Origin of the sequence: Mycoplana azooxidifex, assembly GCF_014196765.1 — a bacterium.
GTDB classification, from domain to species: domain Bacteria; phylum Pseudomonadota; class Alphaproteobacteria; order Rhizobiales; family Rhizobiaceae; genus Mycoplana; species Mycoplana azooxidifex.
In genome coordinates, this window is the sequence record NZ_JACIEE010000001.1 from 505763 (window position 1) to 734868 (window position 229106).

General features: G+C 65.9%; 200 protein-coding genes, 1 other RNA gene and 1 riboswitch (2 of these 202 running past the window's edge). Of the genes, 94 read left to right on the forward strand and 107 right to left on the reverse strand.

The window, feature by feature from the left end; all coding sequences use genetic code 11:
• A protein-coding gene (locus GGQ64_RS02395; protein ID WP_183798469.1) for an efflux RND transporter periplasmic adaptor subunit crosses the window boundary here: on the reverse strand, positions 1–139 show its beginning. The gene continues 1052 nt to the left of window position 1, outside the view; 139 of the gene's 1191 nt are visible here — the first part of the coding sequence; the start codon lies at positions 137–139; its stop codon lies beyond the left edge, outside the window.
• Positions 140–406: 267 nt separating this feature from the next.
• Between GGQ64_RS02395 and GGQ64_RS02400 the strand changes: the two genes are divergently transcribed.
• From GGQ64_RS02400 to GGQ64_RS02420, 5 genes are all read left to right on the forward strand, one after another.
• Positions 407–1225 (forward strand): cyclase family protein, encoded by an 819-nt coding sequence (locus GGQ64_RS02400; protein WP_183798472.1) that lies wholly within the window; start codon positions 407–409, stop codon positions 1223–1225.
• Positions 1226–1312: 87 nt separating this feature from the next.
• Entirely contained in the window at positions 1313–1720 is a 408-nt protein-coding gene (locus tag GGQ64_RS02405) for a carboxymuconolactone decarboxylase family protein (RefSeq protein ID WP_183798475.1), read from the forward strand.
• Between the two features lie 222 nt (positions 1721–1942).
• A complete protein-coding gene (locus GGQ64_RS02410) occupies positions 1943–2629 on the forward strand; it encodes a L,D-transpeptidase (protein WP_183798479.1) in 687 nt (228 codons plus the stop codon).
• 105 nt (positions 2630–2734) lie between these two features.
• Positions 2735–5386, forward strand: a complete 2652-nt coding sequence (locus tag GGQ64_RS02415; protein WP_183799136.1) for an ATP-dependent helicase — start codon at positions 2735–2737, stop codon at positions 5384–5386.
• Positions 5387–5556: 170 nt separating this feature from the next.
• Positions 5557–5991 carry a hypothetical protein gene (locus GGQ64_RS02420; protein WP_183798482.1) on the forward strand — a complete coding sequence of 145 codons (435 nt, stop codon included), beginning with the start codon at positions 5557–5559 and terminating at the stop codon, positions 5989–5991.
• Positions 5992–6259: 268 nt separating this feature from the next.
• On the opposite strand, the gene GGQ64_RS02425 is transcribed toward GGQ64_RS02420, so the two are convergent.
• From GGQ64_RS02425 to GGQ64_RS02435, 3 genes are all read right to left on the reverse strand, one after another.
• The gene (locus GGQ64_RS02425; protein ID WP_246422235.1) at positions 6260–7378 is read right to left on the reverse strand and encodes a DUF2778 domain-containing protein; all 1119 of its coding nucleotides are present in this window, start codon (positions 7376–7378) and stop codon (positions 6260–6262) included.
• Between the two features lie 554 nt (positions 7379–7932).
• Positions 7933–8136, reverse strand: coding sequence for a DUF1059 domain-containing protein (locus GGQ64_RS02430; protein WP_183798488.1), 204 nt, complete (start codon positions 8134–8136; stop codon positions 7933–7935).
• A gap of 109 nt (positions 8137–8245) precedes the next feature.
• Positions 8246–9667, reverse strand: coding sequence for an amidase (locus tag GGQ64_RS02435; protein WP_183798491.1), 1422 nt, complete (start codon positions 9665–9667; stop codon positions 8246–8248).
• A 129-nt stretch (positions 9668–9796) separates the two neighbouring features.
• Here GGQ64_RS02435 and GGQ64_RS02440 point away from each other — a divergent pair, with 129 nt between their 5' ends.
• Both GGQ64_RS02440 and GGQ64_RS02445 read left to right on the forward strand, forming a co-directional pair.
• The gene (locus tag GGQ64_RS02440) at positions 9797–10546 is read left to right on the forward strand and encodes a copper homeostasis protein CutC (protein WP_183798493.1); all 750 of its coding nucleotides are present in this window, start codon (positions 9797–9799) and stop codon (positions 10544–10546) included.
• Positions 10547–10712: 166 nt separating this feature from the next.
• On the forward strand, positions 10713–11204 hold the full coding sequence (locus GGQ64_RS02445) for a CreA family protein (protein ID WP_183798496.1): 492 nt from the start codon (positions 10713–10715) through the stop codon (positions 11202–11204).
• An 88-nt stretch (positions 11205–11292) separates the two neighbouring features.
• On the opposite strand, the gene GGQ64_RS02450 is transcribed toward GGQ64_RS02445, so the two are convergent.
• The 3 genes from GGQ64_RS02450 to GGQ64_RS02460 form a co-directional block, all read right to left on the reverse strand.
• Positions 11293–11784: a hypothetical protein gene (locus tag GGQ64_RS02450; protein ID WP_183798499.1), complete on the reverse strand. Its 492-nt coding sequence runs from the start codon at positions 11782–11784 to the stop codon at positions 11293–11295.
• An 88-nt stretch (positions 11785–11872) separates the two neighbouring features.
• Positions 11873–12511, reverse strand: coding sequence for a bifunctional nicotinamidase/pyrazinamidase (gene pncA, locus GGQ64_RS02455; protein ID WP_183798502.1), 639 nt, complete (start codon positions 12509–12511; stop codon positions 11873–11875).
• 184 nt (positions 12512–12695) lie between these two features.
• Entirely contained in the window at positions 12696–13160 is a 465-nt protein-coding gene (locus tag GGQ64_RS02460; RefSeq protein ID WP_018326507.1) for a chemotaxis protein CheW, read from the reverse strand.
• Positions 13161–13435: 275 nt separating this feature from the next.
• Between GGQ64_RS02460 and GGQ64_RS02465 the strand changes: the two genes are divergently transcribed.
• The 4 genes from GGQ64_RS02465 (at position 13436) to GGQ64_RS02480 (ending at position 16492) form a co-directional block, all read left to right on the forward strand.
• Entirely contained in the window at positions 13436–13594 is a 159-nt protein-coding gene (locus GGQ64_RS02465) for a hypothetical protein (protein WP_183798506.1), read from the forward strand.
• A gap of 135 nt (positions 13595–13729) precedes the next feature.
• Positions 13730–14329 (forward strand): SCO family protein, encoded by a 600-nt coding sequence (locus GGQ64_RS02470; RefSeq protein ID WP_183798509.1) that lies wholly within the window; start codon positions 13730–13732, stop codon positions 14327–14329.
• Positions 14330–14341: 12 nt separating this feature from the next.
• Complete coding sequence (locus tag GGQ64_RS02475) at positions 14342–15472, forward strand: FAD-dependent oxidoreductase (RefSeq protein WP_183798512.1); 1131 nt, start codon at positions 14342–14344, stop codon at positions 15470–15472.
• A 141-nt stretch (positions 15473–15613) separates the two neighbouring features.
• On the forward strand, positions 15614–16492 hold the full coding sequence (locus GGQ64_RS02480; protein ID WP_183798515.1) for a 50S ribosomal protein L11 methyltransferase: 879 nt from the start codon (positions 15614–15616) through the stop codon (positions 16490–16492).
• 500 nt (positions 16493–16992) lie between these two features.
• Here GGQ64_RS02480 and GGQ64_RS02485 read toward each other — a convergent pair whose 3' ends face one another.
• Entirely contained in the window at positions 16993–17397 is a 405-nt protein-coding gene (locus tag GGQ64_RS02485) for a hypothetical protein (RefSeq protein WP_183798517.1), read from the reverse strand.
• Positions 17398–17599: 202 nt separating this feature from the next.
• On the opposite strand from GGQ64_RS02485, the gene GGQ64_RS02490 reads away from it, so the two are divergent.
• On the forward strand, positions 17600–19441 hold the full coding sequence (locus GGQ64_RS02490; RefSeq protein WP_183798520.1) for an aminopeptidase P family protein: 1842 nt from the start codon (positions 17600–17602) through the stop codon (positions 19439–19441).
• Between the two features lie 49 nt (positions 19442–19490).
• Here the strand turns inward: GGQ64_RS02490 and GGQ64_RS02495 are convergent, their stop codons facing one another.
• The 4 genes from GGQ64_RS02495 to panC all read right to left on the reverse strand — a co-directional run bounded on the left by GGQ64_RS02495 (position 19491) and on the right by panC (position 22376).
• Positions 19491–19805, reverse strand: a complete 315-nt coding sequence (locus tag GGQ64_RS02495; protein ID WP_425488477.1) for an AzlD family protein — start codon at positions 19803–19805, stop codon at positions 19491–19493.
• Position 19806: 1 nt separating this feature from the next.
• Positions 19807–20520: an AzlC family ABC transporter permease gene (locus GGQ64_RS02500; protein WP_183798523.1), complete on the reverse strand. Its 714-nt coding sequence runs from the start codon at positions 20518–20520 to the stop codon at positions 19807–19809.
• A 150-nt stretch (positions 20521–20670) separates the two neighbouring features.
• On the reverse strand, positions 20671–21498 hold the full coding sequence (gene panB / locus GGQ64_RS02505) for a 3-methyl-2-oxobutanoate hydroxymethyltransferase (protein ID WP_183798526.1): 828 nt from the start codon (positions 21496–21498) through the stop codon (positions 20671–20673).
• Positions 21499–21500: 2 nt separating this feature from the next.
• A complete protein-coding gene (panC, locus tag GGQ64_RS02510; protein ID WP_183798529.1) occupies positions 21501–22376 on the reverse strand; it encodes a pantoate--beta-alanine ligase in 876 nt (291 codons plus the stop codon).
• 499 nt (positions 22377–22875) lie between these two features.
• On the opposite strand from panC, the gene GGQ64_RS02515 reads away from it, so the two are divergent.
• The gene (locus tag GGQ64_RS02515) at positions 22876–24891 is read left to right on the forward strand and encodes a DEAD/DEAH box helicase (RefSeq protein WP_183798532.1); all 2016 of its coding nucleotides are present in this window, start codon (positions 22876–22878) and stop codon (positions 24889–24891) included.
• A gap of 234 nt (positions 24892–25125) precedes the next feature.
• Complete coding sequence (locus tag GGQ64_RS02520) at positions 25126–25845, forward strand: PAS domain-containing protein (RefSeq protein WP_183798535.1); 720 nt, start codon at positions 25126–25128, stop codon at positions 25843–25845.
• Between the two features lie 21 nt (positions 25846–25866).
• Here the strand turns inward: GGQ64_RS02520 and ligA are convergent, their stop codons facing one another.
• The 10 genes from ligA to GGQ64_RS02570 form a co-directional block, all read right to left on the reverse strand.
• A complete protein-coding gene (gene ligA / locus GGQ64_RS02525) occupies positions 25867–28023 on the reverse strand; it encodes an NAD-dependent DNA ligase LigA (RefSeq protein ID WP_183798538.1) in 2157 nt (718 codons plus the stop codon).
• Between the two features lie 102 nt (positions 28024–28125).
• Positions 28126–29796 carry a DNA repair protein RecN gene (gene recN / locus GGQ64_RS02530; protein WP_183798541.1) on the reverse strand — a complete coding sequence of 557 codons (1671 nt, stop codon included), beginning with the start codon at positions 29794–29796 and terminating at the stop codon, positions 28126–28128.
• A 20-nt stretch (positions 29797–29816) separates the two neighbouring features.
• Entirely contained in the window at positions 29817–30680 is an 864-nt protein-coding gene (locus GGQ64_RS02535; protein WP_183798544.1) for an outer membrane protein assembly factor BamD, read from the reverse strand.
• 161 nt (positions 30681–30841) lie between these two features.
• Complete coding sequence (gene lpxC / locus GGQ64_RS02540; protein ID WP_183798547.1) at positions 30842–31795, reverse strand: UDP-3-O-acyl-N-acetylglucosamine deacetylase; 954 nt, start codon at positions 31793–31795, stop codon at positions 30842–30844.
• Positions 31796–32119: 324 nt separating this feature from the next.
• Positions 32120–33844: a cell division protein FtsZ gene (ftsZ, locus tag GGQ64_RS02545; RefSeq protein WP_183798550.1), complete on the reverse strand. Its 1725-nt coding sequence runs from the start codon at positions 33842–33844 to the stop codon at positions 32120–32122.
• 97 nt (positions 33845–33941) lie between these two features.
• A complete protein-coding gene (gene ftsA, locus GGQ64_RS02550; protein ID WP_183798553.1) occupies positions 33942–35273 on the reverse strand; it encodes a cell division protein FtsA in 1332 nt (443 codons plus the stop codon).
• Positions 35270–36202 (reverse strand): cell division protein FtsQ/DivIB, encoded by a 933-nt coding sequence (locus tag GGQ64_RS02555; RefSeq protein ID WP_425488478.1) that lies wholly within the window; start codon positions 36200–36202, stop codon positions 35270–35272. Before GGQ64_RS02555 ends, ftsA begins: the two co-directional genes overlap by 4 nt.
• Positions 36190–37113, reverse strand: coding sequence for a D-alanine--D-alanine ligase (locus GGQ64_RS02560; protein ID WP_183798559.1), 924 nt, complete (start codon positions 37111–37113; stop codon positions 36190–36192). The genes GGQ64_RS02555 and GGQ64_RS02560 overlap by 13 nt, the downstream gene beginning before the upstream one ends.
• Positions 37114–37428: 315 nt before the next feature.
• Positions 37429–38115, reverse strand: coding sequence for an aquaporin Z (gene aqpZ, locus GGQ64_RS02565; RefSeq protein WP_183798562.1), 687 nt, complete (start codon positions 38113–38115; stop codon positions 37429–37431).
• A gap of 123 nt (positions 38116–38238) precedes the next feature.
• Entirely contained in the window at positions 38239–39096 is an 858-nt protein-coding gene (locus GGQ64_RS02570) for a GGDEF domain-containing protein (RefSeq protein ID WP_183798565.1), read from the reverse strand.
• A gap of 267 nt (positions 39097–39363) precedes the next feature.
• Here GGQ64_RS02570 and GGQ64_RS02575 point away from each other — a divergent pair, with 267 nt between their 5' ends.
• Positions 39364–40668 carry an MFS transporter gene (locus GGQ64_RS02575; RefSeq protein WP_183798568.1) on the forward strand — a complete coding sequence of 435 codons (1305 nt, stop codon included), beginning with the start codon at positions 39364–39366 and terminating at the stop codon, positions 40666–40668.
• Between the two features lie 328 nt (positions 40669–40996).
• On the opposite strand, the gene murB is transcribed toward GGQ64_RS02575, so the two are convergent.
• From murB to GGQ64_RS02660, 17 genes are all read right to left on the reverse strand, one after another.
• Positions 40997–41971, reverse strand: a complete 975-nt coding sequence (gene murB, locus GGQ64_RS02580) for a UDP-N-acetylmuramate dehydrogenase (protein ID WP_183798571.1) — start codon at positions 41969–41971, stop codon at positions 40997–40999.
• A complete protein-coding gene (gene murC / locus GGQ64_RS02585; RefSeq protein WP_183798574.1) occupies positions 41968–43383 on the reverse strand; it encodes a UDP-N-acetylmuramate--L-alanine ligase in 1416 nt (471 codons plus the stop codon). The genes murB and murC overlap by 4 nt, the downstream gene beginning before the upstream one ends.
• Complete coding sequence (murG, locus tag GGQ64_RS02590) at positions 43380–44504, reverse strand: undecaprenyldiphospho-muramoylpentapeptide beta-N-acetylglucosaminyltransferase (RefSeq protein ID WP_183798577.1); 1125 nt, start codon at positions 44502–44504, stop codon at positions 43380–43382. Before murG ends, murC begins: the two co-directional genes overlap by 4 nt.
• Before the next feature lie 4 nt (positions 44505–44508).
• Positions 44509–45663, reverse strand: coding sequence for a putative lipid II flippase FtsW (gene ftsW / locus GGQ64_RS02595; RefSeq protein ID WP_183798581.1), 1155 nt, complete (start codon positions 45661–45663; stop codon positions 44509–44511).
• Between the two features lie 11 nt (positions 45664–45674).
• On the reverse strand, positions 45675–47078 hold the full coding sequence (gene murD, locus GGQ64_RS02600) for a UDP-N-acetylmuramoyl-L-alanine--D-glutamate ligase (RefSeq protein ID WP_183798584.1): 1404 nt from the start codon (positions 47076–47078) through the stop codon (positions 45675–45677).
• 4 nt (positions 47079–47082) lie between these two features.
• Positions 47083–48183 carry a phospho-N-acetylmuramoyl-pentapeptide-transferase gene (mraY, locus tag GGQ64_RS02605; protein ID WP_183798587.1) on the reverse strand — a complete coding sequence of 367 codons (1101 nt, stop codon included), beginning with the start codon at positions 48181–48183 and terminating at the stop codon, positions 47083–47085.
• 170 nt (positions 48184–48353) lie between these two features.
• On the reverse strand, positions 48354–49787 hold the full coding sequence (locus GGQ64_RS02610; RefSeq protein WP_183798591.1) for a UDP-N-acetylmuramoylalanyl-D-glutamyl-2,6-diaminopimelate--D-alanyl-D-alanine ligase: 1434 nt from the start codon (positions 49785–49787) through the stop codon (positions 48354–48356).
• Complete coding sequence (locus GGQ64_RS02615; RefSeq protein WP_183798594.1) at positions 49784–51238, reverse strand: UDP-N-acetylmuramoyl-L-alanyl-D-glutamate--2,6-diaminopimelate ligase; 1455 nt, start codon at positions 51236–51238, stop codon at positions 49784–49786. The genes GGQ64_RS02610 and GGQ64_RS02615 overlap by 4 nt, the downstream gene beginning before the upstream one ends.
• Positions 51239–51308: 70 nt before the next feature.
• Positions 51309–53060 (reverse strand): peptidoglycan D,D-transpeptidase FtsI family protein, encoded by a 1752-nt coding sequence (locus GGQ64_RS02620; protein WP_183798597.1) that lies wholly within the window; start codon positions 53058–53060, stop codon positions 51309–51311.
• A complete protein-coding gene (ftsL, locus tag GGQ64_RS02625) occupies positions 53060–53455 on the reverse strand; it encodes a cell division protein FtsL (protein ID WP_183798600.1) in 396 nt (131 codons plus the stop codon). The genes GGQ64_RS02620 and ftsL overlap by 1 nt, the downstream gene beginning before the upstream one ends.
• A gap of 3 nt (positions 53456–53458) precedes the next feature.
• Entirely contained in the window at positions 53459–54484 is a 1026-nt protein-coding gene (gene rsmH / locus GGQ64_RS02630; RefSeq protein ID WP_183798603.1) for a 16S rRNA (cytosine(1402)-N(4))-methyltransferase RsmH, read from the reverse strand.
• A 14-nt stretch (positions 54485–54498) separates the two neighbouring features.
• A complete protein-coding gene (mraZ, locus tag GGQ64_RS02635; RefSeq protein WP_183798606.1) occupies positions 54499–54939 on the reverse strand; it encodes a division/cell wall cluster transcriptional repressor MraZ in 441 nt (146 codons plus the stop codon).
• 496 nt (positions 54940–55435) lie between these two features.
• An RNA gene (gene rnpB / locus GGQ64_RS02640) (RNase P RNA component class A) lies at positions 55436–55833 on the reverse strand.
• Between the two features lie 86 nt (positions 55834–55919).
• On the reverse strand, positions 55920–57110 hold the full coding sequence (locus GGQ64_RS02645) for an NAD(P)/FAD-dependent oxidoreductase (RefSeq protein WP_183798630.1): 1191 nt from the start codon (positions 57108–57110) through the stop codon (positions 55920–55922).
• Positions 57111–57323: 213 nt separating this feature from the next.
• Positions 57324–57845 carry a lytic transglycosylase domain-containing protein gene (locus tag GGQ64_RS02650; RefSeq protein ID WP_183798634.1) on the reverse strand — a complete coding sequence of 174 codons (522 nt, stop codon included), beginning with the start codon at positions 57843–57845 and terminating at the stop codon, positions 57324–57326.
• A 306-nt stretch (positions 57846–58151) separates the two neighbouring features.
• Positions 58152–58928, reverse strand: coding sequence for an N-acetylmuramoyl-L-alanine amidase (locus tag GGQ64_RS02655; RefSeq protein WP_183798637.1), 777 nt, complete (start codon positions 58926–58928; stop codon positions 58152–58154).
• Positions 58925–59638 (reverse strand): J domain-containing protein, encoded by a 714-nt coding sequence (locus tag GGQ64_RS02660; RefSeq protein WP_183798640.1) that lies wholly within the window; start codon positions 59636–59638, stop codon positions 58925–58927. Before GGQ64_RS02660 ends, GGQ64_RS02655 begins: the two co-directional genes overlap by 4 nt.
• Positions 59639–59863: 225 nt before the next feature.
• Between GGQ64_RS02660 and GGQ64_RS02665 the strand changes: the two genes are divergently transcribed.
• The 4 genes from GGQ64_RS02665 (at position 59864) to GGQ64_RS02680 (ending at position 63889) form a co-directional block, all read left to right on the forward strand.
• Positions 59864–60763 (forward strand): DMT family transporter, encoded by a 900-nt coding sequence (locus GGQ64_RS02665; RefSeq protein WP_343059392.1) that lies wholly within the window; start codon positions 59864–59866, stop codon positions 60761–60763.
• 131 nt (positions 60764–60894) lie between these two features.
• Positions 60895–62109, forward strand: coding sequence for a pyrophosphate--fructose-6-phosphate 1-phosphotransferase (locus GGQ64_RS02670; RefSeq protein WP_183798646.1), 1215 nt, complete (start codon positions 60895–60897; stop codon positions 62107–62109).
• Positions 62110–62209: 100 nt separating this feature from the next.
• The gene (locus tag GGQ64_RS02675; RefSeq protein WP_183798649.1) at positions 62210–62845 is read left to right on the forward strand and encodes a LysE family translocator; all 636 of its coding nucleotides are present in this window, start codon (positions 62210–62212) and stop codon (positions 62843–62845) included.
• Positions 62846–62980: 135 nt separating this feature from the next.
• Positions 62981–63889: a lytic transglycosylase domain-containing protein gene (locus GGQ64_RS02680; RefSeq protein ID WP_183798652.1), complete on the forward strand. Its 909-nt coding sequence runs from the start codon at positions 62981–62983 to the stop codon at positions 63887–63889.
• Between the two features lie 4 nt (positions 63890–63893).
• On the opposite strand, the gene GGQ64_RS02685 is transcribed toward GGQ64_RS02680, so the two are convergent.
• Positions 63894–65276, reverse strand: a complete 1383-nt coding sequence (locus GGQ64_RS02685) for a serine hydrolase domain-containing protein (RefSeq protein ID WP_425488479.1) — start codon at positions 65274–65276, stop codon at positions 63894–63896.
• A 209-nt stretch (positions 65277–65485) separates the two neighbouring features.
• Here GGQ64_RS02685 and GGQ64_RS02690 point away from each other — a divergent pair, with 209 nt between their 5' ends.
• From GGQ64_RS02690 to GGQ64_RS02715, 6 genes are all read left to right on the forward strand, one after another.
• Positions 65486–66733 (forward strand): BtaA family protein, encoded by a 1248-nt coding sequence (locus GGQ64_RS02690; protein ID WP_183798654.1) that lies wholly within the window; start codon positions 65486–65488, stop codon positions 66731–66733.
• Positions 66733–67425: a class I SAM-dependent methyltransferase gene (locus GGQ64_RS02695; protein ID WP_183798657.1), complete on the forward strand. Its 693-nt coding sequence runs from the start codon at positions 66733–66735 to the stop codon at positions 67423–67425. Before GGQ64_RS02690 ends, GGQ64_RS02695 begins: the two co-directional genes overlap by 1 nt.
• Positions 67426–67561: 136 nt before the next feature.
• On the forward strand, positions 67562–68218 hold the full coding sequence (locus GGQ64_RS02700; RefSeq protein ID WP_183798660.1) for an outer membrane protein: 657 nt from the start codon (positions 67562–67564) through the stop codon (positions 68216–68218).
• A 175-nt stretch (positions 68219–68393) separates the two neighbouring features.
• Complete coding sequence (locus tag GGQ64_RS02705) at positions 68394–69170, forward strand: glycoside hydrolase family 25 protein (protein ID WP_183798663.1); 777 nt, start codon at positions 68394–68396, stop codon at positions 69168–69170.
• Between the two features lie 141 nt (positions 69171–69311).
• Positions 69312–70532 (forward strand): lytic murein transglycosylase, encoded by a 1221-nt coding sequence (locus tag GGQ64_RS02710; protein WP_183798666.1) that lies wholly within the window; start codon positions 69312–69314, stop codon positions 70530–70532.
• 250 nt (positions 70533–70782) lie between these two features.
• The gene (locus GGQ64_RS02715; protein ID WP_246422236.1) at positions 70783–71718 is read left to right on the forward strand and encodes a DMT family transporter; all 936 of its coding nucleotides are present in this window, start codon (positions 70783–70785) and stop codon (positions 71716–71718) included.
• Positions 71719–72196: 478 nt separating this feature from the next.
• On the opposite strand, the gene metF is transcribed toward GGQ64_RS02715, so the two are convergent.
• The 4 genes from metF to GGQ64_RS02735 all read right to left on the reverse strand — a co-directional run bounded on the left by metF (position 72197) and on the right by GGQ64_RS02735 (position 76973).
• A complete protein-coding gene (metF, locus tag GGQ64_RS02720) occupies positions 72197–73129 on the reverse strand; it encodes a methylenetetrahydrofolate reductase [NAD(P)H] (protein ID WP_183798669.1) in 933 nt (310 codons plus the stop codon).
• A gap of 1 nt (position 73130) precedes the next feature.
• The gene (locus GGQ64_RS02725; protein WP_183798672.1) at positions 73131–74132 is read right to left on the reverse strand and encodes a metalloregulator ArsR/SmtB family transcription factor; all 1002 of its coding nucleotides are present in this window, start codon (positions 74130–74132) and stop codon (positions 73131–73133) included.
• A 192-nt stretch (positions 74133–74324) separates the two neighbouring features.
• A complete protein-coding gene (ettA, locus tag GGQ64_RS02730) occupies positions 74325–75974 on the reverse strand; it encodes an energy-dependent translational throttle protein EttA (RefSeq protein WP_183798675.1) in 1650 nt (549 codons plus the stop codon).
• Between the two features lie 246 nt (positions 75975–76220).
• On the reverse strand, positions 76221–76973 hold the full coding sequence (locus tag GGQ64_RS02735; RefSeq protein ID WP_183798678.1) for a ribonuclease T2 family protein: 753 nt from the start codon (positions 76971–76973) through the stop codon (positions 76221–76223).
• Between the two features lie 193 nt (positions 76974–77166).
• Here GGQ64_RS02735 and GGQ64_RS02740 point away from each other — a divergent pair, with 193 nt between their 5' ends.
• The 4 genes from GGQ64_RS02740 (at position 77167) to GGQ64_RS02755 (ending at position 82124) form a co-directional block, all read left to right on the forward strand.
• Entirely contained in the window at positions 77167–78138 is a 972-nt protein-coding gene (locus GGQ64_RS02740) for an alpha/beta fold hydrolase (protein WP_183799147.1), read from the forward strand.
• Complete coding sequence (locus GGQ64_RS02745; protein WP_183798681.1) at positions 78135–79088, forward strand: DMT family transporter; 954 nt, start codon at positions 78135–78137, stop codon at positions 79086–79088. The genes GGQ64_RS02740 and GGQ64_RS02745 overlap by 4 nt, the downstream gene beginning before the upstream one ends.
• A 157-nt stretch (positions 79089–79245) precedes the next feature.
• Positions 79246–80442, forward strand: a complete 1197-nt coding sequence (gene caiB / locus GGQ64_RS02750; RefSeq protein WP_183798684.1) for a succinate--glutarate CoA-transferase — start codon at positions 79246–79248, stop codon at positions 80440–80442.
• A complete protein-coding gene (locus GGQ64_RS02755) occupies positions 80439–82124 on the forward strand; it encodes a thiamine pyrophosphate-binding protein (RefSeq protein WP_183798686.1) in 1686 nt (561 codons plus the stop codon). Before caiB ends, GGQ64_RS02755 begins: the two co-directional genes overlap by 4 nt.
• A 401-nt stretch (positions 82125–82525) precedes the next feature.
• Here GGQ64_RS02755 and GGQ64_RS02760 read toward each other — a convergent pair whose 3' ends face one another.
• Together GGQ64_RS02760 and GGQ64_RS02765 are read right to left on the reverse strand one after the other, a co-directional pair.
• On the reverse strand, positions 82526–82864 hold the full coding sequence (locus GGQ64_RS02760) for a protein tyrosine phosphatase family protein (protein ID WP_183798689.1): 339 nt from the start codon (positions 82862–82864) through the stop codon (positions 82526–82528).
• Positions 82865–82969: 105 nt separating this feature from the next.
• Positions 82970–83824, reverse strand: a complete 855-nt coding sequence (locus tag GGQ64_RS02765; protein WP_183798692.1) for a DUF4432 family protein — start codon at positions 83822–83824, stop codon at positions 82970–82972.
• 409 nt (positions 83825–84233) lie between these two features.
• Here GGQ64_RS02765 and GGQ64_RS02770 point away from each other — a divergent pair, with 409 nt between their 5' ends.
• Positions 84234–85580, forward strand: coding sequence for a L,D-transpeptidase family protein (locus GGQ64_RS02770; protein ID WP_425488482.1), 1347 nt, complete (start codon positions 84234–84236; stop codon positions 85578–85580).
• Between the two features lie 165 nt (positions 85581–85745).
• Here the strand turns inward: GGQ64_RS02770 and GGQ64_RS02775 are convergent, their stop codons facing one another.
• Positions 85746–86183: a helix-turn-helix domain-containing protein gene (locus GGQ64_RS02775; protein WP_183798698.1), complete on the reverse strand. Its 438-nt coding sequence runs from the start codon at positions 86181–86183 to the stop codon at positions 85746–85748.
• Between the two features lie 76 nt (positions 86184–86259).
• Between GGQ64_RS02775 and GGQ64_RS02780 the strand changes: the two genes are divergently transcribed.
• Positions 86260–87663, forward strand: coding sequence for an MFS transporter (locus tag GGQ64_RS02780; protein WP_246422237.1), 1404 nt, complete (start codon positions 86260–86262; stop codon positions 87661–87663).
• Between the two features lie 12 nt (positions 87664–87675).
• Here GGQ64_RS02780 and GGQ64_RS02785 read toward each other — a convergent pair whose 3' ends face one another.
• The 12 genes from GGQ64_RS02785 to GGQ64_RS02840 all read right to left on the reverse strand — a co-directional run bounded on the left by GGQ64_RS02785 (position 87676) and on the right by GGQ64_RS02840 (position 100460).
• A complete protein-coding gene (locus GGQ64_RS02785) occupies positions 87676–89199 on the reverse strand; it encodes a methyl-accepting chemotaxis protein (RefSeq protein WP_183798703.1) in 1524 nt (507 codons plus the stop codon).
• A 332-nt stretch (positions 89200–89531) separates the two neighbouring features.
• Positions 89532–90251: a ParA family protein gene (locus GGQ64_RS02790; RefSeq protein WP_183798706.1), complete on the reverse strand. Its 720-nt coding sequence runs from the start codon at positions 90249–90251 to the stop codon at positions 89532–89534.
• A 179-nt stretch (positions 90252–90430) separates the two neighbouring features.
• Positions 90431–91207 carry a ParA family protein gene (locus GGQ64_RS02795; RefSeq protein WP_183798709.1) on the reverse strand — a complete coding sequence of 259 codons (777 nt, stop codon included), beginning with the start codon at positions 91205–91207 and terminating at the stop codon, positions 90431–90433.
• A gap of 412 nt (positions 91208–91619) precedes the next feature.
• The gene (locus GGQ64_RS02800) at positions 91620–92765 is read right to left on the reverse strand and encodes an iron-containing alcohol dehydrogenase (protein ID WP_183798712.1); all 1146 of its coding nucleotides are present in this window, start codon (positions 92763–92765) and stop codon (positions 91620–91622) included.
• Positions 92762–94150 carry an aldehyde dehydrogenase family protein gene (locus GGQ64_RS02805; protein WP_183798715.1) on the reverse strand — a complete coding sequence of 463 codons (1389 nt, stop codon included), beginning with the start codon at positions 94148–94150 and terminating at the stop codon, positions 92762–92764. Before GGQ64_RS02805 ends, GGQ64_RS02800 begins: the two co-directional genes overlap by 4 nt.
• 32 nt (positions 94151–94182) lie before the next feature.
• Positions 94183–94602 (reverse strand): type II toxin-antitoxin system VapC family toxin, encoded by a 420-nt coding sequence (locus GGQ64_RS02810; RefSeq protein WP_183798718.1) that lies wholly within the window; start codon positions 94600–94602, stop codon positions 94183–94185.
• Positions 94592–95035, reverse strand: a complete 444-nt coding sequence (locus GGQ64_RS02815; protein ID WP_183798721.1) for a helix-turn-helix domain-containing protein — start codon at positions 95033–95035, stop codon at positions 94592–94594. Before GGQ64_RS02815 ends, GGQ64_RS02810 begins: the two co-directional genes overlap by 11 nt.
• 59 nt (positions 95036–95094) lie before the next feature.
• Positions 95095–96459 carry a glutamine synthetase family protein gene (locus GGQ64_RS02820; RefSeq protein ID WP_183799150.1) on the reverse strand — a complete coding sequence of 455 codons (1365 nt, stop codon included), beginning with the start codon at positions 96457–96459 and terminating at the stop codon, positions 95095–95097.
• A gap of 84 nt (positions 96460–96543) precedes the next feature.
• A complete protein-coding gene (locus GGQ64_RS02825) occupies positions 96544–97599 on the reverse strand; it encodes a TRAP transporter substrate-binding protein (protein WP_183798724.1) in 1056 nt (351 codons plus the stop codon).
• A 130-nt stretch (positions 97600–97729) separates the two neighbouring features.
• Positions 97730–99052, reverse strand: coding sequence for a TRAP transporter large permease (locus GGQ64_RS02830; RefSeq protein WP_183798727.1), 1323 nt, complete (start codon positions 99050–99052; stop codon positions 97730–97732).
• On the reverse strand, positions 99049–99558 hold the full coding sequence (locus GGQ64_RS02835) for a TRAP transporter small permease subunit (RefSeq protein WP_183798730.1): 510 nt from the start codon (positions 99556–99558) through the stop codon (positions 99049–99051). Before GGQ64_RS02835 ends, GGQ64_RS02830 begins: the two co-directional genes overlap by 4 nt.
• Positions 99559–99695: 137 nt before the next feature.
• Positions 99696–100460, reverse strand: a complete 765-nt coding sequence (locus tag GGQ64_RS02840) for an N-formylglutamate amidohydrolase (protein ID WP_183798732.1) — start codon at positions 100458–100460, stop codon at positions 99696–99698.
• Positions 100461–100639: 179 nt separating this feature from the next.
• Here GGQ64_RS02840 and GGQ64_RS02845 point away from each other — a divergent pair, with 179 nt between their 5' ends.
• The 6 genes from GGQ64_RS02845 to GGQ64_RS02870 all read left to right on the forward strand — a co-directional run bounded on the left by GGQ64_RS02845 (position 100640) and on the right by GGQ64_RS02870 (position 106639).
• Positions 100640–101512 carry a MurR/RpiR family transcriptional regulator gene (locus tag GGQ64_RS02845; RefSeq protein ID WP_425488483.1) on the forward strand — a complete coding sequence of 291 codons (873 nt, stop codon included), beginning with the start codon at positions 100640–100642 and terminating at the stop codon, positions 101510–101512.
• Between the two features lie 126 nt (positions 101513–101638).
• Complete coding sequence (locus GGQ64_RS02850; RefSeq protein WP_210300114.1) at positions 101639–102742, forward strand: ABC transporter substrate-binding protein; 1104 nt, start codon at positions 101639–101641, stop codon at positions 102740–102742.
• Between the two features lie 321 nt (positions 102743–103063).
• The gene (locus GGQ64_RS02855; RefSeq protein ID WP_183798741.1) at positions 103064–103933 is read left to right on the forward strand and encodes an ABC transporter permease; all 870 of its coding nucleotides are present in this window, start codon (positions 103064–103066) and stop codon (positions 103931–103933) included.
• Positions 103930–104718 (forward strand): ABC transporter permease, encoded by a 789-nt coding sequence (locus GGQ64_RS02860; RefSeq protein ID WP_183798744.1) that lies wholly within the window; start codon positions 103930–103932, stop codon positions 104716–104718. The genes GGQ64_RS02855 and GGQ64_RS02860 overlap by 4 nt, the downstream gene beginning before the upstream one ends.
• Before the next feature lie 13 nt (positions 104719–104731).
• Positions 104732–105793 carry an ABC transporter ATP-binding protein gene (locus GGQ64_RS02865; RefSeq protein ID WP_183798747.1) on the forward strand — a complete coding sequence of 354 codons (1062 nt, stop codon included), beginning with the start codon at positions 104732–104734 and terminating at the stop codon, positions 105791–105793.
• Positions 105794–105893: 100 nt separating this feature from the next.
• Positions 105894–106070, forward strand: a riboswitch (FMN riboswitch).
• Positions 106071–106162: 92 nt separating this feature from the next.
• Complete coding sequence (locus GGQ64_RS02870) at positions 106163–106639, forward strand: 6,7-dimethyl-8-ribityllumazine synthase (protein ID WP_183798750.1); 477 nt, start codon at positions 106163–106165, stop codon at positions 106637–106639.
• 122 nt (positions 106640–106761) lie between these two features.
• Here the strand turns inward: GGQ64_RS02870 and GGQ64_RS02875 are convergent, their stop codons facing one another.
• Positions 106762–107562 (reverse strand): helix-turn-helix transcriptional regulator, encoded by an 801-nt coding sequence (locus GGQ64_RS02875; protein WP_183798753.1) that lies wholly within the window; start codon positions 107560–107562, stop codon positions 106762–106764.
• 175 nt (positions 107563–107737) lie between these two features.
• On the opposite strand from GGQ64_RS02875, the gene GGQ64_RS02880 reads away from it, so the two are divergent.
• From GGQ64_RS02880 to GGQ64_RS02900, 5 genes are all read left to right on the forward strand, one after another.
• Positions 107738–108850, forward strand: coding sequence for an ABC transporter ATP-binding protein (locus GGQ64_RS02880; RefSeq protein ID WP_183798756.1), 1113 nt, complete (start codon positions 107738–107740; stop codon positions 108848–108850).
• A gap of 58 nt (positions 108851–108908) precedes the next feature.
• Positions 108909–110072, forward strand: coding sequence for a polyamine ABC transporter substrate-binding protein (locus GGQ64_RS02885; protein ID WP_183798759.1), 1164 nt, complete (start codon positions 108909–108911; stop codon positions 110070–110072).
• 341 nt (positions 110073–110413) lie between these two features.
• Entirely contained in the window at positions 110414–111280 is an 867-nt protein-coding gene (locus GGQ64_RS02890; RefSeq protein WP_183798762.1) for an ABC transporter permease, read from the forward strand.
• On the forward strand, positions 111280–112101 hold the full coding sequence (locus tag GGQ64_RS02895) for an ABC transporter permease (protein ID WP_183798765.1): 822 nt from the start codon (positions 111280–111282) through the stop codon (positions 112099–112101). Before GGQ64_RS02890 ends, GGQ64_RS02895 begins: the two co-directional genes overlap by 1 nt.
• A gap of 5 nt (positions 112102–112106) precedes the next feature.
• The gene (locus tag GGQ64_RS02900; RefSeq protein WP_183798768.1) at positions 112107–112868 is read left to right on the forward strand and encodes an SDR family NAD(P)-dependent oxidoreductase; all 762 of its coding nucleotides are present in this window, start codon (positions 112107–112109) and stop codon (positions 112866–112868) included.
• 219 nt (positions 112869–113087) lie between these two features.
• On the opposite strand, the gene GGQ64_RS02905 is transcribed toward GGQ64_RS02900, so the two are convergent.
• The 9 genes from GGQ64_RS02905 to GGQ64_RS02945 all read right to left on the reverse strand — a co-directional run bounded on the left by GGQ64_RS02905 (position 113088) and on the right by GGQ64_RS02945 (position 124139).
• Positions 113088–113717 (reverse strand): hypothetical protein, encoded by a 630-nt coding sequence (locus GGQ64_RS02905; protein WP_183798771.1) that lies wholly within the window; start codon positions 113715–113717, stop codon positions 113088–113090.
• 96 nt (positions 113718–113813) lie between these two features.
• Entirely contained in the window at positions 113814–115208 is a 1395-nt protein-coding gene (locus tag GGQ64_RS02910; protein WP_183798774.1) for a selenium-binding family protein, read from the reverse strand.
• Between the two features lie 451 nt (positions 115209–115659).
• Complete coding sequence (locus tag GGQ64_RS02915; RefSeq protein ID WP_183798777.1) at positions 115660–116370, reverse strand: LssY C-terminal domain-containing protein; 711 nt, start codon at positions 116368–116370, stop codon at positions 115660–115662.
• 135 nt (positions 116371–116505) lie between these two features.
• A complete protein-coding gene (locus GGQ64_RS02920) occupies positions 116506–116703 on the reverse strand; it encodes a hypothetical protein (RefSeq protein WP_183798780.1) in 198 nt (65 codons plus the stop codon).
• Between the two features lie 208 nt (positions 116704–116911).
• The gene (locus GGQ64_RS02925) at positions 116912–118573 is read right to left on the reverse strand and encodes a thiourocanate hydratase (protein WP_183798783.1); all 1662 of its coding nucleotides are present in this window, start codon (positions 118571–118573) and stop codon (positions 116912–116914) included.
• A gap of 237 nt (positions 118574–118810) precedes the next feature.
• Positions 118811–119914 (reverse strand): thiohydantoin desulfurase, encoded by a 1104-nt coding sequence (locus tag GGQ64_RS02930; RefSeq protein ID WP_183798786.1) that lies wholly within the window; start codon positions 119912–119914, stop codon positions 118811–118813.
• Positions 119914–121209: a Zn-dependent hydrolase gene (locus GGQ64_RS02935; RefSeq protein ID WP_183798789.1), complete on the reverse strand. Its 1296-nt coding sequence runs from the start codon at positions 121207–121209 to the stop codon at positions 119914–119916. Before GGQ64_RS02935 ends, GGQ64_RS02930 begins: the two co-directional genes overlap by 1 nt.
• A complete protein-coding gene (locus GGQ64_RS02940; RefSeq protein ID WP_183798792.1) occupies positions 121206–122588 on the reverse strand; it encodes a dihydroorotase in 1383 nt (460 codons plus the stop codon). The genes GGQ64_RS02935 and GGQ64_RS02940 overlap by 4 nt, the downstream gene beginning before the upstream one ends.
• Before the next feature lie 15 nt (positions 122589–122603).
• Complete coding sequence (locus tag GGQ64_RS02945; RefSeq protein WP_183798795.1) at positions 122604–124139, reverse strand: aromatic amino acid lyase; 1536 nt, start codon at positions 124137–124139, stop codon at positions 122604–122606.
• A 115-nt stretch (positions 124140–124254) separates the two neighbouring features.
• Between GGQ64_RS02945 and GGQ64_RS02950 the strand changes: the two genes are divergently transcribed.
• Positions 124255–125529: a LysR family transcriptional regulator gene (locus GGQ64_RS02950; RefSeq protein ID WP_183798797.1), complete on the forward strand. Its 1275-nt coding sequence runs from the start codon at positions 124255–124257 to the stop codon at positions 125527–125529.
• A 21-nt stretch (positions 125530–125550) separates the two neighbouring features.
• Here the strand turns inward: GGQ64_RS02950 and GGQ64_RS02955 are convergent, their stop codons facing one another.
• Positions 125551–126753: an MFS transporter gene (locus GGQ64_RS02955; RefSeq protein ID WP_183798800.1), complete on the reverse strand. Its 1203-nt coding sequence runs from the start codon at positions 126751–126753 to the stop codon at positions 125551–125553.
• A gap of 83 nt (positions 126754–126836) precedes the next feature.
• On the opposite strand from GGQ64_RS02955, the gene GGQ64_RS02960 reads away from it, so the two are divergent.
• Positions 126837–127823, forward strand: coding sequence for an AraC family transcriptional regulator (locus tag GGQ64_RS02960; RefSeq protein WP_183798803.1), 987 nt, complete (start codon positions 126837–126839; stop codon positions 127821–127823).
• Between the two features lie 53 nt (positions 127824–127876).
• Here the strand turns inward: GGQ64_RS02960 and GGQ64_RS02965 are convergent, their stop codons facing one another.
• Positions 127877–128851, reverse strand: a complete 975-nt coding sequence (locus tag GGQ64_RS02965; RefSeq protein ID WP_246422240.1) for a GlxA family transcriptional regulator — start codon at positions 128849–128851, stop codon at positions 127877–127879.
• Positions 128852–128966: 115 nt separating this feature from the next.
• Here GGQ64_RS02965 and bcoG point away from each other — a divergent pair, with 115 nt between their 5' ends.
• From bcoG to GGQ64_RS03015, 10 genes are all read left to right on the forward strand, one after another.
• Positions 128967–129869: a 3-dehydrocarnitine:acetyl-CoA trimethylamine transferase BcoG gene (gene bcoG, locus GGQ64_RS02970; RefSeq protein WP_183798809.1), complete on the forward strand. Its 903-nt coding sequence runs from the start codon at positions 128967–128969 to the stop codon at positions 129867–129869.
• A 238-nt stretch (positions 129870–130107) separates the two neighbouring features.
• A complete protein-coding gene (locus GGQ64_RS02975) occupies positions 130108–131598 on the forward strand; it encodes a carnitine 3-dehydrogenase (RefSeq protein WP_183798812.1) in 1491 nt (496 codons plus the stop codon).
• A 229-nt stretch (positions 131599–131827) separates the two neighbouring features.
• Positions 131828–132988, forward strand: a complete 1161-nt coding sequence (locus GGQ64_RS02980) for an acyl-CoA dehydrogenase family protein (RefSeq protein WP_183798815.1) — start codon at positions 131828–131830, stop codon at positions 132986–132988.
• 346 nt (positions 132989–133334) lie between these two features.
• Positions 133335–135389, forward strand: a complete 2055-nt coding sequence (locus GGQ64_RS02985) for an acetate--CoA ligase family protein (RefSeq protein ID WP_183798818.1) — start codon at positions 133335–133337, stop codon at positions 135387–135389.
• A 4-nt stretch (positions 135390–135393) separates the two neighbouring features.
• Positions 135394–136176, forward strand: a complete 783-nt coding sequence (locus GGQ64_RS02990) for a carnitinyl-CoA dehydratase (protein ID WP_183798821.1) — start codon at positions 135394–135396, stop codon at positions 136174–136176.
• A 306-nt stretch (positions 136177–136482) separates the two neighbouring features.
• Positions 136483–138072 (forward strand): ABC transporter substrate-binding protein, encoded by a 1590-nt coding sequence (locus GGQ64_RS02995; RefSeq protein WP_183798824.1) that lies wholly within the window; start codon positions 136483–136485, stop codon positions 138070–138072.
• Positions 138069–139193 carry an ABC transporter permease gene (locus GGQ64_RS03000; RefSeq protein ID WP_425488484.1) on the forward strand — a complete coding sequence of 375 codons (1125 nt, stop codon included), beginning with the start codon at positions 138069–138071 and terminating at the stop codon, positions 139191–139193. The genes GGQ64_RS02995 and GGQ64_RS03000 overlap by 4 nt, the downstream gene beginning before the upstream one ends.
• On the forward strand, positions 139190–140017 hold the full coding sequence (locus GGQ64_RS03005) for an ABC transporter permease (protein ID WP_183798827.1): 828 nt from the start codon (positions 139190–139192) through the stop codon (positions 140015–140017). Before GGQ64_RS03000 ends, GGQ64_RS03005 begins: the two co-directional genes overlap by 4 nt.
• Entirely contained in the window at positions 140010–141656 is a 1647-nt protein-coding gene (locus tag GGQ64_RS03010; protein ID WP_183798830.1) for an ABC transporter ATP-binding protein, read from the forward strand. The genes GGQ64_RS03005 and GGQ64_RS03010 overlap by 8 nt, the downstream gene beginning before the upstream one ends.
• 93 nt (positions 141657–141749) lie before the next feature.
• Entirely contained in the window at positions 141750–142739 is a 990-nt protein-coding gene (locus GGQ64_RS03015) for a threo-3-hydroxy-L-aspartate ammonia-lyase (RefSeq protein ID WP_183798833.1), read from the forward strand.
• 9 nt (positions 142740–142748) lie between these two features.
• Here GGQ64_RS03015 and GGQ64_RS03020 read toward each other — a convergent pair whose 3' ends face one another.
• Complete coding sequence (locus GGQ64_RS03020; protein ID WP_183799153.1) at positions 142749–143543, reverse strand: helix-turn-helix domain-containing protein; 795 nt, start codon at positions 143541–143543, stop codon at positions 142749–142751.
• A 126-nt stretch (positions 143544–143669) separates the two neighbouring features.
• Here GGQ64_RS03020 and GGQ64_RS03025 point away from each other — a divergent pair, with 126 nt between their 5' ends.
• Both GGQ64_RS03025 and GGQ64_RS03030 read left to right on the forward strand, forming a co-directional pair.
• Entirely contained in the window at positions 143670–145259 is a 1590-nt protein-coding gene (locus tag GGQ64_RS03025) for an ABC transporter substrate-binding protein (protein WP_183798837.1), read from the forward strand.
• Positions 145260–145285: 26 nt separating this feature from the next.
• A complete protein-coding gene (locus tag GGQ64_RS03030) occupies positions 145286–147286 on the forward strand; it encodes a CocE/NonD family hydrolase (RefSeq protein ID WP_183798840.1) in 2001 nt (666 codons plus the stop codon).
• A 277-nt stretch (positions 147287–147563) separates the two neighbouring features.
• Here the strand turns inward: GGQ64_RS03030 and GGQ64_RS03035 are convergent, their stop codons facing one another.
• Genes GGQ64_RS03035 through GGQ64_RS03045 form a run of 3 tightly spaced genes read right to left on the reverse strand, consistent with a single transcriptional unit; the run spans position 147564 to position 149126 of the window.
• Positions 147564–147920 (reverse strand): Atu4866 domain-containing protein, encoded by a 357-nt coding sequence (locus GGQ64_RS03035; RefSeq protein WP_183798843.1) that lies wholly within the window; start codon positions 147918–147920, stop codon positions 147564–147566.
• A gap of 9 nt (positions 147921–147929) precedes the next feature.
• Positions 147930–148382 carry a carboxymuconolactone decarboxylase family protein gene (locus GGQ64_RS03040; protein WP_183798846.1) on the reverse strand — a complete coding sequence of 151 codons (453 nt, stop codon included), beginning with the start codon at positions 148380–148382 and terminating at the stop codon, positions 147930–147932.
• A gap of 12 nt (positions 148383–148394) precedes the next feature.
• A complete protein-coding gene (locus GGQ64_RS03045) occupies positions 148395–149126 on the reverse strand; it encodes an SDR family oxidoreductase (RefSeq protein WP_183798849.1) in 732 nt (243 codons plus the stop codon).
• Between the two features lie 171 nt (positions 149127–149297).
• Between GGQ64_RS03045 and GGQ64_RS03050 the strand changes: the two genes are divergently transcribed.
• Both GGQ64_RS03050 and GGQ64_RS03055 read left to right on the forward strand, forming a co-directional pair.
• A complete protein-coding gene (locus tag GGQ64_RS03050; protein WP_183798852.1) occupies positions 149298–150203 on the forward strand; it encodes an AraC family transcriptional regulator in 906 nt (301 codons plus the stop codon).
• A 509-nt stretch (positions 150204–150712) separates the two neighbouring features.
• Positions 150713–151180, forward strand: coding sequence for an SRPBCC family protein (locus GGQ64_RS03055; protein WP_183798855.1), 468 nt, complete (start codon positions 150713–150715; stop codon positions 151178–151180).
• A gap of 15 nt (positions 151181–151195) precedes the next feature.
• Here GGQ64_RS03055 and GGQ64_RS03060 read toward each other — a convergent pair whose 3' ends face one another.
• Together GGQ64_RS03060 and GGQ64_RS03065 are read right to left on the reverse strand one after the other, a co-directional pair.
• On the reverse strand, positions 151196–151606 hold the full coding sequence (locus tag GGQ64_RS03060) for an ACT domain-containing protein (protein WP_183798858.1): 411 nt from the start codon (positions 151604–151606) through the stop codon (positions 151196–151198).
• Positions 151603–152523 carry an alpha/beta hydrolase gene (locus tag GGQ64_RS03065; RefSeq protein ID WP_183798861.1) on the reverse strand — a complete coding sequence of 307 codons (921 nt, stop codon included), beginning with the start codon at positions 152521–152523 and terminating at the stop codon, positions 151603–151605. The genes GGQ64_RS03060 and GGQ64_RS03065 overlap by 4 nt, the downstream gene beginning before the upstream one ends.
• Positions 152524–152628: 105 nt before the next feature.
• On the opposite strand from GGQ64_RS03065, the gene GGQ64_RS03070 reads away from it, so the two are divergent.
• From GGQ64_RS03070 to GGQ64_RS03080, 3 genes are all read left to right on the forward strand, one after another.
• Positions 152629–153537 (forward strand): LysR substrate-binding domain-containing protein, encoded by a 909-nt coding sequence (locus GGQ64_RS03070; protein WP_183798864.1) that lies wholly within the window; start codon positions 152629–152631, stop codon positions 153535–153537.
• A 54-nt stretch (positions 153538–153591) separates the two neighbouring features.
• On the forward strand, positions 153592–154488 hold the full coding sequence (locus GGQ64_RS03075) for a LysR family transcriptional regulator (protein ID WP_183798868.1): 897 nt from the start codon (positions 153592–153594) through the stop codon (positions 154486–154488).
• 334 nt (positions 154489–154822) lie between these two features.
• Positions 154823–155455, forward strand: coding sequence for a pyridoxamine 5'-phosphate oxidase family protein (locus GGQ64_RS03080; protein WP_183798871.1), 633 nt, complete (start codon positions 154823–154825; stop codon positions 155453–155455).
• A 30-nt stretch (positions 155456–155485) separates the two neighbouring features.
• On the opposite strand, the gene GGQ64_RS03085 is transcribed toward GGQ64_RS03080, so the two are convergent.
• The gene (locus tag GGQ64_RS03085) at positions 155486–156385 is read right to left on the reverse strand and encodes a LysR family transcriptional regulator ArgP (protein WP_183798874.1); all 900 of its coding nucleotides are present in this window, start codon (positions 156383–156385) and stop codon (positions 155486–155488) included.
• A gap of 105 nt (positions 156386–156490) precedes the next feature.
• Here GGQ64_RS03085 and GGQ64_RS03090 point away from each other — a divergent pair, with 105 nt between their 5' ends.
• The 11 genes from GGQ64_RS03090 to GGQ64_RS03140 all read left to right on the forward strand — a co-directional run bounded on the left by GGQ64_RS03090 (position 156491) and on the right by GGQ64_RS03140 (position 168541).
• A complete protein-coding gene (locus tag GGQ64_RS03090; RefSeq protein WP_183798878.1) occupies positions 156491–157099 on the forward strand; it encodes a LysE/ArgO family amino acid transporter in 609 nt (202 codons plus the stop codon).
• Between the two features lie 140 nt (positions 157100–157239).
• Positions 157240–158400 (forward strand): ABC transporter substrate-binding protein, encoded by a 1161-nt coding sequence (locus tag GGQ64_RS03095; protein ID WP_183798881.1) that lies wholly within the window; start codon positions 157240–157242, stop codon positions 158398–158400.
• Between the two features lie 192 nt (positions 158401–158592).
• Complete coding sequence (locus GGQ64_RS03100) at positions 158593–159609, forward strand: ABC transporter ATP-binding protein (RefSeq protein WP_183798884.1); 1017 nt, start codon at positions 158593–158595, stop codon at positions 159607–159609.
• Positions 159606–160556: an ABC transporter permease gene (locus GGQ64_RS03105; RefSeq protein WP_183798887.1), complete on the forward strand. Its 951-nt coding sequence runs from the start codon at positions 159606–159608 to the stop codon at positions 160554–160556. Before GGQ64_RS03100 ends, GGQ64_RS03105 begins: the two co-directional genes overlap by 4 nt.
• Positions 160546–161361 (forward strand): ABC transporter permease, encoded by an 816-nt coding sequence (locus tag GGQ64_RS03110; protein ID WP_183798890.1) that lies wholly within the window; start codon positions 160546–160548, stop codon positions 161359–161361. The genes GGQ64_RS03105 and GGQ64_RS03110 overlap by 11 nt, the downstream gene beginning before the upstream one ends.
• Positions 161362–161392: 31 nt before the next feature.
• On the forward strand, positions 161393–162820 hold the full coding sequence (locus GGQ64_RS03115) for a gamma-aminobutyraldehyde dehydrogenase (RefSeq protein WP_183798893.1): 1428 nt from the start codon (positions 161393–161395) through the stop codon (positions 162818–162820).
• A gap of 116 nt (positions 162821–162936) precedes the next feature.
• Positions 162937–163110 carry a DUF1328 domain-containing protein gene (locus tag GGQ64_RS03120; RefSeq protein ID WP_183798896.1) on the forward strand — a complete coding sequence of 58 codons (174 nt, stop codon included), beginning with the start codon at positions 162937–162939 and terminating at the stop codon, positions 163108–163110.
• Positions 163111–163285: 175 nt separating this feature from the next.
• The gene (locus GGQ64_RS03125; protein WP_183798899.1) at positions 163286–165472 is read left to right on the forward strand and encodes a TonB-dependent siderophore receptor; all 2187 of its coding nucleotides are present in this window, start codon (positions 163286–163288) and stop codon (positions 165470–165472) included.
• A complete protein-coding gene (gene fhuF, locus GGQ64_RS03130; protein ID WP_183798903.1) occupies positions 165466–166251 on the forward strand; it encodes a siderophore-iron reductase FhuF in 786 nt (261 codons plus the stop codon). The genes GGQ64_RS03125 and fhuF overlap by 7 nt, the downstream gene beginning before the upstream one ends.
• On the forward strand, positions 166248–167354 hold the full coding sequence (locus GGQ64_RS03135) for an ABC transporter substrate-binding protein (RefSeq protein ID WP_183799156.1): 1107 nt from the start codon (positions 166248–166250) through the stop codon (positions 167352–167354). The genes fhuF and GGQ64_RS03135 overlap by 4 nt, the downstream gene beginning before the upstream one ends.
• 665 nt (positions 167355–168019) lie before the next feature.
• Complete coding sequence (locus GGQ64_RS03140; protein ID WP_183798906.1) at positions 168020–168541, forward strand: hypothetical protein; 522 nt, start codon at positions 168020–168022, stop codon at positions 168539–168541.
• 47 nt (positions 168542–168588) lie between these two features.
• On the opposite strand, the gene GGQ64_RS03145 is transcribed toward GGQ64_RS03140, so the two are convergent.
• The 5 genes from GGQ64_RS03145 to GGQ64_RS03165 form a co-directional block, all read right to left on the reverse strand.
• Complete coding sequence (locus GGQ64_RS03145; RefSeq protein WP_183798909.1) at positions 168589–170133, reverse strand: trimethylamine methyltransferase family protein; 1545 nt, start codon at positions 170131–170133, stop codon at positions 168589–168591.
• 419 nt (positions 170134–170552) lie between these two features.
• Positions 170553–171782: an SRPBCC family protein gene (locus GGQ64_RS03150; RefSeq protein ID WP_183799159.1), complete on the reverse strand. Its 1230-nt coding sequence runs from the start codon at positions 171780–171782 to the stop codon at positions 170553–170555.
• A gap of 43 nt (positions 171783–171825) precedes the next feature.
• Positions 171826–172302 (reverse strand): HXXEE domain-containing protein, encoded by a 477-nt coding sequence (locus tag GGQ64_RS03155; RefSeq protein WP_183798911.1) that lies wholly within the window; start codon positions 172300–172302, stop codon positions 171826–171828.
• A 76-nt stretch (positions 172303–172378) separates the two neighbouring features.
• Positions 172379–174826 (reverse strand): GcvT family protein, encoded by a 2448-nt coding sequence (locus GGQ64_RS03160; protein ID WP_183798914.1) that lies wholly within the window; start codon positions 174824–174826, stop codon positions 172379–172381.
• Positions 174823–177273, reverse strand: coding sequence for a GcvT family protein (locus tag GGQ64_RS03165; RefSeq protein ID WP_183798917.1), 2451 nt, complete (start codon positions 177271–177273; stop codon positions 174823–174825). The genes GGQ64_RS03160 and GGQ64_RS03165 overlap by 4 nt, the downstream gene beginning before the upstream one ends.
• 398 nt (positions 177274–177671) lie before the next feature.
• Here GGQ64_RS03165 and GGQ64_RS03170 point away from each other — a divergent pair, with 398 nt between their 5' ends.
• From GGQ64_RS03170 to GGQ64_RS03180, 3 genes are all read left to right on the forward strand, one after another.
• Complete coding sequence (locus tag GGQ64_RS03170; RefSeq protein ID WP_183798920.1) at positions 177672–178520, forward strand: LysR family transcriptional regulator; 849 nt, start codon at positions 177672–177674, stop codon at positions 178518–178520.
• Positions 178521–178636: 116 nt separating this feature from the next.
• The gene (locus GGQ64_RS03175; protein ID WP_183798923.1) at positions 178637–181906 is read left to right on the forward strand and encodes an adenylate/guanylate cyclase domain-containing protein; all 3270 of its coding nucleotides are present in this window, start codon (positions 178637–178639) and stop codon (positions 181904–181906) included.
• Between the two features lie 18 nt (positions 181907–181924).
• Entirely contained in the window at positions 181925–182605 is a 681-nt protein-coding gene (locus GGQ64_RS03180) for a redoxin family protein (RefSeq protein WP_183798926.1), read from the forward strand.
• Positions 182606–182621: 16 nt separating this feature from the next.
• Here the strand turns inward: GGQ64_RS03180 and GGQ64_RS03185 are convergent, their stop codons facing one another.
• The gene (locus tag GGQ64_RS03185) at positions 182622–183641 is read right to left on the reverse strand and encodes a GlxA family transcriptional regulator (protein ID WP_343059402.1); all 1020 of its coding nucleotides are present in this window, start codon (positions 183639–183641) and stop codon (positions 182622–182624) included.
• Between the two features lie 140 nt (positions 183642–183781).
• Between GGQ64_RS03185 and GGQ64_RS03190 the strand changes: the two genes are divergently transcribed.
• Together GGQ64_RS03190 and GGQ64_RS03195 are read left to right on the forward strand one after the other, a co-directional pair.
• A complete protein-coding gene (locus GGQ64_RS03190; protein WP_183798929.1) occupies positions 183782–184780 on the forward strand; it encodes an alpha/beta fold hydrolase in 999 nt (332 codons plus the stop codon).
• Positions 184781–184945: 165 nt separating this feature from the next.
• A complete protein-coding gene (locus tag GGQ64_RS03195) occupies positions 184946–186655 on the forward strand; it encodes a glycoside hydrolase family protein (RefSeq protein WP_183798932.1) in 1710 nt (569 codons plus the stop codon).
• 34 nt (positions 186656–186689) lie between these two features.
• Here GGQ64_RS03195 and GGQ64_RS03200 read toward each other — a convergent pair whose 3' ends face one another.
• The gene (locus GGQ64_RS03200) at positions 186690–187178 is read right to left on the reverse strand and encodes an anthrone oxygenase family protein (protein WP_183798935.1); all 489 of its coding nucleotides are present in this window, start codon (positions 187176–187178) and stop codon (positions 186690–186692) included.
• Positions 187179–187405: 227 nt separating this feature from the next.
• On the opposite strand from GGQ64_RS03200, the gene GGQ64_RS03205 reads away from it, so the two are divergent.
• Together GGQ64_RS03205 and GGQ64_RS03210 are read left to right on the forward strand one after the other, a co-directional pair.
• Positions 187406–188203 (forward strand): DUF1194 domain-containing protein, encoded by a 798-nt coding sequence (locus GGQ64_RS03205; RefSeq protein ID WP_425488480.1) that lies wholly within the window; start codon positions 187406–187408, stop codon positions 188201–188203.
• Positions 188204–188386: 183 nt separating this feature from the next.
• Positions 188387–189586 (forward strand): aromatic ring-hydroxylating oxygenase subunit alpha, encoded by a 1200-nt coding sequence (locus tag GGQ64_RS03210; RefSeq protein ID WP_183798938.1) that lies wholly within the window; start codon positions 188387–188389, stop codon positions 189584–189586.
• Positions 189587–189706: 120 nt separating this feature from the next.
• Here the strand turns inward: GGQ64_RS03210 and GGQ64_RS03215 are convergent, their stop codons facing one another.
• On the reverse strand, positions 189707–191131 hold the full coding sequence (locus GGQ64_RS03215; RefSeq protein ID WP_183798941.1) for an aminotransferase: 1425 nt from the start codon (positions 191129–191131) through the stop codon (positions 189707–189709).
• A 255-nt stretch (positions 191132–191386) separates the two neighbouring features.
• On the opposite strand from GGQ64_RS03215, the gene GGQ64_RS03220 reads away from it, so the two are divergent.
• From GGQ64_RS03220 to GGQ64_RS03230, 3 genes are read left to right on the forward strand one after another with little or no spacing between them, the layout of a single operon-like run.
• Positions 191387–192304, forward strand: a complete 918-nt coding sequence (locus tag GGQ64_RS03220; protein ID WP_183798944.1) for an ABC transporter permease — start codon at positions 191387–191389, stop codon at positions 192302–192304.
• Positions 192304–193119: an ABC transporter permease gene (locus tag GGQ64_RS03225; RefSeq protein WP_183798947.1), complete on the forward strand. Its 816-nt coding sequence runs from the start codon at positions 192304–192306 to the stop codon at positions 193117–193119. The genes GGQ64_RS03220 and GGQ64_RS03225 overlap by 1 nt, the downstream gene beginning before the upstream one ends.
• Before the next feature lie 27 nt (positions 193120–193146).
• The gene (locus tag GGQ64_RS03230; protein WP_183799167.1) at positions 193147–194241 is read left to right on the forward strand and encodes an ABC transporter ATP-binding protein; all 1095 of its coding nucleotides are present in this window, start codon (positions 193147–193149) and stop codon (positions 194239–194241) included.
• Between the two features lie 68 nt (positions 194242–194309).
• On the opposite strand, the gene GGQ64_RS03235 is transcribed toward GGQ64_RS03230, so the two are convergent.
• Genes GGQ64_RS03235 through GGQ64_RS03250 form a run of 4 tightly spaced genes read right to left on the reverse strand, consistent with a single transcriptional unit; the run spans position 194310 to position 198202 of the window.
• Positions 194310–195581 (reverse strand): flavin monoamine oxidase family protein, encoded by a 1272-nt coding sequence (locus tag GGQ64_RS03235; RefSeq protein ID WP_183798950.1) that lies wholly within the window; start codon positions 195579–195581, stop codon positions 194310–194312.
• Complete coding sequence (locus GGQ64_RS03240) at positions 195581–196660, reverse strand: extracellular solute-binding protein (RefSeq protein ID WP_183798953.1); 1080 nt, start codon at positions 196658–196660, stop codon at positions 195581–195583. Before GGQ64_RS03240 ends, GGQ64_RS03235 begins: the two co-directional genes overlap by 1 nt.
• Positions 196661–196685: 25 nt before the next feature.
• Positions 196686–197363 (reverse strand): TetR family transcriptional regulator C-terminal domain-containing protein, encoded by a 678-nt coding sequence (locus GGQ64_RS03245; protein ID WP_183798956.1) that lies wholly within the window; start codon positions 197361–197363, stop codon positions 196686–196688.
• 23 nt (positions 197364–197386) lie between these two features.
• Positions 197387–198202, reverse strand: coding sequence for a methyltransferase domain-containing protein (locus tag GGQ64_RS03250; protein WP_246422246.1), 816 nt, complete (start codon positions 198200–198202; stop codon positions 197387–197389).
• 159 nt (positions 198203–198361) lie between these two features.
• On the opposite strand from GGQ64_RS03250, the gene GGQ64_RS03255 reads away from it, so the two are divergent.
• The 4 genes from GGQ64_RS03255 to GGQ64_RS03270 are packed head-to-tail and all read left to right on the forward strand — an operon-like array spanning position 198362 to position 203069.
• A complete protein-coding gene (locus GGQ64_RS03255) occupies positions 198362–199981 on the forward strand; it encodes a phytoene desaturase family protein (protein WP_183798959.1) in 1620 nt (539 codons plus the stop codon).
• Entirely contained in the window at positions 199968–201569 is a 1602-nt protein-coding gene (locus tag GGQ64_RS03260; protein ID WP_183798962.1) for a phytoene desaturase family protein, read from the forward strand. Before GGQ64_RS03255 ends, GGQ64_RS03260 begins: the two co-directional genes overlap by 14 nt.
• Positions 201566–202804, forward strand: a complete 1239-nt coding sequence (locus GGQ64_RS03265) for an aminomethyl transferase family protein (protein WP_183798964.1) — start codon at positions 201566–201568, stop codon at positions 202802–202804. The genes GGQ64_RS03260 and GGQ64_RS03265 overlap by 4 nt, the downstream gene beginning before the upstream one ends.
• Before the next feature lie 25 nt (positions 202805–202829).
• Positions 202830–203069: a hypothetical protein gene (locus tag GGQ64_RS03270; RefSeq protein ID WP_183798967.1), complete on the forward strand. Its 240-nt coding sequence runs from the start codon at positions 202830–202832 to the stop codon at positions 203067–203069.
• 56 nt (positions 203070–203125) lie between these two features.
• Here the strand turns inward: GGQ64_RS03270 and GGQ64_RS03275 are convergent, their stop codons facing one another.
• The 9 genes from GGQ64_RS03275 to GGQ64_RS03315 all read right to left on the reverse strand — a co-directional run bounded on the left by GGQ64_RS03275 (position 203126) and on the right by GGQ64_RS03315 (position 215013).
• A complete protein-coding gene (locus tag GGQ64_RS03275) occupies positions 203126–203737 on the reverse strand; it encodes a TetR family transcriptional regulator (protein WP_183798969.1) in 612 nt (203 codons plus the stop codon).
• A gap of 48 nt (positions 203738–203785) precedes the next feature.
• Positions 203786–206923 (reverse strand): efflux RND transporter permease subunit, encoded by a 3138-nt coding sequence (locus GGQ64_RS03280; RefSeq protein ID WP_183798972.1) that lies wholly within the window; start codon positions 206921–206923, stop codon positions 203786–203788.
• A gap of 11 nt (positions 206924–206934) precedes the next feature.
• Entirely contained in the window at positions 206935–208167 is a 1233-nt protein-coding gene (locus tag GGQ64_RS03285) for an efflux RND transporter periplasmic adaptor subunit (protein ID WP_246422249.1), read from the reverse strand.
• Between the two features lie 202 nt (positions 208168–208369).
• On the reverse strand, positions 208370–209371 hold the full coding sequence (locus GGQ64_RS03290; RefSeq protein ID WP_183798978.1) for an ABC transporter ATP-binding protein: 1002 nt from the start codon (positions 209369–209371) through the stop codon (positions 208370–208372).
• Positions 209372–209385: 14 nt separating this feature from the next.
• A complete protein-coding gene (locus GGQ64_RS03295) occupies positions 209386–210447 on the reverse strand; it encodes a Gfo/Idh/MocA family protein (protein WP_183798981.1) in 1062 nt (353 codons plus the stop codon).
• 184 nt (positions 210448–210631) lie between these two features.
• Positions 210632–211471 carry a carbohydrate ABC transporter permease gene (locus tag GGQ64_RS03300; protein ID WP_183798984.1) on the reverse strand — a complete coding sequence of 280 codons (840 nt, stop codon included), beginning with the start codon at positions 211469–211471 and terminating at the stop codon, positions 210632–210634.
• A 12-nt stretch (positions 211472–211483) separates the two neighbouring features.
• The gene (locus tag GGQ64_RS03305) at positions 211484–212434 is read right to left on the reverse strand and encodes a carbohydrate ABC transporter permease (protein WP_183798987.1); all 951 of its coding nucleotides are present in this window, start codon (positions 212432–212434) and stop codon (positions 211484–211486) included.
• A 384-nt stretch (positions 212435–212818) separates the two neighbouring features.
• Positions 212819–214078: an ABC transporter substrate-binding protein gene (locus tag GGQ64_RS03310; protein WP_183798990.1), complete on the reverse strand. Its 1260-nt coding sequence runs from the start codon at positions 214076–214078 to the stop codon at positions 212819–212821.
• A 41-nt stretch (positions 214079–214119) separates the two neighbouring features.
• A complete protein-coding gene (locus tag GGQ64_RS03315) occupies positions 214120–215013 on the reverse strand; it encodes an N-acetylmuramic acid 6-phosphate etherase (RefSeq protein WP_183798992.1) in 894 nt (297 codons plus the stop codon).
• 198 nt (positions 215014–215211) lie between these two features.
• On the opposite strand from GGQ64_RS03315, the gene GGQ64_RS03320 reads away from it, so the two are divergent.
• The 5 genes from GGQ64_RS03320 (at position 215212) to GGQ64_RS03340 (ending at position 220440) form a co-directional block, all read left to right on the forward strand.
• Positions 215212–216099: a glucosamine kinase nucleotide-binding domain-containing protein gene (locus GGQ64_RS03320; protein WP_183798995.1), complete on the forward strand. Its 888-nt coding sequence runs from the start codon at positions 215212–215214 to the stop codon at positions 216097–216099.
• Entirely contained in the window at positions 216096–216860 is a 765-nt protein-coding gene (locus GGQ64_RS03325; RefSeq protein WP_183798998.1) for a GntR family transcriptional regulator, read from the forward strand. Before GGQ64_RS03320 ends, GGQ64_RS03325 begins: the two co-directional genes overlap by 4 nt.
• A gap of 29 nt (positions 216861–216889) precedes the next feature.
• Positions 216890–217912 (forward strand): SIS domain-containing protein, encoded by a 1023-nt coding sequence (locus tag GGQ64_RS03330; RefSeq protein ID WP_183799001.1) that lies wholly within the window; start codon positions 216890–216892, stop codon positions 217910–217912.
• On the forward strand, positions 217909–219069 hold the full coding sequence (gene nagA / locus GGQ64_RS03335; RefSeq protein WP_183799004.1) for an N-acetylglucosamine-6-phosphate deacetylase: 1161 nt from the start codon (positions 217909–217911) through the stop codon (positions 219067–219069). The genes GGQ64_RS03330 and nagA overlap by 4 nt, the downstream gene beginning before the upstream one ends.
• A 318-nt stretch (positions 219070–219387) precedes the next feature.
• Positions 219388–220440, forward strand: coding sequence for a dipeptidase (locus GGQ64_RS03340; protein WP_183799007.1), 1053 nt, complete (start codon positions 219388–219390; stop codon positions 220438–220440).
• Between the two features lie 28 nt (positions 220441–220468).
• On the opposite strand, the gene GGQ64_RS03345 is transcribed toward GGQ64_RS03340, so the two are convergent.
• The 3 genes from GGQ64_RS03345 to GGQ64_RS03355 form a co-directional block, all read right to left on the reverse strand.
• Entirely contained in the window at positions 220469–220969 is a 501-nt protein-coding gene (locus GGQ64_RS03345; protein ID WP_183799010.1) for a heme-degrading domain-containing protein, read from the reverse strand.
• Positions 220970–221052: 83 nt separating this feature from the next.
• On the reverse strand, positions 221053–222021 hold the full coding sequence (locus GGQ64_RS03350) for a formylglycine-generating enzyme family protein (RefSeq protein WP_183799013.1): 969 nt from the start codon (positions 222019–222021) through the stop codon (positions 221053–221055).
• Positions 222022–222147: 126 nt separating this feature from the next.
• Positions 222148–222702: a LysE family translocator gene (locus tag GGQ64_RS03355; protein WP_183799016.1), complete on the reverse strand. Its 555-nt coding sequence runs from the start codon at positions 222700–222702 to the stop codon at positions 222148–222150.
• A 381-nt stretch (positions 222703–223083) separates the two neighbouring features.
• Between GGQ64_RS03355 and GGQ64_RS03360 the strand changes: the two genes are divergently transcribed.
• Positions 223084–223725, forward strand: coding sequence for an alpha/beta hydrolase family protein (locus GGQ64_RS03360; protein ID WP_183799019.1), 642 nt, complete (start codon positions 223084–223086; stop codon positions 223723–223725).
• A 24-nt stretch (positions 223726–223749) separates the two neighbouring features.
• On the opposite strand, the gene GGQ64_RS03365 is transcribed toward GGQ64_RS03360, so the two are convergent.
• Genes GGQ64_RS03365 through GGQ64_RS03375 form a run of 3 tightly spaced genes read right to left on the reverse strand, consistent with a single transcriptional unit; the run spans position 223750 to position 225984 of the window.
• Positions 223750–224391, reverse strand: a complete 642-nt coding sequence (locus GGQ64_RS03365) for a hypothetical protein (RefSeq protein ID WP_183799022.1) — start codon at positions 224389–224391, stop codon at positions 223750–223752.
• Positions 224392–224428: 37 nt separating this feature from the next.
• On the reverse strand, positions 224429–225289 hold the full coding sequence (locus GGQ64_RS03370; protein ID WP_343059395.1) for a 3-deoxy-manno-octulosonate cytidylyltransferase: 861 nt from the start codon (positions 225287–225289) through the stop codon (positions 224429–224431).
• Positions 225290–225294: 5 nt separating this feature from the next.
• The gene (locus GGQ64_RS03375; RefSeq protein ID WP_183799025.1) at positions 225295–225984 is read right to left on the reverse strand and encodes a glycosyltransferase family protein; all 690 of its coding nucleotides are present in this window, start codon (positions 225982–225984) and stop codon (positions 225295–225297) included.
• Between the two features lie 263 nt (positions 225985–226247).
• Between GGQ64_RS03375 and GGQ64_RS03380 the strand changes: the two genes are divergently transcribed.
• Complete coding sequence (locus tag GGQ64_RS03380) at positions 226248–227201, forward strand: glycosyltransferase family 92 protein (protein ID WP_183799028.1); 954 nt, start codon at positions 226248–226250, stop codon at positions 227199–227201.
• A gap of 19 nt (positions 227202–227220) precedes the next feature.
• Here the strand turns inward: GGQ64_RS03380 and GGQ64_RS03385 are convergent, their stop codons facing one another.
• Positions 227221–227940 (reverse strand): membrane-anchored protein, encoded by a 720-nt coding sequence (locus GGQ64_RS03385; RefSeq protein WP_183799032.1) that lies wholly within the window; start codon positions 227938–227940, stop codon positions 227221–227223.
• 61 nt (positions 227941–228001) lie between these two features.
• On the reverse strand, positions 228002–228595 hold the full coding sequence (locus GGQ64_RS03390) for an acyltransferase (protein ID WP_246422251.1): 594 nt from the start codon (positions 228593–228595) through the stop codon (positions 228002–228004).
• A gap of 465 nt (positions 228596–229060) precedes the next feature.
• On the opposite strand from GGQ64_RS03390, the gene GGQ64_RS03395 reads away from it, so the two are divergent.
• Positions 229061–229106 carry the start of a DUF1643 domain-containing protein gene (locus tag GGQ64_RS03395; RefSeq protein ID WP_183799035.1) on the forward strand. The gene runs 533 nt beyond the window's last position, so only the first 46 of its 579 coding nucleotides appear in the window; it begins with the start codon at positions 229061–229063; the stop codon falls past the right edge of the window.

Below are 229106 nucleotides of genomic sequence, written 5' to 3' on the forward strand. Positions count from 1 at the left end.
GAGCCACCCAGGAAACGATCCCGTCAGGAACGCCTGCGGCCTTCAGGGAATCGGCTGCGCCGGGCGCAATCCGTCCCCAGATGACGATGCCGACGCCGACGACGGCGAGGCTCACAAGCACTTGCTTCCAAACGCGCATCCAGGACTCCGGACATGAAACGGCCGTCCGCCTTCAGGGTGGTTCGCCGAACGGGCCAAGTATCATGCCTGACCCATGAACCGGCAATGAAAGAATGCGATCATTACGTAATTGTAAGGATTGCGCGAAAATTCGTTCGCTACCGGTATCGGTTGCAGCAATCCGCTGTGCTGACGGCTCCCCGCCCGCTTGATAGCCTGCGCATCGGCGAACCGGGTTCGCCTCGTTTTCAGAGACGGTGTATCTTTTCGAAAAAGGGGAAATGCGATGTGCGACGCTTGTGTGATTGAATCCGTCAAGAAGAACATGCTTTCCAGGCGCAACCTGTTTCGCGCCGCAGCTGCCGGAGCCGCCACGGCCGCCGTGGCAGCCACCGGCGCCCTCAGCCCGGCGCTCGCCGCCGCCCCGACCGGGGCGACGGACCTGACCCACGAACTCTACGAGGAATTTCCGACCTATTTCGGCCCGCAGCAGTTCTTCCGCGAGCAGAAATTCAACTTCAAGGAGCACACGTTCAACCTCTTCGAGCTGCGCTATAGCGAACACACCGGCACGCATCTGGACGCGCCGCTGCATTTTTCGGCCGACGGCCTGTCGGTCGCGGAAATCCCGGTCGAGAATCTGGTCGTTCCGCTGGTGATCATCGACATTCGCGAACGGGCGGCGGCCGACCCGGACGCGCAACTGACGCCCGACGATATCAAGGTCTGGACGGCCGCCAACGGCGACATCCCGGACAATGCCTGCGTCGCCCTGAACTCCGGCTGGTCGCAGCATCTCGGCACCGACAAATTCCGCAATGCGGATGCGGACGGCAAGATGCACTTCCCCGGCTTCCACGCCGAGGCGGTCGAGGCCCTGCTCCAGACGAAGGCGGCCGGAATCGCCGTCGATACGCTATCGCTCGACTACGGCCTTTCGCCGGACTTCGCCGCCCACAACATCTGGCTTCCGGCCGGCCGCTGGGGCCTCGAAGCCATCGCCAATCTCGACAATCTGCCGACCAAGGGGGCAACGCTCGTGGTCGGCGCGCCGAAGATCCGCGGCGGCACGGGCGGTCCATCGCGCGTGATCGCCCTTGTCTGATTGCCCGCTCTGAGGCCTGCCAAGGCCGGCGGCCATCGTCGCCGGTCCAATCCGCATCAGAAGCCCGTATCAAAAGGAAGCGACGCCATGAGCACCGTCAAGCCCGCAGCCGACCTGGAGGCCGATCCGCGCGTGAAGGCCGTCTTCGACGACATCCGCGCCACGCGGAAGTCCGACTTCATCAACAACATGTGGCTCTATCTCGCCTTCGACCCGACGCTGTTGGAAAGCACCTGGCGCGACGTCAAGGCGATCATGGCGACGCCGTCCGAGCTCGATCCGCTGGTCAAGGAGATGCTCTACATCGCCGTCTCGGCCACGAACGGCTGCAGCTACTGCGTCCATTCGCACACGGCGGCGGCGAAGGCCAAGGGCATGAGCGAGACCCAGCACGCCGAGCTTCTCTCGATCATCTCGCTTGCCGCGAGGACCAACCAGCTCGCGACCGCCCTGCAGGTCCCCGTCGACGCTGCCTTCTACGCCGACCGCAGCTAGCCGCAAGTCCGATCTTCAAGGTACGCCCCGGCCGGAGCGTTGCCGAAGCGCACCACCGGCGCGCCGACATGCGCGGTCGGCCGGCCTGCGCGGGACGCGTCTCTTGAAGGAGCGGCGTTCGCCGTGACAAAGATGTGATCGCAGTCCCGTCTTGCGCTCGCGCTTAGAATTTCGTTACGGATTCCGTCCTCAGGCCAACCCTCCCTCGAAAGACCGCATTCAATGACGCTCACCTCCCGGAGATCGTTCCTACTGGCAGCAGCCTCCATGGCGCTGGCAAGCTGCTCCACGTCCGTGCCCGGCCGTTACGCGCCCGTACCGGTCGCCCCCCGCCGTCCGATCGAACCGCCCACGCTTGCCGAGCTGGAGGTCATGTATGGCCCCGTCGAGGACGGCGGCTTCCTGATCCCGGCCATCCCCTTCCAGGAGATCGATCCGCAGTTCTATCGCCAGCGCGTCCTCGATCCGACCGGCGAGCCGGCCGGAACGGTGGTAGTGGATACGCCGAAGCGCTTCCTCTACGTCATCGAGCCGGGCGGGACGGCGATGCGCTACGGCGTCGGTATCGGCCGCGAGGGCTTTGCCTGGCAGGGTCAGGGCATCATCCACTGGCGCCAGGCCTGGCCGCGCTGGAAGCCGCCGAACGAAATGGTCGCCCGCCAGCCGGAGCTTGCGAAATACTCCATCGAGAACGGCGGCATGGAGCCGGGCCTGAAGAACCCGCTCGGTGCGCGCGCGCTCTATATCTTCCAGAACGGCCAGGACACGCTCTACCGCCTGCACGGCAACCCGGAATGGCGCTCGATCGGCAAGGCGGTCTCGTCCGGCTGCGTGCGCCTGATGAACCAGGACGTGATCGATCTCTACAGCCGCGTGAAGTACCACGCGCCGATCGTCGTCTACCAGTAGGCGGCCCGATTTCCTCCGATCCGGTCGCCCCGCAAGCTGTGGCGACCGGAATAAAAGAGGAACGCGCAACTGGCCTTTCGGTCCCGAATCACTACATTGGGCCGCATGATGAGCGGTTACGACGACATTCCCTTCTTCGACGACGACGATCCGGCGCTGAAGAAGACCCCTGCCCCCGGCCCGAGGTCTCCGGCAGTTCCCTCCGCGGCCGGGTCTGGTTCGACAGCTGGCTCGACTGGCGGCATCGCCGCGCGCGCCATGGCCGCCCGCGATGCGCACCGCACGCCCGACTATCTCTCCGGCCTCAACCCCGAGCAGCGCGAGGCTGTCGAAACGCTCGACGGCCCGGTTCTGGTGCTCGCCGGCGCCGGCACCGGCAAGACGCGGGTGCTGACGACCCGCATCGCCCATATCCTTAGCCTCGGTCGCGCCTATCCCTCGCAGATCCTCGCCGTCACCTTCACCAACAAGGCGGCACGCGAGATGAAGGAGCGCATCGGCCTGCTCGTCGGCGGCGCCGTCGAGGGCATGCCCTGGCTCGGCACCTTCCACTCGATCGGCGTCAAGCTTCTCCGCCGCCATGCCGAGCTCGTCGGCCTGAGATCGGACTTCACCATCCTCGACACCGACGATGTCGTCCGCCTGATCAAGCAGATCATCCAGGCCGAGGGGCTGGACGACAAGCGCTGGCCGGCCAAGCAATTCGCCGGCATGATCGACACCTGGAAGAACAAGGCCCTCGACCCGGCCCAGATTCCCGAAGGCGACGCCCGCGCCTTTGCCAACGGCAAGGGCCGCGAACTCTACGCCGCCTACCAGAACCGCCTGAAGACGCTGAACGCCTGCGACTTCGGCGACCTCCTGCTGCACCCGATCCGCATCCTGCGCACCAACCCGGATATCCTCAAGGACTACCACCAGAAGTTCCGCTACATCCTGGTCGACGAGTACCAGGACACCAACACCGCCCAGTACATGTGGCTGAGGCTCCTGGCGCAGCGGTCGGGCCGTCGCCCGATCTCCCCCCTTGAGGGGGAGATGCCCGGCAGGGCAGAGGGGGGTATCCCCTCTGACGCCGGAGCCAGAACGCCCCCCTCTGTCGGCTCTGCCGACATCTCCCCCTCAAGGGGGGAGATAGGCAGCGGCACGGTCAACATCTGCTGCGTCGGCGACGACGACCAGTCGATCTATGGCTGGCGCGGGGCGGAGGTGGACAACATCCTGCGCTTCGAGAAGGACTTCCCCGGCGCAAAGGTCATCAAGCTGGAGCGCAACTACCGCTCCACCGCCCATATCCTGGGCGCCGCCGGTCACCTGATCGCCCATAACGAGGGCCGCCTCGGCAAGACGCTGTTTACCGACCGCCACGATCCGGAGGACGGCAAGGTCGTCGTCCATGCGGCCTGGGATTCAGAAGAGGAAGCCCGTGCCGTGGGCGAGACAATCGAGAGCCTGCAGCGGCCCGACCGCAACGGCAAGCGCCACAATCTCAATGACATGGCGATCCTGGTGCGCGCCTCCTTCCAGATGCGCGAGTTCGAGGACCGCTTCGTCACCCTCGGCCTCAACTACCGCGTCATCGGCGGCCCCCGCTTCTACGAGCGGCTCGAGATCCGCGATGCCATGGCCTATTTCCGCATGGTCTGCCAGCCGGCCGACGACCTCGCCTTCGAGCGCATCGTCAACACCCCCAAGCGCGGCCTCGGCGACACCACCATCCGCAACCTGCACGACTATGCCCGCGCCCGCGATATCCCGATGCTGGCGGCGGCAAGCGACATCGTCGAGACCGACGAATTGAAGCCGAAGGCACGCAAGGCGCTGTTCGACGTCGTCGCCGACTTCAAGCGCTGGTCGGCGCTCCTGGAGACGACGCCGCATACCGAACTCGCCGAGCAGATCCTCGACGAGAGCGGCTATACGGCGATGTGGCAGAACGACAAGTCCGCCGAGGCGCCGGGCCGGCTGGAAAACCTGAAGGAACTGATCCGCTCGATGGAGCAGTTCGAAAGCATGCGCGGCTTCCTCGAGCACGTCTCGCTGGTCATGGACGCCGAGACCAACGAGAACCTCGACGCCGTCTCGATCATGACCTTGCATTCGGCCAAGGGCCTGGAGTTCGAGACCGTGTTCCTGCCCGGCTGGGAGGAAGGCCTGTTCCCGCACCAGCGCGCGCTGGACGAAGGCGGACGCGCGGGCCTCGAGGAAGAGCGCCGCCTCGCCTATGTCGGCCTCACCCGCGCCAAGCGCAACTGCCACATCTGGTTCGTCTCCAACCGCCGCATCCATGGCCTGTGGCAGTCGACCATGCCGTCACGCTTCCTCGACGAACTGCCCGAGAACCACGTCGAGGTGGCAGAGACCGAGCAGTCCTACGGCGGCTACGGACGCGGCGGCTACGGCCAGTCCCGCTTCGACAAGCAGGAGCCGTTCCAGAACGCCTACGCCACCCCCGGCTGGCGCCGCGCGCAGCAGAACAAGACCGACGCCACCCGCGACAACTGGGGCAGCCGCTCCGGCCACGCCGTCGAGCGCATCGGCTACGGCGAAAGCGGCCCGCGGGCGCGCACCATCGAGGGCGAACTGGTCGCCAAGTCGACAACCACCGAACCCTCGCGCTTCGCCATCGGCGACCGCGTCTTCCACCTCAAGTTCGGCAACGGCAACATCGCCGCGATCGAAGGCAACAAGCTGACGATCGACTTCGACCGCGCCGGCCAGAAGAAGGTCCTCGACGGGTTCGTGGAGAGGGTGTGAAGCCATCGGTGCGGCGCGGTCCGGAATAGCCGATTGCCGGCCGCCGGCCGCAAAAGCAGCACCCCGCTTCGATCGTGATTGGACATCCGCGCCCGGTGGAGTCACCCTTCCATGGAGGGGCTGCATGAGCATTGGGGGAAGGAACATCCATCCTCAAATGGGAGTCCAAGATGAAGCATCAAACAGTAGAACAACTGCGGCTTGTTGCAGAAGTCGAGACCTTTCCGGCTCAGACACTGACGCGCACCGAGCGCCTCGAACGCTGGGCGGAACTCCTTGAGAAGAACCCGCATTGGCACTTGTCGACGCTGCGCCAGACGGAGCACCAGTCGCCGGGCGTCCGCAACGCCATGCGCGGCGACGGCTCGCCGATCTCGGTGGCCTTCGCCGATCCGGTGCTGCGGACGGCCGGGCTGGCCGACGACACCTATGGCGAGGCGAGGCGGTTCTTCGAACTGTCCGACGACGAACTGCATGAGGTCATCTGCTATTGCCACTACGGATCGGCCGTGAGCGCCGGAACGGCAGCGGCACAGATCCGGGCCGTGCTGGCACCGAAGCCTCCGGGCTTCTTTGCCGTGCTGCGCCGGCTGTTCATGGCATAGCGCCCTCATCGTCCGGACGCAGACAGGCAGGTCCGGATACGGGATCGCATGCGGGCACGCGACCTGCGCAGGCAGGTCCGTGCGCGGCGCTGCACGTGCGGGCGCTTTCAACGCGTGAGCGTCGCCGGGAGAACGCTACGAGCCAAAAATTCCGCCGGTCGGCGACGTCCAGCCGGCGGCGGTCCTTGTCGTCCCTTCTCGTCGAAAAAAGCTGGAGTACGCGTCGCCTGGCCGAGGCGCCACTGCAAGGCGAACGCCTCCGGCGGCCTCAGATCCGCTTGCCGAACAGCGAAGCCAGCTTCGAGCTGCCGATGCTGGGGACGACCACGAGCGTGTCGATCTCGCCCCGCTTGAAGGCGGAGAGGAAGCGCGGATAGTTCCTGAACGCCACGCAGCCGTGCGAATTGCCGTTCGGGCCGAGCAGGTAGGAATGCGTCAAAAGGCCTGTTCGGCCGAGCGGATGCCGGCCATCGACCGACGTCATGCGCAAGGCCTCCACGCCGTGGAACCGCTTCTCGCGCATGGTCAGCTTGAAGGTCCCGGGCGGCGTCGGGCCGCGCATCTGCATATGCGCGTAACGCGGGTTGTCGCGCATCTTGCCGATGCCCGAGTGGGCCTCGAGTCTTTCACCGTTCGGCAAGTGCACGATCCCGGCAGAGATGTCGTAGTAGGCGGTGCGCCCCCTCGCCTTCCGGCCGAAGTCGCCGAACAGGCCGGGCCGCGTCTCGCGCACCTCGTCGTCGTCCTTGAGCTGCGAGGGGCTGGCATAGGCAAGCTCTCTGGCAGCGGCGGGCTTGGCGGCCTTGCGATCCGTCTCCGCGTCGTCGACCTTCGCCAACCGCCGCGGCCGGGTCTCCGGCAGCGGGATCGTGTCCGGCAGGCCGAGTTCGGCCGCCTCTTCGGGCAGGACCAGATTGAAAGGCTTGTCCAACGCCTGGCGCGCTGTGCCCGGATCGACCAGCGCCGAGACCATGGAAGGCTGCACGACCACATTTGCCGCAGCCACGGTACCGGCCATGGTGCTGGCCTCGGCCCGCGAGGAGCCGGCCAGCGCATAGGCCTTCGCCGTCCTCGCCGTCTCACGCTCGATCTTCGCCGCAGCGAGGACGGCGCGTCTGTCGTAGTGGTCCTTGATGACCGCGACCGTGAGGCCGGCGGGCCAGAGTTGGTCGGCCGGCGTCTTCGACAGCCGGGAGAATTTCTTCACGCGGATATTGCGCTCGACCGGCGCCTTGTGCACCGGCTTCTGCATGTCGAGGGATGCCTGCAGCCGCCCCTGCTTGGCGGCAGCGGCCGGGGAGGCCGCGGTCTGGACCGTGGCGAGCGCACCGGCGACCCAGACGCCGGCCGCGACCGAAAGGCAGGCGGCGAGCGCTGCGACGAGCATGCCGCGCGTGGTCTTGAAAAAGGAGCGTCCCCGGGAACGGGAAGGAATTTCACCGCACGCAACGACAAATGACGCCATGATACCCGTTACCCAAGCTACTGGTTACTCGATCCGGCGCCAATCATACGGATTGTCGCCGGGACCGGCCCGATGGCGTCGCAGCGCCGTCTTTCTCGGCGCCCCGTGCCATGCACGCTGGTCGAAACAATGACCGAAATGCTGTCAAACTATGGTAAGCAAATCCTTTACGGCGTTTCAGAAAACGCGGGGAACGCGGCTGACAAGCCTGCTGGAGGACCAGAATCGTCCAGCGTTTTCAACGGCATTCGCAAAAACAAACGCCGTCGAAAATTTTCCGGAGGGAAGCGCAAACAGGGCGCATTCGGGGGCGATGAATTACTTTATCTGCTAACGAAAGGAGAACGGACGAAACGGGGCGGAGCCGGCCCCGTTGGCCAGCATGCGGCGGCCGAAACGCCACACGCGCGCGAACAATGTTCGCGCGATCTTGTCGCTCGACAGGCTGCCGGGTCCGATCCGGCCGTATCGGTGTCTCAGGCTGCCTTCATTGGTGGCATTCCGTCATGGACGGCCTTGCGGATCTCGGCGCGGAAGGCCGGCGTATCGTGCTCGCCGTGGATGGACACCGCGTGTAGCACGGCGGCGTCGACCAGTTCTTCCTCGCTGTCGGCGGAGATGGCGATCGTGCACTTCATCTCGCTCGGAAATTCCCGGCAGTCGATGTATCTGCGACCCATGGATCCCTCCCGATGCCCGGCGGCCGGGATGCGGCCGCGAAACGACGAGGATACGTCCGCCCCGCGCATTGGACAAATCACAATGCCCGACGCCTCGCGCCCCCGAGGTTCAGCCGATGGCGGGTGCGCGTCCGGTCCAGCCGGTCAGCGCCTCATAGGCCGCGGCGACCTGCAGCACCGCCCTGTCGGCGCGCGGCGGGCCGATGATCTGGATGCCGGCGGGCAACCCGTCCGGGCCGAAGCCGGCCGGCATGGCGGCGACGGGCAGCCCGGCCATGGTCGGCCCGATCACCACCTCCATCCAGCGATGGTAGGTGTCCATCGCCCTGCCCGCGATGGCCCGCGGCCAGTGCGTTTCCACGTCGAAGGCAAACACCTGCGCCGACGGCAGCACCAGGAAGTCGTAGCGCTCGAACAGCGCCTGCACATATCGGTACCAGTCGCTGCGGATCGACGAGGCCACCGCGATCTCGCTTGCCGAAAGCGCAAGCCCGTTCTCGATCTCCCAGATCATTTCCGGCTTCATCATCGCCCGCCGGTCGGGATCGGCATGATCGGCTCCTTGCGCGGATGCGACGAGGAAATGGCGATAGGTTTTCCATGCCCGCCAGAGGCGATCCATGTCGAAGCCCGGCGGCACCTCGGCAACGGAGGCGCCGAGCGCGGCAAAGACCTCGAGCGCCGAGCGGCAGAGTCCCAGGATACCGGGCTCGAACGGCAGGTGACCGCCATGGTCGCCGAGCCAGCCGATCCTCGCCCCGGCGAAATCGCCTGTCTTGCCGGGCATAAGTTCCTCCGTCGGCAGTGACAGCGGGTCGCGGGCGTCATATCCCGCCTGGATCGCAAGCAGCGCGGCGACGTCTGCGACCGAGCGCCCCATCGGACCGTTCACCGCGTGTTGACCGAGATAGAGCTCGTTGCCGAGCGATGGCACGCGGCCGAAGCTCGGCCGGAAGCCGATGACGTTGTTGAAGGCTGCCGGGTTGCGCAGCGATCCCATCATGTCGCTGCCGTCGGCGACGGGAACGAGCCGTGCCGCCAGTGCCGCCGCAGCGCCGCCGGACGAGCCGCCGGCGCTCTTCGTCCGGTCGTATGGATTGCGCGTGGCGCCGAAGACGTCGTTGTAGGTATGCGAGCCGAGCCCCATCTCCGGCGCATTGGTCTTGCCGATGACGATGGCGCCAGCGGCGCGAATGCGTTCGACATGGATGTCGTCATAGTCCGGGACGAAGTCGCGGTAGATCCGTGAGCCGTAGGTGCAGCGGATTCCGCGGGCCTCCGAGAGATCCTTGACGGCGAAGGGCATGCCGTGCAGCCATCCGCGTGACCGCCCCTCTGCGAGCATCCGGTCGGCCGCCTCGGCCTCGGCCATCAGTTCGCCTTCGTCCCTGAGGCTGACGATGGCGTTGACGAGCGGGTTGATCGCCCCGATCCGTGCCAGATACGCCTCCATCACCGAACGGCAGGAGACCTTGAGGCCATGGATCGCCACCGAAAGCTCGGTTGCGGACAACGCGGTCAATCCGTCCACTTCGGCATCCCTCCCTCGCCTGCGCGCAGATCCATAGCGCACCCGCCGGCGAACGCAAAGCCGGCCTGCCCCATTGCCCGCGATCTCCCGCCGCCCTAACGTCACCCGGAATCACATGAGGAAAAGACCATGGCAGCACCGCTCATCGAACTCTGCGTCGAAGGCATCGACGGATTCCTGGCGGCGCAGGAGGCCGGCGCCGACCGGGTCGAGCTCTGCGCCAGCCTGATGGAGGGCGGCCTGACGCCGAGCCTTGCGACGGTCCGCGCGGCGGTGAAGGCGGCTCGCATCCCGGTTCATGTCATCATCCGCCCCCGCGGCGGCGACTTCCTCTATTCGCAGGCCGAGTTCGAGACCATGCGCGAGGACATCTCGGCCCTGCGCGCCGAGGGCGTGGCCGGCGTCGTCATCGGCTGCCTCACCCCGGACGGCCGGATCGACGAGGCGCGGACGAAGGAACTCGTGGCCGCCGCCCGGCCGATGTCGGTCACCTGCCACCGCGCCTTCGACATGACCGAGGACGCCGAAGACGCGCTCGAGGCACTGATCCGCTGCGGCGTCGACCGGGTGCTGACCTCCGGCCAGCGCGACACGGCGCTCGAGGGCATCGACATCCTGAGGCAAGCGGTGGCGCAGGCCGGCGACCGCATCGTCATCATGGGCTGCGGCGCGCTTGATGCCGGCAACATCAAGGCGGTGCGCGACGGCGCAGGGCTGAAGGAGATGCATTTCGCCGCGCTGAAGACGGTGCCGAGCGGCATGCGCTTCCGCAATCCCCACGTCGGCATGGGCGGCACCGAGAAGGACCGGGAATACGAACTGACGCTGACCGATCCCGAAAGCGTGCGGGCGACGATCGCCGCTGCAAAAGCGCCCTGAGACCGGCCGGGATTATGTGTCGGTATTGCAAAGTGCCTTGCCGCACCTAAGTGACGTGGAGAAGGTCACAGCAGAACATGAGACTTTCCACATATCGCCTTGAATCGATTCTGGAATCTATTCAGTTTTGGAGCCCGACGCTTCCAGCCACCATGGAGACCGCCCGATGACCGCTTCACGCCTTCGCATCGCCCTGGCCGCAGGCCTTGCCCTCTTCGCCACCGGCTCGCTCGCAGACACGGTCGGCGAGGTCGGGGTGGACTGGATGGGCAACGACATCATGATCGACGCGGTCGGCGATCCCGAGGTCGCAGGCGTGACCTGCCATATCACCTATTTCGACCGGGGCGTGCTGGACCGCCTGCAGAAGGGCAACTGGTTCGAGGATCCCTCCAACAACGCGATCGCCTGCCAGCAGACCGGCCCGATCACGATCGGCGATATCGACCTGTCGAAGGGCGGCGATGAAGTGTTCAAGGCCGGCCTGTCGCTCATCTGGAAGAAGCTGGTGGTCACCCGCATCTACGACCGCAAGAACGACACGCTCATCTACCTGGCCCATTCGCGGGAGCTGACGGAAGGCTCCGCCAAGATGTCGATCTCCACCGTGCCGCTCTTCGGCGAGAACGTCACCTGGACAAGCGGAAAGCCGCAATAGGCCGGATCGCTCCGGGCCCATTGCGGCCTCCTCCTCCGTAACTGTCACCGGGCGGATACGCCAGGAACTGGCCTACATGACGCTTGGCCTACATGACGATGAAGGTCACGCTGCCGTCGCCGTTCTGCTGAACGGAAATGACGTTGTCGACGTCGACCTGCTGGGCCTCAAGGGCCGCGACCAGGTCGGCATTGGTGCGGATGTCGGACTGAAGCTTGCGCACGTCCGCGGCGTGGCTGTCCGACAGCAGGCGGTATTGCTCGCGGGCATCCTCGTCGGCGACCTCATCGACGCGCATCACCGCGATCTTGGCGATATCGACCGTCTTGAAATCCTCGACGCCGGAGACGCTCGGCGCAATCGCGCCTGTGCTCATCATGTCCATGTTCTGGCTGCCGGCCTGCTGGCCGCCGGAGGCGTCGGGCTGGTTCATCGGCTCGCCGGACGCCTGCGCCATCTCAAGGGCGGGACGCGGGGTCGGTACCGGTACGTTCATGCCGTCGATGGTCGTCGTCGCAAGCGCGGGAGCGGCGATCGCACCGGCAAGCAGAATGGCCGAAAGAGTTGCAAGCGGTTTCATGGTTATCTCCCTGCAGCGCTTTTGTGCGCCTTCGGGGAGGAGAATGCCGCTCGCTTCGGTTTGTTCCAACCTGCGGTTCAACCGGCGATCACCCTTGGCGGGCCTCGCGCAGGATTTCGGCTTCCGTTACCGTCGTAACCCCTGCCGCAGCCATCGCCTCTTCCGCCGCAGCGATCGTCTCCGGCGCGATGCCCCGGCTGAGGTCCTCGATGAAGCGGACGCGCACGCCGGGCAGCATCTCGACCGCGTCGATCGCCGAGGCCTGCACGCAATAGTCCGTCGCAAGCCCGCCGATGTCGATCTGCGTCACGCCGCGCTGGCGCAGGTAGTCGGCAAGCCCCGTATGTGCCGTCCTGTCGTTGTCGCGAAAGGCGGAATAGCTGTCGACCTCGCGGTCCATGCCCTTCTTCTGGATGTAGTCGATCCGCGTCACGTCGAGGGCGGGATGGAGCGCCGCATCGTCGGTGTGTTCGACGCAGTGGTCCGGCCAGAGCATCTGCGGCTTGCCCTTCAGTTCCCCCATCTCGAAGGGACTGCGCCCGGGATGGCTGGAGGCGAAACTGCCATGGTCTGCGGGATGCCAGTCCTGCGAGGCGACGATCATGTCATAGCCCCCCTTCGCCATCAGCCGGTTGGCGACCGGGATCACGTCGTCGCCCTCGGGGACGGCCAGGTTGCCGCCCGGGCAGAACCCTGACTGGAGGTCGATGAGCAGCAGGCACTTCATGATGGGCACTCCGATCCTATGTCGCAAATTCCGGGGTCAGGACCCAGGCTACGAACAAGCATGGAGCATTGCGTTGCGAAGAATCAAGGGGATGGAAAAATCAACCGGATGAATGCAGTGCGCGCGAAAACCCCGGCGACATCCGTCCCGGGGTTTCAGACGCGACCGGCCGGCCGTTCGTCGATCAGGCGGCCTGCGCCAGTTCGTCGGCGATCACGGTGTCGAGGTTGAGGAAGCAGACCATCGTCTTTTCCAGCGCGACGATGCCGCGGCAGAAGGCGCGCTGGGCTTCCGGGATGATTTCCGGCGCCGGCTGCAGGTCTTCGCTCTTGATGGTCATCATGTCGGAGACCTGCTCCACCAGCAGGCCGACGAGCTTGCCGGCGATGTCGGTGACGATGATCGCCGAACGCTCGGACGGTTCGGTCATCTTCATGCCGAGGCGGCAGGCCATGTCGATCACGGGGATCACCGCACCGCGCAGGTTGATCAGGCCGAGGACGTAGGGCGGCGTGTGCGGCATCGGCGTGACCGGCGCCCAGCCGCGGATTTCGCGGATCGCCATGATGTCGATGCAGAATTCCTGGTCTCCGAGGTGGAAGGAGACGATTTCGAGGTATGCGCCGGATTGCTTGATGGCGTTGGACATGGATCGGACTTCCCAGTTTCGGCCGAGGGATCACAGCTGCGCGCAAGGCCTGTGCGGCCGGCGGACCTCATGCCCGAGAGGCCAGGATGGCCCATACGCTGCGGCAGCCTTGCAGAGATAGATTAAGCAAGCGCTAAGAATCTGCCGGAAATGTTCGGAATCGGGACGTTGCGCGGCATCCCGGCCGGTCTTGGACCGGCACAAATCCGCTCCCGCAACAGGCGCCGGTCCCCTGCCCCATTCCGGTCGGCCCGCTTCTGCGCTAACATGCCCTCATGAACACTGCCCGCCACACCGTCCGCGCCGCCGTCCTGCTCGCCTCCGGGGCAGCCCTGCTCGGCACGCTCTCCGCGCTCGCTTTCGCCGGCTGGCTGGAACACGGTTCGTCGATCCTGCTCTCCATGGCCGAAACCGGCATGTCCTGGTGCTTTTGACCCAACCGGGCCGCCTGATCGCCGCCGGACGCGCCCGCTTGCGGCAAAAGGTGCATTTGCCCCCTGCGGCGGGACCGACTATGACACGGTCTCCATCGGCCGCGCCGCGGCCGACCTGCCGATGACGGATTGCCCATGAAGACCGTACGCATCATCCTCTGGATCGCCATCGCCCTCCTCGCCGGCCTGCTCGGCTGGCTGACGCTGGAGATGACGCGAACCGAAGACCAGTTGGCCGAAGGCCCCTTCGGCGTGCCTTTCACCCTCGTTTCGCAGGACGGCAGCCCCGTCACCGAGAAGGCGTTCACCGGCAAGCCGACCGCGCTCTTCTTCGGCTTCACCCATTGCCCCGAGGTCTGCCCGACCACGCTGTTCGAGCTCGACGGCTGGCTCGCCAGGGTCGATCCGGACGGCTCGAAGATGCAGGCCTATTTCATCACGGTCGATCCGGAGCGCGACACGCCGGAGATCCTCGGCGCCTACGTTTCCAACGTTTCCAAGCGCGTGACCGGCATTTCCGGCCCGGCCGACAAGGTCATGGACATGGTCAAGGGCTTCCGGGTCTATGCCCGCAAGGTCCCGGTCGACGAGAGCCAGCCGGACGGCGAGTACACGATGGACCACACCGCGTCCGTCTTCCTGCTCGACGGGGACGGTCGCTTCCGGGGCACCATAGCCTATGGCGAGAACCCCGATGTTGCCGTAAAAAAGCTGGAGAACCTCATCAAGGGATAGGAACCTCCGCTCATGGTTTCACGCGCCGACTGCTCGATCCTCATCGCCGGCGCGGGGCCAGTGGGACTGGCGCTGGCGCTCGAACTGGCACGCCGCGGCATCAAGCCGCGCATCGTCGCCGAAACGGACGGCCCGGTCGCCGAGAACGAGAGTCGCGCGCTCGGCGTCAACGCCCGCACCCTGATGCTGCTCGGCCCGTCGGGAGCCGCCTCCGACATCTCCGCCCAGGCGCTGCCGATCGAGGGCCTCAAGCTCTCCTCCCTCGGAGCCCCGCTTCTCACGGTCAACACGGCAGGGTTTCGCGGACCGGGGCCGGCGCTCAGCATCCTGCCGCAGGGCGCCACCGAGCGCCTGCTGCTGGAGCGGCTGCGCGCCCTGGAGGTCGAGCCCGAATGGCACACCAGGGTCAACAGGATCGACGGCACCCCTGATGCGCCCGAAGTCACGCTCGTGCGCAACGACGACAGCGGCGAGACTGTCAGGCCCACCATGCTCGTCGGCGCCGACGGCGCCCATTCCACCGTCCGCAAGGCCTGCGGCTTCGCCTTTCCGGGCGACGCGCTGGACAACGAGTTCTTCCTTGCCGACTACGCCTATGACGCGCCTGTCGACGTCCGCCACGCGCGGGTGGAATTCTTCAATCCCGGCGTCCTCGCCTGCATCCCGGTCCGCGCCAACGTGCTGCGCTATATCTCCACAATGGGCGACTTCGAAGACCGCATCGTTCATCCGCGCCCGAATGCCGAACTGACTTGGCGCTCGAAGTTTACCGTCAGCTTCCGTCACGTCGAGACGATGTCGGTCGGCCGCGTCTTCCTCGCAGGCGACGCCGCCCATATCCATTCGCCGATCGGCGCGCGCGGCATGAACCTCGGCATCGAGGACGCCTGCTGGCTCGCCTGGCTGATCTCGGAGGGACGGGAGGCGGAATATTCGAAGCTGCGCCTGCCGGCGGTCCGCGGCGTGCTGCGCCAAACCCGCATGCTGACGGCGATGGCGACCATGGACCGGCCGGCATCTCTGGCCTTGCGCGACCGCATCCTGCCGCTGATGGCGCATCTCCGCTTCGCCGAGAGGGCGCTCGTGCGCAGCATTGCCGGCATGGACACGCCAAACCCGCCCTGGCTTTCCGTCGCCAGCTGATGCGCTTTGCGCCAGCCCCCGGACATGCTACTGCGCCGCGGGTCGGATCGCGTGCGGCGCCCGCCGCACCGACCGCGCACCGACCGACAGTGGAAATGGCCAGGGCATGCCGTCCGGCCGGCAAGCAGGAACACCGAGACCGTGAGCGAGATCCGCCTTTTCACCAGCACGACCGAGAAGAACGCCGAGGCGATGCTGGCGCTGATGTCCGACGCCTTCGAGGAAGAAGGCTACGCCATCGCCACCATGGAGATCGACGAGAAGCGCGACATCTGGGAGGCGTCGCTGTACCTGATGGCGGACGAGGAAGAGGAAATGCGCGCGCGGTTCGCCGCACTGCTGGAGCCTGCCTTTCCCGAAGCGAAGATCGAGCGTGAGAAAATTCCCGACGTCGACTGGATCGCCAAATCGTTGGAAGGTCTGCAGCCGGTTCGCGCCGGCCGCTTCGTCGTGCACGGCTCGCATGACCGGGGCACCGCCCGCGCCGGCGAGATCGCAATCGAGATCGACGCCGGACAGGCCTTCGGCACCGGCCACCACGGCACCACAGCCGGCTGCCTCGAGGTCATCGAGGGCGTCATGCGCTCGGGCCGGATCCGCTCCGCCCTCGACCTGGGCACCGGCAGCGGCGTGCTGGCGATCGCCGCCCGCAAGCTGGCGCCGATTCCGGTGCTTGCGACCGACATCGACCCGCTCGCCACCAGGGTTGCCCGCGAGAACGTGCGCAAGAACGGGATCGCCACCGGCATGACGCTCGAGACGGCGACCGGCTTCCATCACACCGTCTTCCGCCGGCACGGCCCCTTCGACCTGATCATCGCCAACATCCTCGCCCGCCCGCTGATGCGGATGGCGCCCCAACTTGCCGCCCATCTCGCGCCCGGCGGGCACGTGGTCCTGTCGGGCATTCTCGCAAACCAGCGCTGGAAGGTGATCGCCGCCTATTCCGGCGCGGGCCTGCGCCACGTTCGCACCATCTGGCGCAACGGCTGGGTGACGATCCATCTCGATAGGCCCTGACGAGCCTTCACAGTAGAGACCTGAAAAAAGAAACCTCCCGGTCGCGCAGGGATGCGACCGGGAGGCATGACTGAAAAGGCCTTCTGAAAAAGAGAAAGGCGGTGCCGGAGGCACCGCCTATGGGCCGGTTTCCCGGCCTGTCCGCGAGCTTGGGAGGAGGAGAGCTCAAGCGGACTCTACGTGCTCCGAACACCCACCCGGAGGAGGGAGGAGGAGTGACCGGACAGGCATTTGGCCGGAGCACCTAGCAGGATCGCCTTGCGGCGAAATCTTTCGTTTCTCTTTCGCTCGACCGCATATCGCGTTCGCTTCGATGGGCGCTTTATAACCGAAACGAAGATAAGCAACAGCGAAATTTGGACATGGGAGCCATGCATTCAGCGCATGGACAAATGCTAACGCTACACGCCTTCGCAACGCTCTGTCCTCTGGAGCCGATCCACAGCGAGATGGCCGCTTATAGGAGTGAAGCTGGCCCGAGTTTGCCAGACGCCCTCAGATCAGTCGCGCGAAGCGAGGCAGGGGTCGAGCAGGATATGTTTGTCATCCTGAATTCTCATGGCGCCGCGCACAGTCACGACATCGCCGACCTGCATGCCGTTGTCCGAGTAGGTCACGCATAGTACGCGGATGCCTGGGAGCGAGCAGATTCCGACGTACCAAAGCACTTCATCCGTATCGACGATCGTCAACGGGCCGGACGCCCATAGATCGATGCGCTGGCCACTGGGAAACTGGAGATTCTGGATGGTCTTTTGAAGATCGCTGCAGCTCGCGGTTTCCATGGGCGTCCCTTCCGGGAAGGCCAATCCCGGCCGGCCGGGATAGGGGTTCTCTTGCGCCAGTGCCGGGGCAGCGACCATCAGCAGCGTGAAAAAAGGGGCGAGTATGCTGACACGTGTCATTATTGAAGACCTTCGCTTCCGGCTTTCCGCCGCCATCATCGATGGACGGCATGCTCGTCAGGCGGTGTACCACATCTCCGGCGGCTGCTTGGCCGGCATGCCTCACTTTTTTTCCGGTGTGATCGCCCGCAAACCGGTTATTACTTTCGGAAGACATGCTTTAGAGTCCCCTCCCAAGTCCAATCCGTTCGGTAGCACAGCCATGTTCCAGAGTTTCGACGTCACCTCCACCCCGCAGTTCGGCCGCGAGCGCACGGACGCGCTGCGCGCCACCTTCGACGGCCTCGGCATTGACGGCTTTCTCGTGCCGCGCGCCGACGAGTTCCAGGGCGAATACGTACCGAAAAGCGCCGAGCGGCTGGCCTGGCTCACCGGCTTCGCCGGCTCGGCCGGGATTGCCCTCGTCACCCGCGGCGAGGCGATCGTGTTCGTCGACGGCCGCTACGTGACGCAGCTTGCCGAGCAGGTGGACGGCAGCGTCTTCAAGGGCGGCGACCTCGTCGGCGAACCGCCGCACCTGTGGATCCCCAAGCACGCCACGAAGGGCTTCCGCCTCGGCATCGACCCCTGGCTGCACACCGGCGGCGAGGTGCGCAAGCTCGAAAAGGCGCTGGAAAAGGTCGGTGGCAGCCTCGTGCTGCTCGACCACAATCCGCTCGACCGCCTCTGGAGCGACCGCCCCGCCGAACCGCTCGGCCGGGTGAAGATCCAGCCGATCGAGTTTGCCGGCAAGCTGGCGAAAGACAAGATCGCCGAAATGGCCGCAAAGGTTGTCGAAGCCGGCGCCGATGCGCTCGCCGTCACCGATCCCTCGACCACGGCCTGGCTCTTCAACATCCGCGGCAGCGATGTCCCGCACACCCCTCACCCGCTGGCGCGCGCGATCCTGCACGCAGACGGCAAGGCCGAGATATTCATCGACAAGCGCAAGACGGGAATCGAGGAGGAAGCCTACCTGACCCAGCTTGCCGATTTCACCCCGCCGTCCGAATTTCCCGCCCGCATCGCCGCGCTGTCGCGCGCGGGCAAGCGCATCATGATCGATCCCGACCAGGCGCCCTTCGCGCTCGCGCAAGCTATCCGCGCAGCCGGTGGTGCGGTCGTCGAGGGCGCGGACCCGGCCCGCCTGCCCCGCGCCTGCAAGAACGAGGTCGAACTGGCAGGCTCCGCCAAGGCGCATCTGCAGGACGGCGCCGCCATGGTCGAGTTCCTCGCCTGGCTCGACGCGTCCGAGCCGGGAACGCTGACGGAAATCACGGTGACAAAGCAGTTGGAAGCCTGCCGCGCCGCCGTCGGCCAGCGCATGCAGAACCCGCTGAAGGACATCTCCTTCGACACGATCAGCGGCGCCGGCGCTCATGGCGCCGTCATCCACTACCGCGTGACGACCGAGACCGACGCGACGCTTGAAGACGGCACCCTCTTTCTGATCGATTCCGGCGCGCAGTACATCAACGGCACGACGGATATCACCCGCACCGTCGCGATCGGCAACGTGCCCGATGAGCAGAAGCGCTTCTTCACGCTCGTCCTGAAGGGGATGATCGCCATCAGCACCGCCCGCTTCCCCAGGGGAACCCGCGGCTGCGACCTCGACCCGCTCGCCCGCGTGGCACTGTGGAAGGCGGGCGCTGACTACGCCCACGGCACCGGCCACGGCGTCGGCTCCTACCTCTCCGTGCACGAGGGGCCGCAGCGGATCTCGCGGCTTTCGACGCAGGAACTGCTGCCCGGCATGATCCTTTCCAACGAGCCCGGCTACTACCGCGCCGGCAGTTTCGGCATCCGCATCGAGAACCTGATCCATGTCCTGCCCGCGGCCGCGATCGAGGGCGGCGACATCGACATGCTCGCCTTCGAGACCCTGACCTTCTGCCCGCTCGACAAGCGCCTGATCGTCACCGATCTCCTGACACGCGACGAACTGCACTGGATCGACGCGTATCACGAGCGGACGCGCGAAAAACTGATGCCGCTGATCGAGGATGCCGCCGTGCGTACATGGCTGGAAGCCGCAACGGCGCCGTTCAGCCACGGCGCATGATCGGCGGCGGGCGTCTCTCGACTCCGCGCGAAAGAGCCCGCGGTCTCCCTCAGACGCCGAAGGCGTAGCGCATCAGCATCACCGCGCACCAGCCGATCGCCAGCATCGGCAGCACGGAGAATCTGAGGCTTGCGATCAGGGCCGCGGCCATCGCCACCTGCACGTCGGGGCCGCCGGTGAAGAAGGCGGGGGCCACGAGCGTCGTCAGCACTGCGGCCGGCACGGCATTCAACGCCGCCTCCAGCCGCGGCGGGATCGTCTTCATCCGCATCACCAGCCAGTATCCGCCGATGCGCGTCAGGAAGGTCGCAACAGCACCCGCAAGGATGATCGCGATCATGTCGGCATGAAAGAACGCGCCCACCTCAGCCCTCCTGCGCCGTGTCGCGCGCGGCCGGAGCGCGCTTGACGGGCAACACCGCGGCGAGCGCCATGCCGGCGAGCGCACCGATGCTGACGTGCCAGGGAGAGCCGACGGTGTGATAGGCGATCACCGAGACGGCGCCGCTGATCGCAACCACGGAGAGGAAATTCGGCCGCTTGCGGAAGCCGAGCACCAGCGCCATGAAGTAGATCGGCAGCAGCACATCGATACCGATCACCTTCGGATCGCCGATGAGCTGGCCGAAGACGCCACCGAGCGCGGTCATCACCTGCCAGGGAATGTAGATGACCAGCGCAAACCCGATGTACCAGGAGAAGCTGACCTTTCGGCCGGCCTCGCCGCGCCGCAGCGTCTCGGCAAATTGCGGATCGGTGAGGACGAAGAAGGCGAAGAACTTTTCCACCGCCGTGAAATGCCTGACGAACGGCGCCATCGCCGCCGAATAGAGGATGTGGCGGAAGTTCACCGCGAAGATCGACAGCACGATGACCCAGGGCGCGATGTTCTGCCCGAACAGCTCGATGCCGACAAGCTGGCTGGCGCCGGCGAAGATCGTCATGCTCATCAGCACCGCCTCGGCGATCGTCTGGCCGTTGGCGACCGCAATCGCGCCGAACAGCGCGCCGAACGGCGCTGCCGACAGAAACACCGGCGTGCCGTTGCGCACGCCCTCGAAGAAATCAGCCTTGCTCACCTGGTGCGCACCTCCACCCTCGCGTGGAACCGCTCTAGTCCCGCGCACCTCTCAGCGCAATTGAATATGGCTGATGTATCGATCGATTTCGCTGAACCTTTAGCGACCCGGCCGACGCCGGAACGCCCGGGCCGGATCGCCCATCCGGGATCAGGACTTGGCCTTCACCTGGAACGTGTGTTCCTGGGCGGGAAAGGTCCGCGCCCTCACCTCTTCGGCATAGGCCGCAAAGGCTTCGCTGATCTGCGGCGCGAGATCGGCGAAGCGCTTGACGAAGCGTGGCTTGAAGTCGGTGAAGATGCCGAGCGCGTCGTCTACGACCAGCACCTGCCCGTCGCAGGCCGGCGAAGCGCCGATGCCGATCGTCGGCACCTTGACCGAACTCGTGATCTCGCGGGCCAGCGGTTCGATCGTACCCTCGATGACGATTGCAAACGCGCCCGCATCGTCGATCGCCTTGGCGTCGCGGCGGATCTTGTCGGCTTCCTTGTCGCTGCGGCCGAGCGAACGATAGCCGCCGGTCGTGTTGATCAGCTGCGGCATCAGCCCGACATGGCCCAGCACCGGGATGCCCCGCTGGGTGAGGAAATCGACGGTCTCGGCCATCTCCGCCCCGCCCTCGAGCTTGACCGCGCTGCAGCCGGTCTCCTTCAGCACGCGCGCGGCACTTTGGAACGCCTGCTCCTTGGATTCCTGGTAGGAGCCGAACGGCAGGTCGACCACGACGCAGGCGTTGTCCGATCCGCGCATCACGGCCTGGCCGTGCGCGATCATCATCTCCAGCGTCACGCCGACGGTGGAATCGAGCCCGTAGACCACCATGCCGAGCGAATCCCCGACCAGCATGAAGTCCACATGCGGATCGAGCAGCTTGGCGATCGGCGTCGTATAGGCCGTCAGGCTGACGATCGGTCGCTGGCCCTTCAGGGCCCGGATATCCGCCGGCGCAAGGCGCCGCTTCGCTGCATGCACGCTCATTGTCAGGCTACCTTCGCTGAATTCTGCTCTTTTTGGCCGATAATCCGGTTGTCGAGCAGCTTCGTGCTCCCGATCCGGACGAAAAGCAATAAAAGAACCGGCCCGGGGCCGATTTCCTCGACCTCGGTGAGCGTTTCGGGATGCCGCAGCGCCACGATCTCCGCATTCGCCAGCGGTTCCGTGGCGATGAAGGCGCGAACGCCGTCCTCGACGGCGCGCGAGCTGGTCTCGCCGGCACGGATGATCCGTTCGGCCTCGTCCAGCGCCTTCGGCACGATCACCGCCGCCGCCCGCTGCTCTGCGTTCAGGTAGACGTTGCGCGACGAGCATGCGAGCCCATCCGCCTCGCGAACCGTCGCCACCCCGACCACCTCGACGCCCTGCGCCAGGTCCTCGACCATGCGGCGGATGATCGTCAGTTGCTGGAAATCCTTCTCGCCGAAATAGGCGCGGTCCGGTCCGACGATGTTGAAAAGCTTGGTGACGACGGTGCAGACACCGGAGAAATGGCCGTGCCGCACGGCACCCTCGAGTTCGGCGCCGAGCGCCGGCACGTCGACGACGGTCACCATCGGACGGGGATAAATGTCCGAGACACCGGGTGCGAACACGAAGTCGACGCCGCCCTCCTCCAGCATCCGCTGGTCGCGCGGCAGGTCGCGCGGATAGCGCGTCAGGTCTTCTCCCGCGCCGAACTGCAGCGGATTGACGAAGATCGAAGCGACGACGATGTCGTTCTCGGCGCGCGCGCGCCGCACGAGCTCCATGTGGCCGACGTGAAGGTAACCCATCGTCGGGACAAGGCCGACGGACTTGAGGCGTGCGCGAAGCGGCGCCAGCACCGCACGCAAGCCTTCGATCGTGGTGATGGTCTGCATCGAGGCGGATCCTCCAGCCTGGCTGACCATGAAAGAAGAGCGATCTGCCAGGGTTCAGCAATATTTTCACTGCCGCGCATCGGGCCTGCCGTACATCGCTGCCGGCTCGGCTTCCATGCGCCACACCTCCTCCCAAAGGTGCGACTGCCGGCGGCGTCTCGCGCTCTTTCGCGGCAGCGGCGCTTTCTAGCTTGTGCGGCGCGAAAACACAATCTCCCGCCTGAACGGACTCTGCCCGGACCTAACCGAACCTGGCATCGCGGCAGGGAATACCCCTTCCGATATAATCCCTGTACTTTTGCACCGCTTCCAGCTAGGAACGCGCCAATCGCAGACGGCCAGAGAGCCGGAGCAATGCGCCCGCACATCCGGGCCGGACCTGACGCATGTGCCCCGAAGACGTGCAGCGGTTTCGGGACTGCGCCATGCACAGGAATAGACACAGAAGGCACGTGAGCCGTTTCCAGGCAGCGCGCTTCAGAGATTCGAAAGACCAGACATGACCGAATACGAACGCCTCGTTCCGGCGATGGCAAGCGCGTTGGAAAAACGCGGCTACACGACGCTGACCCCGGTGCAGAAGGCGGTGGCCGACCCCGACCTCGAAGGCGCGGACCTGCTCGTCTCCGCCCAGACCGGCTCGGGCAAGACCGTGGCCTTCGGGCTCGCCTTTGCGCCGACCCTGCTCGGAGGCGAGGAGCGCTTCGGCCGCGCGGCCGCGCCGCTGGCGCTGGCGATCGCGCCGACGCGCGAACTCGCCTTGCAGGTGAAGCGCGAGCTCGAATGGCTCTATGGCGAGACGGGTGCTGTGATCGCGTCCTGCGTCGGCGGCATGGATATCCGCACCGAACGGCGCACGCTGGAGCGCGGCGCCCAGATCGTCGTCGGCACCCCTGGCCGGCTGCGCGACCATATCGACCGCGGCTCGCTGGACCTCTCCGGACTGAAGGCGGTGGTGCTGGACGAAGCCGACGAGATGCTCGACCTGGGCTTCCGCGAGGACCTGGAGTACATCCTCGAGGCGGCACCGGAAGAACGCCGCACGCTGATGTTCTCGGCGACCGTTCCCCGCGCCATCGAGGACCTGGCGCGCAACTACCAGCGCGACGCCGTGCGCGTGACGACCGCCGCCGAAAAGGGCCAGCATGGCGACATCGCCTATCGCGCGCTGGCGGTCACCCCGCACGACCGCGAGCATGCCATCATCAACGTGCTGCGCTTCTACGAGGCCCCGACGGCCATCGTCTTCTGCTCGACCCGTGCCGCCGTCAACCACCTGACCGCGCGCCTGAACAATCGCGGCTTCTCCGTCGTGGCACTCTCCGGCGAACTGTCGCAGAACGAGCGGACGCATGCCCTGCAGGCGATGCGCGACGGCCGCGCCCGGGTGTGTATCGCAACCGACGTCGCTGCCCGCGGCATTGACCTGCCCAATCTCGAACTCGTCATCCATGCCGACCTTCCGACCAATCCGGACACGCTGCTCCACAGGAGCGGCCGCACCGGGCGGGCTGGCCGCAAGGGCGTCAGCGCGCTGATCGTTCCGGTGCCGGCGATCCGTCGCGCCGAGCGCCTGCTGGCCACCGGCAAGATCACCGCCGAATGGGCAAACCCGCCGTCAGCCGACGAGATCCTTCGTCGCGACGACGAGCGGCTGCTGGCCGATCCCATGCTTGCCGAGCCGGTCGCAGACGACGAGGCGGAGTTCACCGACACCCTTCTTTCGACCCTCGACGCCCGTCAGATCGCCGCCGCCTTCGTGCGTCTCTACCGCAAGGGCCGCTCCGCGCCGGAAGACTTGCGGGAAGTTGATCTTTCGCAACGCCGCCCCGCCCGCGAGCGGCGGCCGGGCGAAACCGCAGAGCAGGCGCCCCGCCCGCCGCGCGACGCCTTCGGGCCCGGCCGCTGGATGTCGCTTTCGGTCGGTCGCAAGCAGAACGCCGAGCCGCGCTGGCTGATCCCGATGCTCTGCCGCGCCGGCGGCATCACGCGCAACGAGATCGGCGCGATCCGCATGCAGCAAGACGAAACCTATGTCGAACTCGCCGAAGAGGCGGCAGACGCCTTCTTCGACAAGATCGGCCCGAAGCTGCTCATCGAGAAGGGTATTCGCCTGACCAGGCTCGAGGGCGTGCCGGACATGGCATCGAAGCCGCGCGGCAAGCCGGCAGGCGACCGGCCCGATCGCGGCCCGCGCAAGGAGCGGAGCTTCGCAGGCGAGCGGGAGAACGGCAAGCGCGAGAGAGCCTCCGACAGGCATGCCGGCGCCGATTTCGCCGAGAAGCCCGCCCGCAAGACCTGGGAGAAGGCCGCGCATGCCGACGGCCGCAGCCAGGCCCCGCAGGCCCGGGACGACCGCTCCGGCAAGCCCGCGGGCTTCAAGGGCAAGCCGGGAGACTTCAAGGGCAAGGCCAAGCCTTACAAGGACGGCTCGTTCGCCGACAGGCCTCCCCGCCAGGACCATCCGGCCAAGGGCCCATCGCCCAAGCGGAAGGCTCGCAAGTCCAACGGCTGACGTGCAGAAGGCGGCATGCGCGCCTGCGCCTGCCGCCTTCTCCCTGCCCCGACAGTGCCCCCGCAATCAAAAATAGGGTTCCGCGCCGCCGATTCGTGCAACGAATGGGCGCATTTCGCCGTTTTCCCCTTCACCACATGCCTGAACAATCATATTGTCGCTGCAGCGCCACAGGATTTGAGAATCAGGACGGGGGCGGCGCGCACGGGTTGTATGTCAGAGACGAAACCACATATGGGCCGGACCGGTCGCCTGTCCCTCTCCATGGACGGGCTGACCGAGGCATTCTGGGAACGCTACCGTCGTCTGCACGATGCCATCGACGCAGAGGACATACCGCTCGTCCATCGCCTCGACCGGGAACTGACGAATGCGCTGATGGCACTGGTCGACCACCAGACGCACGATGCGGCCGAGCAGCAGGCACAGTTCACCGCCCTCCTGCGGCTGTTGCGCGAGGAGGCCGAGGACGCCTCCAGCGTCCGCAACAATGCCGACCTGATCGAACTTCTCCTCAGGCGATACATCACCGTCCGCACCCGCCCGGCCGACCAGAACGGCCTGCCCGCCCTCTCGGCGCCGGTGAGAAACGGGGTGCTGGACATCGGCCAGCTCGATACGCTCGCAGAACGTGTCGCGGTCGTGACCACCGACTATCGCTACCTCTACGCCAACGCCACCGACGCGGCCCGGCTGAAGCGCAAGCCGCACGAACTCGTCGGGCGGCACGTGCGCGATATCGTCGGCGCGGAGCACTTCAACAATACGATCAAGGACAATCTCGACCGCTGCTTCGCGGGCGAGACCGTCGAGTACACCACCGCCCGCGAGAGGGACGGTGAGGTCGTCGTGGTCCGTCGCCGGCTGACGCCCTGCTATTCGGAGGGCCCCACGATGATCGGCGCACTGGTGGTCATCCACGAAGGCCCCGACCGCCGCCGCCGGGACCACTGAGATTTGGCATAACCTGGCCGGTCAGGCCTTGACGCGCTCCAGCCACTGGTCCTCGTCGATCACCTCGACACCGAATTCCCGCGCCTTGTCGAGCTTGGAGCCGGCGCCCGGCCCCGCCACCACCAGATCCGTCTTCTTCGACACCGAGCCCGACACCTTGGCGCCCAGCCGCTCCGCCATTGCCTTGGCCTCGTCGCGCGTCATCTTCTCCAACGATCCGGTGAAGACCACGGTCTTGCCGGCAACCACACTGTCGCTTGCAACGGGCGCCTCGGCCGCTTCCGGCGTGACCTCCTCGAGCAGCCGCCCGATCACGTCGAGGTTGCGCGGCTCCTTGTAGAACTCGACGATGGCGCGGGCGACCACCTCGCCGATGCCGTCGATGCTGTTGAGCTCGGCCCATGCCTCGCCCGAGAACGAAGCCGCCCCCTTCATCCCCGCCTCGAAGGCCGCATAGGTGCCATAGGCGCGCGCCAGAAGCTTGGCCGTCGTCTCGCCGACATGGCGGATGCCGAGCGCGTAGATGAAGCGGTTGAGCGCGATCGCCCGCCGCTCGTCGATCGCGTCGAACAGCTTCTTCACGCTCACCCTGCCGAAGCCGTCGATGTTCTCCAGCTTGGCCAGCGAAGTCTCCTGCCGCCGCTTCAGCGTGAAGATCTCGGGCGCGGTGCGGATCGCCAGCGCCGGATCCTCCGCCTCGAAGAAGAAATCGATCTGCTTGGCGCCGAGCCCCTCGATGTCGTAGGCGTTGCGCGAGACGAAGTGCTTCAGGTGCTCCACCGCCTGCGCCCGGCAGACGAAGCCGCCGGTGCAGCGGCGCACCGCATCGATCTTGCCGGATTTCTCGTTGATGTCGCGCACCGCATGGCTGCCGCAGACCGGGCAGGTCTTGGGGAACTCGTAGGGCACGGCGTCCGCCGGCCGCTTCTCCAGAACCACGTCGAGCACCTGTGGGATGACGTCCCCTGCCCGCTGCACGATCACCGTGTCGCCGATGCGGATGTCGTGACCGTCGTCGCGGATGCGCTCGCCGGAATTGCCGAGGCCCTTGATGTAATCCTCGTTGTGCAGCGTCGCATTCGTCACGACAACGCCGCCGACCGTGATCGGGGTCAGGCGCGCCACAGGCGTCAGCGCGCCGGTGCGCCCGACCTGAATATCGATCTTCTCGACTTTCGTGAACGCCTGCTCGGCCGGGAACTTGTGCGCCGTTGCCCAGCGCGGGCTGCGGGAGCGAAAGCCAAGCCGCGCCTGCAGGTCCAGCCGGTCGACCTTGTAGACGACGCCGTCGATCTCGTAGTCGAGATCCGGACGCTTCAGCCCGATCTCGGTATAGTGGGCGATGATGTCTTCCACCGAGGTCAGCCGCTTCATCAGCGGATTGACCGGGAAGCCCCATGTCCTGAACGCCTCCACCATGCCCATCTGCGTATCGGCCGGCATGGCGGACATCTCGCCCCAGGCATAGGCGAAGAATTTCAGGTTGCGGCTTGCCGTCACCTTCGCATCGAGCTGGCGCAGCGACCCGGCCGCCGTGTTGCGGGGGTTGACGTAGGTCTGCTTGCCCTCCGCCGCCATCTTCTCGTTGAGCGCCAGGAAGTCTGACTTGCTCATGTAGACCTCGCCGCGAACCTCGACGACATCCGGCACGCCGTCCGGCAGGCGGTTGGGGATCTCCTTGATGGTCTTGATGTTCTCGGTGACGTTCTCGCCGGTCGTCCCGTCGCCGCGGGTCGCGGCATTGACCAGCCGGCCCTGCTCGTAGCGGATCGACATGGACAGCCCGTCGATCTTCGGCTCGGCGGTAAAGGCGATCGACCCGTCCGGCAGAAGCCCGAGGAAGCGGTAGACGGAGGCGACGAAATCGCGCACGTCCTCGTCCGAAAACGTGTTGTCGAGCGACAGCATCGGCCGTGAATGGGTAATCGGCGCAAAGGTCGCAAGCGGCGCCGCACCGACCTTGATCGAGGGGCTGTCGGCGCGCACGAGTTGCGGGAACCGCTTCTCGATCGCATCGTTGCGCCGCTTCAGCGCGTCATAGTCGGCATCCGATATCTCCGGCTGGTCCTTGCCGTGATAGAGCACGTCGTTGCTGGCGATCTCGGCTGCAAGGAAGGCCAGCTCGGCCGCCGCCTGTTCTTCTGTCAGGTTCTCGACGGGGGTTTTCTCGACGGACATCGCGCTGCTCCACAAGGACTCGTCTGGTTTTTAGAGCATGGCGACAAAAAGGGAAGCAGCCTCGGGCGCTGTCCTCACCTGTCTCCCGGTTGCGGTCTCCGGCTAGCCGTTGCCGGACAGCAACCGCGCCGCCGCCGCCCTCGCCTCCTCGGTGACCGATGCGCCGGCGAGCATGCGGGCGATCTCCTCGGTGCGGGCGCCGTCATCCATGCGGGCGACACGGGTCGCGATCGTCGCGCCGCCGTCGACCGGTCCCTTCGAGATCAGGAGATGCGTGGCAGCACGCGCGGCCACCTGCGGCGCATGGGTGACGGACAGCACCTGCACCGTGGACGATAGCCGTTTCAGCCGCTGGCCGATCGCATCCGCCACCGCGCCGCCGACGCCAGTGTCGATCTCGTCGAAGACGAGCGTTGGCGCCGAGCCGCGGTCGGCAAGCGCCACCTTCAGCGCCAGGAGGAAGCGCGAGAGCTCGCCGCCCGAGGCGACCTTCATGATCGGCCCGGGGCGCGTGCCCGGATTGGTCTGGACATGGAACTCGACGGTGTCGATCCCCGCTTCGGCCCCGCCGTCCGGATCGGTGGTGATATTGACCATGAACCGGGCGCGCTCCAGCTTGAGCGCCGGCAGCTCGGCCATGACGGCGCCGGCCAGCGCCTCGGCCGTATGGTGGCGGCGCTCCGAGAGCGCGCGTGCGGCGGCGTCAAACGCCGCGCGCATCTCGCCTAACGCCTGCCCCAGTTGGGCCAGCTTCTCCTCGCCAGCGTCGAGATCGGCAAGGTCTGCGATCATCCGCACGGCCAGCGCCGGCAGGCCGGAAACGGGAACGGAGTATTTCCGCGAGGCCGCACGGAGCGCGAACAGCCGCTCCTCCGTGCGCTCCAGAAGCTTCGGATCGAACTCGGTCTTGCGCAGCGCCACGTCCACGGCCATCTGCGCGTCCGAGAGCTGGTCGACGGCGCGGCCGAGCAGTTCGACCGTCTCCTCCAGCAGGCCCGGCGCCTCCTGGCTCTTGCGCTCCAGCCGCCGCACCATCGAGGCGATGACGGGGACCGGAGACGCGTTGCCGTTCAGGAAATCGCTCGCCTCGTTGATGTCGCCGGCGATCCGCTCGGCCTTCATCATCCGCGCGCGGTCTTCCGCAAGCACCTCTTCCTCACCGTCCTGCGGCGAGAGCTTCTCCAGTTCGTCGACGGAGGAGCGGATATAGTCGGCCTCGCGCGCTGCCGCCTCCACCTTTTCGCGGTGGCGGCGAAGCGCGCGCTCGGCATCCTTCCATTGCTGGTAGAGGCGGGAGACATTCGCCACCGTCTCACCCAGACCGCCGAAGGCGTCGAGCAGCAAGCGGTGCGCGTCGGTGTCGATCAGAGCACGGTCGTCGTGCTGGCCGTGGATCTCGACGAGCAACTGCCCCGCCTGCCGCATCAGTTGCACCGAGACCGGCTGGTCGTTGACATAGGCCTTGGTGCGGCCGTCGGCCGACTGCACGCGGCGGAAGATCAGGTCGCCGTCATGGTCGATGGCGTTGTCGTGCAGGAGTGTTCGGGCCGCATGCTGCATCGGCACATCGAACACGGCCGTCACCTGCCCCTTGTCGAGCCCGTGGCGGACCAGCGAACCATCGCCGCGCCCGCCGAGCGCGAGCGAGAGCGAATCGAGCAGGATGGATTTTCCGGCGCCGGTTTCGCCGGTCAGCACAGAGAGCCCGCCGTCGAAAGCGAGGTCAAGCCGTTCGATCAGGACGATATCGCGGATCGAAAGCTGTGCCAGCATCCGAGGTCATATCTCTTTGCTCAGGCGCCGATGAGGGCTTTGCCGGCGCGCGAAATCCAGGATCCAGCGTTCTCGCGCGGCTCCAGCCCCTTCGACTGCAGCAGCTTGTAGGAATCCGCATACCACTCGCTGTCCGGATAGTTGTGGCCGAGAACGGCGGCAGCGGTCTGCGCTTCGCTGGCGATACCCATTGCATAATAGGATTCGACGAGGCGCGCGAGCGCTTCTTCCACCTGGTTCGTCGTGCCGTACTGCTCGACGACGGTGCGGAAGCGCTTGATCGCCGCCAGGTATTCCTTGCGCTCGAGATAGTAGCGCCCGACCTGCATCTCCTTGCCGGCGAGCTGATCGCGGGCAAACCGGATCTTCGTCTGCGCGTCCTCGACATATTCCGAATCGGGATACTTGGTGACGACCGCCTGCATCGCCTCGATCGTCTGGGTCGCCGGACGCTGGTCCTGCGTCACGCTCGGGATCTGCTTTGCATAGGCGAGACCGACGATGTACTGCGCATACGCCGCATCCTCGGACTCAGGATAGAGCTTCAGGTAGCGCTGGCCGGCAGTGATCGCCTCCTGGTTGGCGCCCTGGCGATAGTTGACGAAGGCACTCATCACCAACGCCTTGCGGGCGTACTCCGAGAACGGGTGCTGCCTGTCGATCGCGGCGAACTTGCGCGAGGCCTCGCTGACGTTGCCGGCGTTGAGGTTGGCCAGCCCCTGGTTGTAGAGAACGTCGGGCGGATCGGTCTCGGCCGAAAGCTTGGTGATGTCGATGTCGGGATCGCTTTGGCACGCCGTCAGCGCCAGTGGCACCGTGGACAGGAAAGCGACGCAGGCAATCCGCGTCCAATGCTTGGCACCAACAATCCCTGCAAATTTCATCTGACAATCCCAAAATCATCGCGGCGCCCTGTTCGAGCGCCGTTCATTGAACGCGTTCTATCCCCAATCCCGCGCATACCGCAACGCCATGCCGCTGCATTAACGCATTTTTATGGCAAAGAAAGTGTGAAGCGCCATGCGATTGGGAATGTCCCCGGCCCTCAGGCGGACCAGGGAGCGAACTCCGGTGCGTTCACGGTGATGAGCTCGCGTTTGCCGGCGCGAGCGCGCGGGACCGAAGCCTCGACGACCTCGTAGGCCGTGCGATCGTTGAGCAGCGCCTTCAGCGCCATCGCGTTCATCCTGTGGCCGCCGCGATAGGAACGGTAGCAGCCGATGAACTGCGCGCCGGAAAGTGCCAGGTCGCCAACGGCGTCCAGCGTCTTGTGACGGGCGAATTCATCGCCGTAGCGCAGGCCCTCGATGTTGATCACGGCATTGTCGTCGGAGATGACGACGGAGTTCTCAAGCGAGGAACCGAGCGCATAGCCTGCCGCCCAGAGGCGTTCGACGTCGCGCATGAAACCGAAGGTGCGGGCGCGCGAAAGCTCGCTGCGGAAGGTCGCTGGCGTCAGCTCGCCCTTCCAGGCCTGCCGGCCGATCAGCGGGCAATCGAAATCGATCTCGACCTCGAAGCGCGTGCCGTCATGGGGCAGGAATTCGGACCAGGACGAACCGGCCTCGACGCGGATCGGCTTGACCACGCGGATGTAGCGGCGCTTGACCGCGAGCGGCCGCAGGCCGACCTGATCGATCGCGTCGATAAAGGGAGCGGAGCTGCCGTCCATGATCGGCATTTCGGCGCCCTGGACCTCGATCAGGACATTGTCCAGCGAAAGCGCATAGAGCGCTGCCATGACGTGCTCGATGGTGGCGATGGACTTGTCCGGCGAGAAACCGAGAACGGTGCAAAGGTCGGTGTTGCCCACCTGCGAGGACACGGCGCGGTATTCGCTCACGGACCCGTTGTCGTGAAGGCGCTGGAAGACGATGCCGCTGTCGGCTTCGGCCGGGTGAAACGTAATGGAAACGACAGCGCCGGAATGGACGCCCGTTCCCGAAATTGTGACCGGGCTCGAGATCGTCGTCTGAAAACCCAGCAAGCTGATGGACATCTTCTAATTCGCCTTATTTTATCACCGGCACCGGGCCGATCGTCACTATTTTGTTGTCATTTTGCTTCGCGCGCCCCTCGACCACCGAAGCGGGGAATGGGAGCTTTGCAACAGAGACAGCGCCAAGCTTGTAAAAATCGCCCATGAATCAATGCGCTGGCTGCGTTTCTGGCCGGAATGTAGTTGCGCTCCCGAATTGTTACAAATCACTGTTTCTTTCGTTCTGTTACGACCCACAAGGGCCATCCAAGCCACTGAAAGATTTAGCAAAAAAGAAGGCCCGGACAGGGGTCCGGGCCTTCTTTTGCAACAATGATGACAGTCTCAGTTCGACTGGCGGCGCAGGAAGGCGGGAATCTCCAGCTGGTCATCCTCGCTGAGCGCCCGCGGCTGCGGATTGGCGCGGCCATGGTCGTCGAGCTGTCCCCGGCGCGGTGCATAGATGCTCGCTTCGGGCGACATGGCCCGGCGCTGCGGGGCGGAAGCGGCCTCTGCAGCGGCCGGCTGTTCTTCCTCGTCGCGGCGTCCGAGAGAGGACGTGATGCGCTTCAGAAGCCCCATCGGACCGCGTTCCTCGGGCTGGACCTGGGCCGGCTGCTGGCCGCGATGTTCCATCTCGGCCTTCACCACCGGCGGGAAGTCCTCGATCTTCGGCATGCGGCTGGCGACCGGCTCCTGGCGGATGACCGGGGCTGCAGGCTCGGCGCGCTGCAAGACCGGGGCCGGCTGGTACTGCGGCTGCGGAGCCGGCGCCGGGCGCGCGGCGACGGGGGCCTCGACCGGAGCCGAAGCGAAGATCCGGCTCTGCGGGCGGAACTCTTCCTGCGGGGCCTGGGCGGGCCTGGTGTCCGGCAGGGCCAGTTCGCGCTCAAGGCCGATCTCGGCCTGGCGAATCGTCTCGGCGATCGGATCGGCCGCGCGCATCGGCTGCGGCGCGACGGGCTGCGTCATGACCGGTGCGGGAGCGGCTGCGACCGGCTGGGGCGCCGGTGCGACCTGCGGCTGCGGCGGAACGGCGGCCGAGGGACGGACCAGCGGCTTGTTCACCGGGCGAAAGTCTGCTCTGCCGGCGTCCTGCGACGTGGCGCGGTCGATGCCGGTGGCGACGACGGAGACGCGGATCAGGCCTTCGAGTTCTTCGTCGAAGGTGGCGCCGAGGATGATGTTGGCGTCCGGATCGACTTCCTCGCGGATGCGGGTGGCAGCCTCGTCCACTTCGAACAGAGTCAGGTCACGGCCGCCGGTGATCGAGATCAGCAGGCCCTGCGCGCCCTTCATCGAGGTTTCGTCGAGGAGCGGGTTGGCGATCGCGGCTTCGGCCGCGGCCATCGCACGGCCCTCGCCCGATGCCTCGCCGGTGCCCATCATCGCCCGGCCCATCTCGCGCATCACCGAACGGACGTCGGCGAAGTCGAGGTTGATCAGGCCTTCCTTGACCATCAGGTCGGTGATGCAGGCGACGCCCGAATAGAGCACCTGGTCGGCCATCGCGAACGCGTCGGCAAAGGTGGTCTTGTCATTGGCGATCCGGAACAGGTTCTGGTTCGGGATCACGATCAGCGTGTCGACCGACTTCTGCAGTTCCTGGATGCCCTGCTCGGCCAGCCGCATGCGGCGGCCGCCTTCGAAGTGGAACGGCTTGGTGACGACGCCGACGGTCAGGATGCCCTTGTTGCGGGCGGCCTGCGCGACGATCGGGGCTGCACCCGTGCCGGTGCCGCCGCCCATGCCGGCGGTGACGAAGCACATGTGCGTGCCGTTCAGGTGGTCGATGATCTCGTCGATGCATTCCTCGGCGGCCGCGCGGCCGACCTCGGGCTGCGAACCGGCGCCGAGACCCTCGGTGACCTGTGCGCCCATCTGGATGATGCGCTCGGCCTTGGTCATCGTCAGCGCCTGGGCGTCGGTGTTGGCGACGACGAAGTCGACGCCCTGCAGCCCTGCGGTAATCATGTTGTTGACAGCGTTGCCGCCGCCGCCGCCGACACCGAACACGGTGATGCGGGGCTTCAGCTCAGTGATGTCCGGCTTCTGCAGCTTGATCGTCATTGTAGATGTTCCTTTTGTCTGTTCTGGCCTGCGTCGCCACACCGGCCAAATTCTCTAATTCTGTAATCCGCCTACGCAACTACCCGGCGGCAACCCGTCAGAAACTCTCCTTCAGCCACTGCCCCATGCGGGCAATGCGGCCGTTTCCTCCTGCAAGCGACGCAAGCATGCCGCCCTGCGTCGAATGCGCTTCCAACTCCGCCACCTGCGGATAGATCATCAGGCCGACCGCCGTGGAGAACGCCGCACCCTTGGCCGCGGCAGGCAGGCCCGAAACGCCGAGCGGACGCCCGACGCGAACGTTGCGCGCGAGGATCCGGCGCGCGGCTTCCGGCAGTCCCGTAAGCTGGCTGGCACCGCCTGTCAGCACGATTCTCTTGCCCACGATCGGCGAGAAGCCGGATCGCTGGATCCGGTCGCGGATCAGTTCGAGCGTCTCCTCGATGCGGGCGCGAACGATGCGCGACAGCAGCGCCCGCGGCACGTGGGTCGGCTGGTCGCGATCGTCCTCGCCGATCGGCGGGACGGCGACGATATCGCTTTCGTCGGATGCGTTCGGCAGCGCCGAGCCGTGCACGACCTTCAGCCGCTCGGCATCCTCGATCCGGGTCGACAGCCCGCGCGCGATGTCGGTCGTGACGTGATGGCCGCCGAGCGCCACGGCATCCGCATGGACGAGCTTGCCCTCGGCAAAGACGGAGATCGCCGTCGTGCCGCCGCCCATGTCGATGCAGGCGCAACCGAGCTCGACCTCGTCGTCGACGAGCGCCGACAGGCCGCTGGCATAGGGGGTCGCCACCATGCCCTCGACCGAGAGATGGGCGCGGTTGACGCAGAGCTCCAGGTTCTTCAGCGCGGTGCGCTCGGCCGTCAGCACGTGCATGTCGACGCCGAGGACGTCGCCGTACATCGACAGCGGATCGCGTATGCCGCGCTCGCCGTCGAGCGAGTAGCCGGTCGGCAGCGAGTGCAGGATCGCCCGGTCCTGGCGCAGCGAGCGCTGGCCCGCCGCCGTCAGCACCTTGCGCAGGTCGGCCGCCTCGACTTCCTGTCCGCCGAGATCGATGGTGCCGGTATAGATATCGCTCTGCAGGCGCCCGGCCGAGACGTTGACGATCAGGCTGTCGATCGTCAGGCCCGCCATGCGCTCGGCGGCATCGACCGCCAGCCGGACGACGCTCTCGGCCGCATCGAGATCGACGACCACGCCGTTCTTGACGCCACGCGAGCGCTGGTGGCCGAGGCCGATGATCTCGATCGAATGGGTGCGGCCCGGCAGGATCTCGCTCTCGGGACGCGGCGTCAGCCGGCCGATCATGCAGACGACCTTGGTCGAGCCGATGTCGAGCACCGAAACGATATGCGACCGCTTCGAATTGAGCGGCTTCAACCTGGGCAGACCGAAATGGGAGGAGCCAAAGATGCTCATGAGCGATCGGTTACCTTCTTGAGTTCCTTGGTCCGCTGCTCGAGCACCACCTTGCGGCGCTCGGCAGCACCTTCTGTCAGTCGAACGGTGGTACGGTCTTCCAGCCTCAGGTCCACGGCGGCGATGTCGCGCTCCAGGACCCCCTGCTCCGCCTCGAACCTGGCGAGAACCTCCATGGCGCGCGGCACGTTGGTCTCAGGCAGCATGACGACGACGCCGTTGTCCAGGCGCAGGTCCCAGCGGCGGCCGGCGACGCGCACATAGGCCTTCACGCGTGCCTTGACGTCCGGCCAGGCCTCGAACTGCTTTTCGAAATCGGCGGCGGCGGCTTCCGCGTCGCGGCCGACGAACAGCGGCAAGTCGGAGAACTTGCTGTCGCGCAAGGGCGCGATCACGCTGCCGTTCTTCTCGATCAGGGAGAGGTCGTTGCCGTGCTGCCAGATGCCGAACGCGCTGCGTTCCTTCAGCGCCACCTCGATCGTTCCGGGATAGACCTTGCGCACGGAGACATGCTCGACCCAGGGCAACTGCGACAGCTTCCGGCGGGCCTCTTCGACGTCGAGCGCCACGAGCGATGTCGTGCCGTCGAGGCCGAGCAGTTCGAGGATTTCGATCTCGGAGGTTTCGCGGGCGCCGGAAACCTTGACGTCATCGATCGCAAACCCGACCGCGGTCGTGGTCGTCTGGGCAAAATCCTGGCTATGGCCGCCGAGCGACATGCCGTAGAAGCCGGTGGCGGCCAGGAAGGAAACGGCTGCGACCGTGCCGGCATGGCGCGGGATCATCACCCGGCCCACCGCGAGGCCGACGGCAAGGCGCACGACGCGGCGCAGCGGACGCGGCAGCACGCGACCGCCCTCGGCCTCCGCAAGCCCTGCGACGTCCATCTGGCGCGCTCTGCTTCTCTTTCTGCCGGTCAACGCAAACAAGACGCGTCCTCCACCATCCAACTCAAGAATTCACCAAACGAATGGCCGGCATGGACGGCCATTTCGGGCACCAGGGATGTCGGGGTCATGCCGGGCTGCGTATTGATTTCCAGCCACACGATCTCGCCATTTTCGGAGAAGCGGTCGTCGTACCGGAAGTCCGATCTGCTGACGCCGCGGCATCCGATCGCTTGATGCGCCTTGAGTGCGAGTGTTTGTATTTTTTGGTAAATATTTGGTGAAATTTGTGCTGGAAGGACGTGTTTTGAGCCGCCTTTCTCGTATTTCGCGTCATAGTCGTAGAAGCCGTGCCCCTGGGGCACCACTTCGGTGACCCCGAGCGCCACGTTCCCCATGACGCCGCATGTCAGTTCGCGACCGTACACATAGCGCTCGACCATCACCTCGTCGCCGTAGCGCCAGTCGGCAGACGTGATGACCTGGGGCGGATGCGGCTGATCCTCCTTGACGATGACGACGCCAAAGCTCGAGCCCTCGCGCACCGGCTTGACCACATAGGGCGGCTTCATCGGATGCCTGGAGGTGATATCGAAACGGCTCATGAGCCTGGCCTCGGCGACGGGAACGCCGGCAGCCTTGGCGACGATCTTGGCCTGCGCCTTGTCCATCGCCAGTGCCGACGAAAGGACGCCGGAATGGGTATAGGGGATCTGCAGATACTCCAGGATGCCCTGGATCTTGCCGTCCTCGCCGAAGGGGCCATGCAGGGCATTGAAGGCGACGTCCGGCTTCAGTTCGGAGAGAACGGTAGCGACGTCGTAGCCGGCATCGACGCGGGTGACGCGGTAGCCATGCACCTCGAGGGCATCCGCGCAGGCGTTGCCGGACGAAAGGCTTACGGGCCGTTCGGAGGAAATCCCACCCATCAGCACCGCGACATGCTTGCTCATCTTCACCCCTGGACTCAATCTCTCACATTGACCGGATTTCCTTGCCCGGGCCTGATCTCGATCGGCGCCGGCGACTCGAATTTCCGCCTCCCCGTCACTACAACGGCATTATGGTTAATGAAGCGTTTACTTTCGTTAACCGGCTCGCGAGGAAAACGTAAACGCCTCATCCCCGAATCAAATCTCGCCGGGGATTCCCTCCTTGGAATCAGAGAGTTGCCGTCAATGCAAGCTCCGGCACATGAGGACGCGAAATGAAAACGCCCGCCCCGGATCCCGGAGCGGGCGACACCTGAATCTGACGATGCGCCTATGTCAGTCGTCTTCGCCGACGGCCTTCCAGGCGAGCGCGCCAAGGGCGCCGCCGACGATCGGGGCGAGCCAGAAGAGCCAGAGCTGGGCGATGGCCCAGTCGCCGACGATGAGGGCGACGCCAGTTGAGCGGGCCGGGTTGACCGAGGTGTTGGTGACGGGGATCGAGACCAGATGGATGAGCGTCAACGTCAGCCCGATCGCAATCGGCGCGAAGCCCACGGGAACGCGGCCATGGGTGGAGCCGAGGATGATGAAGACGAACATGAAGGTCATCACCACTTCGATCAGGAAGGCGGAGGTGACCGAATATCCCCCCGGCGAATGTTCGCCGTAGCCGTTGGAGGCGAAGCCGCCGAGTTCGAAACCGGGCTTGCCGGTGGCGATGAAATAGAGAACGAGGGCCGCGACGATCGCACCTGCGACCTGCGTGATGACATAGGGCACCAGCGCCGATGCCGGGAACTTGCCGGCAACCGTCAGGCCGACGGACACCGCGGGATTGAAGTGGCCGCCCGAGATGCCGCCGACGGCATAGGCCATGGTCAGCACCGTCAGTCCGAACGCCAGCGACACGCCGAGAAGGCCGATGCCGACGTCAGGAAAGGCCGCAGCCAGCACCGCGCTGCCGCAGCCGCCGAAAACCAGCCAGAACGTACCCAGAAATTCCGCAGCAAGCTTCCTGATCATGCGCACCTCCCCGAACTGCCCGGCCCGAAAAAGGCACGCGGCGTTGATTGAAACAGGACTCTGCGCACAGGGCGCCGGTGAAATAAACTCAGGCTTTCGGTTGATGGCGGACGGCGCCCTTCCTCAGGACGCCATTCCCACCCGGTCGCGGATCATCCCGTCGAACGGCGCCTCGTATCGCGAGGGCGGAGCGACGCCGCCGACCTCGCGCTCGTGCACCACGCGGTTGCGACCGGAGACCTTGGCGAGGTAGAGCGCCCGGTCGGCATGGGAAAAGAGGTCGTCGAAATCCCGTCCCGGCACGTAATCGGCCACGCCGGCCGAAACGGTGACGGGGATGGCGCCTGCCCCGCAGGCGATCGGCCGGACCTCGATGAGGCTGCGGGCATCCTCGACCAGGCCCAGCGTCTCCTCCGGCGAAAGCCCGCACACCAGCACCGCGAACTCCTCGCCGCCGATGCGCGAAACGATGTGCCGGCCGCAGGCGAGCGAGGCGAGCCTGTCCGCCACCGAAACGATGACCTCATCGCCTGCCACGTGGCCGAGCGTGTCGTTGATCGACTTGAACCGGTCGACGTCGAAGATCGCAAGCGCTGCCGGCGACACGGCGGTCTCGATGGCTTCGAGGAAGGCGCGGCGGTTCAAAAGCCCGGACAGCGAATCCGTCCGGCTCAGGCGCTCGAACTCGGCGCGCGACAGCGCCAGCTCATAGACGGCGTGCCCGACCACATAGTAGGCGGCAAGGGCGACCGGCAGGGACACCAGCGGCGTCAATACGGTCGCGATCACCAGCGCCTGCGCCAGGTCGTAGGGAAGCAGACCCACGGCATAGAGGACCAGATGGGCCGCGACATTGATGCTGTAGGCGAGCGCGGCAATGCGCAGGGCCATGACGACGGAACGCCGCAACACCTGCTCGCGCGAGGAAAACTCCCCAAATGCAAGCTGGTCATTCACCCAAGCTTTGACACGCTCGATCATGTGCGGCCCCCAATGGCTCTATCTAGGACCGCCGAAGTTAACAATCTGTTGGGAAATGCATCACCATAAGTTGCGCATCGACGCACGCTCGCGCCAAACAGCCGCGACCGAAAATGTCACCGCGGCATGCATGAACGGCATGAAAGTTATCAGGACGTCCGCGCTGCGGCATATTTGTTGTTTCACAATTGCCGAGCGTGCCTTATGAGGGGCGCGCTGCCTCCCAAGACGGCACCTGACATTCAAGAAACAGCTGAGAGAAGATCAATGAGTGACACGCCCATAACGGTGTCACCGACCGCGACGCATTCGACTACCTCCGCCGTGAATTCCCCGGCGCGTGTCCTTTTTGCAAGCCTGGTCGGTACGACCATCGAGTTTTTCGATTTCTACGTCTACGCAACAGCGGCGGTGCTCGTGTTCCCCGCGCTGTTCTTCCCCAACAGCGATCCGACCACGGCGCTGCTCGCCTCCTTCGCCACCTTTTCGATCGCATTCTTCGCGCGCCCGCTCGGCGCCGTCGTGTTCGGCCACTATGGCGACCGGATCGGAAGAAAGACGACGCTCGTGGCCGCCCTTCTGACGATGGGCGTTTCCACCGTGATCATTGGCCTGCTGCCGTCCTATGAGAGCATCGGCGTTTTCGCACCGCTGCTTCTGGCGCTGTGCCGGTTCGGCCAGGGCTTCGGCCTCGGCGGCGAATGGGGCGGCGCAGTGCTGCTCGCGACCGAAAACGCCCCGCCGGGCAAGCGCAGCTGGTATGGCATGTTCCCCCAACTCGGCGCGCCCGTGGGCCTGTTCCTGTCTTCGGGCGTCTTCTGGCTCCTGCTGCATTTCATGTCGCAGGAAGCGCTGCTCGCCTGGGGCTGGCGCATTCCGTTCGTGGCCTCGATCGTGCTCATCGCCGTCGGCCTGTGGGTCCGGCTGTCGATCACGGAGACCCCCGCCTTCCAGAAGGCGATCGAGAAGCACGAGCGGGTGGAAGTGCCGGTCGTGGAGCTGTTCCGCAACCACAAGCGAAGCCTGGTGCTCGGCACCTTCGTGGCGCTCGCCACCTTCGTGCTGTTCTATATCGGCTCGGCCTACCTTCTCTCCTACAACGTCAAGGTCCTGAACATCCCCTTCGTCGAGGCGCTCGAAGTGCAGCTTCTGGGCTCGGTGCTGTTCGGCCTGACCATTCCGGTCGCCGGCAAACTGGCGGAGAAGTTCGGCCGTCGCGAAATCCTGATCGCCACCACGGTCCTGATCGGCGTCTTCTCCTTCTTCCTGCCCGGTCTGATGACGAGTGGCGAGCAGGGCATCTTCATCTTTGTGATCATCGCCATGGCGCTGATGGGCATGACCTATGGCCTGATTGGCACGGCGCTGGCCGCCCCCTTCCCGACCAAGGTCCGCTATACGGGCTCGTCGATCACCTTCAACTTCGCAGGCATCTTCGGCGCATCGCTCGCGCCCTACATTGCGACCTATCTGCAGGCCAACTACGGCATGACCTATGTCGGCTATTACCTCGGCATCTCCGCGGTGATCACCCTCGCCTGCATCCTGCTCTCGGGCAAGGAAGAGGTCTGAGCTTCGGCTGATTCGACACCCGAAAACGACAAACGCCGCGGCAACCACCGCGGCGTCTTTGTTTGCCGGTGAACGCGTTCTTGTCGGGCGCTCCCTATCCGCGTCTCCCCGGACCTGATCCGGGGTCCAGCGGCACCGCGTCTGCGGTGCGAAAGAATCTATTGCGCGCAAGGACTTGCGCGCGCTGGATGCCGGCTCGGAGGCCGGCATGACGGTTCCATTTGGTGACCCGTTCGAAGAAATAACGACCCGGAATAAGGCATCTTGTCAGCGGTCAGCCGTAGCGGAAATGTCCACGGCGTTCTCTACCAATGAACCGCTTCCGCGTTCAGGCCGTCGCCCGGCCCAAGAACTCCCGCACCTCGTAGCCGGGCATGAACTTGCCGACCCGCTTGATTTCCCACTGCAGCATCACGCCGGAATGCTCCAGGACGCGCGAGCGCACGGTCTCGCCCAGGTATTCCAGCTCGTAGCCGGTCGCCTGGCCGGTATTGATCATGAAATTGCAGTGCATGGGGGACATCTGCGCCCCGCCGATCATCAGCCCGCGGCAGCCGGCCTCGTCGATCAGCTTCCAGGCCGAATGGCCTTCCGGGTTCTTGAAGGTCGAGCCGCCGGTCTTTTCACGGATCGGCTGCACCGTCTCGCGGTGCTGGCGCACCGCGTCCATTTTCGTGCGGATCTCGGTCCTGTCGCCCGTCTGCCCCTGGAAGACGGCGTGGGTGAAGATGAGGCCCTCGGGCGCCTTGGAATGGCGATAGCTGTAGCCCATGTCGGCGTTGGACAGGACATAGGTCTTGCCCTTGCGGTCGACCGCATTCACCTCGACGACGAGGTCCTTCGTCTCGCCGCCATTGGCGCCGGCGTTCATCCTGAGCGCGCCGCCGACCGAACCCGGGATGCCGTAGAGGAACTCGAAGCCGGCGATGCCGTTGTCGAGCGCCATGGCGGCGATGTTCTTGTCCGGGCAGATGGCGCCCGCCTTGATCCTGTTGTCGCCTTCAAGCTCCAGGTCGCCGAACCCCTTGGCCGAAAGGCGGATGACGACGCCGGGGATGCCGCCGTCGCGCACCAGAAGGTTCGAGCCGACGCCGACCACCATCAGCGGCACTTCCTCGGGCAAAAGCTTGAGGAAGGTGACCAGGTCATCGGTGTCGTGCGGCTGGAACATCACTTCCGCCAGCCCGCCGGCCCGGAACCAGGTGACGCGATCCATCGGCGCGTCAGGCGTCAGCCGTCCCCGCACGTCCTTCAGGCCGTCGCCCAGCGACGCCAGCAGTTTCTCGCCATCCACCTGCTTCATGCCGTTATTCCCGAAATGCCTGCCAGTTCCTTCGGCAGCGCCGCCGCCCAATAGGTTATGCTACCTGCACCCAAGAGAACCACAAAGTCGCCGGGCCTGGCAATGGCGCCAATGGTGGAGGCCAGTTCGTCCGGCCCTTCGAGGTAGCGTGCGTCGCGATGTCCGCCGGACTTGATCCGCGAGACCAGCGTCTCGGCGCTCACGCCCTCGATCGGCTCCTCGCCTGCCGCATAGATCGGCGCGATCATGACCGTGTCGGCATCGTTGAAGCAGCCGGCGAACTCCTCGAACAGGCTGTGCACGCGCGAATAGCGGTGTGGCTGGTGGATAGCGACGATGCGCCCCTGGCAGGCCTCGCGCGCCGCGCGCAGCACCGCCTTGATCTCGACGGGGTGGTGGGCGTAGTCGTCATAGACCGATACGTCGTTCCAGGTGCCGGTCAGCGTGAAGCGCCGCTTGACGCCGCTGAAGGACGCGATGCCGCGGGCGATGTCCTCGGGCTTGATGCCGAGTCGCTGGGCGACGGCGATCGCCGCGGTCGCGTTGGAAACGTTGTGGCGGCCGGGCATCGGCAGGCGAAGGTCCTTCAGTTCGATCACCTGGCCGGTGCGACGCCGGCGGATCTCGACGTCGAAGACCGAGGTCGCTCCGTCCATGCGGATATTGCCGAAGCGCACGTCGGCCTGCGGGTTCTCGCCGTAGGTGATGACCTTGCGGTCCTCGATACGGCTGACCATGGACTGCACTTCCGGATGATCGAGGCACATCACCCCGAAGCCGTAGAATGGCACGTTCTCGACGAACTGGCGGAAGGCGGCGCGCACCGCATCGAAATTGCCGTAGTGGTCGAGATGCTCGGGGTCGATATTGGTCACGACCGCGACGTCGGCGGGCAGCTTCAGGAAGGTGCCGTCGGACTCGTCCGCCTCGACCACCATCCACTCGCCCTCGCCCATCCGCGCATTGGTGCCGTAGGCGTTGATGATGCCGCCGTTGATGACGGTCGGATCAAGCCCGCCGGCTTCCAAAAGGGCCGCGACCATCGACGTCGTGGTGGTCTTGCCGTGCGTGCCGCCGATCGCGATCGCGTTGCGGAACCGCATCAGCTCGGCCAGCATCTCGGCCCGCCGCACCACCGGCAGCAGTTTCTCGCGCGCGGCGATCAGTTCGGGATTGTCCTTCTTGATGGCGGTCGACACCACCACCACTTCGGCGTCGCCGATGTTATCCGCCTTGTGGCCGACGAACACGCTGATGCCCTTGTCGCGCAGCCGCTGCACGTTGGCGCTGTCGGACTGGTCGGAACCCTGCACGCGGTGGCCGAGATTGTGCAGCACTTCGGCGATGCCGCTCATGCCGATCCCGCCGATCCCGATGAAATGAACGAGCCCTATGCTCTTCGGCATCTTCATGGCCGTTCTCCCTTGAATTCTGCGATCGTCCTGCCGCCCGCAATAGCCTCTACCATGTCGGCGAGCAAGCGCGCGGCAGCCGGCTTTCCGGTCTTTCGGGCGTTCGCAGCCATCTCCGCCATGCGCTCGGGCTGCTTCATCGCCTCGCCGATGATCATCGACAGCTTTTCCGGCGAAAGTTCGGACTGGGCGATCACCTTTGCCCCGCCCTGGGCTGCAAGGGCCGCCGCATTGGCTGCCTGGTCATGGTCCAGCGCGTAGGGATAGGGCACGAGCACCGCCGGCCGGCCGATCACCGAAAGCTCGGAGACGGTCGAGGCGCCGGAGCGGCAGATCACCAGATGCGCACCTGCGAGCCGTTCGGCCATGTCGCCGAAGAACGGTGAGACCTCCGCCGGCACGGCAAGCTTTGCGTAGATCGCCTCCACGCCCTCGCGGTCTTCCGGCCGGGCCTGCTGGGTGATGTGCAGCCGTGCCCGCTTGTGCTCGCCGAGCCGGCAGATCGCCTGCGGCACAGCCTTGGAGAAGAACTGCGCGCCCTGGCTGCCGCCGAACACGACGAGGCGGAACGCGTCGTCGGCCACGGACGGATGGTAGGGAACGTCCGACGCGGCCAGAACTGCCGGCCGCACCGGGTTTCCGGTCGTCACCGTCTTGGATGCATAGGGCCCTTCGCTATCCGGCAGGAAGCCGCCGGCGATCGCCTTGACGCGAGCGGCCAGCGCCTTGTTTGCGCGCCCCATCACCGCGTTCTGCTCGTGGATCATCGAGGGAATGCCCATGCCGGTCGCAGCCAGCAGCGGCGGCAGCGTCGGGTAGCCGCCGAAGCCGACGACGGCGGCGGGCCGCAGCCGCGCCATCAGCCGCCGCGCCGCGCGCAGGCCCTTCCACAGGGTCCAGAGCGAGGACACCACCTTCACCGGGTTCTTCGAGCCGATCGTCGCGGACGGCACCACATGGATCTCGTCGGCCGGAAACTTTCCGGCGAAGCGCTCGGCCCGGCTGTCGGTGACGAGATGCACCGACCAGCCGCCGGCCTTCAGTTCGTGCGCCAGCGCCTCGGCAGGAAAGAGATGGCCGCCGGTCCCGCCTGCGGCCAGCAGGATGATACCCTTCGTCATGCGCTCACTCCGCCGGCGCCATCATGCCGGAGCGGAACAGGCTCCGCTCGGTGGCGCGCTTCTCCGGACGGTGGCGCGTCAGCGCCAGGATGAAGCCGGCGGTCACGCAGATCGCCGTCATCGACGATCCGCCATAGGAGATCAGCGGCAGGGTCATGCCCTTGGCCGGCAGCAATTCGAGGTTCACGCCGACATTGATCATCGACTGGGTGCCGATCAGCAGCACCAGCCCCGCCACGGCGAACCGGGCGAAGTCGTTGCGCTCCTTGAAGGCATGGTTCAGGCCGCGCAGCACGACGAAGGCGAAGACGGCGACGATGACCATGCAGAAGATGATGCCGAACTCCTCGGCCGCCACCGAGAAGATGAAGTCGGTATGGCTGTCGGGGATGATCCGCTTGACCACGCCCTCGCCCGGCCCCTTGCCGAACCAGTCGCCGCGGATGATCGCCTCGCGGGCGGTGTCGACCTGGAACGTGTCGCCCTCGCCGGTGAGGAACCGGTCGATACGGCCGGCCACGTGGTCGAACAGGTAGTAGGCCGAGACGAAGCCGCCCAGCGCGACACCGCCGAGCAGAATGATCCAGATCCACGGCATGCCGGCCATGAAGAACATGCCGCCCCAGACCGCTGTGACCAGGATGGTCTGGCCGAGGTCCGGCTGCGCCACCAGCAGGGCCGCGACGATGCCGAACAAGAGGATGGAGAAGAGGTTCCCGGGAATTTCCGGCTGGCGGGCGTGCTCGGAAAACAGCCACGCGCAGATGACGACGAAGGCAGGCTTCATGAACTCGGAGGGCTGGATCGACAGGCTGCCGATCGACAGCCACCGCCGCGCCCCCTTCACTTCCACCCCGAAGAACAGCGCCAGCACCATGGCTGCCAGCGACACGACCAGCAGGATCGCCGCCGCCCGCCGCACCTGCCGGGGCGTGAGGAACGAGATCGCCACCATTGTTGCGATGGCCGGCAACAGGAAGAACGCATGACGCTTGACGAAATGGAAGCTGTCGAGATTGAGCCGCTCGGCCACCGCCGGGCTTGCGGCGAAGGACAGCATGAAGCCGATCCCCATCAGAAGGATGAAGGCGGCGAGAAAGAACCTGTCTATCGTCCAGAACCAATCGGCAACCGGACCACGCTCGGCACGACTAACCATGGCATATCCCCCTAACCGTTGGTCTCGATCAGCATTTCTACGCCCGCAACGGCCGCGACATGGCCGACGAAGGCGTCGCCCCTGATCTCGAAGTTCTTGTACTGGTCGAAGCTTGCGCAAGCCGGAGACAGCAGCACCGCCACCGGTCCTCTTGCATCGCCTGCCGCATCCGTCGCCGCATGCGCCACCGCGCGCTCCAGCGTGCTGGAAATCTCGTAGGGCACCTGCTCGCCCAGCGTCGCGGCAAAGGCGGCGGCCGCCTCGCCGATCAAATAGGCCTTGGCAATCTTCGGGAAGAAACCTGAGAGGCTGGTGATGCCCCCCTCCTTCGGCAACCCGCCGGCGATCCAGTAAATACGGTCGTAGCTGGACAGCGCGGGTGCCGCCGCATCCGCATTGGTCGCCTTGCTGTCGTTGACGAAGACGACATGGCCCTTGCGCCCCACCGGCTGCATGCGGTGCTTCAGCCCCGGGAAGGAGGCGAGCCCTCTGCGGATCTCGTCCTCGCTGAGCCCTACCGCAAGGCAGGCGGCGATCGCCGCTGCCGCGTTCTGGGCATTGTGGCCGCCCCGCAGCGTCTGGATGTCGGAAAGGTCGGCGATCGGGCGCGACGTGCCGCCATGGGCGAGCAGGATGTGTCCACCCTCGGCGTACAGACCGTCGGCCAGCGGCTGGCGGCGCGAGACGCGCACCACCTTCGTGCCAGAGCGCTCGATCCGGTCGGCGATCAGCGCCGTGAAGCTGTCGTCGACGGCGACGATCGCCGTGTCGCTGCCGGCGACGAGGCGTTCCTTGATGTCGGCATAGTGCTGCATCGTCCCATGCCGATCGAGATGGTCCGGCGTCAGGTTGAGAAGGATGCCGGCCGTCGGATCGATGGTGGGGGAGAGGTCGATCTGGTAGGACGAGCACTCGACGACATAGAAGCGGCCGGCCTTCGGCGGATCGAGCGTCAGCACCGCCGTGCCGATATTGCCGCCCAGTTGCGTGTCGCGGCCGCTCGCCTTCAGGACATGGGCGATCAACGCCGTCGTGGTCGACTTGCCGTTGGTGCCGGTGATCGCGATGAACGGGCTGTCGGGCGCATGCGCCCGCCGCTCGCGCACGAACAGTTCGACGTCGCCGACGATCTCGACGCCGGCGGCCCGTGCCAGGTCCACGCTCCAGTGCGGCTTCGGATGGGTCAGCGGCACGCCCGGCGACAGCACGAAGGACGAAATCCCGCTCCAGTCGATCTGGTGCAGGTCGGCGGTCGGAATTCCGGCGGCCGCAGCCTTTGCGACACTGTCCGGATTGTCGTCCCAGGCCGTAACATTGGCGCCGCCCTCGACCAGCGCCTGGGCGGTAGCAAGCCCCGAGCCACCGAGGCCGAAGAGCGCGACGTTCCTGTTCCTGAGCGTGGTGACGGGGATCATGGCCTTACCGCAGCTTCAGCGTCGAAAGACCGACGAGAGCGAGGATCACGGCGATGATCCAGAAGCGGATCACCACCTGGCTCTCAGTCCAGCCCTTCTTCTCGAAGTGATGGTGGATCGGCGCCATCAGGAAGACGCGCTTGCCGGTGAGCTTGAAGGAGCCGACCTGGATGATGACCGACAGCGTCTCGATGACGAACAGGCCGCCGATGATCGCCATGACGACCTCATGCTTGGTGGCGACCGCGACCGTGCCGATCAGGCCGCCGAGCGCCAGCGAACCGGTGTCGCCCATGAAGATCGCAGCCGGCGGCGCGTTGAACCAGAGGAAGCCGAGGCCCGCACCGATCACGGCGCCGAGGATGACGGCGAGTTCGCCGGTGCCGGGCACGAAATGGATCTGCAGGTAGTTGGCGAACACCGCGTTGCCGGCGAGATAGGCGATGATGCCAAAGGAGGCGGCCGAGATCATCACCGGCACGGTCGCAAGCCCGTCCAGCCCGTCGGTGAGGTTCACCGCGTTGCCGGCGCCGACGATGACGAAGCCACCGAAGAGCACGAAGAAGATGCCCAGGTCGAGCACGAAGCCCTTGACGAAGGGAAAGGCGATCGAGGTGCCGAGCTCCGATCCCGCCACTCCGGAGGAAACCGCCGCGCGCATCATGAAATAGGTGGCAATGCCGGCGATGACGAACTCGAGCCCGAGCCGCGCCTTGCCGGAAAAGCCCTTGTCGGTCTGCTTGGTCACCTTCAGGTAGTCGTCATAGAAGCCGATCGCGCCGAAGCCGAGGGTGACGAGCAGCGTCGCCACCACGTAGATGTTCGACAGGTCCGCCCACAGGAGCGAGCTTCCGACGATGCCGGCGAGGATCATGATCCCGCCCATCGTCGGCGTGCCGGCCTTCTTGAAATGGGTTTGCGGTCCGTCGGCACGGATCGGCTGGCCCTTGCCCTGGCGCACCCTGAGCGAGGCGATGATCGCCGGCCCGAACAGGAAGACGATAGTGGCCGAGGTGAACAACGCTGCGCCGGTGCGGAACGTGATGTAGCGGAACAGGTTGAAGACCTGAAGTTCGTCCGCCAGTTCGACAAGCCAAAGCAGCATTCGTGACCTTTCCCCAAAGGTTTTGCGGGCGTGGCGGCCGGACGGTTAAAGATCGTCCCGGCGCGGGACCGCGATAAATTCAGAACCGGAGACCGCAAGGGCCGGATCGCCCCGCATTCCCCTCTATGCCAATCGTCGAAACGCCGCGAACCCCGAGGGGCCGCGGCGCATCATTCGGCGCGCTCCGTGTCGGAGAATGCCTCGAACTTGTCAAGCAAAGCCGACACGACACGGCTGAATTCGGCCGATTTCGACGACTTGACCACAAGCACGTCCCCCGGTCGCACCGCTTCCAGCACGAATTTCCGCATTCCCTCGGCGTCGTCGCGGTATTCCACCCGCGCCGTCTCGCCGATCGCATCGCGCAGCGCCACCATCTCCGGACCGCCGATCCAGACGTCCTCGATCCCGGCTTCCGCAAGCGGGGCGGCCAGTTCGGCGTGCACCTGCTCGGAGAACGCGCCCATTTCCAGCATGTCGCCGAGGACGGCGATCTTCCGGCCGCCGGGGCCGGGAACCGTGTCGCGCAGAAGCGCGATCGCCGCCCGCATCGAGGCGGGGTTCGCGTTGTAACTGTCATCGATCAGTGTGAGGAAGCCGCCGTCGATCGCAAGCCGATAGCGCCGTCCCCGCCCCTTTTCCGGCTGCATGGTCGAAAGCGCATGCATGACGTTTTCGATGTCGGCGCCGGCGAGATGAGCCGCGCCGAGGACGGCGACCGCATTTTCCGCGATATGACGGCCCGGCGCGCCCATCGGGATCTCCAGGGTCTGCCCGCCGATTGCGGCCCACAGCACGCTGCCCTGCGCGCCGGCCACGTATTCGATCAGCTTGAACTCTGCTGATGGGTCGGCGCCAAAGGTGTGGACGTGCTCTACGCCTGCCGCCTTCGCCGCCTGCTCGAGCACCGGAAACTGCGCGTTGTCGCGATTGAGCAGCGCATGGCCGCCCGGCACCAGTCCCTCGAAGATCTCCGCCTTGGCGGTCGCGATCTCCTCGAGGCTTGCAAAATTGCCGAGATGGGCAGCCGCGATCGTCGTCACGATCGCCACGTGCGGGCGCACCATCTTCGCCAGCGGCCGGATCTCGTCGGCATGGTTCATGCCGATCTCGAACACGCCGTAGGCCGTGTTCTCCGGCATGCGCGCCAGCGTCAGCGGCACGCCCCAGTGGTTGTTGAACGAGGCGACGGAGGCATGCACGGGACCGCAGGCCGAAAGCGAATGGCGCAGCATCTCCTTGGTCGTGGTCTTGCCGACCGAGCCGGTCACGGCGATCACCTTGGCGGCACTGCGGTCGCGCGCCGCGCAGCCGAGGTCGGTCAACGCCTGCAGCACGTCGTCGACCACCAGCATCGGCGCCGTCAGGCGGCCGAGCGCCGGCAGCTTTCCCTCTGATACGACGAGGAGGACTGCACCGTTGGCATGGGCGAGGCTTGCGAAATCATGTCCGTCCACCCGGTCGCCCTTGATGGCGAAGAAGGCTTCGCCGGGGCCGATCGAGCGGCTGTCGATGGAGATGCCGGCAATGCCGGCCGGCATGTGTCCGACCGGGCGGCCATGGGTGGCCGCGATCAGGTCGGGGATTGTCCAGAGCAGGGTCAACGGTCGAGCTCCTCCAGGGCTTTGCGCAGTTCCGCGTGGTCGGAGAACGGCAGCGTGACGCTACCGATCGTTTGCCCCTCTTCGTGCCCCTTGCCGGCGACGATCAGCGTATCGCCTGCCGAAAGCATGGCGACGGCGGCACCGATCGCCTCCGCCCGGTCGCCGATTTCCGTTGCCCCATTTGCCGCCGCCATGATCTCCGAGCGGATCACCTCCGGCACTTCCGATCGCGGATTGTCGTCGGTGACGATCACGACGTCGGCAAGCCTCGTGGCGATCTCGCCCATGATCGGCCGCTTGCCCTTGTCCCGGTCGCCCCCGCAACCGAAGACGACGATGATCCGGCCCGACGTGAACGGCCGCACCGAGGATAGCACGTTTTCCAGTGCATCCGGCTTGTGGGCGTAGTCGACATAGGCGAGCGCGCCGGTCTTCGTATGCCCGACCAGTTCAAGCCGCCCCGAGGCGCCGACCAGGTGGCCGAGGGCCGCCATGGCGTCCCTTGCCGCAACGCCGGTCGACATGGCAAGGCCGGCTGCGACCAGCGCGTTGGCGACCTGGAAGTCGCCAGCGAGCGGGATATGGATCTCGTAGATGTCGTCGCCGACATGGACCTCCGCCATCTGCTTGTGGCGGAAGTGCTCCACGCGCTTCAGGCAGATATAGGCGCCCTTGCGGCCGACCGTGCGCACGTCGAGGCCGGCTTCCGTCGCAGCCTCGATCGCCGCTTTCGACCATTCGTCGTCGGAAAAGATCACCGCCGGCGCACCCTTGGGCAAGAGGGTGTCGAACAGCCGCATCTTGGCGGCCATGTAGTGCTCCACCGTCGGGTGGTAGTCCATGTGGTCGCGGCCGAGATTGGTGAAGGCGCCGGCGGAAAGCCGCACGCCGTCGAGGCGCGCCTGGTCGAGACCGTGGCTGGAGGCTTCCATCGCCGCATGGGTGACGCCGGCATCGGCGAGTTCGGCGAGAAGCCTGTGCAGGGAGACGGGATCGGGCGTCGTCAGCGAGCCGTAGTCCTCGCGGCCGGGCGCGGTCACGCCCGTCGTGCCGATCATCGCCGCCGCATGGCCCGCATGCGCCCAGATCTGCCGGGTAAACGAGGCGACCGAGGTCTTGCCGGCAGTACCCGTGACGGCGACCATCGTCTCCGGCTGGCGGCCGAAGTAGCGGGCAGCCGCAAGCGCCAGGAACCGGCGCGGGTCGTCCACGGCAAGGACGGGAACGGATGCCTCGACCCTTGCCCCCCGCCCCGTCACGATGGCGGCGGCGCCCCGCGAGACGGCGTCGGCCGCATAGGCCGTTCCGTCCGCCTTCGTCCCGGAAAGGGCGACGAACAGATCGCCGGGAGAGACCTTGCGGCTGTCCGCCGAAATGCCGCCAATCTCGATTGCCGCCACGGCGGCGTCCAGCTCAGCAATTTCGGCTCCGGCAAGGTCTGAGATCTTCATATGCAGCTCTGTTCTTCTTGAAGGCGGCCGTTTCATCTACGAATCGGCGCTTGCCCCGTTCATTCTGCGCTCAATAAGACACGAGCAAGGCAGACCCGTCCTCCCCGAATTTCGGCTTTACACCGAGAAGTGGGGCGCTGCGGCGGATGATCTCGCCGACCATGGGGGCCGCATTCAGGCCCGCCGTCCGCCCCCCGCCCTCGCCAGTCTTCGGCGCGTCGATGAAGGTCAGCACCATGTATTGCGGGTCGTCGATCGGGAAGGCGGAGAGGAAGGCATTGAAATTGAGGCCGTTCTTTGCATAGCGGCCGTTGACCACCTTGTCGGCCGTGCCCGTCTTGCCGCCGACGTTGAAGCCGGGCACCAGCGCACGTTTGCCCGAGCCGTTCATCGCGTTCCAGCGCAGCAGGAAGCGCATGTCCTCGCCGGTGCTCGGTTTCACAACCGCCTGCGCCATGGCGTCGGCCTCTTCGCGGCTGCGCGGCAGGAAGGTCGGCGGAAGGTACTTGCCGCCGTTCAGCAGCGCCGCGCCTGCGACCGCCGTCTGCAAGGGCGTCGTCGAGACGCCGTGGCCGAAGGAGATGGTGACGGAGTTGATCTTCTTCCACTCGCGCGGCTGCGAGGGCGTTTTCACCTCCGGCAGCTCCGTCTGCATCTTCGTGAGCAGGCCGATCCGTGTCAGGAATTCCTTGTGGCCGGGAATGCCGACGATGTCGGCCATCTTGGCCGTGCCGATGTTGGAGGAGTACTGGAAGATCTCCGGCACGGTCAGCACGCGGTGCTTGCCGTGGAAGTCCTTGATGGTGAAGCCGCCGATGCGGATCGGATAGCGGGCGTCGAAACTGTCGGTCAGCTTCACCTTGCCGGAATCAAGCGCCATCGCGGTGGTAAACGTCTTGAAGGTCGATCCCATCTCGAAGGTGCCGTCCGACATGCGGTTCAGCCAGCCGTCCTTGGCGCTCTCGGCCGGGTTGTTCGGATCGTAGTCCGGCACCGAGGCCATGGCGAGCACCTCGCCGGTGTGCACATCAAGGACGACCGCGCCGGCGGCCTCGGCCTTGTACTTCTCCATCGACGTCACCAGCACGTCGTGCACCATCGCCTGGACGCGCACGTCGATAGACAACCGCACCGGCTCCATCTTGGCGTCGCTGGTCATGCCGATCGCGGCAAGGTCGGCCAGCCCCTGGTTGTCGATGTAGCGCTCCATGCCGGCGATGCCGCGGTTGTCGATGTTCACATAGCCGACGATATGGGCCGAGGTGGAGCCGCTCGGATAGAAGCGGCGCTTCTCCGGCCGAAAGCCGACACCCGGGATGCCGAGCGCGAGGATGCGGCTCTGCTGCTTCGGCGTCAGCTGGCGCTGCAGCCACTGGAAGCGCGAATCGGATGTCAGCTTCTTGTAGGTCCCCTTCGGATCGAGCTCCGGCAGCACGGTCTGCAGCAGTTCCAGCGCCTCGTCGGGATCGACGATCTTGTGCGGCTCGGCATAGAGCGAAACGGTGCGGATGTCGGTCGCCAGGATCTCCCCGTTGCGATCGACGATGTCGGGTCGCGATGCGAGCAGGCGGTCGGCCGGGCCGATGCTGGAAACGGATTCCGGCTGCGTCATGCCGTATTGCACCAGCCGTCCGCCGACGATGCAGTAGGCGAGCCCGAAGCAGGCCATCATGACAGCGACGCGGCTTTTCGCCTGCGAGGCGCTGCGCTTGCGATGCCCCTGGAAAGCCGTGGATCCCATTGCGCCCGCCGGCCGGCCGTTGCCGCCATGCGAGAAGTGGGCCTTGCTCTTGACGTCCATGATGCGGGAGAGAAACGACATCAGCGTGCCACCGAGCCTGTTGCGATCTTGTCCGTATTGCCCGCGCCGCCCTTGGCCTTGGCGACCTTGTCGGCGTCCTTTCCGTCCTCCTCGAGCGCCGGCAGCTCGGCAGTCGGCATCGGCAGTTCCATCGGCTGGACGAGCTGTGTGGATTGCGTCGGCACAAGCTGGAGGTCGCCCTCGTAGGCCTTCACCAGCCTGTTGAGCCGGGTCGGCTGCGTCAGCAGCGCCCAATCGGCACGCAGGAGGTCGATCGTGTGTTCCTCGAGCAGGATCTCCGCATCCAGCTTGCGAACTTCGTCGAGCTTGTTCTCGGCCTTGTGCTTTATCGTGTAGGTCACGGTCGCAGCAGCGGTCATGACGACGACGAGAATGGCGTCAAAGGTGCGAAACATCCATCAGCCTCCAATCTTCTCAAGGCTTGCCAGGTCGGGCAGTTCGAAAATCGACAGGTCATCCGTCCCGGAAGGGGCCGCGGTCCGCTCGCCGGCCCGCAACTTGGCCGAACGCGCGCGGGGATTGACGGCACTTTCCTCCTCACTCGCCACGATCATGGACTTCCCGACTGGTGCGAAGATTACGTCGCGCTTAATTAGCTCAGGCAGATGACGCGAACCCGCGGATTTTCCCGAGCGGTCAAGGAAGAATTTCTTGACGATCCGGTCCTCCAGCGAATGGAAGCTGACCACGACGAGCCGTCCGCCGGGCTTGATCACCCGCTCGGCGGCGAAGAGCGCGCGGGCCAGTTCGCCGAGTTCGTCGTTGACGAAGATGCGCAGCGCCTGGAAGACGCGGGTCGCCGGATGGATCTTGTCCTTCGCCTTCCTGGGGGTGACGATCTCGATCATCCCGGCGAGGTCTCGCGTCGTCTCGAACGGCGTATCAGCGCGGCGTTTCTCGATCGCGCGGGCGATGCGGCCCGCCTGCTTCTCCTCGCCGAGAAAACCGAAGATGCGGATGAGGTCGGAAACCTTGGCGCGATTGACGACGTCGGCGGCGGAAACGCCGGCGCTCGACATGCGCATGTCGAGCGGGCCGGTCTTCTGGAAGGAAAAGCCGCGCTCGGCCTCGTCGAGCTGCATTGAGGACACGCCGATGTCGAGCACGACGCCGTCGAGCCCGCCTTCCGGCGCATGCCGCGCCAGCTCGGAAAACTGCGAATGGATGAGCGAAAGGCGCCCGCCGGATGCCGCAACCAGCGCCTGGCCGGCGGCGATCGCATTGGGATCGCGGTCCAGCGCGACCACCGAAGCACCTTTTTCGAGAATGGCGGACGTATAGCCGCCGGCGCCGAAGGTGCCATCGAGAACGACCTGGCCGGGGGCCGGCTTCAGCGCTTCCAGAACCTCGGCAAGAAGAACCGGGATGTGGCGGACCGGTCCGCCATCGGCTTCAGAATGTCCTCCGCCTGCATCCGCCGCCATCCCGTTTCTCCACTCTATTCCGAGCCCAGACCTCGCAATCTGCGCTCTGTCCTGGCCGCCGCCTGCACTGCCTCGAACGTCTGCGGCGCCCAAAGCTGAAAATGATCCGCTCGACCGACGAAGGTGACCTCCGCCGAGATTCCGGTGAAGTCGCGGATGAAATCCGTGACCATCAGCCTCCCCTCGGAATCGAGCTTCATGAAGACGCCGCCCCCGTGAATGAGGAGCGACATCTGATTCGCTGCCGGCGAGAACGGATCCTCGCTGGCGATCTGCCGCTCGAAACGGTCGAGCAGATCCGGCCCGCCGATGCTGATCGCCGGGAACACGAAGTCCTGGAAGCAATAGAGCTCCCGGATGTCGCGTTGCGCAAGAACGGCGCGGAAGGTCGAGGGCACGGAGACCCTGCCCTTCGCATCGATCCTGTTTGTCGCATTCGACAGGAACCGGTTCATGACGCGCTACAGCCGCTTCCCTGACCGGCGAGAACACACTGAGTGCCGGAAAATCCCCACTGAACACACGCACACAGACCGACCCGGACACGACGCCAACACGCCGTGCCGCCCCGGATCGGGACCCTTTTGAAGCTTGCGATGAACGGGCGATCATTCGCCCTCGTGCGGCATGTTTATGGGATACCATGGGACCATATGGGCGTCAATGGGAATTGGCCGGTTCCCTGAAGCAAAGCCATCAAACGTTTATAAGGCGTTAAGTTTAACAAAGGGTTACGACCGCGCATCCAAGTAGCTGGATTCAATCGCAAATCTGCTCAAGGAAATCGGCGCCTGGCGCCCTCGCCGGCACGTGCGACGGCGGCCTGAAGGCGCTGCCCAGGTCCGACGGCTGCGCTGGTTTTCGGGTCTTTTGGCCTCCGGAGGCGGTGGGGCTGCCCCATGCAGCAGCCCTTTGCGACGGATGCGAATCACCGTTGCCGGAAAGGGGAAAAACGCCAGTTGGCCTGTAAGCCGGGTTCTGTATGGCTCCGACTGACGTCGGAACGTGGCAGCCATTCATCTGGGACCGGACTTGCGCCCGGCCTCGTGCAACCCACCCGGATGACCGGCCCGGAAACGGGCTGAACGGCTTGCGCCGTTCGCGTCATCCCTATTCGGTCTTGCTCCCGGTGGGGTTTGCCGTGCCGTCCATGTCGCCATGTCCGCGGTGGGCTCTTACCCCACCCTTTCACCCTTACCTTCGAGAACGAAGGCGGTCTGCTCTCTGTGGCACTTTCCCTGGGGTCGCCCCCGCCGGACGTTATCCGGCACCGTGTTTCCGTGGAGCCCGGACTTTCCTCCCCCCGCGGCCTTTCGACACTTGCGGAGCGCGGCTGCCCAGCCAACTGGCCCGCGTTCCTTAGCGAAAGCGGAAAGCCATGGCCAGAGATTTCGACAGGATTTTCAAGGGTTGGGAAGCCCGCCCAGGTTAAGACCTAGCGAAAGCGGACGGAAAAATCGGTTGCGTAGTCCGGCTCGTCCACATGCCCGCGAACGAGAAGATCCGCACCGATGCGCCCGATCTCGTCGCAGCTCTTCGCCGCAGCCCCGCAGCCGCCGGCAAGGACGGCGATCCGCTCGCCCTCGACGAAGCCGGCATAGGGATAGCCGTGGGCCGTGAACGTCGTCACGCAAGGGGCGCTGGAAAAGGAGACGGCCGCGAGATCCGGCATGGCACGAGCCAGCACGCGCCGCAGGTGGACGACGGCGTCGGCGCTTCCGTCGGTCCGGAACCAGGCGCGAACGGCCGCGGCGTCGGGAAGGACGATATCGGTCGGATCGCCGCCGATCTTGATGTAGCACTTGCCGTCCGGGTAGCGGATCGGCGGCAGCAGGTAGAAATGCTCGTGCGCAAGCCAGCTCTCGTCGATCCAGCTCGGCATGTCCGCGAACGCCGCGAGATCGGGCTCGGCGATCTCGGCAAACACCACCGTGCGCGCCTTGACCGTCAGGTCGACCGCCCGCGGCAGAAACCCCTCGCCGATCGAAAACCCGCCCGCCGCCACGAGCACGCGTCCGGCGGAAATCGTCTCCCCAGTGCGCAGCGTCACCACAGCACCAATGTCGGTCGTTCGGACGGAGACGACTTCACTGCGGATCACCGTGCCACCTGCCTTCTCGGTGCATGCCGTCTCGGCCGCGACGAGGGCGCGGGGATTGACGTAGCCGGCGCCACTGGCCTCGAACACGCCGGCGGAGGTTGCCGGGACAGCGAACCACGGAAACCGTGCCGCGATTTCGGCGCGGTCGAGGAGCGGCGCATCGACCTGCAGCCGGTCGCGCGCGGCGACGACCCCGTCGAGATAGCCGCCCTCGCCGCGGGGCGTCGGCCCGCTGATGAGGCAGCCGGCCTCGGTGTAGAACGGAATGCCGCTCTCCACCTCGATGGCGCGGTAGCGGGCGATCGAGCGACGGGCGAGCAGCGCCCAGTCGGCGTCGGGATCGATCGTCCGGGTGATCCGGCCCTCGTCGTAGTGGCTGGCAAAGACGCCGTCGTGCCGCATCCTGTCGGCCGGCTCGTCCGGCCCGATCAGCGCGACGCTCGCGCCCTCCGATGCCAGATGCCTGGCGGCCGCGGCCCCCATCATCCCCTTCCCGACCACGATGAATTCGAACCGACGCGTCATGATTGCCCTCGCCTGCAAGACGATCCGGCTTAGCGCATGACCACGCAAACGGGAAGCAGCGGCGCCGCGGCACGTTGTCGAGAGTCGGCCGCCGGAAGACGACGGACCGCCGGCCCGAAAAGCAGGAAGCCCCCGCCGTAAACGGTCCGGGGGCATTTGGTGACGCGCAACGGCTGCCTGCGAAACAGACCGCAGGCACGCTGCGTCATCGCATCAGAGGTCGAGCAGGGTCTGGATCTTGCCGCAGTAACGCTTGGAGACCGGGTTCATCCGCTTGGCGGCGTGGCCGGCATTGTACTTCAGGATCGTTCCGCAGGTGGTGCCGCCGCCGAGCTCGTGCGCCATGGCGAGGTACTTCATGCCCCACTTGATGTTCGTCTCGGGATTGTAGAGGCCCTTGGCTCCGCCGCGGTAGCCCAGCATGCGGGCCGTCGCCGGCTTGATCTGCATCAGCCCGATTTCGCCGGCGCTGCCGCGCGCCTTGGAATTGAAATTGCTCTCGACGCGGATGACCGCGTGGGCGAGATCGACCGGGACGCCGTACTGCCGGGCATAGGTCTTGATCAGCGTCGAATATCCGGCCGGCGCACCCATCCTCGGATAGGCGGAATCCCGGGTGGCGGTTTTCAGGGGGCGGCTTTCGGCAGCGTCACGGGAGGCCGCAGTGGCCGGAAGGGTCTGTGCCAGAACGGCGAGAAGGCAGGCCGCCCCTGCGGCCACGATCGAATTCCTCATGTGTATTCAAGTCTCCAGTCGTATGGGCGCACGGCGAGGCCATGGGAACCGGCCCATCGACCGCAACCCAGCGCAATGATCAAACTTCATGAAACGGCCCATGCCGGTCCGGCACGGACCCAGACAGTCGCGGAAGAGGCCCTACCTCCCGCCGCCGAATGCCCGGCGCCTCGATCCGTCGTTGTGGCACGGCCATTGGGAGCAGCCCGCGCCCGCCGGTTCGGAGGCAGGGGGAAAAGACATCCCCTTTCCGGTCAGGATGTGGCGAAACGCTAAACTTATATTAATGAATGAAATATTTCGTGATCACGACAGCGCCGGATCGGACCGGTCTGGCAAGCTTTTCAGCAGCCGGTGAAGCGTGTCGATCGTGGAGAAATCCGCGATGCCGTCGACCCGCAAAGGACGGAAATGACGCTGGAAAGCGGCGACGTCGCCTTCCGTTCCTTCGTCGAATAATCCATTGATTTCCGTGGCATAGCCATATAGCGACAGCATCGCCTGCAGCGCCTCCACCGGTGCACCCTGGTCGCCACGCTGGAAGAAGCGCCCGCCGGTGATGGCAGCTGGCTCGACCCAGTGACCAACGCCGGCCTCATGGAGGCGCCTCCAGGGGAAATTTTCGCCCGGATCGACCTTGCGGATGGGGGCGACATCGCTGTGACCCAGCACCCGTTCGGGCACGATCCCCCATCTTTCGCCACAGTTGAGACAAAGTTCGGCGACGGCTGCGACCTGTGCGTCGGCGAAATCGGGCAGGCCGCCGGGATGGCCGGGATTGGCGATCTCGATGCCGATCGAGCACGAGTTGATGTCCGCCTCGCCCTTCCACTGGCCCTTGCCCGCATGCCAGGCCCGGCGGCCCTCGGGCACGAGTTGCAGCACGCGTCCGTCCTCATGGACGAAATAGTGGCTGGAGACCTGGCTCTCCTCCGAACAGAGCCATTTGAGCGCCCCGTCGGCGCTCGGCATGCCCGTATAGTGCAGGAGGATCATGTCGGGCCGACGCCCGCCGGCGCGCTCGCCATGGTTCGGCGACGGCACCACCGCAGCGCCGGGATAGTCAGCAGTGAACGCGGTCATGCCGCAAGGCGCTCTTTCTCGATTTCGGCATAGGCGGCGTTGAGGACGGCCATGCGGTCGTTCGCAATCCGCTGGAACGCGGACGGCACGCCGCGCGCGATCAGCGTATCGGGATGGTTCTCCGAGGCAAGCACGCGGTAGCGCTTGCGGATGGTGGGGAAGTCGTCCTGGGGCGACACGCCGAGCACCTTGTAGGGATCGCGCCCGTCGACATGGACATGGCGTGCGGTGATCTGCTCGAACCGCTCGAACGCCATGCCGAAGATCTCGGCCACCCGAGACAGGAACGCCATTTCCTTGTCGTGGATCAGTCCGTCCGCCTTGGCGATGTGGAACAGCCCGTCGATGATGTCCTCCAGGATCGGGCAGCCCCGCTCGCAGGAGACAAACAGCGCCGCCATCTTCTCGGCATAGGCCTCGTAGCCGGCGACGTCCTGCCGGGCGAGGTTGTAGAGACGAGCGACGTTGGCGGCCTGGTCGGCCGGAAACTTGAACACGTCGCGGAAGGCGTCGACCTCCGCCGTCGTCACGATGCCGTCGGCCTTCGCCATCTTCGCCGACAGCGCGATCATGGCGATGGAAAACGAGACCTGGCGCCGCGTTTCCGGGTCGCCTTCCAGAAGCGTCCGCACGGCTTCGACAACGCTGGAGAGCGCGTTGCAGGCCGCGTCGGCGACCATGCTCAGCAGTCGATCCCAAATGGAAGGCATCAGCATCGGTCCGTGTGTGAGAACATAAAGTGATCTTGACCAGACATCTGCGGCGAAAGCAAGTCACCGCCCCGTCATTTCCTGCTAGCATAACACAATTTTGATGGCCCTCAACAAGTGGACGCATTCCAATTGGTGATCGACCGATCACGTCATTCGATTTGACGGGGCCGCCGGCGGATGCGAGCAGGAAGGCCGAACGGGAAGGCTTCGGAAGGAAATACGGTGCGCGTTCTGTCCAATCAGGCGGCCGGCATGCTGCTGGGCCTGCTCGGCGTGACCATCTTTGGGGCCACGCTGCCCATGACGCGCGTCGCGCTCGAAGGCTTCAGCCCGCTCTTCATCACCTTCGGCCGCGCGGCGATCGCGGCAACTGCGGCAGGGACAGCGCTCGCCATCCTGCGCCGCCCCTTCCCGCGCGCCCACCTGCCCGCGCTGGCCGGCGTCGGCGTCAGTGCCGTCTTCGGCTTTCCGATCTTCTCCTCGATCGCGCTGCAGACCATTCCGGCAAGCCATGGCGGCGTGGTGCTCGGCGTCCTGCCGCTCCTGACGTCGATCTTCGCAGCCCTCGTCGACGGGGAGCGGCCGGGAGCGCTGTTCTGGCTCTGCGGTATCGCCGGCTCCGTGCTCGTCATCGCCTTTTCGCTGCGCGAAGGCGGCTTCCATCTCGGTCCCGGCGACGTCTGGCTGCTGCTTGCCGCCGTGTCCGCCTCCTTCTCCTATGTCCTGTCCGGCAAGCTGGCCCGCGTCCTGCCAGGCTGGGAGGTCATCGGCTGGGCGCTGGTGCTCTGCGCGCCGCTGACGTTTGCCGGCGCGATCCTGTTTGCCGGCAGCGGCATCCACGACCCCGGTGCTGCGGAAAGCGCCGCCCTGCTCTATCTCGGGCTGATGTCGATGTTCGGCGGCTTCATCTTCTGGAACGCCGGCCTGGCGCTCGGCGGCATCGCCCAGGTGGCGCAGATCCAGCTGTTCCAGACCTTCGTGACGCTGGCGATAGCAGCACTCCTGCTCAAGGAGGCCGTCGGTCCCGAGACGGTCGGCTTCGCGCTCGCCGTCGCCTTCGTCGTCTGGCTCGGCCGCAAGGCGAAGATTTCGCGCGCCGTCCCTGCCGGCAGCCGCGCCTGATCGGCCAACGCATCTAGCTAGACGCATCATTTCGTCATCCGCGGCGGATAAAACCCGATCGGTGATTCCCCTGCCGGGGAATCTGGGCTAGACATCCGCCGACTGACCGGATCGCTCGGCGAGGAGGTAACATGACCAAGCAGAAAGTCGCGATGCTCACCGCAGGGGGCCTTGCGCCCTGCCTCTCTTCCGCAGTGGGCGGGCTCATCGAGCGCTATTCGGACGTCGCGCCGGACATCGAACTCGTCGCCTATCGCTCCGGCTACCAGGGCCTGCTGCTGGCCGATCGCATCGCGATCGACAAGGCCATGCGCGAGAAGGCGCACCTGCTTCACCGCTATGGCGGCTCGCCGATCGGCAACAGCCGCGTGAAGCTCACCAACGCGGCAGACTGCGTCAAGCGCGGCCTCGTCAAGGAAGGCGAAAACCCCTTGCGCGTCGCAGCCGAGCGCCTTGCCGCCGACGGCATCACCATCCTCCACACGATCGGCGGCGACGACACCAACACGACCGCAGCCGACCTCGCCGCCTATCTCGGCGCCAACGGCTACAACCTCACCGTCGTCGGCCTGCCCAAGACCGTCGACAACGACATCGTGCCGATCCGCCAGTCGCTCGGCGCCTGGACGGCCGCCGAAGTCGGCGCCGGCTTCTTCGACAACGTCTCCAACGAGCAGAGCGCGGCGCCCAAAACGCTGGTCGTCCACGAGGTCATGGGGCGCCATTGCGGCTGGCTGACGGCCGCGACCGCCCGCGCCTATATCCAGAAGACCTCGGCCAACGAATATGTCGAAGGCTTCCTGATGGACAAGGCGCTGAAGAACATCGACGGCCTCTACCTGCCGGAACTGGCCTTCGACCTCGAGGCCGAGGCCGACCGGCTGAAGAAGGTGATGGAGAAGAACGGCTTCGTCACCCTGTTCGTCTCCGAGGGCGCCTGCCTCGATGCCATCGTCGCCGAGCGCGAAGCCGCCGGCGAGACCGTCAAGCGCGACGCCTTCGGTCACGTGAAGATCGACACGATCAATGTCGGCAACTGGTTCTCCAAGCAGTTTGCCGCCCTTCTCGGCGCCGAGCGGGCCATGGTGCAGAAGTCGGGCTACTATGCCCGCTCCGCACCCGCCAACGGCGACGACCTGCGCCTGATCCAGAGTATGGTCGACCTTGCGGTCGAAAGCGCGCTCAACAAGGTCTCCGGCGTCACCGGCCACGACGAGGGGCAGAACGGCAAGCTGCGAACGATCGAGTTCCCGCGCATCAAGGGCGGCAAGCGCTTCGATACCGGCGCGAAATGGTTCGGCGAGGTAATGGACGCGATCGGCCAGAAGTGGAAGCCGGCCGGCTGATACGGCCCTCCGGCCCGGTCGCCACCGTGGCCGAATCCTGTTGACGGGGCACCGCGCCCATGGCTTGCTCCCCCGACGCGACCGCTTCGGGGGAGTTTTCATGTCGTTCGAACACTGGCTGGCCTTTGCCGCCGCATCCGCCATCATGCTGGCCATTCCCGGCCCGACCATCCTGCTCGTCATCTCCTATGCGCTCGGCCACGGCCGAAAGACGACGGGAGCGACGGTCGCCGGCGTCGCTCTCGGCGACTTCACCGCCATGACGGCCTCCATGCTGGGCCTCGGCGCGCTGCTGGCGACCTCGGCCGTCATCTTCACCGTCTTGAAATGGGTGGGCGCCGCTTATCTCGTCTGGCTCGGTATCAAGCTCTGGCGCGCGCCCGTCGTGAGCAGCGGCGACCCTGTGGACGGCGCGGCACATAAGGAGCGGCCGTTGCGCATCTTCGCCCATGCCTATGTGGTGACGGCGCTGAACCCCAAGAGCATCGTCTTCTTCGTGGCTTTCCTGCCCCAGTTTCTCGACCTGTCACGGCCGGTTCTGCCGCAGATGGTGATCTTCGAGATCACCTTCCTGGTGCTGGCGACGCTGAACGCCACGACCTACGCCCTGATGGCGTCGGCGGCACGCGGCACCATCCGCAAACCGGCCGTCCAGAGGGCCGTCAACCGCGTCGGCGGGTCGCTCCTGATCGGCGCCGGGCTGCTGACGGCGGGCCTTCGCCGGGCCAGCGCCTGACCGGCAGCACTGCCTGCGGGTTGCCGGAACCCTGACGATAGGTTAATGGACGAAGCACGGTCGAAGCGCCGTTGATTTGCAGCCGCGCCCGAATCCCTCGGATTTCCGGGCCTCCAGGCAAGACGAGAGCGACTGATGGCACACAGGTTCCCGATCCGCAGCAGGCAGGTTCTCTCCACAGGCTGCGCGATGGCGATGCTCGCCATTGGCGGCTGCGCAAGCGTGATCGAAACGCCGGCGGAAGAGTTGGCTGCGGTTCGAACCGTGATACCGATAGCAAAGCCCGGAACGGAAATGTCCGCCTACGCCCTGCCGGCACCGATCGCGGATCCCGCGGCGGCCGAGAACGGCGGCGCACAGGCCCTTGCCGCGGTGGTGGAGACGACGCGCGAGTCGAATGCCGAGATGGCGATCGCCGCTGCGGCGGCCCCGCAGGCGACGCAGATGCAAGCCAGCGCCCCGGCCGCGGCACCGGCGCCCTCCAATCCCGGCTCCGGAAAGTTCATGCCGGCCTCCTTCGAGGCGGCGGTGATGGAACCGGGCTTCGACACCGGCGAACCGGAGGGCCTCGAGCAGCTCGTCGCCTCCCACGAGATCGTCCCCATCGCCAAGCCCACGCTTCAGGCAACCGCCTTTGCCGCAAGCCCGATGCGCACGGCCCTTGTGCAGGACAGCCAGACCTTCGAGAAATCCGGCACCCCGATTGATGCGCTGGTCACCAAGTATGCCGCCATCTACGAGATCCCCGAGGCGCTGCTGCACCGGGTGATCAAGCGCGAGAGCCGCTACAATCCCAAGGCCTACAGCAAGGGCAACTACGGCCTCATGCAGATCCGCTACAACACGGCCAAGGGCATGGGCTACCAGGGCACGCCGGACGGCCTGTTCGATGCCGAGACCAACATCAAGTACGCTGCGAAATATCTGCGTGGCGCGTGGATGGTGGCCGACAACCAGCACGACGGCGCCGTGCGCCTCTATGCGAGCGGCTACTACTACACCGCCAAGCGCAAGGGCCTTCTCGAGGAAACCGGCCTGAAATAGGCCCTCAGTCCGCCGCTTCAAGCGCTTCGACGACCCGCCGCACCAGTTCCTGCGGCCGATATCCCAGCCTCGAGGGCGTCAGCCCCAGCCGGATCACAGCGATGTTGCGCGAGGGGATGACCGCGATCGCCTGGCCGTCATGGCCCAGCATCCAGAACGTATCGTCCGGCAGACCGTAGCGGGAATCGGGCTCCCGCCCCGGCCCGTCGATCCACGTCTGCGCCTGCCCGTAGGCGCCGCCGGATGCCGACGACGGCGTTCCCATCGCCCCCACATATCCCTCCGGCAAGAGCCGCCTGCCGTTCCATGTCCCGTCGTTCAGAAGCAACTGCGCGAACCGCGCCCAGTCGCGCGCCGTGGCATACATGTAGGACGAGCCGACGAAGATGCCGGTCTCGTCGGTCTCCATCAGCGCGCTCTTCATGCCGAGCGGCGCAAACAGCGCGGCCGCCGGATAGGCGAGCGCACGCCAGCGGTCCCCGAGCGCGCTCATGAACACGTGCGAAAGCAGGATCGCCGTCCCGCTTGAATAACTGAACGTCTCGCCCGGGTTGGACGACAGCGGAAACGAGGCCGCGAACCGGGCCATGTTGGCTTCGAGAAACAGCATCTGCGTGACGTCGGTGACCTCGCCATAGTCCTCGTTGAAGACGAGGCCGCTCTGCATCGCCAGCAGGTCGGCGATCGTGATCCTGGCACGTGCGTCGCCGTTCCATTCCGCAAAGAGGTTCGCCTGCGTCGGCGACAGCCGGTGGTCCTGCATCAATCGGCCGAGCAGGGCGGCATTCACCGTCTTGGTCACGGACCAGCCGAGAAGCGGCGTCTGCGCGGAAAAGCCCTCGCCATAGCGCTCGCCGGCGAGCCGCCCGTTGTGGATCACCGCCACGCCGCGGACGCCGGGCCCGAGCAGGGCCGGATCGGCCAGGATGGGCTCCAGGCGGGGGTCGTGACTTTCGCCCTGTCCCTCGGGCCAGGGGCGGTCGGGCGGGGGTGCTGCGACGGGCGGCAGCGGCACGTCCGCGACCGTCTGTCGCGCGGCGACGAAATCCCCGTCGGGAACGCCCGTGCAGCCGAAGCCCTCGCGGTAGGCCGCATGCCCCGGCGCGAAGATGCCGAGCAGCGACGCCGTCACGGTCTTTTCCTCGCGGTCCACCGACTGGCGCATCAACCGCAGCAGCGGATGCCCCGGCGCCTGCACGTCCGTCGCAAGCACATCCTGCGGATCCCGCCCGGCCAGAAAGACGTTCGAGCAGACGATCTTGGCGGCATAGCCGGAGCCGACTCTGAGCAGTTCAGGCGGGCTGACGATCAGCCAGCTGCCGGCAATAGCAAGGAAGACCGCACCCCCGAGCACTGTCCTTGCAACGATCCGCAGATACCGGCCCATGCGTCTCCCCTGGTCGGCGACCCTTCGTCCGGCCGCAGACAATCAGGAATCGGCCGGCAAGAAAAGTCCTTTCAGCGTCATGGATTTGTCATGGTGGCCCGACTGCCGCCGTTCCGTGAAGGCTACATGACAATGCACAGATCCGGTCATCAAACTGTTGCGCGACGCAGATATCTCCCCCGAAAGCCCCTGAAGGACGGAACGGTGTCATGAGCGAACTCGCCAGGAATGCAGGCTACGGACGCAACGAGAGACTGAAGTCGGCGCTGCTGCAGCATCGCGCGCTTTCGCTCGAAGGGTTGTCGGAGCGTCTCTTCGGCCTGCTCTTCACCGGCCTCGTCTATCCGCAGATCTGGGAGGATCCGGCCGTCGACATGGAGGCCATGGCGCTTGGCGCCGGCCACCGTGTGGTCACCATCGGCTCCGGCGGCTGCAACATGCTGGCTTATCTGACGCGCACGCCGGAGAGCATCGACGTCGTCGACCTCAACCCGCACCACATCGCCCTGAACCGGCTGAAGCTCGCAGCCTTCCGCCACATGCCGTCCCATGCCGACGTGGCACGCTTCCTCGGCGGCGATCACATGGCTTCCAACCGCGAAGCCTACCACCTGTTCCTCGAGCCGCGGCTCGACGACGCCACCCGCGACTACTGGAACGGCCGCGACCTGCGCGGGCGCCGCCGCATCGGCGTCTTCAACCGCAACATCTACCGCACCGGCCTGCTCGGCCGCTTCATCCTGCTCGGCCATGTGGTGGCGAGGCTGCACGGGCTGGACCCGCGCGAGTTCGTCAAGTGCCGGTCGCTGCGCGAGCAGCGCCAGTTCTTCGACACCCGCATCGCCCCCCTCTTCGATCGCCCGCTGATCCGCTGGATGACCTCGCGCAAGGCTTCGCTGTTCGGCCTCGGCATTCCGCCGCAGCAGTTCGACGAACTCGCCAGCGTCAACGACGGCCGCTCGCTGGCCCCTGTTCTGCGCCAGCGCCTGGAGAAGCTCGCCTGCCATTTCCCGCTGAAGGAGAACTACTTCGCCTGGCAGGCCTTCGGCCGCCGTTATCCGTCGCGCTACGAAGGCACCCTGCCCGATTACCTGCGGGCGGAAAACTACAGCACCATCCGCGACAATGCCGGCCGCGTCCGCGTCCATCATGCCAACTTCACCGAGCTCCTGGCCGCCAAGCCCGCCGCCTCCGTCGACCGCTACGTCCTGCTCGACGCGCAGGACTGGATGAACGAGGAGCAGTTGAACGCGCTCTGGACGGAGATCACCCGCACCGCAGCCCCCGACGCCGTCGTCATCTTCCGCACTGCCGCCGAGAAGAGCATCCTCGGCGGCAAGGTCTCCGCCCGCCTGCTCGACCTCTGGACCTACGAGCGCGAACGCTCGGCAGCACTCGGGATGAAGGACCGCTCGGCCATCTACGGCGGTTTCCACATCTACCGGAAGAAGCCCTGATGAGCCGGGAGCAGCTCGCGCTTTCCGCAGCCGTGCCCGACGGCGCCCTCGATGCGGCACATGCCGAGAAGATGGACCGCCAGTACCGCTACCAGCGGCACGTCTACGACCTGACGCGCAAATACTATCTCTTCGGCCGCGACCGGCTGATGGACGGGCTCGACGCGCGCACCGGGCAGTCGGTCCTGGAGGTCGGCTGCGGCACCGGCCGCAACATCGCCTGCATGGCAAGGCGCTACCCTGATGCCCGCTTCTTCGGCCTCGACATCTCCCGGGCGATGCTGGAGACGGCGGAGAAGAAGTTCGCAGCCACAGGCAGCACGCGCCCGGTTCTGCGCGCAGCCGACGCCACCGCCTTCCGGGCCGCCGATTTCGGCGAGACCGGTTTCGACCGGGTTGTCATTTCCTACTCGCTGTCGATGATCCCGGCCTGGCGCGACGCCGTCGAGCGTGCGTTCGACGCGCTCAACCCCGGCGGTTCGCTGCACGTGGTCGACTTCGGCCAGCAGGAGCGCCTTCCCGCAGCCTTCCGCCGTCTGCTGCAGGGCTGGCTTGCCCGCTTCCACGTCACCCCGCGACCGGATCTCCTGGACGTGATCGCCGAGGCGGCCGCGCGGCGTGGCGCAATTGTGGCTTCCGAGACCCCCTATGGCGGCTATGCGTGGCTCTCGATTGCCAGAATGCCCGGATAGCCGGGCTTTCCGCCGCGCGCGGCACCTGCCCGATTTTGCTCGTCTTTCTGTGAAACCTCTTGGGCGCTGAGGGGTTGTATCCGTGTCGACTCCGAAGGGGTCGTGTCGGCACGTTCGAAGCAGAAGGAAGACAACCATGAAATCAATCACGCTCGGAGCGGCAGCACTCGCGATCGCGGCCTCTGCGACCGGCGCGCTCGCCGCCGACATGGCGCCGCCGGAGGCCCCCGTAGCGCCGGTCATCGAGGAAGTCTCCGGTGTTTATGACTGGAACGGCTTCTATGTCGGTGCCCAGACCGGCTATGGCTGGGGCGATGCCGAGGTGGACGACGCCGGCATCTCCGAAAGCCCCGGCCTCGACGGATGGGCGCTCGGCGGCTACACCGGCTACAACTACCAGACCGGCCCCTTCGTCATCGGCCTGGAAGGCGACGTGAAGTACGACTGGAACGAGGACAAGTTCGACCTCGGCGGCATCCCGATGGAGCTGAAGACCGACTGGGGCGGATCGCTGCGCGCCCGCATGGGCTATGCCTTCGACCGCTCGCTGGTCTATGCAACCGGCGGCTACGCCTTCACCAACGCCGAACTGCGCGACCGCGAGACCGGCGACAGCGACAGCAAGACCTTCAACGGCTGGACGATCGGCGCGGGCTTCGAGCATGCCTTCACCGACAACTTCATCGGCCGCGCCGAGTATCGCTACACCGACTACGGCGATGCCGACCTGATGGGCGTGAACACCGACCTGAAGAGCAGCGACGTGATGCTTGGCGTCGGCTGGAAGTTCTGACCGGACGCCTGCCCGGCTAGAAACGCCGGACATGCAGAGCTCTTACTTGCGCCGTGCATCGCCGATGCGTGGCGCAAGTGCCGTTCCGCCCTTTACCGAATCCTGCCGGTGAGGCAGTATCGCCGCGCATCTTCTGCGCCGCGTCCGAGGGGGACGCGCCAAACCCGGGACACCCATGCGTCGGCTTCTTCTGGCTCTCCTGCCCCTTGCCCTTCTCACGGCATCGTGCTCCACGACCGACTATGACTTCGTCTCGACGGCGCCGATCAAGCCGCGCTTCAAGGACAGCGATCCGCAGGACTTCGGCTATCGCACTCCGCATCACCACGAGGTCCACGGCATCGACGTCTCCAAGTGGAACGGCAACATCGACTGGCCGACAGTGAAGGCATCGGGCGTCTCCTTCGTCTTCATCAAGGCGACCGAAGGCAAGGACCGGATCGACGGGGCCTTCGATGCCTACTGGCGCGGCGCCCGCGCAGCCGGCATCGCGCACGCACCCTACCATTTCTACTATTTCTGCTCGACGCCGGATGAACAGGCCGACTGGTTCATCCGCAACGTGCCCAAGACCGCAGTGCAGCTGCCGCCGGTTCTCGACGCGGAATGGAACCCGATGTCGCCCACCTGCCGCAAGCGCCCGCCGCCGGCGGAGGTCCGTGCCCAACTGCAGCGTTTCCTCGACCGGCTGGAGGCGCATTACGGCAAGCGGCCGATCATCTATACGACCGTCGATTTCCACCGCGAGAACATGGTCGGCGCCTTCGCCAAGTATCCGCTGTGGCTGCGCGCCGTCGCCGATCACCCCGAAAACGTCTATGGCCGCAAATGGCATTTCTGGCAGTACACCAGCACCGGCATCGTGCCCGGCATCAAGGGCGACACCGACATCAACGTCTATGCCGGCTCCCACCAGAACTGGAAGAGCTGGGTGGCGCAGGTCTCGCGCTGAGGCCGCGGCCCGCGGGATTGACGAGACATACCCCGGCTCACGGCAGATTGATGCACGGCAGGCGGGCACCGCACTTTTGCTTCTTGCTTCCGTCACATTAATTTGAGAAGCGGGGACAACCGAATGAAAGGATCCCCGCATATGCAACCGCGATTCCTGCCGATTGGCGCCCTGGCGGCGCTTTTCCTCTCAGGCACGGCGCTCGCCCAACAGGCCCAGGCCCCGGCTCAGGCAGAGGCTCCGGCCGTCGCCTGCGGCGGCGATCTCTCAGCCTTCCTGGACGGCGTGCGCCAGGAGGCAGCGGCAAAGCAGATCCCCGGCAACGCCATCGACACCGCACTTGCGGGGGCCGCGATCGACCCGAAGGTGCTGTCGCACGACCGCGCCCAGGGCGTCTTCCGCCAGACCTTCCTCGAATTCTCGAAGCGCACGGTCAGCCAGTCGCGCCTCGATATCGGCCGCAAGAAGCTCCAGGAACTCTCGAACGTCTTCCAGCGGTCCGAGCAGGAGTTCGGCGTGCCCGGCGCCGTCATCGCCGCCTTCTGGGCGATGGAGACGGATTTCGGCGCCGTCCAGGGCGACTTCAACACACGCAACGCGCTCGTCACCCTCTCCCACGACTGCCGCCGCCCGGAACTGTTCCGCCCGCAACTGATCGCGGCGATCCAGATGGTCCAGCACGGCGACCTCGACCCGGCGACGACGACCGGCGCCTGGGCCGGCGAGATCGGCCAGGTGCAGATGCTGCCTAAGGACATCATCGCCTTCGGCGTCGATGGCGACGGCGATGGCCACATCAACGTCAAGAGTAGCGCGCCGGACGCGATCCTGACGGCTGCGAAGTTCATCCAGCATCTCGGCTTCACCAGGGGCCAGCCGTGGATCCAGGAAGTCTCGGTGCCCGAGATCCTTCCCTTCGAGCGGACCGGCCTGCAGTCGGGCATGACCGCCGGCGACTGGTTCGCCCTCGGCGTTGCGCCGCGCGACGGCAACACCGAGTTCTCCGGCCTCGCCGCGTCGCTGGTGCTGCCGCAGGGCCGCAAGGGCCCGGCGTTCATCACCTATCCGAACTTCAACATCTACCTGGAATGGAACCAGTCGTTCATCTACACGACCTCGGCCGCCTATTTCGCCACCCGCCTCGCCGGCGCACCACCCTACCAGAAGGGCGAACCCGAAACGGGTCTCGACGACGGCGGCATGAAGGCGCTGCAGACGCGCCTCGCCGAACTGGGCCACGACGTCGGTAAGATTGACGGCATTCTCGGTTCTGGCACGCGGGCGGCGATCCAGAAGGAACAGCTCCGCCTCGGCCTGCCAGCCGACGGCTGGGCCACCCCGGCCCTGCTCGGCGCGCTCTGAGCCGGCCGGCCGGGGCGGCTTCTCGACTCCGGCCCCGGCAACGCCCCGTTTTCTCCTGCGGTCGTCCGACACGCCATGGCGTTTCGACCTCATCCACCTCGCATTTCCCCAAAACCCCGATCCTGTCCGACAATTCGAGATTGCATCGCGGCCCGTCGCCGGCAACGATGACCGAATCGGGTGGGCAGGCCTCGTTCGGTGCATTATGCCGCCGGTTCGGCGCCGGAGCGTCCGTGGGAGAAAAAGCGCAATGAACCAGGCAGCCGCGGTGCATCCGCAGACGATGACGGCAAGGACTTGGGCCCTGCTGGTGTTGCTCGGGTTGATCTGGGGCGGCTCGTTCTTCTTCGCCCGCATCGCCGTCCAGCACATTCCGCCCGTCACCCTCGTCCTTCTGCGTGTCGCAATCGCCGCGATTGCCCTTCACCTCTACCTGCGCGGCCGGCACGGGGTCTACGAGACGCTCCGGCTGCGCTGGCGGGAGTTCCTCGCCATGGGGCTCTTGAACAATGTCATCCCCCACATCCTGATCTTCACCGGCCAGACGGAGATCGGCGCCGGGCTGGCGGCAATCCTGAATGCCACGACGCCCATCTTCACGGTCCTGATCGCCAACCGGCTGACCGAAGACGAGAAGATGTCGACGGCGAAGATGGCGGGCTGCCTGGTCGGCCTGCTCGGCACCGCGGTCCTGGTCGGGCCGCGCGCGCTCGCGCCCTTTGCCGGCGGCAGCGACGGCCCGCCACTCTGGGCCCTGCTTCTCCCGGTCGCAGCCGCTGCCAGCTACGGGCTGTCCGCCACCTACGGAAAGCGCTTCCGCGGCGTTGCCCCGCCGGTGACGGCGACGGGTCAGCTCACCGCCTCCACCGTCGTGCTCCTGCCGCTGGCGGCCATCGTCGACCAGCCCTGGTCGCTGCCGATGCCGCCGCTGGGCGTGGTGCTCGCCGTCCTGGCGCTGGCACTACTGTCCACCGCCTATGCCTACATCCTGTTCTTCCGGATCATGGCGGCCGCCGGCGCAACCAACACCTCGCTCGTGACCCTGCTCGTGCCGCCCAGCGCCATCCTCGCAGGCGTCGTCTTCCTCGGCGAAAGCATCTCGCTGCCGGTGGCCGCCGGCATGCTGCTCGTCCTGCTCGGCCTCGTCATCCTCGACGGACGCCTGTTCCGGTGGACGAGGGCGTAGGACCGGCGTGCCGGAATGGAACTGATTCTGCCCTCGACCGTTCTCGTCTACGAAATCGTGATCACCGCCGTTAACCGAGGTGAAGATTTCGTGAAGGCATGTTCAGGCAGAAATAGCTTTTAAGATCAGCCGTTTAGAATTGTGGAAAACTGGCGGCAAGCCCAGTGATGCCGCAATGCAACACACAAAAAACTTTTCAAAACGGATTTTTCCGACCTATTATCAGCCCGCAACGCAAGGGAGGTAAGCCGATGGGTATCACACATTCCTTGAATGTTCTGATGATCAGTGCCGCGTTCCTCTTCGTCGCCAGCATGATTTTCATGTGACGGCAGCGTAGTCCACAAGGACCAAAACGCAGAGACTAGTTTAAGAAAACGCATGGCCCACAGTGCCATGCGTTTTTTTCGTTCCCAGGCATGCCGGCAAACGGTGCCGTCGGATCCAGCTCAGCCGCAGTTTCCAGCGACAAGACCTCTTAGGCAGCGGCGCCTTCCGCCCTGCCCTGCTTGCCGGCATCGTCGCGCTCTATGCCGACGCGGTCGAGGACCGCCGACACGAGGGCGGAACGGTTCATCGTATAGAAGTGGAACTCCTCGACGCCGAGTGCGATCAGGCCGTCCACCTGCCGTGCGGCGAGTTCGATCGCGACGGCAGCCCGCGCCTCGGGGCGGTCGGCGAGCGGCTCAAAACGATCGGCGATCCACTGCGGCACGCTGGCCCCGCAGAGCCCGGCGAATTTCTGCACCTGCCCGAGATTGTGGACCGGAAGGATGCCGGGAACGATCGGGATCTCGATGCCCGCCGCCCGCACACGGTCGAGATAGCGCGCATAGTGATCGTTGTCGAAGAAGAACTGGGTCAGGGCACGCGTGGCGCCGGCATCGACCTTGCGCTTGAGTATGTCGATGTCGGCCGCAACATCGCGGCTTTCGGGATGCTTTTCCGGATAGGCCGACACGGAAATCTCGAAGTCGGCGATCGCCTTCAGGCCCGCGACCAACTCGGCGGCGTTGGCATAACCGTCCGGAGACGGCTCGTAGGCAGCGTCGATGCCCCCGGCGGGATCCCCGCGCAGGGCCACGAAGTGGCGTACGCCCACGGCCCGGAACTCGTCGACCACGGCTGCGACCTCCGCCTTCGTGGCGCCGACGCAGGTGAGGTGCGCGGCTGCCGGAAGCGAGGTTTCGCGCAGGATCCGCGAGACGGTGGCAAGCGTCGGCCCGCGGGTGGAACCGCCTGCCCCATAGGTGACAGAGACGAAATCCGGCGCATAGGCGGCCAACGCCTCGATCGTCTCGCCGAGCAGTTGTTCAGCCTCACCGCTCCTGGGCGGAAAGAATTCGAAGGAGAGCTTCGGCCCCCTGCTACGGCCGGCGTACCTCGGGTCGGAGTTCGTGGCGATCGTCATGTCAATGTCTCCGGCCGATGGCGATGAGGGGTTCGGCAGCCGCGGCGCGCTGGTCCCGCGCCAACCAGATCGTCACCGTCAGCGCATCGGCCCCGGCGCCTGCCGGGGTGAGGTCGATGGTCTGCTCCGGCGACAGCCCGGCCTGTTCCAGCCATTCCTGCATCAGCTGGTGCGAGAAGCCCAGGCGCAGGTGGGCGTGCTCGTCGCGCAAGTGCTCCAGCCCGTGCGGCGCCAGGTCGATGATCACCAGCCGACCGGCCGGCTTCAGCATGCGCGCTGCCTCCGCGATCGCCGAGCTCGGCTCGTCGAGGAAATGCAACACCTGATGGATCGTCACCACATCGAACTCGTCGCGCTCAAGCGGCAGGTTGAAGATGTCGCCATGGCGAATGGAAGCCTTGGTGATGCCGGCGCGGTCGAGGTTGGCGCGCGCCACCGCCAGCATGTCGCGGCTGGCGTCGACGCCGACGCCGCGCCGGTACAGGCCCTCGAAAAGTTGCAGGATGCGCCCTGTGCCTGTGCCGAGATCGAGAAACGCCTCGACCGGCTCCTCGCCGATGAGCTTGAGCAGGGCCGCCTCGACCTCCGCCTCGCTGACATGCAGCCGGCGCAGTTCGTCCCATTCGGCGGCGTTGCGGCTGAAATAGGCCTGCGCCTTCTCCGCCCGCGCCCGCTTCAGCACGTCCAGCCGCTCGGCGTCGCGCTTGAACACCGGATCGGCCGTATCGGTCTGCTCCAGAAGCAGCCGCGCCAGCGCAACCGCCGAACCGTCATGGGCGAGCCTGAAATAAGCCCAAGCACCCTCCTGGTAGCGCTCGATCAGCGCCGCCTCGGCGAGAAGCTTCAGGTGGCGCGAAATGCGCGGCTGCGACTGGCCCAGGATGTCCGTGAGGTCGGTCACGGTCAGGTCGCCGCGGGCGAGCAACGCAAGCAGCCGCAGCCTGGTCGACTCGCCGGCCGTCTTCAGAACCTCTACAATGTCGTCCAAGCCCAGCTTTGCCACGTACCCTCCCGTCACCGCCAATCAAGACATAAAGATATGTTTATGTCATGATTTATAGGAGCGCAAGCCGTATTCTTCGTGAAGGGTCAAATCCGCGCCGATTCCCTTCAAAAAGCTGCGGGCGAAAACGCATCGGGCGCAGCACGCGATCTGCATGCTGCGCCCGATAAAACGGCGATGGCGGACGGCGTGTCAGCGCGTCAGGCGCTTGTAGGTCACGCGCTTCGGGTTGACCGAATCCGGACCGAGACGACGGATCTTGTCCTCTTCGTAATCCTGGAAGTTGCCCTCGAACCATTCGACGCGGCTGTCGCCTTCGAAGGCCAGGATATGGGTCGCCAGCCGGTCGAGGAACATGCGATCGTGGCTGATGATGACCGCGCAGCCGGCGAAATTCTCGAGCGCATCCTCGAGTGCTGCCAGCGTCTCTGTGTCGAGGTCGTTGGTCGGTTCGTCGAGCAGGATGACGTTGCCGCCGGCCTTCAGCATCTTGGCGAGGTGCACGCGGTTGCGCTGGCCGCCGGACAGCGTGCCGACCTTCTGCTGCTGGTCGCCGCCCTTGAAGTTGAAGGCGCCGCAATAGGCGCGCGAATTGACCTCGTGCCTGCCGAGCTTGATGACGTCGTTGCCGCCGGAGATCTCCTCCCAGACGGTCTTGTTGCCCGCGAGCGCGTCACGGCTCTGGTCGACATAGCCAAGATCGACCGTCTCGCCGACGCGGATCTCGCCGCTGTCGGGCGTCTCCTGGCCGGTGATCATGCGGAACAGCGTCGTCTTGCCGGCGCCGTTCGGGCCGATGACGCCGACGATGCCGCCGGGCGGCAGCTTGAAGGTGAGATTCTCGATCAGCACCCGGTCGCCGTAGGACTTGGTCAGGTTCTCCGCCTCGATCACCACCTGGCCGAGACGCTCGCCGACGGGAATGACGATCTGCGCGTCGCCGGGCCGACGGTCGGCCGCCGCCTTGACCAGTTCGTCATAGGCGCGGATACGCGCCTTGGACTTGGCCTGCCGAGCCTTCGGGCTGGACGCCATCCATTCCTGCTCGCGCGAGAGCGCCTTCTGCCGCGTGGCCTCTTCGCGGCCTTCCTGCTGCATCCGCTTGGCCTTCGCCTGCAGATAGGCCGAATAGTTGCCTTCATAGGGAATGCCGCGGCCGCGGTCGAGCTCCAGGATCCAGCCGGTGACGTGATCGAGGAAGTAGCGGTCGTGGGTGATCATCATCACCGCGCCCGGATATTCGCGCAGGTGCTTTTCCAGCCAGGCGATCGTCTCGGCGTCGAGGTGGTTGGTCGGCTCGTCGAGAAGCAGGAGGTCCGGCTGCGCCAGGAGCAGCTTGCAGAGCGCGACGCGGCGCTTCTCGCCGCCCGAGAGGTTGGCGACGTCGGCGTCGCCCGGCGGGCAGCGCAGCGCGTCCATCGCCATCTCGACCTGGCTCTCCAGGTCCCAGAGGTTCTGGCTGTCGATGATGTCCTGCAGCTTGGCGCCCTCTTCAGCCGTCTCGTCCGAATAGTTCATCATCAGCTCGTTGTAGCGGTCGAGGATTGCCTTCTTGCCGGCGACCCCTTCCATGACGTTCTCGAGCACGTTCTTGGACGCATCGAGCTGCGGCTCCTGCGGCAGGTAGCCGACGGTCGCCCCCTCCGCCACCCAGGCCTCGCCGGTATATTCCTTGTCGAGCCCCGCCATGATCCGCAGAACGGTCGACTTGCCGGCCCCGTTCGGACCGAGTATGCCGATCTTGGCGTCCGGGTAGAAGGACAGGTGGATATTCTCCAGGACCTTCTTGTTGCCATAGGCCTTGTTGAGCCCGGCCATGTGATAGATGAACTGACGTGCCATACCGCGTGTGCTCCGCATCGGAAGAAATTTGCCCGCTATGTAGGCGAAATCCCCGCCAGCGGCAATGCGGCGACCGCACCTGCGAGGCGATTTGCCCGTCTTTGCCGAACCGGCGGTCCTCCCTGCCGAACGCAAGCCACGGCCGGGCTGCAACCAGAACAGGAAGGGGCAGGAACGGGCGCCGCCGGTATGAGCGACCACCGGAAGGCCCGGCGGCGGACGACTGCCCGCCGCCCGCCCCGCGGCTCATTCAGAAGCCGCCAGCGCCAGCAAGCCCGCATCGCACTCCGACTTCGTGACCGAAGCGCCCTGGATCAGCGTCCGCAGGTCGCCCTCTGCCGCAGCGAGCCCGATCGTCAGCCCGGTAACGACGGCCTGGCCGTCGACGGGACGGCAGCGCAGGCGGATCCGCTCGCCGGCGCCCTTGCCGAAGGCGCTGTCGAAGGCGGCGGCGACGTCGGCCATCGTCACCGTCTCGCCCGCATGCGCCGCGAAAAACGCACCGACAGCCGAACCGTTGACCGCGTCCAGCAGATCGAGCGAGCGGCCATAGTAGTCGTCTGCCGTGGCCGCATGGCAGGTGCCGTTCATCAGCCACTGGTGGCGATCGAGGCCGGAGGCCGTGCCGGGCATGGCCACTGATAGCCGTTTCGCCGTCCCTTCCGCCAGCACGAGTTCCGGCAGGTCGCTCCATCGCCCGGAGCGGTCGCGCCGCTTCAGTTCCGCATCGATACCGCAGTAGCTCTTGCCGACCTGCCACAGCCCATGCAGGGTCAGCCCTCCCGCCGCTGCTCCGCGTCCTTCCGCGGCGCACTCGGCAAGCGCGGGCCTGGTGAGGCAGAACCCCGGCTGCCACGTCAGCGCAAGGACATGGCGCGTCATCCCTTCCCCACCGCCCCCGCTCTCCGGCTGTCCCGGCAGCGTCACGGCAAGTGCCGGCGATAGGGAAGCCCCCACAAGGAAGGCGAAGGCAACGAGATGGCATGCAAGTCTCGACATCATGGCGACACTCCCATAATCAGAACAAAGCGGAAACATTAATCAACATATGCGCGAAAAATGCAACCGGGAATTTTGCAGTCTTCTCCGGGCGCCGCGCCATGAAAAAACAGCTTGCTGCGATGTGATTGCTTTTCCAAGGGAAATCGATTTCATGGCCGTCGACGCCCGATCCGCCGGAGGCCAGCCCACGATGTTTTCCGAGATGCCGCCGCTCCAGAGCCCGACCGGCGCCCGCCTCGCCCTGCGCCACGCCGCCGCCTCCGTCGCGCCCAGGGGCATCGTGCTGGTCAGCCACGGCCTTGCCGAACATGCGGGACGCTATGGCGCTGTTGCCGGCCGCCTCGCGGCGGAAGGCTTTCACGTCTATGCCCACGACCATCGCGGCCATGGCCGGACGACTGCGCCCGAAGCGCCGCTCGGCCGCTTCGCCGACCGGGACGGCCACCGGATCGCCGTGGCGGACATGCTGGCCGTGCGCGAGATGGCCGCCGGCAGCCATCCCGGCCTTCCGGTCATCCAGTTCGGCCATTCGATGGGCGGGCTCCTCGCGCTGTCCTTCGCCGAGGTCCACCCCGGCAAGATCGACGCGCTGGCGGTCTGGAACTCCAACTTCAAACCCGGGCTGGCCGGCCGCGCCGCACAGGCGATCCTGCGCGCCGAGCGCATGCTGAAGGGGTCCGACGTGCCGAGCGCGCTGCTGCAGCAACTCACCTTCGCAACCTGGGCAAAGGCGGTCCCGGACCGGCGGACGGACTTCGACTGGCTGTCGCATGACGAGGCCGAGGTCGCACGCTACGTGGCCGACCCGCTTTGCGGTTTCGACGCCAGCGTCTCGCTCTGGCGCGACATCTTCGCCATGACCTACGAGGCCGCATCGCGCCAGCGCATCGACCGCCTGCCCCGCGCGCTGCCCATCCATCTCGTCGGCGGCGACGAGGATCCGGCGACGGATTTCGGCCACGCCGTCACCTGGATGGCCGAGCGGCTGAAGAAGAGGGGCCTTGCCGATGTGACCGGCGTCGTCTATCGCGGTCTGCGCCATGAAACCCTGCTGGAGCGACAGGACCTGCGCGAAGGTCCTGTCGAGGACTTCTGCCGCTGGTGCCATAGGGTCGCGCACCAGAAAGTGGGTCGCGCGCCAGAACCGGTAACGAAGACATGACCACCCATCCGGCATCGCCGAAAATCGCCCCCCGCAACGAGATCGGACTCGGCCTGACGCTGATGGTCGTCTCCGTGCTGATCGCTCCGGTGATCGACATCTTCTCCAAGCTCGCGGTGGTCGATGTCCCCGCCACGGTGATCACACTGTGCCGCTTCCTGTTCCAGACGCTGACGCTGGTGCCGATCGTGCTGTGGCGCAGCACGCTGTTCGACCTTACCCGCAGGAAGGTGGCGCTGCATGCGGTGCGCGGCCTGATGACGGCGATCGTGATGATCAGCTTCGTCACCGCGCTCGCCGTCATGGAAGTTGCCGATGCGCTGGCGATCTTCTTCGTCGAGCCGATCATCCTGACGATTCTCGGCGCGATCTTCCTGAAGGAGACGATCGGCTGGCGGCGCTACACGGCATGTGCCGTCGGCTTCCTGGGCGCGCTGCTCGTCATCCAGCCGAGCCTGCAGGAAGTGGGCCTCGTCGCGCTGCTGCCGATCGTGTCGGCCTTCGCCTTAGCGGTGTACCTGCTGATCACCCGGCTTGCCGCACAGAGTGAGGACCCGTGGTCCATGCAGCTTCACACCGGCCTGTGGGGCGCAGGCTTCGCCGGCCTCGCCCTTCTTGTCGGCGGCTCGCTGGGCTGGCCCGCCTTCACGCCCGTCCTGCCCCAGGGCGATGCGGCACTCTATATCGTCGGCGCCGGCATCGCTGCGACCATTTCCGGCATCTTCGGCGCCTATGCCTACCGCAACGCCCCGGCCTCCGTGCTGGCGCCGTTGCAATATCTCGAGATCGTCTCGGCCACAGCACTCGGCTGGTGGGTGTTCGGCGACCTGCCCGATCCGCTGAAATGGCTCGGCATCTCGATCATCATCGGCTCCGGCCTCTACGTCATCTGGCGCGAACACAAGCTGCGCAAGCGCACCACGCTCCCCCCGATGCCGCCACTCGCCTGAAGCCGCAAAAATTGCGCAAAGCCAAAGGGTAAGTCCCAAGGCTCATCAACCCATGCGGCCTTGGTGCTATCTCCGCGCCGGCCTTTTTGTTATCCAGATCCCCTGCGTCGCAAAAGAGAATCCGAAAAGGACGGCGGCGACGGCAAGGAGGATACCGATGGACGAGAAGAACCTGCCGCTTTCCGGCATCCGCGTCATCGAGCTTGCGCGCGTCCTCGCCGGCCCCTGGGCCGGCCAGATGCTGGCCGATCTCGGCGCCGACGTGATCAAGGTCGAAAACCCGGACGGCGGCGACGACACCCGCGCCTGGGGCCCGCCCTTCGTCACCGGCGGGGACGGCGAGAACCTCTCGGCCGCCTATTATCATTCGACCAACCGCAACAAGCGCTCGATCACCGCCGACTTCCGTTCCGAGGAAGGCCTGGCGATCGTCCGGCGGCTGGTGCGCACGGCCGACGTCGTCATCGAGAACTTCAAGGTCGGCGGGCTGAAGAAATACGGCCTCGACTATGAAAGCCTCGCCGCAGAGAACCCCCGGCTCGTCTATTGCTCCATCACCGGCTTCGGCCAGGACGGCCCCTATGCCGCCCGCGCCGGCTACGACTACATCGTCCAGGGCATGTCCGGCTTCATGTCGGTGACCGGAGCTGCGGATGGCGAGCCGATGAAGGCGGGCGTTGCCATTGCCGACATCTTCACCGGCATCTATGCCGTGACCGCGATCCAGGCAGCCCTCATCCATGCGATGCGCACCGGCAGGGGCCAACACGTCGACATGGCGCTGCTCGACGTCCAGTCCGCGGTCATGGCCAACCAGAACATGAACTACCTCGTCTCCGGCACAGCACCCACCCGGCTCGGCAACGCCCATCCCAACATCACCCCCTACGAGGTGATCGGGACGGCCGACGGCCACATGATCCTCGCCGTCGGCAATGACGGCCAGTTCCAGCGCCTCTGCGCGATCCTTGGTCTGGACGGGCCCGCTGCCGACGAGCGCTTCGCCACCAATCGCTCGCGCGTCAGGCACCGCGAGGCGCTGCGCCCGCTGATCCTGGAGCGCAGCCGGCAGTGGGCCAAGGCGGCGCTTCTGAAGGCTTGCGAGGAAAACGGCGTGCCCGCCGGGCCGATCAATTCGATTGCCGAGACCTTCGACGACCCGCAGGTCAAGGCGCGTGGCATGCGCCTCGACCTTGCCGACCGCGACGGAAACCTGATCCCCGGCGTGCGCACGCCGATCGTCTTTTCCGAGACGCCGCTCGTCTACGAGCATCCGAGCCCGCGGCTCGGCGAGCACACGGACGAGATCCTGGCCGAACTGGAAAGCATCGAAGCAGAAAGGAAATCCGCATGACGCAGCAAGAGGCAGGGCTTGTGCCGCAAACAGGCAGGACCGGCGGACAGTTGATCGTCGAGGCGCTCGCAGCCAACGGCGTGAAGCGCGTCTCCTGCGTTCCCGGCGAAAGCTTCCTGGCGGTGCTCGATGCGCTGCACGATACCGACATCGACGTGCTCGTCTGCCGCCAGGAAGGCGGGGCGGCGATGATGGCCGACTGCTGGGGCCGGCTGACCGGTGAGCCTGGCATCTGCATGGTCACCCGCGGCCCGGGCGCCACCAACGCCTCGGCAGGCCTCCATATCGCCCGGCAGGATTCGATCCCGATGATCCTGTTCATCGGCCAGGTCCAGCGCGAGGCGCGCGAACGCGAGGCCTTCCAGGAGATCGAATACCGCCGCGCCTTCACCGAGGTCGCCAAGTGGGTGGCCGAGATCGACGATGCCAAGCGCATTCCCGAGTTCGTCACCCGCGCCTTTGCGGTGGCGACGTCCGGGCGGCCGGGCCCGGTCGTGCTGGCGCTGCCGGAGGACATGCTGACCGATAGGGTCGAGGCGGTGGCAGCCAGGCCCTACGTTCCGGTCGAGGCCCATCCGGGGCCAGCGCAGGTCGCCCGCCTTAAGGCGCTGCTGGAGAAGGCCGAGCGGCCGCTCGTCGTCCTCGGCGGCACGCGCTGGGACGAGGAAAGCGTCGCCGGCATCACGGCCTTCGCGGAGCGCTGGTCCCTGCCCGTCGCCTGCTCTTTCCGGCGGCAGATGCTGTTCGACCACCTGCATCCGAACTATGCCGGCGATTCCGGCATCGGCATCAATCCGGCGCTGGCCAAGGAAATCCGTGGCTCCGATCTCGTGCTCATGCTGGGCGGCCGCTATTCCGAGATGCCCTCCTCCGGCTATACGCTGGTCGACAGCCCCTACCCGCAGCAGACCTTCGTCCACGTCCACCCCGATCCGTCCGAACTCGGCCGCGTCTATCGTCCCGACCTTGCGATCTGCGCCGGCCCGGCGGATTTCGTCGCAGCGCTGGCCGGGCTTTCGCCCGCTGCCTCTCCCCGCTGGGCGGATCGGACGAAGGCCATGCATGCCGCCTATCGCGCCTGGTCGACGCCGCCCACCGCCGGGCCCGGCGACGTCCACATGGGGCCGATCATGGCGTGGATCGAGGAGAACGTCCCGCAGGACGCGATCTTCACCAACGGCGCCGGCAACTATGCCACCTGGGTGCATCGCTTCCACCGCTTCCGCCGCTTCGCCACACAGGCGGCCCCCACCTCCGGCTCTATGGGCTACGGCCTGCCGGCAGCGGTTGCGGCCAAGCAGCTTTTCCCTAAGCGCGAGGTGGTCTGCTTTGCCGGCGACGGCTGCTTCCTCATGCACGGCCAGGAGTTCGCCACCGCCGTCCGCTACGGCCTGCCGATCATCGCGATCGTGGTCAACAACGGCATGTACGGCACGATCCGCATGCACCAGGAACGCGAATATCCCGGCCGCGTCAGCTCCACAGGGCTGACCAATCCGGATTTCGCCGCCCTCGCGGCCTCCTACGGCGGCCACGGCGAGACGGTCTCAAGAACGGAGGAATTCGCCCCCGCCTACCTGCGCGCCCGCGCCAGCGGCAAGCCCGCGATCATCGAGGTGAAGCTCGACCCGGAAGCCCTCACGCCAACGCGCACGCTGTCGCAGATCAGGGATGGTAGATAGACCGGGATGCAAACGCCGCGGCGGCCGCGGCGCCACTTGACGTCGTCATGCTCGGGCCTGTCCCGAGCCTCTGACCACGCATCAAAATCCGTTTGCTTTCAGCATCTTGACGACCGGCACCAGATCCTCGGCACAAGGCCGAGCATGACGATGCGTGTCTTGGCGACCGCCCATCTGGATCACAGACTGCACCGCCCCAGGCCGTCACCCTCGGCCTTGTGCCGAGAGTCTGATGCCGTCAAACCAAGATGTGTGACTGAATAATCTCTCAATTTCGGCGATGTGGCCAGATGCTCGGCACAAGGCCGAGCATGACGGTCGAGACAGTGGCCGGGCACCGCAAACCAGGACATGTGGCGCGGTTTGTCACGTGGCACGGAGTGTGGCCGGCCTATCGAGGCTCAGCCCCGCAGGTGCTGGGTCTGGCCGTAGATGTTGGTGGAACGGGCGCCGGAGCGGCAATAGCCGAGCATCGGCCGCGGCAGTTCGTCGAGCGCGTCGACCATGGCGGAGACGGCGTCCGCGGTGACCCCCATCGGGCCGACCGGGATGTGCCGGATCTCGAGGCCGAGCTCCTGGGCGCGGGCCGCGATCGCGGCGAACTCCGGCTGGTCCGGGCTCTCATGATCCGGCCGGTGGGAGACGATCGACTTGAATCCCATCGCCTTGATCTCGTCCAGTTCGTCGACTGTGATCTGGCCGGAGACCGAGTACTCGTCGTTGATCGGGCGGATATCCATGATGCGAACCCTTCGAAAAAATTGTCGGCTTCGGTGTAGGCCGCGCGGTGCCGGGCGTCAATCGCCCGCCATTGCGACAGAGGGCGCCAGAGTGCGGCAGGTCCGCTACCTGAGCTCGAAGGACAGGCCGTAGCTGACCGCCTCGCCGGGCGCGAAATCCTTCATCTCGCCGGATGCGATCAGTTCGGCCCGCCCCGCCTGGCGGTGCGAGACCGGCTCGATCCCCAGCACATGACAGCCGGGCGACTGGTTGCGCCAGACCTGCAGGTAGGAAAGCGTATCAGTGCGAAAGCGCACATGCAGGGTGCGCCCGCCGAGTGCCGCGATTGGGCCGATCGCGACGTCCGCCCAGCCGTGCTGCGATGTCTCCTGGGCAGGGACGCAGAAGATCTTCATGTCGCCCTCGCCGAAGCGCCAGGGCAGGCTGCCCCCCTCGATCATCGCGCCGGTCAGCCGCGTGCCCTCGTCGAACAGCCGCGTGTTGAAATTGATGTGGTACATCGCAACCGGCGGCCAGGGCCGCTCGCCCGTATTGGTCACGACGTCGTCGAGCGTGATGTGGCCGGTCGTACGGTCGGCCCGCCAGAGCCGCTTCAGCTCCGCCGTCTCGCCGTTGGCGAGCGACACCGGGACGCGGGCCGAGCAGACGACCTCGCCCTCGTCCTCCTCGTAGAGGATGTCCATGGCGGGATGGGAGGACAGCGAGCCGTGCAGCGGATAGAACTGGCCCTCGGTACCGCCCTCCACCGGCTCGGGATGACGGATATGGTCCGGGCCGCAGGTGAACATGAAGCCGGGCAGCGCCCTGTCGATGCGCGGGTCGCCATCCGAGGGGATCGCCGATCCCGGCGCCAGGTTTATGCCGAAGAAGATCGCGTCCCGGAGATCGAGCGCGGACTGCGAATCAAGCGCTATGTCGAAGCTGTGCGCTCCGTTCTCGGCGGTCAGGGCAAGGGTCATGTCTTCTCCCGGAATCGTCTTTTGTGCGATGCTAGCCCAGGGCCAAAGATTCCGATACCGGAATCGATGGTCGTTCCGGTACCAATCGGACGAAGGTAACCGCTTGCAAAGGCTGCGGAACCGGAGAAATCCTGGGGCGTTATGCTGTCGACCGGCACGGCAGGAGAGACGTGACAGGCCGGCCGTGAAAAAGGCAAGAAGCGGTGATTAGCAGTCCTTTAACCATCGTTTCACATTTTCCATATTAACGTCGAAATTGAGTGCCACGTCCCAAACATAGCGCTGACGACAGGTTGAACCCGTGAATTCCGTTTTGAAAACAAGTATTTCCCTGCTCACCCTGACGGCGCTGCTGGCTGCCGTGCCCGCCGGCGCGCAGACGCACGATGGCGATGGGAACGGGCGGACGGTGCTGGTGACGCCGCAAGGCGATTTCCTCGACTATATTCCCGCCGACGGCAGCGTGCGCGCCGCGCGCGACCGCCAGGGTCGTAGGGTCTATGTCGACGCCTGGGGAGACCTCGTCGCCACCGAAATGCAGGTCCAGCGCGACTACTCCGGCAACGACCGGCGCGACATGCGCCGCAACCGTTACCGGCAGGTCGAGGGCTATCCGGAAACCGCGCCGGACTATTTCCCGCCCGCACCGGGTGAAGGCGGTTTCAGTGGCGACCTGACGACGGGGGCGGTGCCCGACTATCGGGACCGCGAGCCGGGCGCAGTCGATCGCTCCGACCTCCCCCAGCCGATGCCGGGCGAAGCCTATCCGCAACAGCCGCCCCAGGGTTACGGAGAGGGTTTCGGGCAGGGCTACGGCATGGACGACATGGCCGCCTTACCCGACGCGCCGATGGACAGGCAGGAATTCGTGCCCGGGCCGCAGTTTCCGCCGGCGACCGCGATCGGCCAGAAATCCTCCGCCGAAGTGACGGCCCTGCAGGTCTTCCTCGATCGCGAAGGCTTTTCGCCGGGCGTGATCGACGGCAGGAAGGGCTCCAACGTCGTAAAGGCGATCGAGGCCTGGCAGCTCGCCAACGGCGAGACGCTCGATCCGAACGACACCGATTCGATCGTGGAACGGCTGCACCTGAACGGCGGCATGCCGTTCACCACCTACGAGATTACCGCTGCCGATGCCGCGGGCCCCTACGTGGCGTCGATCCCCGAGGACTATGCTCACAAGGCAGCGCTGCCTGCGCTCTCCTATACCTCCACGACGGAGGCCCTGGCCGAGCGCTTCCACATGGACGAGAACTACCTGAAGGAGATGAACCCCGGCGTGGACTTCACCATTCCCGGCACGATCGTCAAGGTGATCAACGTCGGCGAGCCGAAGAAGGCCAAGGTCGCCCGCATCCTCGCCGACAAGGGCCGCAAGCAGGTCCTCGCCTATGACGACACGGGGGCCCTGGTCGCGGCCTATCCGGCCAGCATCGGCTCGTCGGACACCCCCTCGCCCTCCGGCACGGTGTCGGTGGAGCGCATCGCCTTCAACCCGAACTACACCTACAATCCGAAGATCAATTTCCAGCAGGGCGAGAACGACAGGGTGCTGACCCTGCAGCCGGGCCCGAACGGCCCCGTCGGCACCATCTGGATCGCGTTGTCGAAGCCCACCTACGGCATCCACGGCACGCCAGAGCCGTCCAAGATCGGCAAGACCCAGAGCCACGGCTGCATCCGCCTGACCAACTGGGACGCGACCGAACTCGCCAAGATGGCCTCGAAGGGCGTCACGGTCGAATTCGTGGATTGATTGCAGGCCGGGGGCCACCGTAAGGCAGCGGGCCGGCGCCAGGACGCCCGCGTCTTCGCCGGACCCTGCCGGGTCAGCTGCGGCCTGTCAGCCTTTTCGGATCGTCGATGTAGCGCGTCTGTCTGCGAAGACGCCGACTGCACGCAACCTCGATACCCCGAATTCCTATCCCCGGTCGGCGCGGAAGCCGGCGCCCGGCCGCCGCTGCGAGCGCGTATGGGACGCCACCCGCAGCAGCCTGCGAAACTTCGGGCACTCCATGTGGCTTTCCGCCGGGCATTCGGCCACGTGCCGAAGCGCGTCTCTGAGCGTGATCAGCCTCCGGATCTGGACCTCGAGCTTGTCGGCACGCGCATGAAGGGCGGCGCGCGGCAGCTCGGCTGCGCCATCCCTGCCGAACACGCCCCTGATCTCGTCCAGGCTGAACCCCGCCGTCTTTCCGAGGGATATCAACGCGAGCTGAGTCAGTGCCTCGGGCCCGTACTGGCGCCGCAGCCCGTGCCGTCCGAGCGAGACGATCAGCCCGACCTCCTCGTAATAGCGCAGCGTCGAGGGCGGCACGCCGCTTCGTTCCGATAGCACGCCGATGTCGAGAAGTTTCATGCTTGACCTCAAGTTGACTTGAAGTGGCACAGTAGCAGCCACCCGAAACTCCAACAAGAGGAACTGCATGAAATCCATGAACAGAACGAAGACTGCACCACCTGCGCTGGCGGCGCTTGCAGGGGCGATGCTGCTCTCATCGCTCGGCGTCAGTATCGCAACCGTCGCCCTTCCGGCCCTGGCGAAGGACCTTTCCGCGCCGGTCTCCGCCGTCCGCTGGGTCGTCCTCGCCTATCTCGTCTCCGCCACGGTCACGATCGTGCTGGCCGGGCGGTTCGGCGATCTCTTCGGTCACCGTCACGTTCTGGTCGCGGGCCTCGTCCTGTTTGCCACAGCCTCCGTCCTGTGTGCGGCGGCTCCCACGCTTGCGATCCTGATTGCCGGCCGGACTGCCCAGGGCATCGGCGGTGCGATCCTGATGGCGCTGCCGGTTTCGCTCATCCGCGAGACGGTTCCAAGGGAACGCACCGGATCGGCGATGGGGCTGCTCGGCACGATGTCGGCGATTGGAACCGCGCTCGGGCCGTCCGTGGGCGGCATGCTGGTCGCTGGCCTCAGTTGGCGCGCGGCCTTCGTGGCGCTGGCCGCCGCCGGCGTCCTGGTACTCGGCCTCGCCGCCCGCGCCATCCCGCATGCACCCGTCGCCGCGCGCAAGCCGGACGGGCGGATGGACTGGCCGGGCGCCGCCCTGCTGGCGATAACCCTGACCCTCTATGCCCTCGCAGCGGCCGGCGGAAAGGCGAGCGCGATACCCGGCGCGGCCCTGCTCCTGCCGGGTGCGGCCCTTGCCCTTGCGCTCTTCGTCATCGTCGAGGCCCGCTCGGCCTCACCGCTGGTGCCGGTATCGATCCTGCGTGACCGGGCGACCGGAACGGCGCTTGCCACGAGCCTTCTGGTCGCCACCGTCATGATGTCCACCCTGGTGGTGGGGCCGTTCTTCCTGTCTTTCGGCCTCGGCCTGAACGAAGCGCTGGTCGGCCTCGTCATGGCCGTCGGGCCGGTGACGGCGGCCCTCTCCGGCGTCGTCGCCGGGCGGGTCACGGACCGCTTCGGCACCCGGCCCGTCCTGGCCGCCGGCCTTGTCGAGATGACCCTCGGCCTCGTCTGCCTGGCGCTCCTGCCCCGATCCTTCGGCGTTCTGGGCTATGTGGCCGCGCTGATCGTCCTGACGCCGGGCTTTCAGTTGTTTCTCGCGGCGAACAACACGTCCGTCATGGTCTCAGCCCGCGACGAGCAGCGCGGGATCCTGTCGGGACTGCTCGGCCTGTCGCGCAACCTCGGCTTCATGACCGGAGCCTCGGTGATGGCGACCCTGTTCGCCGTCGCGATCGGGCCTGGAGACCTCGCCGCCACCGCCCCGGAGATCGTCGCCGGCGCCTTCACGACGACCTTCCTCGTCGCCTCCAGCCTGCCCCTCATCGCCCTCGGCCTGGCATTGCTCGTCCGGCCTGCGGCGCAGGCGAGGGCTGAGGCATGGTAGCCCGCAGGCCCTTCAGGCCGCGCGGACATACCCCGCTGCCGGCGCGGCCGCGGCCTGCCCGCTGGTGCGGAACGCGCTCAGCCGTTCGGCGATGGTGGCCGCGTCCTTGGAGAGTGCCTGGCTGGCGGCATTGGCCTGCTCGACCATCGAGGCGTTCTGCTGGGTGATCTGGTCCATGGCGCCGATCGCCTGGTTGACCGCCTGCAGGCCGGTCGCCTGTTCGGCCGTGCTGGCGCGGATCGCTGCGAAGACGGAGCTGACCTCGACCACCTGCGCGACGATCTGGCGAAGCGACTGGGCGACCTCGTTGACCGAGCGCACCCCGCCCTCCACCTGCCCATGCGACTTGGCGATCAGATTCTGGATGTCCTTGGCGGCATCGGCGCAGCGTTGCGCCAGTGCGCGCACCTCCGAGGCGACGACGGCAAAACCGCGGCCGGCCTCACCGGCGCGCGCTGCCTCGATGCCGGCGTTCAGCGCCAAAAGGTTCGTCTGGAAGGCGATCTCGTCGATCACCTCGATGATGCTGGCGATGCTCGCCGACGACTGCTGGATATCCTCCATCGCCGCGATCGCCTGCTCGACCACCTCGCCGCTGCGCTCGGCATTTCCGCGCGCTGCGGTCACCAGAGCATTGGCGTCGTCGGCGCTCCTGGCCGTCTGGCGCACGGTCGTGGTCACCTCTTCGACCGCGGCCGCGGTCTCCTCGAGGTTGGCCGCCTGCCGCTCGGTGCGCCTGGCGAGGTCGTCCGAAGCCGCGGCGATCTCCTGGGCGCTGACGTTGATCGAGCCGACACCCGCATGGATGCCGCCGATCGCCTGCGACAAAGCGGAAACGGCGTGGTTGAAGTCCTGGCGCAGCGCCTCGTAGGCCTCCGGCAGCGCACCTTCGATCCGCACCGTCAGATCACCGTCGGAGATGCGCTTCAGTGCCGCGCCGAAATTCTTGCTGACGATCTCGCGCTCGGCCGCAATGGCGCGCTCCTGGACCGCCTGCTGCTTGCTGGTGTCTGAGGCGTCCATGTAGACGGAGATCGACAGGTCCATGTCGAGGAAGACGGCCTTGATCAGGGCGGCGAGCCTTTGGGCCACCTCGTCCGCGCCGAATTCGGAACGGGAGAACAGGCCCGGCTTCGGCCACATCTCTTTCAGGGCGGCGGCCAGCAGATGCTCGACGACCAGCGCATAGCCGCCGATGTACCAGCGCGGCTCCAGTCCGATCCGCGCGTGAACCTTTCCGATCGTGAGGACCTTGTCGGCATAGTCGGCGCCGAAATCCCCGTTCCAGATGTTGGCCCAGTGGCCGATCTGCGCATTCTTCGCTCCGGTCATGTGCGCATCGCTGGAAAAGAGATGGCTGACCTCCGGGCTGTTGCGCACGACGCCGTAGAAGCGATCCAGGGCCGGCGCGAGTTCGCTCTCCAGGAACGGCTTCAGCGAGCGCAGCTTGTTCAAGGCCTTGGCGTCGAGCCCGAGATAGTCGAGACGGCGGGCGAGATCGGCGTTGTTGCTTGAGGTCGGGGGTGCAGCGCTCATCGGAATTTCCATGCCATTGGGGTACTTTGCGGGAGGTCGGCCATCTTCGCGAACGTCCCCGCAGCGCTCCGGGAAGAGCGTCGTGAGCAATTGCGCCGTTCATGGCGCCGGGAACGGACCGCCTGTCCGCGCCCCGAAGTGACACGCACCATCTAAAGCCCACTTTTGGTAAATGCTTGGTTATGAAATGCCAATTTTGGCAGGTTGCGAGCGGGGCATTCGCCATAGCCGCCTTGCGCCTCTTCGGTGCGGCCGCGCAGACAGGCCTGCCTCCGCCGAGCCTGCAGCGATGGATTGGAGCCCACTGGCACGTGCCCGACCGGGAGATGTCGTCAGGCCGCGCGGACCCTGGTTTCAAGAGCGCTGCGACATGCCGCAAGCGCCCCGCGGCGGGCGGGTACGCGGCCGAGGACCTCTTCGGCAAACAACCGGGCGTTCTCGCGCGCCTTGTCGAGGTTGGAGATGCGCTGCGGATCCATCGTCCGCAGCGTGCCGCCGCAATCGAAGATGTCGCGGAAGGCGACCCGCTCGGCGATCGGCGTGTCGAGCACGGCGACGCCACGCTCGGACAGGAGTTGCTTGATCGCCGCCATGGCGCGGGTGGTCACCACCGTGCTCATGCGGGTCAGCACGACCGAATGAGCGACGCGCACGCCGGCACGCTTGTCGAGCTGCTGCAGGAGTTCGAGGATCTGCGCGCCGCCGCGCGCATCCATCGCGCAGCCCTGAATCGGGATCATCACATGGTCGGAAAGCCCGATCGCGGTTGCCACCAGCGCGTCGCGCGCGCCGGCCAGATCGATGATGAAATAATCCGTCTGGTCGCGGTTCTCGCGGATATGGGACTGCAGCGAGCCCATCGAGACTTCGGAGATGACGGAGATATTGCGCTGTACGCCGGAGAGCTCGTGCCAGCTGGTGATCCAGCGCTGGGGATCGGCATCGAGAATGGTGATGCGATACCCCTGGGCCGCCAGCTCCGTCGCGAGGATCAGCGCTGCGGTGGTCTTGCCCGCTCCGCCCTTGGCATTGGCGAAAGTTATGACTGGCATTTCAATTTCCTCATGGTGGGCAGCACGAGCCCCTCATCGCTCTTTGACGGGCGCGAAGCGGGAATGGCGCCTGTTAACCAATCTTTCAGAACATGGTTAACGAATTGCAAACGCGCGCTCCGCCAACGGTGCGAATGCAGCCCCGGAGAACGGCCGCCCTGCCCCGTGCGAGAAGCCGTTCAGCCGCCCTGGAAGAGCCGGCGCGCCGGCCGGTCGTCATTGGCACACGGCCCTTCCGCTGCGATGCCGTGCTGGTAGCACAGTTGTGCAAACGGGCCGTGCGCATCCCGCCCGCCGCACTCGATGCGCGCCATCACGTCACGCGCAAAGGCCTGCATGTTCGCCTGCGCCCGGTCGAGATTGGGCACCTGGCGCCCTTCGAGCGAATAGAGCGTTCCCGGCCGCTCGAACATCTCGCGATAGGCGCCCCGCTCGACCAGCGGCGTCTCGATCATCGCCATGCCGCGCAGCATGAGCAGGTCGCGCACGGTGCGCAGCGACCGCGTCGCCACCAGCGGATTGACGCGCGACAGCACGACCGCCCGGTTGATGTGCGCGCGCGCATTCGCTTCGATGCACTGGATCAGTTCCAGCACCTGGATGGCGCCCCTGGCGTCGAGCGCGCTGCCCTGCACGGGAACAAGCGCAAGGTCGCAAAGGCCGAGCGCCAGCGCCATCAGCGTGTCCCGCGCCCCGGAAAGGTCTGCGATGATATGGCGGTCCGGCCTGTTCAGCCGCCGCAGGTGATCGGGAAGCGTGCCGGGCGTGATGTCGGTGACGGCAGTGATGCGGCTCTGCGGACCGCACCGGCTCGCCCAGTCCGCAGCAAGGCCGAGCGGGTCGCAGTCGAGGACGACGACTTCGACCCCCGACCGGGCGAGCTCGGTCGCGAGCAACGCCACCGCCGTCGTCTTGCCGGATCCACCCTTCGCGTTCGCAACTGCTATGACTGCCATTGGTCTCCCAAATCCCACATGCAGCCCGTCGTAAGCTTTCATGAAGAACGTTAAGGAATCACATCGATTCGTGCCGGAACGCTACGAATTGTGACAGGTCCATGACAATCGCAGCCCGCCGAATTCCCATAGTCGCAGGGGGACATGGAAATCCGGACGCTTACTTCTTCGAACGGGCCACCAAAGGCGCCGCCAACGCCCCCGTCATACCGGCCCCCGAGCCGGTATCCAGCCGCGCAAGTCCTTGCGCGATAGAGCATTTCCCGCGCCGCAGACGCGGCGCTGCTAGACCCCGGATCAAGTCCGGGTAGACGAAAGAAAGGGAGAGCCCGACAAGAACCAGTCTATCGACAACTGAACCCGGCGCCAGGGCGTCGGGTTCAGTAGGGCAGAATTGTGCGATCGATGCGGCTCAGATGCACTCGGCAAACAGCGTCTTTGCAGCGTCCAGCGTCAGTTCCACCGGGTTGCCCCCGGCGGTGGGGTCGACGATCGCCATCGCCGCCATCTCGTCGATCCGGTCGGTGCCGACGCCGAGCGCTGCGAGCTTGTCCGGCACGCCGAGTTCACTGCGCAACTCCAGCACATAGTCGTAGAAGCCGTCGAAGCCGCCGGTAATGCCGAGATAGGCTGCGGCGGCAGCGATCTTGTCCTCGATCGCAGGCCGGTTGAAGCGCAGCACCGGCGGCATGACCACCGCATTCGTCATGCCATGGTGGGTGTTGTAGATCGCGCCCACCGGATGCGACAGCGAGTGGATGGCGCCAAGCCCCTTCTGGAAGGCGACCGCCCCCATGGCGGCGGCCGACATCATGTTGGCACGCGCCTCGATGTCGGCTCCGTCCTTGTAGGCACGCGGCAGGAACTGCTTGACGAGCCGCATGCCCTCCAGCGCGATCCCCTGGCTCATCGGATGGTAGAAGGGCGAGGAATAGGCCTCCAGGCAATGGGCGAACGCATCCATGCCGGTGCCCGCCGTGATCACCTTCGGCATGCCGACCGTCAGTTCCGGATCGCAGATCGTGACTGCGGGCAGGAACTTCGGGTGGAAGATCACCTTCTTCGTGTGGGTCTCGGAGTTGGTGATGACCGAGGCGCGGCCGACCTCGGAACCGGTGCCGGCCGTCGTCGGGACGGCGACGATCGGGGCGATGCCCTCGACGGATGCGCGCGTCCACCAGTCGCCGACGTCCTCGAAGTCCCAGACCGGCCGCGTCTGCCCGGTCATGAAGGCGACCGCCTTGCCGAGATCGAGGCCCGAGCCGCCGCCGAAGGCGACGACGCCGTCATGGCCGCCCGCCCGGAACGCCTTCACCCCGGCCTCGAGGTTGGCATCGTTCGGATTGGAATCGACGTCGGCGAAGATCGCACGCCCGAGTCCGGCAGCCTCCAGGATGTCGAGCGCTTTCTGCGTGATCGCCATCGGCGCGAGCCCCCGGTCGGTAACGAGCAGCGGCTTCTTCATGCCGACCGCCTTGCAGTGGTCGGCGAGTTCCTTGATGCGCCCTGCCCCGAACTTGATGGCGGTCGGGTAGCTCCAGTTGGCGGTGATGGTCATGCGAGTGCTTTCCTGAGATGGTAGGATTTCGGACGGGTGAGATTGTGAAAGCCGATGACGGAGAGCGAGCCGCCGCGGCCGGTCTCCTTCACGCCGGTCCAGCAGAGTGCCGGATCGAGATAGTCGGCGCGGTTCATGAACACGGTGCCGGTCTCGAGGTCCCGGCCGATCCGGGCCGCCCGATCGGCATCCTGCGTCCAGAGCGACGCTGTCAGGCCGTATTTGCAGTCGTTCATCAGGCCGAGCGCTTCCTCGTCGCTCCTGACCTTCATGATGCCGACCGCCGGCCCGAATGTCTCCTCCGTCATGAACTCCATGGAATGATCGACGTCGACGAGCACCTGGGGGGCGAGATAGGCCCCGCCGTCATCGGCGGGAAACAGCTTCGGGTCGATCAGCGCCCTGGCGCCGCGGGAGACCGCATCGGCGACCTGCGCGCGCACGGTTGCGGCAAAGCGCTTGTTGGCCATCGGCCCGAGCGTCGTCTCCTGGTCGAGCGGGTTGCCGAGCTTGTAGTTGGAAACCCAGGCAACCGATTTCTCGACGAAGGCGTCGTAGAGCTTCTCGTTGACGTAGATGCGCTCGATGCCGCAGCAGCACTGGCCGGAATTGTAGGTCGCGCCGTCCATCAGCGTGTCGACGGCGGCGTCGAGATCGGCGTCCTCCATCACGTAGCCCGGATCCTTGCCGCCGAGTTCGAGCCCGAGCGGCGTGAACGTGCCGGCTGCCGCACGCTCGATCGCCCTCCCGCCCTCGACCGAGCCGGTGAAATTGACGAAATCGAAGCTCTTCGCCGCGATCAGCGCTGAAGTCGTGTCGTGGTCGAGGAAGATGTTCTGGAACACGTCCTCGGGAACGCCGGCCTCGACGAAGGCGCGCACCATGCGCTCGCCGACGAGCAGCGTCTGCGCGGCATGCTTGATGATGACGGCGTTGCCCGCCATCAGCGCCGGCGCGACCGTGTTGATCGCTGTCATGTAGGGGTAGTTCCACGGCGCGATGACGAAGACCACGCCGTGCGGTTCGCGTTCGATGCGGCGCTCGAAGCGCGCGCTGTCCTCGACCACGAGCGGCGCCAGCGAAGACGCCGCGATGTCCGCCACATAGTTGGAGCGTTCGTTGAACCCCTTGAACTCGCCGCCGTAGCGGATCGGCCGGCCCATCTGCCAGGCGAGTTCCGGCACCACCTCGTCGGCCATCTCGTTCAGCCGGGCGACACCCTTCAGCACCAGCTGGACGCGGTCCTCCAGCGGCCGCCGCGCCCAGGCCTTCTGCGCCTTGCGCGCCCGCGCGACGACATCCTTCGCCGCCTCCAGCGGCATCGCCGGCCGCTCGGCGTAAACCGAGCCGTCGACGGGTGAAATGCATTTGATCACTTGCGTCATTGTCTTCTCCTTGGGCCCCAGGGCGCCTTCGCCTAGCAGGCCAACGCCTTCACATGTCCCGCCGCACCATAGGCCAGGATGGCGCGGTCGCGGGTGATGATCGTCAAATCGTGCTCGCGCGCCGTCGCCACCAAGATACGGTCCGCCGGATCGCCATGCAGCGGCTCCGGCAGGAAGGACGCAGCGACGAGGATATCAGGCGTGACGTCCAGCACACGCGCCGACATCTTGCCGGCCGCTTCCCGGAACCAGACCAGGGGCGGCTTGGTGATGTTCAGCCGGCCCTTGGCCGCCAGCATGCCGATCTCCCAGGCAGAAAAGGCGGACACAACGACGTATTCTCCTGCTGCAGGCGTCGTCCGCAGTATCGCCATCGCGCGCTCGGCGATCGGTACGTCATGGGCGATATAGATGAGCGCACAGGTATCCAGCAGATACCGTTCAGTCGTCATCATAAACCTTTGCCCATTCCGGATCCGTTGGTTCCGTCAGGTCGACCCCCTCGGGTATCGTCACCGTCCCCTTCATGCACCCACGCACCCGGTCGTAGAAATTGTCCGGCTCCGCCTCGCTCTCAGTGCGCCCACCGACCGTGCCCCTGCCGCCTTCCGGCATGGACGCCGAGCCACGATCCGCATCCGTCTTCAACGCTTCCTGCCCCTCCTCCGCAAAACCCTGCCTCTCACCGCGCCGATGCGCCGCCACCTCGAGGAGCGATACGCCCAGATAGGCGGCAATTCCGTCCTGCTCGTCCGCCGTCATCCTCCGCTCGCCGCGCAGCATGCGCGACAGCGAACTCGGATCGAGACCCATCGCCCGCGCCATGGCGCGCAGCGACCGGCCGTCCTTCTCGAGCTGTTGATAAAACCACGTGCTGTCAATCATGAGACCACCTCCAGATTGTTGCGATTTTACCATCATGTTGACCTAGCATCAACAAATCGTCACGCCCGCTCGAACCCTCTTGCCACCTCCCAGTCCGTCACCCGGCGATCGTATTCCTCCTGCTCCCATTCGGCGGCGCGCGTGTAGTGGTCGATCACGTCCTCACCGAAGGCCTCGCGCAGCATCTTCGACGTGGTCATGAATTCGGTCGCCTCGCGCAGCGTCTTCGGGATCTCGCGGATGCCCTGGCCGCCATAGGCGTCGCCGACGAACGGCGCCTCCAGTTCCAGGTTGCCCTCGATCCCGGCGATGCCGGCGGCAAGCAGGGCCGCCATGGCGAGATAGGGGTTGAGGTCGGAGCCGCCGACGCGGCATTCGATGCGGATCGCCTTGGTCCCCTCGCCGCACAGCCGGTATCCGGCCGTGCGGTTGTCCTTGCTCCACACCGCCTTGGTCGGCGCGAAGGTGCCGGCCATAAAGCGCTTGTAGGAATTGATGTAGGGCGCGAGGAAATAGGTGATCTCGCTCGCATGGTTCAAAAGCCCGGCGACGTAGTTGCGCATCATATCCGACATGCCGTACTTCGCCTCGGCATCGTGGAACATCGACGTCTTGCCGTCGAGGCTCCAGAGCGACTGGTGGATATGCGAGGACGAGCCGGCGGCGGAATAATGCCACTTGGCGAGGAAGGTGATCGCCTTACCGCGCTGCCAGGCGATCTCCTTGCAGCTGTTCTTGATGATCGCGTGCCGGTCGGCCATGGCGAGCGCATCGGCGTAGCGCACGTTGATCTCCTCCTGGCCGGCCGAGGCCTCGCCCTTGGAGTTCTCCACCGGAATGCCAGCGCCCTGCAGGCCGTTGCGGATCGCCCGCATCACGTCCTCTTCCTTGGTCGTCTGGAAGATGTGGTAGTCCTGGTTGTAGCCGCTGACCAGCCTGAGGTCGCGGTAGCCGCTCTCGCGGGCATCGTCATAGCTCTGGTCGAACAGGAAGAATTCCAGCTCGCTCGCCATGTAGGCCTTCAGCCCCATCGCCTCCAGCCGTTTGACCTGCCTCTTCAGGATCGCGCGCGGCGAGTGCGGCACTTCCTTGTGAGTGTTGTGGTCGAGCACGTCGCAGAGCACCAGCGCCGTCCCCTCGAGCCACGGCACTTTGCGCAACGTCGCAAGGTCGGGCTTCATGGTATAGTCGCCATAGCCTGCAGCCCAACTGGTCGAGCGATAGCCGGAAACGGTCTCCATCTCCATGTCGGTCGCCAGCAGGTAGTTGCAGCTGTGCGTCTCCTCGTAAGCGCCGTCGACGAAATACTGGGCATGGAACCGCTTGCCCATCAGGCGGCCCTGCATGTCCACGAGGCATGCGAGGACGGTATCGATGCGCCCTTCGGCGACATCCTTCTTCAGGTCGTCAAAACTGTAGGTCATGGTCATCGGGGCGGTCCTGGGGGTTGCCGTTTCATGCCGGTCCGGGCCGCATGCATCGGCCCGGACCGGATAGGTGCGCTCACATCAGCCGTTGACGTAGGGCGGACCGGCCTTGTTGATGATGGCGTTGTAGTCCTCGAAGATCTTGACGACCTTGGCGGCCGTCTCGCCCTGCTCGGCGATCTCCTTCCAGAACACCTTCGCAGCCTCTTCCACCGGCTGCCACTCGGCCGCCGGGATGCTGGTCAGCTTCAGCTTCGTGCCCTCGGCGCGCAGCTTCGCCTCACCGCCCCAATACCACTGGTCGCGGTAGTTGTTGCCGGCCTCGATCGCCGCCAGGACCAGCTTCTTCAGGTGCTCCGGCAGCTCCGCCCACTTCTTCTCGTTGACGAAGAAGGAACCGATCCAGGCGCCCGAGATGTTGTTGGTCAGGAAGTGGTCCGTCACGTCGGCCCAGCCGACCGTGTAGTCCTCGGTGATGCCCGACCAGGCCATGCCGTCGAGTTCGCCGGTCTGCACGGCGACCTGCGCGTCCTCGTAGGGGATCGTCACCGGCACGACGCCGAACTGGGTGAGGAAGCGGCCCGCTGTCGGGAAGGTGTAGAGGCGCAGGCCCTGGAGGTCGGCGAGCGTGTTGATGGGCTTCTTGGTGTTGAAGTGGCACGGGTCCTGCCCCGACGACGATAGCCACACGACGCCGCCGACCTTTTCATAGGCCGAGCGCCAGATATCGGCGAGGCCGTACTGCTTGAAGAGCACCGGCACGTCGAGGATCTGCTTCGTAGCAAGCGGGAAATAACCGCCGAAGGTGGCGACTTCCGCTGGCGAGGCCATCGAGTCGTCGTCGGAATGCACCGCGTCGATCGTTCCCGCCTGGAGGGCGCGGAACAATTCGCCGGTCGGAACGATCTGGTCGGCGAAGTAGAGTTCGATCTCCAGCTCGCCCTTGGCGGCGGCGTTGATCGCGTCGATGATCGGCTTGGTGACATGCTCGCCCAATGCTGCGCCCGCATAGGTCTGGAAACGCCACTTGATCGCCGTCTGGGCCTTCACGATGGCCGGCGTCGCAAGCGTTGCGGCACCTGCCGCCCCGATCGTCGCAGCACCTGCCCTGCTCAGAAATTGCCGTCTGTTGGTCATGTCTTTATCCCTCTGGTTACATTCTGGTTTCTTGCCGGGAACGGCCGTTCATCCCGGTCGGTCAATTGTCTTTTCTTCTGTCGGCCTCGTTTTTCGAATTCCCGGTGGCTGTCGCCGCCGGGAACCCCGGTCATTTGGAGTAGTAGTTGTTCGGCAGCCACGTCGCGATCTCGGGGAACACGCCGATGATGATCAGGCTCGCCACCATGATGCCGACGAAAGGCCAGATCGACCGGTAGATATCGGTCATGCCGATGCCGGGCGGCGCCATGGCGCGCATCATGAACAGGTTGTAGCCGAACGGCGGGGTGATGTAGGCGATCTGGCAGGTGATCGTGTAGAGCACGCCGTACCAGACCAGATCGAACCCGAGCTTCTGCACCAACGGGATATAGAGCGGCGCGACGATGACGAGCATCGCCGTGTCGTCGAGGAACATCCCCATGATCAGGAACGAGACCTGCATCAGCACCAGCACCTGCCATGGCTCCAGCCCGAGGTCGCCGAGGAAGAAGCGCTCGATCGACTTCACCGCGCCGAGACCGTCGAAGACGGCACCGAAGCAGAGCGAGGCGATCAGGATCCACATGAACATGCAGGTGATCCCGAGCGTCTTCTGCAACACGTCGTTCCAAAGGCGGAAAGTCAGGCGGCCGCGCTGCCAGGCTACGAGCGCCGAGGAGATCGCGCCGACCGCGGAGCTTTCCACGAGGCTGGCGATGCCGCTGAGGAACAGCCACATCATCAGCGCGAAGATGCCGAGCGGCACGATGCCCGCCGATAGCAGGACGATCTTCTCGCGCAACGGTACATTGCGCTCGGAAGCCGGCAGCGCCGGACCGAGCGACGGGGTGATCTGGCAACGGATATAGACATAGGCCGCCATGATGGCCGCCATCATCAGGCCCGGCAGCACGCCGGCAAGCCAGAGCTGGCCGACGGGCACGCGCGCGATCATGCCGTAGAGCACGAGTACCACGCTGGGCGGCAGCAGGATGCCGAGCGTGGAACCGCCCTGCACCACCCCGGTCATCATCACCTTGTCGTAGCCGCGGCGCAGAAGCTCCGGCAGCGCAATGGTGGCTCCGATCGCCATGCCGGCGACCGAAAGCCCGTTCATGGCGGAGATGATGACCATCAGCCCGACGGTGCCGAGCGCCAGCCCCCCGTTGATCGGCCCCATCCAGACGTGGATCGCCTTGTACATGTCCTCGGCGATGCCGGATTCCGACAGCATGTAGCCCATGAAGACGAACATCGGCACCGTCAGCATCGGGTACCACTTGACGAGCTTCATGGCCGAGGCGAAGCCCATTTCCGAACCGCCCGTACCCCACAGCAAGAAGGCCGCGATGACGCCGACGAAACCGATGACGGCGAAGACCCGCTGCCCGGTGAGCAGCAGCACCATCATCGCGGAAAACATCGTTATTGCGATGAACTCGTAACTCATGCGATCGGCCTTCCCCGCAGTTCGGCGATATCCTTGAAGAGGGCCGAAAACGCTTGCGCCAGCATCATCACGATGCCGAGCGTCATGATGATCTTGAGCGGCGCCATGTAGGGCGCCCAGGCGCTGAAGCTTTTTTCCTTGAACTGGATGGCGTAGGTCGTGCTCGTAATGCCGCCGTAGAGCATGAAGCCGAGGAAGACGATCAGCGCAATCGCCGTGACGAGATCGAATGCCGCCCGCTTGCGGCCCGACCAGCTGCCGTAGAACAGGTCCATGCGCACATGGTCGTCGGTCTGCATCGCGAAGGCGCCGCCCAGCATGTAGTAGGCCGCCATGGTGAACTGCGCCGATTCCAGCGTCCAGTTGGCCGGCAGGTGGAAGGCCTTGGACACCGAGGAATAGAGCAGGATCGCGAACATCGCGAAAATAAGATACATCGCGAAGAGGCCGACCCGCCTGTTGAAGCGGTCGACCACGCGGACATAGGTCTTGATGAACTCAGGCATCACCCGGCCTCCCCGTACCGGATGCATTCGATTGCCGAATTACCCTCCCGGCATAGTAACGAACCCATATGACATCTCTTTCTTCTTCACGGTTGTGTCCTTGTCTCCGCGGACGTGCCGTCCCCTGGGGTCTTTTGTCAGCTTGCGCCAGGCAGGCTCTCCAGGAGCAGCCCGGTCAGATAGTCGGCCACGACCCCTTGGCCGGCTTCGTCCCTGACGAGATCGTTGCGGATCTCGATCATCACGTTGAGCAGGCCATTGGCGAGGCCGTGCTCCTTGAGCGTATGCGTCACGCCGTCTTCCGGCCCGTAGGGCTCGTTCCGGCGCACGTCGAAAAGGCTGCCGCCGCCTGCGGCCGCGGCGAGCACGGCATCGGCGAGCCGGCCGTCGCTGTCGTGGAGAATGCCGATTTCCACGGCGCGCGGCTTGCCGAAATAGACCGGCGTGAAACTGTGGACCGTCACGATCGCCGGCGCCCTGCCATCGGCGAGGCGCCGGCGCACCAGGTCCGCGATCCGGTCCCGAAAGGGAAAATAGAGCGTCCGCGCCCGCTCCAGGCGCGCCTCCGGCGTGAGCGCGGCGTTGCCTGGCACGGGATAGATCTCGCTCGTCGCCGGCATCGCGCCCGGCGAATCCGGCGGCCGGTTGCAATCATAGACCAGGCGGGAGAAGCGCTGATGGACCAGGGTCGCGTCGAGACTCTTCGCCATCATGCGCGAGACCGCGAGTGCACCCGGATCCCAGGCAATGTGGCTCTCGAGCGCCTCGATCGAAAGTCCGAGCGTGCCGAAATGCTCGGGTATCCGCCGCGACGCGTGCTCGCAGACCAGGATGAACCGGCTGCGGCCCTCGGCGTTCTCGACGGCGACGGGATCGCCTTCCTGGTCGGTCAATATTCCCATGCAGCCGGTCCCCTCGATCGGCCAAAATTTTCTTGATGAAGAGAATTCTTCACCTTTTCCACCATGTCAACAGGGTTTGAAATTTTCTCTTCAAAAATTCATTTGACTCGAAATATGACAGCGATGTTTAATTTTGTTCAAGACCGCCAGAGAGCGGCAGACAGGGGAAGAATTTGACGTTGAATCAGGCGACCACCACGGTGTCGGACGTGATCAACGCCCATTTCGACGCACTCACGCGCGCCGAAAGACAGCTGGCGGCATCACTCCTCGACAACTATCCCGTCTCCGGCCTCGGCAGCATCACGACGGTTGCCGAGAACGCCCGCGTTTCGACGCCGACCGTCGCGCGCATGGTCCAGAAGCTCGGCTATCGCGGCTTCCCCGATTTCCAGGCGCACCTGCACCATGAACTGGAGGCAACACTCTCCAACCCGATCGCCAAGCACGACCGGTGGGCGGCCAACGCACCGGGCACGCATATCCTCAACCGTTTCGCCGACGCCATCACGAACAACCTGCGCCAAACCCTGTCGCAGATCGAGATCGCCGACTTCGACGGCGCGGCCGCTTTGATCGCCAACCGCAAGCGCAACGTCTACCTCGTCGGCGGGCGGATCACCAAGGCGCTCGCGGACTATCTCTTCACCCACCTGCAGGTCATCCGGCCGAACGTCACGCAGCTTGCCTCCAATCCCAGTTCCTGGCCGCAATACGTCCTGAACATGAAGGCGGGCGACGTCATCGTCGTCTTCGACATCCGCCGCTACGAGCAGGAGATAGAGACCCTCTCCCGCGTCGCCCGCGCCCGCGGCGTGGAGATCGTGCTGTTTACCGATCAGTGGGCTTCGCCGATCGCCAAGCACGCCACCCACGCCTTCCGCATCCAGATCGAGGCGCCGTCCGCCTGGGACTCGTCCGTGGTCACGCTGTTCGTCGTGGAGGCGCTGATCGAGGCTGTGCAGAGCGCCAACTGGAGCGAGACGCGCGACCGGATGAAGTCGCTCGAGGAACTGTTCGAGGCAAGCCGCCTGTTCCGGAAGCCGAGATAAACCGCGACCAAGTCGACCAATGCCCGGTAAATCGAGAAAAGCATGTAAAAACTGTCACATAAGCTTCATGCCGCACCAGTATCAGCTTCGCCGAAGCTGACTGACACACCAAAGGAGATACTCGTGATGTCACGCACCCGCCGCCTGCTCTCGCTTACCACGGCCATTTTCGTGGCCACCACGGCGGTCGCCGCCGCCGAGCCGAGCGCCGAGCTCGTCGAAGCCGCCAAGAAGGAAGGCAAGCTGACCACCATCGCCCTGCCCCACAGCTGGTGCGGCTATGGCGACATCATCGCCGGCTTCAAGGCCAAGTACCCGGAAATCACGGTCAACGAACTGAACCCGGATGCAGGCTCGGGCGACGAGATCGAGGCCATCAAGGCCAACAAGGGCAATACCGGCGACCAGGCCCCTGACGTCATCGACGTCGGCCTGTCGTTCGGCCCGTCCTCCAAGGCCGAAGGCCTGATCCAGCCCTACAAGGTCGAGACCTGGGATTCCATCCCCGACAGCGCCAAGGATGCCGACGGCCACTGGTACGGCGACTACTACGGCGTTCTCTCCTTCGTCGTGAACACCGACATCGTCAAGGAAGTGCCGAAGGACTGGGCCGACCTGACCAAGGCCGACTACGCCAACGCCGTTGCCCTCGCCGGCGACCCGCGCACCTCCAACCAGGCCGTTCAGGCAGCCTATGCCGCCGGTCTCGCCAAGGGTGAAACCGACGCCGCCAAGGCCGGCGAAGCAGGCCTGGCGCACTTCGCCGAGATCAACAAGGCCGGCAACTTCGTTCCGGTCATCGGCAAGTCGGCCTCGCTGGCACAGGGCTCGACCCCGATCGTGATCGCCTGGGACTATAACGGCCTGGCCTGGCGCGACACGCTGGCCGGCAACCCGCCGCTGGAAGTCGTCGTACCGGAAACCGGCGTCGTCGCCGGCGTCTACGTGCAGGCGATCTCTGCCTTCGCCCCGCACCCGAACGCCGCCAAGCTGTGGATGGAGTACCTCTATTCCGACGAAGGCCAGCTCGGCTACCTGAAGGGCTACTGCCACCCGATCCGCTTCAACGACCTCGTGAAGAACGGCAAGGTTCCGCAGGAAATGCTCGACAAGCTGCCGCCGGCCGCTGCCTATGAAAAGGCCGTCTTCCCGACGCTCGAGGAGCAGGAAGCCGGCAAGGCCGCGATCACCACCAAGTGGGACAGCGTCGTCGGCGCCAACGTCCAGTAAGGCAGACATACGTGCCTCCCGCCATGTGGCGGGAGGCATTGACCACCCTTGTTGCCCGTCATGCTCGGGCCTGTCCCGAGCAATTGAGCACCTCGCCTGGCCTGAGAGTTAAGTAAATGAACTCAAGGACTTGAGATGGCTCGACAGATCCTCGGCACAAGGCCGAGGATGACGACGTGGGCGTTGGGAGGTGTATCGACATCCAGCCTTTCGCCCCGTTCGACGAGAGGTCTCCGTACATACGTGCCACGCGGATTGCGTCCGCGCCATTTCCGTCTACAGTCCTAGTTTCTCGCCATTTTCCGGACGATTGCCCGCTCCATGAGCCATTCAGCCCTGATAGACCGCCGCACCGTCATCGATTGGCTCGGCATCGCGCCGTTCATGATCTTCGCGCTCCTGTTTCTGATCCTGCCGACGCTCTATCTGGTGACCGGCGCGTTTCTCACGCCCGAAGGTGATTTCACCTTCAAGAATATCGGCGACCTGTTTTCCCCCAACATCCTCAGCGCCTACTGGATCAGCATCAAGGTGTCGCTCGCCTCCTCGCTCGGCGGCGCGATTATCGGCTTCTTCCTCGCCTGGGCGATCGTCATGGGCGGCCTTCCCAGATCCATCCGCTCCGGCCTGCTGACCTTTTCCGGGGTCGCCTCGAATTTCGCCGGCGTCCCGCTCGCCTTCGCCTTCATCGCCACCCTCGGCCGCACCGGGCTCGTTACCGTGCTCCTGCGCGACATGATCGGCTTCAACCTCTATTCCACCGGCTTCAACCTCCTGTCCTTCTTCGGCTTGACCATCACCTACATGTTCTTCCAGATCCCGCTGATGGTGCTGATCCTGACCCCGGCGCTCGACGGCATGAAGAGGGAATGGCGCGAGGCCTCCGAGATCCTCGGCGCCTCCACCTGGCAGTACTGGCGCATGATTGCGCTGCCGATCCTGTGGCCGAGCCTGCTCGGCACGACGCTGCTGTTGTTCGCCAACGCCTTCGGCGCGATCGCCACCGCCTACGCGCTGACCGGATCGTCGCTCAACATCGTGCCGATCCTGCTCTACGCGCAGATCCGCGGCGACGTGCTGCACAACCCCAACCTCGGCTATGCGCTGGCGCTCGGCATGATCGTCATCACCGGGCTGTCCAACGTCCTCTACATCTGGCTGCGCTCGCGCGCCGAACGGTGGCAGAAATGAAGTCGACCCGCATTCTCGCCTGGCTCGCGATCGCCATCGGCGCCATCTATTTCATCGTACCGCTGATCGGCACCTTCGAATTCTCGCTGCGCATGCGCCGCGGCGAATACACGTTCGACGCCTACCAGTCCGTCTTCTCCGACATCCAGTTCCGCACCACCTTCGGCTTCTCCATGCTGATGGCGCTGTTTACCATCATCTTCGGCATGCTGCTGGTGGTGCCGACGGCCTATTGGGTACGCCTGCGGCTGCCGCGGATGCGGCCGGTGATCGAGTTCATCACGCTCCTGCCGCTCGTCATCCCGGCGATCGTCATCGTCTTCGGCTACCTGCGGCTCTACAACTCGTCGTCGTTCCTGCCGCTGACAAACTCGACCTCCGGCACGAACATGCTGCTGGTGTTCTCCTACATGACGCTGTCGCTGCCCTACATGTACCGCGCGGTCGACACCGCCATGCGGATGATCGACGTCGGCACGCTGACGGAGGCGGCCGAAAGCCTCGGCGCCAAGTGGCCGACGATCCTGTTCCGCTGCATCTTTCCGAACGTCATGAGCGGCGTGCTCTCCGGCGCCTTCATCACCTTTGCGATCGTGATGGGCGAGTTCACCATGGCCTCGCTGCTCAACCGCCCCGCCTTCGGCCCCTATCTCCAGCTCGTCGGCGCCAACAAGGCCTATGAGCCCTCGGCGCTCGCGATCATCGCATTTGCGATCACCTGGCTCAGCATGGGCCTGCTGCAACTCGTCTCCCGTTTCCAGAAAACCGCGCCCGTGAAGGCCTGAGGACTTTTACCATATGTCGTTTCTTTCACTCAGCCATATCCAGAAGTCCTTCGGGCCGGTGCAGGTCGTCAGCGACTTCAACATGGAGATCGAGAAGGGCGAGTTCGTCTCCTTCCTCGGCCCCTCCGGCTGCGGCAAGACCACCGTCCTGCGCATGATCGCCGGCTTCGAGACGCCGAGCGGCGGCACGATCACGGTGGCCGGCAAGAACCAGGCGGGCCTGAAACCGAACCAGCGCAACATCGGCATGGTATTTCAGGCCTATGCCCTCTTTCCCAACATGAACGTGACCGACAACGTCGCCTTCGGCCTCAAGGTCGCCGGCCGGCCGAAGGAGGAGATCGACGCCCGCGTCAAGGAGATGCTCGGACTGATCAAGCTGGAGCACCTCGCCGATCGCTTCCCCTACCAGATGTCCGGCGGCCAGCAGCAGCGCGTGGCGCTCGCCCGCGCGCTCGCGCCCAAGCCGCAGGTGCTGCTGCTCGACGAGCCGCTGTCCGCCCTCGACGCCAAGATCCGCGTCTCGCTGCGCGAGGAAATCCGCATGATCCAGCAGCAACTCGGCATCACCACGGTCTTCGTCACCCACGACCAGGAAGAGGCGCTGTCGATCTCCGACCGGATCGTGGTGATGAATGCCGGCTGCGCCGACCAGATCGGAGCGCCGGCCGAGATCTACAACCGGCCGGCCACCCGCTTCGTCGCCTCCTTCGTCGGCACCTTGAACCTGATCGAGGCCAAGGTGGTAGACCCTGCCGCCAACCGCATCGCCATCGGCGACCAGGGCATCACGCTGCGCGAGCCGCTGGGAGCCGTTAAGGCGGGCGACACCGTCTCGCTGGCGCTGCGCCCCGAGGCGGGCTCGATCGCCGAAGGCGCCAAGGGCGACACGGCGCTGACCGGCGAAGTCGTCAGCAGCAACTTCCTCGGTTCGGTGATCCGTACCCGCATGCGCGTCGGCCCCAGCGTCATCTCGTTCGACATGTTCAACAATCCCGGCCTCGTGCCGCCAACCGCCGGCGAGACGGTGACGCTGCGGTTCGTGGCCTCCGACCTGCTGGTGATCCGCGACTGATCCATCGCTCCGAGGCATCGCTCCGGAAAAATGTTTCCCTTCAGCGCCTCAATTTGGCGCATACAGCATTTGCCCGCGCTGCTGCATTGCAATATCGTTGTCGCGTTCTCAGGGCGGGGCGGAATTCCCCACCGGCGGTATCGGGTTGCATGTCATGGCGGAATAGCCACGGGCAGCTCCCGGAGCCCGCGAGCGCCTTCGCCGCCCGGCGAAGGGTCAGCAGATCCGGTGCGATGCCGGAGCCGACGGTCAATAGTCCGGAAGAAAGAGAGCAAGCAGGACTGACCCGGCAACAGGGCCGGCAGACCTGCGTGTTCGCCCAAGGGGATCATTGAAAAATGGCTCAACCCTTGAAAGGCCACGACTGAAATGAACATCTCTGCCAAACCTTCCACCAGGATCGCCGTCATCCGCGCCCGCTGGCACGCCGGCATCGTCGACCGCTGCGTCGACAGCTTCGTTGCCGAATGGGCGGCACTCGGGGGCCGTGCCGAATACGTCGAGATCGTCGACGTGCCCGGCGCGCTCGAAATCCCGCTGCACGCCCAGCTTCTGGCTCGTACCGGCCGCTACTCGGCGATCCTGGGCGTTGCCTTCGTCGTCGACGGCGGCATCTACCGCCACGACTTCGTCGCCGGAACCGTGGTCGACGCGCTGGTGAAGGTCGGGCTCGACACCAACGTGCCGGTGCTGTCGGCCGTGCTGACGCCGCACAATTTCCAGGAGAGCGAGGCGCACATCGCCTTCTTCCGCGACCACTTCGTCGTCAAGGGCAAGGAAGCCGCCCATGCGGCCTCGCAGATCATCGCCGCAAGGACGCAGGCCGCGCTGGCGACGGTTGCTTGAATCTCCGTCTCAACGGCCGGAATCGATCCGGCAGGAAGATGCCGCAAGCCGTTGAAATAAACAGAAAACGCCCGGCAGCGATGCCGGGCTTTTCCGTCCCTTCGGGCTCCTCGAGCTGAGCCCTACGACTGCAGGTTGCTCAGGTAGATCGACAGCAGCTGCATCTGCGACGAGATGCCGAGCTTGCGATAGACGTTGCGGCGGTGGACCTTCACCGTGCCGGTGGAGATATCCAGCGTCAGCCCGATCGATTCCGACGAATACCCCTGCAGCACGAGCTCCACGATCGACGCCTCGCGGTCGGTCAGGTTCAGCTTGCGCCAGACGCGATCGGCCGCATTGGCGGGCTCGTGGCGGCGCCTCCTGGTGCCGCGGGCAAGCGCATCGAAGCGGAGCGACAGGTCCGGCCAGGTCCGGGCGACGAAGGCCAGCACGAACGGCACGGCATCGTCGAGCACCGCGAACTCGCCGGGCGGAAAGACCCCGCTCCGCTCCCGCCGCATCAGGGACAGGACGACGGTAACGCCGTCCGGACAGGGCACGAAGAAGCCGACCTCCTCGGCGAGCTTCGTCTGCGTATAATAGGTCCGGTAGTATTCGCTGGAGAAGAAGCGATCCGGGGCCAGCTCGCGCATGCGGAAGACCCCGGCCCTGCCCGCCCGTGCGGCGTGGTAGAACGGGTCGAGCAGGAACGGACCGGCCTGGTAGAGGCCGACGAAGATCTCGTGGTCCTCCAGCCCGAAGGTGCTGAAAAGGTCGATCGGCCGCTCCTTTTCCCGGTAGGCGAAGATGACGACGTCGTCGAAGCGCACCAGCGCATGCATCGCCTTCAGGAACAGCACGCCGGCCTCGGCATCCGCCATCCCCTCGCGTCCGAGACACGTGGCGACGACCTCAAACAGCGATGCAAAGTCGACCCGCATGATCCGCCGATACTCCCTGCGCCCAGTCCGCCGCCGTTCGCAGCCCGCGGAACGGATATACTCCTTCCACAGCGGCAAACTGGAAAAAATACCTCTCGCGGGGTATATACCTTGCGCCCCGTTCCTGACTAGCATCGCAGCCAAGACAGCGGCAAGGACGGCACAGACCGTCGGCATGACCAACAGACCGCGGGGAACAGACGTGACACCGGCAGCAAACGACATCGAGTTCCGTTCGGTGACCAAGCGCTATGGCGCCGTCACTGCCGTTTCGGACATCAACCTCGCCGTTCCCAAGGGCGCCTTCGTGGCGCTCCTCGGCCCCTCCGGCTGCGGCAAGACCACCTGCCTGCGCATGATCGGCGGCTTCGAGCATCCGAGCGAGGGCGAAGTCTTCGTCGGGGGTGCCGAGATGAACGGCGTGCCCGCCTATCGCCGGCCGGTGAACATGGTGTTCCAGCAATATGCGCTGTTTCCCCATTTCGACGTGGAGAACAACGTCGCCTACGGGCTGAGGCAGCTCCGCCCGCGGCTTGCCAAGGCCGAAATCACCCGCCGCGTCGGCGAGGCCCTCGAGATGGTCCGCCTCGACGGATATGCGAAGCGCCGCATCCACGAAATGTCCGGCGGCCAGCAGCAGCGCGTGGCGCTGGCGCGCGCGCTCGTCAACAAACCCTCCGTGCTGCTTCTCGACGAGCCGCTGGCGGCGCTGGACAAGAAGCTGCGCACCGCCATGCAGTTCGAGTTGCAGACCTTGCAGCGCGAACTCGGCATCACCTTCGTCCTCGTCACCCACGACCAGGAAGAGGCGTTGTCGATGAGCGACCTCGTCTGCGTCATGAATGCCGGCAGCATCCGCCAGCTCGCCTCGCCGACAGAGATCTACGACCGTCCGGCCGATCTCTTCGTCGCCGATTTCGTCGGCAAGACCAACCGGCTGGCGGCGACGGTGGACCCCGCAAACGGCAGCGTCACGCTGGCGAACGGCCGCACGCTTGCGGTCGCGCGAGCCCGCGCGATGGGCGCCGGTGAGGTAACGGTGGCGCTGCGACCCGAAGTCATCCGCCTTGCACGCACCTCGAACGCCAACGGCGCCTTGCTCGAGGGCACGGTCACGCACCGCATCTTCCTCGGTTCCTCGGCCGAGTACTCGATTTCCGTTCCCGGGCTCGGCGACCTGCTCGTCACCACCGAGCGGCACGGCACCGCAGACAGTGACCTCGTCGAGCCGGGCGAGACGGTCGCGATGAACTTCGATCCCGGAGAAGCGCATATCTTTCCGGCCTAGATACTCCAGCCTGAGGGGAAACAGGCCCGTCGATACTAAAAGAGAAGGGAACAGTGTCATGACGAAATGGTATAGAGAGAATGCTCCGATCACAGCCCGCGGCCTGATGGACGAGCTGATGCGCCTCAAGCGCGGCTCGGTCAGCCGGAGGCACTTCCTTGGCGTCACCGGCCTCGGCCTCGCCGCAACCGTGCTGGCCGGCCGCCTGCCCGGCCCGTTCAATTCCATGGCCCATGCCCAGGACCTCGGCTCGACCATGTCGCTCGCCACCTGGCCCAACTACCACGACCCGGCGACCTTCGAGGCCTTCACCGCCAAGACCGGCGTCGCCGTCGAGGTCAACGTGTTCGGTTCCAACGAGGAAATGCTGGCCAAGCTCCAGGCCGGCGGCACCGGCTGGGACCTGTTCGTGCCCACCAACTACACGATCTCCACCTATGCGAAGCTCGGCCTGATCGATCCGCTCGACCTCGCCCAGGTGCCGAACTTCGACCCGAAGACGCAGAACACCCGCTTCACCGCCGAGGGCACGGTCGACGGGACCGTCTACGCGTTGCCGAAGAACTGGGGCACGACCGGCATCGCCTTCAACTCCGACAAGATCAAGACGCCTATTGCGAGCTGGAAGGACTTCTTCGACGTGGCGATGGGCGAAGGCGACGGCCGCGCCATGGTGCACGACTACCAGCTGACCACAATCGGCAACGCACTCGTCTCGCTCGGCTACTCCTTCAACTCGATCAAGCCGGAAGAACTCGCCAAGGCCGAGGAACTGCTGATCAAGGTCAAGCCGCACCTCTACGCCATCAACAGCGACTACCAGCCCTCGATGCGCGCCACCGATGCCTGGCTGACCACGTGCTGGACCAATGACGGCGCCCAGCTCAACCGCGACATGCCGGAAATCCAGTTCGTGCTCGGCAAGGATGGCGGCGAGATCTGGTCGGACTTCTACGCGGTGCCGAAGAGTGCCGCCAACAAGCCGGCCGGCTATGCTCTGCTGAACTTCCTGATGGATCCGGAGGTCGCGGTGAAGGAGCACATCGCCAACGGCGCGCCGACCACCGACAGCCGCGTCATGGCCCTGCTGCCGCCCGAGATCACCTCCAACAAGATCGTCTATCCGGACGAGGCGTCGCTGACCCCGCTGGAATTCGGCGCCGCCGTGACCCTGACGGACCCGGCCCGCGCCGAGCTGATGGCCCGGTTCAAGTCGGCCTGAGGGGGGGGCGAGCCCTCCTTTGTGAGGGGCATCGGGCGTGACCGCCTGTCCGCCCCTCATCCGCCTGCCGGCACCTTCTCCCCGTAAACGGGGAGAAGGACGATCACGGCATCCCGCCCGCCCCTTTGGCAAGTCAGAGAGGGACGGAGACGGCGCGGCACATCCCTTCTCCCCGCTTGCGGGGAGAAGGTGGCGGCAGCCGGATGAGGGGCGCGCGTCCCAGAACCCGGTCGCCGCGCGACAACGACAACCGGTTCGGGCGGACGCTTACCGCCCGGACTATCAGGATCGCGACCCGGCAACCTGGGCAGTTCCTCCCCTATCGAACCGGAAAAGCCTTCATGCCCATGGCCCCGAAAACGAAACGCAACCTCGTCACCGCCGCGCTGGTCGGGCCGTCGGCGCTGTGGCTGTTCGTCTTCCTCGTCCTGCCCTTCGTCGCCATGGTGATCTTCTCCTTCGGTGAGCGGGCACCGGAAGGAGGCTACCTGCCGGCGTTCACGTTCGCCCAGTATGCCAACCTGCCCGCCCGTGCCGCCGCCTTCTGGAACACGCTGATGCTCGCCCCGGTCGGCGCGCTGCTCTGCCTGCTCGTCGCCTATCCGGCCGCCTACTACCTCGCGGTGAAGGCCGACCCGCGCTACCGGCTGATGCTGGTTTCGCTCGTGGTGGTGCCGTTCTGGACCAGCCTGCTCGTGCGCACCTATGCCTGGATGTACATCCTCGGCTCGCGCGGCATCCCCAATCTCCTGTCGATGATCGGCATCGAGGACGTGCGGATGCTGAACACGCCGGGCGCGGTCCTGCTCGGCATCGTCTATGGCTACCTGCCGCTGATGATCATGCCGATCTATGTCAGCCTGGAGAAGCTCGACCGCCGCCTGCTGGAGGCCTCCGCCGATCTCGGCGCCAAGCCGGTCTCGACCTTCTTCTCCGTCACCCTGCCGCTGTCGCTGCCGGGCGTGATGACCGGCGTGGCGCTCGTCACCATCCTGCTGCTCGGCGAGTACCTGATCCCGCAGCTTCTCGGCGGCGGCAAGGTGTTCTTCATCGGCAATGCGCTGGTCGACCTGTTCCTGCAATCGCGCAACTGGCCGTTCGGCTCGGCGATCGCCGTCACGCTCGTCCTCGTCGTCGTCCTCGTGCTGATGGTGGCGATGCGGATTGCCTGGCGGGTCTCCGGCTCAAGACAGGTGGATCTCGTCTGATGCGCGCGTTGATGACCGCAGTCTATGTCTTTCTCTATGCGCCGATCGCGCTGGTGGTGCTGTTCTCCTTCAACGCCGGACGCAGCGCCAGCGAATTCACCGGCTTCTCCACGCAGTGGTACGGCAAGGCCCTGGGCAACACCTTCCTCGTCACCGCCCTGCAGAACAGCCTGATCATAGCCTTCACCAGCGCCGTCCTCGCCGCCGTCTTCGGCACGATGGCAGCACTCGGCATCCAGCGCCTCGGCCCGCGCATGCGCGCAGTCTTCGACGGACTGATGGCGGCTGCGATCGTCGTGCCCGGCGTCGTCATCGGCATCGCGACACTCGTCGCCCTCGTCGCCGTCTTCGGCGCGATCAACCCGGCCATCGCCAGCCTCTGGCCGGGCGAGCGCCCACCGCAGTTCGGCCTCGGCTACGGCTCGATCATCGCCGCCCACGGCCTCTTCACCATGGCGCTTGTGACGATGATCGTGAAGGCGCGCATCGCCAGCCTCGGGCGCGACATCGTCGAGGCATCCGCCGATCTCTACGCCACGCCCTGGACCACCTTCCACCAGATCGTGCTGCCGCAGATCCTGCCCTCGGTGCTGGCCGGCTTCCTGCTCGCCTTCACCTTCTCCTTCGACGACTTCATCGTCGCCTTCTTCGTCGCTGGCTCCAAGACGACGCTGCCGATCTACGTCTTCGCCTCGATCCGCCGCGGCGTGACGCCCGAGATCAACGCGATCGCCACCATGGTTCTGGTCGCCTCGCTCATCCTCATTCTCGCCGCACGGGTGCTGATGCGCGAGAAAAAGACAAAGAGCACCGGGGAGTGAAACAGATGATCCTGAAGGAACAGGTCGCCATCGTCACCGGTGGCGGCTCCGGCATCGGCCGCGCCGGGGCAGAGATCATGGCGCGTGAGGGAGCAACCGTCCTCGTCCTCGACCGCGATGCGGCAGGCGCTGCGGCCACGGTGGAAAGCATCAGGGCCGCAGGCGGCCACGCCGAACCGCTCGTGCTCGACGTCACCGACGATGCGGCGCTGGAAGCGGCCATCGCCGGCGTGCTAGCCCGTCACGGTCACATCGACATCCTGCACAACCATGCGGGCGCGCAGGTCGCCGGCGACCTCGAACAGGTGGCCGTCGACGGCTTCGACCGCTCCTGGGAGCTGAACGTGCGCGCCCATTTCATCGCCGCCCGCCTGGTCGTGCCAGCGATGAAGAGGCAGGGCAAGGGCGTCATCCTCAACACCGCCTCGTCCTCCGGCATCCTCTACGACCGCGAGATGATCGCCTATACGACCACAAAGCACGCGGTGATCGCCATGACCAAGCAGATGGCCGGCGACTATGCCCGCTTCGGCATCCGCGTCAACGCGCTCTGCCCGGGCTGGGTCGACACCCCCTTCAACGCCCCGTTCATTTCGCAGATGGGCGGGCGCGCGGCGATCGAGGCCTATGTGCGCGAAAAAGTACCGATGGGCCGCTGGGCCGACGTCGCCGAGATCGCCGAACCGATCCTGTTCCTCGTCTCCGACCGCTCCAGCTACATGACCGGCCAGGCGCTGGTGATCGATGGGGGCGAGACTGTGGTGTGAGGGCCGCTCTCACTCCAGACCACCGCAGGGCAATCGCATCTGAAAAACCCCACCCCACCTTCCCCACAAGGGGGAGGGCTTAACCCAGTCGCGCCGCCGAGGCTCCAGTTGAGCTCACGAGTGCCACGACTATTCTCCCCCCTTGTGGGGGAGATGCCCGGCAGGGCAGAGGGGGTCGCGCCACATGAGAGAGCCCTGACACGTTCTGAGCAATGCGTCCTACGCGACGATCAGCATCAACCCCGTCCCCACCAGCACCAGCGTCCAGACGAGATCGACATTGATCCAGCCGCTGCGCAGGATGCCGAGCCCGATCCATCGGTAGACGGCGAAGGCGGCGAGCGCAGTCGCAGCCAGCATTGCCGCGGTGTGGACGCCGACGGCAGCGAGCGCCGTGGCCGCCGACCCGCCCGCATCGAGCCCGGCGAGCGGCCCGTTGGTGACGCAGAGCGGAATCAGCGCCGGCAGCACCATCAGCCCTGCCCCATGCGCCGTCGCCATCAGGAACGACCAGGCAGCCAGCCCCGCGAGACCGGTCGTCATGCCGACGCGCACGCGGCGCCGGTGCCCGTAGAAGAAGTGCCCGATTGCCCAGGCGACGAGCACGCAGCCGGTGGCGATCCGCAGCCGGCCCTCGTCGACCGCGAGCCCGGCCGTGACCAGCGCACCGGCCACCACCGCCACGGAAGCCGCATGGCCGATTGCGATCGCCGGCACGGCCCTTGCGACGGCCGCCCCGCTCTGGCGGTGCACGCCGAGCGCCACGGCAAACAGCCAGCCCATCGCCGGATTGAGGCCGTGGAAGGCGCCCAGTCCCGCAAGCATCAGCCATGGCCACAACTCGTTCATGCCCGCCTCGCCCGCTTTCCGCGCCGTGCCCAGACCAGTGAGCCCCGATGAGCCCCGATGAGCCCGGGACGAGCGCCTCCGCAGGACAGCCTGCCGTCAAGGATAGCAGTAGGAATCCGACGAGCAGTCGCCGCCCTGCAGGCGCACCTGGTGCGGCCGGTGCGACTTCGGCCATTCGACGAAGAATTTTTCGTCGAAGGCGATGCCGCCGTCCGGCTTTGCGTCCAGCTTCACCATCCAGCCGTCGATGCCGTCCGGATAGAACTGCTCGTCGATCGCGCCGTAGAGCGAATTGGTGAAGTAGACGCGCTTGCCGTCGCGGCTGATCTCCACCATCTGCGGCCCGCCGTTGAGTGCGCCGTTCTTCGCCGCCGGATGGTTTGCCCGCGCGACGATGCCGCCGATGCGCACCTTGCCCGTCTGTTTCGGCTTGAACGGGTCGGAGACGTCGAACTGCAGCAGGTCGCCAGTGCCCCAGCAGGAGACGTAGAGAAACCGGTCGTCCATGGAGAGGTCGATGTCGGTGACGAGCGGCGGCACCGCATTGAAGCCTTTCAGCATCGGCGGCAGTTGGTCCGGGTCGGCCGGCTCGGCCGGTATGTCGATCACCTTGGTCACCGCCCATTTCTCGCCGTCGCGATGCCAGACCCAGATGGCGGACGAAAGATCCTCCAGGCACAGCACCGTATTGACGAAACCATAGGCCTTGGTCGGGTCATGGGCGGGCCGAAGCTCGAAGACCAACTGGTACTTGTCGCCGAAATCGATCGTCTGCAGGTGCTTGCGCTTGTGCAGGTCCCAGAAATGCAGGCGCCGGCCGTATTTCGCCCCCAGCAGGATCTCCGGCATCAGCCCGTTCTCGAAGGTATCGGGCGTACCCCATTCGCTGGTGACCAGCGTATCGTGGCCGAGATGCCACCAGACGTCATAGGAGAGCTGCTGCGGCCCGCGGTCCATCTCCCACTGGCCGCGCACCTCGAACGTCTCGTGGTCCATCAGGAACACCCCGCCCGGCGCCTTGCCCTCGGCATTGCCGAGTGCTGCGACATAGATGCCCTCCGGCCCGCAATGGACGGTGTGCGGCCGCGTGTACCCGGCCCGCTCGGCCACCTCGGCGGGCTCGACGACCTTGCTGATCGTCGGCCGACGCGCGTCCGGCTTCGTGTCGACGATATGGATGCGCGACGATTTCAGCCCCGGCACCACCAGGTAGCGCCGCTCCGCATGCGGATGCGGTGCGTTCGGGCAGAGGCAGGACGAGCAGGCGTTCCAGCCGAAATGGTGCAGTTCGTCGCCGACGCTCGGCATCGCCAGCGAATGGACGATCTGCCCGTAGGAGGGCGATTTCGGATCGACATCGACGACGGCGAGCGTATCCGGCACCGTCCGCGTCGGGTCGAAGGCCGCGACATAGGCGAGCGTCTCGGGTTCCGCCTTCATCGCCATGCGCGGGGACGGATAGAAGCTTGGATCGGGTTTCCAGTTTGCCATGTGAAGTGCTCCTGCGTTGCTGGACGACTTCAGATGTCTGTGCTTGCGGGCCGGCGTCCGTCTCGTTGCCGGCGAAGGGGCATGGGTCGATCCTGCGACAGGAAAGGCGCGAGGCCTTTCGACGGGCCGGCCGGGCTGTCCTCCCCTCGGCGCAATTCTGTCAGATATCGCCCCGTCTGTGCAGTCCCATTCTGCCGGCTGCCAGCGCAATCGCATATGGCAAGTCCCCCTCTGGCCTGCCGGCCATCTCCCCCACAAGGGGGGAGAAGACCTGCCGCACTCGCCTGCCCGAATGGGATTCCGGCGGAGCGACCGGGTTAAGCCCTCCCCCCTGTGGGGAGGGTGGGGAGGGATACCTATTCATATGCGGTTGCCTTGTGCCGGCGCGGCCTTCCCGAACGCAAGCATTTCCCGGACCGCGACCCAGGGAGCTTCTGCACCTCTCGCGTCGCTATTGCGCCGCCGGCACGACCAGTACGCCGACGGTCGCCTTGCCGTCGGTGAAGTAGCGGTCGCCGCCGCCGTTGCGGCCGTCCTGCGTCGCGCCGATGCCTTCGATCTCGTAGGTGGACGACAGTTGCCCGGCGGTCTGCAGGTCGCCGATGACGAGATTGCGCTCAGCGTCGACATCGGGGCCGATATGGTGGGTGATCTGGCCGGTGTCGTGGCTGATGCCCACGCCGCGGTCGAAGCTGGCGGACCCCAGCCACAACGGCCGGCCGTCATCACCCGTCTGCTCGGTCTGCCAGAAGCGGACATGGTTGCGCTGGTCGGCGCTGCGCCCCACCGGCTTTTCGAAGGCGAGGTCCTGCTTGCGGTCCTCGAACAGAAGCGGGCTCACCGGGGCGTCGAGATCCGGCCGGTCGAGCACGACGCTGAGGCCGATATCGACGGAGGAACGCAGCGTGATCTTGTCGGCCGGATCCCAATGGGCGGCGGCGAAGGCGCGGATGACCTCCTCCTTGGTACCGACGAGCCCGACATTGATCGGATCGCCCGGAATGTCGTCGTCGGTGACCGTGACCATGCTGCTGAGGCTGCCGACCTTCCTGGAATCCCGGAAGATCCAGATCTCCGGCAGCACGAAATAGGCGACCAACAGGTAAACGCCGAGCAACACCGTGATGCTGCCGACCGCCAGATGCGATTTTCTGCGGATCATTGTTCCCCGCCCCCTCTCCCGCGCCGCTTGCCCGAAAGGCCGCAGCCGTCGTGTCTTCACAGCAGACAGCGACCGCAGAGACTAGCACAGGGCCTGAGGAATATCAGCAGGATGCCATCGCGGGCAGTTGGCCTGTCATTCGGTTCTGTCGATATCAGACAGCAAAGCCCTTGCAGTCTCGAAGTCAGCATCCACAACGCTGATACTGTAGGGTTCACCACGACCGTTAGACTGCAGATTGGTGTAGATACCGTAAGCTCTGAGCATGGACATGGTCACCTCAGCCTCCACAATCGTCTCCACGCCTACCAGTGTTACCAGCTTGCCCGACATAGCCTCGTCTCCTCATCGTGTCATGCCGCCTCAACTTCTGCGTCTCAATTACCGGAATAGCATGGGCAAACATGACGAAGTCCGCAATGGGCCTGAACGCTGATACATGGCCAGCGGCGCCGCTGGCGGGTTGATCCTGCAAGCGTCGCTGACGTCGCAATCCGACAGCAGCAGGTCGATCCCAGTAGGCACCGACATTCCGCCCACATCAGCCCACCGGAATGTGCCCGATGCCCTTGCGGTCGATCTCGTCGAAGGACTCCTCATACCCCGCATCCGCATAGCGGATCACCCCCAGCGCCGTATCATTGGTCAGCGCATGCTCCAGCCGCTCCGCCGCCGCCTCGGTGCCGTCGGCGACGACGGTGACGCCGCAGCTCGTCATGTAGCCGGCATAGCCACCGCCGCCGGAATGGACGACGACGAGGTCGGCCATCGAGGAGCACAGCAGCATGGCGTCGAGCAGCGGCCAGTCGGCGATCGCGTCCGAGCCGTCCTTCATCCGCTCGGTCATGATGTTGGGATGCGCCATCGCGCCGGCGTCGAGATGGTCGCGGGAAAAGGCGATCGGCCCCTTCAGTTCGCCGGTGACGACGAGCGCATTGACCGCCAGCGCCAGTTCGGTCCGCTCGCCATGGCCGAGCCACGCGATCCGCGCCGGCAGGCCCTCGAAGGGAATGTTTTCCCGCGCCAGCCGGATCCAGTTGGTGACGATGCGGTTGTCGGGAAACATCGAAAGCAGCAGGTCGTCGATGCGGGCGATGTCGCTCTCCTCGCCCGACAGCGCCATCCAGCGGAACGGCCCGATGGCGCGGGCAAACAGTGGCCGCAGGTAGGCCTCGGTGAAGATCGGGATGTCGAAGGCGTTGGAAACCCCGCCCTCGCGCGCCTGGGTGCGGATCAGATTGCCGTTGTCGAACACCTCGGCACCCTTCCGCTGGAAGTCCAGCATGGCGGTGACATGCTCGACGATCGAGGCGCGGCTGGCCGCCATCAGCTGCCCCTGCCCGTCCTCTCGCAGCGACTTCACCTCGGAAAGCCCCATGCCCTTCGGCACGTAGCCGTAGACGAGATCATGCGCCGAGGTCTGGTCGGTGACGATGTCCGGCACGATGCCGCGCCTTGCGATCTCTGGATAGACCTCCGCCGCATTGCCGACGAGCCCGATCGAGGTGGCGCGCTTGTCCGTCACCGCCGCGTCGATCATCGCCAGCGCCGTATCGAGGTCGGGGGCGACATGCTCGAGGTAGCCGATCGCCTTGCGCTTCTCCGCCCGTTCCGGATCGATGTCGACGCAGAGGATCGCCGCACCCGCCATGCGGCCTGCGAGTGGCTGCGCGCCGCCCATGCCGCCGAGGCCGGCGGTCAGGATGAAGCGGCCGGCAAGCGAGCCGTCGAAGCGCTTTTCGGCGATGCGCATGAAGATCTCGTAGGTACCCTGGATGACGCCCTGGCTGCCGATGTACTGCCACGCACCCGCCGTCAGCCCGCCCCAGCAGATCAGCCCTTTGCGCTGGAGCTCATAGAACACCTCCGCCTTGGCCCACTGGCCGACGATGTTGCAGTTGGCCATGATCACCAGCGGCGCCTTCGCATGGGTCCTGAGCAGGCCGACAGGCTTGCCGGACTGGATCAGCAGCGTCTGGTCCTCCTCCATCTCACAGAGCGCCTTGACGATCGCCCGGTGCGAGGCCCAATTGCGCGCAGCCTTGCCGAGCGCTGCATAGACCACAAGGTTTTCCGGATCCTCGCCAACGGAAAGCACGTTCTCCAGCAGCCGCAGCAACGCCTCCTGCCGCCAGCCCTTGGCCCGCAGCACGGGCCCGCCAGGGATCGGGAAGTTCGGATGGCGGGGGTTGGGTCTGGGCATGGTGTGTCCTCTCAACATGTGCTTTTGCGCCGCGCCTGCCGCACGCTCCCTCTTCTCCCCTTGGGGAGAAGGTGGCCCGAAGGGCCGGATGAGGGGGCTCCGCAGTCCCCCTCGGCCGTCTCGCTGCGGAGACGCGCCCCATCCCCCTCATCTGCCCTGACGGGCATCTTCTCCCCGAGGGGAGAAGAGGATCCGGTGCATCACGCCAACCCCGGCGCCCAGCACGGAGCCTCCCCCTCAAGGGGAGGGTGAAGGACCCAGCGCATACCGCGCGATCTCGATCCCCATCGCCTTCTCCACCGGCGGATAGACCGTCGGGTCCAGTACGCTGGACGCCAGTGGGATGACGGCCTTCGGCACGTGCAGCACGAACAGCTTCATCCCCACCTGCAACTGCCCGACGCTGAGCGGCTCGCCCTCCGGCGACAGCGTGGTGATCACGTCGGGGAAGGTCGCAAGCCGCACGCCGCCGGCAGATTCCACCGCCATGTATTCGTTCATCACGTGCAAGGTGACTGCGGTATCGCCCCTGCCGAGTGTCACCGTGCCGATGTCGAAGGCCTCCTTCGTATAGACGACCGCCTTCTCCGTGATCGTCCCCTCCGACAGGATCGCCCCGCCGGTGGTCGAAACGATCGCGTCGATGATCGCAGAGCCGCCCCGCTTCTCCGCCGCGATGATCGCTTCGCCGAGCTTCAGCGCCAGCGAGATGCCGCCCAGTGCTGCGTTCGCCCGCACATAGGACGCCCGCAGCGGATTGCGGCACGACGCGATGAAGCCGCCGGACTGGTCGGCGGCCGTGCGCAGGACCGGCGAGACCTTGGCGGTCGCGCCGCGCACGACAAGCTCGATATAGCGGTTCTCCTCGCGGTTTCCGCCGACCGCCGTCTGGATCATCTGCTCGGGCGAGCCGGCCATGCCGATCGAGCCCATGTCGCCGGTCGGGTGCGCGCGCATGTCACCGACCGCGTCCAGCACCTTGGTGCCGAGGATCGCCGACGGCAGCCAGCCGTTCAGTGTCGACGACTTGCCGTTCTGGCCGACCATCAGCGCGGCCACCTTCTCGCCGAGCGCCTGCTGCAGGAGCTCCACCGCCTTGACGTAGTCGACCCCGCGCATCTCCCAAGGCGTGGTCGAGGCCGGCGCGCCGATCGCTGCCGCTGTCGCCACCCAGTCGTGGTCGGTAAGCTCGTCGATCGAGACCAGCTCCGGCTTGCCGATGGAGACTGCGGCATGACCGAGCATGCGGCCGTGATCGGCCCATCCGCCGCCACCGGCGGCATAGACGGAGCCGCCGCGCACGGCCGCCTCGACGTCTTTTTCCTTTAAGATCCGCCCCATCAGCCGTTTTCCTGAATCACATTCTGAGGTTCCTGGCTCTGAAGATCGCGGTCCAGTTGAATCACTGCGTGAAGCAGCACCGCCGCACCCATCGCGATATCGTCGTTCTCCGCCCATTCCTCCGGCGCGTGGCTGCGTCCGCCGCGGCAGGGAACGAAGATCATCGCCGAGCGCGTCGCCCGCGCCATCCAGGCGGTGTCGTGGCCCGCACCCGACACGATGCGGCGATTGCTGGCGCCCGCTGTGATGCAGGCCGCATCCAGCACGCCCACCAGCATCCGGTCGGCCGGCGTCGGCGGATTGTCGGAGATGCGGCGCGGGGTGGCGATGGTCGTTTTCGTCTCGCGGGCGATCTGCTCGGTGAGTTGGTCGAGCGAATTGGCGAAGAGCTCCATCATCGCCCTCTCCTCGGCGCGCGCATCCACCAACAGCCTGGCCCGTGAGGGAACGACGTTGGCGGCATTCGGCTCGATCGAAAATTCGCCGACCGTTGCAGTAAAGTGGAACCGGCCGCCGGCAAGGGATTTCGCCAGCGCCTCCACACCCGTCACCAGCCTTGCTGCTGCGGCGAGCGCATCGGCGCGGCCGCCCATCGGCGTCGTCCCCGCATGGTCCGCCCGCCCGTCCACCACGATCTCGATGCGCGTGATGCCGGCAATTGCGGTGACGACGCCGATGTCGAACTTCTCTTCCTCCAGCACCGGCCCCTGTTCGATGTGAAGTTCCATGAAGGCCCGGATGTCGGTGCGCGCGCCGGCTGCAAGCTGCGCCGGATCGCCGCCCGCCTGACGGATGCCCTCGGCCAGCGTCAGCTCGCCGCTCTGCCGCGAAAGCCACTCCTCCGGCAAGACGCCGGCCATGCCGCGGCTGCCGATGCAGGAGACGCCGAAGATCGACACTTCCTCGGCGAGGAAATCGACGATCTCCAGGTCGTGGTCGAGCGCGACGCCGCGATCGGCGAGCGACCGCGCCACCTCCAGCGCCGCCGCCACGCCGGCGATGCCGTCGAAGCGCCCGCCGTCGGGGACAGTGTCGGAATGGGAACCGAGCATGATCGTGCCGAGCGCCGGCACCTTGCCCGGCCGCCGGCCGATCAGGTTGCCGACGGCATCGATGCGGGTCTCAAGGCCGGCGGCCTGGAAGCGCTGCTCGACAAAAGCCCGCCCTGCAGGATACAGGGCGGTAAACGCCCGTCGTGTATAGGGCCGATCCGGCTCCGTGATCGCCGCAAGCCCGTCGATCACGTCCGCGATGCGGGCGGGATCGACCGGCAGATTGGTGCGGGGCGCGTTCATGGCCGCTCTCCTTTCACCGCAAGCGTCGGCAGCGGTCGGACGAAGGCGCCGGCGCCCGGCTCGGCCAGCACCCGCCGGCCGTCGAAGGCGAGCCGGCCGCGCAGGAAGGTCGCCGCGACCCGCCACGGCAGCCGAATGCCGTTATAGGGCGACCAGCCGACGACGTTGTTGCCACTCTCGGCGGCGTCGTAGGTATAGGACTCCGGAGTGAGCACAATGATGTCGGCATCCTTGCCGGGCTCCAGCGCACCCTTGACGTGGTCGAGGCGGAAATGCCGCGCCGGGTTCAGGCTCATCAGTTCCGCCGCCCGTGTCAGCGGTATGCCGCGCTCGAGCGCCCCCTTGACGAACAGCGGCACCATCGCCTCCAGCCCCGGCACGCCCGACGCGTTCGCAAGCATGTCCGGATGGGTCTTGCGGTCCTCCGACCAACTGACGTGATCGGTGGAGACCAGCGTGACATTGCCGTCGGCCACGTGCCGCCACAGCTTCTCCACCTCGGCGCGCGGGCGGATCGGCGGGTTGATCTTCGCCTTGCCGCCGAGGCGGCGCACATCGTTCTCCTCGTCCAGCGTGAGATAGTGGATGCAGCACTCAATCGTGGCGCGATGACCCCGCGCGCGGTAGGCGACCGCAATCTCGTAGCCGCGGCCGAGCGAGCAGTGGACGACATGGGCGGGGCAGCCGGTCGCAGCACCGGTCTCGTAGATCTGGTTCGTGGCGAGAAGTTCGGTCAGTGGCGGGCGCGACAGGCCGTGAGCGCGCCAGTCGGCAATACCGAGCGCCCGCACCCTTTCGATCGCCGCCCGCACCGCCTCGTCGTCCTCGTTGTGGACGCCGGCCGAAAGTCCCGTCGGCGCGATCGCGCGGAAGCAGTCTTCCAGCAGCGCCGCCGGAATGCGCGGAAAGCGCTTCGGATCGGTGCCGAAAGTGGAGAACTTGAAGGCGGCGACGCCCGCCTCGACCATCTCGCCGATGCGCGCCGGCCCCTCCTCCGGGTCGATCGTGCCGTAGAGGGCGAAATCGACGCGTGCCTGCTTGCCCGCATGCGCGACCTTGCGCGCGACGGCCGCAGCCGAGCAGACGAGGTTGCCCTCGTCATAGGGCATGTCGACGATCGTGGTGACGCCGCCGGCGGCGGCGGAGCGTGTGGACCAGATGAAGTCCTCCTGGTCCTTCTGCGACAGCGAATGCACCTGCGCATCGATCGCGCCGGGCAGGATCATCGCGCCCTTCAGGTCGTGGCGCTCGCGCGCCGCGGGCATCACCCCCTGGCCAACATGGGCAATTTTTCCGTCACGCATGGCGACGTGCCCGCCCTCGACGATGCGGTCGGGCAGGACCACCGTTCCCTTCACCACCAGATCGAAGTCGGCCATCGGCGTCCCCTCTCCTCAAGCCAGCGCGAAGAACGCGTCGACATCGTCCATCGGCGCCGCCGCCACGAAGGAGGCGAGCGCATCGGGACAGGCAAGGTCGCGATCCAACGCCTCGATCTCGGCGGAAAGCAGGCGGTCCTTGCGATAGAACGGGGTCACGCTGCGCACCCGCTCGTAGGCGACCGCAGCAACGCCCTCCGGGCTGTCGCCGGCAAGGTCGATCGCCTGCGCCGACAGCATGCCCTCCAGCGCCGCCAGCTGGTGCAGGTCGCGCACCTGGCTTTCCATCCGCTCCACGATCAGCGGCAGGAACGTCGCCTCCTCCTCCAGCCCGCCGGCGACGACGATCGACTGGGCGGAAATCGGCACGGCGAGAGACTGGATGCGCATGTAGAGCTCGACGGCGAGCTTGACGAGCGGGCCGAAGCCGGTCGCAGCCTCCCCGGGGGCAACGAGGTTGACCGGCAGGTTGCGGCGCACGCCGTTCGAAAGCAGCACGCAGCGGTTCAGCACGTTGCGGGCGAGATGGGCGAAGCCGGTCTGCGCCGCCTCGACATAGAGCGCCGTCGACAGCGGCAGCGAGCCGCCCGAGGCCATCACGTGCTCGTCGATCACGACCGGGTTGTCGTCCGTCTGGGCGGTCGCCTCGACGATGCGCTCGGCGGCGTTCATCAGCGTATCGAGGCAGGCGCCGAACACCTGCGCCGTCATGCGCAGGCTGAGCGGATCGTGGATCGCCGACGGCTTCGGCCAGGCGCAGGAGGCGGCCTGCGCCGAAAACCAGCGCCCGGCCAGCGCCTCGCCATGGCCGGAGAGCCTTGCGGCCACCCGCCAGGGATCGGAGGAGGCGCCAAGTGCCAGCGACGACATCAGCCCCGTCACCATCAGGTTGCGGATCGCCTTCGCCGCCTCGCGGGTGACGTCGGCTGCTGCAGCGTGGGCAATGGCGTTGACGCTCAGCGCCGCCAGCGCGTCGCGCGGCTGCATGCGGAACGGCTGCAGCCCGGCGCGGGCAAGGGCGATTTCCGCCGGCAGCCGTTCGCCCTGGAAGAAGGCCTCGCCCTCGCCCGTCAGCACCGACGCCACCTGCCCCATCAGGCCGATGTCGGCGCAGCCCATCGAGCCGTGCCGGCGCACGACGGGAACGACGTCGCGTTCGAGCAGCGCGAGGAACGCATCGACCAGTTCCGGGCTGCAGCCGGAATAGCCGCCGAGCGCTGTGTTGATGCGGATCGCCATCGCCTTGCGCACGATCGGCAGCGAGAACGGCTCGCCGGTGCCGAAGTGATGTGCCCTGACGAGGTTGTGGTTGAACTCCATCAGGTCGTCGACCGTCCAGAGCTTGTCCTTCATCGAACCGACGCCGGTGTTGGAGCCATAGACCGGCAGGCCCGAGGCGAGCCGGTCGGCGATCACCTTGCGCGAGGCGCTGATGCGGCCCATGCCGACCTCGCAGGCCATCGGCCGGGTCGCTGCACGCCCGATCGCCTCCAGCGCGGCAAAGCCCAGCGGTTCTCCCGTCAGATAGAAGGTCTCGGCGCTTGCAAGCATTGTCATTCCCCTGTGCGAACAACTCTATGCAAGGTGGAAAAATCGGATATATCCCAATATCCGTACGCTAGATGCCAATATCCGAACAATTGCGGCCGGCAACGGGAGCGCGCTGATGGACCTTGCCACACTCTGCCTCGTCGAGGCGACCTTGCGCACACGCAGCGTGCGCGCAGCAGCGAGGCTGGAAGGCAGGCCCGCCTCCAGCGCCAGCGCGGCCCTGCGGCGGCTGGAGGCGGCAATCTCGATTCCACTTGTGCGCCGGGAGGGCGCGATGCTGGTGCCGACGCTCGATGCGCAGGCGCGCATGGAACGGCTGACGGAAATCGCCGCCGCCGCGAAGGAGTTGCTTCTCCCCGGCCCGGACATCGACGCACCCCCGGACTCTCTGCTCCCGCAAGCGCAGTCCCCACCTATCCGGCCGATGCCGCAGATCCCGCTGGCGGCGCTCGCCCGCTTCAGCGCGACAGTCCATGCCGGCAGCATCCGCCGGGCCGCGCGCATGCTCGGGCTCGGCCAGCCGCAACTGACCCGGCAGCTCGCCCGGCTGGAACAGGAGATCGGCTTTCCCCTGCTCGTCCGCTCGCGCGGCGGCGTCGCCTGCACCGCGCAGGGAATGGTGGCCCTTGGGATCGCCGAGCGCATCGGCAACATCTGGGCGAACCTGTCGCAGGCCTCCGACGAACGCTTCCGCAAGAGCGCGCGGACCTGGCGGCTCGGCTCGGTCATTCCCTTTGGCCACGAGAGCGACATAGCCCGCATGCTGGCCGCCCTCGCCGCCACCTGGCAAAGGCAGCACCCCCGCCAGCCGCTCTTCATCGCCTCGACCACGGCCGACGATCTGATCTCCGGCCTGCAGGCCCGCCGGTTCGACCTGGCCCTTCTCGACGTCGATCGCTTTCCGGCCGAGTTCGACGGTACCCTCGTCAGCCGCTCGCCGCTGGCGCTGGCCGTATCAAGGTCGGTGGCAAGGGATGGGGAAGACGTTGCGGAACTGCTGCACAAACTCCCGATCGCCGTTCCGAGCGTCAGGAGCGGCCTGCGCCAGATGACCGACCTCTATCTCGCGAGCACCCTGTCCGCCGCCGAGCGGGCGAGGCTGACGCTGGTGGAGGTCGATTCCATCCCCGTCATCATCAATCTGGTGCGCGAGCACGGTCACCTGTCGATCCTGCCCGAACAGTCCGTCTCCCGCATTGCCGATCCGCCGGTGCTGATCCGCCTCGACGCCCGCTTCCGGCAATCCCTGAACCTCGTCTGGCCCAGGAACGCGCTGTCGCGGCAGACGGCGCAGGCGGTGATGGAGATCCTTTCCGCCGTCGAAAGCGGCCCGGCCGCATCGTCGCCCGACAAGGGCGCACCGGACAGGCGCACTGCCCCGCGTGTATGAAGCGCGGGGCAGCCTTTTCGGTCAGGCGACGGAGACGGCCGGCCGCGGCTTCACCCCGAGGAGGATGCCGATCGCGGCTGCGGCCAGCACCAGGCCGCTTGCGGTGAATACGCCTGTGGCGCCGCTGGTGTCGAAGATCACCCCGCCGACGGCGGCGCCCATGGCGATGGCGAACTGGATGGCAGCGACGAGCAGGCCGCCGGCGCTCTCCGCATCGTCGGGAACGGTCCGCGCCAGCCACGTCGACCAGGCGACCGGGACAGCGCCGAACAACAGCCCCCACAGCGTGATCACGGCGGCATCGAGGATCAGCGACGGTGCGCTCGTCGTCAGGACGAAGGCGATCGCCGCCATCAGCAGCGGCATCAGTGTCAATGTCAGCCGCAGGCTGCGGCCGATCAGCAGGCCGGCGACGAGGGTGCCGACGAAATTGGCGAGCCCGAAGCCGAGCAGCACGGACGAGACGGTCTCGATGCCCGCGCCGACATCGGTTTCCAGGAACGGACGCAGGTAGGTGAAGAAGGCGAAGTGGCCGCCGAACACCAGCGTCGCCGCAAGAATGCCGAGCCCGACGCTCGGCCGGACGAGAACCCTGAGCGATGCCTTGAGGCTCGTGGCACCCGCAGGCGCCAGCCGCGGCAGGGTCAGGAACTGTATCGTCAGCGCCACCGCGCCGAGGCCGGCCGCCAGGATAAAGACCGTCCGCCAGCCCGCAAGCTCGCCCAGGTAGCTGCCGACCGGTGCCGCCACGATCGTCGCCGCCGACACGCCGCTGAAGATCATCGACAGTGCCCGCGGCACCGAGTCCGGCGGCACGAGGCGCATGGTGATGGCGGTTGCCATCGCCCAGAAGCCGCCGAGCGCGACGCCGAGCAGCACCCTGCCGACCAGCAGCATGATCATGCCCGGTGCGAAGGCGACCATCAGATTGGAGACGATCAGAAGCAGCGAGAAGAACAGCATCAGGTGCCGCCGGTCCGTGCGGCGGGCGAACGAGGTGATGAGAAGGCTCGCCACCATTCCGACCACCGCCGTTGCTGTCACGGCCTGCCCGGCAGCGCCTTCGGTGATGTTCAGTTCGGCGGCGATCGGTGTCAGAAGGCTCGCAGGCAGGAATTCCGCCGTCACCAGACCGAACACGCCGAGCGCCATGGAGACGACGGCGCCCCAGGCGGGCGTTTCGGCGGGTGAACCGCTCTCGGAGGGATCGAAGATGGCTTGCATGGGAATTGTCCTTGAATCGTATATGATGCAGTGCAACAAGCCTAGGCTGGACGTTTCGGACGATCTATGGCACAAACGCTGCAATGTTTGATCATTCGTCCGAAAGCGTGCGCGCTGCACCGCAACGCGCCATCGATCCCGACCTCGTCAGCGAACTGCTGCTGGGCATGCGGCTGGTGGGTCTCGACTATCGCCGCATCGAGGTGACGCCGCCCTTCGGCCTCGCCTTCGGCGAAGTCGAGGGCCGCGCCCAGTTTCATTTCGTCGCGCGTGGCCCGGTCCATCTGCGCACCCCGGCGGGCGCCTTCCACACGATGAACACCGGCGACGCCGTGCTTCTGCCGCGCGGCGGCAGCCATGCGTTGGTCTCGCGCCCCGACACCAAATGCCAGGACGTCCGCGCGCTCTCGGCAGCACCCATCTGCACCTCCGTCAGCGCCATCAGCGCCTGCAACGGCGGGCCGGACTGCAAGGACGAGCGCGCGATCGTCTTCAGCGGCTGCATGGAGTTCGATCTCGGCGGCCTTCATCCGCTGGTGGCCTTGATGCCGGAGGTCATGCTGGTCGGCACGCTGCTCGACCGCTACCCGGAGATCCTGCCGATGCTGGAAGCGATGGAGCGCGAGGCGAAAGGCGCCCGTGCCGGCTTCGCCGGCATTCTCGCGCGGCTCGCCGATGTCGTCGCGGCCTTCATCGTCAGGGCATGGGTCGAATGCGGCTGCGGCGACGCCACGGGCTGGATCGCAGCGCTTCGCGACCCGCGCCTCGGACGCGTCATCGTCGCACTCCACAACGCGCCCGGTCGCGAGTGGACCGTGGCCGAACTGGCCGACATCATGGGTGCCTCGCGCTCGGTCTTCGCCGAACGCTTCCTGGATGTCACCGGTGTTACGCCCGTGCGCTACCTGACGGAACTGCGCATGCGGCTGGCGACGCAATGGCTGTCGAAGGAACGGATGCCGATCGAGGCGGTGGCGCTGAGGCTCGGATACGGCTCCCAGGCCGCCTTCAGCCGCGCCTTCAAGCGCATCACCGGCCACCCGCCGGGAAGCCACGCGCGCCCGCAATAGCGGTCCTGCCCCGTGCCCGAAGCGGAAGGCGATCCACCCACGCCACTTTGCCCTCACCCCTTCCCCGCCGTCCGCAGCCGCCGGCGCGTCTCCGTCGGGCTCTCGTGGTAGTGCGCGCGGTAGCTGCGGGAGAAGGCGGACGACGAATTGAAGCCGGTGGCAGCGGCGATGTCGGCGAATTCCAGCTTGGTCTCGATCACCTTGCGCCGCGCCGCGTTGAGCCGCAGCGCGAGATAGTGCTGGTGCGGCGCGACCCCCATCGTCTCCTGGAACAGGTCCTGCAGGTGGCGGGCGGAAATGCCGACGCGGCGGGCCAGGCGGGTCAGCGTTACCGGCGCGTCCACCGTTTCTTCCATCAGCCGCACCGCCTGGCTGACCCGTTGGTCGGCGACGCGCATGTTGCCGAGCGCGGGTACCTGCAGCAGGCCGCCGGTGCGCTCGTGCTCGTAGATGAAAATCCGCGACACCTCCAGCGCCAGCGAGTAGCCCTGTCGGCGGCGGATGATCTCGAGCATCAGGTCGAGCGTCGGCAGCGAACCGCCGCTGGTGATGCGCTTGCCGTCGATGACATAGCGTTCCGTCAGCACGTCGACCTGCGGATAGGCGGCGGCGAAATCCTCGCGGTCCTCCCAGTGGATCGTCACCGAATGGCCGTCGAGCAGGCACGCCTGTGCCAGGAGCCAACTGCCCGATTCGATCCCCACCATCATCGTACGGTGGCGGGCGGTGCGCGACAGCTGCCGCCGCAGTGCCGGGGTCGCGCCGTCCTGCCACTGGTAGCTCGACAGGATGAACAACGGTACGGTCTCCTGCTCGGGCCGGAACGGCCCGTCGACGGGGACGGGAATGCGGCTGCGCGTCTCGATCGCTGCACCATCCGGCGAGAGGATGCGCCAGCGGTAGAGGTCCTGCCCGGAGAGCCGGTTTGCGGCGCGCAAGGGTTCGATGACGGAGGCGACGAGGATCAGGTTCGTCTCCGGCAGCACGAGAATGTCCAGTTCGAGCGTGTCGGACGACGGTTCGAGCATCTGCGCAATCTCTCCTGCGAATTCCTGAAGTGTAAAAGATGCCGCCGAAATTGAAAAGCATGGATCGCCTGCTTGGCTCGTAATGGCTTCAAAGCTCAATACCGGGAGAGACGAAATGCCCCTGACCATGAACCGTGACGTCTTCATCACCTGCGCCGTCACCGGCTCGGGCGATACCGTCGGCAAGTCCAAGCACGTTCCGATCACGCCCAAGCAGATCGCCGAGGCCGCCGTCGAGGCCGCCAAGGCGGGCGCCGCCGTCATCCACTGCCACGTGCGCGATCCCGAGACCGGCGCGCCGTCGCGCCGCAACGACCTCTACAGGGAAGTCACCGACCGCATCCGCCAGGCCGAGGTCGACATCGTCCTCAACCTCACCGCCGGCATGGGCGGCGACATGATCTTCGGCGACGTCGAAAAGCCGCTGCCGCTGAAGGAACAGGGCACCGACATGGCCGGCGCCACCGAGCGCGTCTCCCACGTGGCCGAATGCCTGCCGGAGATCTGCACGCTCGATTGCGGCACGATGAACTTCTCGCTCGGCGACTACGTGATGACCAACACGCCGTCGATGCTGCGCGCCATGGCCAAGCAGATGACCGACCTCGGCGTCCGTCCCGAGATCGAGGCCTTCGACACCGGCCATCTCTGGTTCGCCAAGCAACTCGTCGAGGAAGGCCTGATCCAGGATCCGTTGCTGATCCAGCTCTGCATGGGCATTCCGTGGGGCGCCCCCGACGACCTCAACACCTACATGGCGATGGTCAACAACGTGCCGTCGAACTGGACCTTCTCGGCGTTTTCGATTGGCCGAAACGCAATGGCCTACCCGGCCGCAGCCGTGCTCGCCGGCGGCAACGTCCGCGTCGGGCTTGAGGACAACCTCTACATCGGCAAGGGCCAACTCGCCAGCAACGGCCAGCTCGTAGAGAAGGCCGTCAACGTCATCGAGAACATGGGCGCCCGCGTCATCGGCCCGGCCGAGGTGCGCGAGAAGCTGAAATTGCAGAAGCGGTAAAGATAGGGCGGAGGGTGGCGCAAGCCCCCTCATCCGACCCTTCGGGCCACCTTCTCCCCAGTGGGGAGAAGAGGATACCCGGAGCGGCCGCCTCAATCCATTAGCACCCGCACAGTTGGCTGCAAGAGCATGCAAGGGCTGCGGCAAACTCCCTCTTCTCCCCTCGGGGAGAAGGTGGCCCGAAGGGCCGGATGAGGGGGCGCCGCACCCGGCAACAGATACAATGGGGAACGACCACATGACCAAAATCAACAAGGCAGCCTGCATCGGCGGCGGCGTTATCGGCGGGGCCTGGGCAGCGCGCTTCGTGCTGGCCGGCATCGATGTCGCCATCTTCGACCCGCATCCCGAGGCCGAGCGCATCATCGGCGAAGTGATGGCCAATGCCGAGCGCGCCTACGGCATGCTGACCATGGCGCCGCTGCCGCCGAAGGGCAAGCTGACCTTCGTCAAGAGCATCGAGGAAGCCGTGCAAGGCGCTGACTGGATTCAGGAAAGCGTGCCCGAGCGCGTCGACCTGAAGCGCGATGTCATTACCCAGATCGACGCCGCCGCCGATCCGAAGGCGCTGATCGGCTCGTCCACCTCCGGCATCATGCCGACCGACCTGCAGCGCGACATGAAGCATCCCGAGCGCATGTTCGTCGCTCACCCCTACAACCCCGTCTACCTGCTGCCGCTCGCCGAACTCGTCGGCGGCGAGAAGACGGCCAAGGCCACGCTCGAGGATGCCAGGGACAAGCTCGCCACGATCGGCATGAAGGGCGTCATCATCAAGAAGGAGATCGAGGCCTTCGTCGGCGACCGCCTGCTGGAAGCCGTCTGGCGCGAGGGCCTGTGGCTGATCAAGGACGACATCTGCGACACCGAGACGCTCGACGACGTGATCCGCTATTCGTTCGGCATTCGCTGGGCGCAGATGGGCATGTTCGAGACCTACCGCATCGCCGGCGGCGAAGCGGGTATGCGCCACTTCCTCGCCCAGTTCGGCCCCTGCCTGTCCTGGCCGTGGACGAAGCTGATGGACGTGGTCGACCTTGACGACGAACTGGTCAACAAGATCGCCGACCAGTCCGACGCCCAGTCCGGCGCACGCGGCATCCGTGAGTTGGAGCGCATCCGCGACCAGAACCTCGTCGGCATCATGCATGCGCTGAAGGCCGGCGACGACGGCCGCGGCTGGGGCGCGGGCAAGCTCTTGTCCGAGTTCGAGGACCATCTCTGGGCCAACGCGAAGAAGCCGCAAGCCGATCTCGGCGAGGCCAGGCCGCTGAAGATCCTCGACACCAAGGTCAGCGCCGCCTGGGTCGACTACAACGGCCACATGACCGAGCACCGCTACCTGCAGGTCTTCGGCGACACGTCCGACGGCGTGCTGCGCCTGATCGGCGTTGATCTCGAATACGTCCGCGACGGCCACAGCTACTATACGGTCGAGACCCACATCAGGAACCTCGGCGAGGCCAGGCTCGGCGACGCGCTCTATTCCACCTGCCAGATCCTGTCCTCGGACGAAAAGCGCCTGCACATCTTCTCGACGATCTACAATGCCGAGACGAGGCAAGCCGTCGCCACCGCCGAGCAGATGATGCTGCACGTGGACTCAAAGGCCGGCAAGGCCGTGCCCGCACCGGCGCATGTGCTCGACAGGCTGAAGGCGATCACCGAGGCCCATGCGAAGCTCCCCGCCCCCGAAGGCGTCGGCCGGCACGTGGGGCAGAAGCGGTAGAGCTCAACGGCCGAGACAGGGATCGAAGGGCCCCGGCCCCTCATCCGCCTGCCGGCACCTTCTCCCCGTGAACGGGGAGAAGGGACATTCCGGAACCGCCCGCATCCCGTTTTGAGGAAGGCGAATGCGGCGAGCTTCGACCTTGTCCCCTCTCCCCGCCTGCGGGGAGAGGGTTAGGGTGAGGGGCAATCGGCGCCGTCGCGCGCAAAAGAACACGAGGGAGAACCACATGAATTTCGCACTGACGGACGAGCAGCAGATGATCGTCGATACGGTCCGCAGCTTTGTCGAGACCGAGATCTATCCGCATGAGAACGAGGTCGAGCGCACGGGTGAAGTGCCCCCGGAACTCGGCCAGGAGATTGCGCGCAAGTGCAAGGAGATCGGCTTCTTCGGCTGCAACTTCCCGGAAGAAGTGGGGGGTGCCGGGCTCGACCATACCTCGTTCACCCTCGTGGAGCGCGAACTCGGTCGCGGCTCGATGGCGCTGACGGTGTTCTTCGGTCGCCCCTCCGGCATCCTGATGGGCTGCAACGCCGAGCAGCGCGAGAAATACCTCATTCCGGCCGTGCGCGGCGACAAGTTCGACGCGCTCGCCATGACCGAGCCGGACGCCGGCTCCGACGTGCGCGGCATGAAGTGTTTCGCCAAGAAGGACGGCGACGACTGGGTCGTCAACGGCACCAAGCACTTCATTTCCCATGCCAACATCGCCGATTTCGTCATCGTCTTCATCGCCACCGGCGAAGAGCAGACGCCGCGCGGCCCCAAGAAGCTGATCACCTCTTTCCTCGTCGACCGCGGCACGCCGGGCTTCGAGATCCGCGACGGCTACAACTCCGTCTCCCACCGCGGCTACAAGAACTGCATCCTCTCCTTCGACGACTGCCGCCTGCCGTCCTCGCAGGTCCTGGGCGAGGTGCACCGCGGCTTCGAACTCGCCAACGACTGGCTGTACGCGACCCGCCTGACCGTGGCCGCCACCTCGGTCGGCCGCGCGCGGCGCGTCTTCGACTACGCGCTGAACTATGCCGCAGAGCGCAAGCAGTTCGGCAAGCCGATCGGCGCCAACCAGGGCGTCTCCTTCAAGCTCGCCGACATGATCACCGAAATCGACGCCGCCGACCTCCTGACGTTGTCGGGCGCATGGCGTCTCGACCAGGGACTGCCGTCCAACCGCGAGATCGCCTCTGCCAAGGTCTACGCCACGGAAATGTTGGCGCGCGTCACCGACGAGGCGATCCAGATCTTCGGCGGCATGGGCCTGATGGACGACCTGCCGCTCGCCCGTTTCTGGCGCGACGCCCGCGTCGAGCGAATCTGGGACGGCACCTCCGAGATCCAGCGCCACATCATCAGCCGCGACCTGCTGCGGCCGCTGGGGGCTTGAGGATGAACGAGACGGCATTTACCCCCCTCTGCCCTGCCGGGCATCTCCCCCTCAAGGGGGGAGATCGGCCAGACGCCAGCGCCCCGCACTTAACTCTGCCGTCCGCGCCGACCGCACCCGCTGCAGGTTCGGCACAAACATCGGCCAAGGAAGCGACGCCGCGCGCCTATGTCACGAATGACACGTCCGCCACGAATCCCGCCCCCACACTGCAGCAACCGCTGACGGCCACGAACGGGGCAAGACATCCCCTCCACCGATCTCCCCCCTTGAGGGGGAGATGCCCGGCAGGGCAGAGGGGGGTAACTCTCGCCGGCCAGAGCCAATTCGCCTCCGGAGGCCGCGCATGACCCGCTCCCTCGATCGCCTCATCCGGCCCCGCTCCATCGCCGTCTTCGGCGGCAAGGAGGCGGGGCGCGTCATCGAACAATGCGACAAGATGGGCTTTACCGGCGAGATCTGGCCGGTCCACCCGACCAAGCAGGAGATCCACGGCCGCCGGTGCTACCGCTCCGTCGCCGAACTCCCGGCCGCCCCCGACGCCTCCTTCGTCGGCATCAATCGCAACCTCACCATCGAGATCATCCGCGATCTCTCCGCCCGCGGCGCCGGCGGCGTGGTCTGCTACGCCTCCGGCTTCCGCGAGGCGGTGACCGAGCTTGCCGATGGCGACGACCTGCAGAGGGCGCTGGTGGAGGCTGCCGGCGACATGCCGATCCTCGGGCCGAACTGCTACGGCTTCATCAACATGCTGGACGGCGCGCTGATGTGGCCCGACCAGCACGGCATGGTCCGCATCGATCGCGGCGTGGCCGTCCTCACCCAGTCCTCCAACATCGCCTGCAACATCTCCATGCAGCAGCGCGGCCTGCCGCTCGCCTATATACTGACGGCCGGCAATCAGGCCCAGACGGGGCTCTGCGAGCTTGCCTGCGCCGTGCTCGAGGATCCGCGCGTCACCGCCGTCGGCCTGCATATCGAGGGCTTCGACAGCATCGAGGCGCTGGAACGGCTCTCCCGCCGTGCGCGCGAACTGAGAAAACCGGTCGTGACGCTGAAGGTCGGCAAGTCCGAGCAGGCGCAACTGGCGACCGTCTCGCACACGGCATCCCTTGCCGGCAACGACGCCGTCTCGTCCGCCCTCCTCTCCCGCCTCGGCATCGGCCGCGTCGAGACGCTGCCGGAACTGCTGGAGACGCTGAAGCTGCTGCATCTGCACGGCCCGCTTGCGAGCTTCGACATCTCGTCGATGAGTTGCTCCGGCGGCGAGGCCTCGCTGATGGCCGACGCCGGCGTCAAACGCAAGGTCGTCTACCGTCCCCTGCGCGAGGAGCAGCGCATGCCCTTGCGCGAAAGCCTCGGGCAGATGGTGACGATCTCCAACCCGCTCGACTACCACACCTTCGTCTGGGGCAATCGCGAGAAGCAGACCCAGGCCTTCACGGCCATGATGCGGGGCGGCTACGCGCTGAACCTGGTCGTGCTCGACTTTCCCCGGCAGGACCGCTGCGACGCCGCCGACTGGGTGACCACCTGCCATGCGGTGATCGATTCGTCCCGCGCGGCGGGCGCGGTCGCCGGCATCGTCGCCAGCATGGGCGAGAACCTGCCGGAGGAGATTGCGCTGATGCTGATGGAGAACGGCGTCGTGCCCTTCTTCGGCATCGAGGAGGCGCTGACCGCAGCAGAGGCGGCCGCCGCGATCGGCGAGATGTGGGGCAAGCCCCTGCCCGCGCCGCTGGTCAAGGTGCGCGCTGCCGACGGCGAGCCGGTGACGCTCACCGAGCACGAGGCCAAGCAGGCGCTCGCAGCCTTCGGGCTGCCGGTGCCGGACGGTCGCGTCGCGGAGACGGCAGAGGATGCCGCTGCCGCTGCCGCCGAACTCGGCTTCCCGGTCGTGCTGAAGGGTCTCGGCGTCGCCCACAAGACCGAGGCCGGCGCGGTCAAGCTCAATCTCCAGACGCGGGAGGCGGTGCTGGAAGCAGCCTCCGCCATGGCCGCCGTCGCCTCCGGCTATCTCGTGGAGAAGATGGTGGCGCGGCCCGTCGCCGAGGTCATCGTCGGTGCGATGCGCGATCCGGTGGCCGGACCGGTACTGACGGTCGGCGCGGGCGGAATTCTCGTCGAATTGCTGGAAGATTCGGCAATCCTGACGCTTCCGACCGATGAACCTGCAATCAGGGAGGCGATTTCGGGCCTGAAAGTGGCAAAACTGCTCAATGGCTATCGCGGCGGACCTGCCGCCGACATCGATGCGCTCGTTGCAGCCGTCGCATCGGTGGCATCCTATGTCGTTTCAAACGCTTCAATTGTCGATGAACTCGATATCAATCCTATCATGGTGCTTGCCAGCGGCGACGGTGTCGTCGCGGCAGACGCCCTGATCCGTCTGAGGAAGTAAGCCCATGACCGGACCGATCCGCAAACGCCGCGAAGGTGGCATACTCGAAGTCACGATCGATCGCCCGAAAGCCAACGCGATCGATCTGGTGACGAGCCGCATCATGGGCGAAATCTTCCGCGATTTCCGCGACGACGACAGCCTGCGCGTCGCCATCATCACCGGCGCGGGCGAAAAATTCTTCTGCCCCGGCTGGGACCTGAAGGCGGCCGCCGCGGGCGACGCGGTCGACGGCGACTACGGCGTCGGCGGCTTTGGCGGCATGCAGGAACTGCGCGACCTGAACAAGCCGATCATCGCCGCCGTCAACGGCATCTGTTGCGGAGGCGGCCTCGAGATCGCGCTCTCGACCGACATGATCCTCGCCGCCGAGCACGCCAGCTTCGCCCTTCCCGAGATCCGCTCCGGCACAGTCGCCGACGCGGCCTCGATCAAGCTTCCCAAGCGCATCCCCTACCACATCGCGATGGACATGCTGCTCACCGGTCGCTGGCTGGACGCGCAGGAGGCCCACCGCTGGGGCTTCGTCAACGAGATCCTGCCGGCCGACAAACTGCTCGATCGCGCCTGGGAACTGGCGCGGCTTCTGGAGAGCGGCCCGCCGCTGGTCTATGCCGCAATCAAGGAAGTGGTGCGCGCCGCCGAGGGCGAGACGTTCCAGACGACGATGAACAAGATCACCCGCCGCCAGTTCAAGTCGGTGGACATCCTCTATTCGAGCGAGGACCAACTGGAAGGCGCACGTGCCTTCGCCGAGAAGCGCGATCCGGTGTGGAAAGGCCGCTGAGCGGCTCTTTTTTCCACATCGCCATGCCCTGAAACACCGTGCTCGCGCTCGTCGCGAGCATTTCCATAAATACCATTTATACACAACGAACGAAATTTAGGACGTTACATTCACACCGTATTCAGTAATCTTATCAATCAGCAAGCGGCCGCGCGCGGCACGTCGACACGGAGGAAACACCCAACGACCGAACGAGGCGCAGGCCAGCGCCACCGCACAGCCGCCTTTGCGACATGACAGGCGGCAGACCAGAAATTCTACCAAGCAAAAGAGGGCCGCAACGGGCCCGATGAAGGGAACAGGGGAATGACGGACTACACTGACTATCTCGCTCGCCAGGTGCTGCTGGGCAAAATGAACCGCCGCGAGTTCATGGGCCGCGCCGCCGCCTTCGGCATCACGCTCGCTGCCGCCGGCACGATGTTCGACACCGCAGCCAGGGCGCAGGAGCCCAAGCGCGGCGGCCATCTGAAGCTCGGACTTGAAGGCGCGGCCGCAACCGATTCAAAAGACCCGGCAAAATCGCTTTCGCAGTTCACCTTCGTCGCCGGCCGCTGCTGGGGCGACATGCTGGTCGAATCCGAGCCGCTGACGGGCGGTCCGGTTCCGGCACTGGCCGAATCCTGGGAACCGTCTGCCGACGCCGCCACCTGGACCTTCAACATCCGCAAGGGCGTCAAGTTTCACGACGGCAAGGAACTGACGATCGACGACGTCATCAAGACCCTGCAGCGTCACACCGACGAGAAGTCGGAATCGGGCGCGCTCGGCGTGATGAAGTCGATCAAGGAAATCAAAGCCGACGGCGACAAGCTCGTCCTGGTGCTGACCGAAGGCAACGCCGACCTGCCGCTGCTTCTGACCGACTACCACCTGGTCATCCAGCCGAACGGCGGCCTTGACGATCCGAATGCGATGATCGGCACCGGCCCCTACAAGGTCGCAAGCTTCGAGCCCGGCGTGCGCGCCACCTTCGAGAAAAACGCCGACGACTGGCGCTCCGATCGCGGCTTTGTCGACAGCGTCGAGCTGATCGCCATGAACGACGCCACCGCGCGCATTGCAGCGCTGTCGTCGGGCCAGGTGCACTACATCAACCGCGTCGATCCCAAGACCGTCGACCTCTTGAAGCGCGCGCCGACCGTCGAGATCCTGAACACCTCCGGCCGCGGCCACTACGTGTTCATCATGCACTGCAACACCGCGCCCTTCGACAACAACGACCTGCGCCTGGCGCTGAAATACGCCATGGACCGCGAGACGATGGTGCAGAAGATCCTCGGCGGCTACGGCAAGGTCGGCAACGACTTCCCGATCAACGAGACATACGCGCTCTTCCCCGAGGGGATCGAGCAGCGCGCCTACGACCCCGACAAGGCCGCCTTCCACTACAAGAAATCCGGCCATGATGGCACGGTGCTGCTGCGGACCTCCGACGTCGCCTTCCCGGGCGCGGTCGATGCCTCAGTCCTCTACCAGGAAAGCGCCAAGAAGGCCGGCATCAATGTCGAGGTCAAGCGCGAGCCGGGCGACGGCTACTGGTCCAACGTCTGGAACGTCCAGCCGTTCTCGACCTCATACTGGGGTGGCCGGCCGACCCAGGACCAGATGTACTCGACCGCCTACCTCTCGACCGCCGACTGGAACGACACCCGCTTCCTGCGTCCGGACTTCGACAAGATCCTGCTCGAGGCCCGCTCCGAGCTGGACGAGGCCAAGCGCAAGGAGATGTACCGCACCATGGCCATGATGGTGCGCGACGAGGGCGGCGTGATCCTTCCGATGTTCAACGACTTCGTCAACGCATCCACCAAGCAGGTCAAGGGCTACGTCCACGACATCGGCAACGACATGTCCAACGGCTATGTCGCAACGCGCGTCTGGCTGGAATCCTGATGCCTGGCGGACCGGCACAAGATCAGGGCCGGGCGATTACGGAGGCTGCGGGTGCAAACCCGCAGCTTTCCGGCCAGGCCGGATCGGATACCACCACGCAATCCCTGCCCGCCGCGTCCCCCAATGACCAGGGCTCGTTTTCGCCCTGGGGAAGCTTTTCCAGGAACAGCCCTCTCGCAGCCCTGATCCTGCAGCGCCTCGCCCTCAGCGTCGCACTTCTCTTCGCCGTCTCGCTGATGATCTTCGGCGGCGTCGAGGCCCTGCCCGGCGATTTCGCCACCACCTATCTCGGCCAGTCCGCGACCCCGCAGGCGGTCGAGAACATCCGCAAGGATCTCGGCCTCGACCAGCCGGCGACGACGCGCTACTTCACGTGGCTGGGCGGCGCGCTGCAAGGGGATTTCGGCACCTCCTGGGCCTCGCGCAACTCCGTCAGCGAGCAGATCGGCAAGCGGCTCGGCAACTCGCTGTTCCTTGCCTTCTTCGCCGCGATCATCTCGATACCGCTGGCGATCGGGCTCGGCATGCTCGCGGTCCAGTTCCGCGACCGCCTCGTCGACAAGGTCATCAACGTCTTCTCGCTCGCCGCGATCTCGCTGCCGGAATTCTTCGTGGGCTACCTGCTGATCCTGTTCTTCGCCGTGCAGATGGGCGTCGCGACCTTCCCGGCCACCGTCTATGACGGCATGGATTTCACCCAGCGCCTTTCGGCGATCGCTCTGCCGACCGCGACGCTGGTGCTCGTCGTCCTCGCTCACATGATGCGCATGACCCGTGCCGCGATCCTCAACGTCATGTCGTCGGCCTATGTCGAGACGGCGGAACTGAAGGGCCTCAGCGGGCTGCGCATCATTGCCAGGCACGCGGCCCCCAACGCCGTCGCCCCCGTCATCAACGTCATCGCGCTCAACCTCGCCTATCTCGTCGTCGGCGTCGTCGTGGTCGAGGTCGTGTTCGTCTATCCCGGCATGGGCCAATACATGGTCGATGCTGTGACCGTGCGCGACATGCCGGTGGTGCAGGCCTGCGGCCTGATCTTTGCCGCCTTCTACATCTTCCTCAACATGACGGCGGACATCCTCGCCATCGTCGCCAATCCGAGACTGAGGCACCCGCGATGAGACTGCGCGCCATTCCCCTAAGCGCATGGATCGGCATCGCGGGCATCGCGCTTGCCCTGTTCTGTGCCATCTTCGCCCCCTTCATCGCCCCCTATGGCGAGAGCGAGATCGTCGGCGACATCTGGGCGCCGATGGGCGGCGACTTCCTGTTTGGCACCGACAATCTCGGCCGCGACCTGCTGTCGCGCCTGATCTACGGCGCCCGCACGACGATCTTCGTGGCGCTCGCCGCGACGATCCTGTCCTTCAGCCTCGGCATGCTGCTGTCCTTCGTCGCCGCCGTCACCGGCGGCTTCGTCGATCAGCTGTTCTCCCGCTTCAACGACCTGATGATGGCGATCCCGACGCTGATCTTCGCCCTCGTCGTCCTCGCCGTGCTGCCGCAACAGCTGTGGATCCTCATCCTCGTCATGGCGATCCTCGACAGTACCCGCGTCTACCGCATCGGCCGGGCCGTGGCGCTCGACGTCGCCGTGATGGAGTTCGTCGAGGCGGCGCGCCTGCGCGGCGAAGGCACGGGCTGGATCATCTTCCGCGAGATCCTGCCGAACACGCTGTCGCCGCTGCTCGCCGAATTCGGCCTGCGCTTCGCCTTCTCCATCCTGTTCCTCTCCACCCTCTCCTTCCTCGGCCTCGGCATCCAGCCGCCGGCCGCCGACTGGGGCGGCATGGTCAAGGACAACAAGGACGGCATCATCTTCGGCATCTCCGCAGCGCTCATCCCCGGTGCCGCGATCGCGCTTCTGACAATCTGCATCAACCTCGTTGTCGACTGGCTGATGAAACGCACCTCGAGCCTGAAGGGAGGACGCGGCGATGCCTGAACGATCAAAGACCGACCTGCTCTCCGTCCGCAATCTGAAGATCGAGGCGACAAGCTACCCGCCGGGCGAACCGCCGAAGACCGTGACGCTCGTGGAAGGCGTCAACTTCGACGTCAAGAAGGGCAAGGTGATCGGCCTGATCGGCGAATCCGGCGCCGGCAAGTCCACGATCGGCCTGACCGCGCTCGCCTATGGCCGCGGCGGTGTCCGCATCACCGGCGGCGAGGTCCTGCTTGATGGGCAGGACCTGCTCAAGCTCGACCATGCCGGCATCCGCAAGGTCCGCGGCGCCAAGGTCTGCTATGTCGCGCAGTCGGCGGCGGCCGCCTTCAACCCCGCCCACCGCCTCGGCGAACAGGTGATCGAGGCCTCGCTCAGGCACGGCATCATGAACCGGGCGGAGGCGGAAAAGCGCGCACTCCACCTGTTCGAGGTGCTCGGCCTGCCCAATCCCGAGACCTTCGGCCAGCGCTATCCGCACCAGGTTTCCGGCGGCCAGCTCCAGCGCGCGATGACGGCGATGGCGCTCTGCCCGAACCCCGAACTGATCGTCTTCGATGAGCCGACCACGGCGCTCGACGTCACCACCCAGATCGACGTGCTCGCCGCGATCAAGCACGCGATCGAGGAGACGCACACCGCCGCGATCTACATCACCCACGACCTCGCCGTGGTCGCCCAGATCACCGACGACATCCTGGTGCTCCGCCACGGCAAGATGGTCGAGTACGGCACGGTCAAGCAGATCATCGAGGCGCCGACGCAGGACTATACCCGTGCGCTGGTCAACGTCCGCGGCACGGGCCGCGAGGAAGCAACGGACCAGTCCGACACGCTGCTGAAGGTCGAGAACATCACCGCCGGCTATTCCAACGGCTTCAAGGTGCTGCAGAACGTCTCGCTGCACCTGCCGAAGGGGCAGACGCTCGCCATCGTCGGCGAGAGCGGCTCGGGCAAGTCGACGCTCGCGCGCGTCATCACCGGCCTGCTGCCGCCGCAAGAGGGCACCGTCACCTTCGACGGCAAGCCGCTCCCCCCCGCGCTCAGGGGCCGCAAGAACGAGGAGCTGCGCCGGATCCAGATGATCTACCAGATGGCCGATACGGCGATGAACCCGCGCCAGACGGTGCGCAACATCGTCGGCCGGCCGCTGACCTTCTACTTCGGCATGCACGGCAGGCAGAAGACGGAGCGCGTGCGCGAACTGCTCGACCAGATAGAGATGGGCGAACGCTTTCTCGACCGCTACCCGGCAGAGCTTTCCGGCGGCCAGAAGCAGCGCGTGGCCATCGCCCGCGCGCTTGCGGCCAAGCCCGACCTGATCCTCTGCGACGAGCCGACATCGGCGCTCGACCCGCTGGTGGCCGAAGGCATCCTCAAGCTGCTCTTGAAGCTGCAGGAGGAGACCCACGTGTCGTACATGTTTATCACCCACGACATCGCCATCGTCCGCGCCATCGCCGACAGCGTCGCCGTCATGCACCGCGGCAGGCTGGTCCGCTTCGGCCCGAAGTCGAAGGTGCTCTCGCCGCCCTTCGACGACTATACCGACCTGCTCCTGAAATCCGTCCCCGAGATGGAGATCGGCTGGCTGGAGAAGGTGCTGAAGACGCGGCGGATGGAAAGCGCGGGGAACTGATTTCCCCGGCCCTTGATCCTCTCCTCTGTGATCAGCCTTCCGGGACGGTTTCGCCCCGGCACACTCCCCATCCTGCCACGACGCGAGGACCAGATGACAGACGGCACCGGCCAGGCACGCCCCCTGCATATCCCCACCTTCGACGACGTCCGCGCGGCGCAGGCGCGCATTGCCGGCAAGGCGCACCGCACCCCGGTCCTCACCTCGAAGACCGCCGATGCGAAGGCCGGCGCCAGCCTCTTCTTCAAGACCGAGAACCTGCAGCGGATCGGCGCCTTCAAGTTCCGCGGCGCCTACAACGCCATCGCCGCCATCGCCGCGGAGGTCCGCCGCAACGGCGTCATCGCCTATTCCTCCGGCAATCACGCCCAGGCCATCGCCTATGCGGCGCAGTTGCAGGGCGTACCGGCGACCATCGTCATGCCGAAGGACGCGCCGGCGATGAAGATGGCGGCGACCAGGGGCTATGGCGCGGAGATCATCCTCTACGACCGCTACACGGAAGACCGCCAGGCGATCAGCGAGCGGCTCGCCCATGAGCGCGGCGCGACCCTGATCCCGCCCTACGACCATCCCGACGTGATCGCCGGACAGGGAACAGCGGCGCTCGAACTGATCGAGGAGACGGGCGAACTCGACATGCTGGTCGTGCCGCTCGGCGGTGGCGGCCTGCTCGCCGGCTCGGCCCTGTCGGCTAGGGCGCTTTCGCCGGGCTGTGCGGTCTATGGCGTCGAGCCCGAGGCCGGCAACGACGGCCAGCAGTCGCTGCGCAAGGGCGAGGTCGTGCACATCCCCGTGCCGCGGTCGATCGCCGATGGCGCGCTCTCCACCCATGTCGGCTACCACAACTTCCCGATCCTGCAGCAGACGGTGGAAGGCATCGTCACCGTCACCGATGCGCAACTGGTCGAGACGATGCGCTTCTTCGCCGAGCGCATGAAAATCGTCGTCGAACCCACCGGCTGCCTCGCGGCCGCAGCCGTCCTGAATGGCACCATCCCCTGCGCCGGCAAGCGCGTCGGCATCATCCTTAGCGGCGGTAATGTCGACTTGAAGAGCCTCGGCGCCTTTCTTGCGGGCTGAGCCCTCGCCTCAATAGTCCGTCGGCACCGTCAGCACTTCCGCATCCGGCGTATCGAGAAAGCTCCGGACGGTGGCGGGCAGTTGCCGCGACGAAAACGGCAGCACGCCGCAGCGCGACAGCATCTGCCGCAGGTCAGGCTCCTGGCCGATGTGGCGCCAGATCATCCGCGAGGCATAGGGCAGGTTCTCCTTGCGCCAGGAGACGCCCATGGTGGTGCCGCGCAGGTAGACGCGCTGGTGCACCTCGAACGGGATCAGGATCGTCTGCGACAGCATCGGCTGCTGGCCGACGCTGCGCTCAGTGATGAAGATGCGGTTGCGCCAGAAGGTGACGAGCCCGACATATTTCGAGAACTGGTGGATCTCGTTGGCTGCATCGTGAATGCGCTCGATCGACTTCACCCGGATCGCCCCGCCGTCCTCGAAGATCCGTGCGCACGAGCACACGACCAGCCCCGGCCAGGAGGGCGAGATGTGATAGGTCTGGTAGTAGCCGACATGGCGACGCAGGGCCGCGATATCGCCGGGAAAGCCGTCGAGCAGCCGGCCGGCGGACGTGCGGTCCCGGTCCGGCCGCGTCAGCCTTGCGGCAAACAGTTTCGGCGGCAGTTCGAAGTCCTGCGGGGCCACGCCGAAGAAGGCGGCGATGCGCGCGGCATTATGCGCCGACGGCCGTGCCTCGCCGGCGATATAGCGGTTGAACTGCTGCCGGTTTATATTGATCTCCCGGCAGATCTCGGAGATCGAACGCCGCGTCGCACAGGCGAAGCGCAGGTTCTCGGTAAAGGAATCGGGATCTGCCAGGGCACACCTCTGTCGAACGTCAAGAGACAGCGTAAACCAGCGTCAGTTCGCGTCAAGTCGCGAAATTGTGCGCCGCAAGCGAAGCGATAGGTTTCGATAAAGACATCCTAAGCGAGGGAACCCAAAATGACCGACTATACCAAGCGCCCCGACGGCCTGATCGTGCCGACCGCCATCAACCGCCGCAGCTTCCTCGCCGGCACCGCGGCGCTGGGCATGGCCGCCGGCCTCGGCGGCACGTTGGCTGCCACCGGCGCGCACGCGCAGGAGCCAGTGCGCGGCGGCCACCTCAAGCTCGGCCTCAAGGGTGGTGCGGCCACCGACGTGCTCGATCCGGCCACCTACAGCGCCTCCGTCCTCTTCGTCATCGGCCGCCTCTGGGGCGACACGCTGGTCGAGACCGACCCGAAGACCGGCGCCGCCCTGCCCTCGATCGCCTCTTCATGGGAGCCGTCCGCCGACGCCTCGGTCTGGACCTTCAAGATCCGCGACGACGTCTCCTTCCACGACGGCAACAAGATGACGGTCGCAGACGTGGTCGCGACCCTGAAGCGCCACTCGGACGAGGGTGCGAAATCCGGTGCGCTCGGCCTGATGAGCTCGATCAAGACGATCGAGGAGAAGGCCGGCGACCTGGTCGTGACGCTCGCCGAGGGCAATGCCGACCTGCCGCTGCTCCTGACCGACTACCACCTGATCATCCAGCCGAACGGCGGCCTCGACAATCCGGCCGCAGCAGTCGGCACCGGCCCCTACAAGCTCTCCAATTACGAGGCCGGCGTGCGCGCCACCTTCGAGAAGAACGCCGCCGACTGGCGCTCCGACCGCGGCTTCGTCGATTCGGCCGAGATCATCGTCATGAACGATGCGACCGCCCGCATCGCCGCCCTCTCCTCCGGCCAGGTCCATTTCGTCAACAACATCGACCCGAAGACGGTGCCGCTGCTGAAGCGCGCGCCGCGCGTCGAGATCATCCGCAGCGCCGGCAAGGGCTTCTACTCCTTCCTGATGCACTGCGACACCGCCCCCTTCGACAACAACGACCTGCGGCTGGCGCTGAAATACGCCGTCGACCGCCAGGCGATCCTCGACCGCGTGCTCGGCGGCTACGGCACGCTCGGCAACGACTATCCGGTCAATTCCAACTATGCGCTGGCTCCTGATGACATCGAGCAGCGCGCCTACGATCCCGACAAGGCCGCCTTCCACTTCAAGAAGTCCGGCCATGACCGGCCGATCCTGCTGCGCACCTCCGATGCCGCCTTCGCCGGCGCCGTCGATGCCGCCGTCATCTTCCAGGAGAGCGCCAAGAAGGCCGGCATCGAGCTGGAGATCCGCCGCGAGCCGGAGGACGGCTACTGGACCAACGTCTGGAACGTGCAGCCCTTCTGCGCCTCCTACTGGGGCGGCCGGCCGACGCAGGATTCGCGCTACTCGACCTCCTACTTCTCCAACGCCGAATGGAACGACACCCGCTTCAAGCGCGAGGACTTCGACAAACTGCTGCTGCAGGCCCGCTCCGAGCTCGACGAGACCAAGCGCAAGGAACTCTACCGCACCATGGCGCTGATGGTCCGCGACGAGGGTGGCCTGATCCTGCCGGTCTTCAACGACTACGTCATGGCCGCGTCCAACGCGGTCAAGGGTATCGTCGACGACATCGGCAACGACATGTCGAACGGCTATATCGGCAGCCGGGCATGGATCGAGGCCTGAGGCCGCAAGCGGATCGGAAGCAGACAATGACAGAACGAAACTTCACCGTGATCGAGAACGAATGGATCACGCTCAAGGACGGCACGCGGCTCGCCGCGCGCATCTGGATGCCGGAGGGGGCTGACGCCGCCCCCGTCCCTGCCGTGTTCGAATTCCTGCCCTATAGAAAACGCGACGGCACCTGCCTGCGCGACGAATCCACCTATCCGGTGTTCGCCGCAGCCGGCATCGCCGGCGTGCGTGTCGACATCCGCGGCTCGGGCGAATCCGACGGCGTCATCGACGGCGAATATACGCCGCTCGAACTTGCCAATGCCTGCGAACTGATCGCCTGGATCGCCGCGCAAGCCTGGTCGAACGGTTCGGTCGGCATGATGGGCATCTCCTGGGGCGGCTTCAACTGCCTGCAGGTCGCAGCCCTCAAGCCGCCGGCGCTGAAGGCCGTCATCTCGATCGCCTCCACCGTCGACCGCTACAACGACGACATCCACTACAAGAACGGCACGCATCTCTCCGCCCAGCTCTCGTGGGCTGCGACCATGCTCGCCTACCAGTCGCGCTCGCCCGACCCGGAACTCGTCGGCGACCGCTGGAAGGCGATGTGGCTGGAGCGGCTGGAGAAAGAACCCTTCTTCATGGAGGAATGGCTTCAGCACCAGCGCCGCGACACCTTCTGGGAGCACGGCTCGATCTGCGAGGATTTCGACGCCTTCCCCGTCCCCGCCCTCGTCATCGCCGGCTGGGCCGACGGCTATCGCAACACGCCGCTCAAGGCCGTCGAGGGCCTCGGACCGAAGGCCAAGGCGCTGATCGGCCCGTGGATCCACAAATATCCGCATTTCGCCTGGCCGAAGCCGCGCATGGATTTCCACGCCGAGGCCATCCAGTGGTGGAACCGCTGGCTGCGCGGCGAGCAGAACGGCGCGGAGAACTGGCCGCAGGTGCGCGCCTATATCCAGGACGGGCCGAAACCGTCGATCCGGCGCGAATTCGACCCCGGCACCTGGGTCGCCAAGAGCCAATGGAGCACGCCCGAGATGGAGTGCTTCTATGTCGAGCAGTACGGCACGCTGGCGCCCGGCATGCCGATCGCAGGCGCCAAGGACCACGACCACTACCTCCGTTCGCCGCTCGATACCGGCACCATGTCCGGCGAGTGGTTCACCCTGAAGCCGGATGCGGAGATGGCGCTGGACCAGCGCCCCGACGACGCCGGCTCGCTGGTACTGGAGACCGCGCCGCTCACCGAAGGCCGCGACTATCTCGGCCAGCCGGTTCTGGATGTCGTGCTGTCCTGCGATGCCGAGATCGCCAATCTCTGCGCCCGCATCGTCGACATTCACCCCGATGGCACCGCCACCCGCGTCACCTTCGGTGTGCTCAACCTTGCCCATCGCGACGGCAATGCCGAGCCCAAGCCGCTGAAGAAGGGCGAGAAAACGGAAATACGCCTCGTGCTCGACGCCATGGGCTACCGCTTCGGCGCCGGCCACCGCATCCGCCTGTCCTTGTCGACCGCCTACTGGCCGATGGTGCTGCCGCCACCGACCGATCCGGGCGTGACCATCGACCTCGCCACCCTCGGCCTCGCCTTGCCGGCGCTCGGCGAACACGAGGTGGTCTCGATCCCCGAGCCGGAAAACCCGGATCCGCTGCCGACGTACAACGAGCTCGCACCGTCCGAGACCGCCCGCGGCGTCGAACGCGACCTGACCAACGGCCTGACCGAGTACACGATCTACGAGGACACCGGCCTTTCCGAGCATCCCGGCACCGGGCTTGCCACGCGTCAGGTGCGCGACGAGCTCTGGTCGATCGCCGACGGCGATCCGCTCTCGGCGACCGGCACCGCCACCTGGACCTGCGACATGCAGCGCCCCGGATGGTTCGTCCGCACGATCTCGACGGCGACGATCGCCTGCACGGCGACCGACTGGCTGATCTCCGCCACCATCCGCGCCTTCGAGGGCGAAGATCAGATCTTCGAGAAGACCTTCGAAAACAAGGTCCCGCGCGACTTCATGTGAAGGCTGGGATCGGGGGTGGCACCTCAAAGATGGCCGTCATGCCGGCCCTCGAGCCGGCATCCAGCCACCGCGCGTCTGCGCGGTGGAATGTGCCAACAATTGACCCACGCGAACAGGGCCGCTTTACCGCGCGATGGACATCGCGCACTGGATGCCGGCTCGGGGCCGGCATGACGGCAAAGGGGACGCATGACCCGTGCTTTACTGTCGTGGCATGACTGACGTCGAAGCAAACCCTTGATTAGGCCGGGCATGACGTTGCTACCCCATCCGCCGCCTACCGCGCCGGCGCCTTGCTGTCGCGGTAGAGGATCATGCCGCCGTGGTGCAGCACGCCGTCGATGAAGTCTCCATCAGCGGTAAATCCCGTGTCGTCCCAATATTCGATGTGGTCGCCGGTCACCTCGTAGCGTCCCCGGTAGGCGCTCTCGCGGCTGCCGCGCGCCTCGTCGTAGCGGCCGTTCGGCAGGAGTTCGTGACGGATGTGGCCATCGCCGGTGATCCACATGCCGACATAGGGGTGGCTGTGCCCGGGATCGGGGTTGCTGGTCATCTGGGTCAATCCTTTCTGGCCTGATGCGACGGTTGCGAAAAGGGCGATCGCGCCCGCGGCAAAGAACCGGACAGCTCTCATCCCCCCTCCTCACGGCTGCGCTTGCCGGCGTTCGGCGAAGAGTTCGGACAGCGTCTGCGACGCCGCGATCGCCTTCGGGAAGCCCGCCGGCACCGTCACCATGTAGACGACCTCCTTCAGTTCCTCTTCCGACACGCCGATGTTGAGCGCATAGCCGGCATGGACCCTCATGAAGGTTCGCTCGCCGATCGCCGCGAAGGCGGCGACTGCGGCAAGCTGCCGGGTACGGTTGTCGAGGCCCGGGCGCGACCAGACGTCACCCAGCGCATAGGCCTCGGTCGCCTCGGCGAGGAAGGGAAACTCCTGCCGCATCCGCTCGAGCGTCGGCTGCGTCTCGCCGTTGTTGAGGCTGCGGACGACGGCATCGCCGCGCTGCAGGCGCTCCTCGGTCGTATCCGCCGCAGCGGCGAGTGGCGTGGCGCAGACGAGGACGGCGGCAAGTGTTTGGGTATAGAGGCACATGAGAAACTCCCTTCAGTAGCCGCCGGTCGGGCGGACGACGATTTCGCTCGTGGACACGTTGGCCGGCTGGTCGATGACGTGGCGGATGGCGGCTGCGATCGCTTCCGGCTTCAGGGCGTTGCTGCGGAATGAGACCATCGCCTCGGCCGCGACCGGGTCGGTGATGGTGTCGGCGAGCTCGGATTCGACCACGCCCGGATAGACGCAGGTGACGCGGATCTTGTCGTTCTCCTGCCGCAGCCCGTCCGAGATCGCCCGCACCGCATATTTGGTGGCGCAATAGACCGCAGCCGTCGGCACCACGGAAAGACCGCCGATCGACGAAACGTTGATGATATGGCCGAAGCCCTGCCCGTTCATCACCGGCAGCACGGCAGCGATCCCGTGCAGCACGCCGCGGATGTTGACGTCGATCATCCGGTCCCATTCCTCCACCTTGAGCGAATTCATCGGCGACAGCGGCATGACGCCGGCATTGTTGATCATCACGTCGATGCGGCCGTAGGCGTCCAGCGCGGCGCGGGCGAAATCCTCCACGTCCTGCCGGCGCGTCACATCGAGCGCCCGTATGGCGACGGTCCCGCCCGAGGCTTCTACCTGTTGCTTGAGTTCGGCGAGACGATCGGTCCTGCGGGCGCCGATCATCAGCCGGGCGCCCGCCTTGCCGAGTTCGCTTGCGAGCGCGGCGCCGATGCCGCTGCTGGCGCCGGTGATCAGGATTACCTTCTGCGAAATGCTGGTCATGTCTTCATCCCTTCCGGTTGCGGTCCCGCTGCATCTGCGCCTCGGGTCAGGCAGAGGATGACGAAGCCGAGGCACGGTGCGGTAGCATGGAGTTCCGCATTTCTTGCACGATCCTCCGAAAGCGCCTGCACCCGCCTTGGCAGGACGGCCCGGTTGCGCGAAGGTGTTCCCATGAAGAACCTGCCGAACCTGACGGAACTGAAACATCTGATCGCACGGCATGCCCGGGGCGACGGCATCCACGGCACCGCCGTGCCGGCCCTGTCGCTGATCCGGTCGTCTGCGATATCCGACCCGATCCACACGCTCTACGAGCCCTCCGTCTGCCTCGTCGCCGCCGGCCGAAAGCGGGCACGCATCGGCAGCCGCGAGGTCGTCTACGAGACCGGCGGCTGCCTCGTCGTCGGCATCGACCTTCCGATCATCGGCGCGGTGATCGAGGCCAGCCCCGACGAACCCTACCTCTGCCTGAAGATCGACCTGGACCGCGGCATGCTTGCCGACCTCCTGCTGGGCGCGCCCGGATCGCATATCGCCCCACCAGCACCCGACCGCATCGAGGCGGCCGCCGTCCACGCCGCGACGCCCGAACTGGTCGACGCGTCCGCCCGCCTCCTGCGGCTTCTCGATGCGCCGCAGGACATTGCCGTGCTCGCGCCGCTGATCGTCCGCGAGATCCACTATCGGCTGATGACCGGGCCGCAGGGCGCGATCCTGCGCCAGATCGCCAGCGGCGAGAGCCGCCTGGCCCAGGTCGGCCGCGCGGTCGCCTATCTGTGCGAAAACTACGCCGAACCCTTCCGGATCGAGGATCTCGCCCGCATCGCCGGCATGAGCCCCTCCTCCTTCCACGAACACTTCCGCACGGCCACCGCGATGAGCCCGCTGCAGTTCCGCACCCGCCTGCGCATGCATGAGGCCCGGCGGTTGATGGTCGCAGAAGGGCTGACGGCAGCCGAGGCCGGCTTCCGCGTCGGCTATGACAGCCCCTCGCAGTTCAGCCGCGACCATGCCCGCATCTATGACCGCCCGCCCCGGCGCGACCTGTCACGGATGCAGTCGGGGCAGGCCTATTGAGGAACGCCGACTACCTGCCGCCGATCACGCAGCGGCCACACAGCTTGCACGAATTCGTGTTCGTCTGTGGCTGCGACCGTGAGGCACACGCCGCCTCTTCGCCACTTTTGAGGATCAGTTTCCAGCCTGCTTCGGTCAGAACAGACAGGATCGAGGCGAAGTCGGAGGATTGGAAAACGCCTGGACGCCTGATCGAAAAGCTGATCGGACACCTGCCCGCCAGACGGCCGTGACAGGGCAACACGAGAGGCGAACGGAAGGCACGAGAAAGATATTTCTCCGAAGCAGGCTGGAAACAGAACGTAAAATCACTATCTGAGACGTCCGTGGACCGGCCGGTTGCCGGAGGCGATTCGATCGTCCGGCGACACACCACGGCTGTTGATACTTTCTGCGATCCTGGCCGCACCCGGAACGTCGCAGGCACACAGCGATATTTTGATCTGCGCAAGCATCGAGGCGGGGACGGTTGGTCCCGGCATGCCGATCCTGTGCGCGAGGAGTGGACTATGACGATCCTGCAGCGCGCGACAGCGCGGGCGGAAAACGCGCTCTACCTGGAGCGCCGCTTCGACGCCCCGCCGGCAGTGGTATTTCAGCTCTGGACGGCGCCCGAACTTCTGGCCCGCTGGTGGGGTCCGCGCGACTTCACCACCCATTCGATCGAGATGGATTTCCGCCCCGGCGGCATCTGGAGCGCCAGCATCCGCTCGCCCTTCGGCGAGGACACGCCGATGCTGGCGGTCTACCGCGAGATCGTCGACGACCAGCGTATCGCCTTCACCCTGATCCCGGACGACGGCCGCAAGACCAACGTCGTGGCGACCTTCGAGGCCGTGAACAACACGACGCGGCTTGCGATCCGCCAGTCTCCGCTGACCGGCCCGGCCGAAGTCGAGGCCTACACGGAAGGCTGGCACGAATATCTCGACCGGCTCGAATCCTACCTGCTCCGCCGGCACTGGGACAACCGCTGAGCGGCACGGCCGTTATCAAGTGCTGCGCCCCTCCGACAGCGACTGCAACGCCGAAAGCGCATCCTGCGCCCGGTCCGCCGGGACGAACACATGGTCGTGGTGGAAGGCGGCCACCACGTTGGCGCTGATGCCTGCTTGTGTCAGCGCAGCGGCGATCGCAGCTGTCAGCCCCACCGCCTCCAGCGCGGAGTGGACCGAGAGCGTGATCATCCGCATCGGCGCGCTCGAGGAAAGCCCGTGAGCGGCGGCCACCTCGGCCGGCAGGATCAGCGTCAGCCCCTCCGCTTCGCGGAACGTGCCGAGCGGCTGCAGCCGCCACCACCGCTCCGCCTCGGAAAACGCGACCGTGCAATAGACGAACTGCCCGTCCTGCAGCACCGGCTCCATCTCCGACAGCAGCCGGTCGAGATCGGTAATCCCGCTCATCGACCGCCCCTTGCGGCAAAGTCGGAGACGGCCCGGCAGAGCGCGGCAAATCCGGCTGCGGCACCGTCGCTCATGTGGCGGGCCCGCAGCCAGGCATGGATCATCTGCGGCTCTTCGCGAAACCACACCTCAACGCCCGCCGAGACGAGCCGGGCCGCATAGTCCCGCGCGTCGTCGCGCAACGGGTCGAAGAAGGCGCCGGTGATGAAGGCGGGCGGCAGGCCCGACAGGTCGGCATGCGCCAGCGGGAAGGCATAGGGGTTGCCCGCGGGCGCCTGATAGACGTCGCGGTAGTAGAGCACGTCCGTGGTGGAAAGCCCCGGCGCCTCGGCCATCTCGACATAGGAGCCGGCCGATGTGTCCCCTCCGAGAGCCGGATAGACGAGCGCCTGGCCGGCGATCCCCGACAGACCCTGGTCGCGCGCCTTGAGCACGAGGCCGGCTGCGAGGTTCGCCCCGGCGCTGTCGCCGATGATCACGACCGGCCCCTTGCCGCGCAGGAGATAGGTCAGCACGTCGAAGCAGTCGTCGAAGGCGGCTGGCCAGACGTGCTCGGGCGACAGCCGGTAGTCGACGGAGACGAGTTCCGCACCCGCGGCCTCGGCGATTTCGGCACAGATCGCATCATGGCTCTGCAGCGAACCAACCACGAAGCCTCCGCCATGAATGTAGTAGAGTCGCGTTTGCGTGGTCACGTTGGCCGGACGGTAGCGCCGGGTCGGGATGCGACCGAGCACCAGCGCCTCCTCGCGGATCATGCCCGCCGGCGACGGCCGGTCGAACTCCGCACAGAGCGCATCGTACCATTGCCGCTGCTGTCCGATCGTCGCGTCGACGGCATCGGCCGGGTAGAACGCCTCGCAGCGCCTGTGGAAGGCAAGGATGCCGGCTTCGGTGGGCTTGGCAGGTACAGTCATGGTCTCTCTTCCCGTATGCTCATGCGGTCAAGCGGCGGCGCAACAGATGCGGGAGGAATGCGACCACCCCTTGCCTGCCGTCAAGGCCCTATATTAACTGCCCGCATGGCCTTCACGCTCCGTCAGTTGCAATATTTCGTCGCCGTCACCGAACAGGGGTCGGTGACGCGCGCCGCCCAGATCCTCTCGATCTCGCAGTCCTCGATCACCGAAGCAGTGAAGGAACTGGAGAGCGATCTCGGCGTCGAGCTGTTCGAGCGGCATCCGCGCGGCCTGACGACGACCCACAACGGCCACCAGTTCCTGCGCCACGCCACCAAGATCCTGGCCGGCGTCTCCGATGCCCGCCGCTCGTTTTCCAACGACCGGACCACGGAAAAGGGCCAGCTCAATCTCGGCGTCACCTCGCTGGTCGCGGGCTATGTGCTCTCCGATCTGCTCGCCCGCTACCGCCGCGCCTTCCCCGGCGTCGAGGTCAGCGCCATCGAGGACAACGGCTCCTACCTGGAGCATCTCCTGATCGGCGGCGAGCTGGACGTCGCCGTCATGGTCATCTCCAACCTGCGCGACCGCATGGCGCTGCAGGCCGAGATCATCGAGACCTCGCCCTACCGCCTCTGGCTGCCGCTCGGCCATCCGCTCGTCGCGGCCGAGATCATCTCGGTCGGCGACATCGCGAGGGAACCGCTGATCATGCTGACGGTGGACGAGATCGAGGAGAACACCGGCAAGCTGCTGTCGGCACTCGGCGCCCGCCCGCATGTCGCCTTCCGCACGCGTTCCGTTGAAGCTGTCCGCAGCCTCGTCGCCACCGGCGCCGGCATCGCGCTCCTTCCCGATCTCGTCTACCGCCCCTGGTCGCTGGAAGGCGACCGCATCGAAAGCCGCGACGTCTCCGGCGCGCTCCCCGTCGTGCAGGTCGGCATGGTCTGGCGCAAGGGCTCCAGCCTGCCGCAGTCGGCGCGCGACTTCGTCGGCGTGGCGGAAGCGTTGAGGAGCGGACGAGGGCGGTAGGCGGTCGGACAATTCGCGTGCTGGAATAGCCATTTTTCGACAGGGGAAGCTGCAATGGATCGCTGGCAGGCCATGAGAGTTTTCGTGAAGGTGGCGGAGACCGGGGGCTTCGCTGCAGCGGCTCGCCAGTTGCACATGAGCCCGCCGGCGGTCACGAGAACGATATCCGCGCTCGAGAACACCCTCGGCGTGCGGCTTCTCACCAGGACGACGAGAGCGGTCAAGACGACGGAGGCGGGCGGCCGCTACCTGGAGGATTGCCGGCGGATCCTCGCCGAAATCGCCGACGCCGAGGCCTCGGCCGCGGGCCTCCACGCCAACCCGTCAGGTGTCCTCAGCGTCACCGGACCGGCCCTGTTCGGCCAGATGCATATCCTGCCGATCCTGCTCGAATATCTCGATCAGTATCCGGCGGTGACCGTGCACAGCGTGTTCGTCGACCGCATCGTCAACATCATCGACGAGGGGATGGACGTCGCGGTCAGGATCGGAAACCTGCCGGCCTCAGGCCTGAGCGCCGTGAAGGTCGGATCGATCAGGCGCGTCGTTTGCGGTTCCCCTTCATACTTCGAGAGATACGGCGTTCCGAAAGTGCCATCCGATCTGGCAGGTCATCGGATCATCGCGCCCACAGGCGCCTGGGTATCGCTCGACTGGCAGTTCGGACAAGGGAACAGGACGAGCGTCACCGTTCATCCGCGCCTGTTGTGCAACACCAACGACGCCGCGATTGCCGCCGCCGAGCGGGGCTGGGGCCTGACGCGCATCCTTTCGTATCAGATCGGGCCTGCTCTTCAGGAAGGACGCCTCCAGGCGGTCCTCTCCGAGTACGAGGAGCGCGAGATACCGATCCATGTCGTCCATGTCGAGGGCAGGCGTGCATCCGCGAAGGTCCGGGCGTTCGTCGATCTCGCAGTCGACCGCCTGCGCGCCAACCGCCTGTTCAACTGACGCCTCGCAGGCCCCTCTCCGCAGACCCGCTTCCCGAAGCCACGGTCCGGCGATTATTCCGCTACCTGCAATAGTGCCTTTCGCCGTTCGCTGATTAACGATTACAGCCAAAGGAGATATCTAGGCCGGCAAGGTCATTCACCAGCTTGTTGGAAGTGGAGAACGCCATGAACAGACTGGTCCTTTGCACGATGTTCGCGGCGACACGGGGCACTTCGCCCTCGAAGACGAACCCGACGAGATGGCCCCGCTCATCCGCGACTTCCTCGACCGGAAGGTCGCGACGGTAAATTAGCAGATCGGATCGGCCCCGCTGAGCCGAAGGAAAGAAGTCATGTCTGGCGACCACGCCATTTTTTCAAGCGATGTCGCCTTCACCCCGTCGGTGAAGGCGATCCAGGAGCGCAAGGGGTCACGGCACGCCTATGCCCGGATGGAGACGGGCGGCTCCTGGCAGACGGAAATCACCGAGGACCTCGCCGGCTTCATCGAGAGCCGGACCAGCGTTTTTTTGGCGACGGCCAGCGCCGACGGCCAGCCGTACGTCCAGCATCGCGGTGGGCCTGCAGGCTTTCTCAAGGTCCTCGATAGCAAGACCATCGGCTTTGCCGACTTTGCCGGCAACCGGCAGTATATCACTCAGGGAAACCTGTTGGAGAATCCCAAGGCCCACCTCTTCCTGATGGATTACGCCCATCGGCAGCGCGTCAAGATCTGGGGCGAAGCACGGGTCGTCGAAGGCGACGCCGAGCTGGCCGATCGCCTGTTTCCGCCCGGATATCGCGCCCGTGTCGAGCAGGTCGTGCTGTTCACTGTCATGGCGTGGGACGCCAACTGTCCCCAGCACATACCGCAGTTGTTCGAGGCGGCGGATGTGCAGGCCGCCCTGGCCGAGAGGGATCGCAAGATCGCCGAGCTCGAAGGCGAAATCGCACGGCTGGCGGAAAAGGGAGCTGCTTCGGCGTGAAGGACGGGCCAGGCACTAGTGTCCGCGATCTCACTGGCGAAGATGCGATTTCGCCGTTGCGGCCACTTCGCTCGTCAAATCCACCAGCCGGTCGGCTGCGAGGCGATTGATCTGCCAGAACAGCGGCACGTCCAGCGGGCTGTCCGGGACCAGTTCCACGAGCCGTCCGGAGCGCAGATGCTGCCCGATCAGCGGCGCAGGGTTCATGCACCACCCCATGCCGGACAGGCTGCCATCCAGGAAACCCTGCGTCGATGGCAGCCAATGCGTCGGAAAGGTGAGTTCCTGGCCGAACGCCTGGCGGATCCAGCGGTTCTGCAGCCGGTCCTTCTGGTTGAAGGTCAGGGCGGGAGCACGCCGGAGCGCTTCCGGCGTGACGCCGTCGCCGAAGTACCGGGACATGAATTCCGGACTTGCCGTCGCATGATAGCGCAGCGTCCCGAGCGAGGTCCGCCTGCAGCCTGCGATCGGCTTTTCGAGGCTGGTGACGGCAGCGAGCACGCGGCCTCGTTGCAGCCATTCGGCCGTGTGGTCCTCGTCATCGATGGCAATGTTCACAAGGTACGTGGAGCGCTTGGAGAAATTCGACATGGCCGACAGGAACCAGGTGCCGAGGCTGTCCGCGCTGGTGGCGATATGAAGCGTCACCCGCTGCCGCGGCTCTTCGGGATCAGCAAGCGCGGGGAGATGCTCCATCAACTCGCCTTCCAGCATGCCGATGTTTTCCATGTGGCGGCACAGCCATCCACCTTTCTCGGTCGCCGTGCAGGGGCTGCCCCTGACGATCAGGACCACGCCGAGGCGCTCCTCGAGCTGCTTGACCCGCTGGGAGACGGCGGACGGCGTCACGTTCAGGACGGCCGCCGCCTTCTCGAAGCTGCCGGTCTGCACGACTGTGGCCACCGCGCGAAGCGCCGGGTAGTCAATCATGGCATTAGTCCTGCTTAATTGAGATTATCGTATTTAATTACCTTAATTCGATGACACCCGCTACAGGATCGCTCGTGTTTCTGTCTTCGGGAGCTATCCGGAACCATGAATTTTCCGATCTACTTCACCGGCATGATGATGGGGCTGAGCCTGATCGTCGCGATCGGCGCGCAGAATGCCTTCGTTCTCCGGCAGGGATTGCGGCGCGAGCACGTCTTCGCCGTATGCCTCACATGCGGACTGTCCGATGCCATCCTGATCCTGATCGGGGTCACGAGCCTCGGGCAGATCACGGCCATGCTGCCGTGGATCGATCCCGCCATGCGATTCGCAGGCGCGGCCTTCCTCGTCTGGTACGGCGCAAGGAGCCTCTATGCCGCGCTACGCTCGACTAATGGGCTGACGATCGGACATGAGCATTCCCCGGGCTTCTGGCCGACGTTTTCGACCTGCCTTGCGCTCACCTGGCTCAATCCGCACGTCTACCTCGATACCGTCGTCCTTCTCGGCACCGTCGCCACCCGCTTTCCCGGCGATGAGATGGTGTTCGCCGCCGGCGCCATGTCCGCTTCTTTCCTGTTCTTCTTCGCGCTCGGCTACGGCGCCACCTGGCTGCGCCCGATCTTCGCGCGGCCGTCGGCATGGCGGATCCTGGATCTCGCCATCGCCGCCGTCATGTGGATGATCGCCGGCAAGCTGCTGCGCGGGATGTAGTCCACCTCTGTCCGCAACCTACCTTTCGGAAATTCCGATATCGTCTTTCTGTTTAATGGATTTGCGAAAGCGGCGAAAAGGGGGCACGCTTCGACCCGGGAACAATACCGCGCACAAAGCGGACAAACCGGGAGACCATCATGAAGCGATTCCTGCATTCCTGCACCGCGCTGACCCTTTCCTTCGCTTTCACCACCGCTGCCGTCGCCCAGGAACCGCTGAAGGAGCTCGGCGCCGGCGAAGGCGAGGTCTCGATCGTCGCCTGGGCCGGCTATATCGAGCGCGGCGAGACCGACAAGGCCTATGACTGGGTCACCGAATTCGAGAAGAAGACCGGCTGCAAGGTTTCGGTGAAGACCGCCGCCACCTCCGACGAAATGGTCGCGCTGATGAACGAGGGCGGCTTCGACCTCGTCACCGCCTCCGGCGACGCCTCGCGGCGCCTGATAGCCGGTAAGCGCGTCCAGCCGATCAACACCGACCTGATCCCGAGCTGGAAGACGGTCGACGAACGCCTGCAGAGCGCGCCCTGGAACACGGTCGAAGGCGTCCACTACGGCACGCCCTATCTTTGGGGCCCGAACGTGCTGATGTACAACACCGAGGCCTTCAAGGGCGAAGCGCCGAAGAGCTGGAGCGTCGTGTTCGAGGACGTGACGCTGCCGGACGGCAAGTCCAACAAGGGCCGCGTGCAGGCCTATGACGGCCCCATCCACGTCGCCGACGCCGCCAACTACCTGATGTTCCACAAGCCGGAACTCGGCATCAAGGATCCCTACGAGCTGAACGAGGACCAGTACAAGGCGGCCCTCGACCTGCTTCGCGTCCAGCGCACGCTCGTCGGCCGCTACTGGCACGACGCCATGATCCAGATCGACGACTTCAAGAACGAGGGCGTCGTCGCATCCGGCTCCTGGCCCTTCCAGGTCAACCTGATGAAGGCCGAGAAGCAGCCGATCGCCTCGACCTTCCCCGAGGAAGGCGTCACCGGCTGGTCGGACACGACCATGCTGCACGCCGAAAGCGAGCATCCGAACTGCGCCTACCTGTGGATGGAGCATTCGCTGTCGGCCAAGGTGCAGGGCGACGCCGCCGCCTGGTTCGGCGCCGTCCCCTCGGTCCCGGCCGCCTGCAAGGGCAACGAACTTTTGACCGACGAAGGCTGCGCCACGAACGGCTTCGACAATTTCGAGAAGATCCGCTTCTGGAAGACGCCGGTCTCCAAATGCGAAAGCCAGGGCGAGTGCGTGCCCTACCACCGCTGGGTATCGGACTACATCGGCGTGATCGGCGGGCGCTGAGGCCGCTTTATCCCTCCCCCTTGTGGGGAGGGTGGCCCGACAGGGCCGGGAGGGGTTTGACGCAAAGTGTCCCCTCCCCAACCCTCCCCGCAAGGGGGAGGAGTCCGCTTTCATATGCCGCCCGCTCCCGGTTACTCACCGGGCACTGTTGCCGTGGGCCGCATAGCCTCTCGTGCCCGGAGTTAGACGCCCATGACCACCGCTGTGCTGTTCGACAAGGTATCCCGACACTTCGGCAGCGTCCGCGCCGTCGACAGCGTCGATCTGGCCGTGGTGGAGGGCGAGTTCTTCGCCATGCTCGGCCCGTCCGGCTCGGGCAAGACCACATGCCTGCGGCTGATGGCGGGATTCGAGCAGCCGACCGGCGGCCATATCGAGATCTTCGGCGAGACGGCCGAGGGCGTCCCGCCCTACCGGCGCAATGTCAACACCGTTTTCCAGGACTACGCGCTGTTCCCGCATCTCTCCATTCTCGAGAACGTCGCCTACGGGCTGATGGTCAAGGGCGTCGGCAAGGAGGAGCGGCTGAAAGCCGCGGAGGATGCGCTCGCCATGGTCAAACTTCCCGGCTACGGCACGCGCCGGCCCGGCCAGTTGTCCGGCGGACAGCGCCAGCGCGTTGCGCTCGCCCGCGCGCTCGTCAATCGCCCGCGCGTGCTGCTGCTCGACGAACCGCTCGGCGCGCTCGACCTGAAACTGCGCGAGCAGATGCAGGAGGAGCTGAAGACACTGCAGAAGTCGCTCGGCATCACCTTCGTCTTCGTCACCCACGACCAGGGCGAGGCATTGTCGATGGCCGACCGCGTTGCCGTGTTCAACGACGGCCGCATCCAGCAGCTCGGCACGCCCGAAGAGGTCTACAAGCGCCCGCAAACCCGCTTCGTCGCCGATTTCGTCGGCTCTTCCAACGTGCTCTCGCCGGCTTTCGTCAAGAGCCTCGGCTACCCGGCCCGCTATGCGAGCCTGCGTCCCGAGGCGCTGTCGCTCGGCGGCGGCACCGGCGACGTTACCGGCGAACGCAAGCGCGTCACCGGCACGGTGGTGGCGACCAGTTTCCTCGGCGCCGCCAACCGCGTGACGGTCGAGGCCGGCGGCGGCACGCGTATCGCCGCCATGGTCCCGGCCTCCGAGGCGCTTCCCGAACAGGGCAGCGGCGTCACCCTCTCCTTCGCCGCCCACGACCTGCACCTGATGGACGAGGCGGCATGAGCGCGATCACGCAGACCAGCATCCTCGAAGGCCGCAGCGGCACCTTCGCTCGCCTGTCGGATTTCTTCTGGCGCAACCCGAAGATCCTGCTGTTCCTGATGCTCGCGCCGCCGCTGCTCTGGCTCGGCATCATCTATCTCGGCTCGCTGTTTGCGCTGCTCCTGCAGAGCTTCTTCTCGATCGACGAGTTCTCCGGGCTCATCAACTACGAGTTCACGCTCGACACCTACCGGCAACTGCTGATCCCGTCGAATTTCGATATCATCCTGCGCACCGTCGTCATGGCGGCGCTGGTGACGCTGGCGTCTGCCGTGATCGCCTTTCCGATCGCCTACTACGCCGCCCGCTACGCCCGCGGCAAATGGAAGGCGCTCTTCTATCTCGGCGTGATGCTGCCGCTGTGGTCGAGCTATCTCGTCAAGGTCTATGCCTGGAAGCTGATCCTCGCCAAGGAGGGCATATTCACCTGGTTCCTCGCCAAGCTGCACCTGACGTGGCTGCTCGATGCCTGGCTCTCCCTCCCCGTCGTCGGCGGAAACTCGCTGTCGATCAGCTACACCGGCACCTTCATCGTCTTCGTCTATGTCTGGATGCCCTTCATGATCCTGCCGATCCAGGCAGCGCTCGAGCGCGTGCCCGGAAACCTGATCGAGGCGTCCGCCGATCTCGGCGGCAACCCGGCGCAGACCTTCCGCCACGTGCTGTTCCCGCTGGCGCTGCCCGGCATCATCGCAGGCTCGATATTCACCTTCTCGCTGACGCTCGGCGACTACATCATCCCGCAGATCATCGGCTCGTCGCGGCTGTTCATCGGCCAGGCCGTCTACGCCCAGCAGGGCACGGCCGGCAACATCCCGCTCGCCGCCGCCTTCACCGTCGTCCCGATCGTCATCATGGGTTTCTACCTGTGGATGGCCAAGAAGCAGGGAGCCTTCGATGCGCTCTGACCGCTCCGCCTCCGCCCCCATGGGCCTGAAGATCGCCGCCGCCGCAGGCCTGCTGTTCCTGCACGTGCCGATCCTGCTGATCTTCCTCTATGCCTTTACCACCGAGGAGAAGAGCTACCAGTTTCCGCCGCCCGGCTATACGCTCAAATGGCTGGCCGTCGCCTGGGATCGCCCCGACGTCTGGGCCGCACTCGGCCTCTCGGTCCGGGTCGCCTCGATCGCCACTGCAGTGGCGCTGGTGCTCGGCACGCTCTGCGCCGCCGCCGTCAGCCAGACGCGCTTCTTCGGCCGCGAGACGATCTCGCTGCTCGTCATCCTGCCGATCGCGCTGCCCGGCATCATCACCGGCATCGCGCTGCGCTCGGCCTTCTCGTTTGCCGAGATCCCGTTTTCGTTCTGGACGATCGTGCTCGGCCACGCCACCTTCTGCGTCGTGGTGGTCTACAACAACGCGGTGGCCCGTTTCCGCCGCGTCTCCGGCTCGCTGATCGAGGCTTCGATGGACCTCGGCGCCGACGGCTTCCAGACCTTCCGATACGTGATCCTGCCCAATATCGGCACGGCCCTTCTCGCCGGCGGCATGCTCGCCTTCGCGCTCTCCTTCGACGAGGTGATCGTTACCACGTTCACCGCCGGCCAGCAGCAGACGTTGCCGATCTGGATGCTGGAGGAACTGGTGCGTCCGCGCCAGCGGCCGGTGACAAACGTGGTCGCCATGCTCGTGGTGCTCGTCACACTGCTGCCGATCCTCGCGGCCTACTACCTGACCCGCGAGGGCGACCAGGTCGCAGGCGCCGGCAAATAGAACAACGAACTGAGATCAAGGGAGAATCCTGATGGACACGCAGATGCTGATCGGCGGACGCTTCGAGGCCGGCACGGAGAGCGAGGAGCACATTCTCAACCCGAAGACCGGCGAGACGGTGGCCGACCTCCCGGAAGCCTCGCATGCCCAGATCGACGCCGCCGTCGACGCCGCCGAGAAGTCCTATCTCGCCTGGTCGATGACCACCCCCGGCGAGCGCTCCGGCTACCTCCTGAAGATCGCCGACGCGATCGAGGCCGACGCCGATGCCTTCGCAGCCCTCGAAGCGCTGAACTGCGGCAAGCCGATCAATGCCGTCAGGAACGACGAGATCCCCGCGATCGTCGATTGCTGGCGCTTCTTCGCCGGCGCCGTCCGCTCGATGACGGCAACTGTCGCCGGCGAATACCTGCCCGGCCACACCTCGATGATCCGCCGCGACCCGATCGGTATCGTCGGCTCGATCGCGCCGTGGAACTATCCGCTGATGATGATGGCCTGGAAGCTGGCGCCGGCGATCGCCGGCGGCAACACGGTCGTCTTCAAGCCATCGGAACAGACGCCGCTGACGGCGCTCAAGATGGCGGGGCTGCTGGCCGGCATCCTGCCCGAGGGCGTCGTCAACATCGTGCTCGGCCGTGGCGAGACCGTCGGCAACGCGCTGATCAACCACCCTAAGATCAACATGGTCTCGATCACCGGCGACGTGGCGACCGGCAAGAAGGTGCTGGCGGCCGCAGCCAAGTCGGTCAAGCGCACGCACTTGGAACTCGGTGGCAAGGCGCCGGTGATCGTCTATGACGACGCCGACCTCGAGGCGGTCGTGAACGGCATCCGCGCCTTCGGCTACTACAACGCCGGCCAGGACTGCACCGCCGCGTGCCGCATCTATGCGGAGAAGGGCATCTACGACAGGTTCGTCGCCGAGCTTTCCGCCGCTGTCTCCACCATCCGCTACAACCAGCCCGACGACACCGAGAACGAGATCGGCCCGCTGATCTCCAAGCGCCAGCGCGACCGCGTGGCGAGCTTCGTCGAGCGCGCGTCCGACGTGAAGCACATCGAGATCGTCACCGGCGGCGCATCTGGCAGCGACAACGGCTTCTTCTTTCAGCCGACCGTGATCGCCGGCGCCACGCAGGAGGACGAGATCGTCCGCCGCGAGGTGTTCGGACCCGTCGTTTCCGTCACCCGCTTTACGGGCGAGGCGCAGGCGATCGGATGGGCCAACGACAGCGACTACGGCCTCGCCTCCTCTGTCTGGACGAAGGACATCTCCAAGGCGATGCGCGCCGCTGCACGGCTCCAGTACGGCTGCACCTGGATCAACACCCATTTCATGCTGTGCAACGAAATGCCCCACGGGGGCGTCAAGCAGTCGGGCTACGGCAAGGACATGTCCGTCTATGCGCTGGAAGACTACACCGCCGTGCGCCACGTCATGATCAACCACGGCTGATCGATCATCGCGCCCGGCGGCTCTCCGCCGGGCCCCTGGGCCGCCCGGAATCGGCGGTCATGGAACAAATTCTGCCCTCGCGCGTCTTTCCTCCGGTTCAAGAGAGGACACTGCACATGCTGAAATGGGCCCTTATCTTCCTCGTGATTTCCCTGATCTCCGGTTTTCTCGGCTTTCGGGGCGTCTCTTCGGCAGCCGCCACGGTCGCCAAGGTGCTTTTCGCCATCGCCCTGATTCTGTTCCTCATTTTCCTCGTCCTCGCCCTCATGGCGGGCAGCGCGGTGGTCTAGCGGGATACTGCCTATTGGTGAAACTCAATGACCGCCACCACCATGGCGGTCATTTTTCGTTGCATGAGCGCAACACCACCATAAACATGACATTATTTATCATATAAACCTTGCGCATCGCAAAAACATAATGAGAACAGTCATCTTATTGACCCAGTAACATCACGAGACCTCGATGCCCCAGACCTCTTCGCCGCTCCGCCCCACGCTCGTCCTCGCCCTCGCCGGAACCTCGCTGCTCGCGCTGTCGCTTACGGCGCACGCGCAGGACCAGGCCGCGGCGGCCTCCACCGAGGGGACGACGACGCTGGAAGAGATCGTCGTCGATGGCGGCAGCGGCGGCGTGATCACGGCCGATGGCTATGTCGGCAAGAGCAGTGCGACGGGTGCCAAGGTCGACACGCCCTTCCTGCAGACCCCGCAGTCGGTATCTTCCGTGACCGCGCAACAGCTGAAGGACCGCAATCCGCAGACGCTGCTGGATGTGCTGGCCTACACGCCCAACACGCGCACCACCGCCTACGGCTTCGACCCGCGCTTCGATTCCTTCACCGTGCGCGGCTTCGACGTGACCTATAACGGCGTCTTCCGCGACAACCTGCGCCAGCCGGGCGCGGGCTCCTCGCTCTTCAAGACCGAACCCTACGGGCTCGAGGGCGTCTCGATCCTGCGCGGCCCCTCCTCCGCCCTCTACGGCGCCTCCGGCGCCGGCGGCCTGTACAACCTGATCACCAAGCGCCCGACCGAGGAGACGCTGCGCGAGGTCGAGGTGCAATACGGCACCAACAACCGCTATCAGGGCCAGTTCGACTTCTCCGGCGCGGTCAACGACACCGATCCGTTTTACTACCGCCTGACCGGACTCGCCCGCAATTCGGATACGGAACAGGTCGGCGTTCCCGACGACCGCCTCTACATCGCCCCGGCCTTCACCTGGAAGCCGGACGAGGACACGCGGCTGACCGTTCTCGGTGAGTATTCGCGCACCAAGACCGGCGGCACAGCGGCCTACTATTTCGACACCACCACCGGCAAGGTGACCGACTTCTTTGCCGGCAACCCGGCCTTCAACGACTCTGTCCAGAACCAGGGCCGCATCGGCTACGAGTTCGAGCACCGCTTCAACGAGACCTTCACCTTCCGCCAGAACGTGCGCGCCTCGACGCTGGACATCGAGGCCGACTGGGCCTTCGCCTATGCGCCGAACGCCGTCGACCCGACGCTGATCGACCGCAGCGCCGGCTCCTTCGAGGAGCGGCTTTCGGCCATTGTGATCGACAACCAGCTGGTCTCCGAGTTCGACACCGGCGCCTTCAGCCACACGCTCCTGACCGGCCTGGACCTGATGAAACTGCGCTACAGGTCGTTCAACGGCTACGGCGTCTCGCCGCCGCTCGACACCAACGATCCGACCCGCGGCGATCCGATGGATCGCATTCCCTACACCGAGCGCGTCGACCAGGACCAGTGGCAGATCGGCACCTATATCCAGGACCAGATCCGCTACGACGCCTGGACCCTGACGCTCGGCGGCCGCTATGACTGGGTCTCCACCGACACTGACAGTACCGATCTCGTCGGCGGCGCGGTCTCCGCCAACGACCAGAGCGACCGCGCCTTCTCCAAGCGCATCGGCCTGACCTACGAATTCGACTTCGGCCTGGCGCCCTATGCCAGCTATTCGACCGCCTTTTCGCCGAACGCCGGCTACAACCAGGAAACCGACGCCCCCTTCAAGCCGACCGAGAGCGAGCAGGAAGAAATCGGCGTGAAGTATCTCCTGCCCAACAGCAACACCATGCTGTCGGCTGCGTTGTTCAACATCGACCAGGAGAACGGCCTCTACTACGAAGTCGTGGACCTGCCGACAGGCCCGGCCAACATCCAGGTCCAGCGCGGCAAGCTGCGCTCGCGCGGCGTCGAGTTGGAGGCCAACACCAGCCTCGACAACGGCCTGTCGCTGACGGCCTCCTACTCCTACACCCAGATGAAGATCATCGAAGGCCCGGTAGGCACGGTCGACAACGACGTTTCCTCGACACCCCGCCATCAGGCGGCGCTCTGGGCCTTCTATACGATGCCGGAAGACACTGCGCTCGATGGCCTCGGCATCGGCGGCGGCGCGCGCTTCATCGGCGCCAGCTATGGCGATGACGAGAACACGATGGAGAACGGCTCGCGCGTCCTCTTCGACGCAGCCCTGCGCTACGACTTCGCCGCGATCGACAAGAAGATGGAGGGCCTGGCCCTGCAGGTGAACGCCACCAACATCTTCGACCGCCGCGACCCCGTCTGCTCGGCCGGCTTCTGCTACAAGGACCAGGGCCGCACGGTCATCGGTTCGCTGAAATACACATGGTGACGCAATTGGACGCAATCCCTCCCAGGGCTGACGAAACCGTCTTCGGGCCGCAAGGCCTGAAGGCGGTCTTTTCGGGCGAGCATGCCTGGTGCGGCGAGAAGATGATGCTCTCGTCGGACCTCGACCATGCCATGCCGATCCGCGACGTCTTCGAGAGCGGCACCTTCGCGACCGGCCTCGATACCTATGCGCAGAGCCATGGAGTCGATCGCAGGGCAGTCGCGTCCTACTGGTCGCTCTACTATTTCTCGGCGCTTTCGATCCCCTATATCGTCGCGCGCCGGGCCGCCCTCGCCCTGCCGATCGCCGTCGACGACATGACGATCGCGCTCGCCGACGACGGCCTGCCGCGCGCCTTCGGCCTGCCACACGCCGGCGACTGGTGCGAGAGCGATGCCCCCCTCGAACTGGTCAAGCCGCTCGCCAGCGCCCATCTGTCGGAAGTGGTGGCTCACTTGAAGCGCTTTGGCGGCATGGCCCCGAAACTCGGCTGGAACAACGCTGCCGTCTATATCGACTACGCGATCAACGCGACGGAAACCGCCCCCGCAGTCGTGACAAATGGCCGGGACACCGACGATCACTGGTCGGCGCGCATGCTGTTCGAAGAGAAGGCCTTCGCCGACGGCACCGCCAATCCCTTCCACGGCTGCCTGCGCCATGAGATGGCCGGGGCCGAGGTCCAGTGTCGCCGCAAGGTCTGCTGCCTGCGCTACATGCTGCCGGGCATCCCGAGCTGCGGCGAACTCTGCGCCCTGCCCGAACAGAGGAAGCACTGACCGTGTTGCGCTTTTTCGCTCTCCTCATCGGCCTTCTGCTGTCGACCGGCGCCTGTCTCGCCGACGGCCGTTTTCCCCTGACGGTGACCGACGCGCTCGGCCGCGAGGTCACGATCCCCAAAAAGCCCGAGGCGATCCTGCTCGGCAGCGGCTTCAATCTCGTCGCCCTCTCGCTCATCCATCCCGATCCCGTCAGCCTGCTTGCAGGCTGGGCGAGCGACATGAAGGGCGACAATCCGGCGATCTACGAGGCCTTCCGCGAAAAATTCCCGAAGATTGCCGACGTGCCGCTGATCGGCGACGGCACCGGTAACGGCTTCTCCTTCGAGACCATCCTGTCGCTGAAGGCCGATCTCGCCATCCTCGCCAACTGGCAAGCCGATACCGATCTCGGCCGCCAGGCGATCGCCTATCTGGAGCAGATCGACGTCCCGGTGATCGTCGTCGACTTCAACAGCGATCCCCTGAGGAACACGCCCGACAACATGCGTCTGCTCGGCCGCGTGCTGGAGCGAGACGAGCAGGCGGAATCCTTCGCGCAGTTCTACGAGGAGCACCTGGCGGTGATCCGCGAACGCGTGGCCGCCCATCCCGAGCCCGGCCCGACCGTGCTCATGGATGCCTTCCCGAACGACCAGGGTTGCTGCTTTGCCTACGGGGTCGGCGGACTGGGCGAATTCATCGGCCTCACCGGCAGCCGCAACATCGCAGCCGACCTGCCCCGCCAGGGCGGCATCGTCAGCATCGAGTACCTCGTCGCCGCCAACCCGGAAGCCTACATCGCCACCGCCTCCCCGGGCGGCACCTACAGCGCCTTCTCCATCGGCCCCGGCGTCGCCCCCGAGGAAGCGCGGCAGACGCTGCGCAACGCCACCGAGCGCCCGATCCTCGCCGACCTCGCCGCCATCAGGAACGGCCGCGTCTACGGCCTGTGGAACTTCTTCAACGCCGTGCCGCTGAACATCCTCGCCGCCGAGGCCTTCGCCCACTGGTTGCGCCCGGACGTCTTCCCCGACGTCGATCCGGGCAAGACGCTGGCCGAGATCAACACCCGCTTCGCGGTCGTCCCCTTCGAGGGCGCCTACTGGATCAGCCTGAAGTAACTGCGCCCCTCTTCTCCCCTCGGGGAGAAGGTGGCCCGCAGGGCCGGATGAGGGGGCCTGCCACTGCCGCCAGCATCCGCCGCACCCCCTCATCGCCTCGCTACGCTCCGGCACTTCTCCCCAGTGGGGAAAAGACACCTGTGGCAACTCCCTGCCCTCCTCACGGCTTTGTCTATGGGTTTAAGCGAAAAGTCTGCGCCGATCCTCCGCACCCTTCTTCTCCCCACCGGGGAGAAGGTGGCCCGAAGGGCCGGATGAGGGGGCTTGCCACTGCCACCGGCATCTACCGCTCCCCCTCATCGCCTCGCTGCGCTCCGGCACTTCTCCACGACGGGGAGAAGACACCCGCGGCAACGCCCTGCCCTCCTCACGGCTTTGCCTACGGGATTGGCGAGAAGTCTGCGGAAATCGCCGAGCCCCTCTTCTCCCCTCGGGGAGAAGGTGGCCCGAAGGGTCGGATGAAGGGGTTTGCTGCGGCAAGGCCGTCGCCCGATTTATCCTCGCGGTCGGTGCTGCATCCGATCACAAGTTTGCGAGAAAAGCAGCCGGTACGCCAAAAGCGTCGCGAATGTCGCACCGCATTCCCGCGCATCCCCAAGTGAATGGTTGCGAAGGCCTTTTGGCTTCACCCGCATCACGCTATATGGATGGCGAGGAGGATCTTGATGATCTGGGCATTCGCTGTCGTCGCCGTCGCCACGCTCTATCTCGCCTTGCGCTTCAAGCGCTTCCAGAGCTGGGTCGAGCCGGTGCTGACGATCACCGTCGCGATCGGCCTGGCCTCGGCAGCCCTCATCTGGCTGACAGACAGCCGCAGCGTCGTGCCGGAACCGGTCGTTCCCCGCAACGCGATCGCGCCCGAGGAGATCGTGCTCTCCGACCTGCAGTTCACCGTCGGCCAGCCGGTGACGAGCTACCGGGTCACCGGCACCGTCACCAACAACAGCACCGCCACGCTCCAGTCGCTGCGCCTGACCATCACGCTTGCCAACTGCCCCGGCGGCGCCTGCACGCCGGTCGGAACCGACAGCGGCATGGTCCTCGTCCGCGTGCTGCCGGGCCAGAGCCAGCCCTTCACCACCTTCGCCGTCTTCACCGGCAGCGACCTTGTGAAGATCACCGACCCGCAGTGGTCATGGTCCGTCAGCGACGTGCGTGCGCTTCCGCGATCAATCCCGGCACAATGAGACCGGGACGCCGGGGCGCATGAGCGGTCGGACCGGGGGCGTTCCGTTCAGAAATAGATCCTGAATTTCTCCCGCACCGCCCGGTCCACCTCCGGATCGAACAGCGGCCCGCCGGCTTCGGCGAGGATGCGGTTCTTCCGCTCGATCGCCCTGGCGATCAGGTCCGGCTTGCCGATCTCGGCCCATTCCTTCGGGCTCGTGCGGTCGGCCACGGCGGGATAGATGTATTCGGTCTGCATCAGCGACAGCGTCTGCGGGTCGCCGAGATAGTGCCCTGGCCCGTCGATGCAGACGGAGCGCATCGTCTCCAACGAAACCGAATCCTCGGTGACGTCGATGCCGCGCACACAGCGCTGCACCTGGCCGAGCAGGTCGTCGCCGAGCACCAGGCTCTCCAGGCAGAAGCCGAGCAGCGAGGCATGCATGCCGACCGCCTCGTAGACCATGTTGAGCCCCGAAAGCCCCGCCATGACGTTCGAGATCGCCTGCTCCCAGCCGGCCTGCATGTCCGGCAGCTTGGCATCGGCGATGCCGGCCGCAGCCCCGCCCGGCAGCCCGTAAAACTGGTGCATCTGCGCGCAGCCGGCGGTCAGCAGCGCCTGCTCGCCCGACCCGCCCGACATGGCGCCCGTCCTCAGGTCGGAGACGAACGGCCAGGTGCCGAAGACCGCCGGGTGGCCGGGCGCCATGGCGTTCACATAGACGACGCCCGCCAGGCATTCGGCGACGGCCTGCACGATCGCGGTCGCCAGCGGCGCCGGCGCCGTCGCCCCCGCCTGCCCAGCGGAAAGCAGCAGGATCGGCATGCCGGCGCGGATGCAGGCCTCCATGGTGATGCAGCTCTCTTCGGCGAACTTCATCGGCGGCACGACGAAGCAGTTGGAGTTCGACACGAACGGCCGCGCCCGCCACTTGTCCTCCCCGCCCGCCATCATGTGGATCAGGTCGAAGGAGCCTGCGACGTGCGAAGGATCGGAGAAGCTCGTGCCGACGTGCTTGGAGGTGCCCGCGCAGCAGCCATAGAGCGTGTTGATGTCCATCAGGAAGTTGTCGGCGACGTCCCGGCACACCATCGCCCGCTGGAAGAAGTGCACGTTGTCGAGGTGGTGGACGAGTTGGGCGGCGTTGTAGAGATCCTTGGCAGTGGATTCGCGATACTCCCGCTTCTCGACGTCGACGATGTGCACCGCCGCCCCCGCGGTGCCGTAGTAGACGCGCGTGCCGGTCAGTTCCAGGTCGTATTTCGGATCGCGGCCGAACAGCGTGATGTCGCGCGCGGCGATCGAAAGCATGTCCTCGACCAGCGCGCGGGGAAAGCGGATGCGCCCGTCCTCGCCGAGGATCGCGCCGGCACCGGTCATGATCTCGATGCCGGACTTCGGCGCATTGGCAAGACCGATGTTCTCCAGCGCATCGAGCGCCGCCTCGTGGATCCGGCGCACCCCCGCCTCGCTCAGCGGCCTGTACTGCCCGCCCGAAAGCCCCGGGCGAACCGGACGGACGTTCTCCGCCAGCGGCGCTGCCCGCATGGCGACGCGCGCGGCGCGCCCGCCGGCCCGCCGGGACGTCTGGGTTGCCTCAGTTATGCTCATTGCGCCCTCCACATGCTGCAGCCTTGCGCGACAGTTGCGCGCGAAAGCGGATTCAGAACGTCAACGCGTCCGCGTAGTCCGTTGTTTCAATTCCATTCTCTCCGGTGGTGATCGGCCCCGACAACCTTGGAAAACCGGTATTCTTCCGCTCGCACAGCGCCACTATCTGGCGCCCACCGCCCCTCCGAGCACCGTCATGCCGGACCCGATCCGGCATCCAGCGCGCGCAAGTCCTTGCGCGTAGGAAGTGCACTTTCCCACGCCGCCGACGCGGCGTGGCTGGACCCCGGATCTAGTCCGGGGTGACGGAGGTGGGTGGTTTGCCACCAGCGCAATCCGCCTCCACCGCAGCCCGCGTCTGCGCTCAACGCAACCCGAATCCGGGACGCAAAGCGAAGACAGTCTTCGCCCCCGCCCCCTCAGGCCCGGCTGATCTCGTCCAGGTACCAGTCGATGTAGCGCAGTTCGTTCTGCTCCATCGGCGCGATCGGGCCCGGCTCGAAGTAGTGCGAGCGCACGCCGCGCGACGTGTGCTCGATGATCGCCTTGTCCTCGTCGGTGGTGACCTTCCAGAGCCAGGTCAGCCGGTCGAGGTCGTAGTCGCGCCCGGCCTCGGCCTTGCCGTCCACCAGCCAGATCAGCTCCATCTCGCAGGTCCCGGCCGTCTTCGGGATGAAGCGATAGATCATGCCGTGGTCGGGGTAGCAGACGAGGAAGGTCGTGCCGCCGAGGTGGATCGAGGTGACGCCACCGTCGAAATCGGTGAAGCGCCCCATCAGCGGGGCCACGGCGCCGCCGTCCTCGCTGCCGCTCTTCACCCCCTCGTAGAGCGCGTAGCGGAAGGCGTGGATCGCCTCCTTGCCACCTTCCGAAGTCTGCCAGTGGTTGCCCGAGCCGACCTCGATGCCGAGCGAACACGTGCGCTGCTCCATCTCAGCGTTCATCGCCTCGATCATGTGCAGCGGCTGCTCCAGCGCATGGGTCTGCGAATATTCTGGATGCGCCGGGCCGCAGTGGTAGCACTCGACATAGTTCTCGACCGCGAGCTTCCAGTTGGCGTCGACCGGATAACTCTCCCGGTGCGCGACCTTCGCGTTCGCCCAGCCATACTGGCCGCAGGTCGCACGCAGCAGGTGCTCGACCTCGGTGAAATCCAGCGGCGTCTTCGCGAAGGAGACGAAAACGAGCCCCTCGACCACCCGCACATGCAGCTTCTTCAGCCCGTGGTCCTCGCGCTTGAATTCCTTCGGCATCAGCCGGGCGGCGCGCAGTGCACCGTCATTGCCATAGGTCCAGGCATGGTAGGGGCAGACGAAGACACGGGCATTGCCCTTGTCCTTCGTGCAGACCTCGGCGCCGCGATGGCGACAGACGTTGAGGATGGCGTGGATCGACCCGTCGGCATGCCGCGTCAGGATCACCTGCTCGTCGGCCATGCGGAACACCTCGAAGTCGTTGGCGTTCGGGATCACGCTCTCATGGGCGACACAGTGCCAGTGCCGGCGGAACACCCGCTCCAGGTCGCGCTCGTAGATGTCCTGGTCGTGGTAGAAGGCGCGCGCCAAGCCGTGGCCCGGCCGGTGCTCGGCGACGAGACGATCGATCCGGTCGCCGGATGGCGTATTGAGGTCCTTCAGATCGGAAACGATCACCTGTCAGCTCCATGAAACGAGAGGGTGGAAAAGAACGCGTTCATTTTTCGGCCTGCTGGAAGTACGGTCTCGCCTTCAGGTGCAGCATCACCACCGGATAGGCCATCAGCAGCGCGCCGCCGACAAAGGCGGCAATGCCGGTTGCAAGGTCGAGATGCCCCTCCTCCGCCGCCTTCACGAAGATCGCGGTCCCGAGCGGCAAAAACAGCACCACCGCGGTGGCGAGACCCGGCGAGAAGCGCCCCTTCGTCCGGATCACCGGCAGAATGTGGAAGAAGATGGCGTTGATCAGCATCAGCGCGGCGAAGACCAGCGGGATCAGCGGCACGGTCGGCGCCAGTTGCGCCTGCGCGATGCCGACCGCGATCACGACCGCGTTGGTGACGTAGAAGTCCTCCCATTCGACCGGCAGCCCGATGACGCCGCGCGCCCAGTTCCGCCAGTCGAACGTATGCTCTTCCATGACATGGATGGCGTAGGCCGCCATCGCCAGCCAGGCGAGATCCTGCAAGCTCATCTGAACCCTCCAGCCAGGCCGCGTGCGGGCGGCAACCACAATCGAAAATTTCCGTCTGCTGTCTTGAATGCCTGCCTTACATGCGAACCCGCGCAGACTTCGGATCGTACATCGGCGAAAGCGAGGCTTCCGCCTTCACGCGGACGCCGGCGATCTCGATCTCGTAGTCCGACGCCAGCACCTCTTCCTCGCTCTCGCCCTCGCAGGGCACGTAGCCCATGCCGATCGCGCCGCCGAGGAAATGGCCGTAGTTGCCCGAGGTAATGGTCGAGACGATCCTGCCGTCGCGCACCAGCGCCTCGTTGTGAAACAACAGCGGCTCCGGATCGGCGAGCCTGAACTGCACCATCCGCCGCTTCAGCCCCTTATCCTGCCTGCGCAGAACAGCCTCGCGGCCGATGAAATCACCCTTGTTGACCCTGACCGCAAAGCCGAGGCCGGCTTCCAGCACGTGGTCCTCGTCGGTGATGTCGTGGCCGAAATGGCGGAAGGCCTTCTCGATCCGGCAGCTGTCCAGCGTGTGCAGGCCGCAGAGCCTGAGGCCCACATCGGCGCCCGCTTCCTCCAGCGCCTCGAACACGTGCGCCGTCTGGTCGGTGGAGACGTAGAGCTCCCAGCCGAGTTCGCCGACATAGGTGACGCGGTGGGCGCGGGCGAGGCCCATGCCGATCTCGATCTGGCGGGCCGTGGCGAAGGGATGGCTCGCGTTGGAGAGGTCGTTCGGGCTGACCTTGCCCATCAGCTCGCGCGCCTTCGGCCCCATCACGCACAGCACGCTCTCGCCCGCCGTCACGTCGGTGATGACGACGAACTCGTCGCTCAGGTGCTTGCGTAGCCAGGCGAGGTCGCGCTGCAGCGTGGCACCGGGCACGACGAGGAGAAACGCGGTCTGAGAAAGACGCGTCACCGTCAGGTCGCTCTCGATGCCGCCGCGGGCGTTCAGCATCTGCGTATAGACGATACGGCCGGGGGCGACGTCCATCTGGTTGGCGCACATCCGCTGCAGGAAGGCGAGTGCATCGCGTCCCTCCACCCGGATTTTGCCGAACGAGGTCATGTCGAACAGGCCGACACCGTTGCGCACGGCCATATGCTCGTCGCGCTGGTTCTCGAACCAGTTCTGCCGCTTCCAGCTGTATTTGTATTCCCGCTCCTGCCCTTCTTTGGCGAACCAGTTGGCACGCTCCCAGCCGGCGACCTCTCCGAAAACGGCGCCGCGGGCCTTCAGGTGCTCGTGGATCGGCGAGCGACGGACGCCGCGCGCGGTCGCCATCTGGCGATAGGGAAAGTGGTCGGCATACAGCAGCCCGAGCGTCTCGGACACCCGGTCTTTCAGATAGGCACGGTTCCTCTGGAACGGCTGCGCCCGGCGGATGTCGACTTCCCACAGGTCGAACGGCGGCTCGCCGTCGTTCATCCATTGCGCGAGCGCCATGCCCGCGCCGCCCGAAGAGACGATGCCGATCGAATTGTAGCCGGCCGCGACCCAGTAGCCCTTCAATTCCGGCGCCTCGCCGAGATAGTAGCGGTCGTCCGGTGTAAAACTTTCCGGGCCATTGAAGAAGGTGTGGATGCCGGCGGTTTCCAGCATGGGCATGCGGTTGATCGCGTTTTCGAGGATCGGCTGGAAGTGATCGAAATCCTCCGGCAGCTGATCGAAGCAAAAATCCTCGCTGATGCCGTCCATGCCCCACGGCTTGGCCTTCAGCTCGAAGGCGCCGATCAGCATCTTGCCGGCGTCCTCCTTGTAGTAGGTGCATTCGTCCGGCACGCGCAGCACGGGGAGCCGTTGCAGGTTCGGGATCGGTTCGGTGACGATGTAGAAATGCTCGCAGGCGTGCAGCGGCAGCGTCACGCCTGACATGTCGGCGAGCGTGCGCCCCCACATGCCGGCGGCGTTGACGACGTTCTCCGTCTCGATGGTGAAGGTCTCGCCGTCCCGCTCGCAGGTGACACCCGTCACCCGGCCGTCTTTGGTGACGACCGATGTGACCTTGACGTTCTCGATCACCGTCGCGCCGTTCTGCCGCGCGCCCTTTGCCAGCGCCATCGCGATGTTCGCCGGATCGCACTGGCCATCAAGCGGTAGGTGCACCGCGGCCTTCACATCAGCCGTGTTGAGGTGCGGATACATCGCCTTCACCTCGTCGACGGTGATTTCGCGCACGTCGATGTCAAAGGCGCGGGCGAGCGAGGCCTGGCGATAGATCTCTTGCCTGCGCTCGTCCGTCAGCGCCACGGTCATCGAGCCGCACTGGCGCATGCCGGTGCCGATACCGGTCTCGGCTTCGAGTTTGGTGTAGAGGTCGGCCGAATATTTCGCGAGCCGCGTCATGTTCTGCGAGGCGCGCAGCTGGCCGATCAGGCCGGCCGCATGCCAGGTCGTGCCGGACGTCAACTGCTTGCGCTCCAGCAGGACCACCTCCGTCCAGCCGAGCTTGGCGAGGTGATAGGCGACCGAGCAGCCGGAAACGCCGCCGCCGATGATGACCGCGCGGGCCTTTGAGGGAATAGGCTTGCTCATGCGCGCAGTCTTTCATTGCTAGGATCGAAGATCGGCCCGTCCGGCTGGACGATGGCCTTGAAGCGGTCGCCGAAGATTTCCACCTCGACCTCGGTTCCGGGTACCGCAAGATCGGCGCGCAGCATGCCGAGCGCGATCGACTTGCCGGTGCGGTAGCCGAAGTTGCCCGACGTCGTCTCGCCGACCACCTTGCCCTCGTGCCAGAGCGTCGACATGTAGGGCGCGTCGCAGTCGCCGGCGTCGACGGTCAAAGCCACGAAGCGCTTGGAAACGCCCTGCTGCTTCTCCCGCTCCAGTGCCGCCTTGCCTTTGAAATCAGGCTTGGACCAGTCGACGAAGCGCTCCAGCCCGCCCTGCAGCACCGTGTAGTCGGTCGAAAGGTCGCCCTTCCAGGCGCGGTAGCCCTTCTCGATGCGCAAGCTATCCAGCGCCTCCATGCCGAAAGGCTTCAGCCCATGCTTCTGCCCCGCCGCCCAGACGGCATCGAAGATCGCAGGCGTGTCCTCGACCTTGGTGTGGATCTCCCAGCCGAGCTCGCCGGCAAACGAGACCCGCACCAGCTGGCACCAGCGCCCGGCGATCTGCACCGACTGATGCGTCAGCCAGCCCTTTGCAAGGTCGGCGTCCGAGACTTCGGCGAGGATCGCCCGCGACTTCGGTCCGGACAGGATCTGGCAGGAGAAATTCTCTGTGACGTCGTCGATGGTAAACGCCGCGTCCTTCGGCAGGTGCTTCCGCAGCCATTCCAGGTCGTGCCACTGCGCGGTGGCGGCGGTGATCAGGAAGAAGAAGTCCTCGTCCAGCATCATCACCGACATTTCGGTGACGATCCGGCCCTTGTCGTCGGCGAAATAGGCAAGGCCGATGCGGCCGGGCTTCGGCACGCGACCGGTGATCAGCGACGACAACCAGGCAGTCGCCCCCTCTCCCTTCACCCGGTAGCGCGAGAAGCCCGGAAGGTCGAGGATGCCGGCCGCCTCCGTAACGGCACGGCATTCCGCCTCGATGCGCGGCCGCCACGGGCCCTCGCGGTTCCAGGTCTGGGTCGCTTGCTCCGAAAGGTCGTCGCCGGCGCCGGCATACCAGTTGGCGCGTTCCCAGCCGTTGTAGGGCTTGAACTGGGCGCCGAGGGCTGCGATCCGGTCATGGATCGGCGAGAGCTTGCGGTTGCGTCCGGCCGGCCATGCGTGCTTGGGAAAATGCATCGCATATTCGTGGCCGTAGATCTCCATGCCCTTGTCGATGCAATAATCCTGCTCCGAGGCAAAGCTCGTGAAGCGGCGCGGATCGCAGGACCACATGTCCCATTCCGTCTCGCCCTCGGTGATCCATTCGGCCAGCACCTTGCCGGCACCACCCGCCTGGCAGATGCCGAAGGTGAAGACGCAGGCCTCGAAGGCGTTCGGCACGCCCGGCATCGGCCCGATCAGCGGGTTGCCGTCGGGCGCATAGGGGATCGGCCCGTTGATCATCCGCGACAGGCCGGCGGTGCCGAGGATCGGCACGCGCTCGCAGGCGTCGTTCAGGTACCACTCCAGCCGGTCGAGATCGTCTGGGAAAAGCTGGAAGGAGAAATCGTCCGGCATCGGATCGTCGGGCGTCGTCCAGTGCGCCTTGCAGTTCCTCTCGTACGGCCCGAGGTTCATGCCGTTCTTTTCCTGACGCAGGTAGTAGGAGCTGTCGACGTCGCGCAGGAGCGGCAGCTTGTGCCCGGCTTCCCTCGACCACGCCGCAAGCTCCGGGATCTCCTCGAACAGGATGTACTGGTGGCTCATCACCATCATCGGCACGTCGCGGCCGAACCATTTGCCGACCTCGCGGGCATAGTAGCCCGCGGCGTTGACGACGTATTCGCAGCGGATCTCGCCCTGCGGCGTCGAGATCACCCATTCCTCACCTTCGCGGCGCGCACCGGTCGCCGGACAGAAGCGGAAGATCTTCGCCCCCATGTCGCGCGCGCCCTTCGCTAAGGCCTGCGTCAACTGCGCAGGGTCGATGTCGCCGTCATAGGGGTCGTAGAGCGCGCCGGTCAGTTCGTGGGTCTCCACGAAGGGATAGCGGCTCTTGATCTGGTCCGGCGTGAGGATGTCGAGGTCCATGCCCTGGTAGCGCCCCATGCCGACCACGCGCTTGAATTCCTGCAGCCGCTCCTTGGAATGGCCCAGCCGGATCGAACCGGTGACGTGGTAGTTCATCGGATAGTCGACGAGATCGCCGAGTTCGCGGTAGAGCGAGGCCGAATAGCGCTGCATGTTCATGAGTGACCAGGAGGACGAGAAGGTCGGCACATTGCCGGCCGCATGCCAGGTCGAACCGGCCGTCAGCTCGTTCTTTTCCAGGAGCACGCAGTCGCTCCATCCGGCCTTGGCCAGGTGGTAGAGCGCAGAGGCGCCCACGGCCCCGCCCCCGATGATCACGACACGCGCATGCGACGGCAAGTTCGACATTCTCTTCCCCTTGATTGCCTGCGATTTGTGGCAACCAAATTGATGCACGACAAGCGGCCAGAATCCGCTTTATTGATCGAAGAATTCGATTAGTGTCGGCGGAAGGAATTCACACGGAACTTGGGAGTTGCCCCCTCATCCGCCTGCCGACACCTTCACTCCGCAAGCAATCGCATATGGATCAAGACCCCTCCCAACCCTCCCCACAAGGGGGAGGGCTTAACCTAGCCGCTCCGCCGATGCGCCGTTCTGGGCTGGCGAGTGCGCCGGGTCTTCTCCCCCTTGTGGGGGAGATGCCCGGCAGGGCAGAGGGGGACTTGCCATAGGCGATTGCCCGCCCGTGGGGAGAAGGTCGCGGCAAGCGGATGATGGGCAAACCCAGTAGACAGAGCACGCCCATGCAGATCGAACTCATCGAGACCTATCTTGACCTGATGGAGACCCGCAGCTTCAACCGCACCGCCGAGCGGCTGAACCTGACCCAATCGACCGTCTCCCACCGGGTGAAGGCGCTGGAGGCGGTCCTCGGCCGGCCCCTGTTCACCCGCAACAAGGGCGGGACCCAGCCGACGGCGGCGGGCCTGCGCTTCCACGACCACGCCAAGGCGATCCAGCACCAGTGGCACGAGGCGGCACGCGCGGTCGAGACGGCGGGCGCCTACGAGCGCTCGATGCGCATCGGCCTGCAGCACGACCTTGCCGCCCACTATGCCGGCGACTGGCTGGCGGCGGTGCGCAAGGAACTGCCGGGCACTTCGATCTATGTCGAGATCGACTATTCCAAGCAGATGAACGGCGATCTCGCCGCCGGTGACCTTGATCTCGCCATCCTCTACACCCCGCATCATCTCCCGGACCTGCACTACGAGCGCATCGGCGAGGTGACCTACGAACTCGTCTCCAACAAGGTCACGACGCTCGCCGACGTCCGCCCGGAAGACTATATCCAGGCGGTCTATTCCCCCGCCTTCGACCGCCTGCACCGGCTGGCGCTGCCGCACCTGTCGACCGCCCCGATCGCCAGCGGCGAGACGACGGCGATCATAGCGCTCCTGACCAAGCTCGGCGGCTCGGCCTTCGTCATGGCGCCCGACGCGCTCCGGCTGACGCGCAGCGGCGCCGTCAGCCGCGTCCAGGGCGCGGAACCGATCCCGCAGACGGTCTACGCCGCCGTCAACGTCCGCACCCGCCACGCCCACCAGCATCGCCGCATCATCGGCCTGCTGCAGGCGCTCCTGAACGACTGAGGCCGGGATGGCCCAAGGTTGCCCGGCCGGCCGATGCAATTGCAACGCCGCGGTCGCAGGCGCATGATCCCGGCTACCGGGATCGCCGATCCCGGCGGTTCGACGGGGCGCGTGCGATGAACTGCCCGGCATGCGGTTTCAAGGTCGAGGACGGCTTTGCCTTCTGCCCGAAATGCGGAGCACCGCAGCAGAAGCGATGTCCTTCCTGCGGCCAGGCCTGCCCCCCCGACTATGTCTTCTGCCCCAAATGCGGGACGAGCCTCGCGCCTGCGGCAAGAAAGGCCGGGCCGCCCGCCGACCGCCGGCAGGGCGGCAAGCCTCCCCGCCGACCGCCCGTGCACGAGCAGCCTCCGCCCCGCCCGGAGGCCGAGGCCGACCGGCGCATCGTCACCGCCCTCTTCGCCGATCTCTGCGGCTACACCACGCTCGGCGAAAAGATCGATCCGGAAGTGCTGCAGGCGCTGCAGAACGAGATCTTCGAAGAGCTGAGCGCTGCCGTCGCCGCCGAGGGCGGCTATGTCGACAAGTTCGTCGGCGATGCGTTGCTGGCCCTATTCGGCGCGCCCGTCGCCCACGAGCGCGACCCGGAACGGGCGCTGCTTGCCGCCCTCGACATGCGGGCGCGGATGGCGCGGATCGCGGAGCGCTGGCAGGCGCGCCTGGGTCAGCCACTAGAGCTCCACATCGGCGTCAACACCGGCCCCGTCGTCGCCGGCGCGGTGGGCGCAGGCGGCAGCAAGTCCTATTCCGTCACCGGCGACACGGTGAACACGGCCCAACGCCTGCAGGCCATGGCCGGCACCGGCGAAATCCTCGTCGGCGCGCTCACCCGCCGGCTGACGCAGCATGCCTTCACCTTCGCAACGCTTGGCACCATGCCGCTGCGCGGCAAGGCCGGCGAGACGCCGGTGTTCAGGCTGGAGGCCTCCCTCGACGCCCCGCCGCCGGCGCGCGGGCTTTCGAGTTTCGGCATCGACATCGCCATGATCGGCCGCGACGGCCAGCTCGCCGCCCTGCTGCGCTGCCTCGATTCCGTCCGCGCCGGGGCGGCCCAGCTGGTGCGCGTCGCCGGCGACGCCGGCATCGGCAAGACCCGCCTTGTCGAGACCTTCCTCGACCGCGTCCGCGCCGAACAGCCCGACATCACCATCCGGCAGACCGCCTGCTCCTCGCTCGGCGAACCGTCCTACGGCACGCTGGCGGCAGCCCTTCGCCGCGCCTACCGGATCGACCCGGCCGCCAGCCTGGAGCACACCCGCCCGCTGCTGGCCGCCGGACTGGCCGGGCTTGGCCTGTCGGGCGAGGAGATCGGGCGGCTGGAGCCGCTGTTCCTGCTCGTCCTCGGCTTCGGCGATCCGGACGACGCGTTGCGGCACCTGGAACCGGACCAGCTGCGCCGGCAGATCTTCCATGCCATGCGGACGCTGTTCGAGCGCCGGATGGAGCAGGCGCCGCTCCTGGTGGTGATCGAGGACCTGCATTGGGCCGACAGCGTCTCGATCGACGCGCTGCGCTTCATCATGGACCGGATCGAGAGCCGCCGGCTGATGCTCCTTGTCACCCACCGCCCCGGCTTCGAGACGGAAATGCTGAATTCCGCCCGCGCCAGCCAGACGACGCTCCGCCTCGACCCGCTGGCGATCGAAGAGGCGAAGACCCTGCTGGAGCAGGCACTGGGCGGCGATGTCCTGCCGCATGCGCTGCGCGACCGCATCGTCGAGCGTGCCGAGGGAAATCCGTTCTTCATCGAGGAGATCCTGCGCACATTGATCGAAACCGGTGTGCTGCAGCGGGAGCCGGCGGGCTGGGAGGTGAAGACGGCAGCCGACGAGACCGGGACTCCGCTCGGCATCCAGGCGATGATGCTGGCCCGCATCGATCGCCTTCCCGCCGATGCGCGGCGCCTAGCCCAGGTTGCGGCCGTCATCGGCCACAGCTTCGATTTGGCACTGCTGAAGGCGCTCCCCTGCGGCGTCCACGACATCAAGGCAAGCCTCCACCAACTCGGTGACGCCGACATCGTCGAGGAGCTGGCAGACATTCCCTCCCAGGCAGCACCCCGCTACGCCTTCCGCCAGAAGCTGCTGCAGGAGGTATTCTACGATAACCTTCTCCTGCGACGCCGCACCGAGCTACACGGCGCGATCGGCGCCGTGCTCGAGCGCCGCTACGGGCCGTCGCCGGAACACATGAACCAGTTGATCGAGCTCGGCTATCACTTCGCCGCCTCTCCCGAAAAGGAGAAGGGCGTGCGCCACCTCACGGCGGCCGGCGACCTCGCGCGCATGGCCAATGCCAACGCCGATGCCCTGCGCCTCTATGCCCGCGCCCTTTCGGCCGCCGAGGCCGCCGGCGGCGATGCCTGGCGGGAGCCGGGTGAACGCTATGCCGACCTCTGCCATCCGACGGGGCACAGCGAGGAGGCCCGGCATCTCTACGACGAGCTTTTGGCCGAAGCCCGGGACAAGGGCGAAGTGACCACGATGGCGCGCCTTACGCGCAAGCTCGGGCAGCTCGCATTCGATACCGGCGACCGCGAGCGGACGACCGCCTGCTTTGCCGAGGCGGCAGGCCTTCTCGAAGGCGTCGACGCGCCGATCGAGCTCGCCCACCTGATGCAGCGCCAGGGCCATCTCGCCTTTCGCGCCGGGGACTACAAACGGGCCATGCTATGGGCGGACCGGGCGCTGGAATGCGCCAATCACCTCTCCTCGCATCCGGGCCCCGCGGAGAAGGCGGAGATCGCGCTCGCGATCGCCCGCGCCTTCAACACCAAGGGCGTGGCGCTCGCCCGCCTCGGCCAGACCCGCGACGCCGTGCAGATAGTCGAGCGCAGCGTCGAGATCGCGCTTGCCGCAAACCACCTCAACACCGCCTGCCGCGGCTACACGAACCTCGGTGCGCTCTACACCACGATCGATCCCGCCCGCGCGATCGACGTCTGCCGGCGCGGCTACGACATGGCCCGGCAGATCGGCGATCTCGGCCATCAGGCGCGCCTGCTCACCAACCTCGCCGTCGCCTATTGCACCTTTACCGATCGCTGCCTGAGCGAGGGCCTGCCGGCTATCGAGGAGGCGCTGGCGATCGACCGTGCGCTCGGCCTGAGAGACCATCTTCCGGTGCCGCTCCTGGTCCTCGGCCAGATCCGCCAGTGCCACGGCGCGGCCGCGGCCGCCCGCGGTCATTACCTCGAGGCGCTGGACATCGTGCGCGACAGCGCGGAGGCGCAGCTACTGTTTCCGTGCTATGATGGGCTTGCGACGCTCTGCCTCGATCTCAACGAACTGAGCGAGGCCGAACGGTATTTCGAGCTGGCACAGCAGGTCTGCGCCAAACACGGCCTCGACCCTGACGCGCTCATCGTCCTGCCGTTTCTCGACTAGCCAGAGGAGCACACACCAATGGCAGAGCATGCAATGGAACGACCGCTTCGTCCGGGGGACCGCGCTCCCAACGTCGTACTCGACGCGATCAACCACGGCGGCAAGGTCGCGCTTGAAGATTTCCGCGGGCAATCGGCAGTGCTGGTGGGGCTCTATCGCGGGCTGCAGTGTCCCTTCTGCCGCCGGCACATTGCCGCCACCGCCGAACTCGCCTCGTCGCTGCACGAGAAGGGCATCGACAGCCTGACCGTCGTCAACACCCCGATAGAGCGCGCACGGCTCTATTTCCGCTACCATCCGCTCCCGGGCGTGATCGCCGCGTCGGATCCCGACAGCATCGCCCATCGCGCCTTCGGCCTGCCCAACATGCAGTTCACCGAAGACGAGGACCAATGGCCCTACAAGATCTCGGTTCCGACGGTGATGGCGATGCGCGTGGACATGCCCGGCGAGTTGCCCGAGCCGATGAACCCCTTCGACGCATCGACCTTCCTCAACCGGCACGACGGCTACGAGATGACGCCCGAGGACGACAGGACCGACGAGCGGGCGGGCGGCCAACTGGTGGGAGAATTCCTGCTGGACCGGGACGGCATCGTCCGCTGGTCGTTTACCGAGGTGGAGGGCGACGGGTCGAGCATGTTCGCGATTCCGAAGGCCGAGGAACTGATATCGGCCGCCTCGCGGCTTCCCCACTGACGCCCCGCCCTGACCTTCAGGCAGGGACCGCATCCGCATGCCCCGGCGGACGCTGCCCGCCGGCGATGGAGAACCGCATTCGGTACTCGCTGGGCGAAATGCCGAGAATCTTGCGGAAGATCTTGCGATAGGCGTTACTGTCGTCGTAGCCGCTCTGCCAGGCCACCTGCTCGATCGAGAGATAGGAGCGTTCGAGCAGTTCGCGCGATTTCGCGATCCTGAGCCGCTGCGAATATTCGGTCGGGTTGATCCCGGTCGCCTTGTGGAAGCGGCGCAGGAACGTGCGCTCGCCGAGCCCTGCCCGCTCCGCCATCATCTGCAGCGTGATGCCCTTGGTGTTTGCCCCATGCAGCCAGTGCTGGATCTTCAGGATCACCTGGTCGCCATGGTCCATGCGCGGGGCGAACACGCTGTAGTAGCTCTGCTCGCGCGCGCCCGGATCGACCACCATAAAGCGTGCCGTCTCCAGCATCACGGTGGAGCCCATGAAGCGGTCGACCAGTTTCAGCCCGAGGTTGATCCACGCCATCATCCCGCCGGTGGTGATGATGTCGCCCTCGTCGATCATCAGCTTGTCGGTGTCGACGTTGACCTGGGGGAACTTGCGGGCGATCTGCTCGGCATGCGACCAGTGCGTCGTTAGCGACCGCCCTTCGACCAGCCCGGATTCGGCCAGCAGATAGGCCCCGCCGCAGACCGAGCTGACGACCGTCCCCTCGGCGTGCCGCTGCCGGAGCCACTCCGATATCTCGGAGAGGTCCCGTTTCACCTGCAGCTCGATCTTCAGCGTCGGCGGCAGGATCAGCGCTGAGAGCTGGCTCGCCGGCAGGTCCGGGTGGCTGTCGAAGCCCCGCGTCACCGTTCCGTCCAGGCCGAGCTTCCAGTGGCTGGAGCGGATCTGCGGTGCATTGGTCTCGTGCTGCTCGCGGCTCTTCAGGTTGGCGACGTTGAACATGTCGGTCAGCCCGTAGACGGCCGACATCAGCGCCTCCTCGTGCACGACGATGCCGATCTCCGCCGGCTCCATGGCCGTCACGTTTGTCAATTCTGCCCCCATCGTTGTCAGCTTTGCCGGTCGAGAGGCTCGGCAGGCGGATGTATCTATTCAAGCACAGCTTCGGAACGGAAGCCAAGAGTTGAAACAAAACAAAGACCTGCTTGAAAAGGAACGCAACCATGTCAAAGGCACAGGCAATCACCGCGACGGCCACCGTCTCCCGCCGCAACATCCTCGCAGGCGCACTCGCAGCCGCCGCGACCGCGGCTGCCATCGGCGCGGCCAATTCCCCCGCAAAGGCAGCGGACGCTGCCGCAACCACCACCACACAAGGAGCAAGGACCATGGGCAGCACGATCATCACCCGCGACGGCGTCGAGATCTACTACAAGGATTGGGGCCCGAAGGACGGCCCGGTCGTCGTCCTCGCCCACGGCTGGCCGCTGTCGTCCGACAGTTGGGAGGCCCAGGCCTTCCATCTCGCCAGCAACGGCTTCCGCGTCATCACCCATGACCGCCGCGGCCACGGCCGCTCCAGCCAGCCCTGGGACGGCAACGACATGGACCACTATGCCGACGACCTGGCCGACGTGATCGAGCAGTTGGACCTGAACGACATCTTCCTCGTCGGCTTCTCCACCGGCGGCGGCGAGATCACCCGCTACATCGGCCGCCACGGCACGGGCCGCATCAAGAAGGCAGGCCTCATCTCCGCCGTGCCGCCGCTGATGGTCAAGACCAACAAGAACCCCGGCGGTCTGCCGAAGGAGGTCTTCGACGGCCTGCAGGCGGCAAGCCTCAAGGACCGCTCGCAGCTCTACAAGGACATCGCCTCGGGCCCCTTCTTCGGCTTCAACCGGCCGGGTGCCACACCGTCGCAGGGCATGATCGACAGCTTCTGGCTGCAGGGCATGACGGGCGGCCACAAGAACACCTATGACAGCATCGTCGCCTTCTCGCAGACCGACTTCACCGAGGACCTGAAGAAGTTCGACGTGCCGACCATCATCATCCACGGCGAGGACGACCAGATCGTGCCGATGGACGCCGCCGGCCGCGCCTCGAAGAAACTGGTGCCGCAGGCGATCCTGAAGGTCTATCCGGGCGCCCCGCACGGCATCACCGACACCCACAAGGAGCAACTGAACGCCGACCTTCTGGAGTTCGCCCGGTCTTGAGTGATCGCTTCGACACACATCGATCCTCGACAGCCGACGCCGCCCCACCGGGCGGCGTCTCAGCGTAACTTCATCGGGCACAAAAGCACCCTTCCGCCTTTCGGGGTTTCCGTTTCGCGTTGCGCTTCTATGTCTTGTCCCATGGACAAGACGAGAGAGAATGCAATGAACGACCGGACCCCTGCCGAAACCGACACCATCCGCACCCTTGCGGTCGACCTGCCGGTCAACGCGACCTTCCACATCTGGTTGAAGGCGACCGAGCAGGACGGCATGGGCTCGGTCTCCTTCTCCAATGCGCGCGGCAGGTTCGGCGAGGTCTCGAGCGCGAATGCCGAGGAATACGGCCTGCGGCTCTACCAGGTCTTCGGCGGCGGCCCGGTGGAGGTGAGCTACGACACGGCGACGACGGCCGTCTCGGTGATCTACTGGTTCACCGCCGCCGACGTGCTGGAAACCGGCATCACCGTCGTCCACACCAGCAAGAACAACGCAGCCCCGGACCTTCCGGGCAGCTACCACTTCCGCCCCCCCTTCGGCTGGATGAACGACCCGAACGGCTTCGGCCGCTTCGACGGCCGGCCGCATCTCTTCTATCAGCACTATTCGCACGGACTGCGCTGGAACACGATGCACTGGGGCCATGCGGTTTCCTCCGACTACCTGCGCTGGCGCCACCTGCCGATCTTCCTCTTCCCCTCGGAGGACCTGACGGTCCGGCCCGACAAGCGCGGCGGCGCCTTTTCCGGGACCACCATCCCGCTGGTCGACGGCCCCGGCATTCGCGTCTTCTTCACCGAGCAGGTGGCCGATCGCCAGCCCGAGCAGCAGGTCCAGCTGACGGCCACCTCCTCCGACCTGATCACCGCCGGACAGGCCGAGGTGATCCTGCCGAGCCGGCCGACCGGCCAGGGGCTGACGCTCGATTTCCGTGATCCCTACGTCTTCCGTGGACCGGACGGGCTGTGGAAGATGCTGCTCGGCAGCCAGAGCGACGATGGCGGCGTGATCCTGCTCTATGAGACGCAAGACCCGACCGCCGCTGCCGGCTGGACCTATGTCGGCAAGCTCCTGGTGGAGGAGCGCTACCGCACCACCGCGATCGAGTGCCCCTGCCTGCTGCCGCTGGACGGACCGGCGACCAGCCCCTCGACGCGCTGGGTGCTGATCTACGGACTGATGCACAGCCGCGACGAGGCGACCGGCCGGCAGAACCTGACGATGGCCGACGTCGGTTGGTTCGACGGTCGCAGCTTCTCCAAGGAGCTCGGCCAGGAACTCGACTTCGGCACCGACAACTACGCCTTCCAGGCCTTCCTCGACGGCGACCGCGTGGTGGGGATCGGCTGGCTCGCCAACTGGGCCGACGCCCACCCGGACATCGACTTCCCGACGGCCATGACGCTGCCGCGCGCGATGCATCTCTCCGACGGCAAGCTGCTGACGCCGCCGATCGGCGCGGCCGAAAGCCTGCGCGCCCGCATCCTCGACCGGACGCGGCTTTCGGCTGGGGAAACGGTGATGTTCGACAGCGGCGCCGTCGAGATCCTGTTCGACCTCGCCGAGCCGGGAACGGCGTTCGAGCTCGCGCTCGATCACCCCGACGCGGAGATCGCCGTCTTCCGCGACCAGCACGGGCTCGGCATCCGCTACGAGCGGCCGGGGCAGCCGCCATCGCCGCACTACGTCGCCCATGGCGCAAACCCGCGCCGGGTGCGCATCTTTCTCGACTACGGCTCGATCGAGGTCTTCGCCGATCGCGGCCGCTGGACCGGCACCAAGCGCATCGACGGCTTCGAGCCGATCCGTTCGGCACGGATGAAAGCGGCTGCCGGCGCCGTCGCGCAGGCGACGGTCTGGGCGCTGAAGCCATGAGGCGATCGCAGCGGCGATCGCAGCCGGCCGGTTCTCAGGCGCTTGCCATACGTCCGTAGGCGAGCACGAACAGGACGAGGCTTGCAAGCGAGGTCGCCGTGCGCACGTGGTTCCAGGCGGTCCAGTTCGCAAGGTAGCCGCTCCAGAGCGAGGCCGCCTCGGCGCTCTGAGGGCTCACGGCCGCAAGCGCATCGTTCATCGGCACGTTCACGACGATCGTCACACCGATCGTGCCGACGAGGAAGACGAGCGCGGCCGCGATGGCGAACCCGCTTCCCGGTGTGCCTTGCAGGAAGGCAACGACGAGGATTGCGAGTGCCACGACCGCCGTGCCGAGGAAGACGACGAAAAACAACGGGTTCTGTATGACATCGTTGATCGCATTCATCGCGGCGATGCCGCCCGACGCAGGCAGGCGGCCGAGTGCGGCCATGATGCAGGCGGAGAAGATGAAGAACAGGCCGGCGTTCAGGCCGGTGCCGATCGACGCGATCAGGACGAGATAGACCAGTGCCGATGCCATTGACGTCTCCTCGTTTCGGCTCGTGTACGCGCGGCAAAACGTGGTGCCGGCGCACAGAGATCGCATCACCGAGAGTTGAACGCAATTGCGATTCTGCCGGACCGCCGGCCCGTGCTACAGTTCCGCAAGATATGGCTGACGCAGGACGATGTGTCGCGCATTTTCCTGCCGGTCTCGTTTTCGCCCCGCCGGGCGCCTGCGAACATGTCCGAAGGAGGGAATGCTGCATGCTGGCTGCCGCACTCGCCACACTCCTGAGCCTGACAGCCTATGGTGAGGCGACCGGCGTCGCCGCCGAGGCCGGCACCGATGTCGATCTGGAACTGGTCCTCGCCGTCGACGTGTCCGGCTCGATGGACCTGGAGGAAGCGCAGATCCAGCGCGCCGGCTACGTGTCGGCGCTGATGCATCCGGAGTTTCTGTCCGCAGTCCGCGAAGGCTTCCAGGGGCGCATCGCCATCAGCTATTTCGAATGGGGCGGCACGATCAGCAAGAATTCCCAGATGCCGTGGGTGCTGATCGAGACGGCGGGCGACGCCGAGCGCTTTGCCAGGATGATCAAGGAACGGCCCTTCGCCTCCATGCGCGGCACCTCGCTCTCGGCGGCGATCTCCTATGGCTCGAAACTCTTCGACGGCAACGGCTATGCCGGCACGCGCCGGGTGATCGACGTGTCGGGAGACGGCCCGAACAACTACGGCGCTCCCGTCACGCCGGCGCGCGATGCCGCCACCTCGCTCGGCATCGTCGTCAACGGGCTCGCGATCATGGTCCGCCCGTCGGCGGCCTACGGCCCGCTGGACCGCTACTATGCCGACTGCGTCATCGGCGGGCCCGGCGCCTTCGTCGTCGCCGTGCAGGAGCCCGAGGATTTCGCGATCGCGATACGCCGCAAGCTGATCCTCGAGGTCAGCGGCAACCGGCCTCCCGCAACCGTCATCCCCGTCGCCGGCGATGCCGATTGCATGATCGGCGAAAAGCTCCGCCCCGGCTTTGACCGCTATTACCCCGAACTCGACCGGTAGCCCCTCTCCGGAGCCGTAGGCCGCTCGGAAAAGGTGCCGAAGCGCACGCCGTCAGGGGCCGGCCGGGCGAGCCGCGACCCATCGTGACCGCTGGAAATTCCATCCAGATGCCCGCAACCTATTCCTCTGTTTATGGAAATGTGCTTTAATTGAATGAACGTTCAGCAAGATATGGGGAAGAACATGAACGAAATGATACGGGACATCTCCATTCCGAACGACTGGGACCGCAGCGGGCTGCCCGGCTGGTGCTACCACAGCAACGCCCTGCTGGAGCTTGAAAAGCAGCATGTTTTCCGCGAGCACTGGCAGATCGCCTGCCACGTCTCCGACATGCCCGAGCCGGGCAACTACATCACCCTCGACATCGTCGGCGAGCGGGCGCTGGTCCTGCGCGACCAGGACGGCGCGGTGAAGGCCTTCCACAACATCTGCCGCCACCGCGGCTCGCGGCTGGTGGCCGACGAGAGCGGCACCTGCCGCAACGCGCTCGTCTGTCCTTTCCACGGCTGGGTCTACAATCTCGACGGAACGCTACGGGGTGCTGCCCGCCCCCGCTCCTTCCCGCCGATGGACAAGAACGAATTCGCGCTGAAGACCATCGAATGCGAGGTGTGGCAGGGCTTCGTCTTCATCCGCTTCGCGCCCGGGCCGCAGCCTGCCGTCGCCGAGATGATGCGCCCCTTCGAGGCCGAGCTCTCCCACTACCGCCCGGCCGAAATGGTGCCGGCCGGGGAGATCCATACGCAGGAGACGCCGGTCAACTGGAAGTCGGTGCGCGATGTCGACAACGAAGGCTATCACGTGGCCATGGCCCATCCGGCCCTGCAGGATCTCTACGGCTCGACCTACTACGACGAGCCCTTCGTCGACGGGCTGTGCCGGTCGTTTGCGACCGTCAACCCGCATGCCGGCCGCCGCTGGAGCGTGGGCCGCTACGTGAAGATCGCGCCGGAGAACACAGCCCTGCCCGAGCACCTGCGCAAGGCCTGGATCTATTTCGGCATCTTCCCGAACGCGGTGATCGCGGTGACGCCGGAAAGCCTGCAGTTCTACCAGGAATTCCCGCTCGCGGTCGGCCGCACCATGCTGCGCAGCGCCGTTTACCGCTACCGCGACGAAACGCGCGAGCAGACCGCCGCCCGCTACCTCGCCGCCCGCATCGACCGCGACACGCAATCCGAGGACGTGCAACTGACGATCTGGTCCAACGAGGCGATGACGTCTGCCGCTTTCGCCGGCTTCTACCTCTCCGACCTCGAATACGGCGTACGCACCCACCACGACCACCTGCGCAAGGTCCTGCCGGTGATGACGCTTGCCGGGGCGCCGGAGGAAGGCGGGATGGCGGCGGTGAATGCCGGGATGGCGAATAGGGAGTAGTTGGCTGCAGGGTGCTTCGGCGCTGCCTGCACAGACGGCGAAGGGCGGAACCTTGCGGTTGCCGCCCTTCCATTCTCTTGCCCTTCCGCTTCGATCCATAAACTATTCGCTATTCGCTACTCACCCCCGCCACAGCCCCTCCCGCGCCAGGTCGTCCATCGTCAGCTCGATGCCGCGGCGCAGGATGTCGGCCATGTCGTCGATCTGGGCTTGCGTGATCGTCAGCGGCGGGGACATGACGCACATGTTGATCAGCGGCCGCACCAGCAGCCCCAGTTCCTGGCAATGGCCGTCGATGCGCTTGCCCACTTCCAGGTCGAGCGTCAGCGGATTGTTGCTGACCCGGTCGGCCACGCATTCGATGCAGGCCATCAGCCCCATGCCGCGCACCTCGCCGACGAGCGGCAGGTCTTCCAACGCCTTCAGGCGCGACTGGAAGTGAGAGGAGACGGCGCGGGCATGCTCCAAGAGGCCCCCCTCGAGGATGTCGAGGTTCTTCAGCGCCACCGCACAGCCGATCGGATGGCTGGAATAGGTCAGGCCGTGCGCGAACATCGCCTCGGAGTGGTTGGAGCGGCGCAGTTCCTCCAGGAGCCTTCCTGCGATCATCACGCCGCCGAGCGGGAAGTAGCCCGACGTGACACCCTTGGCAAAGGTGATCATGTCCGGGTCCAGCCCGAACACGTCTTGCGAGGCGAACACATGCCCGAGCCGTCCGAACGCCGTCACCACCTCGTCGGCGATGAAGAGGATGTCGTGTTCCCGGCAGAGTTCGCGCATCCGGAAGAGATAGCCGTCCGGTGGCACGATGACGCCGCCCGATGCCATGACCGGCTCGGCGATGAAGGCGCCGATGCGCTCGGCGCCGGCCGTCTCGATGACGTTGCGGAACTCGGCGACGAGATAGTCGCAGAACTCCGCCGCGCCGACGCCGTCGGGCCTGCGGAACGGATTCGGGCAAGCGAGCTTGATCACCTGGTCGCTCGCACTGTCCATCCAGTCGTGATCGCGCGGGCGGCCGTTCAGCGAAGCCGAGAGATAGGTCGAGCCGTGATAGCCGCCCTGGCGGGAGACGATCAGCTTCTTCTCCCCCCGCCCCTTGACGTTGTTTGCAAACTGCATGAAGCGCAGCGCCGTCTCCACCGCCGACGAACCGCCGGTCGTGTAGAACACGTGGTCGACGCCCTGCGGCGCATGGTCGGCAAGCCGCTTCGACAGGATCGCCGAGGGCGCGTTCGTCGTGTACCAGGGCGAGTTGTAGGAAAGCTCCATCGCCTGCGCGGCCATGACGTCGGCGAGTTCCTTGCGCCTGTGGCCGGCATTGACGCACCACATGCCGGCCGGTCCGTCGATCAGCCTGCGGCCCGCCGCGTCGGTGACGTAGATCCCCTCGCCCGCCTCGAGCCGCCCGCGCGCTTCCGCACCGATCGACCCCGATACCGGCCAGGGCTGCACGAGATGCCCCTCGGCAAGGCGGGTCAGTTCGTCCTTTGCCTCTTCGCCTGCAGAGCCGGCTTCCCGGATCGTCTTCGGTATCGCAGCCATTCCCCACTCCTGAACCATAGGAAACCAGTAATTTTCGCATTCAAATCACTGAAACAAAATATGTTTCAGAAATATTTTGAATGTTCGTTCAATCAATATCTCAGAAAAACCGCTTGATTTCAATGGCGGTTTGCGCTCATCTTCAATCCGGGAACAGCAACGAGCCGAAAAGGCGGTCGCAATGTCGGAAAAGCAGGAGAGCGGGCGCTGTCCCGCGCCAATTCGTACCGATGACCTCGCGAAACGAGCGAAGCGATGAGCTCCGCGGCGATCGCCTCGTCGCCGGAAGCGGTGAAGCCTGCGCCTGGCAGCAGGTGGATGCGCAGCGAAGAGGCCCGCGGCCTGGCAATGATCTCGCCGACCCTCATCTACGCGCTGGCGCTGCTGCTCGTCCCGGTCACGCTCGTCGTCGCCTACAGCTTCTGGACGCAGAACTACCTCGAGATCGACCGCACCTTCACCTTCGAGAACTATCGCCAGGCCCTCACCGAGCCGATCTACCGCGACCTGTTCATCCGCTCGCTGTGGATCTCGCTCGTGACCAGCGCGGTCACCGTCGGCTTCTCCTACCCGGTCGCCTGGTTCATTTCCTTCCATGGCGGGGCGCACAAGAACCTCTGGCTCTTTCTGGTCACCATCCCCTGCTGGACCAGCTACCTGCTGCGCGTCATGTCCTGGAAGGTCATCCTCGGCTATGGCGGCGTGCTGAATACGGGCCTGATGTCGGTCGGCCTGATCGACGAGCCGATCACGTCCCTTCTCTACAACGCCAATGCCGTCGTCATCACGCTCGTCCATAGCTGGGCGGCCTTCGCCATCCTGCCGATCTACGTCTCGCTGCAGAAGATCGACCGCTCGCTGATCGAGGCGGCCCGCGACCTCGGGGACGGGCCGATGCGCGCCTTCCTGCGCGTCACCCTGCCGCTGTCCATGGCCGGCGTCGTCTCAGCCTTCCTGATCGTGATGATCCCGACCGTCGGCGACTACGTCACGCCCAAGCTGGTCGGCGGCAAGGACGGGGTGATGATCGCAACCGCCATCCAGGCGCAGTTCGGCAAGGGCGCCAACTGGCCGCTGGGCGCCGCCCTGTCAGTCACCACCATGGTCCTCGTCTCCCTCGTCGCCGCAGCCGTCGTGCTGGCGCTGCGCTTCGCCGTCCGGAGGATCCGCTGATGCTGCTGCACAGGCTGCGCCTTCTCCCCTTCCTGCCCGCCTACGTGGCGGTCTATTTCCTGTTCCTCTACCTGCCGATCCTGCTCCTGCCGGTCTTCTCCTTCAATGATGCCGCCACCACGACGCTGCCGCTCGCGGGCTTCACCACCAAATGGTACGCCTCGCTCTGGGGCAACACCGTGCTCCTGCAGGCGGCGCGCAACAGCCTGATCGTCGGCGTCTGCGTGGCGCTGATCAGCACCATCCTCGGCATCTGCGCCGCCCGCGCCATCACCCGCTACCGCTTCCGCGGCCAGCGCCCCGCCACCGGCCTGATCATGGCGCCGCTGTTCCTGCCCGAGATCATCGTCGCGGTGTCGCTACTGATGATCGTCCTGCAGATGGGGCTGGAACTGTCGCTGGTGACCGTCATCCTCGGCCAGGTCGTCTTCTGCATCCCCTATTCCATGTCCGTGCTCGTCTCTGGTTTCGAGGGCTTCGACCGCAGCCTCGAGGAGGCCTCCTACGATCTCGGCGAGACCGCGATCGGCACCTTCCGGCGCGTCACCCTGCCGGTCGTGGCGCCTGCGATCGTCTCCAGCCTGCTCGTCACCTTCACGATCTCGCTCGACGAGTTCATCCTCGCCTTCTTCCTCTCCGGCACTGAGCCGACGCTGCCGGTCTATATCTGGGGTCAGCTCCGCTTCGCCGCCAAGCTGCCGGGCGTGCTGGCGCTCGGCAGCCTGATGATCCTCGCCTCCGTCGTCCTTCTCACCGTAGCCGAGGTCATGCGCCGGCGGGCGGAGCGACGCACGCAAGCCACCCTCGTGCCGTGACAGGAGCCCGCCATGCCGGACCGCCCGATGATCTCGATCGAAAACGTCTCAAGATACTACGGCACCTACCGCGCGCTCGACGACGTGTCGCTGGAGATCGGCGCCGGCGAATTCTTCTCGCTGCTCGGCCCGTCCGGCTGCGGCAAGACAACGCTGCTGCGCTCGATCGCAGGTTTCGACGTGCCGACTGCGGGCGAGATCCGCATCGACGGCACGCCCTGCACGCTGCTGCCCGCCAACAGGCGCCCCACCAACATGGTCTTCCAGAACTACGCGATCTTTCCCCATCTCGACGTCGGCGAAAACGTCGCCTATGGGCTGAAGCGGCTGAAACTCGACGCTGCCGAGGAGCGCCGCCGCGTCTCCGACGCGCTCGACCAGGTCCGGCTGACCGGCCTCGACAAGCGCAAGGCGAACGAACTCTCCGGCGGCCAGCGCCAGCGCGTGGCACTCGCCCGCGCGCTCGTCATGCGGCCGAAGGTGCTGCTGCTCGACGAGCCGCTGTCGGCACTGGACAAGAAGCTGCGCGAGCAGATGCAGGTGGAATTGCGCAGCCTCCAGAAGGCGGTCGGCATCACCTTCATCCTCGTCACCCACGACCAGTACGAGGCGCTTGCGCTGTCCGACCGCATCGCCGTCATGTTCGGCGGCAGGATCGCCCAGGTCGCGACCCCGAAGGAGATCTACCAGCGCCCCCGCACCCGAATGGTCGCCGATTTCCTCGGCGGCATGAACTTCCTGCAGGCCAGGCTCACCTCCGAGCGCAGCGGCAGCGTCAGCGTCGAGACCGCCCGCTTCGGCACCATCAATCTGGAGCGGCCAAAGGGCTTTGCGCCTACGAACGGCCACGTCACCGTCGGCATACGCCCGGAACGCCTGCGCCTGCTGTGGGACGACGAGCGCGCGCCGCACGAACTCGTAGGCCGGGTGGAGAACCGCGCCTATTTCGGCGAGGTGACGCACCTGACAATCGGCGTCGACGGCCTCGAGCAGCCGCTCTCCATGGTCGAGACCAACGACTACGGCGCCGACGACCTGCCGCTCGGCGCAGAGATCAGGCTCGCCTACGATCCGGATGCGTTCGTGCTGCTTTCAGAGGATGAGAGAGGGGCAAGGATGTAACGAGTAGGCTCTGCAGGTTCTCCTATCGGTGAAGACCTGTTGGCGCGGCTTGCGCAAGAACCCATTCGCTATTGGCTACTCACTCTCCCAGGCAGGGCTTCGACAGCCGCCCTCCCGGCCACGATCGCCCCCTCGACATAGCACGGAAACGACGGCGACAGTTCGGCGCTGGCGAAGCGGATCGGGCCGAAGCCGGCGCGCAGCATATCCTCGGCGTCTCGCGCCTGCATGTCGCAGATCGTGTCGCCATAGCCGCCGCCGCACCACAGGTCGTCGGTCCAGTCGCGGATGATCAGGTCGGCTGCATTTCTCGCCTCGGCACCGAGGGCGCCGGCGAGCTTTTCGAGGATCGTCTCCTGCAGTTCGGCCTGCGGCATCTGCCGCCACGACTGCGCCAGCGGCCCGGCGATGAAGACGACGAGCGTCGCCCCCGGCCCGTTACGGCTGACGTCGCAGGAGAACAGGCCGACCGGATCGCGCCACGCCACCAGCCCGCTGAGCCCCTCGTCGTGCCAGAACGGCGTGTGATAGCGAACGAGCGCCTTGATGACCGTGCCGCTGCGCCAGGCGCCGAGCGCGGCCGAAAGCTTCACCGGCAGTGCCGGCGCATAGGCGATGCGCGACGCCATGACCGGCGGCACGGCGACGATCGCCTGCCGGGCGAGAAAGCTTGCGCCCGCGGCACTGACCTCCACGCCGTTCGGCCCGGTCGAGATCCGCGTCACCGGATGGCCGGTCAGAAGGCGGCTCCCGAGGCCTGCGGCCATGTCCTCGGCCAGCGAATGGATGGTTTCGGCGACGAAATATTCGATCTCTGTCTGCCGGTTGGTGATGCGCCGGTCGTTCGAGACCAGATACCAGAGCGGCAGTTCGCCGATCGGCCGGCACCACAGGCCCTCGACGGTCGAGCGGAACGCGAGCGCGGCGTCGGGGCTGACGGGCTGCGCCGCCAGCCAGTCGGCGACCGTCAACCCGGCGAGCGCCGGATCGGCCGGATCAAGCCCTCGCAGTCGCAGCCGCAGTGCCCGCGCCTGGGCATAGGCCTCGTCGTCATCGCGCCCGGGCGGCTGCACGATGCTTTCGCCCGCCATCGGCGTCTGCACCAGCGTCTTGCCGTAGCGGGCCAAAAGCGCGATGACGTTTTCCATGTCGTCGCAGACGAACTGCGCGCCGGTATCGACACGGGTCCCGTCGCCGAAGACGGCCGACTCGACCCGCCCGCCGACGCGGTCGGCGGCTTCCAGCACCACAACGTCCATGCCCTTGTCGACCAGCGAAAGCGCGGCCGAAAGGCCGGCAAAGCCGGCCCCGACGACAATGACGTCATGACGCTGCGACATTAGTATCCCGATTTGATCTTCTCGAACTCGGCGATCATCCTCTGCCGCAATTCGTTCGGCAAGGGGGACTGAAACAGCGTGTCGGTCATGAAGGTCTCGACGTCGCCATAGCCCTTCTGCTTCAGGATGGCCGGATCGATGGAAGCCATGCCCTTGGCATTGACGTGGCCGTAGCCCCACGCCTCGACCATGTATTTCGAAACGGCCGGATCGCTCACGGCGTTCAGATAGTCATAGACCTGGTCGACATTGCCCTCGCCGCCCTTCAGCCGGACATAGCCGCAGACCCAGGTAGAGTTTCCCTCGGCCGTATCCAGTTTCATCGCCACCGGCACCCCCTCGCCCTGCAGCGTCACTGCCGTCTCGTTCCAGGCCCAGGCCAGGTCGATCTCGCCTGCCGCCATCGCCTGGCTGACCTCGGTGTTGTCGGTCCAGTAGAGGCGGACGTTCTTGTGCACATCGCGCAGGAACTCCGAAGCCTCCTTGAACTGCTCGTCGGTCATCTGCGTCCAGTCCTTCACCCCGATCGCCAGGCTCGCCAGCGCGTAGACGTCGTCGACATTGTCGCCGATCGAGACGCGGTCCTTGAATTTCGGATCGGCGAAGGCCTTCAGCGAGGCGATCTCCTCCGGCTTGACCGTGTCTGTCCGGTAGGTCAGCACGGTATTGCCCCATTCGTAGGGGATGAGCCAGGCGGTGCCGTCGTCCGAGGTCATCAGCCCCTTCATCGACTTCAGCCCGGGCAGAACGTCGTTCCAGTGCGCCAGCTTCGTCGTGTCCAGCGGCTCCAGCAGGCCCGCGTCGCGCCATTTCGCCACGCTCTGCGAACAGGGATGGGCGACATCGGCCTTGAACCCGGCCCGCAGTTTCTGGAACGCCTCCTCCTCGTCGCCGAAGAAGGCGAAGTCCGGCGGGTTTCCGTGTTTTTCCACATAGGCAGGGAAGAAGGCCGGATCCTCGTAGCCCGACCAGTCGAACACCGTCAGCCCGTCGGCTGCGGCAGGCAGGGCGGTAGAGAGGGAAAGTGCCGCGGCCATGGCGGCCGTGAGAAAATGTCCGGCCCGGTTCGAGATGCTCATGCTCATTCCCCTTTTTTCTGGTTGGCTATTTCGGTCCGTTTCTGGCGATGTGCTTCGGGAACATGGCAACGATCGCCTCGATCGCCGCCTCGTGCGCCTGTTCGCGGGTGAGGCCGTTGCCCATCATCAGGCGCAGCCACAGCCCTTCCAGCATGCTGGAAAGGGAAAGCGCCATCGGCTCGGCCGTATAGTCGTAGCCGCCCTCCGCCTTCAGCGCGGCGCAGACCGAGATCACCATTTCCTGGTACTTGACGTCGCGCGCGCCGCAGAGCGCCTGGTAGGTCGGCCGTGACTTGGCCTCGCCCCAGAAGGCGCACCAGGCGGCCAGCTTGCGCTTGGTGCAGATCCGCCGGTCGAAATCGGCGGCAACCAGCGCCCAGAGCTGCTCGGCCGGCCGCGGCCCTGCCTTCTCCAACGCCGAACTCCAGTGGTTGGCATATTCGTCCGCCATCGCCTGCAGCGTGGCGACGAGCAGCTTTTCCTTGCTCTCGAAGTGGAAATTGACGATGCCGCGCGACAGCCCTGCCCCGTCGGCGACGTCGGCCAGCGTCGTCTCGGAATAGCCGCGCCGGGCAAGCGAATCGATCGTCGCCTCGATCAGTTGCAGCCGCCTCGCCTCCTTGGAGGCCTTGCGGCCCTTCTTCTCGATGTCAGTCACGTCCTTCTGCGCCGCGTTCGCCCGCATCTTCACCGCCGTTCTCATTTTGGGATTTCGCAGCGCCTCGTTCACGGAAGATCTCCGTCCGGCTTGCTGCCGAAAAGATGAGTGGGGCAATGCTCGCCGCTGTCAAGAACCTTCTGCATGGCGACCCAGGTACGGATGTTCTTCTCGACATAGGCCTCGCCGACAGCCGCGACGGCTGCGGCGTGCAGCGGGCCCTTCAGCCGTTCCTGCTCCGCGCGCGCCACCTCGCGGTACCAGCCGTTGCGATCCGTCGCCGAGACGGCGACGAAGCCCGCCGCCCGCATCGCCTGCAGGTAGCGTGATGATGAGGCCATGCCGAAGCTCAGGCCCTCGGCTTCGATGTAGTCCTTCATCTCCTGCGACGGCTCGCCGTCATGCGCGATCAGCCAATCGGAGGTGGCAAGCCGGCCGCCGGGCTTCAGCACGCGGAAGAGCTCGGCAAAAAGTGCCTCCTTGTCGAGCACGTGCACCATCGCATCCTTGGAGAAGACGACGTCGAACTCGCCGTCGTCGAAGGGCAGCCGGCCGGGCGGGGTAGCGATGAAGCGGACCTGCGCCGTCAGCCCTTCGCGGACCGCCGCCGCCCGCGCCCGGTCGATCACCGGCTGCTCGACGTCGTAGCCGACGATCTCCGCCGGTCCGTGCGCCTTGGCGATGTGCAGCGTGGCGCCGCCCGCGCCGCAGCCGAAATCGAGCACCGACCTCCCCGAAAGGTCGATGCCCGCAAGCACGCGGTCGACCTCCTCCGAACCGCCGGGAGACAGATACCCCTCGCCCCACACGACCGCGAGGAACCGGATCGCCTCGTCGTCGTATTCCGGCTCGTGCTCCTGCCCCATCTCGCCGTCCGCCGTCATGCTCTCCCCTCGCAAGATCACCCCGCGCCCTGTCGTTCCTGACGCGAAATTCTAGCGCATTATCAGACGATTGCAACATACTTGCTGAATATTCATTCAAAATATCTGGACAAGTTTTTGCGTTTGATGCAGCCTTTCGGTCAATGAGGGAGAACGAGCATGCAACGATATGACGTCCTCGTGGTGGGCGGCGGCCACAATGGTCTGGTGACCGCCGGCTACCTGCAGCGGGCCGGCCTGAAGGTCGCCGTGCTGGAGAAGAACGGCTGGGTCGGCGGCGCGGCCACCAGCCGGGAGCTGACGCCGGGTTTCCTCTATTCCAACTGTTCCTACGTCTGTTCGCTGTTCCGCCCCGAGATCATGCGCGACCTCGAACTGCCCAGGCATGGGCTGCAGGTCGTCGCCTACGAAGGCGGCGCGGTCCTGACCCGCGATGGCGACTACCTCGCCTCCTACCGCGACCACGACAGCCACCGCCGCGAATTCGCCCGCTATTCGAAGCGTGATGCCGAGGCCTATGAGCGCTATGCCCGCGACGTCACCCGCCAGTGCCGTTTCATCCAGCCGCTTCTGATGCGCACCGCACCCGATCCTTTCGGCTTCCGCCCGCGCGACATCGCCGAACTCCTGTATCTGGCAAGGAAATTCGGTGAGTTCAGCCCTGGCGAGATGGCGCAGACGCTGCGCTTCTGGACCATGTCGATCTCCGACTTCCTCGACGAGTATTTCGAGACCGACGTCATCAAGGCATATCTGGCAATCTCCGGCATCATCGGCACCGCTCTCGGCCCCATGTCGCCGGGCACGGCCTATGTGCTGCTGCATCACTACATGGGCGAGGTGGACGGCTCGGTCGGCGCCTGGGGCTATGCCCGCGGCGGCATGGGCGCAGTGACGCAGGCCTTGGCGAGTTCGTTCCTCGCCGCCGGCGGCACGATCCGCACCGACGCCGAGGTCGCAAGGATCTTCTCGCGCGGCGGGCGCACCACCGGCGTAGTCCTGGAAAGCGGCGAGGAGATCCGCGCCAAACTCGTCGTCTCCAATGCCGACGTGAAGCGGACGTTCCTGAAGCTCGTCGACGAGGCCGACCTGCCGGAACACTTCGTCCACCGGGTCAGGCACTTCAAGATGCGCGGCTCGTCCGGCAAGGTGAACATCGCGCTGGACAGCCTGCCGGAATTCCCCGCCCTGCCGAAGGGGTCTTCCTGCATCCGCGGCGACCTGCATTTCACCGACTCGATCGAACGGATGGAACGCGCCTACGACGACTGGAAGGCCGGGCGCTGGTCGGCCGATCCCATGCTCGACACGATGATCCCGACGACGCTCGACCCGACCATGACCTCGCCGGGCAAACACTTCATGAGCTGCTTCGTGCAGTACTGCCCGCCAAAGGTCGAGGGCCGCGACTGGACCGACGCCGACCGCGCTGCCTTCGCCGAAACCGTCGTCGGCCAGATCTCCGACTATTCGCCGGGCTTCCGCGACCGCATCGTCCACATGGAGGTGCGCACCCCGCGCGAACTCGAAGCCGAGGTCGGCCTGACCGAGGGCAACATCTTCCAGGGCGAACTGACCTTCGACCAGTTGCTGTTCAACCGCCCCGTTCCCGGCTACGCCCAGTACCGCAGCCCGATCGCCGGCCTCTACATCTGCGGCTCCTCCACCCATCCCGGCGGCGGCGTCATGGGCGCGCCCGGCCGCAACGCCGCCATGGAGATCCTCCGCGACCTCAAGCGCAGCCCCGAGAAGATGAGCAACGCCCATGACGTCATCTGACGCACCTCTGAAGACCCCAAAAACTGCCGCGCATAGCTATGACGCGATCGTCATCGGCGCCGGCCACAACGGCCTCGCCGCCGCAGCCAAGCTCGGCCGCAGCGGCCGCAGGGTGCTGGTGCTGGAGGCGGCGAACGCGCCGGGGGGTGCTGCCCGCGGCCGCGAATTCGCGCCCGGCTTCCGATCCGCCGGCCTCGCCCACCTCGTCAACCGGCTCGATCCAGAAGTCGCCCGCGACCTCGGGATCGCGCTTGCGGCCACGCCCGGCCCCGCCATGCCGACCGCCGTCCTCGACGGCGAGCGCGAGCCGGCCGTGCTCCGCGGCGCCTATGGCGAGACGATCGACGGCGTGACGGCAGACGAGGCGGCGGCCTTCTCCCGCCTGCGCGACAAGCTGGTCTTCCAGGCCGGCGTCCTCAAGCGCTTCCTGCGCCGCCCGCCGCCGCAGCTTGGCGCGATCGGCATCGGCGATATCTCGACGCTGATGGCGGCCGGTTTCGGCATCATCCGCAAGGGCCGCGCCGAGGGCCGCGATTTCCTGCGCATGCTGCTGATGAACGTCGCCGATGTCGCCGACGAATATCTCGACGACGACCGGCTGAAGGGGCTGCTCGCCTTCGACGCCACGCTCGGCATCCACCTCGGACCGCGCTCGCCAACCTCGCTTCTCGGCCTCTACTATCGCCTCACCGGCGAAGTGGACGGCAAGGCCGGCGGCCAGTTCATTCCGGAAGGCGGCATGGCGGCCGTCGCTCCCGCCTTCCTCAAGGCGGCGGAGACGGCCGGCGTCACCATCCGCTGCGGCGCCCGCGTCGGCCGCATTCTCGCCGACCGCGGCAGGGCCGGCGGCGTCGTGCTCGCCGACGGCTCGGAGCTCACCGCTCCGGTGGTCGTCTCCGCGATCCACCCGCAGGCGACCTTTCTGCAACTCGTCGATGCCGCCGAGACCGGCACCGGCTTCCTGCGCTCCATCCGCCACGTCCGCTCGGCCGGAAACGTCGCCAAGCTCGATCTCGCACTGGAACGCATGCCGAATTTCTCCGGCCTCCCCGGCCGCGACCACGCCGGCCGCATCGTCATCGCCCGCTCGATGACGCATGTCGAAAACGCCTTCAACCCGGCCAAGTACGGCGAATTCTCGCCCGATCCGGTGATGGAGATCGTGCTGCCGAGCCTGGCAGACAGCACGCTCGCGCCGGACGGCGCCTGCACGCTCTCGGCGCTGGTGCAATATGCACCCTACAAGCTCAAGGCAGGCTGGGAGACCGGCAAGCCGGCCTTCCTGAAGATCGTCATCGACATCCTCGAGCGCCACGCGCCGGGCATCGGTGCTACGGTCGTCGCTGCGAACCTCAGCACGCCCACAGACATCGAGACCGAATACAACCTGCCGGGCGGTCATTGGCATCATGGGGAACTGCAGGCCGACCAGCTCCTGATCAACCGGCCGACGGGCACCGCTTCCGGCTATGCCACGCCGATCGAGGGCCTGTATCTCGCCAGCGCCGGCGCCCATCCGGGCGGCGGCATATCCGGCCTCGCCGGCTGGAACGCCGCTCGCCACATCCTTGCCGGAGGCAGCCGATGAACGCCCTGACCAAGCCTGCAAATGCCACCGACGCCCGCCGTGCTGCGCGCAGCCATATCCTCACCCCGCGGCTGGAGACGCCCTTCCATCCGCGGCTGGCCGCCCTCGACGAGGTCAACGACTGGTACAACTGGGCCGGCTACAAGGCCCCGCATGCGCTCTTCGACGAGGAACTCGAGTATTTCGCGATCCGCTCGACGGCGGCCCTGTTCGACATCTCGCCGATGGTGAAGTACCGCATCGCCGGCGCGGACGCGGAGCGCTACCTCAACCGCCTGACGCTGCGCGACGTGCGCAAGCTCCCCGTCGGCCGCGTGCACTACACCGCCTGGTGCGACGACGACGGCCACGTGCTGGACGACGGCACGCTGTTCCGCTTGGGCGAGCAGGAATTCCGCCTCTGCTGCCAGGAGCGCCACCTGTCCTGGCTGCTCGACAGCGCCTTCGGCTTCACGGTCGAGATCCACGAGGAAACCGAAGCGATCGCCGGCGTCGCCCTGCAGGGGCCGACGAGCTATGCAGTGCTCGCCGAAGCCGGCTTTGCCGGCGTCGAGCGGCTGAAGCCCTTCGACATCGCCACGTTTGCCCATGACGGGGGTACCGTCACGATCTCGCGCACCGGCTTCACCGGCGACCTGGGCTACGAACTCTTCGTTCCGCGCCAGACGGCCTTGTCGCTATGGGACCGGCTGTGGACGGCCGGCGACGGGCACGGCATTCGCGCCATCGGCTACGCCGCGCTGAACCGCACGCGCATCGAGGCCGGCTTCATCGTCGCCAATGCCGACTTCGTCACCGCCGAGGGGGCACTTCGCGCCGACCGCGTGCGCCTGCCCGACGAGATCGGCCTCGACTGGCTGGTCGATCCGGACAAGCCGAACTTCAACGGCCGCCGCGCCGTCCTCGATGCGCGCCGGAATCAAACTCTGAGGCACGTCCTCGTAGGCCTTGAAATCGAAGGGAATGTTCCAGCCGAGCATGCGATCGTCTATCACCGCGGCAAGCGAGAGGCGGGCCTCGTCACCGCCGCCATCTGGTCGCCCACCGCCAAGCGCAACATCGCCATCGCCAGCCTGACGCGCCCCTATGGCACACGGTTCGTCGACGACCTCTGGGTGGAGATCTATGCGATGCGCGAACTGAAGTACCAGAAGATGATGAAGCGTGCGAAGATCGTCCCGCGGCCGTTCGTGAAGCTGGCGCGACGCACGGCGACGCCGCCGGGATTGCGGTAGGACGCGACAAGGCAAGAACGCACCGATGGACGAAGAAGCCCGCCACCATTGGACGCTCATCCGCACACCGGTCGGTATCGACTGGTCGGGGCGCAGCCGCTATGCGGCGGCGATGTATTTCTACCAGAAGGGCGAGATGAGCGCCGAGGTGCTGGAGGTCTATCGCATCTGTTCCCGGCTTGACGCGGAAGATCCGCTTTCCGTGTTAAGGCGTTGGAATATCGGCAAGGACTGGATCGGGAAGATGACCGCAGAAGACAACTGACGCCTCGGAGACCTGCCATGGCGCAGCCCATGCCGGCCACGCCGGCGGCGGGCGGATCAGGCGGCCCGCAGTCCGCGAATGAAGCGGGAAAGGCCGTCGCGGCCTTCGGCGGCAAGGTCGAAGCGGCGGCCGAACAGCAGCCATTCGACGCAAAGCCCCTTCATCATCCAGCAGAAGGAGGAGGCGAGCGCACGTGGCGTCCAGCAGCGGTCGAGCTTGCCCGTTTCGGCTGCCCGGGCGAAGGCCATCTCCAGGATGCGCACGTGCTCGTCGAAGACCTGCTGTTGCTGTTGCAGCACCGGCGCCAGTTCGCCTCCATAGTCGCAGCGAAGCAGGATCGACAGGATCCGCTGGCGCTGCTCGTCCTTGGCCAGCACCTCCAGCCACTCCGCCGCCATGCGCTCGATCACCGCGAACACGTCCGCGCCTTCCATCTCGAGTTCGCGGGCAACCATGTCCTCCTGCGGCAAGGGCACGGACTTGTAGAGTTCCATGAAGAGGTCGGTCTTGTTGGCGAAATGCCAGTAGATGGCGCCGCGGGTCACGCCGGCGGCAAGGGCCACCTCCTCCATCGATGCGTTGGAGACGCCCTTTTCGAAAAAGACGCGCTCCGCCGCATAGAGGATCTGCTGGCGCGTGACTTTGGCGTCCGCTTTGGTCCTACGCATGTGCCCCCCGTAGCCGGGAGCGCCCGCCTTTCGGCGGACACTCGTTTCTCACTCGCCCGGTGCCGGCACTGGCTCGCCAGCCGGCTTTTCTTCCTTCGGCTTGCGGCCGAAGAGGTTCATGATGAACACGAAGAACACCGGGACGAAGAAGATGGCGAGAACGGTTGCCGAGATCATGCCGCCCATCACGCCCGTGCCGATCGCGTTCTGGCTGGCAGCGCTGGCGCCCGAGGCGATCGCCATCGGCAGCACGCCGAGGGTGAAGGCCAGCGAGGTCATCAGGATCGGCCGGAAGCGCAGCCGGCAGGCTTCGACCGTGGCCTCGAGGAGAGGCTTGCCCTCCGCCCGCAGGTCCTTGGCGAACTCGATGATCAGGATCGCGTTCTTCGCCGACAGGCCGATGATGGTGATCAGGCCGACGAGGAAGTACACGTCGTTGGGCATGCCGCGCCAGGTCACCGCGATCACCGAGCCGATGACGCCGAGCGGCACGACGAGCATGACCGACAGCGGGATCGACCAGCTCTCGTAGAGCGCCGAAAGCAGCAGGAAGACGAACAGGATCGACAGCGCGATCAGTGCCGGCGCCTGCGAGCCGGACTGGATCTCCTGCAGCGACTGGCCCGTCCATTCGTAGCCGAAGCCGATCGGCAGTTCGCCTGCCAGGCGCTCCATCTCGGCGATCGCCTCGCCCGAGGAGAAGCCGGGTGCGGCCTGGCCCGCGATGCGGATCGACGGATAGCCGTTGTAGCCGACGATCTGCTGCGGCCCGCGGATCCACTCCACGGTGGAAAACGACGACAGCGGAACCATGCCGCCGCTGGCGTTGCGGACGTTGAGGTTGAGGAGGTCGGCGGTATGCATACGCTTGTCCGCCCCCGCCTGTACCGTCACGCGCTGCATGCGACCGGAGTTCGGGAAGTCATTGACGTAGGACGAGCCGAGGTTCGCCGAGATCGTCGAGTTGATGTCGGAGAAGGTCACCCCGAAGGTGTTGGCCTTCTCGCGATCGATCAGCAGGTTGACCTGCGCCGCGTCGGGCATGCCTTCGACGCGCAGGCCGGTGACGGCCGGGCTCTTTGCGGCAGCAGCCATCAGCTGGTCGCGTGCGGCAGAGAGCGCAGTCTGCCCCAGTCCGCCGCGGTCCTGCAGGCGGAAGGTGAATCCGGTCGAGTTGCCCAGGCCCTGAATCGGCGGCGGCGAGAGCGAGAATGTCATCGCGTCCTTGATGCCGAAGAGCTGCATGTTGGCGCGGCCCGCGATCGCATCGGCCGAATCTTCCGGTCCGCGTTCTGACCAGTCCTTCAAGGGAACGAAGGCGAGGCCTGCGTTCTGGCCGGTGCCGGAGAAGCTGTAGCCGGAGATGGCGACGATGTCGGCGACGGCCTTCTCGCCCATGAAGATCTTCTCGACCTGCTGGATGACCTCGGCCGTACGGGTGCCGCTCGCCTCGGACGGAGCCTGCATGTCGACAATGAGGTAGCCCTGGTCTTCGTTCGGAAGGAACGACGTCGGCAGTTGCAGATAGGCATAGCCGAGACCGACGAGCAGCGCGAGATACACGACCATCATCCGGCCCGAGCGCTTCACGACCTTGCCCACCACGCCGGAATAGCCATGCGCCGTCTTGTCGAAACCGCGGTTGAACCAGCCGAAGAAGCCGCGCTTTTCGTGATGGCCGTGCGGGATCGGTTTCAGGAAGGTGGCGCAGAGCGCCGGCGTCAGCGACAGCGCCAGGAAGCCCGAAAACAGGATCGACACCACCATGGTCAGGCTGAACTGCTGGTAGATGATGCCGACGGCGCCCGGGAAGAACGCCATGGGAATGAACACGGCCGAGAGCACCAGCGTGATGCCGATCACGGCGCCGGAAATCTGGCCCATGGCTTTCTTGGTGGCCTCCTTCGGCGACAGTCCCTCTTCGGCCATGATGCGCTCGACGTTCTCGACCACGACGATCGCGTCGTCGACGAGGATGCCGATCGCCAGCACCATGGCGAACATGGTCAGCACGTTGATCGAGAACCCCGAGACGTACATCACAGCACAGGTTCCGAGCAGCGCCACCGGCACGACGAGCGTGGGGATGATCGTGTAGCGGATGTTCTGCAGGAACAGGAACATCACGATGAATACGAGGCCGATCGCCTCGATCAGCGTGTGGATGACCTTCTCGATCGACACTTCGACGAAGGGCGTCGTGTCGTAGGGGATGCTGTATTCAACGCCGGCCGGGAAGAACTTCGCCAGTTCCTCCATCTTGGCGCGCACGCCGGCCGCCGTCGACATGGCGTTGCCCGTCGGCGAGAGCTGCACGCCGATGGCGGCCGTGGGATTGCCGCTCAGGCGCGTCGAGAAGTTGTAGCTTTCACCGCCGACCTCGATGGCGGCCACGTCGCGCAGCCGCACCGACGATCCGTCCGGATTGGCACGCAGTACGATCGAGCCGAACTCCTCGGGCGAGGTCAGCTGGCCGCGGACGAGCACGGTCGCGGAGATCTGCTGGCCGATCGGATTGGGCTGCGCACCGATCCGACCTGCCGAGACCTGCGCGTTCTGCGCCGAGATCGCGTTGTTGATGTCGTCGATCGTCAGCTTGAGGCCGACCATCTTGTCGGGGTCGACCCAGATGCGCATCGAGCGCTGGGTCGAAAACAGCGTCGCGCTGCCGACGCCCGGCACGCGCCGAATTTCGCCCAGCACGTTACGGCTGAGATAGTCGCCGAGCCCGATCGCGTCCGTATTGCCGTCGGTAGAGGACAGCGCGACCACCATGAGGAAGGAAGTGCTCGCCTGCTCGACGCGCATGCCCTGCTGGGTGACGGCCTGCGGCAGGCGCGGCTCGACGCGGGCAATGCGGTTCTGCACCTCGACCTGCGCCTCGCCGATATTGGTGCCGGGCGCAAAGGTAACGTTGATGGAGATGCTGCCGGAGGATTCCGACGTCGATTCGAAATAGAGCAGCCCGGGTACGCCGTTCAGCTCCTCCTCGATCGGACGCGTCACCGACTGGTAGATGTCGTCGGGCGAAGCGCCTGGATAGTTGGTCGAGATAGAGATCTGCGGCGGCGCCACGTTCGGATACTGCGCCACCGGCAGCATCGGAATCGTGATCACGCCGGCAAGCATGATGAAAATGGCGACGACCCAGGCGAAGATCGGCCTGTCGATGAAAAATCTAGGCATTGTTCAGGACCTCAGTTCGCTTTGGCGGCCGGCTCTGCCGCCTCGCTGGCGACCGCAGGGGCTTCGGCGGCCTCGGCGGCCTGCTTCTCAGCAGGCGCCTGACCGGCCGGCTGCCAGTCGGTGGGCGCGACAGTGGCGCCGGGCCCGATCTTCTGGAAGCCCTCGACCACGATCTTCTCTCCCGGCTGCAGCCCGCTCGTCACGATGAAGCGCTGGTCGACCGCGCGACCGACGTTGACGCGCCGGACCTCCAGGATGTTCTCTGCGTTGACGACATAGAGCTGTGCCTGCCCGGCCGTGTCGCGCTGGACGGACTGCTGCGGCACCAGGATCGCGTTCTTCTGGATGCCCTGCTGGAGCTGCACGCGGACATACATGCCCGGCAGAAGATCGTTGTCGGGATTGGGGAATTCGCCGCGCAGCGTCACCTGGCCGGTCGTCTCGTCGACGGCGGCCTCCGAGAACAACAGCTTGCCGGTACGGCCGTAGGTCGTGCCGTCGTCGAACAACAGCGCTACGTCAGCCGAATTGCCGTCTTTCATCAGGGCGCCGTCCTGGAGCGCCTTGCGCAGGCGGATCAGGTCGGTGGCCGACTGGGTGAAGTCGGCATAGACGGGGTCGAGCTGTTGGATCGTGGCCAGCGCCTCGGTGCCGTTGCTGCTGACGAGCGCGCCTTCGGTGATCAGCGCCCGGCCGATGCGGCCGGTGATCGGCGCCTTCACCTCGGAATATTCGAGATTGAGCCTTGCCGTCGCAAGACCGGCCTCGGCGATGGCGACGTCGGCATCCGCGGCCGCAAGCTGCGCCACCGCGTCGTCGAACTGCTGCGCGGAGGCGACGTTCGACTTCTTCAGCTGCTCCTGGCGGTCGGCCGCCTGCTTGGCCTGCAACTGCACGGCCTTTGCACGCCGCAGCGTGCCCTCGGCGCTATCGACCTGCACGCGGAAGGGCTCAGGATCGATGCGGTAGAGAACGTCGCCCTCGTTGACGATCGAGCCCTGCTCGAACACGCGTTCGACGATGATGCCGGAGATGCGCGGACGAACCTCGGCGATGCGGGTCGCAGCGATGCGGCCCGGCAGCTCGTTCATGATCGGCGCTTCCTCGGACTTGGTGGTGATGACTGCGACTGGGGTCGGCGGCATCGCCGGCGCACCGGCCTGCTTGTCCTCCTCCTTCTGGCATCCGGCCAAAAACAGCAGGCTGCCCAGTGTCGCAATTGCAATCGGTCTAATGATGCGCATCGGTTTTTCCACGAAACGAGGGGAGGCCGGCGGCCTCGAAAAGGTCAGGTCACGGCCGGAAGGCCTTGAAATGATTCGATGCGGAGAACCGGAAGTCCCCCGCATCGCCGTTATACAAACAGTTCTGTATGTTAGATCTTGTCCAAGCGCAATCCGTTATCGCACTGCACAACGCCCGATCACGAACTCGTGATGAGGGACCTCATCGTATCATTTTGCCGTCATCCCCGAAACGATGGAGCTGTCCGGCATTTGCCGTGGCATGGACGATCTCGTCCGGTTCGTAGTGGTGTTCGCCGAACAGCCGCACTGTCAAAAGCCCTGCCTTCTCGCTGTCCAGGTAGACGATCGTGTCGGCGCCGAGGTGCTCGACATGGACGACCCTGCCGGTCCACTCGCCGCTCTCGCGCGACAGCGCCATGTGCTCCGGACGGACGCCAATCGTCGTCGCATCGCTGCGTCCGAGCCGGGAAGCATCGATGAAGTTCATCGCCGGCGAGCCGATGAAGCCGGCGACGAACAGGTTGGCCGGGCGGTTGTAGAGCTCCATTGGCGAGCCGACCTGCTGGATGACGCCGCCGTCAAGCACGACGATCTTGTCCGCCAGCGTCATCGCCTCGACCTGGTCATGCGTGACGTAGATCATGGTCGCCTTCAGTTCGCGGTGGAGCCGGGCGATCTCCAGGCGCGTGTTGACGCGCAGCGCCGCGTCGAGGTTGGAAAGCGGCTCGTCGAACAGGAACAGCTTCGGCTCGCGCACGATCGCCCGGCCGATCGCCACGCGCTGGCGCTGCCCGCCGGAAAGCTCGGCCGGGCGTCGGGCGAGATAGTTCTCCAGCGACAGCATGGAAGACGCCTTCTTCGTTCGCGCCTCGATCTCCGCCTTCGGTGCGCCGGCCTGCTTGAGGCCCAAGCCCATGTTGTCCTTCACGCTCAGGTGCGGATAGAGCGCATAGGACTGGAACACCATGGCGATGCCGCGCTTGGCCGGCGGCACCGCGCTCACCTCGCTCCCGTCGATCAGGATATTGCCCGACGTCGCATCGTCGAGGCCGGCGATGATGCGCAGCAGCGTCGATTTTCCGCAGCCCGACGGTCCGACGAAGATGACGAACTCGCCGTCCTTGACGTCCAGGTCGATGCCCTTGAGGACGTCGACCGGGCCGAAGGACTTGCGCACGGATTTCAGTTGCAGGGAGCCCATCGATCGTTCCTTCTTTACAGTTTCACCGGCCGGCCGGTGCGCACGCTCTCGTCGGCGGCAAGGCAGATCCTGAGCGACTGGACCGCATCGTCCATGTGGCGCGAAAGGTCGATATCCTCGCGGATCGCCTTCAGCATATAGGCCTGCTCGCGGTCGCAGAGCTCCTGGTGACCCGGCTCGCCGGCCATCTTCAGGTCTTCGTCGGCCTTGAGGAAGCGGCCGTCCGGCCCGGTCTCGGCATTGTGCAGCCGGATCACCGCCGTCTTGGTGTGGGTGTCGATGTCGTCCGACTTGGCGTTCGGGTCCATGACGATGGAGACGGATCCCTTCGGCGACATCACGTCCTTCACGAAGAAGGCCGTTTCCGAGATCATCGGCCCCCAGGCCGCCTCGTACCAGCCGAGCGAGCCGTCGTCGTAAAGCACCTGCAGGTGGCCGTAGTTGTACATGTCGGGCGCGATCTCGTCGGAGAGCCGAAGCCCCATGCCGCGCACCTCGACCGGCCTGGCGTCGGTGATCTGGCACATGACATCCACATAGTGCACCCCGCAATCGACGATCGGCGGCGTTGTCTGCATCAGCGCCTTGTGCGTCTCCCAGGTCGGCCCGCTCGACTGCTGGTTCAGGTTCATGCGGAACACGTAGGGGCCGCCGAGCTTGCGGGCTTCCGCGATCAGCCGCATCCAGGAAGGATGGTGGCGCAGGATATAGCCGACCACGAGCTTGCGTCCGTTGGCGCGCGCGCAGGCGACCACGCGCTCGGCATCAGCGACCGTCGTCGCCAGCGGCTTCTCCACGAACACATGCGCCCCCGCCTCCATCGCCATCACCGCAAAGTCAGCGTGGCTGTCGGAATAGGTGTTGATCGAGCAGAGCTCGGGCTTCAGCTCCTTCAGAGCGTCGGGAAAGGACGGCAGGATCTCGTATTCGCGCAGTGGCTCCGGAAGCTCGACCTTCGAGCGGTTGACGAGACCGGCGATCGTGAAGCCGGGGTTCTCATGATAGGCGAGCGCATGGCTGCGGCCCATGTTGCCGAGACCGGCGGACAGCACGCGGATGGGAGATGCGGAATTCATGCTTTCATTCCTTCGCAAGAAACATTGGTCGGGGCAGCCCCCTCACCCGGCCTCCGCTGCGCTCGGCCACCCTCTCCCCAAGGGGAGAGGAGGATCGTCGGCGTCGCGGCAATCTCCCTCTTCTCCCCACCGGGGAGAAGGTGCCCGAAGGGCGGATGAGGGGGCTGCCCAGGCGCGAGAACCATCATTTCACCGCTCCCGAGGTAATGCCGCGGATGAGCTGCCGCGAAAAGGCGAGATAGAGGACGAGAACCGGCAGGATCGCCAGCGACAGGGCGGCCAGCACCGCGTTCCAGTTGGTGACGAACTGGCCGATGAAGATCTGCGAGCCGAGCGTAACGGTCTTGGTCGCCTCGCCCGGCGCCAGGATCAGCGGGAACCACAGGTCGTTCCAGATCGGGATCATGGTGAAGACGGCGACCGTTGCCATGGCGGGCCGCACGAGCGGCAGCACCAGCCGGAAGAAGATGGAGTATTCCGAAAGCCCGTCGATCCGTCCGGCATTCTTCAGGTCGTCGGAAACGGTGCGCATGAACTCCGAAAGGATGAACACGGCGAGCGGCAACCCCTGCGCCGTATAGACGAGGATCAGCGCCGTCAGCGTGTTGACGAGCCCGGTCGCCACCATCCCCTGCAGGATCGCCACCGTGCCGAGCCGGATCGGGATCATGATGCCGAGCGCGAGATAGAGCCCCATCAGCGTATTGCCGCGGAAGCGATACTCCGAGAGCGCGAACGCCGCCATCGCGCCGAACAGCAGCACGAGAAAGATCGAGACGACCGTGACGATCAGGCTGTTCTGGAAGTAGAGCGCGAAGTCCCCCTGCCCCAGCACCGTGCGGTAGCCCACCAGATCGAAGGTCGCGGGCGTCGGCAGTTGCATCGGGTTACGGAAGATCGCATTGCGGTTCTTCATCGAATTGATGATCGTCAGGAACACCGGAAAGACCGCGATCAGCGTATAGGCGATCAGGGCGGCGTGGACGATGGCCGTACGGGACAGCGAGGTGCGTGCCTTGGACATGGTCGGCTCCCCTCAGAACTGGTAGCGGCGGATGCGCCGCTGGATGACGAAAAGATAGAGCGACACGCCGGCGAGGATGATCAGGAACATCACGGTCGCGATCGTCGCCCCCATCGAGCGGTCGCCCAGTTGTAGCTGGAAGCCGAAGAAGGTCCGGTAGAGCAGCGTGCCGAGGATGTCGGTCGAGCCGTCCGGTCCGGCGAGCGCGCCTTGCACGGTGTAGACGAGGTCGAAGGCGTTGAAGTTGCCGACGAAGGTCAGGATCGAGATGATACCGATCGCCGGCAGGATCAGCGGCAGCTTGATCTTGAAGAACTGTGCCCAACCGGTGATGCCGTCGCATTCGGCAGCCTCGATCACCTCCTCGGGAATGTTGAGGAGCGCCGCGTAGATCAGCATCATCGGGATGCCGACATACTGCCAGACCGAGATCAGCGAGACCGCGATCAGCGCCGAGCCCGGCCTTCCGAGCCAGGGCGAGAACAGCGATTTCAGCCCGACGAGGTCCATCAGGTAGGGCGAGACGCCCCAGATCGGCGACAGGATCAGCTTCCAGATGAAACCGACGATCACGAAGGAAAGCAGCGTCGGCAGGAAGATGGCGGTCCGGTAGAAGGCGGCCCCCCTCAGTTTCGGCAACGACAGCAGGGCTGCGAGCGCGATGCCGATCGGGTTCTGCACCATCATGTGGATGAAGAAGAAGATGAAGTTGTTCTTCAGCGCGTTCCAGAAGTCCGACGCCCAGCGCTCGTTGCCGAACAGCGTTGCGAAATTCGACAGGCCGACGAAAGCCGGCTGCCCGTCGACGGTGTTGAAGAAGGAGAGCCTGAGCGTCTCGAACAAGGGCAGGATCATCACCGCCGTGTAGACGACCAGCGCCGGCAGCAGGAAGACGGCGATGTGCCACCGCCGCGGCCGCCGCACGACGTCGAATTCGGCTTCTGAAACTGTGGCGTCCGTCATGGTCTCTTGCCCGCTGTTGACCGTTCGCTCGATGATCCACCGCCAAATGCGGAGAGTGTCACACGGCCGGTCCTGCCGCATGATGCCGTCCCGGGATACCCGGCGGATGAAACGTCAGCTTACACGTTTTCCCGCGGATGGCGCGGGCCTCGGACCGGATCGACAGGGCAGCCAACCGCCCCTCATCCGCCTGCCGGCACCTTCTCCCCGTAAGCAGGGAGAAGGAACCATTGCCGCACTGTTCGCCGCCGGATCCACCTCCCCCTTGAGGGGGGAGGTCGCGCGGAACGCGCGGGTGGGGTGATCCTTGCCGAAAACGCGGCATCACTCCACCCCGGCCCTGCGGGCCGACCCTCCCCCTCAAGGGGAGGGTAAGCGCATGCCTCACTTCGCCGGCTTGAACCAGCTGTCGAGGCCCTTCTGCAGCTTCTCGGCAGCCTCTTCCGGCGTCTGGGTGCCGTTGATGACGTTGGCGGAAGCCGTCCAGGTCTCGTTTTCGAGGTTCGGCGTGCCGCGCGACAGGATCTGGTAGGTCGAGCGGATCGTCGGCTTGCACTTCTCGCGCCAGGAGACGAATTCCTGGGCGATCGGGTCCTGCATCTTCACCGCCGTCGAGTTCAGGCTGAAGAAGCCCGGCAGCGAGTTGGCGTAGATGTCGGCGAATTCCGGTGAGGCGATGAAGGAGAGCAGCTTCTTCGCCGCTTCCGGATTGGCGCTCTTGGCGTTCAGGCCGACGCCGATGTCGTTGTGGTCGGAGATGTAGCAGGTATCGCCGGCGGCCTTCACCGGCGGCGGGAACGCGCCCATCTTGAACTGCGCCTGGGTGTTGAACAGGCCGATCTCCCACGAGCCGGCCGGGAAGATGGCGGCGCGGCCGAGCGTGAACAGGTTCTGGCTGTCAGGATAGGTCTGGGCCTCGAAGCCGTCGCCGAGGTAGTCCTTCCACTTGGCGAGCACGCGATAGGGTTCCACCCACGGCTCGTCGGTCAGCTTCTGCTCGCCCTTGATCAGGGCCGCACGGCCTTCCTCGCCCTTCCAGTAGGTCGGGCCGATGTTCTGGTAGCCCATGGTGGCGGCTTCCCAGAGGTCCTTCGTGCCCATCGCCATCGGGATATAATTGCCGTCGGCCTTGATCTTGTCGAGGGCTGCGAAGAATTCGGCTTCGGTGGTCGGCACCGCGATGCCCAGCTGGTCGAAGGCGTCCTTGTTGTAGATGAAGCCGTGGATGACCGAGGCCATCGGCACGCAGAAGGTTGCCGAACCGTCGTCCGTCGTCCACGCGGACTTGGCGACGTCGGAGAAGTTCTCCATGCCCGGAAGATCGTTCAGGCTGGCAAGATGCTTCTTGTTGTAAAGCTCCAGCGAGGCGTCGAACGGACGGCAGGTGATGAGGTCGCCGGCCGAGCCTGCATCGAGCTTGGCGTTCAGGGCGGCATTGTATTCGGTCGGCGCGGTCGGCGCGAACACCACCTTGATGCCCGGGTTCTTCGCCTCGAAGGCCGGGATGATCTTCTCCTGCCAGATCGACAGGTCGTCGTTGCGCCAGCTCTCGATCGTCAGCGAGACGTCCTGGGCCTGCGCGAGGCCCGCGGTGCCGAGGACGCTCGTGGCAAGGAGCAGCCCCTTGATCAAATTGCGTGTCATGACATTCTCCCTTTTGTGCGCCCCGTTTGGCGCGGTTCCCGTTATTGGAAGGTCTTCAGGGCGCGCCGCAGGCTTTGCCCGGAATTGTCGAGCGCGGCGTCGGCCGCGGCCTTGTCTTTCGCGCCGGCTGCGATCAGCACCGCCGCCTTGACGGATCCTTCGGACTGCTCGAGCAGTTGCCCCGCCGTCTCGACGTCGACGCCGGAAATGCCGGCGACGATGCGGGCCGCGCGATCCTTCAGCTTGATGTTGTCCGCCTTCAGGTTGACCATGTAACCGTCATGCACATGGCCGAGCTGGATGCCGACGAGCGTCGAGAGCATGTTGAAGGCGACCTTCTGCGCCGTCCCCGCCCCCATGCGCGTCGAGCCGGAAATCACTTCCGGCGGCGTCTGCAGCAGGATGGAGATATCGGCATAAGCAAAGAGCGGTGCGCCGGGATTGTTGGCGAGCGCGATCACCTTGGCATCGTGCTCGCGGGCGTGGTCGGCAACGGCGATTGCATAGGGTGTCGTGCCGCTGGCGGTGACGCAGATCACGCAGTCGCCCTTGCCGATCCCCGCCTTTTCGGCATCAGTGATCGCAAGCTCTTCGTCGTCCTCGTAGCCGCCGGCAAGATCCTCGAGGCTGGCGGCGCCGCCGGCCAGCAGAATGACGATGCGGTCGCGCGCAATGCCGTAGGTGCCCGGAAGCTCCAGCGCGTCGGCCATCGCCATCAGGCCGGAACTGCCGGCGCCGACATAGACGAGGCGCCCGCCCGAACGCAGAGCATCGGCCGCCAGCTTCGCCGCCTCGGCAATGTCCTCGATCGCCGCATCGACGGCGCCCGCGGCCTGCCGCTGGGCTGCGGACAGCACCTTGAGCACCTCGACCGGGCTGCGCTCGTCGAGACCTTCCGCCTGTTCATGCCTGGCTTCGGTTCTGGCTGATGCCATGGATTGTTCTCCCTTGGCGGGAATTTAATGCCAAAAACATACCAATTGTCTACAGGAAATTAACTTCCGGCAGTGGAAAAATCACAGCAGACAATTTTAACGTCATATTTCAATAGATTAACGCCTCGATAGCTGGAGCTGACAGTTTTCCACTTGGTTAATGGTATTTTTTTGGTATTGTCTCTCTTGGAGGTCCCCATGGCAGATTTCATCATCGGAATAGATGGCGGCGGCACCAGTTGCCGTGCGGCGGTCGCAGACCCGCAGGGCACGATTCTCGGCCGCGGCAAGAGCGGCTCCGCCAACATCCTGACCGATCCGAACAGCGCTATCCAGAGCATCGGCGAAGCAGCCGAGGCCGCCTTCCGCGACGCCCGCCTGCCCGTGGGCGAAGTGCGCAATGCCGCAGCCTTCCTGGGCCTGGCCGGCACCAATGTCGGCAACCTCACCCAATACGTACGCGAGCGCCTGCCTTTCCGCCACACCGACATCGATTCCGACGGCCTGATCGCCCTGCAGGGCGCGATCGGCGATGCGGAGGGTTCCGTCGCCATCCTTGGCACCGGCACCATCTTCATGGCCCGCAAGGATAGCAAGGTTCATTACATCGGCGGCTGGGGCTTCACCATCGGCGATCTCGGCGGCGGCGCCCGCCTCGGCCATGCGCTCCTGCAGGAGGCGCTGCTGGCCCATGACGGCATCCGCCAGGGTTCGACCGTCACCGACGCCGTTCTCAACGAATTCCGCCACGACCCGACCGCCATGGTCGAGTTCGCCCGTCTTTCCAAGCCCGGCGATTTCGGCCGCTATGCGCCCCTCGTCTTCCAGCATGCGGAACAGGAGGACCCCGGTGCCCTGGCGCTGCTCGGACAGGCCGCACGCTCCGTCAACGAGGCGCTCGACGCGATCACCCGCATCGGCGGCCACGAGCGGCTCTGCCTGCTCGGCGGCCTCGCTCCCCTCTATCCCGCCTGGCTGGAGCCGCGCCACCGCAAGATCCTGGTCGCGCCGCAGGCCGATGCCCTGGCCGGTGCGGTCGCGCTCGCAGCCAAGCGCCACCAGGCGAGAGCCGGAGGCGCGGCATGACGGAACTGCTGGCCGCGATCCTGTCGCCCGAGCGCCTTCAGGCCGGCGGATCGGGGCCGCTGTACCTGAAGCTGCGCCAGACGCTGGAGGAGGCGATCCAGTCCGGCAAGCTCAACCATGGCGATGCGCTGCCGCCCGAGCGCGACCTCGCCGACTATGCCAGCATCAGCCGGGTGACCGTCCGGAAGGCGGTCGACGACCTCGTCAAGGACGGGCTGCTGGTGCGCCGCCACGGCTCGGGCACCTTCGTCGTCAAGCCGGTCTCCAAGGTGCAGCAGTCGCTGTCGCGGCTGACCTCGTTTACCGAGGACATGGCCCGGCGCGGCCTGACGACGCGAGCGCAATGGCTCGACCGCGGCCTGTTCCACCCCTCGCCCGACGAGATGATGATCCTCGGCCTGCCTGCCGACGCGCTGGTGGCGCGGCTGGGCCGCCTGCGCATCGCCGACGACATGCCGCTTGCGATCGAACGCGCCTGCATCTCGTCGGAGTTCCTGCCCGATCCGGCGCAGGTGACCGGCTCGCTCTATGCGGCACTCGGGCAGCGCGGCTACCGTCCGGTCCGCGCGGTGCAGCGCATATCGGCCTATAATATCAAGGAGCCCGACGCGGCTCTGCTCGGCGTCACGGCCGGCGTTGCCGGGCTGTCGATCGAACGCGTCTCCTACCTTGCCTCCGGCAGGGTCGTGGAATTCACCCGCTCGCTCTACCGGGGCGATGCCTATGACTTCGTGGCGGAACTGACGCTCTCGGATACGTGAGCGCGCCGCATAGACCGAAAGACAAGACCATGCAGACCAATATGCGCCGCGAAGTCAACGAGATCCCGGAGGCCGCAGCCCGCCTGCTGACCGAGCAGAAAGATGCGATCGTGCGCGCGGGAAGCGCGCTGAAGGCCGCCGATCCGCGCTTTGTCGTCACCGTCGCCCGCGGCTCCTCCGACCACGCCGCCCTCTTCCTCAAATATGCGATCGAACTGACCGCCGGCCGGCCCGTAGCCTCCCTCGGCCCCTCGCTCGCCTCGATCTATGGGGCGAAGCTGAAGCTCGACGGCGGCGCGGCCATCGCCATCTCGCAGTCGGGCAAGAGCCCCGACATCGTCGCCATGGCAAGGGCAGCGACGGATGCCGGCGCGATCTCGATGGCGCTGACCAACACCCTCCCCTCGCCGCTGGCAGACGCCTGCAGCCACCCGCTCGACATCTGCGCCGGGCCGGAAATCAGCGTGGCCGCCACCAAGTCCTACGTGAACTCGATCGTGGCTGGCCTCGCCATTCTCGCCGAATGGACCGGCGACGCGGCGCTGAAGACGGCGGTGCAGGCCCTGCCGGACCAGTTCGGCAAGGCCATCGCGCTCGACTGGAGCGGGCTGATCGACGACCTCGCCGAGGCGCAGTCGCTCTACGTGCTTGGCCGCGGTCCCGGCCTTGCCATTGCCAGCGAGGCGGCGCTGAAATTCAAGGAGACCTCCGGCCTGCATGCGGAAGCCTATTCCTCCGCCGAGGTCGTGCACGGGCCGGTCGCCCTTGTCGGCCCCTCCTTCCCGGTGATTGCGCTGGCCGCCCGCGACGCCGCCGAGCAGTCGGTCACCGGCATGGCCGACGGACTGGCAGAGAAAGGCGCCTATGCCTGCGTCACCTCGGCAGGCGCGACAACTGCCAAGAAGCTGCCCTTCGTCGCGACCGATCACCCGATCACCGACGCGCTGGCGCTGATCGTGCCGTTCTACGGCTTCGTCGAGGCCTGGTCGCGCGCCCGCGGCCTGGACCCGGACAAGCCGGTCAACCTCAAGAAAGTGACGGAGACGAGATGAGCGCGCTCACCGCATTCACCGGCGCCCGGATCTTCGACGGCGACCTCTGGCATCAGGATGCAGCCCTGCTGGTCGAGGGCGGCAAGGTCGCAGCCATCGCCACGGACGGGGACATTCCCGCCGGCGCCTCGCGCACCCCGCTCGACGGCGCCCGCATCGTGCCGGGCTTCGTCGACCTGCAGGTCAACGGCGGCGGCGGCGTGCTCCTGAACGAGCAGCCCGACGTCGCCGGCATCCGCACGATCTGCGCCGCCCACGCCCGTTTCGGCACGACCGCGCTGCTGCCGACGCTGATCACCGACACCCCGGAGGTCACCGCCCGCACGGTCGCCGCCGGCATCGCCGCGAAAGCCGAAAACGTGCCGGGCTTCCTCGGCCTGCACCTCGAGGGCCCGCATTTGTCGATCGCCCGCAAGGGCGCACACGACCCGAAGCTGATCCGCAGGATGGAGGCGGACGACCTTGAACGCATCGTCGCCGCACGCGGAAGGCTGGATGCGCTGCTTGCAACAGTCGCGCCGGAAAGCGTCGGCAACGACCAGATCGCCGCCCTCGCCAAGGCCGGCGTCACCGTCAGCCTCGGCCACTCCGACAGCGGCTATGCGACGGTGTCCGCCGCGGTTGCGGCCGGCGCCAGCATGATGACCCATCTCTTCAACGCCATGAGCCCGCTCGGCCACCGCGAGCCGGGCATGGTGGGCGCCGCGCTCGAACTCGGCCACCTCAATGCCGGCCTGATCGCCGACGGCTACCACGTCGATCCCGTTTCGATCGGCGTGGCGCTGCGTGCCAAGAAGGGTCCGGGCCGCATCTTCCTCGTCACCGACGCCATGTCGACGATCGGTACGGACATGACGGGCTTCACCCTCAACGGCCGCGAGATCTTCCGCAAGGCCGGCCGGCTGACGCTCGCCGACGGAACCCTTGCCGGGGCCGACATCGACATGATCGCCTGCGTCCGCTTCATGCATGCCCAAGCCGGCCTCGACCTCGAGGAGGCGCTGCGCATGGCCTCGCTCTATCCCGCCGAAGCCATCGGCATGACCGGCCGCAAGGGCCGCCTGACGCACGGCCACGACGCCGATTTCGTCGTGCTCGACGACGACCTCGCCGTACAGGCGACCTTCATCGGCGGAGCGCAGGCCTATCGGGCGTAGAGGCAGCGCGCGGGTGCTCAACCGGGCAAGGCCGCATGCCCGGCGCCTTCGCGCAACATCTTTACGGACGCGCTCCCGCGGGAATTGCAGGCCCCGCCCCGTCGACCATTTGGCGGCGGCAGGGGGATTGCAACGTAATTTTAGAACCTGCTGTTAAGCTGATGTAAATCGCTTCATCTTCCCTCCCTTGCGGCGCATCCGTTCCGGCTCTAGGTTGCAGGCCGGCAACGATATCCCCAGTTCGCTCCGGGACGGCAGCCTCAACACTTGCATTCGCTTCGCCGGGGACGGCACCCGGGCGAGGCAGACAGGAACCACATGGAACTGGTCTTCGACGGACACAACGACGTATTGCTGCGACTGCTCGTCAACATGCAGGGTGGCGGCGATCCGGTCGCGGAGTTCCGGGACGGCACCGACCAGGGGCATATCGACGGCCCGCGCGCCCGCGCCGGCGGCCTCGCCGGCGGCATGTGCGCCATCTACGTCTCGTCCGGCCGTTTCGAGCTGCGCCGGCCCGATGCCGACGGCCACTACGACACCCCGATGGAGCCGCCGCTCGAACGCCAGCCGTCGCTGGACATCGCCCTTGCCATGGCCGCGATCGCCTTCCAGCTCGACCGGGCCGGCGCCTGGCGCCTGTGCCGCTCGACAGCTGAGATCCGCGACGCGATGGAGGAGGGCATCTTCGCCGCCGTCCTGCACATGGAAGGCTGCGAGGCGATCGATCGCGACCTGGCCGCCCTCGAGGTCTTCCATGCCGCCGGCCTGCGTTCGCTGGGGCCGGTCTGGAGCCGCAACAACATCTTCGGCCACGGCGTCCCCTTCACCTTTCCGTCGTCACCCGACACCGGGGCCGGCCTCACCGACGCCGGCTTCGACCTGGTGCGCGCCTGCAACCGGCTCGGCATCATGATCGACCTGTCGCACATCACCGAAAAGGGCTTCTGGGACGTGGCCAGGACCACCGACCAGCCGCTGGTCGCCACCCATTCGAACGTCCACGCCCTGACGCCCGTCGCCCGCAACCTCACCGACAGGCAGATGGACGCGATCCGCGAGAGCCGCGGGGTCGTCGGGCTGAACTATGCGACCACGATGCTGCGCCCGGACGGCCGCGAGAGCGCCGGCACGCCCCTCTTCGACATGGTCCGCCACATCGACTACATGGTGGAGCGAATGGGCATCGACTGCGTCGCGCTGGGGTCGGACTTCGACGGCGCGATGATACCCGCCACGATCACCGACGCGGCGGGAAACCAGAACCTGGTATCGGCGCTTTCAGCCGCCGGCTACGATGCCGACAGCCTGAGGAAGATCTGCCGCAGGAACTGGCTGCGCGTGCTCGGCAAGGCCTGGCACGAGCACTGATCACGACCGGCCGCGCCTCCCCTGCCGGTCACTCAGGCAGGCGCGCATCCGCAAGATCCACGCCAAGCAACCGGGCGAGGCCGTCTGCGACGATCGCATGGTCGATGCGCTGCGGCACGCCGGAGACGGTGACCGCGCCGATGCAGCCGAGCCCGTCCATCAGGATCGGGAAGCCGCCGCCATGGACGGCGAAATCGGAAAGCGGCAGGTTGTGAGCCTCCTCCTGGCCGCGATGGGCGAGCGCGAGCCGGCGCCCGACGAGATAGGACGAATTCCACAGCCTCAGCACAGTGTTGCGCTTGCGGCGAATCCATTCGCCGTTGTCCGTCGACGTGCCATCGAGGACGGTGTGGAAGAGGACGCGGTCCCGCAAGGAAATGTCGATCGCAATGGCGGCGCGCCGCTCGATTGCGATCTCCCGCAGGATGCCGCCGAGCTTCCACGCCGTGTCCGGGTCGAAGCGGGAAAAGCACAGGATCTGCTCCTGCTGCTCGAGCCGGGCGATATCGCCCTTCAGGTCTTCCGTCATTGTATCCTCCTCGCGCCGGGCGTAGCCCTGCCTAACCCGCCCGGGCCGGCGGCACAAGTGAGACGCATGCCGCCCGCGATCCGCTAGCTGCGCGATATGCAGCGGAAGCCGATATGCGTCGTCGCCGCGTTCTCTTCGTGCGGATGCCGGGCGGCGGGGCGGTACCGGCGGCAATAGTTGGGTGCGCAGAGGTGCGAGCCACCCTTGACCACGCGGCGTGCGATCAGGACGTCGGGCATGCGCGGATCCCGGCTTGCCTCCACCATTCCGCCACGCGGGTTGACCGGCACGCAGCAGGGCGACGGCGCGGGATCGGGATGGCGCACGGACCAGTAGTCGCTCGTCCATTCCCAGACATTACCGATCATGTCGGACAGCCCGTAGCCGTTCGCCGGAAAGCGGCCGACAGGCGAGGTCCGCTCAAAGCCGTCAGGCTTGCGGTTTTCCGTCGGGAACTGTCCGTGCCAGGTGTTCGCCATGAACCGGCCGTCGGGCAAAAGCTCGTCTCCCCAGGCAAACTCGGCTCCCTCCAGCCCGCCCTTGGCTGCGAATTCCCATTCCGCCTCCGTCGGCAGGTCGCGCCCGGCCCATTGCGCATAGGCCGCCGCATCTTCGAACGACACCTGCACGACCGGATGGTCGTATTTGCCGCGGATGTTGCTCTGTCCACCATAGGGGCGGCGCCAGTCCGCCCCGAACTTGTAGTGCCACCATTGCGAGGAGTCGGATCCGGAAAGCCGTTTCGGCGGATCGAAGATGACCGAGCCCGCACGGAGCATGTTCGGCTTGGCTCCCGGGTAGTCCTCGGCGCTTGGCGGCCGCTCGGCGACGGTCACGTAGCCGGTCGCCTCCACGAAAGCCATGAACTGGCGGTTGGTGACCGGCGTGATGTCGATCCAGAAACCGTCGACGCGCACCGGATGCGCCGGCGCCTCCTCCGGATAGTGGACGTTCGAGCCCATGAGGAACGTGCCGCCCTCGATCCAGACCTGGCGCGAAGGCGCAGCGGGATCGCCGCCTGCTTTCGCCGCCTGTGGAACGCGCTCGTCCATGGCGCAGCCTTTCCTTCCCGCGGCAGGACCACCCGCCGCACAACCGGGCAAGGACCCGGAAGCGGGAGGTTGGACCAATCCGCCGGGCAGATCAAGGGCAGCCTCGGGCGACGAAGGAAGGAAGCCTCAGGCGAGTGCGCTCGTCAGCGCGTAGAGCGAAAAGCCGCCGAGCACGAAGGCCGCGCCCTTGTAGGAATGACGGCGGACGCCGCCGGGGAGTGCTGCCCCAAGGGCGACCCAGCCGAGACCCGCGAGCGACGACAGCGCGATGAAGATCGCAATCCGCGATGCCATCTCGTCCGGGCTCGATTGCGGGATCATCATCGTCCCGACGATCATCGCCTTCGGATTGACCAGCGTGGTCAGGAAGACGCGCGCAAAGGCGCTGCCCCGCGCCGCCCCCACCATGTCCGGCGACGTAGTCCAGAGCCGGACGGCGGAATAGGCCAGCCAGCAGGCGGCGACGATCTTCAGCGCCGGCAGCGCCCACCAGAGATCCTTCACCATCGCCGCGAAGGAGACAAAGAACGAAATCGCCAGCGCGTAGCCGGCGGCTTCGGCCAGCGGCAGCAGGCGCGCCCGCGAAAGCCCGAAGGCGGCACCGGAAGCGGCCAGCACCGTGTTCGTCGGCCCGGGCGTCAGGAGGATGACCATGGAGGTCAGGACGAAGGCGGTGATCATGTCGGATGCGGCTCTGGCGGTTTGTTTCCGCCGCAGCTTTCACCGATCCGGCCCAGCCGCGCAAGCCCGCCCCTGCCCCGCACCCTGTCCCGTGCGCATCCGCCGCAGCCCTGCCGGGACCCGCCGCCTCGAAAGCAAAAAGAGCGCTCGACCCTTTCGGGGAGCGCCCTTATCCTGTCGGGCACGGAACAGCTCGGCAAACGCCAACGCCATTCCCGTCCGTTTTTCAGGCAGACCGGTGATATGAGGACGGGGGCCGCGGATTTCAAGGGCGTTCGTGCGCAGAACCCCAGGGGCCGGACAGGGGCCAGTCAGGCGGAGCAGGCTTTACCTCCGGCGCGAATGCCCGCATGGTCCTGCCCCTGGACAAAGGGACCTGCCATGACCGACCGCTTCCTCTTCGACGGCCCCGCCGACGCGCCGATCACGATCCTGCTGGCCCATGGCGCCGGTGCACCGATGGATTCCGCTTCGATGACGGCCGCGGCACATGCGCTGGCCGCGGAAGGCCTTCGCGTGGCTCGCTTCGAGTTCGCCTACATGGCGGCAAGGCGCACGGACGGCACCCGCAAGCCGCCGCCCCGCGCCGAGACGCTGAAGCCCGAATATCTAGACGCCGTGCGGGCACTCGGTGCGCGCGGCCCGCTCGTCATCGGCGGAAAGTCGATGGGCGGGCGCGTCGCCAGCATGATCGCCGACGATCTGTACGCAGCCGGCAGGGTCGCCGGCCTGCTCTGCCTCGGCTATCCCTTCCACCCGCCCGGAAAGCCGGAAAGCCTGCGCACCGCCCACCTCGCCGGCCTGCAGACGCCGGCCCTGATCTGCCAGGGCACCCGCGACGAGTTCGGCACGCGCACGGAAGTCGAGACCTACCCGCTGTCGGAACAGATCAGGCTGCTCTGGCTGGAGGACGGCGACCACGACCTGAAGCCGCGCAAGACGCTCTCCGGCTTCACCACGGCCGACCACCTGCGCACCATGGCCGCGACGGTGAAGGACTGGGCGGAGCGGCTGGGCCGCTGACGGCCTCTCCACCACACCCATGCCTCAGTCGAAGGCGGTGGGATGCAGCACAGCCCGGTAGCCGGCGGCAAGGGCGGCGAGCGTCGAAGGCGGCGTCAGGAGGCCGTCCACCGGTCCGGGCGGGCGGGCCCGCCGGTAGCCGTCGGGTTGCCAGAGCAGGGTACCGCCTCCCCTGACGAGATAGGCCGCCCCCTGCGAGGCAACAAAGGCGCCGTCAGGCAGCGTGTCGAGCGGCCCTGTCAGCGCCCCTGTCGGCGGTCCTGTGAGCGGATGCAGGCGCTTGCCGCCGCGCTCCAGCCGTTCGGCGTGCAGGCGCATGTCCATGTCCTGCGCCTTCGGCGGAGCGACACCGTTGCCGGCGCTCCAACTTGCCCGGAACGAGCGTGCTTCCTCCCGGCGGCAGAGGAAGCACGGGCGGTGCCCTGCGGAAAGGGCGGTAGCCTCGTCGAGGAAGAACAGTTCCGTCCAGCTGCGCTGCGCCATCACCGCGCGCCGGATGCCCTTGTAGTCGCACCCGCAGATGATCCACGCCCGCGTCGTCCACCGCCGCCCGGTCAGGGTGCGCGTGGCGGGATCGTGGATGATGCCGCGGTTTCCGGTGAACAGCCCGCGCGCGCTGACCGCGACGATATCGCCGAAGGGCGTGACCCGGTTCTGCAGCGGCATGTGTTCCTCCTGGCCACGGCAACAATCGCAGCCGGCCTCAGGACCGCGGGCGCCGCCTGAGCGCGGACGGCTTGAGCCGCCGCAGGAAATTGTCGGCCGCGCGGATGAAATTCGTCAACGAAATCAACTTGTCGACTTCCCCGTCGGTGTTGGAAAGCCGCTCGGACAGGACCTCGGATGCCGCCAGCGCGATCTCCGCGGGCGGGATCTCCGGGAAGCGCTCGGCGAGCCTGGCATAGGCGTTGGCGCCCACGCCGCCATGGATGGCGATCTTGCCGAGCCTTGCAAACAGCCGCAGGAAGACCTGCTCGAAGCTCCAGTCGTGGACCGAGACGACCCGCCACTTCTCGCTGCGCCGGGCGGAAAACCCGGCCAGCGTGATGGTGCCCGGAAGCCTCAGTTCGCTCAGCCACAGCGCCATGGCAAAGCCGCTCGTCGGCACCTTGCCTTCGGTATAGAGCGGATCGAAATGGCCGCGCAGGTCGAGGTGCCCCGTCGGCGCGTTGTGGAAGTCCGCAGACGTGTTCGGCTTCTCCTCCTCGGCGAGGCGGATGTTCATGATGCCGAGGAAATGCGCCTTGTCGAAGAAGGACAGGACCTCGTCCACCTCGCCGCGATAGACGATGCCCGCCCCGCGCGGCTGCCCGCGCGTGACGAGAAGGGCATGTCCCTGAAACGGCTGGTCGAGAACCTTGAAGACCTTGTTGAAGAAGACGAAGAGCGCCGTCGCCGGATATTGCGCCCTGAGCTCGGCGACGTTCGAGGCCGTGCTGTTGGCGACGAGCACGATGTCGGAATAGCGCGCAAGCAGCGCGCGCCATTCCTCCGCCGTTGCCAGCCCGGAGGCCGCCGCCCGCGGCGGCAGTTCGCCTTGCGCGGGCTTGTCCGGTGCCTGCACGGAGGCTAGGCCTTCTGCGTGACCGACAGGACGCGTTCGCGCATGGCGAACCACTCCTCGGCGTAGTCGTCGTTCTTGTATTCGTCAAAATAGGGACCGCCGTCGGTGAAGTGGACGAGCTTGGCGTCCTCGCGGCGATCGTACTCGTTGACGAGGTAGTTCCAGACGACGGGAACCTCGCCGATCTGGTCGTCGCTTTCGAGCCACTTGAACTGGTGCAGTTGCAGACCCGTCGCCGTATTGACGAATTCCTTGCTCAGCGCCGTGCACTTGGCGTTGTTGAACAGGATCATGCTCGACCAGTTCTTCTTCTCGTACTTGGTCTGCGTCTGGCCAAGGAACTTCGTCTCGATCTTCGGCACGTAATCATGCTTGACGCACATGGCGGCATACTTGTCGTCGCGCAGCGCCCACAGCTCGGCGATGTCGGCGCGGGCCAGCATGTCGCAATCCATGAAGATGCTCCAGCCTTCGAAATTGCTAAGATAGGGCACCAGGAAGCGCGAGAACGAGAACTCCGTCGACTGCAACGCATTGCGCTCGCGATAGAACATCGGACCGAGGTTGTTTAGAACGATTGGAGAAAACACCACCGGGATCGAAGAGCGTTCAATAATGCTCTGGCACAGGACGTGGTAAGCGACGACTTCCTTCGTATCGAAACCTACAAAAATACGTGCAACATCATCTCTCATACCGATACCTTCCGCTTTTCATCCCGTATGGTGGGCTATTCAGCTTGTCTCTTGGCAAATCTCGATTTGACGCCGCGCCGCTCGATTTGGCGCCGGCGACTTCGGTATCGTGTGCATGAGGACAGAAGCGATGTCAATGCGCCAGAACGACCCGTGCGCGACCCGCCGGCTGTCGCGAACCGGACATCGCGGCCGATGCCACTGGAATGCCCGCGCGAGCATCCCTATAGTGCGCCCCACACACGAAATTGCCCGGAGTTTGAATGCGCTGGTTCGGCAACAGGAAGAGCGGAATAAAGGCCCTGTCGATCACCCCGCCGGAACCGGCACCGGGCCGGCACGGCATCGCGATCGCGCTGTGCGTGAAGAACGAGGCGGCCTACATCGAAGAATGGCTGCGCTTCCACTCAGCCATAGGCGTCCGCCACTTCATCATCTACGACAACGGCTCGACGGATGCGACCTGCGACATCATCCGTAGCGTGCTCGACCCGGCCGAACTGACGCTGATGGCGTGGGCCGGTAAGGTCACCTCCAGCAAGACGGACCAGTTGATAGACGGGCAGGTGCTCGCTTTCGCCCACGCCATCCTCAATTTCGGCGGCAGCTTCCGCCGCATGGCCTTCATCGACGCCGACGAATTCCTGCTGCCGAAGACGGGTGCGACCCTCGAGGAAGCGCTGGCGGCGACCGGCGACTTTCCCAACGTCTCGCTGCCCTGGCACATGTTCGGCACGAGCGGCCACAAGAAGAGGCCGGCCGGGCCTGTTGCCCAGGCCTACACGAAGCGCGGCGCCGATCCGCTGGGCCCGCAGGAGCACTCCGCCAACTTCAAGTGCATCGTCGATCCCTGCGAGGTGACGGAAGTCACGATCCACCAGTTCAAGACGAAGACCCACGGCGACCTGACCGTCAACGATGCCGGCTATCGCACCAGCCGTGACGGCCGCAAGGAACGGCGTTTCTACTCCAACGCGCACCTGCAGCTGAACCACTACTACAGCAAGTCCGAAGAGGAGATGCTGGCGAAGATGGCGCGCGGCTCGAACTATGCCGTCTCGGCGGAGAAGCTGGAGGAGAAGATGCGCATCACGCTCGCCAACATCCACAGTTCCGAGGTCGAGGATCTCGCCATGGTGGATTTCATTGCCGAGAACGGCATCCGCCTCGCCTCCAATGAAGGCACGGCATATCGCGAAGGCTCCGCCGCCGGCTGAGCCCTCCCCGTGCGCACGCTCAGCCCTTGCCCGTCCACAGCGGCAGGCCGGAGCTTTCCGCCACGCCGGGATCGGCGGTGAAGACCGGATAGTTCCGGTCGCGCAGGGTCTGCAGCACCTTCTGGTCCATGTCGCGATGGAACCGGGCCAGGTTTTCCTGGTTATAGACATGCCCTGTCGACTGTGGATTGATGCCCGACAGGATCACCGCCGGCGCGCCGTTATAAAGCGAAAACAGCGCCGCATTGATGCCGTTGGAGCATTTGCTCTCTGCGTCCAGCTCGTCGCTCTTGAAGCCGCAGACCCGGTCCAGCAGCGCCATGCGCTGGTAGCGGTCGACGATTTCAAGATTGTCGTAGCGATAGTCGAAGGCCTTCAGGCCCTCGATCAGCGACGGCAGCCCGTCCCGCCAGAGCAGCATGTAGAGCGCACCCGTCCTCTGGCCGTTCAGGACCCGCCGGACCTCGACCGCATTGGTGTTGGTGCCGCGGATCTGGTTGAACATCATGAAGGTGATGTCGGGCGCCTCGATCCCCCAGCGCTGCGTCACCGTCTGCGCGCCGTTGATGGTGATCACCCGGTAGCTGCCGTCGAAACCGGCCGGCAGGTGCGAGACCGGCGCAGAGCCGACGACCAGCACCGGGCCGTCCAGCGGAACGACCGAGGCAGGCGGCCTGGGCCGCGTCAGATTGTATTTGATCCGCCGGTAGAGGCGCGTCTTTGCTTCGGAAAAGGACACTCAGTTGCCGCCCATCTGCAATCGGGAATAGCCGCGATAAAATCCGCGGACCCGGCAACTGTCAATCCACGGCACCGCCCTGGCCGCGCCTGGCCCGGACTTCGGCCAGCGCAACCGTCGGCGCCTGCGCCGCTCCGCCCCGCATCTTGACGAGCCGCGCCGGCGCGCCGGCATAGACGCCGTAGGGAACGGTCCGACCCTTCACCACGCTGTTTGCGCCGATGACGCATCCCCGGGCGATATGCGTACCGCCGAGGATCTTCACGCCCGCGCCGATCCAGACGTCGTCCTCGACGACGATCGGCTTCTTGACGTTCGCCTGCATGCGGATCGGCACGTCGACATCGTCGTAGCCATGATCGAAGGAGGCCATCACGACATGGGCGGCCACGCGGACGTCGTCGCCGATGCGGATGCCGCCATGGCCGAGAAGCACCGTGTAGTCGTTGAGGGAGACGTTGCGGCCGATCTCGATTGTGCCGCTCTGCGCATCGATGACGACGCCGCTGCGCAGCGAAACCCGGTCGCCGATCGTGATTGTCCCCTGCCGCCAGCGAAACCGCGGCAGGTAGGGCATCTTGGGCCGCTTGCCGATCTTCAGGGATCCGCCGGAGAAGAAAGCCCTGAGTTTCACCAGGGGGCCGAAGTTCCACATCGAAGTCGTCCTTGATTCTGCAGCGGATGCAAAGACGCCGTACCGCCGCCCTGCAATCGTATCGTCACTGCGACCGAAGCCGACGCAGGCAATGGCCTCCAGATAAGAACCATCGCCGCCGGCGCAAGGCCTCAGTGACAACGTAGAACTGTCAACCACGGCGATATTTTGCCCGTCCCTTCATAATTCCGTCATTGGCGCGCAGGATGCGGGACAGCAGGGAGGACGGATGGAGGCGAGCGCGGTGGGCGTGAAGGACGTGCTGCTCGGGATGCTGCTGGCAACCCTCGTCTCGTGTACCACGGGCGATGCCGTGCGAGACGAAGCGACGATGTCGGAGAAACCCAAGCCGAGGTCCGTCGAATGGCTAAGGCAGCACTGCCCGGACTGCATCGACGGCGGCCCGAGATACGCCGGCCCTAGCGGTGCTGACCCAAGAGACGCCGCTCCAAGGGACGCCGGGCCATGAGGGAGCCGATACGCAGCACCCGCGCCGGCGAGGCCGTCTTCT

What these genes read in the sequence shown, in the direction of transcription:
- GGQ64_RS03005 (WP_183798827.1), top strand. Translation starts at nt 139,190, where the DNA reads ATGAGACTGCGCGCCATTCCCCTAAGCGCATGGATCGGCATCGCGGGC.
- mraZ (WP_183798606.1), bottom strand. Translation starts at nt 54,939, where the DNA reads ATGAACCGGTTCCTGTCGAATGCGACAAACAGGATCGATGCGAAGGGC.
- GGQ64_RS02450 (WP_183798499.1), bottom strand. Translation starts at nt 11,784, where the DNA reads ATGAAACCGCTTGCAACTCTTTCGGCCATTCTGCTTGCCGGTGCGATC.
- GGQ64_RS02910 (WP_183798774.1), bottom strand. Translation starts at nt 115,208, where the DNA reads ATGGCAAACTGGAAACCCGATCCAAGCTTCTATCCGTCCCCGCGCATG.
- GGQ64_RS02830 (WP_183798727.1), bottom strand. Translation starts at nt 99,052, where the DNA reads ATGAGTTACGAGTTCATCGCAATAACGATGTTTTCCGCGATGATGGTG.
- GGQ64_RS02470 (WP_183798509.1), top strand. Translation starts at nt 13,730, where the DNA reads ATGAAGACCGTACGCATCATCCTCTGGATCGCCATCGCCCTCCTCGCC.
- GGQ64_RS03195 (WP_183798932.1), top strand. Translation starts at nt 184,946, where the DNA reads ATGAACGACCGGACCCCTGCCGAAACCGACACCATCCGCACCCTTGCG.
- GGQ64_RS03040 (WP_183798846.1), bottom strand. Translation starts at nt 148,382, where the DNA reads ATGTGCCTCTATACCCAAACACTTGCCGCCGTCCTCGTCTGCGCCACG.
- GGQ64_RS02805 (WP_183798715.1), bottom strand. Translation starts at nt 94,150, where the DNA reads ATGACGCAAGTGATCAAATGCATTTCACCCGTCGACGGCTCGGTTTAC.
- GGQ64_RS02820 (WP_183799150.1), bottom strand. Translation starts at nt 96,459, where the DNA reads ATGACCTACAGTTTTGACGACCTGAAGAAGGATGTCGCCGAAGGGCGC.
- GGQ64_RS03165 (WP_183798917.1), bottom strand. Translation starts at nt 177,273, where the DNA reads ATGTCGAACTTGCCGTCGCATGCGCGTGTCGTGATCATCGGGGGCGGG.
- GGQ64_RS03250 (WP_246422246.1), bottom strand. Translation starts at nt 198,202, where the DNA reads ATGACGGCGGACGGCGAGATGGGGCAGGAGCACGAGCCGGAATACGAC.
- GGQ64_RS03300 (WP_183798984.1), bottom strand. Translation starts at nt 211,471, where the DNA reads ATGTCCAAGGCACGCACCTCGCTGTCCCGTACGGCCATCGTCCACGCC.
- ligA (WP_183798538.1), bottom strand. Translation starts at nt 28,023, where the DNA reads ATGTCCGTCGAGAAAACCCCCGTCGAGAACCTGACAGAAGAACAGGCG.
- GGQ64_RS02475 (WP_183798512.1), top strand. Translation starts at nt 14,342, where the DNA reads ATGGTTTCACGCGCCGACTGCTCGATCCTCATCGCCGGCGCGGGGCCA.
- GGQ64_RS03095 (WP_183798881.1), top strand. Translation starts at nt 157,240, where the DNA reads ATGAAGCGATTCCTGCATTCCTGCACCGCGCTGACCCTTTCCTTCGCT.
- GGQ64_RS02785 (WP_183798703.1), bottom strand. Translation starts at nt 89,199, where the DNA reads ATGAGCGCTGCACCCCCGACCTCAAGCAACAACGCCGATCTCGCCCGC.
- GGQ64_RS02990 (WP_183798821.1), top strand. Translation starts at nt 135,394, where the DNA reads ATGACCGGACCGATCCGCAAACGCCGCGAAGGTGGCATACTCGAAGTC.
- ettA (WP_183798675.1), bottom strand. Translation starts at nt 75,974, where the DNA reads ATGGCACGTCAGTTCATCTATCACATGGCCGGGCTCAACAAGGCCTAT.
- GGQ64_RS03380 (WP_183799028.1), top strand. Translation starts at nt 226,248, where the DNA reads ATGCGCTGGTTCGGCAACAGGAAGAGCGGAATAAAGGCCCTGTCGATC.
- GGQ64_RS02950 (WP_183798797.1), top strand. Translation starts at nt 124,255, where the DNA reads ATGGACCTTGCCACACTCTGCCTCGTCGAGGCGACCTTGCGCACACGC.
- GGQ64_RS02690 (WP_183798654.1), top strand. Translation starts at nt 65,486, where the DNA reads ATGAGCGAACTCGCCAGGAATGCAGGCTACGGACGCAACGAGAGACTG.
- GGQ64_RS03290 (WP_183798978.1), bottom strand. Translation starts at nt 209,371, where the DNA reads ATGGGCTCCCTGCAACTGAAATCCGTGCGCAAGTCCTTCGGCCCGGTC.
- GGQ64_RS02410 (WP_183798479.1), top strand. Translation starts at nt 1,943, where the DNA reads ATGACGCTCACCTCCCGGAGATCGTTCCTACTGGCAGCAGCCTCCATG.
- GGQ64_RS03030 (WP_183798840.1), top strand. Translation starts at nt 145,286, where the DNA reads ATGACAGAACGAAACTTCACCGTGATCGAGAACGAATGGATCACGCTC.
- metF (WP_183798669.1), bottom strand. Translation starts at nt 73,129, where the DNA reads ATGACGATCGCCACGAACTCCGACCCGAGGTACGCCGGCCGTAGCAGG.
- GGQ64_RS03275 (WP_183798969.1), bottom strand. Translation starts at nt 203,737, where the DNA reads ATGCGTAGGACCAAAGCGGACGCCAAAGTCACGCGCCAGCAGATCCTC.
- GGQ64_RS02935 (WP_183798789.1), bottom strand. Translation starts at nt 121,209, where the DNA reads ATGAACGCGCCCCGCACCAATCTGCCGGTCGATCCCGCCCGCATCGCG.
- GGQ64_RS02780 (WP_246422237.1), top strand. Translation starts at nt 86,260, where the DNA reads ATGAACAGAACGAAGACTGCACCACCTGCGCTGGCGGCGCTTGCAGGG.
- GGQ64_RS02920 (WP_183798780.1), bottom strand. Translation starts at nt 116,703, where the DNA reads ATGTCGGGCAAGCTGGTAACACTGGTAGGCGTGGAGACGATTGTGGAG.
- GGQ64_RS03345 (WP_183799010.1), bottom strand. Translation starts at nt 220,969, where the DNA reads ATGACGGAAGACCTGAAGGGCGATATCGCCCGGCTCGAGCAGCAGGAG.
- GGQ64_RS02645 (WP_183798630.1), bottom strand. Translation starts at nt 57,110, where the DNA reads ATGACGCGTCGGTTCGAATTCATCGTGGTCGGGAAGGGGATGATGGGG.
- GGQ64_RS02795 (WP_183798709.1), bottom strand. Translation starts at nt 91,207, where the DNA reads ATGGCAGTCATAGCAGTTGCGAACGCGAAGGGTGGATCCGGCAAGACG.
- GGQ64_RS03060 (WP_183798858.1), bottom strand. Translation starts at nt 151,606, where the DNA reads ATGAGCGGGATTACCGATCTCGACCGGCTGCTGTCGGAGATGGAGCCG.
- GGQ64_RS02930 (WP_183798786.1), bottom strand. Translation starts at nt 119,914, where the DNA reads ATGGGGCGGATCTTAAAGGAAAAAGACGTCGAGGCGGCCGTGCGCGGC.
- GGQ64_RS02745 (WP_183798681.1), top strand. Translation starts at nt 78,135, where the DNA reads ATGACCACCCATCCGGCATCGCCGAAAATCGCCCCCCGCAACGAGATC.
- GGQ64_RS02790 (WP_183798706.1), bottom strand. Translation starts at nt 90,251, where the DNA reads ATGCCAGTCATAACTTTCGCCAATGCCAAGGGCGGAGCGGGCAAGACC.
- GGQ64_RS03285 (WP_246422249.1), bottom strand. Translation starts at nt 208,167, where the DNA reads ATGCGCATCATTAGACCGATTGCAATTGCGACACTGGGCAGCCTGCTG.
- GGQ64_RS02670 (WP_183798646.1), top strand. Translation starts at nt 60,895, where the DNA reads ATGACCAAGCAGAAAGTCGCGATGCTCACCGCAGGGGGCCTTGCGCCC.
- murD (WP_183798584.1), bottom strand. Translation starts at nt 47,078, where the DNA reads ATGATCCCCGTCACCACGCTCAGGAACAGGAACGTCGCGCTCTTCGGC.
- ftsA (WP_183798553.1), bottom strand. Translation starts at nt 35,273, where the DNA reads ATGAGCATCTTTGGCTCCTCCCATTTCGGTCTGCCCAGGTTGAAGCCG.
- GGQ64_RS02775 (WP_183798698.1), bottom strand. Translation starts at nt 86,183, where the DNA reads ATGAAACTTCTCGACATCGGCGTGCTATCGGAACGAAGCGGCGTGCCG.
- pncA (WP_183798502.1), bottom strand. Translation starts at nt 12,511, where the DNA reads ATGAAGTGCCTGCTGCTCATCGACCTCCAGTCAGGGTTCTGCCCGGGC.
- lpxC (WP_183798547.1), bottom strand. Translation starts at nt 31,795, where the DNA reads ATGTCCATCAGCTTGCTGGGTTTTCAGACGACGATCTCGAGCCCGGTC.
- GGQ64_RS03245 (WP_183798956.1), bottom strand. Translation starts at nt 197,363, where the DNA reads ATGAGAACGGCGGTGAAGATGCGGGCGAACGCGGCGCAGAAGGACGTG.
- GGQ64_RS02620 (WP_183798597.1), bottom strand. Translation starts at nt 53,060, where the DNA reads ATGTCGTTTCTCTCCCGCATCATGGACGTCAAGAGCAAGGCCCACTTC.
- GGQ64_RS02900 (WP_183798768.1), top strand. Translation starts at nt 112,107, where the DNA reads ATGATCCTGAAGGAACAGGTCGCCATCGTCACCGGTGGCGGCTCCGGC.
- GGQ64_RS02405 (WP_183798475.1), top strand. Translation starts at nt 1,313, where the DNA reads ATGAGCACCGTCAAGCCCGCAGCCGACCTGGAGGCCGATCCGCGCGTG.
- GGQ64_RS03035 (WP_183798843.1), bottom strand. Translation starts at nt 147,920, where the DNA reads ATGAGAGCTGTCCGGTTCTTTGCCGCGGGCGCGATCGCCCTTTTCGCA.
- GGQ64_RS02420 (WP_183798482.1), top strand. Translation starts at nt 5,557, where the DNA reads ATGAAGCATCAAACAGTAGAACAACTGCGGCTTGTTGCAGAAGTCGAG.
- GGQ64_RS03320 (WP_183798995.1), top strand. Translation starts at nt 215,212, where the DNA reads ATGGCAGATTTCATCATCGGAATAGATGGCGGCGGCACCAGTTGCCGT.
- murC (WP_183798574.1), bottom strand. Translation starts at nt 43,383, where the DNA reads ATGAAGATGCCGAAGAGCATAGGGCTCGTTCATTTCATCGGGATCGGC.
- GGQ64_RS02765 (WP_183798692.1), bottom strand. Translation starts at nt 83,824, where the DNA reads ATGACCCTTGCCCTGACCGCCGAGAACGGAGCGCACAGCTTCGACATA.
- GGQ64_RS02740 (WP_183799147.1), top strand. Translation starts at nt 77,167, where the DNA reads ATGTTTTCCGAGATGCCGCCGCTCCAGAGCCCGACCGGCGCCCGCCTC.
- bcoG (WP_183798809.1), top strand. Translation starts at nt 128,967, where the DNA reads ATGCCCCTGACCATGAACCGTGACGTCTTCATCACCTGCGCCGTCACC.
- GGQ64_RS03205 (WP_425488480.1), top strand. Translation starts at nt 187,406, where the DNA reads ATGCTGGCTGCCGCACTCGCCACACTCCTGAGCCTGACAGCCTATGGT.
- GGQ64_RS03125 (WP_183798899.1), top strand. Translation starts at nt 163,286, where the DNA reads ATGCCCCAGACCTCTTCGCCGCTCCGCCCCACGCTCGTCCTCGCCCTC.
- GGQ64_RS02570 (WP_183798565.1), bottom strand. Translation starts at nt 39,096, where the DNA reads ATGATCGAGCGTGTCAAAGCTTGGGTGAATGACCAGCTTGCATTTGGG.
- GGQ64_RS03270 (WP_183798967.1), top strand. Translation starts at nt 202,830, where the DNA reads ATGGACGAAGAAGCCCGCCACCATTGGACGCTCATCCGCACACCGGTC.
- GGQ64_RS02985 (WP_183798818.1), top strand. Translation starts at nt 133,335, where the DNA reads ATGACCCGCTCCCTCGATCGCCTCATCCGGCCCCGCTCCATCGCCGTC.
- GGQ64_RS02835 (WP_183798730.1), bottom strand. Translation starts at nt 99,558, where the DNA reads ATGCCTGAGTTCATCAAGACCTATGTCCGCGTGGTCGACCGCTTCAAC.
- GGQ64_RS02400 (WP_183798472.1), top strand. Translation starts at nt 407, where the DNA reads ATGTGCGACGCTTGTGTGATTGAATCCGTCAAGAAGAACATGCTTTCC.
- GGQ64_RS02885 (WP_183798759.1), top strand. Translation starts at nt 108,909, where the DNA reads ATGACGAAATGGTATAGAGAGAATGCTCCGATCACAGCCCGCGGCCTG.
- GGQ64_RS03295 (WP_183798981.1), bottom strand. Translation starts at nt 210,447, where the DNA reads ATGAATTCCGCATCTCCCATCCGCGTGCTGTCCGCCGGTCTCGGCAAC.
- GGQ64_RS02560 (WP_183798559.1), bottom strand. Translation starts at nt 37,113, where the DNA reads ATGAGCAAGCATGTCGCGGTGCTGATGGGTGGGATTTCCTCCGAACGG.
- GGQ64_RS02855 (WP_183798741.1), top strand. Translation starts at nt 103,064, where the DNA reads ATGAGCCATTCAGCCCTGATAGACCGCCGCACCGTCATCGATTGGCTC.
- GGQ64_RS02520 (WP_183798535.1), top strand. Translation starts at nt 25,126, where the DNA reads ATGGGCCGGACCGGTCGCCTGTCCCTCTCCATGGACGGGCTGACCGAG.
- GGQ64_RS03330 (WP_183799001.1), top strand. Translation starts at nt 216,890, where the DNA reads ATGCAGACCAATATGCGCCGCGAAGTCAACGAGATCCCGGAGGCCGCA.
- GGQ64_RS02915 (WP_183798777.1), bottom strand. Translation starts at nt 116,370, where the DNA reads ATGATCCGCAGAAAATCGCATCTGGCGGTCGGCAGCATCACGGTGTTG.
- GGQ64_RS02815 (WP_183798721.1), bottom strand. Translation starts at nt 95,035, where the DNA reads ATGATTGACAGCACGTGGTTTTATCAACAGCTCGAGAAGGACGGCCGG.
- GGQ64_RS03145 (WP_183798909.1), bottom strand. Translation starts at nt 170,133, where the DNA reads ATGAGCATAACTGAGGCAACCCAGACGTCCCGGCGGGCCGGCGGGCGC.
- GGQ64_RS02685 (WP_425488479.1), bottom strand. Translation starts at nt 65,276, where the DNA reads ATGGGCCGGTATCTGCGGATCGTTGCAAGGACAGTGCTCGGGGGTGCG.
- GGQ64_RS03230 (WP_183799167.1), top strand. Translation starts at nt 193,147, where the DNA reads ATGATCTCGATCGAAAACGTCTCAAGATACTACGGCACCTACCGCGCG.
- GGQ64_RS03055 (WP_183798855.1), top strand. Translation starts at nt 150,713, where the DNA reads ATGACGATCCTGCAGCGCGCGACAGCGCGGGCGGAAAACGCGCTCTAC.
- GGQ64_RS02925 (WP_183798783.1), bottom strand. Translation starts at nt 118,573, where the DNA reads ATGCCCAGACCCAACCCCCGCCATCCGAACTTCCCGATCCCTGGCGGG.
- ftsL (WP_183798600.1), bottom strand. Translation starts at nt 53,455, where the DNA reads ATGTTTCGCACCTTTGACGCCATTCTCGTCGTCGTCATGACCGCTGCT.
- GGQ64_RS03365 (WP_183799022.1), bottom strand. Translation starts at nt 224,391, where the DNA reads ATGCCGCTGCAGAACCGGGTCACGCCCTTCGGCGATATCGTCGCGGTC.
- GGQ64_RS03180 (WP_183798926.1), top strand. Translation starts at nt 181,925, where the DNA reads ATGGCAGAGCATGCAATGGAACGACCGCTTCGTCCGGGGGACCGCGCT.
- GGQ64_RS03190 (WP_183798929.1), top strand. Translation starts at nt 183,782, where the DNA reads ATGTCAAAGGCACAGGCAATCACCGCGACGGCCACCGTCTCCCGCCGC.
- GGQ64_RS03360 (WP_183799019.1), top strand. Translation starts at nt 223,084, where the DNA reads ATGACCGACCGCTTCCTCTTCGACGGCCCCGCCGACGCGCCGATCACG.
- GGQ64_RS03010 (WP_183798830.1), top strand. Translation starts at nt 140,010, where the DNA reads ATGCCTGAACGATCAAAGACCGACCTGCTCTCCGTCCGCAATCTGAAG.
- GGQ64_RS02850 (WP_210300114.1), top strand. Translation starts at nt 101,639, where the DNA reads ATGTCACGCACCCGCCGCCTGCTCTCGCTTACCACGGCCATTTTCGTG.
- GGQ64_RS03085 (WP_183798874.1), bottom strand. Translation starts at nt 156,385, where the DNA reads ATGATTGACTACCCGGCGCTTCGCGCGGTGGCCACAGTCGTGCAGACC.
- GGQ64_RS03200 (WP_183798935.1), bottom strand. Translation starts at nt 187,178, where the DNA reads ATGGCATCGGCACTGGTCTATCTCGTCCTGATCGCGTCGATCGGCACC.
- GGQ64_RS02485 (WP_183798517.1), bottom strand. Translation starts at nt 17,397, where the DNA reads ATGACACGTGTCAGCATACTCGCCCCTTTTTTCACGCTGCTGATGGTC.
- GGQ64_RS03175 (WP_183798923.1), top strand. Translation starts at nt 178,637, where the DNA reads ATGAACTGCCCGGCATGCGGTTTCAAGGTCGAGGACGGCTTTGCCTTC.
- GGQ64_RS03255 (WP_183798959.1), top strand. Translation starts at nt 198,362, where the DNA reads ATGCAACGATATGACGTCCTCGTGGTGGGCGGCGGCCACAATGGTCTG.
- GGQ64_RS02865 (WP_183798747.1), top strand. Translation starts at nt 104,732, where the DNA reads ATGTCGTTTCTTTCACTCAGCCATATCCAGAAGTCCTTCGGGCCGGTG.
- GGQ64_RS03120 (WP_183798896.1), top strand. Translation starts at nt 162,937, where the DNA reads ATGCTGAAATGGGCCCTTATCTTCCTCGTGATTTCCCTGATCTCCGGT.
- panC (WP_183798529.1), bottom strand. Translation starts at nt 22,376, where the DNA reads ATGCAGACCATCACCACGATCGAAGGCTTGCGTGCGGTGCTGGCGCCG.
- GGQ64_RS02425 (WP_246422235.1), bottom strand. Translation starts at nt 7,378, where the DNA reads ATGCTCGTCGCAGCGCTCGCCGCCTGCCTTTCGGTCGCGGCCGGCGTC.
- GGQ64_RS03140 (WP_183798906.1), top strand. Translation starts at nt 168,020, where the DNA reads ATGATCTGGGCATTCGCTGTCGTCGCCGTCGCCACGCTCTATCTCGCC.
- GGQ64_RS02980 (WP_183798815.1), top strand. Translation starts at nt 131,828, where the DNA reads ATGAATTTCGCACTGACGGACGAGCAGCAGATGATCGTCGATACGGTC.
- GGQ64_RS03065 (WP_183798861.1), bottom strand. Translation starts at nt 152,523, where the DNA reads ATGACTGTACCTGCCAAGCCCACCGAAGCCGGCATCCTTGCCTTCCAC.
- GGQ64_RS02890 (WP_183798762.1), top strand. Translation starts at nt 110,414, where the DNA reads ATGCCCATGGCCCCGAAAACGAAACGCAACCTCGTCACCGCCGCGCTG.
- ftsZ (WP_183798550.1), bottom strand. Translation starts at nt 33,844, where the DNA reads ATGACGATCAAGCTGCAGAAGCCGGACATCACTGAGCTGAAGCCCCGC.
- GGQ64_RS02895 (WP_183798765.1), top strand. Translation starts at nt 111,280, where the DNA reads ATGCGCGCGTTGATGACCGCAGTCTATGTCTTTCTCTATGCGCCGATC.
- GGQ64_RS03025 (WP_183798837.1), top strand. Translation starts at nt 143,670, where the DNA reads ATGACCGACTATACCAAGCGCCCCGACGGCCTGATCGTGCCGACCGCC.
- GGQ64_RS02705 (WP_183798663.1), top strand. Translation starts at nt 68,394, where the DNA reads ATGCGTCGGCTTCTTCTGGCTCTCCTGCCCCTTGCCCTTCTCACGGCA.
- aqpZ (WP_183798562.1), bottom strand. Translation starts at nt 38,115, where the DNA reads ATGATCAGGAAGCTTGCTGCGGAATTTCTGGGTACGTTCTGGCTGGTT.
- murG (WP_183798577.1), bottom strand. Translation starts at nt 44,504, where the DNA reads ATGACGAAGGGTATCATCCTGCTGGCCGCAGGCGGGACCGGCGGCCAT.
- GGQ64_RS03305 (WP_183798987.1), bottom strand. Translation starts at nt 212,434, where the DNA reads ATGACGGACGCCACAGTTTCAGAAGCCGAATTCGACGTCGTGCGGCGG.
- GGQ64_RS02440 (WP_183798493.1), top strand. Translation starts at nt 9,797, where the DNA reads ATGGCAGCACCGCTCATCGAACTCTGCGTCGAAGGCATCGACGGATTC.
- GGQ64_RS02535 (WP_183798544.1), bottom strand. Translation starts at nt 30,680, where the DNA reads ATGAAATTTGCAGGGATTGTTGGTGCCAAGCATTGGACGCGGATTGCC.
- caiB (WP_183798684.1), top strand. Translation starts at nt 79,246, where the DNA reads ATGGACGAGAAGAACCTGCCGCTTTCCGGCATCCGCGTCATCGAGCTT.
- GGQ64_RS03325 (WP_183798998.1), top strand. Translation starts at nt 216,096, where the DNA reads ATGACGGAACTGCTGGCCGCGATCCTGTCGCCCGAGCGCCTTCAGGCC.
- GGQ64_RS02615 (WP_183798594.1), bottom strand. Translation starts at nt 51,238, where the DNA reads ATGAAGATCTCAGACCTTGCCGGAGCCGAAATTGCTGAGCTGGACGCC.
- GGQ64_RS02960 (WP_183798803.1), top strand. Translation starts at nt 126,837, where the DNA reads ATGTTTGATCATTCGTCCGAAAGCGTGCGCGCTGCACCGCAACGCGCC.
- GGQ64_RS03225 (WP_183798947.1), top strand. Translation starts at nt 192,304, where the DNA reads ATGCTGCTGCACAGGCTGCGCCTTCTCCCCTTCCTGCCCGCCTACGTG.
- GGQ64_RS02955 (WP_183798800.1), bottom strand. Translation starts at nt 126,753, where the DNA reads ATGCAAGCCATCTTCGATCCCTCCGAGAGCGGTTCACCCGCCGAAACG.
- GGQ64_RS02735 (WP_183798678.1), bottom strand. Translation starts at nt 76,973, where the DNA reads ATGTCGAGACTTGCATGCCATCTCGTTGCCTTCGCCTTCCTTGTGGGG.
- ftsW (WP_183798581.1), bottom strand. Translation starts at nt 45,663, where the DNA reads ATGGTTAGTCGTGCCGAGCGTGGTCCGGTTGCCGATTGGTTCTGGACG.
- GGQ64_RS03310 (WP_183798990.1), bottom strand. Translation starts at nt 214,078, where the DNA reads ATGACACGCAATTTGATCAAGGGGCTGCTCCTTGCCACGAGCGTCCTC.
- GGQ64_RS02760 (WP_183798689.1), bottom strand. Translation starts at nt 82,864, where the DNA reads ATGGATATCCGCCCGATCAACGACGAGTACTCGGTCTCCGGCCAGATC.
- GGQ64_RS03160 (WP_183798914.1), bottom strand. Translation starts at nt 174,826, where the DNA reads ATGAGCAAGCCTATTCCCTCAAAGGCCCGCGCGGTCATCATCGGCGGC.
- GGQ64_RS03260 (WP_183798962.1), top strand. Translation starts at nt 199,968, where the DNA reads ATGACGTCATCTGACGCACCTCTGAAGACCCCAAAAACTGCCGCGCAT.
- GGQ64_RS03090 (WP_183798878.1), top strand. Translation starts at nt 156,491, where the DNA reads ATGAATTTTCCGATCTACTTCACCGGCATGATGATGGGGCTGAGCCTG.
- GGQ64_RS02675 (WP_183798649.1), top strand. Translation starts at nt 62,210, where the DNA reads ATGTCGTTCGAACACTGGCTGGCCTTTGCCGCCGCATCCGCCATCATG.
- GGQ64_RS02870 (WP_183798750.1), top strand. Translation starts at nt 106,163, where the DNA reads ATGAACATCTCTGCCAAACCTTCCACCAGGATCGCCGTCATCCGCGCC.
- recN (WP_183798541.1), bottom strand. Translation starts at nt 29,796, where the DNA reads ATGCTGGCACAGCTTTCGATCCGCGATATCGTCCTGATCGAACGGCTT.
- GGQ64_RS02660 (WP_183798640.1), bottom strand. Translation starts at nt 59,638, where the DNA reads ATGCCTTCCATTTGGGATCGACTGCTGAGCATGGTCGCCGACGCGGCC.
- GGQ64_RS02575 (WP_183798568.1), top strand. Translation starts at nt 39,364, where the DNA reads ATGAGTGACACGCCCATAACGGTGTCACCGACCGCGACGCATTCGACT.
- GGQ64_RS03215 (WP_183798941.1), bottom strand. Translation starts at nt 191,131, where the DNA reads ATGGCTGCGATACCGAAGACGATCCGGGAAGCCGGCTCTGCAGGCGAA.
- GGQ64_RS03045 (WP_183798849.1), bottom strand. Translation starts at nt 149,126, where the DNA reads ATGACCAGCATTTCGCAGAAGGTAATCCTGATCACCGGCGCCAGCAGC.
- GGQ64_RS02940 (WP_183798792.1), bottom strand. Translation starts at nt 122,588, where the DNA reads ATGGCCGACTTCGATCTGGTGGTGAAGGGAACGGTGGTCCTGCCCGAC.
- GGQ64_RS02755 (WP_183798686.1), top strand. Translation starts at nt 80,439, where the DNA reads ATGACGCAGCAAGAGGCAGGGCTTGTGCCGCAAACAGGCAGGACCGGC.
- GGQ64_RS02460 (WP_018326507.1), bottom strand. Translation starts at nt 13,160, where the DNA reads ATGTCCAACGCCATCAAGCAATCCGGCGCATACCTCGAAATCGTCTCC.
- GGQ64_RS02880 (WP_183798756.1), top strand. Translation starts at nt 107,738, where the DNA reads ATGACCAACAGACCGCGGGGAACAGACGTGACACCGGCAGCAAACGAC.
- GGQ64_RS02810 (WP_183798718.1), bottom strand. Translation starts at nt 94,602, where the DNA reads ATGACGACTGAACGGTATCTGCTGGATACCTGTGCGCTCATCTATATC.
- GGQ64_RS03355 (WP_183799016.1), bottom strand. Translation starts at nt 222,702, where the DNA reads ATGATCACCGCCTTCGTCCTGACCTCCATGGTCATCCTCCTGACGCCC.
- fhuF (WP_183798903.1), top strand. Translation starts at nt 165,466, where the DNA reads ATGGTGACGCAATTGGACGCAATCCCTCCCAGGGCTGACGAAACCGTC.
- GGQ64_RS03070 (WP_183798864.1), top strand. Translation starts at nt 152,629, where the DNA reads ATGGCCTTCACGCTCCGTCAGTTGCAATATTTCGTCGCCGTCACCGAA.
- GGQ64_RS03315 (WP_183798992.1), bottom strand. Translation starts at nt 215,013, where the DNA reads ATGGCATCAGCCAGAACCGAAGCCAGGCATGAACAGGCGGAAGGTCTC.
- GGQ64_RS03350 (WP_183799013.1), bottom strand. Translation starts at nt 222,021, where the DNA reads ATGGACGAGCGCGTTCCACAGGCGGCGAAAGCAGGCGGCGATCCCGCT.
- GGQ64_RS02945 (WP_183798795.1), bottom strand. Translation starts at nt 124,139, where the DNA reads ATGCTTGCAAGCGCCGAGACCTTCTATCTGACGGGAGAACCGCTGGGC.
- GGQ64_RS02655 (WP_183798637.1), bottom strand. Translation starts at nt 58,928, where the DNA reads ATGACCGCGTTCACTGCTGACTATCCCGGCGCTGCGGTGGTGCCGTCG.
- GGQ64_RS02715 (WP_246422236.1), top strand. Translation starts at nt 70,783, where the DNA reads ATGAACCAGGCAGCCGCGGTGCATCCGCAGACGATGACGGCAAGGACT.
- GGQ64_RS03235 (WP_183798950.1), bottom strand. Translation starts at nt 195,581, where the DNA reads ATGTCGCAGCGTCATGACGTCATTGTCGTCGGGGCCGGCTTTGCCGGC.
- nagA (WP_183799004.1), top strand. Translation starts at nt 217,909, where the DNA reads ATGAGCGCGCTCACCGCATTCACCGGCGCCCGGATCTTCGACGGCGAC.
- GGQ64_RS03155 (WP_183798911.1), bottom strand. Translation starts at nt 172,302, where the DNA reads ATGAGCTTGCAGGATCTCGCCTGGCTGGCGATGGCGGCCTACGCCATC.
- GGQ64_RS02650 (WP_183798634.1), bottom strand. Translation starts at nt 57,845, where the DNA reads ATGAGGAATTCGATCGTGGCCGCAGGGGCGGCCTGCCTTCTCGCCGTT.
- GGQ64_RS02445 (WP_183798496.1), top strand. Translation starts at nt 10,713, where the DNA reads ATGACCGCTTCACGCCTTCGCATCGCCCTGGCCGCAGGCCTTGCCCTC.
- GGQ64_RS02515 (WP_183798532.1), top strand. Translation starts at nt 22,876, where the DNA reads ATGACCGAATACGAACGCCTCGTTCCGGCGATGGCAAGCGCGTTGGAA.
- GGQ64_RS02825 (WP_183798724.1), bottom strand. Translation starts at nt 97,599, where the DNA reads ATGACCAACAGACGGCAATTTCTGAGCAGGGCAGGTGCTGCGACGATC.
- GGQ64_RS02840 (WP_183798732.1), bottom strand. Translation starts at nt 100,460, where the DNA reads ATGGGAATATTGACCGACCAGGAAGGCGATCCCGTCGCCGTCGAGAAC.
- panB (WP_183798526.1), bottom strand. Translation starts at nt 21,498, where the DNA reads ATGAGCGTGCATGCAGCGAAGCGGCGCCTTGCGCCGGCGGATATCCGG.
- GGQ64_RS03390 (WP_246422251.1), bottom strand. Translation starts at nt 228,595, where the DNA reads ATGTGGAACTTCGGCCCCCTGGTGAAACTCAGGGCTTTCTTCTCCGGC.
- GGQ64_RS02695 (WP_183798657.1), top strand. Translation starts at nt 66,733, where the DNA reads ATGAGCCGGGAGCAGCTCGCGCTTTCCGCAGCCGTGCCCGACGGCGCC.
- GGQ64_RS03100 (WP_183798884.1), top strand. Translation starts at nt 158,593, where the DNA reads ATGACCACCGCTGTGCTGTTCGACAAGGTATCCCGACACTTCGGCAGC.
- GGQ64_RS03265 (WP_183798964.1), top strand. Translation starts at nt 201,566, where the DNA reads ATGAACGCCCTGACCAAGCCTGCAAATGCCACCGACGCCCGCCGTGCT.
- GGQ64_RS02995 (WP_183798824.1), top strand. Translation starts at nt 136,483, where the DNA reads ATGACGGACTACACTGACTATCTCGCTCGCCAGGTGCTGCTGGGCAAA.
- rsmH (WP_183798603.1), bottom strand. Translation starts at nt 54,484, where the DNA reads ATGGCGGCGGATGCAGGCGGAGGACATTCTGAAGCCGATGGCGGACCG.
- GGQ64_RS02800 (WP_183798712.1), bottom strand. Translation starts at nt 92,765, where the DNA reads ATGACCATCACCGCCAACTGGAGCTACCCGACCGCCATCAAGTTCGGG.
- GGQ64_RS03015 (WP_183798833.1), top strand. Translation starts at nt 141,750, where the DNA reads ATGACAGACGGCACCGGCCAGGCACGCCCCCTGCATATCCCCACCTTC.
- GGQ64_RS03110 (WP_183798890.1), top strand. Translation starts at nt 160,546, where the DNA reads ATGCGCTCTGACCGCTCCGCCTCCGCCCCCATGGGCCTGAAGATCGCC.
- GGQ64_RS02710 (WP_183798666.1), top strand. Translation starts at nt 69,312, where the DNA reads ATGCAACCGCGATTCCTGCCGATTGGCGCCCTGGCGGCGCTTTTCCTC.
- GGQ64_RS02415 (WP_183799136.1), top strand. Translation starts at nt 2,735, where the DNA reads ATGATGAGCGGTTACGACGACATTCCCTTCTTCGACGACGACGATCCG.
- GGQ64_RS03080 (WP_183798871.1), top strand. Translation starts at nt 154,823, where the DNA reads ATGTCTGGCGACCACGCCATTTTTTCAAGCGATGTCGCCTTCACCCCG.
- GGQ64_RS03075 (WP_183798868.1), top strand. Translation starts at nt 153,592, where the DNA reads ATGGATCGCTGGCAGGCCATGAGAGTTTTCGTGAAGGTGGCGGAGACC.
- GGQ64_RS02975 (WP_183798812.1), top strand. Translation starts at nt 130,108, where the DNA reads ATGACCAAAATCAACAAGGCAGCCTGCATCGGCGGCGGCGTTATCGGC.
- GGQ64_RS03115 (WP_183798893.1), top strand. Translation starts at nt 161,393, where the DNA reads ATGGACACGCAGATGCTGATCGGCGGACGCTTCGAGGCCGGCACGGAG.
- GGQ64_RS03050 (WP_183798852.1), top strand. Translation starts at nt 149,298, where the DNA reads ATGAAGAACCTGCCGAACCTGACGGAACTGAAACATCTGATCGCACGG.
- GGQ64_RS02680 (WP_183798652.1), top strand. Translation starts at nt 62,981, where the DNA reads ATGGCACACAGGTTCCCGATCCGCAGCAGGCAGGTTCTCTCCACAGGC.
- GGQ64_RS03240 (WP_183798953.1), bottom strand. Translation starts at nt 196,660, where the DNA reads ATGAGCATCTCGAACCGGGCCGGACATTTTCTCACGGCCGCCATGGCC.
- GGQ64_RS03220 (WP_183798944.1), top strand. Translation starts at nt 191,387, where the DNA reads ATGAGCTCCGCGGCGATCGCCTCGTCGCCGGAAGCGGTGAAGCCTGCG.
- mraY (WP_183798587.1), bottom strand. Translation starts at nt 48,183, where the DNA reads ATGCTGCTTTGGCTTGTCGAACTGGCGGACGAACTTCAGGTCTTCAAC.
- GGQ64_RS02860 (WP_183798744.1), top strand. Translation starts at nt 103,930, where the DNA reads ATGAAGTCGACCCGCATTCTCGCCTGGCTCGCGATCGCCATCGGCGCC.
- GGQ64_RS03210 (WP_183798938.1), top strand. Translation starts at nt 188,387, where the DNA reads ATGAACGAAATGATACGGGACATCTCCATTCCGAACGACTGGGACCGC.
- murB (WP_183798571.1), bottom strand. Translation starts at nt 41,971, where the DNA reads ATGAAGCAGGTGGATGGCGAGAAACTGCTGGCGTCGCTGGGCGACGGC.
- GGQ64_RS02875 (WP_183798753.1), bottom strand. Translation starts at nt 107,562, where the DNA reads ATGCGGGTCGACTTTGCATCGCTGTTTGAGGTCGTCGCCACGTGTCTC.
- GGQ64_RS02465 (WP_183798506.1), top strand. Translation starts at nt 13,436, where the DNA reads ATGAACACTGCCCGCCACACCGTCCGCGCCGCCGTCCTGCTCGCCTCC.
- GGQ64_RS03170 (WP_183798920.1), top strand. Translation starts at nt 177,672, where the DNA reads ATGCAGATCGAACTCATCGAGACCTATCTTGACCTGATGGAGACCCGC.
- GGQ64_RS03375 (WP_183799025.1), bottom strand. Translation starts at nt 225,984, where the DNA reads ATGAGAGATGATGTTGCACGTATTTTTGTAGGTTTCGATACGAAGGAA.
- GGQ64_RS02490 (WP_183798520.1), top strand. Translation starts at nt 17,600, where the DNA reads ATGTTCCAGAGTTTCGACGTCACCTCCACCCCGCAGTTCGGCCGCGAG.
- GGQ64_RS02905 (WP_183798771.1), bottom strand. Translation starts at nt 113,717, where the DNA reads ATGAACGAGTTGTGGCCATGGCTGATGCTTGCGGGACTGGGCGCCTTC.
- GGQ64_RS03105 (WP_183798887.1), top strand. Translation starts at nt 159,606, where the DNA reads ATGAGCGCGATCACGCAGACCAGCATCCTCGAAGGCCGCAGCGGCACC.
- GGQ64_RS03340 (WP_183799007.1), top strand. Translation starts at nt 219,388, where the DNA reads ATGGAACTGGTCTTCGACGGACACAACGACGTATTGCTGCGACTGCTC.
- GGQ64_RS02965 (WP_246422240.1), bottom strand. Translation starts at nt 128,851, where the DNA reads ATGCTCGAACCGTCGTCCGACACGCTCGAACTGGACATTCTCGTGCTG.
- GGQ64_RS02700 (WP_183798660.1), top strand. Translation starts at nt 67,562, where the DNA reads ATGAAATCAATCACGCTCGGAGCGGCAGCACTCGCGATCGCGGCCTCT.
- GGQ64_RS03280 (WP_183798972.1), bottom strand. Translation starts at nt 206,923, where the DNA reads ATGCCTAGATTTTTCATCGACAGGCCGATCTTCGCCTGGGTCGTCGCC.
- GGQ64_RS02430 (WP_183798488.1), bottom strand. Translation starts at nt 8,136, where the DNA reads ATGGGTCGCAGATACATCGACTGCCGGGAATTTCCGAGCGAGATGAAG.